The sequence below is a fragment of the Azospirillum endophyticum genome, from assembly GCF_016595245.1.
Taxonomy (GTDB): Bacteria; Pseudomonadota; Alphaproteobacteria; order Azospirillales; family Azospirillaceae; genus Azospirillum; species Azospirillum endophyticum.
Map to the genome: position 1 here is coordinate 109,358 of NZ_JAENHM010000073.1, position 227,675 is coordinate 337,032.

Consider the following 227,675-nt stretch of genomic DNA (forward strand, 5'->3'; position numbering starts at 1 on the left):
GCTGGCCTATCTGTCCTTCGACAGCACGCGCTTCTCGACGAACGACGTCGGTTTTCCCATCGACATGGTGTCCTACCATGCCGACTCGCGCAGCTGGCGCCAGTCGAACTACGACTATGACGACCTTGGCGAACAGCGCCAATGGTGGAACCGCAATTTGACGGAGCTGGCCCGCCGCATGCCGGACGGCCCTTGGGTCGAGACGCTGGTCCCTGAAGAGATGCGCCCGCGCCAGCCCGCCGAAGAGGCGGTTTGAGGGCGGTTCACTCTCCCGGAAGGGCGCTCAGCAGCAGCGCCCCGAAGGGAGCGGTCGGTCCGATCAGCCCGTCGCGGCCCAGCTGAATTTCGAAGAAGATCCCGCCGTCGGCCAGTCGACCGGAAGCGGGCAGGGTGCGCGGAGCGTCCTCCGGCTCCGGCAGGCCGGGGAATGCGACGCCGGTCGGGTCGATGCCGCGCAAGATCTCGGGGAAGAGGGCGTCGGTGAACCGGCTCGACGGGTAGGGGTAGGCGGTGAAGAACCACTGTCCGGCCCTGCAGCCGTTGATCAGCCAATAGAAGCCGTTGGACGGCAGCCGAAGCCCCTGTGGCGGCGGATCGAACGCCCCGTCGTCGCGCAGTCGGCCAATGAAGCTGTCATACTGCGCCGAAGTCAGCTGCAGCGTCGCCGTACGGCCGCGCGCCGCGGAGAAGGGGTCGGCCAGCGTCATGCGGGCGAGGTCGGTCGCCTCGATCACATGCGCCTCCACCGCAGCACCGCCCTGCTCGGCATCGCCAACGATGTCATAGGTGCGCACATGGCGGTTGTAGTCGGCATTGAAGATCAGGCGGAAGCGGTCGGCGCCGTCCTTGCCGCAGCGCGACCGCAGATCGTCGCCGTTCAGATAGCTGAACCAGGTCAGCTTGCGTGCCAGCGGATTGTCCGTCGGCCCGATCGAGCCGCAGCCGGTGAGCGCCAGCAGGGAAGCGGCCAGGGCCGCCGTGACGGTGGCACGGGGGAAAAAGGCTGCCGGAACGGTTCTTCGGTGACCACGGCTCATTGTCGCTTGCCTCGCGTCGGCGGCCCCTGGTAGGTGGAGAACGGAGGGCGTGTCGGCAAGGCCCGGCATGCGGACTTCGGCGGGCTTGGGCCTGCCGCTTGGCGGCGGTAACCCGACTGCCCCGGTCCCAGCCCTTCCGCCGTGCCGTCCCCGCCGTTCCTTATCCCTCGTCATGCAGGACCCGCGATTTTGGCCACAGAAACTGCGAAAAGCCAAAGCAGTAAATTAACGAATTCATGCTAGACACTGATTTCGCACGAATTTAACATTGAACCAAGCACCAAGATCTAGCGGTTGGCGGGGCCATCATGAGTGTAACGCGCAACACCGTTCGTAACGGATTGTTTCCGTTCGCCTTTCGTGCGGGGGATGCGGCCGGCGGGCGGAGTTCGGCGGGTATGGGGCGCCATTTGTTCGCGGCGGCGGCGCTGTTGGGCATGGTGGCCGCAGGCTGCGGCCTGTCCGCGGCGGAAGCCTTGGCGGCCAAGGCCGCCGCCATCGTGGTCGATGCCCGGACCGGGCAGGTTCTGATCGACCAGGATGCCGACGCGATCACCCATCCGGCGTCGCTGACCAAGATGATGACCCTGTACCTGACCTTCGACGCGCTGGAGGATGGCCGCCTGACCCTCGACCAGCAGCTCCCGGTCTCGTCCTGGGCGGAGAGCATGTCGCCGACCAAGCTCGGTCTGCGGGCCGGCCAGTCGCTGAAGGTGGAGACCGCGATCCTCGGCCTCGTCACCAAGTCGGCCAATGACGCCGCGGTGGTGCTGGCGGAGGCGCTGGGCGGCACCGAGTCGCGCTTTGCCGAGATGATGACGCGCAAGGCCCGCGAACTGGGCATGCGCCACACCGTCTACCGCAACGCGTCCGGCCTGCCGAACATGGAGCAGGTGACGACCGCCCGCGACTATGCGGCGCTGTCCCGGGCGCTGATGCGCGACCATGCTAGGTACTACCCCTATTTCAGCCGGCGCAACTTCGTTTATGGCGGCCGCACCCTGCCCAACCACAACCGTCTGATGTCCCGCTACGAGGGAATGGACGGCATCAAGACCGGCTACACCGTCGCGTCCGGCTTCAACCTCGCCGCCTCGGCGGTCCGGGACGGGCGGCGTCTGGTCGGCGTGGTGCTGGGCGGCAAGTCCGCCGTGTCGCGCGACGACAAGATGGCTGCCCTGCTTGATCAGGCCTTCGGCCGGCCCAACCGGGGCCGTGACGACGAAGCGGTGATGGCGAGCCTCGACACCAGCCGTTCCGACGCCATCGACGGCGAGGGGGACGACGATGACGATGAAGAGCCGGTGGTGAAAGCCAAGCCCGTCCGCGCCTCCTTGCAGACGGCTGCGCAGACGGCTGCCGTCCCTGCCGCGGTTCCGGCCGCCCCCGTGAGGGAGGAGAAGGCGACCCGGGGTGCTTCCACGCATTGGGGCGTCCAGGTCGGTGCCTTTTCCAGCAAGGCGGCCGGCAACAAGGCGGTGTCGCAGGCGGTCAAGCAGGCACCCTTCCTGCTGCGGACGGCCAAGTCCAGCGTGACCGAGGCGAAGGCCGGCAAGGAGACCGTCTATCGGGCGCGCCTGACCGGCCTGGACGAGAAGGACGCTCGCAAGGCCTGTGCCGTGCTCACCAAGCATGGTCACCACTGCGTCGCCGTTTCGCCCGGCGAGCGGGGCTGATGTCAATCGCCGCCGCCGGTCGGGGTTAACTCCCGCCGGCGGCGGCGCGGCGTTCCAGGAATTCCAGGGCCGGCGCCAGAATACCGGCCAACTCGCTGGCCCGGCGTGCCGGATCGGCGCCCGGCCGTTCCAACTCCCCTTCCAGGGCACGGGCTGCCCGGCGCAGGGCGAGGCAGCCATACTGCCCCGACACTCCGGCGATCTTGTGGGCCATCGCCCCGGCGGTCGCCATGTCGCCGGCCGCAAGGGCCTCGTCAAGGACCAGCCCATGCCGGCGCAGCACCGTGGCCGCTTTGCCGATCAGTTCGGCGGCGCGGGCGGCTGGCAGCATCTCCCGCATCGTCGTGATCGCGTCTTCGTCGAAAGCCGGTTCGGTTGCCGGCGACGCTGCCGGCGACCTGCCATCCAGCGCCGTGGACAGGACGTCCAGCCGCAGCGGCTTCGTGAGAATGCCGTCGGCGCCGCACTCGTCACAGCGGCTGCGGCCTTGCGCGGTGGCGCTGGCGGTCAGCATCAGGATGCGCGGGGCGGCACCGTTCGGCTGCCGGCGGATGGCACGGACCGCGTCGTCCCCCGGCAGGCCCGGCAGGCCGAGGTCCATCAGGATGAGGTCGAAGGCGTTTCCCGCAGCCGCCGCGACAGCGGTCGGGCCATCCTCCACCGCCACCACCCGATGGCCGGCACGCTCCAGCAGGGCGCGCGCGGCGAGGCGGGTAACCGTCTCGTCCTCCGCCAGCAGGATGTGCAAGGAGGGCGCCGTGCCCCTGTGGTCCGCCGGCATGCCGGTCCGCCCTTCCCGGTTGACGTGGAGGCATAGTCTACCGTGTTCCGTGCCGATGCGCATCCATGCGGTCGGGCAGGGGCGGGCAGGCAGCGGCAGCCGGGCAGACAATGGCCGGACGGCGGCGCATGCGTCACACGGTGGGCGAGGCCTGGGTGAACATCGGGTCCTCGATCCGGTGCAGGCGGCCGGCGCCGGTCATCGCGGCGCGCAGCAGCAGGGTCTTGCGCCGGGCGGCGGCGAGCTTGGTGACCGGCGCTTCGCGCAGGATTTCCGCGCCGTAGGCGTCGGCGACGATCAGCCCGCAATCCTCCGGGATCAGCTCGGTCGGAAAGCCGTCATCCACGGCAAAATAAAAGGCATCGCACCATTCGCGATACTCTTGCCATTTCTGATCGGACCGGAAGTCGGGGACGCCGCTTTTCACCTCGACGATCAGGATGCTGCCGCCATCGTCGATGGCGAGCACGTCGGCCCGCCGCCCGCTCGCCAGCCGGAACTCGGTCAGGCTGGCATAGCCGCGGGTCGCCAGCGCCCGACGGACACCACGGAAGATCGGCAGGGCTCCGCTTAACGGCAAGCCCGGCTCGTCATGGGATGCCTTAACGGCGATATCGTCGCTCATGGCGTGGTGCCACCATCAGGAATGAACAGGCAAAACGGGAACGCTTCGGGAACGCTATCCGCACAATGACCTGTCGACGGTCTGGCGCCAAGGGGCAAAAGGTGGGTGGCGACCCCGCCTCGTCACGGAATGCCGGAGCGGTTCAGTGCGGGAGGACGATCGTTGGCAAGGGGGACGGGCGGCATCGGCCGCGCGGCAGGCTGCGCGCGGCGGGGAAGATCAGCACGACGGCGGTTCCCACGCCGGGCTGGCTGGTCAATTCGAGCCTGCCGCCATGCATCTCCACCAGCCGCTTGACGATCGGCAAACCCAGCCCGGTCCCGCGGGAATTGCGGGCGATGGTGGAGTCCGGCGGCTCCAAAGGGTGGAGGATGCGCGGAAGGTCGGCGGTCGGAATGCCGACGCCGGTGTCCGCCACCATCAGCCCGATCCCGCCATCGGGCATCAGGTGACCGGTCAGGACCACCTCGCCGCCCGGGGGTGTGTGGGTGACGGCGTTGGACAGCAGGTTGGTCAGCATCTGGGTTAGCGCCTGGGCGTCGCCCTGCAGCAGCGGCAGGGCCGACGGTATTTCTCGGCGCATGCGCACCTCGCCCTCCGCCGCCGCCTCCCGCAGGGCGGAGACGACCGCCAGCGACAGCGCATCGAGGTCCACCCCTTCTTCGGCCATCGGCATTCCGCCGCTGTCCAGGCGGGACAGTTCCAGGATGTCGTCGATGAGCGCCAGCAGATGGCTTCCCGCATCGCGGATGTCGCCGGCATAGCTGCGGTAGCGCGGATTGCCCAGCGGTCCGAACGCTTCCGACAGCAGCATCTCCGAAAAGCCCAGCACCGCGTTCAGCGGCGTGCGCAGTTCGTGGCTCATCTGGGCTAGGAAAGCGCTTTTGGCGCGGCTGGCACTTTCCGCTTCGTTGCGCGCGGCATGCGCCTCCGCCTCGCGGAGGCGCAATCGCTCCTCGTTCAGCTTCTGCTCGGTGACATCGGTGTAATGGACCAGCACGCCACCGGGCACCGCATATTCGCGGCTGAGCAGCCAGCGGCCGTCGGACAGCGGCAACATGACCGGCGATTCCAGCCGGCGGTGGCGTTCCAGCCGGGCCGCCAGCCAGGCGGCGCGCTCCGCTTCGGTGGTTAGGCGCGGATCGGCGAGGGCGAAGCTGCGGGCCAGTTCCTCGAACGGCACGCCGGGAACCAGCAGGTCGGCCAGCGTGGGCAGATCTGTCTTCAGCCGGCCGTTGGCGTGGACCAGCCGGTCCTCATGGTCGAAGACGGCGAAGCTCTCGGCGCTGTGCTCCAGCGCCGCAGCCAGGGTTTCCACCGACAGCTCGGTCAGGGAGGGGCCGAGGTCGGTCAGGACGGCGCACACGCCGCCGGGGGCCGGCCCGGCGGTCACGCGCCAGCGCACCGGCGCATCCTCGCGCCGTGCCGCGACGATGCGTTGCACCGGGCCATGCAGGGCGTCGGCCAATGTTTCGAACAGGCCTGGGCAGGCGGCATCGGTGCCGCTGCCGCGCAGCCGCTGCCCTGCCAGCCCGCGGATGCCGAGCAGCCGCTCCGCCGCCGGATTGGCGGAATGCCATTCCAGATCGGTCAGCAGGCCGGTGCGATCGTGATGTGCCCTGAACAGTGCGACGGCGTCCGGCAACTGCAGCATGGCGGCCAGCAGCGGGTCGCCAGATGGGAGTGCCCCGGTTGGCGTCCTGCCGCCCCCACCACCGGCACAAATCTGCGTTTCACCATCCATCCCGCCATCATTACGGGCTATTCCTAAAAAACGCTGAAGGCAATTTCCGGATTGCCACCGAATATTCGTCGAATTGTAACAACGAGAATGGGATGCTCTTAAAGCTTCCTGGATTTGCCGAAAAAGCAACGAAAGGTTTGATTGCGACGGTCGTTATGATCTTCGCGTTCAATCTGCCCAATGGCCGGCTTTGCAATGGCCAGCGGCTTCCATACTGTGGGTCGGGTCGGGATTGAGGCTTCGGATACAGGTGTGAGCGTGAACGGCAGCCACGACGACGCTGGCGGCGCAATGCCGCCCCTTCTGGTGTTCGGAAGCGGCGGACGGCTGTCCGATTGGACGCCTGCGGCGGCGGCCTTGCCGGAGCTTGCCGGCCATCTGGCCGTCGGCCTGCCTGCCGATGAACTCGACGCCTTCCTGTCCTCGGCCCCGGAAACGGGCGCCGCGTCTGGCCGCACGGTGCTGATGCTTGCCGGCGGCGGCGCAGTGTGGCGGTTCCATGCCTCTTCTCTTTCCGCGTTGCCTCCCGCTTCGAATACCGGGGTCTCCGCGGTCCAACCGGCTATGTCCCAGCCGATGCGCGATCCGGCCGGGCGCCTCTTCGCAGCGGCGAGCCATGACCTGCGCCAGCCTCTTGCCGCGCTATCCCTGCTGATCGGCACGCTCGATGGCCGCTTGGACGGTCGGGCGGAAGAGGAGCGGGGCGGCGGGGCGGGGCGGGCGGGTCGCGATCTGCTGCATTCGATGGCCCAGGCGGTCGAGTCGATGCGCAGCATGGTCGATGGTCATTTCGACCTCGTCCGTTTGGAAAGCGGGTTGATCGAGCCGGACATCCGCACCCATGCGGTGAACGGCGTGCTGATGCGGCTGGCGCTGGAGGTGGCGCCGCGTCTGGCCGACCGCGGGCTGCGCTTCACCGTGATGCCATGTTCGGCCATGGTGCGGACCGACTCCGCGTTGCTGGAGCGTCTTCTGCATGGGCTGGTCGCCAATGCCTTGCGCGGCACCACGCGCGGACGCGTGCTGCTCGGCTGTCGCACCAGCCGCGACAGGCTGCGCATCGAGGTGTGGGACAGCGGCCGTGGCTTGTCGCCACAACGGCTGGCGTCCCTGCGGACCGAGCTGGCGAGCCCGGCCGGGGAGGGGGCGAGCACGCTGGGGCTGGATCTGACCCTGGTGCGCGGCCTTGCCCATAAGCTCGGCCTTGGTCTGGAGGTCTGCTCGGTGGACGGTCGGGGGACCGTCTTCGCGGTGGTCGTACCGCTCTCCGTCGAGCCGGACGTCGTGGCAAGGGACCCGCAACGTCCGGTGTCGTTGGCACCGGACAGCAGCACCGCCGACATCAGCCGCACCCGCATCCTGGTGATCGAGGACGACCCCATGGTCTTGGCGGCATTGGAGGCGCTGCTGGGACAATGGGGGTGCAGCGTCGTCGGCTCGGACTCCTACGACATGGCGGTCGAGCGGGTCGGATCGGTTCTTGAGCCCTTCGACCTCATCATTTCGGATCTGCGCCTGAAGGGGGCGGCGAATGGCATCGTCGCGATCCGGCAGATCGCCAAGCTGTTCGACCGCCCGGTGCCCGGCATGATCCTGACCGGCGATACCGATCCCAAGCGGCTGCGCGAGGCACGGCTGTCCGGCTATCCGCTGCTGCACAAGCCGGTGGCGCCGCTCGCTCTGCGTGCTGCCGTCGTACGGCTGCTCGGGCATGATCCGCTTTGACGACAAAGAAGATGGGCAGGACTTGATGGGCTGTGCAAAGAGGGAAGAATATATAGCGTCGAAACTTTCGGGAATCGCTGCAGTGCAATGACACTCCTGAAACAGAGTCCAAATATGCTGCAAAATGCGACATGATTTTGACCGTTCCGTCTAGGGAAATTTCATTTGCATTCCTCCTATCGATAGGTGGAACCCTTCCTTTAGTTCGATGATGCACTTTTGAATACCCTTTTATGCATTTCATTCGCTATGATCCGGCGTGAACACTCGCTGTTCGAACGGGTTGGGTGGAGGGCGTTCGGATGAACCGGATGTATCGGGAGGGCGGACGGACGACGGCGCTGCCGGTCATCATCTTCGCCGGACTGATCCTGTCGCTTTCCGCCTTTCTGTTGATCCGCGGGGCAACCCGCGAGGCCGAACATGCTCTGGCGGACCGTCAGGCGATCCAACTTCATGACGAGTTGAAAGCGCGTTTCGAGAATCAGAGCGTGCTGCTGCGCGCGCTCAGTGGCCCGTTGGCCGGGCCCGCTCCAGTGACGGAGGCAAGCTTCGCGGCGGCGGCCGAACCGCTGCTGCCGCTTTATCCGAATCTGCGCGCCGTTGCCTGGGCACGCCGGATCGCCGAGCGGGACGTGCCGTTGCTGGAACGCGCCATGCGGTCGGCGGGCCATACCTCCTTCTCCGTCCGTGGTGCCGACGGCCTGCCCGTCGGGGGCCCGGATACCGCCGGGATGGCGGCGGACAGATTCGTCAACGTGCTTGCCGAACCGCGATCTGCCGCCGGGCTGATCGGGCTGGACATGGCCAACCTTCGCGACCAGCGCGACCTGCTGGTCCGCTCCTGTGCCGCCAACCGAGTCGTCGCAACCGAAGGCGAGCCGCTGACTGCGGAACTGGGTGCGAACTCGGTACTGCTCTACCTGCCGGTCTATTCCCGCGAGGTCGATCCCGACAATGACCGGGTCGCCGGACGCATCGCCTGCGATGTGCTCACCGGCTTTCTCTGGACGAGTTTCGATGTTGGTCAATTGTTGCGCGACGCGGTGCGTCGCGTCGGACTGACCGTCGGCGACGCCTATCTGCTGCAACCGCCGCCCCGGCCGGACGCCGGGGGGCCACGGGTGCTTGCCGCCGAGGGAGCGATCGACCGTCCCGGTGAGCTGCCCCATCCGCCGGACCATCCCCTCACGGTGGAGCAGTTGACCGGCGGCGAGACGGCGCAAGCCATCGTTCGCGACATCGCCTTTGGCGGGAGGGTATGGCGGCTCTATGTGCTTCCCGACAGGACCCGGTTGTTCAGCGTCGACGACCGCTTGGCGGCGACCATGCTGATCGGCGGGCTTCTGCTGACCGCCGGCGTCGCCGCCTATGTCCTGCGGGAGGCGCGGACCAAGCGCCTGCTGCGGACCGAGGCGCGCGCCCGTGCCGCCATGGCCCGTGCGTTGCGCGAGAGCGAGGAGCGGTTCCGGATGGCGCTGCGCTATTCCAAGGTGACGCTGTTCAGCCAGGATCGCGGTCTGCGGCACCTGTGGATCTATTGCCCACAGTCGGATCTGCGGCCGGAGCAGATGATCGGCCGAACCGATGCCGACCTGTTCTCGGCGGAGGAGGCGGCACGGATGTCGGCGATCAAGCGGTCCGTGATGGAAAGCGGGACCGGCACCCGCTGCGAGTTGGAACTGAGCTATGGCGGCAGGCGTCGGGTGCTCGATCTGTCGGTGGAGCCGATGCGCGACGAGACAGGGGCGGTGGCAGGCGTCATCTGTGCCGCCATCGACGTGACGGAAGCGGTCGAGATCCGCGACGCGCTCTCCCGTGCCCATGCCGAGGCGGAGCGCGCCAACGATGCGAAGAGCCGCTTCCTGGCCGCCGCCAGCCACGATCTGCGCCAGCCCTTCCAGGCGATGAGCCTGTTTCATCACATCCTGATGACCAAGCTCGACGATCCCCAGCAGGTCGATGTGGCGAACAAGCTGGGAGAGGCGCTGACGGCCGGCAATGCGCTGCTGTCCACCCTGCTCGACACCTCCGCGCTGGAGGTCGGCAACGTGAAGCCGCGGATCACCGAGTTCGATGTCCAGGACATCCTCGCCCGTCTTTCGGTGGAGATCGGTGATCAGGCACTCGACCGCGGACTTCGACTGCGGACGGTCCCGTGTTCCGCCCGCGTGCAGAGCGACCCGATCCTTTTGGAGCGGATGGTCCGCAACCTGCTGGTCAACGCCCTGCGCTATACCGCCGAAGGCCGGATCCTGCTGGGGTGCCGGCGCCGGTCCGGCGCCAATGGCGGGCTTCGCCTGTCCATCGAGGTGTGGGACACCGGTCCCGGCATCGCCGAGGCCGAGATGACCGCGATCTTCGAGGATTTCTACCGCTGCGGCACCGACCAGCGCGACAGCGGCCGGGGTCTCGGCCTCGGGCTGTCCATCGTCCGCCGGATGTCCCAGATGCTGGACCATCCCGTCACCGTGCGGTCGCGGGTCGGACACGGCACCGTCTTCTCGGTCAGTGTGCCGCTGGTCGAGCATCGCTGCCAGTGCAGCGTAGCGGCGGACTGATCCCGGCTGACCGAGCGCGACGGAGGCGGTCCGCCGCGGCCTTCGCTTCTTTCCCATCATTGCGAAGGTTTCACGGTTCCGGTGCTTGCCGTAGCGCGCAATGGAGAGGCTCCTGCCGGACGATCCGCTTTTCCAGTCCGCGGATGCGCAAGTTTCGGTTATGCTGCGGGTGCTCACTTTCATGAAACGATCCGAGTAACTCAGCTGCAACAATAGCTTGGCGATTTTATTGATGTAGGTCATTGGGGCCCCTCGCCATAGGGGCTATTGCTTTCGAACGAACACGCTCCTTGGAAAATCCTTGGAGAGTGAAGGTTCCGTTTCATAGGAATCCAACAAGACGAGATCCGGCCCGTCGCCGTGACATGCCCGGCAGGGCATCGAAGGCGGGGAAACCGGAGATGGGAGGATACGGCCTGCCGCCGCGATCCTTTTCAGGAGCATCGAGTATGGACACCGCCATCGCCGCCCCCTCCGCCGCTCCGGCGGGTCGCAGCGGCATCGTTCCGACCGGCAAGAACGGCAGCCCCATGATCGAAAACGTCACGTTCGAGGAAATCCGCATCGGCCAGCAGGCCAGCCTGTCGCGCCGTCTGACGATGTCCGACATCGAACTGTTCGCGACGGTGTCCGGCGACCTCAACCCGTCCCATGTGGATGAGGAATACGCCGTCGACCATAAGGTGGTCGGGCACGGCATGTGGTCGGGGTCGCTGATCTCGGCGGTTCTCGGCACCCTGCTGCCCGGCCCCGGCACCGTCTATGTCGGCCAGGATCTGCGGTTCGAGCAGCCGGTCCTGCTGGGCGACATCGTCACCGTGACGGTCACCGCCAAGTCCAAGGATGCGGCGCGCAAGACGGTGGTCTTCGACTGCCTCGCCGCCAACCAGGATGGCCGGACGGTGGCGACCGGCGTCGCCGAGGTGATCGCCCCGACCGAGAAGGTGTGCCGCGCCGCCGCGGAACTGCCGCAGGTGCAGGTGATCCGCCATGACGGCCACGAGCTGATGCTGAAGAAATGCGAGTCGCTGCCGCCGGTGCCGACTGCCGTCGTCCATCCCTGCGACGAAAGCTCGCTGCGCGGCGCCGTCGAGGCCGCCGAAGCCAACCTGATCGACCCGGTGCTGGTCGGTCCGGAGGCAAAGATCCGCTCGGTCGCCGAAGCCCATGGCCTGGACATCTCGCGCTACCGCATCGTCGATGTCGCCCACAGCCATGCCTCGGCCGAGACCGGCGTCCGGCTGGCCCGCACCGGCGAATGCGAGGCGGTGATGAAGGGCAGCCTGCACACCGACGAACTGATGGGCGAGGTGGTGAAGAAGGAGACCGGTCTGCGCACCGGCCGACGCCTGAGCCACGTCTTCGTGATGAACGTGCCCACCTACCCGCGGCCGCTGCTGATCACCGATGCGGCGATCAACATCTACCCGACGCTGGAGGACAAGGTCAGCATCGTGCAGAACGCCATCGACCTCGCCAAGGTGCTGGGGGTCGAGGTTCCGCGCGTCGCCATCCTGTCGGCGGTCGAGACCATCAACACCAAGATCGCCTCCACGCTGGAGGCCGCCGCCCTGTGCAAGATGGCCGACCGCGGCCAGATCACCGGCGGCATCCTCGACGGTCCGCTGGCCTTCGACAACGCCATCAGCCGCGAGGCCGCCATCACCAAGGGCATCAAATCCGAGGTGGCCGGCCAAGCCGACATCCTGCTGGTCCCCGACCTGGAAGCCGGCAACATGCTGGCCAAGCAGCTGTCCTTCCTGGCCCATGCCGACGCCGCCGGCATCGTGCTCGGCGCACGGGTGCCGATCATCCTGACCAGCCGCGCCGACAATGTGCGCACCCGTCTGGCGTCCTGCGCCGTGGCCGTCCTGACTGCCGCCGCCCGCCGCCGCGGCGCGACCGCCGCGGCCGAGTGAAGGGACCCGCCGCCATGTCCAACGCGATCCTTGTCATCAATGCCGGCTCCTCCAGCCTGAAATTCTCGGTCTTCCGGGATCATGGCGGCGGGGATCCGGTGGTCACCATCAACGGCCAGATCTCGGGCATCGGTACCCAGCCGGTGTTCGAAGCCAAGGACGCCCAGCGCCGCCCGCTCTCCGAAAAGAGCTGGGGAGCGGGCGAGGCCAGCGACCGCACGGCGCTGCTGTCCTATTTGCTCGACTGGATCGAGGAGCGGCTGGAGGGGGCGACGCTGATCGCCGCCGGCCATCGGGTGGTGCATGGCGGCGTCCGCCACGCCGCTCCTGTGCTGCTGACCTCCGGCCTGATGGATGAGCTGGACGGCCTGGTGCCGTTGGCGCCGCTGCATCAGCCGCACAACCTCGCCGCCATCCGGGCGCTGGCCGAGGCGCATCCGGAACTGCCCCAGGTCGCCTGCTTCGACACCGCCTTCCACCGCAACCAGCCCTGGCAGGCGCAGACCTTCGCCATTCCACGGGAGCTGACCGAAGAGGGCGTGCGCCGCTACGGCTTCCATGGCTTGTCCTATGAGTATATCGCCCGCCGCCTGCCGGAAATCGCACCGGAACTGGGCGACTCGCGGGTGGTCGTCGCCCATCTCGGCAGCGGCGCCAGCATGTGCGCCATCCATGGCGGGCGCAGCATCGACAGCACCATGGGCTTTACCGCGCTCGACGGCCTGCCGATGGGCACCCGCTGCGGCGCCATCGACCCCGGCGTGCTGATCTATCTGATGCGCAAGGGCATGGACGCCGGCGCCATCGAGAAGCTGCTCTACAACAAGTCCGGGCTGCTGGGCGTGTCGGGCATCTCCAACGACATGCGCGCCCTGCTGGACAGCGGCGACCCGCATGCCCAGGAGGCGGTGGAGCTGTTCTGCTTCCGCATCGCCAAGGAGACCGGCGCGCTCGCCGCCTCGATGGGCGGGGTGGATGCCCTGGTCTTCACCGCCGGCATCGGCGAACGCTCCGCCCCGGTGCGGGCGCGGGTCGGCGACAAGCTGGCCTGGATGGGCGTCGCGATCGACGCAGCCGCCAACGAGGCGAATGCCGGGAAGATCTCCACCGACGGCAGCCGCCTGCCGGTCTATGTCATCCCGACCGACGAGGAACGGATGATCGCGCTGCACACGCGGAAGGTGCTGACGGGGCGGTGAGTGGTTTGAGGGTGTCGGTTGACGATGCCCCCACATCACGCTGGAGCCTGTCCCCCGTTCGGTGCTAGCTCACCCCCGGTACTTCCAGTTACGTCCGGGGAACCCGTGGTCCGGCCCTATCTGCCGCTGAACGCCTTGCGCGCCTTCGAAGCGTCGGCACGGCATCTCAGCTTCACCCGTGCCGCCATCGAGCTGTGCGTGACCCAGGCCGCCGTCAGCCACCAAGTCAAGCTGCTGGAGGAGCGGCTGGGCGCCAGCCTGTTCCATCGCCTGCCGCGCGGCCTTGCCCTGACCGACGAGGGGAGGGCGCTGCTGCCGACGCTGGAGGAGGCGTTCGACCGCATCGGCGGGCTGCTCGACCAGTTCGAGGGCGGACGGTTCCGCGAGGTGCTGACGGTCGGTGCCGTCGGTACCTTCGCCGTCGGCTGGCTGCTGCCGCGGCTGGCTCGCTTCCGCGAGGTCCATCCCTTCGTCGACCTGCGCCTGTCCACCAACAACAACCGCGTCGACATCGCGGCGGAGGGGCTGGACTACGCCATCCGGTTCGGCGACGGTGCCTGGCACGGTACCGATGCCGTTCCCCTGTTCGATGCGCCGCTGTCGGTGCTGTGCGCGCCGGAAATCGCCCGCCGCCTGAACGAACCGGCCGATGTCGGGCGTGAGACCCTGCTGCGCTCCTACCGGTCGGACGAATGGCCGGGCTGGTTCGCCGCCGCCGGGATGGAGCCACCGGCCATGCCGCCGGTCAAGGGGCCGGTCTTCGACTCCTCGTCCCTGATGGTTGAGGCGGCGATCCAGGGAGCCGGGGTGGCGCTGGCCCCGGTGGCGATGTTCCGCCGGCCGCTGGCGGTCGGGCTGATCGAGCAGCCCTTCGCCGTCACCGTGTGCAAGGGCGCCTATTGGTTGACGGCGCTGAAGTCGCGGCCGGAAACGCCGACCATGCGCGCCTTCCGCGACTGGCTGTTCGCCATGGTCGCGGAAGACGGCACGGACTGAGCGATCAGGACAGAGTGACGCGGCGCGGCGCCTGCTGCCGTTCCCGCTGCTGCCAGAAGCGCAGCCGCAACCGCGGCGCCATGAACCAGGCGATGGGAGCGGCAAGGATGACGCTGAGGATGACCACGGTCGGCATCAGCGTCATCGCCTGTTCGGAAAAGCTGGGGATGCCCAGGACCAGGACGGTGCCGATGCCGAAGACCACACCCTGGATCATGCCGTAGATCAGGATGGCGAGGCGTAAACGGGTGGACATGGGGCTGCTCCGCTGAAGTGGATTGGTGCATAGACCATTTCCCTCTTCAACCGGGACGAAGCCGTATTGTTCCGAACGCCATCGGAGGGAGTCTGCTCCTCCCGATAGCGTTCGTATACATACAATTATTGGGCGTGACGCGAACTTGCCCTTACCGGTGCGCCCGCCACCATTCCATCAGCCCGGTGGTCGAGCTGTCATGGGCACCCTCGGCCGGGCCGCTCTCCATCTCCGGCAGGATGGTGTTGGCCAGCTGCTTGCCCAACTCCACGCCCCACTGGTCGAAGCTGTTGATGTCCCAGACGATGCCCTGGACGAAGACCTTGTGCTCGTACAGCGCGATCAGGGCGCCCAGCGTCGCCGGGGTCAGGATCTGCATCAGGATGGTGTTGGAAGGGCGATTGCCGGGGAAGACGCGGTGGGGGACCAGCGCCTCCACCTCGGCCGCCGGCTTGCCGGCCTTGGTCATCTCCGCCCGCACTTCGTCGGCGGTCTTGCCGCGCATCAGCGCCTCGGCCTGGGCGAAGACGTTGGACAGCAGGATGCGGTGATGGGCGCCGGCCTCCGCCCCGATCGGGTTGTGGGTGGTCGCCGCCGCGACGAAGTCGCAGGGGATCAGCGAGGTGCCCTGGTGGATCAGCTGGTAGAAGGCATGCTGGCCGTTGGTGCCGGGCTCGCCGAACAACACCGGGCCGGTCTGGTAATCCACCGGCTCGCCGCCGCGGGTCACCGACTTGCCGTTGCTCTCCATGTCCAGCTGCTGGAGATAGGCGGGGAAGCGGTGCAGATACTGGTCGTAGGGCAGCACCGCGTAGGAGGAGGCATCCCAGAAATTGCGGTACCAGACGCCGAGCAAGGCCAGCAGCACCGGCATGTTGCGCTCGAGCGGGGCGGTGCGGAAATGCTCGTCCATCGCATGGGCGCCGGCCAGCAGCTCGGCGAAACGCTCCGGCCCGATGGCGATCATGATCGGCAGGCCGATGGCCGACCACAGCGAATAGCGGCCGCCGACCCAGTCCCAGAAGCCGAACATGTTGGCGGGGTCGATGCCGAACTTGCGCACCTCCGCCTCGTTGGTGGAGACGGCGACGAAATGCCTGGCGACATGCGCCTCGTCCTGCGCGGTCTCCAGGAACCAGCGGCGGGCGGAATGGGCGTTGGTCAGTGTCTCCTGCGTCGTGAAGGTCTTGGACGCGATGACGAACAGCGTCGTCTCCGGGTCCAGCCACTTCAACTGCTCGGCCAGATGGGTGCCGTCGACGTTGGAGACGAAATGGAGGGCGACATGGGCATGGGCGAAGGGCTTCAGCGCCTCGGTCGCCATGACCGGGCCGAGGTCGGAGCCGCCGATCCCGATGTTCACCACGTCGGTGATCGGCTGGCCGGTATAGCCGCGCAAATCGCCGTCGCGCACCGACTTGGCGAAGGCATCCATCCGCCCCAGCACCGCGCGCACGTCCGGCATCACGTCGCGTCCGTCGACCGTGACGGCGCGGTCGGAGCGGTTGCGCAGCGCGGTGTGCAGGACCGCGCGCTTTTCGGTCAGGTTGATCGGCTCGCCGCCGAACATGCGGGCGCGGGCACCCTCGACATCCTGCTGGCGGGCAAGGTCGAGCAGCAAGCCGACCGTCTCCTGGGTGATGCGGTTCTTCGAATAGTCGAGGAACAGCCCCGTCGCCTCCATCGAGAAGGCTTTGAACCGGCCGGGATCGGCGGCGAACAGGTCACGCATGTGCGTGGCGGCCATATCCTGGCGGTGCTGGGCGAGAGCGGCCCAGGCGGAAGAACGGGTCAGCGCGGTCATGATGCTTTGGACTCCTTGACGTCAGCGGTCCTTTGACGCGGCCCATCTGCGGGGCGTGGGGAGCCTAACACCGACCGCCGGTCACGGCCACGGGCCAAAACGCGGCGGTCGGCGCTGCTTATCGGCCTATGCGGGGCGGCCAGGGGTGCAACCGGATGACGGCTCGATTGTTGTGGGTAAGAGATTTCTCATCGGGAGGACGCCATGTCGGACAAGCCCATCGCACCACCGCTGGAAGAGCGGGAGGAGCAGCGCGACCGCGACGATGCCGCGCGGCCGGATCAGGTCGGGATCATTCCCGGCAAGGTGCCGGGGAACCCGGTCGATCCCAGCGATCCGCGTTTCCCGGGGAGCCAGCCGGATTTGGCGTGATGCCATAGGCCAAGCCCGGCGATGCGCAGGCGGTCCGGCCGTCAGGGCTCGGCAGGATCGCTATGCCGGCGATCGGCGGCCTGCTCCAGGAACTCGCGCAGGATGGCCTGCAGATCGCTCAAGGCTGCCTGGATCCGATCCGGTCGCTCCGACCTGCAGGCCAGACACAAGGTCCGGGCCGCCGCGACGATTCCCGTATAGCCGAACATTCCCGCCGCCCCGATCATCTGGTGGGAGGCCTCGTACAACTCCGGCGGTGTCCTGTCGCCCCGTGCCAGGTCGTCCAGGGTGATCTCCACCCTGCCGATGAACATCCGTATCATCGCGGCGGCCTGAGGCTTGCCGACCGCCGCGGCGATGCTGCCCGGCCGGGGCCGCGTCGCGGCCTCAATCGCGGCTTCATCCGTTTCGGGGAAGCCGGCCTGACCGGTCTCTGCCATGTCGGGACGTTCCGGGCGTCGCAGGTGACCGGCGACGGCCTGCAGCAGATCATCGATCTTGAAAGGCTTGGCGACATGCCCGTCCATCCCGGCAGCCAGACAATTCGTCACGTCGTCATGAAAGGCATCGGCGGTCAGGGCCAGGATGGGAATACGGCCATGCTCGCCCGTCTTCGACCGTATGGCGCGGGTGGCGTCCGGGCCGTCCATCCCCGGCAGGTGAACGTCCATCAGCACGAGGTCGAACGCGTCCTGCTCGACCGCGGTCACCGCCTCCTCCCCGCTTCCGGCGACGCTCACGCCGTATCCGGCTTGCTCCAGCACCGTCCGGGTCAGCGTCTGGGTGATCGGGTTGTCTTCCACCACCAGGATGCGGGAGCCCGCCCGCGGACGTTCTTCCACGTTCCGTGCCCCGTCGGAGTCGTCGGGCGAGGACTGCGTCACCGGCAGCAGGACCGCGAAGTGGAAGTTGCTACCCCGTCCTTCCCTGCTGTCGAAGCCGATGGAACCGCCCATCATCTCGACCAGCGCCTTGCAGACCGCCAACCCCAGCCCGGTGCCGCCGTAGGTTCGCGTCGTCGAGTTGTCGGCTTGGCTGAAGCGCTTGAACAGCCGGTGGTAGCGATCCACCGGGATGCCGATTCCGGTGTCGCGGACGCCGATCCGCAATTCGGCCCGATTCAGCCCGTCCGGCTTCAGTGAAACAGAGAGGCTCACCTCACCGTGTTCGGTGAACTTGACGGCATTGTTGAGCAGGTTGCCGATCACCTGCTGCAGTCGTGTCGGATCGCCCTTGACCTGACCGACACCGTCCAGTGCGAAATCGCAGTGCAAGCGAATGCCCTTGGTTGCCGCCATCGGCTTCACCAGGGCGATGCAGCGGTCGACGAGGTGCCGGACGTCGAACTCCACGGATTCCAGCGTCACGTAGCCGCCTTCTATCTTGGAGTAGTCCAGGATGTCGTTGATGACGTTGAGAAGAATGCGCCCGCTGCTGACCTGGAGCTTGAGCCACTCCTTCTGTACCGGGGCCAGGGGCGATTTCGCCAACAGTTCGGAAAAACCCAGGATGCCGGTGAGCGGAGTGCGCAGTTCATGGCTGATCACCGCCATGAAGGCTGACTTCTCGTCGCTTTCCAGATTGGCACGGGCCAGACCGCTCGTCAGGGTTTCCGTTCGCGCTTCCAGCCTGCGGACCTTCCACCAGACGAGCAGAGACGCCGCGGCCACCATGGCGAGAAGGATCAACCCGCCATTGGCGAGGAATCGCAGCCAAACCGGCCGGTAGGTCTGCTCCGCCACGGAGACGGGAATGGCCATGGCCAGATACCATCCCGTCTCTCCCAACGCCGTGGTCACGACATAGGATGGGCGCCCATCCTTGGTGATGGATCTCTGAACGCCGGTCCGCCCGGTCCGGATCGCTTCGGCGAGATCGGGAGTGGCAGGGGTGCCGACGAAGACCTCGCCCTGTTTGCTGCGCGCCGCAATCGCAAGAGAGCGATCGAGCAGAGCCGCGATCCATCCCTTGGCGCTGATGGTGGATCGCAACAGATCGTTGAACAGTCTTGGGTCGACGACCCCGGTCAGGACATAGGCGACCCTGCCGTCCCGCAGGATCGGGATTTCCAGTGGAATGTTTCCAGCGGTGAGGTCGCCGATTTCCGGCATGGCGGACGACCACACGGATGGCGGCTCGTCCTTGGCGCCATGTCCAGCCACCGGCCCGGACAGCGCTCCGCCGAGGTCGAAGATCGTCCGCTCGCGGTCACGCAGCGTGATGGCGAGGGTGGAGGGATGAAGCTGCCGGGCCAATTCCGCCCGGGCCTCGAGTGCGCCCGTTTCGTCGGATGCGGTCGCTGGCACCATGGCCAAGCCGCTGAAGAAGGATATCTCGCGTTGGATCACCTGCTGGACGGAGTTGGCGGTGTGCTCAAGCTCGTCCTCCAGGTTGGTTCTGATGATCTCCTGCTGCAGCCGGTCGACCGTGATCAACAACAACAGGGCATAGGCGGCCAGCGGCAACAGAGCCGCCGCTATCCAATGCGGACGCATGTCGTCGGCTCCGCCAATGAGGTGCGAGGTGACTTTCCAATTTCCAGCAGGTCAATTCATCCACCAACTTGGGATGCGGAGTCTATGTCTTTCTTTCGACAACCTTCTCAAAAATGAACCTTCGAAAGGATATGGGGGATGGATGCAGTATAAATACTTACGACTCCTTATAAGATTAAGCGCATCTAATATAAAAATACCACGTTGAGTGGTTGCCGCATATCCCAGCGGATCTCGACGCCAGACAAGATGAAGAACCATGGAAAATTGGGGATTGCCGGGGGCGGACATCGGCAGGGATGGCCGTTCGGTGGACGTTTCCCGATTCGCCTCGGCCGGTCGGATGCGGCCCGGCCGGATTACCGCTTCGTTCGCTCCATCCCGCGCAAATTCCCGCTACGAGCTTTGCCGATGATGGCCGGGATCAAGGTCCGTCAGGGGGCAATGGCCGCCTGACAGGCTTCGAAAGCGGCGCATCGCCACCTGTCCTCTTCCGCGGTCAGGCGGTGAGGACAGGTGGCGGCGTTCAAAGCCGGGAACTTCCCTCAACTTCCCCCGTCGATCGTCCGCGTCGGCGACACGCCCTCCGGCCTGCCGACCAATACGGTCAGCAGCTTGGCCGGGTCGAGCAGCCGCTGGGCGACGCGCTTGACGTCGGCCTGCGATACCGCGTTGATGTAGCGGTCGCGCTGGTTGAGGTAATCGATACCCAGCTTGTCGCGCTTCACCTGCAGCAGGATGCGGGCGATGGCCTGGGTCGAGCCCAACTGCAGCGGGAAGGAGCCGGTCAGGTAGGTCTTGGCGTCGGCCATCTCCTGGTCGGTCAGGCCGTCCTTCGCCATCCGCGCCCATTCCTGGCGCATGATGTCCAGGGCCTGTCCGGCCTTGGCGTTGACGGTCGACCCGCCGGCCATCACCAGCGCCGTATGGTCCATCGGGATCAGGTAGCTGTAGACGCCGTAGCTGAGTCCGCGCTTCTCCCGCACCTCTTCCATCAGGCGGGAGCCGAAGCCGCCGCCGCCCAGCACGTAGTTCATCACCGTGGCAGCGTACCAGTCGGGATCGTCGCGTTTCACCCCCGGTTGGCCCATCAGCATGACGGTCTGTGCGGTCGGCCGCGGCAGCAGGATGGTCTGCCCCAGCCCGGACATCGTCACGTCGGAGATCGGCTTGGCGTCGGCCTTGATCGGCAGGCCGCCGAACACTTTGTCCAGCGCCTTGCCGAGGTCCTCGGGAGAGATGTCGCCGGCGGCGGTCACCACCAGCCGGTCGCGGCCGAACTGGCCCTTGACGAAGGTCCGCAGGTCGTCCGGCGTGATGGTGGGCAGGCTGTCCAGGCTGCCGCGGTTCTCGCCGCCATAGGGATGGTCGGGGAAGGCGGTGGCGTAGAACTGGCGCCGCGCGACGTAGTTGGGGTCGGCGAGGTCGCGTTTCAGGCTGGCCATGACCGAGGCCCGCATGCGGTCCAGTGCTTCCGGCGCGAAATGCGGCTCGGTCAGCGCCAGCCGGGTCAGTTCCAGCGCCTCCTCGCGGTTCTCGGCGAGGGTGCGCATCGATCCGCCGAAGCCGTCGCGGCCGGACTCGAAGCCGAGAGCGATCGCCTTGTCCTGCAGCCGCGCCTGGAAGGCCTGCGAGTCGTACGGACCGGCACCCTCGTCCAGCATGGTGGAGGCGATGTTCGCCAGCCCCTCCTTGCCCTGGGGGTCGGTGCCGCCGGCCCCGTCGAAGACCCATTCCAGCGCCAGCACCGGCACCTTGTGGTCCTCGACAAGCCACGCCTCGATCCCGCCGGGACTGACCACGCGCTTGATGTCCATGGCGTGGGCGGGCAGGGCGATGGCGACGATCGCGAGAAAGACGGCCGCGACGCCCGACCGCATGGAGATGTGACGCACGCTCATCCTCAACTGTCCTTTCCGGTCGGGGGCAGCAGCAGGCCGGTGACGTGGTTGGTCTGGCTCAGCACGGCTCTGGCGGCGGCGTTGACCTGATCGGCGGTGACGGCGTCGATGCGCACCGGCCAGTTTTCCACGTCGTCGATGCTCTGGCCGGTGGCGAGAGCAGCGCCCAGCGTCTGGGCCGGCCCGGTCAGGCTGTCGCGGGCATAGGCCGCCGAGGCCAGCATCCGCTTGCGGGCGGTGGCGACCTCCTCCTCCGTCACGCCGGATTTCAGCAGCTTGTCGACCTCCGCCCACAGCGCCGGTTCGAGCTTGTCCATCGGCACGCCGGCGGCCGGGCTGGCGCCGACGCTGAGCGTCGCCATGTCCCAGGCCGTCGGTCCGTAACCGAGCCAGGCCGAGGTGGCCAGTTTCTGGTCGACCACCAGGCTGCGGTAGAGGCGCGAGGTGGTGCCGCCGCTCATGATCTCGGCCAGCACCTGCAGCGCATAGGCTTGGCCGTCCTGGTCCTGCCGGTAGGAGGGGGCGGTCCAAATGCGGCGGACCGACGGCTGGCGCACCTCCTCGTCACGCAGGACAACCTGACGGGAGGAGGTCAGCGGCGGTTCGGTCACCCGCTTGCGCTCCGGCACCGGGCGGGCGGCGATGGCGCCGTAATAGCGCTCGGCCAGCGGCTTCAGCTCCGCCGCGGTCACGTCGCCGGACACCACCAGGATGGCGTTGTTGGGCGTGTACCAGGTCTTGTAGAAATGCTCCGCCATCTCCCGCGTCAGCGCCGACATCTCCTGCGGCCAGCCGATCACCGGGGTGCCGTAGGGGTGATGGACGAACAGGGTGGCGTTGATCTGCTCGCCGATGCGGTCGGCCGGCTCGTTCTCGATGCGCTGGCGCCGTTCCTCGATGATGACGTCGCGCTCGGGATAGACCACCGCGTCGGTCAGCTTCAGGTTGGCCATGCGGTCGGCCTCCATCCGCATCACCATCTCCAGCCGGTCGCGGGCGACGTTCTGGTAATAGGCGGTGTAGTCGTAGCTGGTGAAGGCGTTGTCGCGCCCACCGTTCTTGGCGATGATCCGGCTGAATTCGCCGGGCTGGATCGCGTCCGTCCCCTTGAACATCAGGTGTTCCAGGAAATGGGCGATGCCGGACTGGCCGCGCTCCTCGTCGGCGGCGCCCACCTTGTACCAGACCATATGGGTCACGACCGGCACGCGGTGGTTGGGGATGACCACCACCTGCATGCCGTTGGACAGGGTGAAGCTCTCGGGGAAGAACACTCCCTTTTCCGCCGCCTGGGCGGGCGGGGCGCCAAGAAGCGCTGGTGCCAGGGGGGCCGCGACGGTCATCGTCAGGGCGAGGAGACCGGCCGCGGCGAAACGGCGGGCTGGAAAACAGGCGGGCATGAAGGCTCCCGGATCAGGAGGTCCGAATCGAAAGGGCGCCCCTCGATGAAGGACGCCCCCGGAAACTGGTGTGATGACGTGGCTTGAACAAGGCTGAAAGGCGGCTGAAAAGCGGCCGGACGGCGGTTCGGACCGCCGGGGCTTAGAACAACCCTTCCAGCGGCGCCTTGCGCTTGCGTTCGATCGTCGGGGTGGCGGCGCCGTCCAGCGCCTTGCCCTGGGCCTGGGCCTCGCGCAGGCGCTGCTGCTCCTTGCCGGGGTCGACGACGGAGACGGGCGGCTGCTGCGTCTGCCAGAACAGCAGCGAGTCGATCCAGCTCTTGTCGGCGACGATCAGCTGGGTGGTTTCCTGATCGACCTTGGCGCGGATGTTCGGGTCGATGCCGTCGCGGGACGAGGCCTGGGCGATCAGCGACTTCTCGCCGGCGGTCGAGCCGGCCGCTGCCTTCGCGCCGCGCGCGGAACCGCCGAACACGGCGCCGGCGGCCATCTGGGTCGGCGTGCTGTCCTGCGGACGGGCGGCGCCCGGACGCGGCTTCGGCAGATCCTGCATGCTCGGCGGCAGGGTCAGCGGAGCGCGGGAAACGACGGAGAATTCGTCGGGGCTCTGGCGGTCGAGACCGATCGACCGGCGCACGTCCGAGCAGCCGGCGAGCGTCAACGCCGCAAGCGCCAGCCCGATGAGCGGAAGCCGATTTCGGGTGAGGGAGAGGGCGGAGGAGAAGCTGGTCACGTTCGGAAGATCCCGTCGTCTGTCACGTCTTAGCGACCCGGCACGAAGGTCGAGGCCGCATGGCCGGCGCTCGCCGGTGGTTATAGCGCCACCGGCGACGGAACTCTTACGACTTTTCGCGGCCGGCGAACAGTCCGTCGATCAACAGCAGGATCACGCCGACGCTGATTCCGCTGTCCGCCACGTTGAAGGCCCAGAAATGCCAGCCGGAGACATGGAAATCGAGGAAGTCGACCACAGCGCCGTGCAGCAGCCGGTCGACGACGTTGCCGACCGCCCCGCCGATGATGAAGCCCAGCGCCAAGGCGATCAGGCGCCGCTCCGCCTGCCGCAGCCAGAAGACCAGGCAGACGGCGATCACCGCGGCGATGGCGCTCAGGATATAGGGCATGAGCGCTCCGCCGCTGGCGAAGGTGCCGAAGCTGACGCCGTAGTTCCAGACCAGCACGAGGTTGAAGAAGGGCGTCACCTCGATGACATGCGGCACCGGCTGCATGACATGGTCGAGGATCAGCCATTTGGTGAGCTGGTCGAGGACCACCACCACCACGGCGACGATCATCCCGAACAGCCAATAGGAGCGGGACTGGTTGGCGACGAAGGCGTTCATGTGGCCACACATCCTCCCTCTCCCCCCCGGGGAGAGGGTCGGGGTGAGGGGGAGGCGCGGCGAGAGGCGTCCGGCAGGCGGATCCCCCTCACCCTAACCCTCTCCCCGGGGGGGAGAGGGGATAGGACCGCGGTTGTGGTGGCTGGCTTCATGCCACCGCGTCGGAGCAGCGGATGCAGAGCGTCGGGTGGTCGTGGACCGTGCCGACCTCCTCCAGGACCTTCCAGCAGCGCTCGCACTTCTCGCCGTCGGCCAGGGCCGGGGCGACGGCGATGCCGGGAACGTCGGGCAGGGTGAAGGCCCCCTCCGGCGCCGGGGCGTCCGTCACCTCGATCGCCGAGGTGATGCAGACGTCCTGGAAATCGACATCGGCCAGCAGGGCCTTGGTCGCGGCATCGACGAAGACGGTCGGATCGGCCTGGAGGGACGAGCCGATGGTCTTGTTGGCGCGCTCCAGCTCCAAGGCGCCGGTGACGACGCGGCGGACGGTGCGCACCGCCTCCCACTTGGCGGCCAGCGCGTCATTGCGCCACTCGGCCGGAACCTCGGGGAAGCCGCGCAGATGCACGCTCTCGTCGGTCCAGCCCGAGCCCTCCGTCAGGCCTTCCGGACGGGCCAGCCAGGCCTCTTCCGCGGTGAAGCAGAGGATGGGAGCGAGCCAGGCGGTCAGGTTGGAGAACAGATGCTCCATCACCGTCCGCACCGACCGGCGGCGCACCGAATCGACCGGATCGCAATAGAGGCTGTCCTTGCGGACGTCGAAGTAGAAGGCCGACAGCTCCACGGCGCAGAAGTTGTGCAGCGCCACGAACAGCGCGTGGAAGTCGTAGGCCTCGACCTTCTCGCGGACCAGCGCGTCCAGCTCCGACAGGCGGTGCAGGACCCAGCGCTCCAGCTCCGGCATCTCGGCGGCGTCGATCCGCTCGGCCGGGGTGTAGTCGGCCAGCGCACCCAGCAGGTAGCGCAGCGTGTTGCGCAGGCGACGGTAGAGGTCGGCCTGGGTCTTGATGATCTCCTTGCCGATGCGGAGATCCTCCGAATAGTCGGAGTTGATGATCCACAGGCGCAGGATGTCGGCGCCATACTGGTCGCAGACCTCCTGCGGGGCCACCACGTTGCCCAGCGACTTGGACATCTTGCGGCCCTGCTCGTCGAGCACGAAGCCGTGGGTCAGCACCGCGTTGTAGGGCGCCCGGCCGCGGGTGCCGCAGCTTTCGAGCAGCGAGGAATGGAACCAGCCGCGATGCTGGTCGGAGCCTTCCAGATAGAGGTCGGCCGGCCAGGCCAGCTCCTCCAGCCGCTGCTCCAGCACGAAGGCGTGCGAGGACCCCGATTCGAACCAGACGTCGACGATGTCCCGGACCTGCTCGAACTCGTCGGCCGAATAGGAATTGCCGAGGAAGTCCTGGGGATCGCGGGCGAACCAGGCGTCGGCGCCCTCCTGCTGGAAAATGTCGGCGATGCGGGCGAACACCGCCTCGTCGCGCAGGATCTGGCCGGTCGACTTGCGGACGAACAGGGCGATCGGCACGCCCCAGGCGCGCTGGCGGCTGATGCACCAGTCCGGACGGCTCTCGATCATCGAGCGGATGCGGTTCTCGCCCTGCGACGGCACCCAGCGGGTGTCGGAGATCGCCTGCAGCGCCACCTTGCGCAGGTCGTTCGTCTCCATCGAGATGAACCACTGCGGCGTGGTGCGGAAAATCAGCGGCGCCTTGGAGCGCCAGCTGTGCGGGTAGCTGTGCTTGATGCGGCTGCTGGCGAGCAGCGAACCGGCTTCCTCGAACGCGGTCAGGACGGCCTTGTTGGCCGGGCCGGACTTGCCCTGGTCGGTGTAGACGGCCAGCCCGGCGAACAGCGGCACATGGTCGTAGTAGCGCCCGTCCTCGCCCACCGTCTGCGGCACCTCGATGCCGTTGGCTTGGCCCAGGCGGAAGTCGTCCTCGCCATGGCCGGGGGCGATGTGGACGAAGCCCGAACCGGCGTCGGTGGTCACGAAGTCGCCGGCCAGCAGCGGCACCTTGAAGTCGTAGCCCTTGCCGTTCAGCGGGTGGCGGCAATAGGTGCCGGCGAGGCGCGAGCCGGGGAAGCGGTGCAACTGCTTCCACTCGGTGATGCCGGTTTCCTTCAAAACGCTTTCGGCCAGCGCGGTGGCGAGCACGAGGCGCTCGCCGACCACCGCCTTGGAGCCTTCGGCGACCGCCGTGACCTTGAAGGTCGCGTATTCGATCTCGTCGCCATAGGCGATGGCGCGGTTGCCCGGCAGGGTCCAGGGGGTGGTCGTCCAGATGACGATGCTGGCCTCGTCGACCTCCGGCGCCGACGACCCCCAGACGGGGAAGCGGGCGAAGACGGTCGTCGAGGTGTGGTCGTGGTATTCGACCTCGGCGTCGGCCAGCGCGGTCTTCTCCACCACCGACCACATCACCGGCTTGAAGCCCTTGTAGAGGCCGCCGTTGACCGCGAACTTGTGGATCTCGCGGACGATCTGCGCCTCGGCCGGGAAGGTCATGGTGGCGTAGGGATGCTTCCAGTCGCCCTCCACGCCCAGCCGGCGGAACTCGGCGGCCTGGATGCCGACCCATTCCTCGGCGAACTGGCGGCATTCGGCGCGGAACTGGATGAGCGGCACGTCGTCCTTGTTCTTGCCGGCCTTGCGGTACTTCTCCTCGATCTTCCACTCGATGGGCAGGCCGTGGCAGTCCCAGCCGGGGACATAGTCGGCGTCGAAGCCCTGCATCTGGCGGAAGCGGACGATGACGTCCTTCAGGATCTTGTTGACGGCATGGCCGATGTGGATGTTGCCGTTGGCGTAGGGCGGGCCGTCATGCAGCACGAACTTCTTGCGGCCCTTGGCACCGGACCGCAGCTTGCCGAACAGGTCCATCTCGGCCCAGCGCTTCAGCAGCTCGGGCTCCTTGGCCGGCAGGCCGCCGCGCATGGGGAAGTCGGTGCGGGGCAGGAAGACGGTCGATTTGTAATCGCGGGTCATATCGGATCCCTGGGGGAAGGCGTCACGATCGGGCGGCCGGTTGCGGCCTCCCGTTGCACAATGGGTCTCGCTCCCGGCCCTCCTCAGAGAGCCGGGCCGGTAATTCGCGCGTCTCGCGCAAGGATCCACGGAAAGCCGGTCATCGCGCCGGATATTAGCGGCGTGTGCGGTGCGGTCAAGGACGCGGCACTGCATTGCCGCGGCGATCTCATCCGGCGGGGGTGGAACGGTGTGGAACGCTTTCCGGCCGGTGTTCCATCCTCCGCCTACCGGCGCCGGGAAAAGGGGCCGGCGGCGCGGCTGTTCGCCGGCCCGGCGGCGAGGCTGGGATCGGGATCGTCGGGGTTGACGGTCCAGGGATAGACCCCCTTCGGACCTTCGGCCTCCGGCCGGGCGAGGATGGCGGCGACGGCGCGCGGATCGGGCGCGGTGCGCTCGCGCAGCGCGCCGGGGAGGTCGTCGTCGAGTTCGGGGACGGTGACGGTGGGCGGGTCTTCCGGCCTGGGGGCCGGCTTCGGGGCAGGGGGATGGTCCGGCTGGGCGGCTTGCCGGGGGGGTGCCGGCAGGTCGAGGCCGGCGAAGAGGCCGAGCCGGTCGGCCAGCCAGCGGACGGTGGAGGCATCGCCGGAAGCGACCAGCCGCTCGATCTGCTCGGCCACCAGGATGCGCAGCGAGGGCAGCCGCAGCTCGGCCTCACGGTTCAGCGCCTGCCGTTCCCACCACACCCTGTGACGGAAGTCCTTGGAGCCGTAATAGGCCCGCCACAGGGTGGTGCGGCTGCAGCCCATGGCGCGGGAGACCTGGAGGAAGGAACTGCCGCGGGACAGCATGCCGGCGGCCATGATCCATTGTTCTTCATGGAACTGCGATCCGGGGACCAGCGCGCCTTCGGAGGGAACCGGCGGCTCTTCGGCCCAGCAGGGGAAATGGTCGTTCTGAAGGGCACGGCTGTCGATGGGCATGGCTTCGCTCCGCAGGAAGAGGGGACCCTTGCGGAGAAGATATAGGATTTTGATCCTTTATCGGTGAGTTTTACGCAAAACGACAGGATCGCCCTAGGCATAACGCACGTCCTCGCTTTCGATGGCGAGCGGATCGCGGCCGCGCTTGGACAGCCAGGAATAGACCGGCGGGACCCGGTCGGCGATGGATTCGACATGGATGTCGATCAGGCAGGGTCCGTTATCGTAGGCGAATGCCTCCGCCAGCGCCTTGTCCAGTTCCGCCGATGTCCGTGCCGTCCATGCCTTGACCCCGAAGGCTTCGGCGATGGCCTGTCCCCGCGGCGGCATGAAATCCACGCTGAAGCACTGGTTGTGGCCGCGCAGCCGGTGGAGCCCCTTGATCCACCCGAAGGTGCCGTTGTTGAACAGCAGCAGCACGGCCGGCACCTGCAGCCTGACCAGCGTCTCCAGCTCACCGACCGCCATGCCGAAGGAGCCGTCGCCGAACATGCCGACGGGGCGGCGCTCCTTGTCGGCGAACCAGGCGCCGACCGTGGCCGGCAGGGCGGAGCCGAGCCCGCCGAAGGCACGCGGAATCGCGAAACGGGTGCGCCGGTCCCTCAACTTCAGGAAGCGGGTCATGTAAGGGGTCGGCGTTCCCGCGTCGGAATAGATGTGGGCCGGTTTGCCATAGGCCTCCAGCGCCTCGTTGAAACAGCGAACCACCCGCTCCGGCCGCAAGGGAAGGGTGTCCGCGTTCAGCAGCGGTTCGGCATGGCGCCAGAACTCCGCGCGCATCCCGTTCAGTTCATCGACCCAAGGCTGGGTCTTGCCGTGACCGCGGTCGGTCGGGGCGAGGTCGATCAGCTGCGCCAGGGTCAGCTTGGCATCGCCCGGCACCGACAGGACATTCTCGTAGTTGTTCGCCATGATCTCGGGATCGATGTCGATCTGGGCGACGCGCTTGTTCAGCGTGATCTTCGGGAAGGTCCAGCCGATGGTCACCACCGACCCCATCTTCGAGCCGACGAACAGCACGAAGTCGGCATGCTCCAGCGCCCAGTTGGCATGGGGATGGAAGCCGTTGTCGCCGATCACGCCGACCGCCAGGGGGTGATCGTCCGGCATGGTGCCCTGGCCGGTCATGGTGGTGCAGACCGGAATGTTCAGCCGCTCGGCCAGCGCCGTCACCTCCGGCCCGGCACAGGACCGGTTCACCCCGCCGCCCGACACGATCAGCGGCCGTTCGCTGGCCGACAGCAGCGCCATCAGCCGGTGCAGCGTGTCCGGAGTCGGCAGCGTCGGATAGGCCGGGAAGCTGACGCACTCCTCCTCGGCATGGAGGGACACGCGGGCCGGATCGACCTCGGCGCGCAGCATGTCCTCGGGGATTTGCAGATGGACGGCCCCCGGCTTGCCGGAACAGGCGACCCGGAAGGCGCGGCGGAGGATTTCCGGCAGCTTCTCGGCCGACTTCACCTGTACCGACATCTTGGTCACCGGCTCGAACAGGCGGGCACAGTCCAGCTCGGTCAGCACGCCCCGCCCCTCGCCGGGCAGCGGAATGTCGATGGTCAGCAGAATGACCGGCACGGACGAGGCGTTGGATTCGGCGACCGGCGGCAGGGAATACATCGCCCCGGCGCCCGAGGGGCATTCGAACACCGCCGGCTTGCTGGTGAAGCGGCCATAGGCGTCGGCCATGTATCCGGCGGACCGCTCGTCACGCGCCATGACATGGCGGATTTGCCCTTCGCGTTCCTGCAGTGCCTCGTAGAACGGCACGTTGGTGTCGCCCGGAACGCCGAACACGACGTCGACGCCATAGGCGATGAGCATCTCCACCAGGATATCCGCACCACGCATCGATCTTCTCCTTGGAAGCGAAAGGTCATCTTGAGGGGCGGGGCCTGAGCAGGTTTTCCGAACTCCGCCCACACATGGGCGGGCTCGGAAAACCTGCAAAACCCTAGAGTCCGCAGATTTCTCCAGGCCGGGCCTGTGGCCCGATCTGGAGAAATCTGCTTAGGCCCTAAACCCGGCCGAAGCCGAAGCGGGCGGCGGCGAACGGGGTCGCGTCACGGACGGGAGCGGCGCCGGCGACCAGATCGGCGACGATGCGTCCGGTGATCGGCCCACTGGCGAAGCCGACATGGCCGTGGCCGAAGGCGTGGATGATGTCGGACGAGCGCGAGGCCGGGCCGATCACCGGCAGTCCGTCGGGCGTCGAGGGGCGATGGCCCATCCAGCGGTCGCGCACCGATCCCGGCCCATCCGGCAATCCCGGATAGGTCCTGCGGGCATGGCCGACCAGGATGTCGGCCCGTTCCCAGTTGGGCGCCGCATCGATGGATGCCAGCTCGACCTGACCCGACAGGCGCAGCCCGCCGGCGGTCGGGGTGTTCGCCATGCGGCCGTCGCTGGGCATCACTGGATGGCGCGGACCGGCCGTCCCGTCATCGACGACGGCGTGATAGCCGCGCTCGGCCTCCAGCGGGACACGGTCGCCGGCCATGGCGGCAAGCGTCCTGGATCGGATGCCCGACGCGATCACCGCACGGTCGCATGGAATGACGCCGCCGTCGGTCTCCACCGCCGCCAGGCGGCTGCCGTCGAAGGCGAAGCCGGTGGCGCGGACCGGAACCAGGCGGGCGCCCAGCGCAACCGCATGCGCGACGATCGCCGACACGTATCCGCCCGGATCGCGGCAATGCGCCCCCTCTTCCACCAGGATGCCGAACCGGTACAGATCGGACAGGCCGGGTTCGCGGGCTTCCAGGGCGGCACGGTCGAGTTCGCGCCAGTTCAGGCCGGTCATCCGGCGCAGCCGCCAGGACAGGGCCTCCGCCTCGAACGCCGTCCGCTCGGGATAGGCGTAGAGCAGCCCATCCTGCCGGATCAAGTCGCCGCACCCAATCGCCCCGGCCAGCGCCATATGGCGGGCGGGGCCGTCGGCCAGAAGCGTCGCCAACGCCGCGGCCGTCCGTTCGACCCGGCCGACGGTGGCGCCCGCCATGACGAAACGGAGCAGCCAGGGCGTCAGCCGCGCGAGGTCGCCCCAGCGGATGACCAGCGGCCCTTGCGAATCGAGCAGGTAGCCCGGCACCCGCCGCCACAGGCCGGGCATCGACATCGGCACCACCGAGGCCGGACTGATCCAGCAGCCGTGGCCATAGCTGGCAGACTGGCGCCCGCCGGGAGCTTCCGGTTCGAGGATCGTCACCTGACGACCGTCACGGACGAGTTCCAGCGCGCAACTGGCGCCGACGATTCCCGCGCCTGAGACGACTACGTGCATTACCGCCCTTTCACGCCTTCTGAAAGGCAAGCCGTGGGACATTCCGAAGCCGTGCGGCGCCGGCCCGCCGGGCACGGGACGCCAGTCACCGCCGCCCGCAGACGGGCCGATGCCGGATGATCGCAATGGAAGGAAGCCGGGCCGGCCGTCAGCCCGTCAGGTCGTCAGGATGGAGCCCGCCGTCAGGACGGTCCCAGCCCATTGTGGAAATGGCTGAGGAAGGCCCGGGTCGCCGGCTGGGACGGGGCCTCGATCATCTGCCGGGCCGGGCCTTCCTCGACGACGCAGCCGTCGCGCATGAACACCACGCGGTCGGCGACGTCGCGGGCGAAGGCCATCTCGTGCGTCACCAGCAGCATGGTCATTCCTTCGGCGGCGAGCGAGCGGATGACCGCCAGAACCTCGCCCACCAGTTCGGGGTCGAGGGCGGAGGTCGCTTCGTCGAACAGCATCACCTCCGGCTTCATCGCCAGTGCGCGGGCGATGGCGACACGCTGCCTTTGGCCGCCCGACAGCTTGTCGGGCTGGGCGGCCGCCTTGTCGGCCAGTCCGACCTTGGCGAGCAGGCCGTGGGCGAGGAGGCGCGCTTCCGCCTTGGGCATCCGCAGGACCGTCACCGGGCCTGACATCACATTCTCCTCCACGCTCATGTGCGGAAAGAGGTTGAAGTTCTGGAAGACCATGCCGGTTCTGGCGCGGAAGGCCGCCAGCTCCCGGTCGCCCGGCAGCCGGTGCCCGCCGGTGAAATCCAGGGCCTGCTCGCCGACCCGGATGAAGCCCTGATCCGGCACGGTCAACAGGTTGATGCTGCGCAGCAGGGTGGATTTCCCCGAACCGCTCGGCCCGATCAGCGCCACGACGCTGCCCTTGGCGACGCCGAGCGTGATGTCCTTCAGCACCTCGAGCTTGCCGAAGGATTTCCGAACCCCCACCAGCTCGATCATCGTCTGGGCGGACATGATGTTCACTCCCGCAACAGGTGGTGTGCCGTCAGTGGCTCATCCGCGCTTCCAGCCGGTGGGCGAAGCGCGTCAACGGGAACAGGATGATGAAATAGATGACGGCGATCATCGTGTAGGTTTCCAGCGGCCGGTAGCTCGCCGAGGTGATCAGCTGCCCCTGATAGAGCAGGTCCGGAACCGCCAGCACCGACAGCAGCGACGTGTTCTTCAGTTGAAGCACGGCTTGGTTGACCAGCGGCGGCACCATCCGCCGGAAGGCCTGAGGCAGGATCACCTGGCCCATCAACTGGTGCCGGCGCATGCCCAGCGCCCGGCCGGCATCCCATTGCCCCATGTCGACGGAGATGATGCCGCCCCGGATGATCTCGCCGAAGAAGGAGGCGCCGTAGAGCGTCAGCGTGATGAAGGCGGCGACGGACGGACTCAATTCGATGCCGGTCAGGATCGGCAGCGCGTAATAGACCCAGACCAGTTGCACCAGGACCGGCGTGCAGCGGAAGATCTCGATGATGCCGGTCATCACCGCCGTGGCGATGCGCATGTTCGACAGCCGGGCCAGCGCGATCATGCATCCCACCACCAGACCGGACACCACCGTGCCGATGGTGAATCCCAGCGTATAAAGGATGCCGACCCCGATCAGACCCTTGTATTGCAGCAGGAAACCGAAATCCCATTGATACTGCATCTATCGATCCCGTGTGTGTGGTCCGTGCGGAGTCCGTCGGTCCGATGCCATGCCGGCGGTCCCTGGCGTCAAGGACCTCCGGGGACCGCCGGCCTCACGCAGCCGGAATTCCGGCATGCAGCCAGCGGCCGAGCGTCAGGACATCGAAGACGGGAAGCCCGAACCGGGCGGCGATCGAGGCTGTGAAGGGCGGCAGGTTGGTGCATTCCAGCAGGATGGCGCCGATGGCCGGTTCCCGCCGCAACAGCTCCTCCATCACCGCCATCAACTCCGCTTCGAGGCCCGGCCGGTCGTATGGCTCGTTCTTCTCGATTAGCCGGTGGAAGGCACCCCCCCGCGGCAGGCCGGCGACCGGCGGCGAGGGGGCCGTTTCCGCCAGGCCGGCTTCGCGGAAATGCGCCGGAGTCAGCGAGGCCGCGTCGTAGGTGACGACGCCGATCCTGCGGCCGGCCGGCAGCATCGCGGCGATCTGCGGCAATTGCAGCAGGCTCGAGGTGGCGAGCGGCCGCGACAGCCGGGCGGCCAGCCGGCGCTGGCGCAGCACCAGGAAGCCGCAGGAGGTGAGGAGCGCCCCGGCCCCTTGGCGGATCAGGTCCTCACCCGCTTCGACGAAGGCGTCCGTCAGCCCGCCCTCGCGTCCGTCGACGACATCGCGCGGCAGCGCACCGGACACCGTCCGGTAGAGTACGGGGAAGGGCCAGCTGCCGGCATTGCCGACGTCGCCGACCGGGCGCTCGAAGCCGGTGTCGAGCATGATGATGCCAAGCGGTCTGCTCACGTCCGGTCTCCTCGCCAGAATCCGCACGCCACCCGGACTGGAAGCGTCACCGTCAGAATTGGAGTTCGGACGGGATGTCCTCCTTGCGGACGCCGACCAGTTCGAGGCTGGACGTGATCCAGTCGGCGACGACGCCGGAGGAGCGGTTGTACTCCAGCCAATTGTCCACGAAGGTGCGGAAGCGCGCGCTGTCCTCGGCCCGCACGCCGGCGCAGGTCGGCTGACGGATGGCCGGGCCGGGAATGACGATCTTCCCGACATTCGGGTTCTTCTTCACCGTCACCAGCGACAGCATGGCGACCTGGATGACCAGATCGGCCCGGCCGGTCTGGACGGCCAGCGTGGCATCGTCGGGGGTCTTCAGGGCGACCAGCGTGGCGTTCGGCAGAACACGGCGGGCGAACAGGTCATGGGTGGAACCGATGTCCACCGCCACACGGATGTCCGGCTTGTTCAGTTCCTCCCACTTCTTCGGCTCCAGCCCCTTCTTGGTGATGATGGTGAAGGTGTTCTGCATGATCGGCCGCGTGAACTCCACCACCAGCGCCCGCGACGGCGTGGGGCTGAGCCCGAACATGATGTCGATCTTGTTGGCCTGAAGGTCCAGAACGGCGTTGCCCCAGGTGGTCTCGCTGATCTCCAGCTCCGCCTCCAGCGACTTGGCCAGATCGCGCGCCATGCTCATGCAGAAGCCGGACCATTCGCCGGTGGCGATGTCCTTGTGATAGTACGGCTCCGTCCCGACGATGCCGGCGACGCGCAGCTTCTTGGTGCTGCGGATGCGGTCGAAGGTCGATCCGGCTGCCGGCTGCTGGGCCTGCGCCGACGCCGGAAGCGCCAGGGCACCCGCACCGGCCACGGCCGTTCCGGCGGCGGCAATTCCGACAAGCCCGGCGAAATCCCGTCTGCTGACCATATTGATCCCCTGTCCGTTCAATATTTCCGGGTTCCATTCAACCTGGGGCAGCATATTGGCCAGGAGATATTCTCAATTCCGCAGTCCTGGCCTTCCCCTTGGGGCGGGAACCTTCCGTTGATGAGACTATTTGATGACGTAGATCGCACGCTGAGAAAAACATTGAAAACTGCGTCTACCATGACTTTTATTCATGGTGCGGCAGGCGGGCGACCATGCGACGATATCTTCCATCCCTTTCGGCACTGCATGCTTTCGAGGCGGCAGCCCGATTCATGAACTTCACCAAGGCCGCGGACGACCTCGGACTGACCCAGAGCGGCATCAGCCGGCAGATCCGGAATCTCGAGGAATTTCTCGGCGTCACCCTGTTCCACCGCTCCGGTCCCCGCCTGGTCCTGACGGAGGTCGGCGCCACCTATTACCGCGATCTGGCGTTGGCACTCGACAAGCTGCAGGAAATCTCCATCGACGCGGTGCGCGGGCGCAGCGTCGATTCCTCCCTGATGATCGGAACCCATCATACGCTCGCCTCGCGCTGGCTGCCGGCGCGACTGGGGTCCTTCATCGCCGGCCACCCCGAAATTCCAATCGAGGTCTCGCCGGCCCTGCCGACCACCGATTTCGACACGACGCGGTTCGACATCACCATCCTGCGCGGCGCCGGCACCTGGCTGCACACGCGGTCCATCGAGCTGTTCGCCGAAAAGCTGGCAGTCGTTGCGTCCCCCGGCCTGATCGCCGCCGGGGAGAGGCTGGATCCGCTGGATTTCGCCAAGTTCCCGATGCTGCAGAACGCCAGCCGCCCCAGCCTATGGCTTCATTGGCTGCGCGTGGCCGGACTGAGCTACAACGGACGGATTCAGGGCAACCGCTTCGCTCACAACGACATGCTGATCAATGCAGCCGTCCACGGCATCGGCATCGCCGTGATCCCGATCTGCTACATCGAGCGGGAACTGGCATCCGGCGAGCTGCACATGCCCTTCGGGGAGGCCGTCCGCTCCGGCGACTCCTATTATGCGGTCTATCCCGAGCGCAAATCCCACCAGCCCAGCGTCATCCTGTTTCGCGATTGGCTGATCCGTCAGACCCGCAAGTATGAGCGGATCGCCACTGCGGACGAGTGAGCTTTCGCGTACCCGGCAGGCGGCCGGGATGGCGGAGCGCCAATCCTTCGACCGCCACCGGACGGCTCGCGCAGATAGCCGAGGGCGAACGGCGCCTTCTCCGGCATGGCGACCAGACGGTCGACGCCGACCTTGCAGGCTTCGGGCGCCGACCGGGCGCGCGAGGCGGCTTGCGACACCCCGCGCAACAGGCGTTCGCGCCGCTCGGCCCGCACCCGCTGGGTGGTTTCGGTCACGGCGGTGAAGATGCCCTCAACCGTGCCGGGCTTCCGAAAAATACCGCTGGCAAGCGGGCGGCGGCAAATTTACGGTGGGGGCGCCGAGGCCGTCCGGGGCAGGGGCCGCTCGCGGCGATCGGCGCGTGCAGGAGCTTCCTCGGTATGATCGACCAGCGGACCAGCGACTTCCTGTCGGAGTTCCTTGCCTCTCCGGACAGGGATCCGTCGGTTCTGGACCGTTTCCTTCTGCAGGGGCCGGAGCTTGGCCGCCGCGGGGCGAAGCCGCGCCTGAAGATCGCCTTCTTCGATTTCTGGCCCGAGTTCGATCCGGCCGCCAATCTCTTCATCGACATCCTGTCCGCCCGCTTCGAGCTGTCCGTCGTCGACAACGACTGCGACCTCGCCATCGTGTCGGTGTTCGGCACCCGCCATCGCGAGGCGCGGACCGCGCGCGCGCTGTTCTTCACCGGCGAGAATGTGCGGCCGCCGCTCGACGGGGTCGACATGTCGGTGTCCTTCGACCGCATCGACGATCCCCGGCACTATCGCCTGCCGCTCTACGTCATGCATGCCCATGACCATGTGCGCGAGGGAGCGACGCGGCATTTCTGCCAGTCTGTCCTGCCGCCGGTGCCGCCGACCCGGGAAGAGGCGGCCAACCGGAAATTCTGCGCCTTCCTCTACAAGAACCCCAACTGCGAGCGCCGCAACGCGTTCTTCCGGATGCTGTGCGCCCGGCGTCACGTGGATTCGGTGGGCTGGCTGCTGAACAACACCGGCAGCGTGGTCAAGATGGGCTGGCTGCCGAAGATCCGCGTCTTCTCCCGCTACCGCTTCGCCTTCGCCTTCGAGAACGCGGCTTATCCGGGCTATCTGACGGAAAAAATCCTCGACGCCTTCCAGGCCGGCGTGGTGCCGCTCTATTGGGGCGACCCCGGCGTCCTGCGGGACGTCGCCGCCGGCAGCTTCATCGACGTGTCGCGCTACTCCTCCGACAAGGAGGCCTGCGAGGCCATCCTGGCGATCGACGACGATTACGACAGCTATCGCCGCTACCGGAGCACCGCTCCCTTCCTCGGCACCGAAGATTTCCATTTCGATGCCTTCCGTCTGGCCGAATGGATCGAAAGCCGCCTGTAGCGGCGGAGGGACCGTCGCGATGAAGCGTGTGCTGCTGAACTATGCCGATGGCGCCTTCACCACGGCGCAGAAATACAACGCCAAGACCGGCCTGTCGGTGGGCGGCTTCGACGGCGTCGCGATGATGGGGCGCCGGCACATCGATGCCGGCTTCGCCGCCCGCAACGGGCATATCCTCGGCCAGCCGCGCGGAGCCGGCTATTGGCTGTGGAAGCCCTATTTCATCGACCTGCTGCTGCGCGAGCATCTGCAGGACGGCGACATCCTGTTCTACAGCGACAGCGGCGCCCATTTCGTCCAGGGCGCCGATCCGGTGATCGACCTGTGCCGGCAGCGGCGCGACCTGCCCGTCCTGCTGTTCACGCTAGAGGACCATCACCGCAACCGGGTCTGGACCAAGCGGGACTGCTTCCATTTCCTCGGGCTGGACGAGCCGGCCTTCACCGACGCGCCGCAGATCCTCGCCAGCTTCGTCGTCTGCGAACGCGGGCCGGCGACGATGGCCTTCTTCGCCGACTGGCTGCGGCATGCCCAGGACGCCCGGCTGATCACCGACGCGCCCAACGAATGCGGCCTGCCGGACTATCCCGACTTCCGCGACCACCGCCACGACCAGAGCATCCTCAGCCTGCTCGGCCGCCGCGACGGCGTGACCGTCCTTCCCGACATTTCGCAATGGGGCGACGGCCGGCGGCCGGCAGAGATTCCCCGCATCATGGAACACACGCGCTGGCGGGACTAGGAACGGGCATGGCAAGGAACAGCTTCGCCCGCGCCGCTGCGGCGGAACAGGGCGGGAACCTGGAGCAGGCAAGGGCTCTCTACCTCGAATCCCTCGACGCCGAGCCGCGCAACCCGAAGGCGCTGCACCGGCTGGGCGTGGTCGAGTCGCGGCTGGGCCGCCCGCGCGAGGCGGTGGCGCTGTTCCAGCAGTCGCTCGCCATCGCCAGGGACCTGGACGTCTATCTCGATTTCGGCAACGCCCTGTCCGCCATCTCCCGGTGGGATGCGGCGGCGACGGTCTATGGCGCGGCGTTGAGGGTCGCCCCCGATTCGGTCGATGCGCATTACGGGCTGGCGCTTTCCCTGCATCGCCAGGCGCGCCCGCAGGAGGCCGAGCCCCATTACCGCAAGGTGCTGGCCACCCATTCCCATCTGGGGGAGGTCCACAACAACCTCGGCGTCGCCCTGCAGGATCTCGGGCGGCTTGCGGAGGCTGCCGCCGCCCACCGGGAGGCGGTGCGGCTCGACCCCGCCGATGCCGGCGCCTGGAGCAGGCTCGGCGTCGCGCTTCATGGCCTGGGCCAGGGTGGGGAGGCGGAGGCGGCCTTCCGCAAGGCCGTCGGCTTCGCCCCGCGGGATGCGGAAAGCTGGCACAACCTCGCCTGCCTGCTGGAGGCGAACGGGCGGATGGAGGCGGCGATCGCCGCCGGGCGGCTGGCCGTTGCTCTCGATCCGGCGAGCGCGCGGAACTGGCTGGCGCTGGGCAATGCCGCCCATGCGGCGGAGCGGCGGGAGGAGGCTCGGCGGGCCGCGGCGGTCGCGGTACGGCTAAACCCCTCCGATCCGACGGCGCGCAACAACCTCGCCAACGCCCTGCGGGCGCTCGGCCGGTTGCGGGATGCCGTGGCCGAGTACCGCGCGGCCCTTGATCTGCAGCCCGACTTCCCGGTGGCGGAGGTCAATCTGGCGCTCGCCCTGTCGATCCTGCGCGACCCGGACGGCGCGCTGGCGGTCCTGCGCCGCCTGATCGCCCGGCAGCCGGAGAATGGCGACGCGTGGCGGCGGATGGGAGGCGTTCTGGCGGAGGCGGTCCGGCCCGACCTCGCCGTCGCCGCCCTCCGCAACGCCGTGGCCGTGCTGCCCGGCGATCCGGACTCCCATGCCGATCTGGCGATGGCGGCGTCGATCTGCGGCTGGAGCGGCCTGTCGGCCGATGCCTGCCGCCATGTGCTGCGGCTGGCTCCGGACCATGCGGCCGCGCTGGGTCAGCTCGTCCACGAGAAGCGGCTGCTCTGCGACTGGCGCGAGCTGGACGGCCTGGAAACCCGGCTGCTCCGGCGGGTGCGGGACGGGGCGGAGGGCGTGCCGCCCTTCGACGTCCTGTCCTGCGCCTCGACGCTCGCCGACCAGCGCTCGGCCGCGGCGCGCTGGGCGGCGGCGAAAGCCCGCGGCGTGACCCCCGTCGTCCGCCCGCCGGCCTCGTCTTCCCCGTCTTGCGCTGACGGGCGGCTGCGCATCGGCTACCTGTCGTCGGATTTCCGGGAGCACGCGATGGGCCACCTGATGGTCGACGCGCTGGAAACGCATGACCGGTCCCGCTTCGCCGTCACCGCCTATTCGGCCGGCATCGACGACGGCAGCGCGCTGCGCCGGCGGTTCGAGCGGTCGATGGAGCGGTTCGTCGACCTGCGCCGCCAGACGGATGCCGACGCGGCCCGGGCCATCGCGGCCGACGGCATCGACATCCTGGTGGATCTGACCGGCTTCACCACATTCTCGCGAACCTCGATCCTGGCCGCCCGTCCGGCACCGGTGCAGGTCAACTGGCTGGGCTATCCGGGAACGCTGGGCGCCGCCTTCGTCGACTACATCGTCGCCGACCCGGTGGTGATCGCACCGGGCGAAGAGGCGTTCTTCGCCGAGCGGGTGGTGCGGCTGCCGGACTGCTACCAGCCCAACGACCGCCACCGGGCCATCGCCGATGCCACGCCCTCGCGCGCGGAGTGCGGGTTGCCGGAGGACGGCTTCGTCTTCTGCTGCTTCAACAGCTCCCACAAGCTGACGCCGGCCCTGTTCGACGGCTGGGCGCGCATCCTCACGGCGGTGCCGGGCAGCGTCCTGTGGCTCTATGCCGGAACCCCCGAGGTGGCGGCCAATCTGCTGCGCGAGGGCGAAGCGCGCGGCATCGCCCCCGGCCGCCTCGTCTTCGCCAAGCCCTTGCCCCATGCCGAGCATCTGGCGCGGCACCGGCTGGCCGACCTGTTCCTCGACACGCTTCCCTACAACGCCCACACCACGGGCAGCGACGCCCTGTGGGCGGGGCTGCCGGTGCTGACCCGCCGCGGCACGACCTTCGCCGGGCGGGTGGCGGCCAGCCTGCTGCTGGCGGCCGGGCTGCCCGAACTGATCACCGACGGCGAGGAGGAGTATGAGGCGGCGGCGGTGGCGCTCGCCCGCTCCCCCGGCCGGTTGCGGGTCCTGCGGGAGCGGCTGGCGCGGAACCGGACGGCCTGCCCGCTGTTCGACACACCGCGCTTCACCCGCCATCTGGAAGCCGCTTATCTTGCGATGTGGGACATCCACCGCGCCGGCGACGCGCCGCGGTCGATCGCCATCGACGCCGGGGATGCCGGCGGTTCCGCATCCGCCGCACAGGAAGGGAAGGAGACCACATGACGACCGGCGACAGCGCGGGGGCGCGGCTCCACATCGTCGTTCCCTACCGGGATCGCGAAAGCCATCTCCGGCAGTTCGTTCCCCGGGTGAGCGCCTATCTCGACCGCCTCGTTCCGCGGATCGACTACCGCGTGACCATCGTGGAGCAGGAGGCCGGGCTTCCCTTCAACCGCGGGGCGCTGAAGAATGCCGGCTTCCTGCTCGGGGAGGGGCGGAGCGATTATGTCTGCCTGCACGACGTCGATTACCTGCCGGTCGACGCCGATTACTCCTGGGCCGACTGCCCCACCCCCATCCTCTGGTACGGGGCGGAGCAACGGCCGGTGGCGCCGGGGGTCTCCGAGCACACGGTGACGACCAACCTCGAAAGCACGATGGGCGGCGCGCTGCTGGTGCCGAACGCGGTCATGCGGCAGGTCGACGGCTATTCCAACGCCTATTGGGGCTGGGGCTACGAGGATTTCGATTTCGCGCTGCGGATCCGGGCGCGGCGGATCGCCACCGGCCGGCGCAAGGGGCGCTTCCTCCCGCTCGACCACCGCAATGACGGTTTCACGCCCGATGCGGCACCGTCGCCGATCTCCCTGGTCAACCGCCGCGTCTTCCAGGAACTCTGGTCGGCCGGCAGGATTCCGGCCGGCGACGGCCTGTCCAGCCTGTCCTTCGACGTTCTGGAGCGCAGTCCCTGCGATGCCGGGATCGAGGATGCGCAGGGGCGCTGGGAGATCGTCCGCGTGCGTTTCAACCATGCTCCGAGGCAGGATCAGGCGGAGGCCGACCGGTCAGGCGCCGACGCCCGCACGGGCCGCGCCTGACCGCCGGCCAAGCCCGTTCACATGCTCGACTTGCCGCCATGGGCGGAGGACCAGCCCACCGGGTCGTTCAGGAACTTCTCGACCTCGGACAGGGTGTTCTCGTCGAAGTAGCGGTTGTCGCGGGCGACCTTCAGCACGTCCCACCAGGTGCACAGCGCGTGCAGGCGAACGCCGATGGCGTCCATGTTGACCTGCGACTGCGGGAAGATGCCGTAGTGGAAGATCACGAAGGTGTCGGTCACCTGGGCGCCGCCGTTGCGCAGCGCGGTGACGAAGTTCTCCTTGCTCTTGCCGTCGGTCGCCAGATCCTCGACCAGCAGGACGCGCTGGCCCTCGGTCAGCAGGCCTTCGATCTGGGCGTTGCGGCCGAAGCCCTTCGGCTTCTTGCGCACATACTGCATCGGCAGTTCCAGCCGGTCGGCGATCCAGGCGGCGAACGGAATGCCGGCGGTCTCGCCGCCCGCCACCGCGTCGATGGCCTCATAGCCGATCTCGCGCTCGATGGTGGCGACCGCGAAGTCCATCAGCGCCTTGCGGGCGCGCGGGAAGGAGACGATGCGGCGGCAGTCGGTGTAGACCGGGCTCGCCCAGCCCGAGGTGAAGATGAAGGGCGTCTCGGCGTTGAAGTGCAGCGCCTTGATCTCCAGCAGGATCTTGGCCGCGGTGGCGGCGATGGTGGCCTGATCGGGCAGGGTCGACATGACGGGGGCTCCGGAAAACGAGGGTCGGCCCCTGTGTAGCGGGGGAGAGTGCGATTCGCAATTCCCGACGAAACGTCCGGACATGGTCATCGCACCCCGGCGGCGACGGTCAGGCCCGGGCGTTTCGCGGACCGGCGTCAGGCGGCCCGGACCGCCCGGGTGTAGCCGTCGACTTCCGTCCGCAGCCGCTCCATCTCGCGGCGGAGTTCGGTCGCCGCCGCGGCCAGTTCGCCGGCTGTGCGGTCGGTGCCGACGATGGTGTCGTGAACGCCGCCCAGCATGCCGGACATCGCCGTCACCGCGCCCGATCCGTCATTCATCGCCCGCAGGATGCCCTGCGCCGTGTCCGATTGGCGCGATACCGCGTCGGCGATGGCCGCTCCGCTGTCGCGAACCGCCTCCACCGTGCGGGAGACCCCGCCCATGGCCTGGACCGCATCGTCGACGATGGCCTGGATGCCGGCGATCTGGCCCTGGATGTCCTCCGTCGCCCTGGCCGTCTGGCCGGCGAGGCTCTTCACCTCGTTGGCGACCACGGCGAAGCCGCGGCCGGCTTCACCGGCGCGGGCCGCCTCGATGGTGGCGTTGAGCGCCAGCAGGTTGGTCTGGCTGGCGATGCTGTTGATCAGCCCGACCACGTCGCCGATCCGCTGCGACGCTTCGGCAAGGTCGCCGATCCTGCGCGCCGCCTCGCCGGTCTGCTGGACGGCATCGGCCGTCATGCGGGTGGACTGCCCGCTGTGGCGGCCGACCTCGCCGATCGAGGCGCCCAGCCCGTCGGCACCGGCTGCGGCGTCGCGCACGATGCGGGCGGCGGTGTCGGCATGACGGCGCACGTCGCCGATCTCGTCCGTCGCGCGCCCCGCGTTCCGGGACATGGTGCCGGCGGTGGACTGCAACTGTTCGCTGGTGGCGCCCAGCCCGCGCAGAATGGTCTCGGTCTGGCCGGTGAAGCGTGCGGTGGCATCGTTCAAGGCGGCGAGCTTGCGCAGATCCTCGTCCCGCCGGGCCTCCTCTTCCGTCCGGCGGCGATCGAGATCCGCCGCTTGGCTCTGCATCAGCATCACCGCGGCGGTCACCCGGCCGATGGCGTCGTCCACGAGATAGGCCAAGGCGACGTCGCGCCGGCCGCGCCCGATCTCGGCGATCCCTTCCGTCGCGCGGTCGAGCGGCCGGATGATCGAGCGGCCGATGCCCAGCGCCATCACCGCCGATCCGCCGATGGCCAGCGCGGTCACGATGCCGATCAGCGCATAGGCATAGGTCGCGATGGTGGCGGACGCGTCGTTGCTGGCATGGTTTTCCGCCCGGATCAGGGTGGACAGCGCGTCGTTGCGGTCCTCAAGCTGGCGGAACCGCTCCAGAAAGGCGGGGAGGGTGGCTTTCGCCTTCGCCGTATCGCGCAGGGCGAGATCGAACAGCCCCTCCGCCGCGTGGATGTACTCTTCCATCGGGACGCGCAGCTCATCCAGCGCGCCGCCGATCGCGGCGCTGAGGGCGAGGCGCCGATTGGCGTCCAACGCCCCGCGGAAGGTGTCGGCATGCTCCTTGAGGTCCTGCCTGACCTCTTCCCGGTCCTTGGCGGCCGCCTCGGGTCCGGCCAGGAGGGCGGCAAGCACATCGGCGCGCAGGGCGTCGTGCATCATGTCGCCGGTCTGGTGGTTCGACAGCGCTTCGCCGGTGGTCAGAACCTGCCGGTTGGCGCCATCGACGAAGAACAGCGCCGAACCGGCGATGCCGCCCACGATCAACAGGGCCAATGCGGCGGATATCGGCAGCAGAGACAATTTCCGGGACAAAGTCAGAGCTGGCATCCGCACGGACCTTCACTGATGGAGAATGGGAACACTGCATATGATCCATAGATCACAAGCGGCATTCCACTCAATTTTTGCGAAAATCTGTGCGGATATTGGGTGAATACCCGGCAGTTGCTCCCAGCACGTCCCCCCGTGCTTTAAGCCCCTCCCGTCAGCCCCTTCTTCACCCTTGGCCGCGCACGCTGCCGAGGAAGCGGTCGACCTGGGCATGCAGCCGTTCCGCCTGCTTCGACAGTTCCCCGGACGAGGAGAGCAGGCGGGAAGCGCCGCTTCCGGTCTCGGAGGCCGCCTGCAGGACGCCGCCGATCGAGGAGGAAACCTCGTTGGTGCCGGCCGCCGCCTGCTGGACGTTGCGGGCGATTTCCATGGTCGCGGCGTTCTGGCCGTCGACGGCCTGGGCGATGGTGCCGACGATGACGTTCACCTCGCCGATGGTGGCGGCGATGCTCTGGATCGCCTGGACCGCATCGGCCGTCGCCGTCTGGATCTCGGCGATCTGCTGCGAGATGTCGCCGGTCGCCTTGGCGGTCTGGTTGGCCAGGCTCTTCACCTCGCTGGCGACCACGGCGAAGCCCTTGCCCGCTTCACCGGCCCGCGCCGCCTCGATGGTGGCGTTCAGCGCCAGCAGGTTGGTCTGCCCGGCGATGGAGTTGATGAGGTTCACCACGTCGCCGATCTGGTTCGCCTTCGACGACAGGCCGTCGACGATGCGGTTGGTGCCGTCCGCCTGCTCGGCGGCCTGCTTGGCCTTGCTGCTGCTCTCGCCGATCTGCCGGCCGATCTCGGCGATGGAGGCGGCGAGTTCCTCGGCGGCGGCGGCCACGGTCTGGACGTTGACCGACGCCTGTTCGGAGGCGGCGGCGACGGTGGTCGCCTGGGTCTCGGTGTGGTCGGCGGTGGTCGCCAGCGACTGCGCCAGGGACCGCACCTCGGTGGAGGAGGAGGCGACGCTGTCGACGACGCCCTTCACTTCGTTCTCGAACCGGTCGGCGAGCGCGGCCATCTCGGCCCGCTTGCGCTCCTCGGCGGCATGTTCGGCATCGGCCTGACGGCGGCGGAAGGCGTCGGCCTCCACCGCATTGGCCTTGAACACCTCGACGGCGCCGGTGATCTGCCCGATCTCGTCCTTGGCTTCGGACGCCGGCACGGCAACCGTCAGGTCGCCCTTCGCCAGGGTCAGCATCGCGTTGGTCAGGCGGCGCAGCGGGCGCAGGGCCGCCACCGTCCAGAAGCCGAAGGCGGCGGCCATCAGCAGGGCGACGCCGCACAGCGACAGCATCAGCGTCTGGAAGCCCTTGGCGACCTCGCGCGCCCGCGCGGCGATGGTCTGGTTCTTATGTTCCTGCAGATCGATGAAGGCGTTGATGCGGTTCAGCCATTCGGTGAAGGCCGGGCGGGCCTCCTGCATCAGGGCCTTCTGCGCGGCGGCCATGTCGTTGGCCTTGCGGGCGGCGATGACCGCCTTGACCGCCGGCAGGGCCTTCGCCTCGATCTCCTTGATGCCGGCCAGCAGGCTCCGTTCCTGCGGCTCGATGTCGGTCATGCTGGCGAACATGGCGTCGAGCGGCTTGGCGGCCTGGTCATAGAAGGTGGCCAGCCGGTCGATGTCGGCCAGCACGGCGGTCAGCATCGCCTGATCGCCGGCGAGCACCACGTCGCGCAGCGCGATCGCGCGGTCGTGCACGCTGCCGCGGAAGTTGATGGCGTAGCGCTGCTTGACGCTGTTCACCTCGTTGATCCGGGTGAGGTCGGCATCGATCTTGCGCACCTCCCGGACGCCGATGACGGTCAGGCTGAGCAGAAGCACAAGCACAACGCCGAAGCCGAGGAACAGCCGTGTGCGTATCGTGGCGTGCCGTGAGAGAAACATGGCGGCGCATTCCGTCAAAGTTGGCCCGGATGGGTAATAGAAACACTCTATACCAAAAAGTATTACCTTTTTGGGTTAATCAAGATGAGCATCCCGACCGTAGCCGGCAAGTAGGCCGGCATGGTTATGCCGATGGATCGTCGGGTTGCGGATCGCCGGCGGGGCCGCAATATGCGAAGGCCGGAAACCGATCCGGAGAAACCGCCTTGGACCAGCCGATGCTCCCCCTGTCCGCCTCCCCGCCTTCCCGCCGCCGGCCCCGTCTGGTGGCCATGGCCCTGCTTCCGGCCCTGTTGATGCCGGCGACCATGTCCGGTCCTGCATCGGCGGCCGCCGCGAGCCAGGAACCGAGCCAGGAAACCGGCCGGGATGGAGCGGCGGACCGGCCGGGCTCCGCAATGGCCCAGCCCGGCGGCACGGACGGTCCGAAGGCGGAAGATCGCAAGTCCGGCGACCTCCAGGGCTTCGATCCCCAGCGCAGCGTGACCAGGCACAGCCTGCCGCTGCCGGACGGGGCGCTGGCCTATACGGCGACGGCGGAGTTCCTGCCGCTGCGCGACGGCGCCAAGGAGGAACTGGCGGCCCGCATCTTCACGGTGAGCTACAGCGCCGAGCCGAAGACGCCGTCGGACGGGCCGCGCCCGGTCACCTTCGTCTTCAACGGCGGACCGGGAGCGGCGTCGGCCTACATGCATCTGGGTGCTGCCGGCCCGAAGGTCGTCGCCTTCGGGCCGGACGGCGCCCTGCCGCGGCCGCCGGCTCCGCTGGTCGACAATCCCGACAGCTGGCTGGCCTTCACCGATTTGGTCTTCATCGACCCGGTCGGCACCGGATTCAGTCGGGCGGTGAAGCCCGACGAAACGGAAAAGCGCTTCTGGTCGGTGGACGGCGATGCGCGGTCGATGGCGGAGATCGTCCGGCTCTGGCTGACCCGCGAGGGGCGCTGGTCGTCGCCGACCTTCCTGGCCGGCGAGAGCTACGGCGGCTTCCGCATCGCCAAGATGGCGGACGAACTGATCGATCAGGTCGGGCTTGCGGTCAACGGACTGATCCTGGTCTCGCCCGTCGTCGATTTCGCCGCGATCGACGAGGACGGCATCCTTGCCCCGGCCTGGAAACTGCCATCGATGGCAGCATCCGCCGCGGCGCTGGGACGCGCGCCCGGCACACCGGAGCAGGCGGCCGAAGCGGCGGAACGCTTCGCGCTCGGCCCCTATCTGAGCGGGCTTGCCGGGCTCGATTACGGACGGCTCGATGCGGCCCGGGACGTCTTCGCCGAGGTGGCGCGCCTCACCGGCCTGCCGGAGGAGACCGTGCGGCGCCAGCGCGGGCGCGTGCCGATGGGGGTCTTCACCCGCGAGCTTCTGCGCGACCGGGGACGGGTCCTCAGCATCTACGACGGCACCTTCACCGCGCCCGATCCCGATCCGGGAGCGCCGCGCCTGCCCTTCGACCCTTTCCTGAAGGGCACGGTGCCGACCTACACCACGGCCTTCGCCGCCTATGCCCACGACGCGCTCGGGGTGCGAACCGACGCGCCCTACCGGCTGCTCAGCGACCGGGTGAACCGGAACTGGGAATGGCCGCGCATGACGGTGCCGAGCGCCGTCGACGCGCTGCAGACGGCGCTGACCCTGCAGCCGGGGTTGCGGGTGCTGATCGTCCATGGGCGGACCGACCTGATCACGCCCTACATGGCGTCGCGCTGGGTGGCATCGAGGCTGGAACTGCCGGAGGGGGAGCGAGGCCGGGTTTCGGTGACGGTCCATCCCGGCGGCCACATGATGTATACTCGGGCGGAAGGCCGCCATGCATTATTTGAGGACGCCCGCAAACTCGTTCAGGATACACTTCATTGACTTGCACACGAATAGTAAGGATGCACAGTTCCCGGTGATCGGCCCGTGGGCCGATCATACCCGGGGGACTCCGGCGGGGCAAAATTCACGCAGCCGCCGCCGCTTTGCGGGCGACCTCTGGATCGATCTCGATAACCTTGAGGAGGATTCGCGAGGGGCCTTCCGGTTCGGCCTTGTGCTGTTCCCAGTCGCGAATGGACCAGACGCTCAGGCCAAAGGTTTGGGCGAACTCCTCCTGGGTCATCTTGAGCCGCTTCCGCAACTCACGGGGATCAGGGTATGGCCGGACCACCCGGAGTTCGCCAGGGTCGACCTCACCCACGTCAACGGTGTCATCCTCGCGGATGTGCCGCTGAATGTCTTCCTCGCTCGTGGCCTTGAGCCGAGCCTGCTGTTCCAGGCTCAGCGGCGGAACGTCATTCAGGGAAATGCGCGGCATGGATCCTCCGTTCCTTCCGGCTGGCGACATGGGCCGAGATGATCCATCTGAATGGACCCTCGGCATCGTCGTACCGCCATGTATAGACAAGCTTCAACACGACATCATCCACGACCCCGACGGCGATCAAGGCAATCGGGTGAAGGACTCCAGTCTTGATGCTAGGATTTCCCGTCATCCCCGCGAAGGCGGGGATCCAGAGTTCGCAGAACGAACCTTGTGGGAAAGCCTGGATCCCCGCCTTCGCGGGGATGACGAGGTTCCTGATATAGGAAACTTAAGACTTCACCCGATTGCCCTGCGACGGCGATGATCCGGCGCTCGCCGTAGTCATGCCGCCTGTCTTCCCATTCGATCGTCGGGCCAAGGAAGATACGAGCGGCCTGTGGGAAGGGCAGGCCCCGTTCCTGGTCGTTCCTGGCCGACTTGGCCGGATCGAAGTCGATGAACATGCCAGGATGATAGGGTCAGACCCTACTGGGATCAAGCCTCGCTAGAGAAAGACCCTATAAATCGGCGGCCAGAGGGCGAAAATTCCACCGCGGTACCTGGAGTTCCGCTGCAAACGATACGCCGACTCGGAGTACCGATGGGCAAAGCGTGCCCGTGAACCATCTCCGTCAATGTACTTTAATTGGTTACTGTAGCGATGCTGGTCAGGGGGTATGGAGAATGTTTGAGCTCCAGCTTCATCGCAGAGTATTTATCTCTCCCGGAAAAGCTTTTTGAAACAATCTCTTGGAGATGGCCTGCTTGGCTAAAGCCGCTGCATCATGTACACGCGGGCCGAAGGCCGGGCGGCACTGGCCGCCGACGCCCGCGCGCTGATCGCGGAAAGCCTGCGGGCGCGGTGAGGGACGCGGGCCGGAATGGGAAAGGGGCGCCCCGGCGGAGGCGCCCCTTTCCCGTGTCTCGGACCGCGGTCCCCGATCAGAACAGACGCAGGATCGACTGCTGCGACTGGTTGGCGAGCGAGAGGGCGATGGTGCCCAGCTGCTGCCTGGTCTGCAGCATCAGCAGGCTGGCGCCTTCCTCGTTCTGGTCGGCCAGCGTCAGCTTGCTGGCGCCTTCCGTCAGCACGTCGCTGAACTCCTTGGTGAAGCTCTCGCGGGTCGTGATGATGTTCAGGTTGGTCGACAGGTTCTGCGAGGCGGAGCGGATCGTCGCCTTGGCGTGATCCAGGCCGGCGACCGCCTTGTCGATGTCGGAGCGGTCCATCCAGCCGTTCTGGGCGCCGTCCATCTGCAGGCCCTGGCCGCTGGTCGACAGGTTGACCGCGGTGACCGTGATCGAGTTGGTGTTGCGCTCGTTCAGCTGGACGGTGATGTCGTTCGACGTGTTGGCGTCGGAGATCTGCTTGGTGACGATGTTGGCCGAGCAGTTCGCCGAGGCCGCCTGCTTGATCGTCTTGGCGTCGACGTCCAGGCGCACCGTGCCGCTGTCGAAATCGAAGGACTGTTCGCCGCCGCTCAGCTTGCCGTCGCCGCGGTCGTTCATGCCGTCGCGGGTGACCTGGGCGCCGTTGGAGTTGGTGACCTGGATCTGCAGGTCGACCTTCTTCTCGATGACCGAGACGCCGTTGCCCTGGTTGTTCGCCGCTTCCAGCAGGCGGCGGTCGACCGTGAAGGACACGATGGTGCCCGAGGCGAAGCTCTCCGAGATCTTCTTGGTCAGCGCGTTGGTGGCGCTGGTCGTCACCGTCATCTCGCGCACCACGCCGGCGGTGGAATTGCCGGTCAGGACGATCGTGCCGCTGTTGCCGACCGAGGCGGAGGCGACGTCCTTGCCGGCGAGGCGGCCGCCGGAACCGAGGGCGGTGGTGATCGAGGACTGCAGCTGGTTCGCGATGTTCATCGCGGCGTTCTGGCCGACGGCGATGTCCGCCTTGGTGGCGGTGTAGCTGAAGGACTGGCCTTCCACCGTGATCGAGAAGATGTCGCCTTCCTCGATGGTCCCGCCGATGTTCACCGTGGAGATCTGGGCCGTACCGGAGGTGGCGGCGCGCGACAGCTTCGCTTCGATGGTCTGGGTGTTGTCGAAGTAGGAGATCGTGCGGCTCTCGTCGCCGTCCGACACGATGAAGTCGCGCGAGCGGCCGTTGGCGCCGCGCACCTCGATCTGGACGTCGGAGAAGCCGCCCAGCGTGGTGGACATCGTGCCCGACAGCTTCAGCCCGACGAAGCCGTGCGCGTTCTCCGTCTTGGAGATGTCGGCGGTCTTGCCTTCGATCGAGCCGTCGCCCTTGATGCGGATCGCGTAGGTGTCGGCCGAGATGACGTTGGTGACGCGGGCGTTGTCGACGCCGGTGATGGTGTTGACGGCGGCACGGGACGCGCTGGTGCTGTCCATGCTCATGCCGTTGCCGTTGATCAGGTTCTTGCCCTGATAGCCGCTGTCGGAGGCCAGCTTGTCGATCTGGTCCTTCAGCGTGTTGAACTGCGAGGCCAGCGACTTGCGGGTGGCGATGGAGGCGGCGTCGTTGCCCAGCGCGGCGTAGGCGGCGGTGGTCAGGCCCTTGGCCTGGTCGACCAGCGAGTCGATCGAGGTCAGGCCCTTGTCGGCGGCCTGGATGGTGCTGATCGACTGGCCCATCGCGTCCTTCAGCGAGGACAGGTCGCCGGCACGCTGGTTCAAACCCTTGGCGGCGAAGAAGGCGGTGGGACCATCCAGAGCCGAATTGATCTTGTTGCCCGTCGACAGGATGTTCTGCTTCTTGTCGATACCGGCCTGCGTGCTCTGCAGCTGCAGCAGGTTGGTGCGCATCGAGGCGGTCAGGGTCACATTACCGGCCATGGTCCTAGTCTCCTTCTGAGGCTGTCCCCGCGCTTGGTCATTTGACCGGCGAGGCAACGTGCGTTTTCCTGACACCACTAATTCAAGCGCCGTGCCAACTGCGGTGGTGTGCCATAAGTGGCTGATTTCCCTATGGAATAAAAATAGGTCGGCAAAAAGGGCAGGGTTGGGCCAGGGCCCTCCGGCCCGATGTCCGAAAAAGAGTCCCGGAATCTTTTGCCGGTGACGGACGGTTCTGCCGATGCGGGCGGCGGTAAGAATCTTCCCACCGCCCGACCGGCGCGGCTATGGTCTGGTTCCAAACCATGCGCCAAACATCGAATGCCCGGCCCCAAGCGGGGCGTGGCAGGGAAGGGAGAAGCATCATGACCGGTCGGATCGACGCGCGCCTGGCGGAGCTGGGCATCGAGTTGCCGCAGGCCGCCGCCCCGGTGGCCGCCTACGTGCCCTACACCCGTTCGGGCAACACGCTCTACATCTCGGGTCAGGTCACGGTCTGGAACGGCGAGCGCAAGTTCGTCGGCAAGGTCGGCCAGGACTTCACGGTGGAGCAGGGCAAGGACGCCGCGCGCCTGTGCGCGCTGAACATCCTGGCCCAGGCCAAGGCCGCGCTGGGCGGCGACCTGGACCGCGTCACCCGCGTTCTGCGGCTGGGCGGCTTCGTCAACTCCGGCGCCGACTTCCACGATCATCCGCTGGTCATCAACGGCGCGTCGGAGCTGATGCGCGACGTCTTCGGCGAGGCCGGCCAGCATGCCCGCGCCGCGGTCGGCGCTCCGTCGCTGCCCGGCAACGTCGCGGTCGAGGTCGACGCGATTCTGGAAGTGGCCTGACCCATCCCCGGCCGGTGATGGTCAGGGTGGTGGCGGCGCCTTGCTGTATCGCGGCATGAGGCCTACCTCCTTGCCATGGTTCAAGGAGACGCATGCATGCCCGACGGCAACGAGGCGATCACCGTCAAGGTTCTGACCGGGATCGGCGAGGCGGACCAGCAGGACTGGGATGCCTGCGCCGGTCCCGGCAACCCGTTCCTCTCCCATGCCTTCCTGTCGGCGCTGGAGGAATCGGGGTCGGCGACCGGCAAGTCCGGCTGGCAGCCCAGCCATCTCGCCGCCTATGACGGGGCCGGCCGCATGGTCGGCGCGGTCCCGGCCTATCTGAAGAGCCATTCCCAAGGCGAGTATGTCTTCGACCATGCTTGGGCCAACGCCTTCGAGCGGGCGGGCGGCAGTTACTATCCCAAGCTGCAGGTGTCGGTTCCCTTCACGCCCGTGCCGGGACCGCGGCTGCTGGTGGCGCCCGGACCGCGCGCCGATGCGGTCGCCGACGCGCTGATCTCGGCGCTGGAGCAGGTGGCCGACCGCTACGGCGTCTCCTCCGCCCACGTCACCTTTCCCGAACGCGGCGACTGGGACCGGCTGGGCGGGGCCGGCTGGCTGCAGCGGCTGGGCGTGCAGTATCACTGGCACAACCGGGGCTATGGCAGCTTCGACGCGTTCCTGGAGGCGCTGAACTCCCGCAAACGCAAGGCGATCCGCAAGGAACGGCGCGAGGTCGCCGAGAGCAGCGTCCGCCTGCACACCCTGACCGGCGACGAACTGAAGCCGGAGCATTGGGACGCCTTCCACCGCTTCTACCTGGACACCGCCGACCGCAAATGGGGCGGCGGCTATCTCAACCGCCGTTTCTTCGAGCTGCTGGGCCGGACCATGGCCGACCGGGTGGTGCTGGTGATGTGCGAGGATGGCGGGGAGTGGGTGGCGGGGGCGCTGAACCTGCTGGGCGACGACGCACTGTACGGCCGCAACTGGGGTTCGGACGGGCGCTACCGCTTCCTGCATTTCGAGGCTTGCTATTACCGGGCGCTGGACTTCGCCATCGAGCGCGGGCTGGCCCGGGTCGAAGCCGGCGCCCAGGGCGAGCACAAGATCCAGCGCGGCTATCTGCCGGTGGCGACCTACAGCGCCCACTGGATCGCCGACCCCGGCTTCCGCCGCGCGGTGGAGCGTTATCTGGCGCAGGAGCGGCCGGCGGTGGAGGCGGAGATCGAGGCGCTGGACGAGGAATTGTCGCCCTACCGGCGGGAAGGCTGAGCGCTACACCCAGCCGGCGAGCACCGTGGCGGCGTCGCTCTCCCGCAGGGGCGCCCGCTCCGGCGGCGGAGCGCCATCGACGCGCAGGCCCATCAGCGTCTCCACCAGCGGCTCCGGGCCGGCCGAGACGCGGACCTGCCCGCGGGCGGCGATATGCGGGTGGGCGGGGACCTCCGTCAGGTCCGGCAAAGCCTCGAAACAGCAGTCGACCGGATCGAGCAGCGCCTTCCACTCCGCCAGGGTCCGGCCGGCGAACAGACTGTCCAGCTCCGCGGTCAGGGCGGTCTGGGGCAGGGGATCCTCCTGCCGGGCGATCCAGTCGGGGCGGCCGACCGCCTCGCAGAAACCGGCCCAGAACTTGGCCTCCAGCGCCGACAGGGTGACGAAGCGGCCGTCGGCGGTGCGGTAGATGCGGTAGCAGGCGGCCCCGCCCGACAGCAGAGCCTCGCCGCGCTTCGGCAAGGTGCCGCGCGCCGCGGCGGTCAGGGTCATGCCCTGCCAGCCCAGCACCGATTCCATGATCGACAGGTCGAGGAAGCTGCCCTGTCCGGTGCGTTCGCGTCCGAGCAGCGCGCCCGCCACCGCCAGCGCCGCCTGCTGGGCGGAGGCGAAATCGGCGACCGGCAGATAGCTGATGACCGGCCGGTCGGGCAGCCCGGAAGCGTCCAGCCCGCCGCCGACCGCCATGTAGTTCAGGTCATGCCCGGCCCGCGTCCCATAGGGACCGTCATAGCCCCAGCCCGACAGGCTGGCATGGACCAGCCGCGGGTTGATCTCCCGCAGCCGCTCGCGCGCCAGCCCCAGCTTGTCCATCACGCCCGGCCGGTAGCTCTCGATCAGCGCGTCGGCCTTCGCCAGCAGGGCTTCCAGCGCCGCGCGGCCATCGGCCGACTTCAGGTCGATGCGGACGACCGTCTTGCCGGCGTTCAGCAGCTTGTAGGCGGCGGTGGTGCCGTCGCCGTCCACCGGCCCCAGCCGGCGCAGCGGGTCGCCGCCCGGCGGCTCCACCTTCACCACCGTGGCGCCGAGGTCGCCCAGCAGCTGCGCCGCATAGGGGCCGGGCAGATATTGCCCGAGGTCGACGATGCGCAGTCCGGCCAGGAAGGTCAGCGGCATGGCGGTGCTCGCTCTTGGTTGGTGGAGGGGAGATCAAGTTCTTGCGGGCGATGCCCCCACCCCATCCCTCCCCCGCTTTGCGGTGGAGGGGGTAGGAGCTTTGCGGGAGTTCGGCGCCAGTCCCCTCTCCCTCGAAGAGGGGGAGGGTTAGGGAGGGGGCATCGGAGCGAGCGGCTTCACGATGCCTGGACCCTCACCCCCCCGTGACGCTCATGTGCCGGCCGACGGCCGGACCCTGGTGGCGGCGGTCGATGATGAAGTCGTGGCCCTTGGGCTTGCGGGTGATCGCCTCGCGCACCGCATCGACCAGCGGGCCGTCCTCGTCGCTGACGCGCAGGGGGGTGCGCAGGTCGGCGGCGTCCTCCTGGCCCAGGCACATGTAGAGGGTTCCGGTGCAGGTCAGCCGCACGCGGTTGCAGCTCTCGCAGAAATTGTGGGTCAGCGGCGTGATGAAGCCGACGCGCTGGCCGGTCTCCTCCACCCGGACATAGCGGGCGGGGCCGCCGGTGCGGTGGTCGCTCTCGGTCAGGGTCCAGCGCTTCTGCAACTCGGCCTTCAGCATGGTGAGCGGCCAATACTGGTCGAGTCGGGCGCCCTCGCCGATGTCGCCCATCGGCATCACCTCGATGAAGGTCAGGTCGAAGCCCTGCTCGCCGCACCATGCCACCATGCGGTGAATTTCGTCGTCGTTGACGCCCTTCAGCGCCACCGTGTTGATCTTGATCTTCAGCCCGGCCTCCTTGGCCGCCTGGATGCCGCCCAGGATCTTGTCAAGCTTGCCCCAGCGGGTGATGGCCTGGAACTTGTGCGGATCCAGCGTGTCGAGCGAGACGTTGATCCGCCGCACCCCGGCCTCATACAGCCCGGCGGCATGCTTGAACAGCATGGTGCCGTTGGTGGTCAGCGTCAGCTCGTCCAGGTCGCCCGCCTTGATGTGGCGGCCCAGCGAATGGATCAGCCGCATCACGTCGCGCCGGACCAGCGGCTCGCCGCCGGTCAGCCGCAGCTTGCGCGTGCCCAGCTTGACGAAGGCGCTGCACAGCCGGTCCAGCTCCTCCAGCGTCAGCACCTCCGCCTTCGGCAGGAAGCTCATGTCCTCCGCCATGCAATAGACGCAGCGGAGGTCGCAACGGTCGGTCACCGATACGCGCAGATACTCCACCTTGCGGCCGAACGGGTCGACGAGCGGGGCAAGGTTGGCTGGCGACTGGGCTTCTGACACGGGATCGATCATCACTGGACTCCAGGAGCGGCCGCTGACGGGCCACCACAGTATATGTTCGCCACACGTACGATGTGCAACGGTGACGGGACTGTATTCCACATCACGGTATGCCGACTTTGATGGCGATCAAGGGATCTCGGCGTCACGTCAGCTTTTGTCGCATGGCCGCCGCCCGCACATCCCGTTCGGCTTCCTCGCGTTCGCGCAGGTCGTCGTCGGTGGTGCGCGGCACCGGCGGACGGCCCAGCGAGAAGGGCTCGTTCCCGCGCTCGAACTGGTCGCGGACGCGGCAGTCCTCGCACATGCGGATGCGGTTGGCGGCCTCCGGCGTCGCGAACATCCAATGCTTGCCGGCCAGCGTCGTCACGATCTTCTCGATCGAGGACTTGGTGGCGAAGGGCTTGCCGCAGGACACGCAGCAGAAGGGCTCCTCCTCCTTCACCACCACGGCGCCGCGCGCCCGGTCGCGGAAGTCGATCTCCGGAACCAGGGAGACGACCTTCTCCGGGCAGACGCTCTTGCACAGGCCGCACTGGACGCAGGCATCCTGGGCGAAGGACAGCATCGGCTTGTCGGCATTGTCGAGCAGGGCGCCGGTCGGGCAGGCGCCGACGCAGGACAGGCAGAGCGTGCAGCCCGCCACATCGACCGACACCCGGCCGAAGGGGGCGCCCGGCGGCAACGGCAGGACCTCCACCGGGGCCGGGGCGGCCTTGTGCAGGTGGCGCAACGCCAGCATGGTCACCGTGCGCTTCGGGCCCATCGGCAGGAACATGCCGGCCTCGACCTCGTCCGCGGGCAGCGCCCACAGCGCGTCGGCCACCGAGTCGGGATCGGCGGCGTCGATCACCGCGACCCGGCCGGAGCCGTAGCCGAGCCCGCTGAAGGCGGCCTCGGCCAGCCCGACCTGGGCGGCGAGGCCGACGGTCTCCCCCTCGTTTTCCGGCCCGGTCAGCAGGCGGACATGGGTGCAGCCATAGGCCAGCGCCAGCGCGAACAGGTCGAAGCCGACCTGCGTCACCTCGTTCAGCGCGAAGGGCAGCACGCGGGCCGGCAGGCCGCGGCCATGCCGCGCCATCATCCCGACCAGCGCGTCGCCATGGCGGGGGTCGTGGATCAGCAGCGCCGGCGCCGTCCCGCCGGCCTTGCGATAGCTGCCCAGCAACGTGCGCAGCCGTTCATAAACGGTGGCGGCGGGCGGCAGGGCATAGGTCGCCGCCCCGGTCGGGCAGACCGCGGCGCAGGACCCGCAGCCGGCGCAGACATGCGGGTCGATGGCGACATGGTCGCCGTTGGGCGAGATCGCTCCGGTCGGGCAGACGTCCAGGCAGCGGGTGCAGCCGGTCTTGCGGCTGCGCGAATGGACGCAGAGCTCGGCCTTGAAGTCGACGAAGCGCGGCTTCTCGAACTCGCCGACCAGATCGGCGATTTCCAGCAGAGCCCTGGCGACCTGGACCGGGCTGTTCGGATCCGGGCGCAGATAGCCGTCGCGGCGCTTGTGGTCGGGGAACAGCGGCGTGCCGCCGGTCAGGTCGAGGATCAGGTCGCAGCGGGCCGCCGCCCCCTGCCGCACCGGCTCGAATCCCAGCGCCCCACGCGAGGAGGGCAAGGCCGGGGCGTAATCGTCCACCACGATCTCGAAGGCGCCGATCCAGCCGCGGGCGCTGCGGATGCGGCCGCGGAAGATCGCCGCGTCCATCACCGGCGGCGGTGCGATGTCCCTGGGGTTGGCCAGCAGGATGGTGACGTCCAGCCGTTTCGCCAGCTCCCGTCCGGCCTCGATGGCGCGCTCGTCGGTGCCATAGACCAGGCAGGTGCCCTGGGAGGTCAGGGTCAGGGCGCCGGTGGGCGGGATCGGCAGGGCCGCCTCGGCCAGCAGCGCCGCGATCTTCGGCAGCGCCCGGGGGCCCTCGTCCGACCAGCCGGCGCGCTCGCGGATGTTGGTGAAGGCCAGCGCGGTGTCCGGCGCCACGTCCGCCGCGATTTCGCTGAACAGCGGTGCTTCCTGCGTGCAGGCGACCAGCAGCGGCTGGCCGCCGGCCAACGCCGCCTCGAAGCGGTCGAGCTGCGCCCGGCACAGCTGGGTGTGTATGGCGACGGCGCCACCGTCGCCGCACGCCTTGCCCAGCGCCGCCCCGTCCAGCGCGATGCTGTGCGCGCAGTCGCAGACGAGCACCGTCCGATCGCCGATCTTCATCGTTCTCAAAATCCCTGTCGCTTGGGGCAGGCGCCCCTGGCTGTCGACAGTCATATGGGGGAATGCGGCGGGATGGGAATGGGAATCTTGTCAGGGGCGGGTTGTCACCGATTGCCGTGATAACAAGCTTTGCTATAGTTGGCTATTCGGAGGCGGACGATGAACGTATCCCTTACTCCTGAACTTGAACGGCGGATTGAGGAGCGCGTGGCAAGCGGGCTGTATGGTTCGGCCAGCGAGGTGATGCGCGAGGCGTTACGCCTGTACTTCCGTATCGACGATGCCAATGGTCGCGCTCTGGAACGGTTGAACCGCGATATCGGGGAGGCCATCGGCCAGTTGGACCGGGGCGAGGGGATCGCCGCGGAAGAGGCCCGGCGCCTGTCGAAAGAGCGGATTGCCGCCCGCAGACAGGCAAAGGGCCGTCTGGACGAACCGTGAGCGGCCTTTACACTCTGGCGCCATTGGCGCTCGACGATCTCGATGAGATCCATGCCTTCATCGAGGATACCGAAGGCGCTGATGCAGCCGATCGCCTTCTCGACTCCCTCTACGATTGCTTCGGCAGGATCGCCGGCAGCCCCGGCCTGGGGCACCGCCGGCCCGATCTGACCGGCTACGACGTCTTTTCTGGACGGCCTTGCGCTGGTATGCGGTGATCTACCGGAAAGCGCCGGCTATCGAGATTGTCCGTGTCATTCCTTGGCGCCGCATGGAGCCCGTTCTGCTGACCCCCGCCGGCGGTCTGTGGATATGACCGCCGGCATCGCGTCCGCTCCTCACGCCCCCGGGTCGCTGGCGTTCGGGAAGAACAGCGGCTCGCCGTTGATGGTGTAGTCGGCGATGGCCTTCTGGCCCTCGGCGGAGACCAGCCAGTCGACGAAGGCCTGGCCGTCGGCCGCCTTGACGTGGGCGAACTTGGCCGGGTTGACCAGCATCACGCCATATTGGTTGAACAGGCGCTTGTCGCCCTCCACCAGCACCGTCAGAGGGCCACGGTTCTTGAAGTTCAGCCAGGTGCCGCGGTCGGTCAGGGCATAGCCGTTCATCGCGGCGGCGGTGTTCAGCGTCGGGCCCATGCCCTGGCCGATGGAGCGGTACCAGCCGCCCTCGGCCTTGGCCGGGTCGAGATTGGCGGTCTTCCACAAGGCGAGTTCGGCCTTGTGCGTGCCGCTGTCGTCGCCGCGCGACACGAAGGGTGCCTTGGCCTCGGCGATCTTCGACAGGGACTGGGCGACGTCCTTGCTGCCCTTGACGCCGGCCGGGTCGCTGGAGGGGCCGACGACGACGAAGTCGTTGTACATCACCGGTTTGCGCAGGGTGGAGAAGCCTTCGGCGACGAACTTCTCTTCCGACGGCTTGTGGTGGACGAACAGCACGTCGGCGTCGCCGCGCTTGGCGAGGTCGATGGCCTGGCCGGTGCCCTTGGCGACGACCCGCACCTCGATCCCGGTCTTGGCGGTGAATTTCGGCAGGATCGAGCCGAACAGGCCTGAATCCTCGGTGGAGGTGGTGGAGGCCACCGTGATGAAGCGGTCGGCGGCCAGGGCTGCCGACGGGGCGGCGGCCTGGACCAGACCGGCCAGGGCCGCGGCGGCGGCACAGCCCAGCACGAATGAACGGCGCAGCATCCCTCAACTCCTCCCAAATGCGTTGTTGCCTGGATGGCATAGCGCAGTCGGGACGCGGGAGCAAAGGCTTGGCCGATCTTTTCCAATCCGGACTCTGGCCCGGACTCTGGCCTGGGCTCAGGCCGGCCGGGCGCCGGCCTCCTTCAGCAGGGACGCGGCGAGGTTGACCGTCAACGACAGGGTCATCAGCACCAGCCCCAGCCCCAGCGCCATCGGCAGGTCGCCCTTGCTGGTCTCCAGCGCAATGGCGGTGGTCATGACCCGGGTCACATGCTCGATGTTGCCGCCGACGATCATCACCGCCCCCACTTCCGCCGAAGCCCGGCCGAAGCCGGCCAGCACGGTGGTGACGAGGCTCCAGCGCGCTTCCGACAGCAGGGTGGCCAGCCGGCGGACCGGACCGGCGCCGGTGACGCGCAGCAAATCGTCATACTCGACCAGCAGATCCTCCACCGTCTGGCGGGCCAGCGAGGCGACGATGGGGACGATCATCACCGTCTGGGCGACGATCATCGCCGTCGGGGTGAACAGCAGCCCCAGCACGCCGAAGGGTCCGGAGCGCGACAGCAGCAGATAGACCACCAGCCCGACCACCACCGGCGGCAGGCCCATCATGGTGTTCAGCGCGACGGCGACGGCGCGGCGGCCGGGAAAGCTCAGCGCCGCGACGGCGGCGCCGAGCGGCAGGCCGATCAGCGTGGCGATGGCGACGGCGCTCAGGCTGACCCGCAAGGACAGGCCGATGATCCGCACCAGCCCCTCGTCCAGCGACAGGATCATGGAAAAAGCGACGGCCAGGGCTTGGGAAAAGTCGTGCATGCAGTCCAAATCACTTTTCAGATCGCTTCGGCGGGGGCTTGTCCGACGGACGCCGCTCGCCCACACTCGCGCGCATGAGCCCGACCATGAGCCTGAAGACCTTCACCATAGCGCCGGACCCGGCGAACCCCAAGCTGACCGAGCGCGTCCGCGGCCTGGACCAGGACGGCCGTGAAATCGAGACCGCCGTCACGGTCGAACGGCCGTTGACCCTGTACCTGAACGGGCAGGAGATCGTCACCATGATGACGATCGGCGATTATCCGGACTGTCTGGCCGTCGGCTATCTGCTGAACCAGAACATGCTGCGGCGCGACGACCGCATCACCGGCATCGATTTCGACGAGGAGACCGAGACCGTCGTCGTCCGCACCGAGCGCGCGACCGACTACGAGGCCAAGCTGAAGAAGAAGACGCTGACCTCCGGCTGTGCCCAGGGGACCGCCTTCGGCGACGTGATGGAGACCTTCGAGTCCGTCCATCTGCCCACCGACCTGCGGCTCCGCACCTCGTGGATCTACGCGCTGTCGAAGCAGATCAACCTGCAGCCCAGCCTGTATCTGGAGGCCGGGGCCATCCATGGCTGCGTGCTGTGCCACGAGGACCGGCCGCTGGTCTACATGGAGGATGTCGGCCGCCACAACGCGGTGGACAAGGTCGCCGGCTACATGCACCTGAACGGCATTCCGGCGTCGGACAAGATTTTCTACACCACCGGGCGCCTGACCTCCGAGATGGTCATCAAGACGGTGCAGATGGGCATTCCGATCCTGATCTCGCGCTCCGGCTTCACCGCCTGGGGCGTGCAACTGGCGCGACAGGCCAACCTGACGCTGGTCGGCCGGGCCAAGGGCCGGCGCTTCATCGCGCTGGCCGGCACCGACCGGTTGGTCTTCGACGCCGATGCCGCCGGGAGCGCCGCCGAACCCGCCGACGAGGATGCCCGGCATGGACGCAAGGGAAGCCGCGATGACGACTAACTCAGATCATCCCGATATCGGCGGCGTCCTGCTGGCCGGCGGCCTGTCGCGCCGGATGGGCGGCGGCGACAAGTGCCTGCGCCGGCTGGGCGACCACAGCATCCTGGAGCGGATCGTCGCCACCGTCCGGCCGCAGGTCGGGCCGCTGGTGCTGAACGCCAACGGCGATCCGGCACGCTTCGCCCATCTTCATTTGCCGGTCGCCGCCGATGTGGTGGAGGGCTATGCCGGCCCGTTGGCCGGCGTGCTGACCGGCATGGAATGGCTGCGCGGCACGGCTCCCGGCATCGGCTGGGTCGCCAGCTTCGCCACCGACGCGCCCTTCATCCCGCGCGACCTCGTCACCCGCATGGTGGCGGCGCTGGAGCGGGAGGGCGCCGACCTCGCCTGTGCCCGTTCCGGCGGGCAGGACCACCCGGTCTTCGGCCTGTGGCCGATCCGTCTGGCCGGCGACCTGCGCCGGGCCATGGTGGAGGAGGGCGTCCGCAAGGTCGATGCCTGGACCGCCCGCTACCGGCTGGCGGTCGCCGACTTCGACGTCGAGCCGGTCGACCCCTTCTTCAACACCAACCGGCCGGAGGATCTGGCCGAGGCCGAACGCCTGCTGGGCGAGGGGCATGGGGCATGACGGACAAGCTAGACCGTATCGAGACGATGCCGCTGGGCATCGTGGTGGAGCGCCGCCGCGGCGTCACCGCCTGGGCCGACTGGAGCTGGCGTCCGGTTTCGGTCATCCCCGGCGCCGGCCCGGTCGAGCCGCCCGGCCGCTTGCTGATGGAGGGCGAGGGCTGGAGCCACAGCCATGCCGCGACCCTGACGCTGGAGCTGTTCCGCACCGACACCGAGGGCTATCGCCTGAACCTGTCGCAGGACCCGCCACGCCTGTGGGTGGTGATGCGCCCGGGCCCCGGATCTGACTTTGACGGCGGCGAGGAACTGGTGCCCTTCACCGTCACCGCGTCGGCCCATGAGGGGGAGGGCTATCAGGTCGGGACGGATGTGGTGGAGACGGTGACGATGCCGGCCGAGGTGATCGCGCTGGTCCGCGATTTCGTCGAGCAGCACCATGTCGACGTCCCCTTCCACAAGCGCGAGCGCAAGCGCCATTTCGAGACGGAGGATCGGCGGCGGTGAGCGGCGAAGCCTTCCTGTCCCGCTGGTCGCGCCTGAAACGCGGCACGGTCGAGCCGGAGCCGGTGGAGGCGCCGCCGCCGGTCGATGAGACTGCGGAGCTTCCCGTCTTGGACGAGGTCCCGGCCGATGTCGCCCAGCCGGAGGCGGAAGACCCGCTGAAGGATCTGCCGCCGGTCGAAGAGCTGACCGCCGAGTCCGATTTCACCCCTTTCCTGCGCGCCGAGGTACCGGAGGATCTGCATCGGCAGGCCCTGCGCAAGCTGTGGACCTCCGACCCGATCTACGCCAATGACGACGGGTTGAAGGACTACGCCGACGATTATGCCAGCCTGTTCACCGGCGGGGTCCCGGTGAAGACGCTCTACCGCGTCGGCAGCGGTTTCCTCGACACGCTGGATGATGTGGCGGAAGAGACTGCGGCGGAGCCCTCTCCCGTCCCGGGAGAGGGAGGGGACCCACGAAGTGGGGAGGGTGAGGGGCCATCCCAGAATCCCGAACCCACCTGATCCTTGCGCCAACCCTCACCCTTCCCACCGCTTTGCGGTGGGCCCCTTCCCTCTCCCGGGGCGGGAGAGGGTGTTTCCTCCCCCGCAAGACCGCTTTCAAATTGCGACCAATCGTCGCGCCAATTCAGACCCCTTCAAAACCCAGGGGCGCTCTGATGGCGCGAGCATAGCGGGGTGGCAAAGTTTCTTTGTCGCCTCTTTCAAGCGCGTCATTGGTTGACAAAAGGATAGGTTCAGTCCTTTTATTGTTGGTCTGTGAAGCGCTAAGCCACTGTAAGGCAACAGCTTTTCGCAGGTGCATCAAAAGAGGTGCCGGGCCTTGGGTCCAGATACGGCGCGCGGTGGGACCGTGGACGCCGATGCACCCGTCTCGTGTTCCGAGAGGAGTTTGCGGCGCGTGTCCAGGGCCGTCGATCACATCGTTCCCCCCGAGGTCGCGGAGGAGGAGCTGTTTCGTGCGCAGGTCTATGCCCTGCTGGCGCGCCTGCTGGCGCGCGCGCCCGATGCCGCGTTCCTGAACGTCCTGGGTGAGCTGGCGGGAGAGGGCGGCGCGTTCGGCGCGGCCCTCGATCAACTCGCCGACGCGGCGCGCGGCAGCGACCCGGCGGCGGTGGAGGAGGAGTTCACCACCCTCTTCATCGGCGTCGGCGGCAGCGAGCGCACGCCCTACGGATCCTTCTACCTGACCGGATTCCTGAACGAGAAGCCGCTGGCGGAGCTGCGAGCCGACATGGCGCGGCTCGGCATCGCCCGGGCCGACGGCGTGACGGAGCCGGAGGACCACATCGCGGCCCTGTGCGAGATGATGGCCGGCCTGATCGGCGGCGAATTCGCGCCGGAGGAGGGCGACGTGGTCGGTCTCGACGGACAGCGGGCCTTCTTCGACCGCCACATCGGTTCTTGGGCCGGGCGGTTCTTCGCGGATTTGGAGACCTCGCTGTCGGCCCGCTTCTATCGGGCGGTCGGCACGGTCGGACGGAGTTTTCTGGCGGTCGAGGCGCGCGCCTTCGACCTTGCAGCGTAAAGGTGAGGAGCGGAGCCATGACGCGGGACGCGGTCAAAGCCACTGAGGAAGCCGTCAAACAGGGCAAGGGCACGCAGAGCACGGACAAGGGGCTCGCCCGGCGCGAGCTGTTCCGCGCCGCCGGTCTCGGCGTCGGCGCGCTGGGTGCCGTCGCGGCCGGGGTGACCGCCACCGGTGGACCGGCCGAGGCCGCACCGGCGGAGACCGCCTCCACGGGCTACCGCGAGACCGACCATGTCCGGAAGGTCTACGAAGTCAGCCGCTTCTAAGAGGAACGCCCCGATGCTCATCAAGAAAAGCGCGGCCACCTCCGGCGGCCGCCACCTTGCCCGTGCCCTGACCCAGACGCTGGCGACCGCCACCGGCGTCACGGTGGACCGCCGCGCCTTCCTGCGCAATTCCGGCATCGCCGCCGGTGGTGCCGCGCTGGCGTCGGCCATGCCCTTCGGCATGGTGAAGAAGGCCGATGCCGCCACCGCGGCGGCCGTCGCCGGTGCGCCCGTCAAGCAGGTCAAGTCGGTCTGCACCCATTGCTCGGTCGGCTGCACCGTGGTGGCCGAGGTGCAGAACGGCGTCTGGATCGGGCAGGAGCCCGCCTTCGACAGCCCGATCAATCTCGGTTCGCACTGCGCCAAGGGCGCCTCGGTGCGCGAGCACGCCCATGGCGAGCGCCGCCTGCGCTATCCGATGAAGATGGTCGACGGCAAGTGGACCCGGATTTCCTGGGACCAGGCGATCGAGGAGGTCGGTTCCAAGCTGCTGGCGATCCGCGAGCAATCGGGCCCCGATTCGGTGTTCTGGCTGGGTTCGGCCAAGCACAGCAACGAGCAGGCCTATCTGTTCCGCAAGTTCGCGGCGCTGTGGGGCACCAACAACGTCGACCATCAGGCGCGCATCTGCCATTCCACCACCGTGGCCGGCGTGGCGAATGTCTGGGGCTACGGCGCCATGACGAACAGCTACAACGACATCCAGAAGTCGAAGGCGCTGTTCTTCATCGGCTCGAATGCCGCCGAGGCGCATCCCGTCGCCATGATGCATGTGCTGAAGGCGAAGGAGCAGAACGCCGCCCCGCTGATCGTCGCCGATCCGCGCTTCACCCGCACCGCCGCCCACGCCAACGAATATATCCGCTTCCGTCCCGGCACCGATGTGGCGCTGGTCTGGGGCATACTCTGGCACGTCCTGCAGAACGGCTGGGAGGACAAGGACTACATCGCCAAGCGCGTCTACGGCTTCGACGACATCCGCGCCGAGGTCGCCAAATGGACGCCGGAGGAGGTGGAGCGCGTCACCGGCGTTCCCGGCTCGCAGCTGCAGCGCGTCGCCCGCACCCTGGCCTCCAACCGACCCGGCACGCTGGTCTGGTGCATGGGCGGCACCCAGCACCACATCGGCAATAACAACACCCGCGCCTATTGCGTGCTGCAGCTGGCGCTGGGCAATGTCGGCGTGTCGGGCGGCGGCACCAACATCTTCCGCGGCCACGACAACGTGCAGGGCGCCACCGATTTCGGCGTCACGTCGGACAGCCTACCCGGCTATTACGGCTTGGCCGAAGGCGCATGGCGCCACTGGGCACGCGTCTGGGATCTTCCCTATGACGACATCCTGAAGCGCTTCGGCTCCAAGGCGCTGATGGAGAGCACCGGCATCCCGGTGTCGCGCTGGTTCGACGGCGTGCTGGAAGCCAAGGAGAACCTGGACCAGCCGAATCCGGTCAAGGGCATGGTCTTCTGGGGCCACGCCCCGAACAGCCAGGTCCGTCTGCCCGACATGAAGAAGGCGATGGAAAAGCTGGAGCTGCTGGTCGTCGTCGATCCCTATCCGACGATGACGGCGGTGCTGCCGGACCGGAAGAACGACTTCTACCTGCTGCCGGCCGCGACCCAGTTCGAGACCTCCGGCTCCGCCACCGCGTCGAACCGCTCGGTGCAGTGGCGCGACAAGATCATGGAGCCGCTGTTCGAATCGAAGACCGACCACGAGATCATGTATCTCTTCGCCAGGAAGTTCGGCTTCGCGGCGGAAATGGTCAAGGCCATCAAGGTCAACGGCAACGAGCCGCTGATCGAGGACATCACCCGCGAGTGGAACCGCGGCATGTGGTCGGTCGGCTACACCGGCCAGTCGCCGGAACGCCTCAAGCTGCACATGCAGCATCAGGCCACCTTCGACAAGACGACGCTGCGCGCCGTCGGCGGCCCGTGCGACGGCGATTATTTCGGCCTGCCCTGGCCCTGCTGGGGCACGCCGGAGATCAGACATCCGGGCTCGGCCAACCTCTACGACACCTCGCTGCCGGTGGCCGAGGGCGGCGGCGCCTTCCGCGCCCGCTTCGGGGTGGAGCGCAACGGCGTGACGCTGCTGGCCGAGGGTTCCTATCCGGAAGGCTCGGAGATCAAGGACGGCTATCCGGAAGTCACCATGGCGATGCTCCAGAAGCTGGGCTTCGACAAGGACCTGACGGCCGACGAGCTGGCGGTCATCCAGAAGATCGGCGGCGACAAGATCGGCGCCGTGTCCTGGACCACCGACCTGTCGGGCGGCATCCAGCGCGTGGCGATCAAGCACGGCCTGAACCCGCCGGGCAACGCCAAGGCGCGCTGCGTCGCCTGGAACTTCCCGGACCCGGTTCCGATCCACCGCGAGCCGCTCTACACCCCGCGCCGCGATCTGGTCGCCAGCTATCCGACCTACAAGGACACCAAGTCCTGGCGCGTGCCGACGCTGTACAAGTCGATCCAGGACCGCGACGTGTCGAAGGAGTATCCGATCATCCTCACCTCCGGCCGGTTGGTCGAGTATGAGGGCGGCGGCGACGAGACCCGTTCGAACCCCTGGCTGGCCGAGCTGCAGCAGGACATGTTCGTCGAGATCAACCCGTTCGACGCCAACAATGCCGGCGTCAAGGACGGCCAGCTGGTCTGGGTCGAGGGTCCCGAGAAGGGCAAGGTGAAGGTCAAGGCCATGGTGACCGAACGGGTCGGCCGCGGCGTCGCCTTCATGCCCTTCCATTTCGGCGGCGTGTACCAGGGGCAGGATCTGCGCTCCAAATACCCGGCCGGGGCCGACCCGATCGTGCTGGGCGAGGCCGCCAACACGGCGACCACCTACGGCTATGATTCGGTGACCCAGATGCAGGAAACCAAGACCACCCTTTGCCGCATTCAGTCGGCCTGACGCACGGGAGTTCGAACCATGGCCCGGATGAAATTCCTGTGCGACGCCGAGCGCTGCATCGAGTGCAACGCCTGCGTCACCGCCTGCAAGAACGAGAACGAGGTGCCCTGGGGCATCAACCGCCGCCGCGTCGTGACGATCAACGACGGCAAGCCGGGGGAGCGGACGATCTCGGTCGCCTGCATGCATTGCTCCGACGCGCCCTGCAAGGCGGTCTGCCCGGTCGACTGCTTCTACCAGACCGCCGAAGGCGTGGTCCTGCACAACAAGGATCTGTGCATCGGCTGCGGCTATTGCTTCTACGCCTGCCCGTTCGGCGCGCCGCAGTATCCGCAGGCCGGCAATTTCGGCACCCGCGGCAAGATGGACAAGTGCACCTTCTGCTCCGGCGGCCCCGAACCCGATAATTCGGAGGCCGAGTTCAAGAAATACGGCCGCAACCGTCTGGCCGAGGGCAAGCTGCCGCTCTGCGCCGAGATGTGCTCGACCAAGGCGCTGCTGGCCGGCGACGCCGACAAGGTGTCGGACATCTACCGCGAGCGCGTCGCCGCCCGCGGCTTCGGCTCCGGCGCCTGGGGCTGGAACACCGCCTATCAGACCAAGTCCGGTCAGGAGCGCGGCCAGCCCGGCGGCTCCGTCTTCCAGGGCATCGGCGGTCCGGCCGGCGGCCTGCCGGTGCAGAAGCAGGGGCTGTGACGGTGACGGCGACGCGGACGGTGCTGCTGGCGTTCGGCGCCGCCGTCCTGCTGGCCGGCTGCCAGGAGGACGGGGCGCCGCGCCCGGTGCATCTCGACAAGGGCGTCTATCAGGGCGCGGCCGACACGCCGTTGACCGCCGAGCAGGTGCGGGCGCTGCAACAGCGCACCGCCTACCAGGGTGTGCGATAGGGAGCGTCCGATGGAAGGTCATCGCATGAAGACGGCTCTGGCCGCTCTGCTGCTCGGGATCGGGCTGGTCGGCGCGGCCGCGCTGCCGGCCGCCGCCCAGTCCAGCGTCCGCGTCGGCGGTCCGGTGGCGGAGCCGCAGGTCGACCGTGACGGGCCGATGGTGCCGACGCAGATCCCGGGCCAGAGCCGCGGCGACAGCTGGCACGCCATCCGCCTGGGCGAGCAGGGCACCGTCTCCATTCCCAACAAGCAGGCCGGCGTCCTGATCCAGTCGGAAGGCGAGGCGTGGCGCGCCGTGCGCAACGGACCGCTCAGCGACTATGGCAGCTGGGTGCTGGGCGGCATCCTCGCCCTGCTGGCGCTGTTCTTCCTGGTCCGCGGGCGCATCCGCATCGACGGCGAGAAGACCGGCCGCACCATCCAGCGCTTCAACGCCTTCGAGCGCGGCGTCCATTGGATGACCGCCGGCAGCTTCGTCGTGCTCGCCGTCTCCGGATTGAACGTCCTGTATGGCCGGCACACGCTGCTGCCGCTGATCGGTCCGGAACCCTTCGCCGCGCTGACCCATTACGGCAAGCTGGCGCATAATTTCCTGGGCTTCGCCTTCATCCTGGGCGTGGCGCTGATCTTCGTCCTGTGGGTCGGGCACAACATCCCGTCGCGCCACGACCTGACCTGGTTCCTGAAGGCGGGCGGCCTGTTCTCCAAGGGCGTCCACCCGCCGGCGCACAAGTTCAACGGCGGCCAGAAGATCATCTTCTGGTCCACCGTGGTGGGCGGGGCGGCGCTCGGCTTCACCGGCGTGCAGCTGATCTTCCCCTTCAGCTTCGCCACGCTGGAGGAGATGCAGCTCTACCAACTGGCCCATGCCGCCATCGCCGTGGTGATGATCGCCATCATCCTGGCGCACATCTACATCGGCTCCATCGGCATGGAGGGCGCCTTCGACGCCATGGGCGACGGGCAGGTCGAACTGCAATGGGCGCGCGAGCACCATTCGCTGTGGGTCGAGGAAGTCACCGGCGAGACGGTCCGCCACGGGCATCACCGGACACCGGCGGAGTAGAGGGGTACTCGAAGGCGTTAGACCCCCACCTATCCTCCCCCGCTGTGCGGGGGAGGGACTGCCGCCACTCTCCTGCACAAGCACTTGTCCCCTCCCCCGCCCAGCGGGGGAGGGTTAGGGTGGGGGCTTAGCCACCACCCCGGATGCGTCACTCATGTCCAGCCACCTCGCCGAACGCCAAGCCGTGATCGACGGCTGCCTCGCCATGAACCGGCTGGGCGTCAACCAGGGCCTGTCGGGCAACCTGTCGCACCGGATCGACGGCGGTTTCCTCGTCACGCCGACCAGCATGCCCTATGACGCGATGACCGCGGCCGACATCGTCGAGATGGGGTTCGACGGCACCTATCTCGGCCTGCGCCGCCCGTCGTCGGAATGGCGCATCCACCGCGACATCCTGCGCGCCCGGCCGGACGTGACGGTCGTTCTCCACGCCCACCCGACCTTCGCCACCGCGCTGGCCGTGCATGGCCGCGGCATTCCGTCCTTCCATTACATGGTGGCGCTGGCCGGCGGCGAGTCGATCCGTTGCGCGCCCTACGCCACCTTCGGCACCCAGGCGCTGTCCGACCACGCCCTGGCGGCGCTGGAGGGACGGCTGGCCTGCCTGCTGGCCAATCACGGCATGATCGTTCTGGGCAACAGCGTGGCGGGCGCCCTGGCCCTGGCGGTCGAGGTCGAGACGCTGGCCCGCCAGTATCTTTACGCCCAGCAGTTCGGCGAGCCGGTGATCCTGCCGCCCGACGAAATCGCGCGGGTGGCGGAGAAGATGCGGCGGATGAAGTACGGCCAGCCGATCGACGACACCGACGCGCCGGAGGATACCGCCCGTCCGCGGTCCTGATTACGGTCCGATCCGGGTCATCGAGCTGCTGGTGGCGAGATGGCCGGCCGGCTTCAGCGCGGCGACGCGCAACAGCGGCTTGGCCGTGCCGTCCGCCTCCACCTGCAGGGCGCGTTCCTCCGCCGGCGGCTCGTAGACCGCGGGCAGGGCGATGGTGATGCGGGTGCCCTGGCCGGGCTCGCTCGCCACCTCGATGTCGCCGCCCAGCATCGCGGTGTAATGGCCGACCAGCGTCAGGCCGAGCCCGGCGCCGCGCGGCTTGCCCTGGCCGCGGGTCGCCACGGTTCCGTTGCCGGCGCCCTGGACGAAGGGCTGGAACAGCCGGCCGGCCTGTGCCGTGGGGAAGCCGCGGCCGGTGTCGGCGACGGTGAAGCGGTACCAGCGGGCGCCGTTGCGTTCCGCCGTCTCGGCGGACAGGGTGACGGTGCCGTCCTGGGTGAACTTGCAGGCATTGTCCAGCAGGTTCAGCAGGGCCTGCCGTACCTTGGTGAAGTCCGAATGCATCTGGCCGAGCCCCGGCATGGCCGAAAGCTCCAGCGCGTTGCCGTAGAGGTCGGCGGCCGGCATCGAGCGTTCACGAGCCTCGGTCAGCAGGCGGTTGATGTCGAAATCCTGCAGACAGACGTCCATCGCCCCGGCCTCGACCTTGGCATAGTCCAGCAGGGCGTCGACCAGCGCGGTCAGCTGCTCGCCGGTCCACTGGATGTGCTCGACGTCGGTCGCCAGCTCGTCCACCCCCAGCCGGTGGAGGTCGGTCATCAGCGCCTGGCTGGCATTGACGATCTCGGTCAGCGGTCCGTGCAGCTCATGGCCCATGTTGACCAGGAAATCGCTCTTGGCCCGGCTCGCGGCCTCGGCCAGCGCCTTCTCGCGCAGCACGCGGGTGTGCTCGACCTCCGCCTCGCGCCGCGCGCGTTCGGCGTCCTCGGCGGTGCCGCGCAGCGCGTCCACCGCGCGGGCCATGCCGGCGATCTCGTCGCGTCCGTCCAGCGCCGGGAGGGCGACGTCGCTGCGGCCGGCGGCCAGCGCCGTCACCGCGTTCGCCATCGTCCGCACCGGAACGGCGACGCTGCGCTGGACCAGCCAGAGCGCGACGGCGCCGGCCAGCAGGACCAGCCCGCCGATCCACAGCGCGACGGCGGTGTAGCCGGACAGCCCGCCGGTCAGCGTGCCGCGCAGCGCCTGGGTCCCGGCTTCCGCCCGGCGGCGGATCTCGCCGAGATTGGCGGCGATGCCGGCGGCGTTGGCGGCCATCGCCTCGGCGCGCAGATTGTCCTCCTCGACCACCGACGATTCGATGGCGGTCAGCACGCCGCCGGCGTTCGACAGCAGCGCCGTGACGTCGTCGATGGCCTGCTTGGTGCCCGGAACCCACAGATAGCGGTTCATCTCCGCCAGCCGGTCGCGGGCGACGCCGAGCTGGGCGCGCATCGCCTCGGCATCCTGCGGATCGCGGCGGTCGACGTAGCGGGTCAGATGCTCCTGCATCAGCAGGGTGGCGATCGCCGCATCGCTGGCGAGAGCCGTCGAATCGACGCCGCCGGCATTCTTGAGCTGGTCGAGTTTCTGGCGGGTCTGGGCGACCAGCGGTTCCAGCACACCGGTCATCTGGCCGTTGCGGTCGTTGCGGAGCGCGATCAGCCTCTGCACCGCCGCCCAGTAATCCTCCAGCGCGGCGCGGGCCTTGTCGACGCCCTCGCGGTCGGCGGTCTCCACCACGCCCTTGGCCAGCGCGTCGAGCCGCTCGCGCAGCGTGTCGTGCCGCCAGGAGGCGTCGAGAAGGCTCTGGTCGTCGCCGTAGGTCAGATGGTCGCGCACCGCGACCTCGAGGTCGCGCAGGCTGACGTCCGCGTCGGCCGCCACCTGGGACAGGTCGGCGCGGCCGGAGAAGGCGCCGATGTCGCGCGACACCGCGTAGAACCAGCCGAGCCCGACCAGGGCCAGCAGGATCACCAGCCCGAGGGCGATGCCGAACCCCGCGCCGACCCGCGCCGACACGGTCATGTCGCGGAATCGGGTCCGGCGGCCGCTCGTGGACAGAATGCCGTTCCGCTTCACACCGACTCCCGCTCGCGCTGTGCTGACGATTCCCGCGACCGGCCGGCCACTGCCAGCCAACGGGCAATGAACGGGCCGGTCGCCGCACGGCGCGGATTGTAGCTTGGCTATCCCCCCAGGCAAACAGACAACTGTGCGACGGAGTACCGCGAAAGGTCAGGCGGCATCGACCTTGGCGTCGGCTTCGGCGGCGGCATCAGCGGCGGCAGTGAAGGCGTAGGCATGCATGCCGAGGCTGCCATGCTCGAAGCCGGCATGCAGCCGTTCGGCCTTCGGCCGTGGCCCGGCGGCGCCCAGCGCCACCGGCAGCGGCAGGAAATGCTCGTCGGTCGGGTGGGCGCGGCGGGCGTCGGGGCTGGCATCCAGCCAGTTGCCGACCGCGCCGGCGTCGCCGGCCTCCAGCGCCGCGTCCAGCCAGCCGGCGAATCCGGTCGCCCAGGGAGCGGCGCCGGTGCCGCCGAAGCGGAATTCCCGCAGGTTGTGCACGGCGCCGCCGCTGGCGAGGATCAGCACGCCGTCGCGCCGCAGTCCCGCCAGCGACCGGCCGAGCGCGATGTGGTCGGCGGCGCTGCGGCCGGGCATCACCGACAGCTGCGCCACCGGGATGTCGGCTTCCGGATACATCAGCATCAGCGGCACCCAGGCGCCATGGTCCAGCCCCTGCGACGGATCGACGGCGGCCCCGGTCAGCTCGGCGACCCGCCCGGCCAGCGCCGGCGCTCCCGGCGCGGAGTAGCGCATGCGGTAGAGCGCGTCGGGGAAGCCGTAGAAGTCGTGGATGGTTTCCGGCGCCGCCGATCCGCTGACCGCCGGCACCCGGGTGGTCCAATGGGCCGAGACCGCCAGGATCGCGCTCGGCCGGCCGAGCCTGCGGCCCAGCCCGGCAAGGAAGTCGCGTCCGGCGCTGGTCTCCAGGATCAGCGTGGGGGCGCCGTGGGAGACGAAGACGGAGGGGAATTGGACGGTATCGGACATTGGGGAACGGAACTCCGGCCGGGCGGTGGGGCGACCGTTCCATTCGAGCAAAGAAAAACCCCGGCGCCAAGGCCGGGGTTTCTGAAAGTCCGTTGTTCACGCCGCAACAATCATCGCGGCGGAACCGGTCGATCGTTCTGCAGGCAGTCGATCGCTCCGGAGATGGTCGATCGAGGGACCGATCAGTGCAGGTGCTTCGGCAGCTCGCCGATCGACTGCTCGATCAGCTTGTCGGCCTGGGCGGCGGGCAGGCCGCCGGACAGGACGCGCTTGCTGGCGCCGATGGCGACGTCGACCGTCAGGTTGCGGACCTCGGCCAGCGCCGCGGCTTCCGCCTGGGCGATGCGGTCCATGGCCTGGGTCTCGCGGCGCTTCAGCGACGCCTCCAGGTCGGTTCCGGCCTGGGCGCGGAGGCGGGCGGCTTCCTCGCGGGCGTGGGCGAGGACGGCCTCCGCTTCCTTCTGGGCGTCGGCCAGACGGCTCTGGTAGCCGTTCAGCAGGGCCTGGGCGTCCTTGTGGAGACGCTCGGCCTCGTCCAGCTCGGCACGGATGCGCTCGGCGCGGCCGTCGAGCATGGTGCCGATGGCGGCCGACGCCTTCTTCCAGACCAGGGCCATGAAGATGACGAAGGCGACGAAGACCCAAAATTCAGGTGCGTTCATCCCCGGCGCTCCTCAAGCACGGCCGCGACGGCGGCGTCCGCCTGGGCCTGATCGACCTCGACGCCGGCCAGCCGGCCGGTGATGTCGCGGACGATGTCGGTCGACGCGGTGCGGATGTTGGCCAGAGCCTGATCCTTCGCCGCGGCGATGGAGGCCTCGGCGCTGCGCAGGCGTTCGGAGATGTCGGCGTTCAGCTGGGCCTGGCGGGCCTGGTTGTTCGCCTCGATCTCGGCGCTCGCCGTGGCGATGACGCCCTGGGCCTCGCTGCGGGCACCGGCGAGGGACTTCTCGACCCGGGCCAGGATGGCCTCGGCCTCTTCCTTCAGCTGGGCGGCCTTGGCGAGGTCGCGCGAGATGCGCTCCTGCCGCGCTTCCAGAACCTCGGCCACGCGCGGGAGCGCCTTCTTGGACATGAGGTAGTAGAGAACGCCGAAGGTCAGAGCCAGCCAGAAGATCTGGGTCGGGAAATTGGCGGGATTGAGCTGCGGCAGGCCGCCGGAAGCGTGCTCGCCGCCATGCGCCGCGTCCGGAGCGTGCTCCGCCGCGGCCGCCAGGACGGTGCCGGCCATCGTGGTGAGGGTGACGAGCGACGCGCCCGCCACACCCGACCAGCGGGCCAGCCGGCCTTTGGCCAACAGGTTCGGCATGATCGGTCCCCCTAGGCAAAGGAGCGGCGCCGAAACTTCGATCAGGAAGCCCGGCGCCGCGTCAGAGCTGTTTTTTTGAAAGCCGCTCTGGCCTTAGGCGAACAGGATCAGGAAGGCGATCAGCAGGGCGAAGAGCGCGACGGCTTCCGTCAGCGCGAAGCCCAGAATGCCGATCGGGAAGACCTTCGGCTGGACGGCCGGGTTGCGGGCAATCGAACCGATCAGGGTCGAGAAGATGTTGCCGATACCCAGGCCGACACCGGCGAGGGCGATAACGGCAAGACCGGCACCGATGAACTTGGCGGCTTGAGGATCCATGGTACTCTCTTCCTCTAGGTAAGGTTGAACTTGTTGGAACTTTTGAGGTGAACGCGTGTCCGGCTCGGCCGGGAGCGGCTCAGTGCAGCTCCAGCGCGTCGCGGATGTACAGGCAGGTCAGGATCGAGAAGACATAGGCTTGCAGGAAAGCCACCAGGAACTCGAAACCGGTCAGGGCGACGTTGATCGCCAGCGGGACGAGGCCGGTGACGAAGCCCAGCGCGCCCATGCCGCTGATCATCATGACCGTGAAGCCGGCGAAGACCTTCAGCATCGTGTGACCGGCCATCATGTTGGCGAACAGTCGGATCGAGAGGCTGACGGGGCGCATCACGTAGGAGATCACCTCGATCGGGATGAGGATCGGGGCGAGCGCGACCGGAGCGCCGTGCGGCATGAAGAAGGAGAAGAAGTGCAGGCCGTGCTTCATCAGGGCCAGGATGGTCACGAACACGAACACCGTCGCCGCCAGCGCGAAGGTCACGATGATGTGGCTGGTGAAGGTGAAGGTGAAGGGGATCATGCCGATCATGTTGCCGATCAGCACGAACATGAAGATCGAGAACACGAACGGGAAATAGGGCTTGGCGTCGTGGCCGGCGTTGTCGCGCACCAGGTTCGCGACGAACTCGTAGAACATCTCGGCCAGCGACTGCAGGCGGCCCGGGACCATCGACTTGTTCGCCACGCCCATGACCAGCAGGGCGTAGATCGCCGCCACGGCCACGACCATGAAGAAGGCCGAGTTCGTGAAGGAGACGTCGTAGCCGCCGAGCACGATCTGGAACAACGAATTGATTTGGAACTGGTGCAGCGGATCCAAGGTCGTCCTCGCTCAGTGTGCGTCGCCGTCTTGGCGCTCGTTGTCGTCCCCAGTGGGCCGGCGGTAGCCGGCGGCGATGCCGAAGCCGGTGACGGCCCGGTAGACGTTCAGGACTCCCGCCGCGGCCCCCAGGAAGAACATGACGATCAGTCCCCAGGGCGCGGTGCCGAGCCAGCGATCGAGCAGAAGCCCGCCGCCGACGCCGACGATCATGGCGGCAACCAGTTCGGTCCCGATGCGCCAGGCGGTGCCGAGAGCGCCCTGCGGCGGACGGTGGTATTTGCTACCGGGTCCGCCCGACCAGCCGCGCTGTCCCTCACGCGCCTTCCGCAGCCGGGCTTCGAGGTCATCCAAGGGATCGGGGGGCGATTTTTCGGTCATTCCGCCTCTCAATCACGCTCGGCTCGCAGCCATGCGAAAGCGGCGAGACCATACGGGCGGGGCGTTACCCTGTCAAGTCGCAAAACCTGCGGTATAAGTCATTGAAAAGAATAGAAAAGACCGGGAAAGTCATGGATTTTGCCGCGCTGCGGCGCGTTGTCCCGCTCCAGCATGCGAAAAAACCCTGTGGTATGACCGCATTTCAGGGTTTTTCCGCCGCTTTTCACCCGGTCCGCCCCGGTCCGGCCCCGACTCAGCCCGCGATGCGGGGGGAGAGATCCTGGGCGATCTTGTCGGCGCTGGTGCCGCCGGGATACACCCCGACGAATTTCCCGTCCGGCCCCATCAGGTAAATGAAGCTGGAGTGGTCCATCAAATAGTCGTCGCCTTTCCCGTCCTTTTGCGGCGCCTTGGCATAATAGACGCGGTAGGCGCGGGCGGCCTCGCGCACCTGGTCCGGCGTGCCGGTCAGGCCGACCAGACGGGGGTGGAACAGGGCGACATAGTCCTTCATGTGCGCCACAGTGTCGCGGTCCGGGTCGATCGTGATGAAAACCGGCTGGATTTTGTCCGCCTTCGGCCCGAGCTGGTCGAGCGTCTGGGTCATCACCCCCAGTTCGGTCGGGCAAACATCCGGGCAATAGGTATAGCCGAAATAGATCAGCATATACTTGCCGCGGAAATCGGCGTCTGTGACCGTCTTGCCCTGCTGGTCGGTCAGCGTGAAGGGACCGCCGATCGGCACCGCGGACTTGGTGCCGCTTTCCACCGTGGTGGTGGCGCTGCGCACCTGCCACCAGGCGATTCCGGCGGACACGGCGATGGCGAGGACGGAGGCGGCGGCGATGCGCAGGAGGCGTGTTTTCATGGTCCGTCAGGAATGGGGCCGGTCGCCGCCCAGGTCAAGAGGGCGCGGCATCTTCGCGCGGGCCAGCGGGTGGGGCTGAGGCGGGTGGGTCCGGCGGGCGGTCACGCCGCCGCGCTCCGGCCGCCGGTCGCCAGATGCTCGCCGATGCGCTTGTCGGCGCGCTGGATATGCTCGAACAGCCAATCGCGCAGCAGCGCCAGCAGTTCGTCCGCCACGGGGGCGCCGGCTTCGAGGCGACGATGCAGCGCGCCGGCACGGGTCAGCAGATCCTCGTGCCGGGCCTTGTGCGCCTTGGCGTCCGGGTAGCCGCACCGATCCATCAGCCGCTCCTCTTCGCCGAAATGCAGCGCGGTGTAGGCGAGCAGCCGGCCGACGGCCACTCCCAGCGCCTCGCGGTCGCCGGTCCCGCCTTTCGCGCGCCGAACCAGCGAAGCCGCGTCGTTCATCAGGGCGATCAGGATCATGTGGTCGGTGTCGATCGCGTCCTCTCCGACCGCCAGGGCATCGGTCCAGGGCAGGAGAACCTCCAAGCTCTCCGCCGGTCCCTCCGCCGGCCCGTCGTGCAGGGCGGCGAGCGGGGCGGCGTTGATCGCCTCGACATTCGCCAGGAAGGCATCGACCATGCCGCGCAGGCCCTGCGCCTGCCGTGACAGCCCGCCGGCCGCGTCCAGCAGGGCTTCGGCCGACCGCTCGGTCTCCTGCGCGGCACCCGATACCGCGCCGATGCTGGTGGAAACCTGGCGGGTACCGTCCGCCGCCTCCCCGGCGCTGCGGGCGATCTCGCCGGTGGCGGTGCCCTGCTGCTGGACGGCGGCGGCGATGGAGGTGCCGATCTCGTCGCTGCGGGCGACGATGACGCCGATGTCGCGGATCGCGCCGACGGCTGCCCGCGTCGCCTCGTGAACCTCGGCGATATGGCGGGCGATCTCCTCCGTGGCCCTGGCGGTCTGGCCGGCCAGAGTCTTCACCTCGCCGGCCACCACGGCGAAGCCCTTGCCCATCTCGCCGGCGCGGGCCGCCTCGATGGTGGCGTTGAGCGCCAGCAGGTTGGTCTGCCCGGCGATGCCGGCGATCAGGTCGGCGACCTCGCCGATCCGCCGCGCGGCCAGGCCCAGCCCGTCGATCCGCTCGCCGGCGTTCCGGGACGCTTCCACCGCCTGGGTGGAGATCGCCGAGGAGGTCACCACCTGCTCGCCGATCACGGCGATGGAGCCGGTCAGCTGCTCCGCCGCCGAGGCGACGGTCTGCACGCTGCCGGAGGCCTGGTGCGAGGCGCTGGCGACGGAGGTCGCCTCGCGGCGGTTGCGGTCGGCGGTGGCCGACAGGGCGCGCGCGGTGGTCTCCAGCGTGCCGACGGCGGTGCCGACGCTGCGGATCGTCTCGGCGATGGTGGCGTCGAAGCGGTCGGTCAGCCGCTTCAGTGCCTGGGCGCGCTGTTCGGCCACGCGATGCTCGATCTTCTGCCGTTCCCAATGGTGGGCGAGGTCGATCTGCTGGACGCGGAAGACCTCCACCGTGCGGGCCATGGCGCCGATCTCGTCGCCGCGGCCGAGGCCGGACACGGCGACCGCGCTGTTGCCGCCGGCCAACTGCTGCATGACGCGGCCGAGCCCGTCCAGCGGCCGGACGATGGCCCGGCTGACCAGCAGGGCCAGCAGCACCGCCGCCAGCGCGATCAGCAACCCGGTGCCCGCCAGCCGCAGCGCCGCCTGGCGGAAGGCGACGTCGACGTCGTCGATGTAGATTCCGGAGCCGATCAGCCAGCCCCAGGGGGCGAAGCCCTTGACGTAGGACAGCTTCGCCACCGGGGCCGCCGATCCCGGCCTGGGCCAGAGATAGTCGACGAATCCGGCGCCGTCCGCCTTCACCACCCGCACGAACTCCCGGAACAGCAGCTTGCCGTCGGGATCGGCGAGGCGCGAGACGTCGGTGCCGTCCAGGTCGGGCCGGATCGGGTGCATGACCATCCGCGGGCCGAGGTCGGTGATGAAGAAATATTCGTCGCCGTCATGGCGCAGGGCCTTCAGCGCCGTCTTGGCCCTGGCCTGCGCCTCGGCGCGGGGGAGGGCGCCGGCACGCTCCTGCGCCTCGAAATGGGCGACCAGGCTGTGGGCGACCTCGACGACGTTGCGGGTCTTGTCCTGGCGGTCGCCCATCATCTCGGCGCGCAGCCCGATCAGGCTCACTGCGGCGACCAGGACCAGCCCGAGGCCGGCCACGGCCAGAATCAGTGCGATCTTGCCCTTGATGCTGATGCGTTCGAACACGGCAACGGTCACGGCGGCAGCCCCCTCCGGCAACGAAACGACGATGTCCATAAAATTTTCAGGACTTTTGCCGGTGCGGTGCGGGCCGTCAAGCCGATTCGTTTGTATATGTTACATTTCGTTCAACTGAATGCCAAAACGACAACCATAGCGGGGTGTGTCCCGCGAGCGGGCGGAAGGCGTCGGACGGGAGGCGCGGCCATCGCCTCTCCCGCCCGAAGCCCTGTCCTGTTCAGAGCACCGTCAGCATGCTCGCCACCAGCGGATGGCGAACGATGTCCTTCTCCGTCAGCCGGGCGACGGCGATGCCCTCCACCGCTTCCAGACGGCGGGCGATGTCGGACAGCCCTGACAAATTGTCGAGCAGGTCGGTCTGGTCGGGGTCGCCGGTCAGCACCATGGTGGAATGCCAGCCCAGCCGGGTCAGCAGCATCTTGATCTGGGCGTAGGTGCAGTTCTGCGCCTCGTCGATCACCACGAAGGCGTTGTTCAGGGTGCGGCCGCGCATGAAGCCGACCGGGGCGATCTCGATGGTGCCGTCGGCCATCATGGTGCGCAGCCGCTTGGAGCCCAGCCGGTCGGTCAGCGCGTCGTAGAGCGGGCGCAGGAACGGCGCCATCTTCTCGTGCATGTCGCCGGGCAGGTAGCCGATGCTCTCGCCCGCCTCGATGGCGGGGCGGGACAGGACGATGCGGTCGACGCTGCCCGACTCCAGGGCCTCCACCGCCGAGGAGATGGCGATGTAGGTCTTGCCGGTGCCCGCCGGCCCCAGCGCCACCACCAGATTGTGCGTCTTGATGGCGTCCATCAGGAGCTTCTGGTTGGGGTTCTGCGGCTTCACCTTGCGGAGATAGCTCTGGTCGCGGCGATCCTCGCTCCCACCGAGCGGGTCCCAGCCGAAGGCGGCCGGGGTGGTCATGCCGGGGAAAAGCGGGTGGACGGTGGAGTCGTCCGCCGCAGCGATGCCTTTGCTCGAACGCTTGGCCATGTCGCATCTCCTCGAATGGTGGGGGTGGAGCGGGATCCGGGCACAAAAAAGCCTCCCGCAGGGGGGAGGCTCGAACGGTCGCATGAGCGTGTGATGACGGGGTGCGCGGTGAGGGCTGCTTCGCCGGATGCCGCTGCCCGACGCCGTGCCGGGTCCGGACATGCCGGTGCGGGCCGACGGGGGAGGTGCAGTGTGGGCGAAGCAAGGTGCAAGAGAACCTCGTCGTCGTTGGAAACCACGCAACCTGACTGTACCGGTCATAACGCAGCGCGTCAGGCAAAATTGCGGCCGACGCAAAATATTCATACCAGATGTGGTGTGGGTGCCGCAGGAAAGCGGTCGGGACGGGGTTGGTAACCCTTTCCGCCGAGCCGGGCCGCCCGTCGGATAGCCTTCCGGCGGAGGCGGCCGAAAGGCTTTGCCGCTGCCGCGGCCTTTCATTACTATGGTCGGCCACGGGGGAAATCGAGAGACATGCTGCAACCCTGGCCTGTCCGCGAAGGCGGCGGGCCGCGATCTCCGGTCGTCGCGTCCGACGATGGCGGGAGAGGGTGGGGGCTGCCCGGCATTCGTCCGAGGGCGGCCGGCGGCACGGCCTTCCGATTGTCACCCGGGCGGACGGGGAAACTCTTGAAACCGACCGGCGTGGACGGCTAGAAGGCGCTGATTGGCTGGCTCGATGCCGGACCTGCGCGAAGGCGGGATGCGGCGGAACCGGGCTCTCGGGTGAACCGGATGCACGGAACGGGGCGGCAGGAACGAACGGGAAGGCTACGGTGAGCAGCGCCAGTCAGGTCGCCGAACGGGATGTGCCGTTCCAGTTGCGTGGCAACTCCTTCACCATGATGGTGCTGAAGGTTTTCGCACCGACATCGCCCGAATTCTTCACCCAACTGAACGTCAAGGTGCGCCAGGCACCCAACTTCTTCCGCAACGCGCCGGTCGTGCTGGATTTCGACGACCTGCCGGAGAGCATCGTCTTCGATCTGGCCGCCTTCGTGGCGCAGGTGCAAGCGCAGCATCTGCTGCCGGTCGGCTTCCAGGGTGGGCCGCAGCCGGTGCGCGAGGCCGCCGCCGCAGCGGGCCTGACGCCGATGCCGTCGGGCCGTGCCGCCAAGCTGGAAGAGGTGGTGAAGGCCCCCGACCCGCGCCAGCCCGGCGCGCAGGGACAGGCCCCGATCCCGGCGCCGCAGGTGCTGGTCGAGGTCGTCCACCGCCCCACCCTGGTGGTGACCGAGCCGGTGCGCTCCGGCATGCGGGTCTATGCCGAGAAGACCGACCTGATCGTCACCAGCTCGGTCTCGCCCGGCGCGGAACTGCTGGCCGACGGCAACATCCATGTCTATGGCGCGCTGCGCGGCCGGGCGCTGGCCGGCTTCTCCGGCGACGCCAAGGCCCGCATCTTCTGCCACAGCCTGGAGGCGGAGGTGCTATCGGTCGCAGGCAACTATCGGGTCAGCGAAGACATCAGCAGTGACTTTTACAAGAAAGCCGTGCAGGTTTTCCTGCGCGACGGTGTCCTCAGCATGGATCTGCTGAAGACGGCTTGAGAGCTGCAGCGACGGAATCTTGTCCGAAGACGGTAATCTTCGGATGGTGTTTGGTACCGGTGACGGCAACTTTGGGATTATGGGAGAGGCTTCGTTGAGCAAGATCATCGTCATGACCTCCGGCAAGGGCGGTGTCGGCAAGACGACCTCGTCCGCAGCCTTCGCGACCGGGCTGGCGCTTCGCGGCTTCAAGACGGTCGTCATCGATTTCGACGTTGGCCTGCGCAACCTGGACCTGGTGATGGGTTGCGAGCGCCGGGTGGTGTTCGACTTCATCAACGTCATCAACGGCGAAGCGAAGCTGAACCAGGCGCTGATCAAGGACAAGCGGATCGAGAACCTGTACATCCTCCCGACCTCGCAGACGCGCGACAAGGACGCGCTGACCCGCGAGGGGGTGGAGAAGGTGCTGAACGAGCTGTCGAAGGAATTCGACTACATCCTGTGCGACAGCCCGGCCGGCATCGAGCGCGGCGCCCTGATGTCGCTCTATTTCGCCGACCACGCGATCATCGTCACCAACCCCGAAGTGTCGTCGGTGCGCGACAGCGACCGCATCCTGGGCGTGCTGAACTCGCGCTCCCGCCGGGCGGAGCAGGGGCTGGAGCCGGTGACCCAGCAGCTGCTGCTGACCCGCTACGATCCCGAGCGCGTCGAGAAGGGCGAGATGCTGAGGGTCGACGACGTGCTGGAGATCCTGGCGATCCCGCTGCTCGGCGTCATCCCGGAAAGCCAGGCGGTGCTGCGCGCCTCCAACGTCGGCATGCCGGTGATCCTCGACGAAGCCTCCAACGCCGGGCTGGCCTATTCGGACGCCGTCGGCCGCTTCCTCGGCGAGGACATCGAGCATCGCTTCGTCACCCCCCAGAAGAAGGGCCTGTTCAGCCGGCTCCTGCGGAGGAGCGCATGAGCATCTTCAACTTCTTTCGCGCGGCACCCCGCGCCTCGGCGGTCCAGGCCAAGGAACGCCTGCAGATCGTCATGGCGCATGAACGCGCCGGCCGCAGCGGCCCCGACTATCTGCCGATGCTCCAGCAGGAACTGCTGGCGGTCATCGCCAAATACGTCAACATCGACGAGAACAAGGTCGAGGTGAAGCTCGACCGCGGCGGCGACTGCTCGACGCTGGAGGTCAACATCGAACTGCCGGCCCGTGAGCAGGCCAAGGCCGCCGCGGCGACCAAGCCGGGCGACAAGCCGGCCGGCAACGACGATGCCGCGACCAAGCGCCCGGCCGGCGGTGCCGTCGGCAATGCCGGCGGGAAGAAGCGCATCTGAGCGAAACCGGCCTTCGACCATTGGGAAATCCCTCCGGTGCCGCCGCGCCGGGGGGATTTCCGTTTCCGGAGGCCGCGGCGCCGGACGGCGGCGGGGGCGGGCCGGGTGCAGGGCAGGGTGCGGCATCGGACATAGGCCGTCGCTGATCCTCCGTCCGGGTTTACGGCCGGGCGGGGACGGGGTATCAACAAGGATACACCGCACGAAAGCCCAATGGCTCCAACGGCCTGCCCAAGGGCCGGCCCGGACGCCGGACGGGTGCCGGCGCGGTCGACCGACCACGGGACAAGAGGGTGCCGATGTTCCTCGATTGCTCGTCGCTGATCGCCGAGAACCCGCCGCGGCCGTCGAACGGGATTGCGGTCACGGACATCGACGGCGACGGCGCCCTCGAGCTGGTCGTGGCCGGCTATCGCACCGCCAACCTCGTCCTGAAATGGGTCGACGGCCGTCTGGTCGATGTCGCCGATCCCTCGCTCGCCGACCCCACCGGTCCGGCGCTGGGTCTGGCCGCCGCCGACGTCGACGGCGATGGGCGGGAGGAGCTTTACATCGTCAACAGCGACCGTACCACCGGCGCGAAGGACATGGCCGACCGGCTGTTCGCCTGTTTCGGCAAGCATTGGCTCGACCTGTTCGCGCAGGCGGAGAATGCCGGCGCGGCCAACCACACCGCGGCCGGCGCGGTGGCGGCGGTCGACCGCTGGGGCCATGGCCGCTACGGCTTCCTGGTGGCGACCGACGGCGGCCCCTTGCGCCTCTACGAGCTGACCCGGCGCGGCCGGCTGGAGGACGGGGCCGAGGAGGCCGGGCTGGACTCGATCGGTGCCGCGCGCGGCGTCACCGTCCTGCCCATCGTCTCCGACCACATGGATGTGGTGACGGTCAACGACGGCGGTCCCAACCAGCTGTTCCGCAACCTGGGCGACGGCAATTTCGAGGAGATCGCCGAGGAGCGCGGCATCGCCGATTCGCGCCCGTCCGGCCGGGCGGTCACGGCGCTGGATGTCGACGGCGACGGGCTGTTCGATCTGGCGGTCGGCACCTGGGACGGGGCGCAGCGCCTGTTCCACCAGCGCATGGGCGGCAGCTTCATCGAATCGGCCAATGCCGACCTGTCGATGCCCGGCCGCATCTTCACCGTCGTCGCCGCCGATTTCGACAATGACGGCTACGAGGAGCTGTTCTTCCACGCCCATGGCGAGCCCAACCGCCTGTTCGGCTGGCGCAACGACCAGTGGCAGGAGCTGGAGCTCGGCGACGCGGCCGAGCCGAAGGGGCTGGGCACCGGTGCGATTGCCGCCGACATCGACGGCGATGGCCGGCTGGAACTGGTGCTGGCGCACGGCAACACCCATGGCGCGCCGGACGGCGCCGCGCAGCCGCTGTCCGTCTATCGCCCGGCAGCGTCCAACAACGGCTGGCTGCGCGTGCAGCCGCTGACCCCCTTCGGCGCACCGGCCCGCGGTGCCGTGGTCAGCCTGAGTGCCGGCGGGCGCCGCCAGCGCCGGGCGGTCTGCGCCGGCTCCGGCTATCTCTGCCAAGGCGAGCCGGTCGCCCATTTCGGGCTGGGTCCGCTGCACCAGGTGGAGCAGATCGAGGTGCGCTGGCCCGACGGCACGGTGGTGACGGTGGACGACCCGCCGGCCGACCGGCTGCTGGTCATCCCCTATCCGCCGGAGTGAGAGGCGGTGCACGGAAAATGCGACCGATGGGATGATGGCCACCCAAATATTTCGCCACCGCAATGGGTAGGGTCTTTCCCGTCGGCTTCCGTCACATTAAGGTGCATTTCGTTGCGGCGCCCGCGGTGCGGGGCATCGCGCGGCCTGTCGAACCGGACATCGTCCGTCTGCGCCGCCGGTTCTCGCCGCGATCGGGCGCATGCATGACCTTGCGGGTCTGGGAAGCGGGAGGCCGGAAGGCACATGGCACGACGCGACGTTCCCCTGACGGGGGTGGAACGCTTCTTCGACCCGGATGAAGTCATCGTTTCCAAGACCGACCTGAAGGGCCGGATCACCTATGCGAACCGGGTGTTCCAGCGGGTCGCCGGCTATGGCGAGGCCGACCTGATGGGCGCTCCCCACTCCATCGTCCGCCATCCCGACATGCCGCGCTGCGTCTTCAAGCTGCTGTGGGACAGTCTGGCGGCGGGGACGGAGATTTTCGCCTATGTCGTGAACCGGGCCCGCAACGGCGACCATTACTGGGTCTTCGCCCATGTCACCCCCAGTTTCGACGCCGAGGGCCGGGTGATCGGCTACCATTCCTCCCGCCGGGTGCCGGAGCGCTCGGCGCTGGACAAGGTCGTTCCGCTCTACCGGCGGCTTCTGGACATCGAGAACAGCCACGCCGACCGCAAGCAGGGGATGGAGGCGGGCTACGCCGCCGTCCTCGCCCTGCTGGCGGAACAGGGGATCGGGTATGACGAATTCGTCTTCTCCCTTTAAGCCGCCGTCCTCCGGGCCATCGTCCTCTCGGCCATCGTCTCCGGGGCCATCGTCTCCGGGGCCATCGTCTCCGGGGCCATCGTCCCTGGCGAAGGCCGGCGGCCTGGCCGGTCTGGGCGGGGTCGCGCTGGCGGTGCTGCTGGCGGTCGATCTGCTGGAAATCGGCGGGATCGCCCTGCGTGCCGGGCTTGCCGTAGCCAGCATGGCGGCGCTGGGCGGCACGATGCTGTTCCTGCGCCGTGCCGGCGCGGTGATCGATCAGTTGGTCGGCGTGAACCAAGCGATCGCCGCTGGCGATTTCGAGGCGCGGGTGATCGGCATCCGCGAGGGCGGGGCGCTGGGCGAGCTGATGCACGCCACCAACGACGCCATCGACCGCATCGACGCCTTCGTGCGCGAGGCCACCGCCTCCATGCATGTGGTCTCGGAACACAAGTATTTCCGCCGAATCGTGCTGCGCGGCATGCAGGGCGGCTTCCTGCACGCCAGCCGCACCATCAATGCCGCGACCGAGAGCATCTCGCAGAAGGTCGCGGGCTTCGCCGGCGTGACGCGGCGCTTCGAAGGCCAGATCCAGAGCGTCTGCGGCGAGGTGGCGGACACCGCCCACCGGCTGGAGGTCTCCGCCCGCAGCATGGAGACGGATGCGACCCAGGCGACCGGCAAGGCGTCGTCGGTCGCGGCCTCCGCCGCCCAGACCGGCAGCAATGTCGGCAGCGTCGCCACCGCGACCGAGGAACTGTCCGCCTCCATCACCGAGATCGCGCGCCAGATCGGCGAGGTCGCCCAGGTGGCGGAAGACGCCGCCGGAGAGGCCGAACGGTCCAACGCGCTGGTCGGCACCCTGTCGGGCGCCGCGCGCACGGTGGGCGAGGTCGTCACCCTGATCGACGACATCGCCGGCCGGACCAACCTGCTGGCGCTGAACGCCACCATCGAGGCCGCCCGTGCCGGCGAGGCCGGCAAGGGCTTCGCCGTGGTGGCGCAGGAGGTCAAGCGGCTGGCCGACCAGACCGCCAGGGCCACCGGCGACATCACCGCCCAGATCGCCGGCATCCGGTCCTCCACCGACGAGGCGGTGGCCGCCATCGTCGGGATCGGCCGCACCATCGACGCCATCAACCGGATCGCCGCCGGCATCAGCGCCGGGATCGAGCAGCAGGGTTCCGCCGTGCGCGAGATCGTCGTCAACATGGAGCAGGCCGCCGCCGGCACCCGCGCGGTGTCCGACGACATCCGCGACGTCACCGACGCCGCCGGCCGCACCAGCGGCACCGCGCACGAGGTGTTCGCCGCGTCCGAGCGGATGGCTGCGGAGGCCGACCGCCTGACCCGCGAGGTGCAGCATTTCCTGGACGAAATGCACCGCGTCGCCTGATGGCGCTTTTTGCGGTGCGTCGGTGTGGGCGGCATCAACTGCCCGGCGAATGTGCACGGCATGTGCATGGGTTTTTGCAATGCGGAATTGATCTGGCGTCTTTGGTGGCTAATAAGAATTTTTATTGCGAATTTTGCGAGAATTCGTATTACGTTTCGGCAACAAGACTGTCATGCCAATGACAAGTTCGCAGCCCATTGAGCAACCCGGCGCCAGCATGCCTGCCGTTTCAGCACCTTAGCCGGCGGATCCTGCTGGAAGATCAGGGGGGCGGACATCATCCGCGGCCAACTGCCGCGGAAATCGGGAGGGGCGGGCGGATGGCCGTGACCCGGCGACCATTGGCACGGCTTTTGATGAGGGGGAAACAGGGACGGTCATGACGGGGGACAAGACGATGAGCATGGCGGGCACCGATCTGTTCGAGCTGTCGCGGGGCGTGCTGGATGTTGCCTCGAAGAAGGTGTCCTTGATCGAGGACATCACCCGGCGCACCAAGATGCTGGCCATGAACGCCCTGATCGAGGCGGCACGGGCCGGCGACGCCGGGCGCGGCTTCGCCGTCGTCGCCAACGAGGTGTCGGAGATCTCGACACAGGTGAACAGCATCACCAAGGAGCTGCGGTCGGAGATCGTGGCGCGCGTCGACCACCTGACCACCACCGGCAGCGCCATGGTGCAGGAGATGCACGGCAAGCGGCTGGCCGACCTGTCGCTGAACATGATCGAGATCATCGACCGCAACCTGTATGAGCGGTCCTGCGACGTGCGCTGGTGGGCCACCGACAGCGCCGTGGTCGATTGCGTCGCCGATCCGACCGAGGCGGCGCGCCGCCATGCCTCGCGCCGGCTGGGCGTGATCCTGGAATCCTACACGGTCTATCTCGACCTCTGGATCGCCGACCGCAACGGCACCGTCATCGCCAACGGCCGGCCGGACCGCTATCCCGGCGCCCGCGGCGCCAACGTGTCCGACGAGCCGTGGTTCCGGCAGGCGCTGGCCACACGCAACGGCGGCGAGTTCACCGTCGGCGACGTCGCCCGCAACCGCGGCCTGGACGACCGTGTCGTCGCCACCTATGCCACCGCCATCCGCCGCGATGGCGAATCGGATGGCGACGCCATCGGCGTGCTCGGCATCTTCTTCGACTGGGAACCGCAGGCCGCCGCGGTGGTCGAGGGCGTCCGGTTGGAGGCCGGGGAGCGCGAGAAGTCGCGCTGCCTGCTGCTCGACGCCCGCCACCGGGTCATCGCCTCGTCCGACGGCCGCGGCCTCTTGACCGAGACGGTTCCGCTGCGCCGCAATTCCGGCAGCATGGGCCATTACTCCGACGACAAGGGCCGTCTGGTCGGCTACGCCCTGACGCCGGGTTACGAGACCTACAAGGGGCTCGGCTGGTACGGGGTCATCGTCCAGGAGCGGTGAACCTGCCGCTTCCAAGCCTGTCGCCTTCGGGGCCGGGGCCGGGATACACTCCCGGCCCTGTTCCGTTCCGGGGGTCGCGATCATGCCCACCCAACAGCTTACCGTTTACCGAGAGAGCTTTCCCATCCGCGGCGCCTTCCGCATCTCGCGCGGCGCCAAGACCGAAGCCGCGGTGGTGGTGGCGGAGGTGAGCGACGGCCGCCATCGCGGCCGCGGCGAATGCGTGCCCTATGCCCGCTATGGCGAAAGCGTCGACGGGGTCGTCGCCGCGCTGGAGGCGATGGCCGAGTTGTTTGCCGGTGGCCTCGACCGTGCGGCGCTGGCCCGGTTGATGCCGGCCGGCGCCGCTCGCAACGCGCTGGACTGCGCCCTGTGGGACCTGGAGGCCAAGCGCAGCGGCGTGCCCGCCTGGACGCTGGCCGGGCTGGCCGAGCCGCCGGGGCCGCTGGTCACCTGCTACACGCTGAGCGTCGACGAGCCGGACGCCATGGCCGCGGCGGCCCGCGACCGGGCGCCGCGCCATCCGCTGCTGAAGATGAAGCTGACGGGGGAGGGCGATCTCGACCGGGTCCGCGCCGTCCGCGCCGCCGCGCCCGCCGCCCGGCTGGTGGTCGACGCCAACGAGGGCTGGACGCTGGACCAGTTGCACCGCTTCGCCCCGGTGCTCGCCGGGCTGGGCGTCGAGATGATCGAGCAGCCGCTGCCCGCCGGCCAGGACGAGGTCTTGCGCGGCATCGATTGTCCGGTGCCGCTCGGTGCCGACGAGTCCTGCCACGGGCTGGGCTCGCTGGAGCGGCTGCGCGGGCTCTATCAAGTGGTGAACGTCAAGCTGGACAAGACCGGCGGCCTGACCGAGGCGCTGGCCATGACCCGGGCCGCCCATGTCCTGGGCTTCGAGGTGATGGTCGGCTGCATGGTCGCCACCTCGCTCGCCATGGCCCCGGCGATGCTGGTGGGGCAGGGCACGCGCTATGTCGACCTGGACGGTCCGCTGCTGCTGGCCCGCGACCGCGAACCGGGGCTGGTCTATGACGGCGCGGTGGTCCAGCCGCCGGTCGCGGAGCTGTGGGGGTAAGTATCGGCTGACTATGCCCCCTGGACATAGGGCGGCGGCGGGGTGCCCACCGACGCCGGCACATAGGGCGCGTCGGCCAACCCGTTGACCTTGGCGGCCATGACGAAGTCGTTTTCGTGCAAGCCCTTGATCTTGTGGGTCCAGAAGGCGACGGAGCAGTGGCCCCAGCCGTAACGGATCTCGGCATGGTGGCCTTCCGCCTCGCAGAGGGTGCCGACCTGGTGGGCGAAGGCCTGGGCCTGGGCGAAGTCGGGGAACTTGAAGTCGCGTTCGATGCGGTCGGGATCCTCCTTCAGGACCCAGCCCGGCACCTGCACCAGATAGGAGGCGGCCATCGCCCGGTCCATCGGCGGTATCCCGCCGCGGCAGGGCTCGCAGGTCTTGGCCGCCAGTTCCTGCGTCGTCGGCGCCTGTGGTGTCATCCCGGTGTCTCCCTTGTTGGTGGCCCCAGTTGGCGGCCCCAGTTGGCGGCCATTGTTGAGGGTGGCGGCGGTCTGGGTTAGAAGCCTACCGCCTTACAAGCTTGGGATCGGGCCGGTGCTTCGGCAACCCCGGCATCCTGCCTGCGACCGACAGATGCACTTTTGGGAAGCGATCCGATGACAGACCTGCGCAGCGACATGCCCTTCGCCGACTACCAGCACCCAACCAAGCCGGTGGACGGGCCGCGGCTGGCCATCGTCGGCGAGGCACCGGGGGCCGAGGAGGCGCGGCTGGGCAAACCCTTCGTCGGCCGCAGCGGCAAGCTGCTGGACGAATCGCTGGCGGCCGTCGGGATCGAGCGGGCGGAATGCCTGGTCGCCAACGTCTTCCGCTACCAGCCGCCGGGCAACAAGGTGGGGCATTTCTTCTCCTCGCGCGCCCGCGCCCGCAAGGAGGGGCGCGAGATCGACGAGAGCTGGGGCGCCTTCGGCACGTCGGACCGGCTGCTGGCCGAATTCGCTGGGGAAATCGAGCATCTGCGCGCCACACTGGCCGAGTACCGTCCGTCGGTGATCGTGGCGTTGGGCCGCACGCCGACCTGGGCGCTGACGGGCGAGAACGGGATCCTGCAGCTGCGCGGCAAGGTGCTGCCCTGCCGCCTGCTGGAGGGGGTGGAGGTGGTGCCGACCTTCCATCCCAGCTACCTGCTGCGCGGCCAACTGGTGGAACAGCCGACCTTCCTGGCCGACTTGCGTCTCGCCGTCTCCCGCCTCAATCGTTAGATCGACCCGGTCAGGCGTCAGGCAGCAGGCGCCAGATCGTCGTCTCGCGGACCTCCCGGTCCTCCAGCTCCAGCGAGGTCGGGACGGTGTAGCGCGCCACCCTCTCGATCCCGCCGGTGGGGACATAGGCGCGGCCGGGATCGCCCAGCAGCACCAGCGTGCCGGTGGCGGCGACCCCGCGCAGCCAGGCCGTGACCCGCTCCGCCATCGGCTTCTCGTAGCAGACGTCGCCGGCCAGCACCACGTCGATGCCCGGCAGCGGGCGGCCGACCAGATCGGCGCTGACCGTCTTGACCTCCACCCCGTTGGCCTCGGCGTTCAGCGCGATGGCCGCCAGCGAGAAGCGGTCGATGTCGCAGGACTGCACCCGCGCCGCGCCCGCCTTCATCGCGGCGATGCCGACCAGCCCGGTCCCTGCGGCAAAATCGAGCACCGACTTGCCGGCCACCAGCTCCGGCCGGTCGAGCAGGAGCCGTGCCACTGCCTGTCCGCCCGGCCAAGCGAAGGCCCAGTACGGCGGTGGCAAATTTGTGGCGGCCAAGGTCTCCTCGGTTGCCTGCCACAGTGGCGTGACCTCGGTGGCAAGATGAAGCTGGATTTCCGGCAGCAGCGGCGTGGTCGTCAGCGTCGTGTTGTCGCGGACGAAATCTGGCGGGGATGCGTTGTTCATACGAGGTTTCCCAAGGGGCTCCGCTGTTGGGAGGACGGCCGGCGATGGCTTATCAATGTTACATAATTCAAACGGTGTAGACACAGCTGCGAACCCGTGTTACCCGTTCCAACCAGGGGAAAACAGAAGGATTGGGGGAGTCATGCGGCAGAGGGGAACCGCCATCGGCCTTTCGCTTGCGGCTTTGATCGCGCTGAGCCCCCTTACCGTGTCGACGGCCGCCGCACAAGACGGCGATTGTGTGCGTACGGTCCGTTCCATCTCCGACTTCACGATCCGCGGCGACGCCTGGACCTGGTGGGATCATGCCGCCGGCCAGTATGACCGCGAACACCGCCCGGCCATCGGCTCCGTCCTCGTCTTCAAGCGCACCGGCCACATGCGCCGCGGCCACGTCTCGCTGGTCAGCGCGGTGATCGACCGCCGCACCATCGAGGTCGACCACAGCTGGATCGACGGCGACGGGCTGCGCCGCGGCATGCGGGTGGTCGACGTGTCCAGCAACAACGATTGGTCCGCCGTCCGCGTCTGGCACGAGCCGACCGACCAGATGGGGCTGCGCGTCTACGCCGCCTACGGCTTCATCATGCCGGACGGCGAATCGGACGCTCCGCGCGGCGGCCGGGTGCTCGATGCCGGCGACCGCGGCATGGACCAGGGCTTCGCCAGCAGCCCGCGCGGCCGCGCCAAGGTCAACGGCCCGCGCATGATGGAAGCGTCGCTGCACCCGCAGAAGGGCCACAGCGTCTCGGTTCCCGGCCGCAAGCCGCAGAGCCTGCCGACCACCGCCGTCGCTTCCCATGCTCCGCAGAAGCCGCAGCGCATGGACGTCGCCGTGCTGCCGTCCCGCAAGCCGGGCGGTGCGCATGCCACCCAGGCTCCGGTGACGGTCGCCGAGCTTTCCGGTCCCGGCAGCCGCCGCACCGTCGCCCCCAGCCGCAAGCCCGGCTCCGGAAACTCCGTTGCCCAGATGGCCGATACCAGCGAGCGCTGAGTGCAACCGCATTTGATTTTCGGGAAGGGCGGAGCTTTGCTCCGCTCTTTTCGTTTGTACGGCCGTTTGAGCGTGAGCCTCGATCGCTCACCCCGGCTCACTTGTTAAGTGACGCACAAAACCTCAAACCTTTGTAAGTCTCTGGAATCAAATGAACTCTGCGTCATCCCCGCGAAGGAGCCTGTGAAGGAATCGGTGACTCGCTGAGAGAAGCCCCGAGTTCGAACTAGGTCGCGTTGGATCGCATCTGCGCGTCCCTCGGCCGTCATTCCCGCGAAGGCGGGACTCCAGCCTTTACAAGCACTTGTGTTGAAAATCCTGGTTCCCCGCCTCCGCGGGGATGACGGCGGATAAGGGGCGTACTTGGCTTCGACAGCAATCGAACCTGCAAGCCGGCGCCTCTGCGCCTTTGCGGGAGTGACGGCCAAGGATGCGGTTCGATTGCAATAGGTCACACAAAGCACAAATGCGTGCCTCACGCTGTGCCAGTACCGGGAGGGGGCGGTCGAAGCCGCCCCGGGATGCCCCCCTATAGCTTCCCCGCCAGGATCGCCGCCAGCACCAGCCAGCCGAACCAGCGGTTGGACTTGAACTTGTCCAGGCAGTCGCCCTGATCGTCCGGCCGCCATGTGGCGACCTGCCAAGCCAGCTGCAACGCCGCCAAGGACAGCACCGGCAGGAACAGGCCGCCCAGCCCGGCCAGCCGGCCGGCGATGCCGATGCCGACATAGGTCAGGGTGTAGAAGCCGTAGATCCAGATCTTGCTCTGGTCGCCGAGCCGCAACGCGGTGGACTTCACGCCGATGCGGGCGTCGTCCTCCTTGTCCTGGTGGGCATAGATGGTGTCGTAGCCCAGCGTCCAGGCCACGCCCGTCACATAGAGCGCCACCGCCGGCCAGCCGACATCGTTCTGAACGGTGGCCCAGCCCATCAGGGCGCCCCAGTTGAAGGTCAGCCCCAGGAAGGCCTGCGGCCACCAGGTGATCCGTTTCATCAGCGGGTAGGTGAAGACCAGCAGAAGCGACAGAACGCCCAGCCCGATGGCCGTCATTCCCAGCTGGACCAGGATCAGCAGAGACACCAGGAGCTGGGCCAGCAGGAAGACCAGCGCCTGGCGCACCGACACCTGTCCCGACGGGATCGGGCGGGAGCGGGTGCGCTCCACCATCGCGTCGAATTTGCGGTCCAGGATATCGTTCACGGTGCAGCCGGCGCCGCGCATCAGCACCGCGCCGACCGCGAACAGCGCCATCAGCCCGACCAGCGACGGCCAATCCCGGAAAGGCTGCGGCATCGCCAGCGCCAGGCTCCACCAGCACGGGAACAGCAGCAGCCATGTTCCGATCGGCCGGTCGAGACGCGCCAGCGTGACATAAGGGCGCAGGCTGGCCGGAATCCGGCGGGCGATCCAGCCGTCCCGGCGGATATCGGTGTAGCCGGACTCGGGAAGAGTCGGGCCGGAGGACGCAGTGGGCATGACGGCGGCGTTTCCGCTGTGCTATGGAGATGTCGGAATGGTAATGATGGCGAAGGTATCGGGCTGCCGCCCGGGCGGCAAGCGCGACGCGCCGACCGGCCAAGTGTCTTTCCCGGTGTTAGGTGCGGCGAAAAGGCCGGGCCTGGGCTGTGGAAAATTGCAGTTCCGGGACTTGCACGCGCCAAAATCGTACCAATACTGTTTCTTTACCATAACCCTAGCGGCTTGCAATCTTAAATGGACATGAGCGCAACACCGGACCGGTTCGCCGTCGTCATCGACGATGAGTCGATCATATTGGCCGGGATGGAGATCATGCTGGACACCTGGGGCTATCAGGTGCTTGCCGCCGAGGACGTGGAAACCGTCCTGGCGAAGCTGCCCGGCCGTCCGGTTCCGGATGTGATCCTGTCCGACTATCGGCTGCGCGACGGCTGGTCCGGCATCACCGCCGTGCGTGCGGTGCGCGAGGCCTGCGACGCCGCCGTTCCGGCCATCATCCTGACCGGCGACACCGGGGCGGATTTGCAGGCCGCCGCCAAGGCGGAGCAGATCCGCATCCTGCACAAGCCTGTCCAGCCCAACGATCTGCGGCGGCAGATCGATTCCCTCATCGCCGCCGCCTGATCCCGGCACGATCCGATCGAAGTCTTGGTCCTGGCCTTGAGGATCGCCGGAGTGCGCTCGATCGCCGCCGGCCCAGCTGACCGGTTTCTGATCTGCTGACTTGTACGCCCGCGGCCGGCTATAGTCGGCTCCGCCCCGCGGAGACGAGAGCCATGGCCGACCCGATCAAGACCCGCCTGTATGTCGACAGCCCGCTGGCCGAAGGCCAGTCGGTCGGGCTGGACCATGAGCGAGCCCATTTCCTGCGCCATGTCCTGCGGCTCGACCGTGGTGATCCGGTCGCCGTCTTCAATGGCCGCGACGGCGAGTGGCGGGCGGTGATCGACGGTTTCGGCAAGGGCTGGTGCTCGCTCAGCGTGGCGGAGCAGCGGCGGGAGCAGGACACGACTCCGGACCTGTGGCTTCTCTTCGCCCCGCTGAAGAAGGGTCGCATCGACTTCGTCGCCGAAAAGGCGACGGAGATGGGCGTCTCCCGGCTGTGGCCGGTCTTCACCCGCCGGACCGATCCCAACCGCGTCAACCTCGACCGGCTGCGCGCCAACGCGGTGGAGGCGGCCGAACAGTGCGAGCGCCTCAGCGTGCCGGAGATGGGCGAGGCGCTGCCGCTGGACCGCGTGCTGGCCGGCTGGCCGGCCGACCGCCGGCTCTACCTGTGCGCCGAGGCCGGCTCGGCCCGTCCCATCGCCGAGGTGCTGCGCGATGCCCCTGCAGGCCCCGCAGCCCTGCTGGTCGGGCCGGAGGGCGGCTTCGACCAGTCGGAACTTGACGAATTCGCCAAACTTCCCTTTGTTGTACCGGTGGGATTGGGCCCGCGCATCCTGCGGGCCGATACGGCCGTGGTGGCGGCGCTGGCTTGCTGGCAGTCCTTGACCGGGGATTGGACTGCCGGGGGAAGCGACCGGCGTCCGCCTTTCCGCGCGCCGATCCCGTAACCGGCCGTCACCCGGCCGATCCTCCGTCCACTTCCCGCGAGAGACTTCATGTCCGCACCCCCGACCACGCGCGGCGAACCCATCACCGACCACCGCCAGCTTGCGGCCTATCTCGAATCCGGCTGCAAGCCGTCGCCGGACTGGCGCATCGGAACCGAGCACGAGAAATTCGCCTACCGCACCTCCGACCTGCGGCCGCTGCCCTATGACGGGCCGGACGGCATCCGCGAACTGCTGACCCGCATGACCCGCTTCGGCTGGCAGCCGGTGGAGGAGAAGGGCAACATCATCGCGTTGGTCCAGGACATGGCCAACATCACGCTGGAACCGGGCGGCCAGGTCGAGCTGTCGGGCGCCCCGCTGGAGACCCTGCACCAGACCTGCGCCGAGGTGCACCGCCACCTGCGCCAGGTGAAGGAGGTCGGGGGCGAGCTGGGCATCGCCATGATGGGGCTGGGCTTCCAGCCGAAATGGACGCGCGACGACATCCCCTGGATGCCCAAGGGCCGCTACAAGATCATGCGCGACTACATGCCGAAGGTCGGCTCGCTCGGCCTCGACATGATGACGCGGACCTGCACCGTGCAGGTGAACCTGGACTTCGCCTCCGAAGCCGACATGGTGAAGAAGTTCCGGGTGTCGCTCGCCCTCCAGCCGATCGCGACCGCCCTGTTCGCCATGTCCCCCTTCACCGAGGGCAAGCCGAACGGCTTCCAGAGCTTCCGCAGCCATATCTGGACCGACACCGACGCGGACCGCACCGGCGATATCCCCTTCGTGTTCGAGGACGGCTTCGGCTTCGAACGCTATGTCGATTATCTGCTCGACACGCCGATGTACTTCGTCTACCGCGACGGCGTCTACATCGACGCCGCCGGCCAGTCCTTCCGCGATTTCCTCGACGGCAAGCTGCCGGCGCTGCCGGGCGAGCTGCCGCTGATCACCGACTGGGCCGACCACACCACCACCGCCTTCCCGGAAGCGCGGCTGAAGAAGTATCTGGAGATGCGCGGCGCCGACGGCGGCCCGTGGCGCAGCCTGTGCGCCCTGCCGGCCCTGTGGGTCGGTCTGCTCTACGATCAGGTGGCTCTGGACGCCGCGTGGGATCTGGTCAAGGACTGGACGACGGCGGAGCGGGCGCATCTTCGCGCCGAGGTGCCGCGGTCCGGCCTGCGCACGACGTTCCGCAATGGAACGGTGCGGAACGTGGCGCTGGAGATGCTGGCGATCGCCCGCGACGGCTTGGCCCGCCGCGCCCGCAACGACAATTGGGGCGACGACGAGACCCACTTCCTCGACACGCTGCAGGTGATCGCCGAGAGCGGCCGCAGCCCGGCCGATGAGCTTTTGGAGAAGTTCAACGGCCCGTGGGGCGGCAGCGTCGATCCGGTGTTCAAGGAATACGCGTACTGAGTGCTCGCTGATGGGGGGAAGGTTAGACCCCCACCCCGACCCTCCCCCGCTGGGCGGGGGAGGGGGTAAGCGCTTCTTCGGGAAAGTGGCGGCAGTCCCTCCCCCGCCCAGCGGGGGAGGATAGGTGGGGGGCTAACTTCCCCGCTTAAGCCGCCACCGGCGCATGGGTGATGCAGCTCTTCGAGCACACCTTGGAACAGCTTTCGCAGCCGATGCAGTTGGCGGCTTCCTTGACGGTCATCATCTTCTTCTCGGCCTCGTCGTCGAAGGCATCGACGATGTCGCCGTCCTCGGTCAGGCCGATCATGTCGAGCACGCCGCGCCCGCACACCTTGAAGCAGCGGCCGCAGCCGATGCACTGCTTCCGGTCGATGGATTGGACGAATTTCGGGGTCCAGCTCTGACCACCGCGGGTGGTGCCGGTCAGGAACTCAGCCATGGGAATGCTCCTCTCGGAAAAGGCCGCGCCTAAGCTCTTCTTCGGAAATGGAGGGGTTACGCCGTCTCCAGCGCCTTCAGCGCCGCCCGCTTCTCGGTCAGGGTCTTGAAGGCGTCATAGGTTTCCTGCGCCACCGTCAGGATGCTCTGCCAGTTCTGCGGAAGTTCTTCCGACAGGTCGTGCAAATCCATCTTCTTCTGGGTGGCGCGGGCGTTCAGCTTCCTGATCTCGTCCTTCAGGGCGTCGATGTCGCTCATGGTCGTGGTCCCGGCTTCAGAGATTCGCGACGTCGGGATAGTCCCGGATCAGCGCCACGGCGTCCTCGACCAGTTTGGCGCCGTCGGCGGCCAGCTTCCCGATGGTGGGGAAGCCGAAGCGGTGGACGTCGCGCAGCGACTTCGACACCACCACCAGCCGGCCGGTGGTCAGGATCATGCGGCCGAAGCCTTCATGGCTCATCTTCATCATCGGCGACGCCATCAGGCCGGTCTGCTTCTCCACCATCAGCCCGACCGCCTTGTAGAACAGTTCCAGCCGCCACAGCGTGTCGGGATCGGGATCGCCGATGATCGGAATGGCGGCGCGCGCCTCCCTGTCCAGGACGAAGGGGGCGAGCAGGGCCTCGTCCGGCTTGCCTTCCCAGGCGCCATAGCTGTCCTCGGCACGGAAAAGCAGGACCAGCGTCTTCACGAACTGGTCGGCGACGGACACGTCGGCGATGTCAGCGCTCTCTTGGGCCATGCTCAGACCTCCTCCTCGTCGAAATGGAATTCGGGCGTCTCGCCCAAGGCCTTGCGCAGCCAGGGCGGCGGGTTGGCGTTCAGCGTCAGGACCAGCTTGTCGAGCAGGGCCGGGATGGTTTCGGTGGCCTCGACCTTCACCGGATGGATCTTCTTCGCCACCACGCGGGCGGCGGCCGAGGCGCCGATGGCCGACAGATAGAGGATGGCGACGTCGGCCAGCGCCTCCAGCTTGGGGATCAGCTTGTCCTCGTTGCCGTCCTCGAACATCGAGCCGCCGAACTGGAAGGTCTCCAGAAAGGCATGGCCCTGGCGGTCGACCCGATAGACGGCGATGTTCTTGGCCCAGCCGAAATGCGCATCGACGTGCTGCATGTCCTGGGTGCAGAAAGCGACCTTCATCGATCCTCCTTTGGTCGGACGGGGGTCCTGCACCACGCTCAGACGGCGTTGCATCCGCATGATCCGCCTCCGCAGCCGTGGGCTTCCCCGTGGTCGTGGGTCTCGGAGCCGTGCTCCATCTCGCGGGCGAGGAACAGGTTGCCGATGTCGCACAGCAGCTCGCGGCTGCCGCGGTAGCCGACCTGCACCCGCAGGCCGGCGCCGAGCCTGTCGAACATCGGCAGGCCCATGCGGTGCAGCGGCACGCCGATCCGCGCCGCTCCTTGCCGCCCATGCGAGTTGGAGACGATCAGGTCGGCGTCGCGTGCCAGCGTCTCGACGTCGGAATGGTCGCCGACCATCACGGTGGCGGCCTTCAGCCGCTCCAGCACCGGGCTCTGCGTCGGCGACACCGCGGCCACCACCTCCGCCCCCAGATCGGCGAGGAAGCCGGCGACGGCGTAGAGCAGGTCGGGTTCCAGCGCGACGGCGATGCGCTTGCGGCTGTAGAAGAAATGCCCGTCCAGCATGGCGTCGACCAGGCTTTCGCGCTGGCGCCGCAGCCGGGCCGGCGCCGGCCTGCCGGACAGCTCCATCAGCAGCCGGACCAGCTTGTCCGTCGCTTCCAGCCCGGTCAGCCGGCTGAAGAAATGGCTGGGCACGTCGGTCTTCAGTTCCAGCGCGTTGCCGGCCACCCGCATATGCTCGCCGACCACGATGGTGGCGGCCGAGGCGCCCATGGCGCGGATCTGGTCCACCGTCACGCCGCCCAGCGAGGTGGCGGTGAAGCCGGACGGCTGGCGCCCCGCCATCGACAGCGACAGGTCGGGCAGCAGGATCGGCGACAGGCCGAAGCCTTCGATGATGTCGCGCAGTTCCTCGACGTCGCCGGGCGACAGATGGCTGCCGGCCAGCACGTTGACCTGGGTCGGGATGCACACGGGCGAGGGTTCGACCAGCCGCTCGACGATGGCGGTGACGGCGGCGGCGAAGCCGTCCTCGAAGCCGCCGGCGAAGTCGGGGGTGTTGGCGAAGACGAGCGCGGTGTCGGCGATGTCGGGGTTGCGCTGGCGGAACAGCGTGTACTGCCCGCCCATGTCCTCGCCCTTGGTCTCGGTCACGCCGGTGGTGGCGACGCCGATCATGGCGGGCTTGTTGCGCTCGACGATGGTGCGGATCGCCTGTTCCAGATTGTCGTAGCCGCCGAGGATGGTGGAGACCTGATCCATCGCCGTGGTCTGCAGCGGGATCGCCTCGCGGAAATGGCGGACCAGCAGGACCAGCCCGAAGGCGGTGCAGCCCTGCGAGCCATGGAACAGCGGCAGGCAGCGGTCGACCCCGAGATAGGCGAGCGCCGCGCCCAGCGGCTGGCTCATCTTCAGCGGGTTGGTGGAAGCGGCCTTGGCGGACGAGGGGAAGCGCTGGATGTGCGACATCGGCCTCACTCCGCCGCGAGAAGGGTGGAGGACGGGCCGGATTCCCACGGCGCCGGCCGGCGGACCTGACGCCAGATCGGGTTCGACAGCGTCTTGTCGATCTCCTCGCAGAGATTGACGATGCCGTCATAGCCGGCATAGGCGTGGTGGCGCTCCTGGTTGATGTCGAGCCAGGGAACCTTGGCCTTCAGGGAAATGAACTGCGAGCGGCCGCCGGACATCATGATGTCGGCCTGATCGTCGACCAGCATCTTGTGGATGTCGCGCGGCTTCAGGTCGTCCCATTGGTGGAACTCCTCGCCCTTCATCTTCTTGATGCGCTCCTTGTCCTCCCTGGTCGATTTCTTGGTCGAGGTGCCGAGGATGGTCAGTCCGGCGCCTTCCAGCGCGCTGACCATCGACCAGCTCTTGACCCCGCCGGTGAACAGCAGGACGCGCTTGCCCTCGAAGCGCGGCTTGTAGGGCTCCAGCCGGCGCCAGACCCGGCTTTCCTCCCGCGCGATCACGCCCTCCGCCCGATCGATCAGGCCGCGGTCGGCGCCGCGCTCCACCAGCATGCGGGCCATGGTGCGCAGGCTGTCCGACATGTCGGAGACGCCGTAGAAGGACCCCTCGAAATAGGGGATGCCGTAGCGCTCCTCCATCTTGCGGCCGACATTCACCAGCGCCTGGCTGCACACCATCATGGTGACGCGGGCGCGGTGGGCCTGGGCCACCTCCCTGTAGCGGCCGTCGCCGGAAATGCAGGACAGCAGGCGGATGCCGATCTCGTCCAGCAGCGGCTTGACCAGCCACAATTCGCCGGCAAGGTTGTATTCGCCGATGATGCAGATGTCGGTGGGGGTGGTGTGGTCCGGCTCCACCGTGCCGATGACATGCTCCAGCAGAGCCTCGCCGGCCAGCTTGTTGCCGAGATTTTTGGAGCCAACGAAGCCAGGGGCGTCGACCGGGATCACCGGCTTGCCGAGCTTCTGCGAGGCGAACCTGCAGACGGCGGCGATGTCGTCGCCGGTCATGGCGGGGACACAGGTTTGATAGACAAAGACGGCCGGCGGGTCGTACTGCTGCACGATCTCCTTGATGGCGCGGTAGAGCTTCTTCTCGCCGCCGCCGATGACGTCCAGTTCCGACAGGTCGGTGGTGAAGCCGGTGCGGTAGAGCTGCGAGCCGGAGGACCGGGTGCCGCGGTTGTCCCACGCGTTGCCGAGGCAGGCGATCGGGCCATGGACCAGATGGGCGGCGTCGGCGATCGGCTGCAGCACGATCATCGCGCCGTCATAGGCGCAGCCGCCGGCCGCAGCCCCCGGCTTCAGCGACTTGGTGCAGCCCTTCTTCTTCTCCTTGGCCGATTTGGCCTGGTTGGTCGTGCAGCCCGGTTCGTTGAAGACGTCCTGGATCTTGTCCTGGAGCATGCCCGCTTCTCCCATCCTGGCGCCGGAAATGGCTCTGCGGCAGAGTGATGCAGGGGGCGTGCCAGACATTAAGTCTCTGACGGAAAACGATTGTCGGGTTTCCCGGCCCTGTCCGATAGCTGACAATCGCCTTCCCTCACCAGGGGCTTGTCGGGTGTCGCACATGTGGGGGACCCGCGCAGGAGCGGGCGTGGCCGGCCGTACCAGGACGACCGAAGAAATTGGGATTTGACGATGGGACGGATTGGCCGGCGCCGGTGCCGGGGGGTGATGGCGGGGATGATGGCGGTGGCGGCGCTGCCGGCCCTGGCGGCACAGGACGGCGCGGTGATCCGGCTGTCGCAGGAACCGGGGCGGGAAATCGGCGTCGCCTGCCGCTTCCTCGGCCTCGATCAGCGCCCCATGCCGCCGGAGGCCGGGATGCTGTGCGATGCGGCGGCCGATTTCGTCTCGCGCAAGGTCGCAAGCCATGGCAAGTCCGTGGTGCGCCTCGGCCTGCGCCCCATGACGCCTGACGCTGGAGAGGACGAGGAAAGGCCGCCTGCGGTCGACGGCCCAATCCTTCTGCTGGTTCTGGAAGGCCGCCCGGATTGGAGCGGTTCCGCCCGGCCTCGTCTGCTGCTGCGCGTCCGCCCTGTCCGCGACGGCGTGGCCGCTCCTTCGGTCGGTCTGCCGCCGGCGTCGGTCGAGTTGAGCAGGGCGGGCTGGCAGGCGGCGGCCGACCGGGCGCTGGAGCGGGCGGTCGGCTTCGCCTTGCGGGACGGCTGACGCTGTCGGCCATGAAAAAACCCGGAGAGCGCCGTTGCCGACGTTCTCCGGGCTGGGGAAGTTGCCGCCGGGCTGGGGGGATGGAAACCCCGGCCCGGCGGGTAGGCTGGAACCGATGCCCGATGTGCCGCCGGCGCTCAGATCAGCGGATCAGGTCGAACGAGTAGTCGGTCTGGCCGACGATGTTGGTGCTGGCGTCGATGTCCTCGAAGATCCGGTCCAGGATCCGCACCAGCACGTTCAGCGCGCCCTGGTAGCCCCAAGTCGGGTAGCGGTGGTGGTGGTGGCGGTCGAAGATCGGGTAGGTCAGGCGGATCAGCGGAACCTTGGTGTCACGCTCCAGATACTTGCCGTAGCTGTTGCCGATGATGTAGTCCACCTTGTCGGTGAAGATCAGCGAGCGCAGGTGCCACAGGTCCTTGCCGCCATAGGCCTTGCCCGAAGCGCCGAAGGGCGAGCCGTCCAGCACCTTCTGGACCTGTTTCTCCCACTTCTTCGAGCCCGAGGTCGACAGGATGTGCACCGGCTCGGCACCCAGTTCCAGCAGGAAGCGGGTCATGCCGATGCAGAAGTCCGGGTCGCCGTAGACGGCGAAGCGCTTGCCGTGCATGTGGGTGTGGCTGTCGGCGATGGCGTCGACCAGACGGCCGCGCTCCAGCTTCAGGCTGGCCGGCACCGGCTTGCCCGACAGTTCAGCCAGCTTCAGCAGCAGCTCGTCGGTGGCGGTGACGCCCATCGGGTAGTTGAACTTGGCGACCTCCTGGCCCTTCTCCTTGCAGAATTGCAGGGTCTGGTTCGTGTTGTATTCCTGCATGGAGAGGGTGGCCTTGGCGTGCAGGGCCTGCTTGGTCTCCTCGATGGTGGTGCCGCCGTCATACATGCGGTACTCGCCGTCCATCGGCGTGTCGAAATTGTCGGACACGTCGGACAGGATTTGCAGCTTCACGCCGAATTCGCCGGCGATGCGCTTCAGTTCGCGGTTGTTGCCGACGGCGAAACCGTCGAAGCCGGGGATCAGGTTGATCTGCTCGGTCTTGGGCGTGTCGAAATTCTCCGACGTGCCCCAGAAGCTGGTCAGGATCCCCTTGATCATGTTGTCGTAGCCGACGATGTGGCTGCCGACGAAGGCCGGGGTGTGGGCGTAGGGAACCGGGAAGTCGGCCGGGACGCTTTCCTTGTTCTTCGCGTTGGCGATGAAGCCCTGCAGATCGTCGCCGATGACTTCGGCCATGCAGGTGGTCATCACCGCGATCATCTTCGGCTTGTAGAGCGCATAGGCGTTCGCCAGGCCGTCGATCATGTTGTTCAGGCCGCCGAACACCGCCGCGTCTTCGGTCATCGACGAGGAGACCGCGCTGTTGGGCTCCTTGAAGTGGCGGGTCAGATGGGTGCGGTAATAGGCGACGCAGCCCTGGGAGCCGTGGACGAAGGGCAGGGTGCCTTCGAAGCCCTGGGCGGCGAACATCGCGCCGATCGGCTGGCAGGCCTTGGTCGGGTTGATGACCACCGCTTCACGGGCGAAGTTCTTCGCCTTGTACTCTTCGGACTTGGTCCATTCGGAGACGCGGGCGACTTCCTCGTCCGAATGGCCGTATTCGAACTCCGTCTTCTTCTTCTCGAACATCGCCGCATATTCGGGCTGCCGGAAGAGGGTGTAGTGGTCGAGGACCTTGTCGGCGCTCTGCGAAAGCTTGTCGGTCATTCTCAAATTCTCCTGTTCCAGAGGCCGATGGTCAGAACGGGGCCTTCATCACGCCCCAGACGGGGTTGTTGATGGCCAAGTCCATGTCGCGGGCGAAGATCGCGAAGCCGTCATAGCCGTGGTACGGGCCGGAGTAGTCCCAGCTGTGCATCTGGCGGAACGGCAGGCCCATCTTCTGGAACACGTATTTTTCCTTGATGCCCGACGCGACGAGGTCGGGACGCATCGCCTCGACGAACTTCTCCAGTTCGAACGCGGTGACGTCGTCGTAGATCAGCGTGCCTTCCTTCACGTAATGCTGCGTGCGCTGATAGTCGTCGTTGTGGGCGAACTCGTAGCCGGTGCCGATGATCTCCATGCCGAGGTCGTGGTAGGCATCGACCACGTGGCGGGGACGCAGGCCGCCGACGTAGATCATGACCTTCTTGCCGTTCAGCCGCGGCTTGTACTTGGCGATGACCGCATCGACCATCGGCTGGTAGCGGGCGATGACCTTCTCGGCGTTCTCCTTGATCTTGTCGTCGAAGAGAGCGGCGATCTTGCGCAGGGATTCGGCGATCTGGCTCGGGCCGAAGAAGTTGTATTCCATCCACGGAATATTGAACTTCTCTTCCATGTGGCGCGCGATGTAGTTCATCGAGCGGTAGCAGTGGATCAGGTTGACCTTGGCCTTGGGCGTGTTCTCCAGCTCGGCCATGGTGCCGTCGCCCGACCACTGGGCGATCACGCGCAGGCCGATCTCCTCCAGCAGGATGCGGGAGGACCAGGCGTCGCCGCCGATGTTGTAGTCGCCGATGATGGTGACGTCATAGGGGGTGGAGACGAAGCCGGCCTTGGGTTCCGTCTTCTCGAACACCCAGTCGCGGATGGCGTCGTTGGCGATGTGGTGGCCCAGCGACTGGGACACGCCGCGGAAGCCTTCGCAGCGCACGGGGATGACCGGCTTGCCGATTTCCGCCGACTTGGCGCGGGCGACCGCCTCGATGTCGTCGCCGATCAGGCCGATCGGGCATTCCGACTGGATCGAGATGCCGTTCACCAGCGGGAACAGCTCGTTGATTTCCTCGATGACCTTGTGCAGCTTCTTGTCGCCGCCGAAGACGATGTCCTTCTCCTGGAAGTCCGAGGTGAAGTGCATCGTGCCCCAGCTGTCCACGCCGGTGTCGCCGATGTAGTAGTTGCGGCGGCCGGACCAGGAGTAGTAGCCGCAGCCCACGGGCCCGTGGGAGATGTGGATCATGTCCTTGATCGGACCCCACACCACGCCCTTGGAGCCGGCATAGGCGCAGCCGCGGATGGTCATGACGCCGGGGATGGACTTGACGTTCGACTTGACGCCGCAGTCCTTGGCCTCGGCCTCCAGCACGTTCAGGTGCTTGGCGCGGCGCTTGCGGGATTTTTCGGGATAGGCTTCGAGGACTTCGTTGACGAGGTTCTTGACGTCGACCGTGGTGTTCTCGGACAGGCTCATAGCCGGCCTCCTGCTTGAATATTCCGCGCCACTTCAGCGCGTGACCGAGCCCCTCCCTCCCACGCCGTCGCCCCTGGGTGTGTCCCTTGGGGGCATGCCCTTCGGGGATGTCTTGGGTCGGCGTTGTGCGGGGCTGGGGATGGGGCCAGTGTTCAGGCGGTCCCCCCTGCGCCGCTGGGGCGGCAGGGGGGCCGGTAGGCAACCGTCGCTACGCCCGGGGTCAGGCGCCGGCCTTGGCCGCTTCCTTGGCGGCCAGCTCGGCGAGCTGCTGCTCCTCGGTCTTCATGATGCCGAAGTCCATCAGCATCTCTTCCAGCTCTTCCATGGTGATCGGGGTCGGGATGCAACCCTGGCCGGAATTCGCGTGGATCTTGTTGGCGAGCGCGCGGTATTCGCCGGCCTGCTTGCTGTCCGGGGCGTACTCGATGACCGTCATGCGGCGCAACTCGGCATGCTGCACGATGTTGTCGCGCGGCACGAAGTGGATCAGCTTGGAGCCCAGGCGCTTGGCCAGCGCGTCGGCCAGATCCCATTCCTTGTCGGTCTGGCGCTCGTTGCAGATCAGGCCGCCGAGACGGACGCCGCCGCTGTGCGCGTATTTCAGGATGCCCTTGGCGATGTTGTTGGCGGCGTAGAGCGCCATCATCTCGCCCGACATGACGATGTAGATTTCCTGGGCCTTGTTCTCGCGGATCGGCATGGCGAAGCCGCCGCACACCACGTCGCCCAGCACGTCGTAGGACACGTAGTCGACGTCGTCGTAGGCGCCGTTCTCTTCCAGGAAGTTGATCGAGGTGATGACGCCGCGGCCGGCGCAGCCGACCCCCGGCTCCGGACCGCCGGACTCGACGCACTTGATGTTCTTGTAGCCGATCTTGAGGACGTCCTCGAGTTCCAGATCCTCGACCGAGCCGGCCTCGGCGGCCAGATGCAGGACGGTGTCCTGGGCCTTTGCGTGCAGGATCAGGCGGGTCGAGTCGGCCTTCGGATCGCAGCCGACGATCAGGATCTTCTGATCCAGCTCGACCAGCGCGGCCAGCGTGTTCTGAGAGGTGGTGGACTTGCCGATACCGCCCTTGCCGTAAAAGGCGATCTGACGCAGAGGCGCTTTGGCCATGTGGGTCGCTCCTGTGCTTGGGTCGTGGAGGTTTGCTTCGATCCGGTGCGGCCGGTTCGTGGCCGCTTCGGATTTCATGGATTGCACGACCCGTGCCAGAGCTGAAAGTCATATTAAGTTATTGATATAACATAATAAAATCCAAGACCCGCCCTTGGGGGGCCTTTGTCGGGGTCCCGACACTCGCGACAAAGCCTGACATTTTTTGTGGTTTTTACCGCGAGCGGGACAATCGGCGGCCGGACTCTCTCCTACCGGTCCCCGCCCAACGCCTCCGCCGCCACGACGATGCGCAGCGCCAGTTCCTCCACCGCCTCGTCGCGGCCCATGTCGTAGAGCAGCTGCGCCAGCAGCCGGCCGCGCGCCATCAGGCGGCGGGCCAGCGCCGGGTCGGCAGGTCTGGCCAGCAGGACTTCGACCAGCCGCTCGCCGGTCAGGCGGGCCAACGTCTCGCAGCGCCCGACCAGCCGCTGCTTCAACGTGTCGACGGCGGCCGGCCGGCCGGCATGGGTCAGGTCGGCGCAGAAATGGTGCAGGCTGCGCAGCTGGCGCAGCAGGGCCGCGAAGAGAAGATCGTCCAGCTCGCCGCCGGCGGCGGCCTTGCCGATGAGATCGAACAATGTGTCGGAAAGCCGCCATGCCGCCGACAGCCAGTCGTTCATCGCCTTGCGGTCGGCCGGCTCGACGAAGGGGCCGGACTCCTCCTTCGTTTCCTCCTGGTCGTCCAGGTTGCGCAGCGCGATGACGATCAGCCCGTCGGCCTGGGCCAGCGTGGCGAGGCTGGCATGCAGCGCCTTCAGCCCGCGATCGGCGACGAAGCCGTCGATCGCCTCGGTGGCGCGGTGCAGGGAATAGCGGGCGAGCCGGCGCGACTGGTAGACGACGACCTGAAGCGCATTGCCGCCGCCGAGCGCCTCCAGCACCATCCGCCGCACCTCGAAGCGCAGCAGGGCGCGGGCGAGGCGGTCGATGCCGCCGACGTCGACGGGGCGGCGATCCCTGGTCAGCGCGTCGGCGGTGGCGCGGGCGTCGGCCTCGATCGCGGCGATCACCGCCTGGAGCTGGCCCTTGCCGCCGCCGCGCATCCGGGCGACCAGCGCCCGCATCGCCTCGGCGAGGTCGATGGCGCTGGGCAGGCTTTCCTCATGGTCGGTACGGCCGGTCACCAGCCGGTCGATCAGATGGTCGCGCACCCCGGGCAGCAGCACGTCGGTGACGATCTGCCCGATCGGCCGCAGCAGAGCCTCCAGCATCCGTCCCGGCGGCTGTCCCGTCATCCCGGGCAACGGGTTGATCGGCTTGGGCACCAACCGCGGTCGGTGCGGCTCCAGCAACTCCAGCACCGCATCGCCGCGCAGGGGCGTGATGGCGCCGCGCAGAAGCTGGGCGAGGCGCAGGGCCGTCCGCGCCTCGTCGCTGCCGCGCGGCGGGCGGCTGTCCGGCAGCGCCGGCGTGGGGGCGGCCGATGTGGGCGCGGCGGATTGCGGGGAAGGCAGGGGCGTCCGGACAGCCGTCTGTTCGGGCAGCGGCGGTGTGCGCCGGCGCCGGCTGTCGTCGTACTTGGTCGGCCAGAAGGCCATGCGGGTGCCGCCGGATCGTAAGCGTCGCTGTACAGAGTATGGGGACGGATCGTTCGGCTTCAAATGGACAATGTTGCGACATGGGGCGACGGTTCCGCCCGCTCTCTGCGGTCGAGGCTTGGCACGCGTCCGCTTATGCAATATCCATATATGAAATGGTGGTATTCGGGCGGAGCGGATCGGCGTGGCGGACGGGAGCGTGATGCGTGATGCGACGGGCCGACCGGCTCTCCCCGATTCGCCCCCCGATTCGCCCCCCGATTCACCATTGGCGCTCCATGCCCATCGCACCAACCTCGTCAACGTGCCGGCCGCCCTGCTGTGCAGCGAAGCCTACAATGACGAGCCGCGGCGCCTGCGCATCGGTGCCACCCGCAGCGACCAGGCAGCCCTGTTCGAAGCGCTGGACGAAAGCCGCGATGCGCTTACGGCATCCGACATCTTCCAGCGCCATATGGCCGGGCTGTTCGGGGTGAACCCCGACTTCTCCGGCTCGGAAGGGCCGGACGGCAGGCGCCGCTTCCGCGCCAGCTACCTGCGCCTGCTGAAGGGCTGGATGTTCGACAGCAACCGGGCCGAGGGGGCCGTGCTGAAGGGCTGGGTGGAGAGCCGGTTCGGCCTGCTGCCGACCTTCCATGGCGAACCGCTCCGCCGCTTCGCCTCCGACGCCTGGGCGGCCTATGGCGAGCAGAAGCAGTCGACCCGCTTCCACAACAACAACATCCACCTGCAGCTCGACCTGCTCTACGAGTTCTGCCAGTGGACGATCCGCCGCGGCTGGCCGGACGCGCCGATGCCCGACTGGGCCTCGCACATCCGGCTCTACCGAGGCGTCAACGATTTCCAGGAACACCACGTCGTCGCGCGGCCGGACAAACGGACGGCGGTGTTGCGGCTGAACAACCTGTGTTCCTTTTCGATCGACCGCGACATCGCCGGCCAGTTCGGCGACCACATCCTCGATGCCTGGGTGCCGTTGCCCAAGATCGTCTTCTTCCGCGACATCCTGCCGCGCTACCCATTCCAGGGTGAAGGGGAATATCTGGTGATCGGCGGGGATTACCGGGTGGGTGTGTCGCTTCTCTGACAACCTTTAGGTCCGGCGACGACCTGTGGAACTCCATGGGCCGGTTCGCGGGGCGCACCAGGAAAGGGCGGGCATTTCGCCCAATGGCATGACCGATCCGACGATTCCGACGCCCGAAATCCATTCCCCTGAAATCCGCTCCAGGGCGCTCGGCGCCTATCTTGGCCTCGCCTGTGGCGATGCATTGGGTGCCACCGTGGAGTTCCTGACCAAGGGCGAGATCGCCCACCAATACGGCGTCCACAAGCACATCAAGGGCGGCGGCTGGCTGAAGCTGGCCGCGGGCCAAGTGACCGACGACACCGAGATGTCGCTGCATCTCGGCCGCGCCATCCTGTCCGGGCCGGACTGGGAGGCCAAGCGCGCCGCCGAGGAGTTCGCGGTCTGGCTGAAATCGGTGCCGGTCGATGTCGGCGACACGACCCGCCGCGGCATCCGCCGTTTCATCATGAACGGCACGCTGGAGGAGCCGGAGTCCGAATACCATGCCGGCAACGGGGCGGCGATGCGCAACCTGCCGGTGGTGCTGGCGACGCTGGGCGACGATGAGGCGTTCGAGCGCTGGTCGGTGGAGCAGTCGCACGTCACCCACTGCAACCAGCTGTCCGATGCCGCGGTGATCGCGCTGGGCCGGATGGTGCGGCGGCTGGTGCTGGGCGGCGGCGTCCTTGCCGCGCGGGAGGAGGCGAACGCCCTGGTCGCCAAGCACCGCCAGTTCAAGTTCGAGCCCTACCGCGGCCTGTCGACCGCATTCATCGTCGACACCGTGCAGACCGTCTTCCACTATTACTTCCAGACCGATTCGGTCGAATCCTGCGTGGTGGAGACGGTGAACCAGGGCGGCGACGCCGACACCACCGGCGCCATCGCCGGCATGCTGGCCGGCGCCACCTATGGCGTGGAGTCGATCCCGCCGCGCTGGCTGCGCAAGCTGGACGGCAAAATCCATGACGAGATTTGTCGGCAAACCGACGCATTGCTGGCCCGCGCGCCGCTGTTCCAGGAGAGATGAGCGATGGCCGACGTGATCTTCTATGAAAAGCCGGGCTGCGGCGGCAACGCGCGGCAGAAGGCGTTGCTGCAACAGGCCGGTCACCGCGTGGTCGCCCGTGACCTGCTGAGCGAGCCGTGGACGCCGGAGACGCTGCGTCCCTTCTTCGGCGACCGCCCGGTGGCGGACTGGTTCAACCGCGCCGCTCCCGCGGTGAAGAGCGGCGAGGTGGTGCCGGAGACGATGGACGAGGCGGCGGCGCTGGCCGCGCTGGTCGAACGGCCGCTGCTGATCCGCCGCCCGCTGATGCAGGTCGGCGAACGCCGGGACTGCGGTTTCGAGACCGATCGGGTGGAGGCCTGGATCGGGCTGGCGGGCGCCGTTCCGGCGGCTGGGAAACTGGAAGGGTGCCTGCGGCCGGACATGGCGCCCTGTCCCAAGCCCTGACGGCACGAGCCCTGGCGGCCCGAACTCCGATCCGCGCGAGGATTCTCCCATGTCGGTGCGTGACCTCGCGCCCGGCCTGTCGTAGCTTGTCGCCCCCGAGGCGAAGTCAAGCGGCAGACGAGGACACCATGTGCGAACTCCTGGGCATGAGCGCCAACGTGCCCACGGACATCTGCTTCAGCTTCGCCGGGTTGATGCGCCGCGGCGGTCAGACCGGGCCGCATCGCGACGGCTGGGGCATCGCCTTCTACGAGGGGAAAGGCTGCCGCACCTTCCACGACCCGGCGCCGAGCAGCGAGTCGGAGATCGCACGGCTGGTCAGCCAGTATTCGATCAAGTCCTGCACCGTGATCTCGCACATCCGCCGGGCCAACCGCGGCCGGGTGTCGCTGGAGAACACCCATCCCTTCACCCGCGAGCTGTGGGGCCGGGTCTGGACCTTCGCCCACAACGGACAGCTGAAGGGGATCAAGGACCGCCTCCTGACCTTCTACGAGCCGGTCGGCAGCACCGACAGCGAATATGCCTTCTGCTGGCTGCTCGATCAGATCCGCATGCAGTATCCCGAGCCGCCGAAGACCACTGCCGGGCTGATGAAGCTGATCCGCCATCTCGCCGCCGATCTGGGGACGCTCGGCGTGTTCAACATGCTGCTCAGCGACGGGCGGTATCTGTGGTGCCACTGCGCCACCAACCTCGCCTGGCTGACGCGCAAGGCGCCTTTCGGCGCCGCCACCCTGGTCGATGCCGACATGAGCGTCGATTTCTCCAAGGAGACGACACCCAACGACGTCGTCACCGTCGTCGCCACCCGTCCGCTGACCAGGGACGAAGCCTGGACGGTGATGCAGCCGGGCCAGATGGCGATCTTCCGCAGCGGGGCGCTGGCGCTCCGCTGACCAGATCACTTTCCGCCGATTGTTGCTTTTCCAAGGACGATCTTTCGCGCACAGCCTGGCTTAACCGCCTAGAAACAAAGGAGCATCTTGGGCGTCAGAAACCGGCCGGACCTGACGGCCGCAACAACCAAGAGGCTCCTTCCGTCATGACCACGATCCTGCATGTCGACTCCAGCCCGCTCGGCACTTTTTCCGTCACCCGCCAGCTGACCGCCTCCATCGTCGAGGCTCTGGTGAAGGCCGATCCGGCGGCCACCGTCGTCACCCGTGACGTCGCCGCCAACCCGCCGGCCCATCTGGATGCCGAACTGCTGCCGGTTCTCAAGCTCGGCGTTGTGGATGGGCTGAGCGAGCGCCAGCGCGAGGAGCTGGCCCTGACCAATGTGCTCCTCGACGAGTTCCTGGCCGCCGATGTCGTGGTCGTCGGCGCGCCGATGTACAACTTCTCCATTCCTACCCAGTTGAAGGCCTGGATCGACCGCCTTGCCCAGGCCGGCCGCACCTTCCGCTACACCGAGAAGGGTCCCGAGGGTCTGGCCGGCGGCAAGCGCGTGATCGTGGCCTCGGGCCGCGGCGGCGTCTATTCGACCAATCCGGCGCTGGCCGGTCTGGACCACCAGGAAGCCTATCTGCGTTCGGTGTTCGGCTTCTTCGGTATCACCGACGTCAGCTTCGTCCGCGCCGAGGGCGTCAGCATGGGTGCGGAGGCCAGGGACAAGGCTCTGGCCGGCGCCGCCAAGGTGATCGAAGAGCTGGTCGCCGCCTGAGACTGAAGCGGGGGTGGGGTATCGGCTTCACCCCCGGCTCATGTCCCCTACTGGAACGCCACTTCCGCCAAGCTGCGCAGCTTGCGGGAGTGCAGCGTTTCCATCCCGTGCTCGCGCAGCAGTTCCATCGCCAGCACGCCGATCTTCAGATGTTGGTCGACCCGCTCACGGTAGAAGCGGTCGGCCATGCCCGGCAGTTTCAGCTGCCCATGCATCGGCTTGTCCGACACGCACAGCAACGTCCCGTACGGCACGCGGAAGCGGAAGCCGTTGGCGGCGATCGTCGCGCTTTCCATGTCCAGCGCGATGGCCCGGCTCTGGCTGAACCGCATCAGCGGTTCGCGGTGGTCGCGCAGTTCCCAGTTGCGATTGTCGATGGTGGCGACCGTGCCGGTGCGCATGATGCCCTTGAGGTCGAATCCCGACAGCCCGGTCACCCGCTCCACCGCCGTCTCGAGCGCCCGCTGCACCTCGGCCAGCGCCGGCACCGGCACCCACAAGGGCAGGTCGGCGTCGAGCACATGGTCCTCGCGGACATAGCCGTGGGCCAGCACATAGTCGCCCAGCCGCTGGGTATGGCGCAGACCGGCGCAATGGCCCAGCATCAGCCACGCATGCGGGCGCAGCACCGCGATGTGGTCGGTGATCGTCTTGGCGTTCGACGGGCCGACGCCGATGTTCACCAGCGTGATGCCGTTGCCGTCCGGGCGTTTCAGGTGATAGGCCGGCATCTGCGGCATGCGCATCAGCCTGGCCGTCGGGGTATCCGCCCCACCGCCCAGATTCTGGTTGCTGGTGACGATGTCGCCCGGCTCGACGAAGCTGTCATACTGGGCGCGGTAGGCGGCCAACTCGGCGTCGCCGGTCGGCTCCATGATCTCGCGCGACAGCCGGATGAACTCGTCCACATAGAACTGGTAGTTGGTGAACAGAACGAAGTTCTGGAAATGCTCCGGCGCGGTCGCGGTGTAGTGGCGCAGCCGGTGCAGCGAGAAATCGACCCGTGGGGCCGTGAACAGGGCCAGCGGCTTGACCGCGTCCAGCCCGGTGTCGCAGGTGCCGTTGACGATGGTGTCGTCCGTCCGCGCAAGGTCCGGCAGGTCGAACAGGTCGGGCAGCTTGGTCAGCCGGTCCGGCGGCAGGTCGCCTTCGACATACATGCCCTGGGGGAAGGCGAAATGGATCGGGATCGCCTCCTCGCTGACGCCGACCTCCAGCGGGACCTCGTGGTTGCGCAGCAGAAGCGTGAACTGTTCCAGCAGATAGCGTTCGAACAGGTCGGGCCGCGTCACCGTGGTGGAATGGACGCCGACCCCTTCGACGAAGCCGTAGGACAGCCGGGTATCGACCGCGACACCGGACACCGCGGTCATCCGGACATAGGGATAATAGGCCCGGTTCCGCCCACCTTCCTCTTCGCCCTGGGTGTAGGCGGCGAAGCGGTCGCGCAGGTAGGCGGTGTTGCGGTCGTAGATGTCGCGCACGCAGGCCAGTGCGGCTTTGGCATCGGTGAAGCGCCCGGCCGACCCGGGCTGGAGCGGGGCTTTATCAGTCATGCCGTCAAAGATGGGGTACGAACGACCGGCTGGGAAGGCCGAATTTTGGCCAACCCCCGCTCGACCGACGACGCTCATCCATTCGGAGACGAGTGGCCGGACTGCGCAGCCTCAGTCGGCGTGCAGCCCCATCAAGGACTTGGCGAAGGCATCGGCATCGAAGGGGCGCAGGTCGTAGACGCCCTCGCCGACGCCGATGGCGTGGACGGGGATCTTGAACTTCTCCGCCAGCGAGACCAGCACGCCGCCGCGGGCGGAACCGTCCAGCTTGGTCAGGATCAGGCCGTTGACGTTGACCATGTCGCGGAAGATTTCCACCTGGCTGTGCGCGTTCTGGCCGGTGGTGGCATCCAGAGTCAGCAGGGTGGTGTGCGGCGCGGTCTCGTCCAGCTTCTTGATGACGCGGACGATCTTGCGCAGCTCCTCCATCAGGCCGGTCTTGTTCTGCAGCCGGCCGGCGGTGTCGATCAGCAGCACGTCGACCTTCTCGGCCCGTGCCCGCTCCAGCGCGTCGTAGGCCAGCCCGGCGGCATCGGCGCCGGTGTCGCGGGCGACGACCGGGCAGCCGGTGCGCTCGCCCCAGATCTTCAGCTGGCTGACCGCGGCGGCGCGGAAGGTGTCGCCGGCCGCCAGCATCACGCTCTTGCCCTCCGCCTTGAACTGGCGGGCGAGCTTGCCGATGGTGGTGGTCTTGCCGGTGCCGTTGACGCCGACCACCAGGATGACGTGCGGCTTCAGGGCCGGGTCCAGCACAAGCGGCTTGGCGACGGGGGTGACGATCTTGGACACCTCGGCCGCCAGCGTCGCCTTGACCTCCTCCGGCGAGACCTCCTTGCCGAAGCGGGTGCGTGCCAGCTCCGCCGTCACCTTCGCCGCGGTGGCCGGGCCGAGGTCGGCGGTGATCAGCAGTTCCTCCAGCTCCTCCAGAGCCTCGTCGTCCAGCTTGCGCTTGGTGAAGATGCCGGTGATGCCGTCGGTCAGCTTGGACGAGGACTTCGACAGCCCCTCCTTCAGCTTGGCGAACCAGCCCTTCCTGGTCGGCGGCGCCTCTTCGGCGACGGCGGCCGGGGCGGGAGCGGGCGGCAGTTCCGGAACCGGCTCGGGTTCCGGCACCGGGGCAAAGACCACCGGAGCGGGAGGCTCGACCGGCACGGGTGCGGCCGGCGGCGCCGAAATACCCGCGGGCTCCGCGGCCGGAGCGGACGGCACGGGCGGAGGTTCGGTGCTCGGCGCGGCGGGTGCCAGTTCCGGCACCGGCTCGATCTCCGGCTTCGGGGCGGGCGTTGCCGCCGCCGGAGGTTCCGGCGCCTCTTCCGGCTCCGCTGCGGGAGCGGCCGACTCCAGATTGACCGATTCGTCCTTCGCCGCCTCGTCCTTGGGAGCGGTCTCTTCGGGCTTCTTGCGGCCGAACCAGCGGAAAATCATGGAGTGTCCACTATGAGAGAGGTCGTCAGAGCGGGGTGCCGGTCAGCACGCCGTCCTTGATGCCGGTGATGGCGGCGGGCACCAGCGAACCGGGCGGGAAGGGCCGGCCCAGGCGGACCGCGGCGAAATGCTCGGTGCGGCCCAGGTCTTCCTTTTCCACCAGCACCATGGCGCTGCGGCCGACGAGGCTCGCCAGGGTGCGGGCCTCCGCCGCCTCGCCGACGGCGCGCAGGCGGGCGGCGCGCTCCTTGCGAACGGCGCCGTCGACCTGCGGCATGCGGGCGGCCGGCGTGCCGGGACGCGGGCTGTAGGGGAAGACATGCAGCCAGGTCAGGCCGCACTCCTCCACCAGCCGCAGGGTGTTCTGGAACATCTCCTCGGTTTCCGTCGGGAAACCGGCGATGAAGTCGGCACCGAACACCACATCGGGCCGGAGCGAACGCACCCGTTCGCAGAAGGCGATGGAATCGGCGCGGCCATGGCGGCGCTTCATGCGCTTCAGCACCATGTCGTCGCCGGCCTGCAGCGACAGGTGCAGGTGCGGCATCAGGCGCGGCTCGGTCTCGATCAGGCGCCAGAGATCGTCGTCCATCTCGATGCAGTCGATCGAGGACAGGCGCAGCCGGGGCAGCTCCGGTACCAGCGCCAGCAGCCGGCGCACCATCTGGCCCAGCGACGGCGCCCCCGGCAGGTCGGGGCCGTAGCTGGTGATGTCAACGCCGGACAGCACCACCTCGTTGTAGCCGGCCTTGACCAGGGCGTGGACCTGTTCGACGATTCCGCCGATCGGGACGGACCGCGACGGCCCGCGGCCATAGGGGATGATGCAGAAGGTGCAGCGGTGGTCGCAGCCCTGCTGGACCTGGACGAAGGCGCGGGCGCGGTCCTCGAAGCCGCCGATCAGGTGGCCGGCGGTTTCCTTCACCGACATGATATCGTTGACCAGCACCTTCTCGGCCGGCGGCAGGCCCCAGCTTTCCGGCTGGAGCTTTTCCTGGTTGCCCAGGACCTGATCGACCTCCGGCATCGCCGCGAAGCGCTGCGGGTCGATCTGGGCGGCGCAGCCGGTGACGACGATGCGGGCGTCCGGCCGCTCGCGGCGCAGCTTGCGGATGGTCTGCCGCGCCTGCCGTTCGGCCTCCGACGTCACGGCGCAGGTGTTGACGATCACCACGTCGTCCAGCCCGGCGCTGCGCGCATGATTGCGCATCACCTCGGATTCGTAGGTGTTCAGGCGGCAGCCGAAGGTGACGATCTCGGGGCCGGTCTTGGTCGTATCGTCGGCCATGTCGCTCATTCGGAAACCAGCTCGGCCGAAACCAGTTCAGCCGACAGGCGACCGCTGAAGCTCAGCGCCACCGGACCGGTCATCAGGACGCGGTCGTCCGCGGTCCATTCGATGGTCAGGGTGCCGCCGTCCAGCAGGATATCGGCCTTGCGCCCGGTCAGGCCACGGCGGGCCGCCGCCACCAGCGTGGCGCAGGCGCCGGTGCCGCAGGCCTGGGTGATGCCGGCACCGCGCTCCCACACCCGCATGCGGATGGCGGTGGGCGACAGCACCTGGGCGAATTCGATGTTGGAGCGTTCGGGGAAGGCGGCATGGGTCTCGAACACCGGACCGACTTCGGCCAGCGGCACCGCTTCGGCATCGTCGACGAAGAAGACGGCGTGGGGGTTGCCCATGTTGACGGCGACCGGCCCCGAGAAGCCGCCATGCTCGACCGACTCGACCCGCAGCGTGTCGGTGGGGGCGGCCAGCGGAATGGCGCTCCAGTCCAGCCGGGGCGGACCCATGTCGACCGTGATGCGGCCATTGTCGGCGCGGGTGGCGTGCAGCAATCCGGCGGCGGTCTGGAAGCTGGCGCGGTCGCGCCCGCTCTCCTCCATCAGCAGCCAGCCGACGCAGCGCGACGCATTGCCACAGGCCCCGGCTTCGCTGCCGTCGGCGTTGTGGATGCGCATGAAGGCGTCGGCCCCCGGCGCGTCCGTGCTTTCCAGAATGATGAGCTGGTCGCAGCCCACGCCGGTCTTGCGGCCGGCGATGGCGCGCACCTCCGCGCCGCCCAGAACCATCGGGTTGCGGTAGGGCTCGGAACGGGCATCGATCACGACGAAGTCGTTGCCGAGGCCGTGCATCTTCAGGAATTCGCGGGTCATGGCCGCCGTTATATGGCGAGCCGCGGGGATAAGTCCATAAGGCGCCATGCAAGGCAGAATCGCGGAGCCCGCCACGGAGCGAGCCCCTCTGCTACGCCCCCTTGAACACCAGATGCTTTGACGCGGCGAAGTTGAAGAACATGCCGGCGATGGAGCCGGCGGCCACCGCCAGGAACGGATGTTCGGTGACCGCCTGCACGCTGGATTCCAGCCCGACCGAAACGCCGTAATTCACCACCCCGCCGATGGCGTTTGCGGCGATGAACTTGGCCCACTGGCGGTGCAGCGGCTCGGTCGCCGCGCCCCTGAAGGTGAAGGCGCGGTTCAACGCCCAGGTGGCCGTCGCCGCCGCGAAGAAGGACGGCACGCGGGCGGCGAAGAACTGCAACCCCAGCCCCAGGCCGGCATAGAGCACGACCGTGTCGACCACCAGCCCGACGATGCCGACCAGGCCGAACTTGGCGAACTGCACCCCCAGCCGGCCGAGCCGGCTGTCCAGCAGGGCGGCCGTCATGCCGCTCACCGCGGCGCGTCCGGCTGGGCCAGCGGCGGATGGATGCCCGGGGCGCGCAGCGATAGGTAATGCATGCGCTTGGCCTCGCGGCGGCCATGGGTGACTGTGTCGAGGATCAGGCCGCAGGTCAGGCTGAGGAAGGCCAGCAACATCAGTCCGGTGGCGAGCAAGGCGGTGGGGAAGCGCGGAACCAGGCCAGTCTGGAAATAGGTCGCGATCACCGGCACGCCCAGGATCACCGACGACAGCGCCAGCAGGCCGAAGGCGGCGGAGAAGAAGGACAGCGGCCGTTCCTCCTTCACCAGCATGATGATGGCGCGCAGGATGCGGATGCCGTCGCGGATGGTGTTCAGCTTGCTGTGCGACCCGGGCGGACGGTCCTTGTAGGGGGTCTTCACCTCGGCGATCGGCATGCGCAGCTCCAGCGCATGGACGGTCAGCTCCGTTTCGGTCTCGAAACCGCTGGCCAGCGCCGGGAAGGACTTCACGAAGCGGCGGGAGAAGACCCGGTAGCCCGACAGCATGTCGGCGATGCGGCTGCCGAAGATCCTGGCGACCATCCCGGTCAGCACGAGGTTGCCGAAGCGGTGGCCCGGGCGGTAGGCGGCGACGATCTCCGTCACCCGCGCGCCGTTGACCATGTCGAGCTGCTCGTCCCACAGGCGCTTGACCAGTTCCGGCGCGCTGGCGGCGTGATAGGTGTCGTCGCCGTCGACCAGCACATAGACGTCCGCCTCGATGTCGGCGAACATGCGGCGCATGACGTTGCCCTTGCCCTGCAACGGCTCGCTCCGGACCACGGCGCCCGCGGCGCGCGCGACCTCGACCGTCCGGTCCTGCGAATTGTTGTCGTAGACATAGACGATGGCGTCGGGCAGGGCCGCGCGGAAGTCCTGCACCACCTTGCCGATCGCCGCCTCCTCGTTGTAGCAGGGGATCAGCACCGCGATGGTGGGGGCCGGGCCGGCATCGGCATCGGCAGCCGCCGACGGCGTTCCGGACGCGCTTGCTGCCGGGGGGAGGTCGGGGCGGTCGGCAGGGCGGTCTAGGGTCGATACGGTCATGGCTGGCTTCTGGCTGGAGACGGGACAGGCCGGGCTGTCAACGGCGATAAACAGCACGAATGCCGCAATTATTCCACTGTCTCCCTTTTCCCGCCCGCCCGGTCAACCGCGCAGAGGTTCAGGGTCTCCCCCAGATTGTTGGGGACCGGCCGGCACCGCTGGGTATCCACCCGCAGGCCGAGCAGTTCCGCCGCCTTCGCCGCTCCGGCCGTGTCGGGGATGGTGCTCAGCATCAGGAAGGGGCCGCGATGGGAGGCCACCTTGTCCGTCATGATGGCGAGATAGCCGTTGCCGACGGAATCCGGCTGCAGGAAGTTGGACTGGATGCGCACGAAGGTGACGCGCGGCGGGAAGGACGGGATGGCATGCGAGATGGCCCAGTAGCCGGCCATCAGCACCATGGTGTCGTCGGGATCCGCGATGGGCGGCACTTCGGCGGTCACCCAGCGATCGTCCGTGCCCTTTGGCCAGGCGACGCGCCCCCAGTCGGCCGGCTGCACCGTCAGTTGCACCAGGGCCAGCAGGGCCACCGCCAGCCCGATGCGCAGCCGGCGCGCCAGCGGCAGCAGCCCGACCGCCATCACCAGCCCCAGCGGCGCCAGCATCTCCAGCGGCACCAGGTAGCGGTAGATGCAGAACATCGCCACCCACAGCGCGTAGGTGACGGTCATCGCCGCCAGCAGGAAGCGGGTCGCCGGGACTTCGGTCAGCCAATCGGTCCGCTTCCCCATCGACCGGCCGGCGACGGCGCAGGCGAACCCGGCCGGCAGCAGGACGAACAGCGCCAGCACCCGCAGGTCGAACCACGGCACCTCGCCGACCGTCAGGGGCGAGACGGTGAAGACGAAGGGGAAGAACAGCCGCTGCCACGGGCCCGGCGGGAAGAAGCCGACATTGACGTAGTCGGAGAGGGCGGCGAAGGGCGACTTGAAGATGTGGTTCATGTGCGGGAAGACCGGGTTCCCGTAATCGTGCCACAGATGGGCCATCCACACGCCGCCGCCCAGCGCCAGCCCGGCCAGCACGCCGATGCCGAAGAAGAAGGCCAGCCACAGCCGTCGCCACGGCCGGGCCGGCAGCGCCAGGAAGCCCAGGCAAAGCCCGACCGCATAGATCACCGTCGGATTCTTCAACCCCATCGCCGCGCCGGCCAGCAGCCCGGCTGCCGCGACCCGCGCGAAGCTGGGCAGGGCCCGGCCGTCGAGGATGCCGGGCAGGCTGCCGGCGACGACCGCCGCCGCACCCAGCACGCCGAGGCTGACCACATTGTCCTGGAAGGTGGTGCCGATCAGCCCCAGGGTCCCGCCGCCCAACCCGCCCATCGCCGCCAGCACCATGGCGGTCAGCGTCCTTTTCAGGGGCGGGACGTTCCGCAGGCTGGACGATGCCAGCACGTACAGCAGCGACAGGTTGATCCCCTGCAGCGTCCCCCACAGGAACCCCGCCGCCCGCGCCGGAAGATGGGTCGCCAGCCAGTAGAAGGGCACGTCCAGGAAGGGGCTGTAGAAGCTCGGCATCTGTGCCGCCAGCAGGTCGCGCCCGATCCGCCCGGTCAGCATGGCGTAGCCGTTGTACCAGTGGTAGTTCCGCAGGTCCCAGTTCGCGTCCATGCCGAAGGCCAGGGTCAGCAGGCCGTAGGCCGGCGGCGCCAGCAGCAGAAAGGCAAGGCCGATCAAGCGGCTGCGGCGGTCGTCGTCATGTGTCGGCATCGGATCGGGCAGGCTTTCGTTCGTTCGGGTGGGCATGTCGCCGTGCTGGACGTCTTGGTAGGCGGACGGGGTGCCGGCTGCAAGGGGCGGTGCGGGGCCCCGGATCCCCAAGGCTGCCCGATGAACAGCGCCGCCCCCGGGGATATTCCCGCCCCGCGCCCGTCAATCCGGATGTCGGTTTCCGAACTGCGTTCGGGCGGCCGCGATCGGGCCTGATCGGGACGATCCGCGACCTTTCGCGCAACAATCATGCGTTCCGGTGCATTGGCGCATGCCTGTTCGCTCGTTGCGTGCCGGGAAAAGGGCAAGCTTCCTCTGGCAATGGCTTGTTCGGTCTGCTATTCACCACGCTCTGCATGCGCACGCTTGCGCCTTCTTGCGCGACAGGATTTCTGGCGATGGAAAAGTTCACGGTTCTCACCGGCGTTGCGGCGCCGCTGCCGATGATCAACGTCGATACCGACATGATCATCCCGAAGCAGTTCCTGAAGACCATCAAGCGGACGGGGCTTGGCAAGCATCTGTTCGACGAGATGCGTTACACCCCGGACGGGCAGGAGATCCCGGACTTCGTCCTGAACAAGCCGGCCTACCGCAAGGCCAGCATCATGGTGGCGGGCGACAATTTCGGCTGCGGCTCGTCGCGCGAGCATGCGCCGTGGGCGCTGGCCGATTTCGGCATCCGCTGCATCATCGCCCCCAGCTTCGCCGACATCTTCTACAACAACTGTTTCAAGAACGGCATCCTGCCGATCAAGTTGCCGAAGGAGCAGGTCGACCTGCTGCTCGACGACGCGTCGCGCGGGTCGAACGCCGTCATCACGGTCGACCTTGAGAAGCAGACCATCACCGGCCCGGACGGCGGCACCATCTCCTTCGAGCTGGACCCCTTCCGCAAGCATTGCCTGCTGAACGGCCTGGACGACATCGGCCTGACCCTGCAGCAGGTCGGCCAGATCGACGGGTACGAGGGCAAGCAGCGCGCCGGCCAGCCGTGGATGTGGGGCTGAGCCTCCGTCCCTCCCCCGATCCTCTTCACCTTCTGTCTTCTTGACGTCTGACATTTGGGAGTGCGCCTGCCATGGCCGCCAATAAGAAGCTTCTGTTCCTCCCCGGCGACGGTATCGGCCCGGAGGTGATGCGCCAGGTTCGCCGGGTCGTCGACTGGATGGACCGCAAGCGCAAGATCACCTTCGACGTGTCCGAAGGGCTGGTCGGCGGCGCGGCCATCGACGCCCACGGCGTTCCGCTGTCCGACGCCACGCTGGCCGAGGCGCTGGCGGTGGATGCGGTGATGCTGGGTGCCGTCGGCGGCCCGAAGTGGGACAACCCGACCGACTACACCAAGCGCCCGGAAGCCGGCCTGCTGGCCCTGCGCAAGGAACTGGGCCTGTTCGCCAACCTGCGTCCGGCGGTGGTGTTCGACGCGCTGGTCGACGCCTCGACCCTGAAGGCCGACGTCATCCGCGGGCTGGACATCCTGATCGTCCGCGAGCTGACCGGCGGCGTCTATTTCGGTGAGCCGCGCGGCATCACCGATATCGGCAACGGCGAGCGCCGCGGCGTCAACACCCAGGTCTACACCACGCCGGAAATCCGCCGGGTCGCCCGCGTCGCGTTCGAGCTGGCCCGCAAGCGCGGCAACAAGCTCTGCTCGATGGAAAAGGCGAACGTCATGGAATCCGGCCTGCTGTGGCGGCAGGAAGTGACCAAGCTGCACCAGGAAGAGTTCCAGGACGTCGAGTTGAGCCACATGTACGCCGACAACGGTGCCATGCAGTTGCTGAAGAACCCCAAGCAGTTCGACGTCATCGTCACCGACAACCTGTTCGGCGACATCCTGTCGGACGAGGCGGCGATGATGACCGGCTCGCTCGGCATGCTTCCCTCGGCCTCGCTGGGTGCCCCCGATGCCGACAGCAACCGCAAGGCGCTCTACGAGCCGGTGCACGGCTCCGCCCCGGACATCGCCGGCCGCGATCTGGCCAACCCCTGCGCCACCCTGCTGTCCTTCGCGATGTGCCTGCGCTACTCGTTCAACCTGGACGAGGACGCCAAGCTGATCGAGCGTTCCATCCAGAACGTGCTGGGCGGCGGCATGCGCACGTCCGACATCATGGCCCCGGGCATGGCGCGCTGCTCCACCACCGTCATGGGCGACTCGATCCTGCGCGAGCTGGACAAGCTGGCGTCCTGACCGGTCTGCCGGCTGGTTTCCAAAGAGCTTTCCAAAGAAAAGGCCCCGTCCGCAAGGACGGGGCCTTTTCTGCACGGCTGCAGCAGTCCAATCGCAGCTTTTCAGTCGCCCCCGGTCGGCCGGTCGGCCGTACGGCCGCCATGGCTCGCCTGACCACCCTTGCGTCCGGCTTCCGCCGCCAGCGAGGGGTTCTTGGAGAAGCTGCGCGAGGATGCGGGCACGCTGCGCCCACCCTTGCGTCCGGCTTCCGCCGCAAGCTCCGGGTTCTTCGAAAAACTGCGTTTGTCGGCCGGCACGCTTTCACCACCTTTGCTGGCGATCTGGCGTTGCCGATCGGGGTCCATCGATGCGAAACCGCGACCTGACGTGCGATTGCTCTCTTTCGAGGCCATAACCAACCTCCGACTGTGCCTTGTTGGTTTGACAACCGGCAGGCCGCAAAGTGGTTCCCGCCTTGACCTATTAAATCATCTATGCACTTGCGGGAACTCCGGACGGTCTCCGCCGGAGATCGCCTTCCGAACAAGTGATCGGTTGCATATCTCCTACGGTTCCACGCGGATTTTTCACTGTCGAAGAAAGTCCGCGTCGAATTTGGGGTCGATCAGGAAAATGACACAAGCTTGATCGGCTGTCGTGGCTCTGTATAAAATCTGTCGATTTCTTAAGGGTCCAGCTAAAAACTCAAGAAAAATACCCATGGATTTCTAATAAGTTTGGTAGAACACGCATGTGTACTGGATTTTATTAACTGACATTTCCCAATGTTTATCAGAGAAAATACTTCACCAGATTCTTGACATTTGAGAAAACATTTAACATTCATGCGGTTTTTAATGAAGCTTTTAAGAAATTGGCAAGGTTTCTCGGGCTGTCATTGAGGTGATCCGGAGTGCTGATGCCGCTCCGCATGCAATGGCCAGGGTGTGATCATGCCGACCGTGCTGGTGGTGGATGACGATCCTTCGATTCGCCTGATGCTCCGCCGCCTCCTTGAAAATGCGGGGGCGGAGGTCTCGGAGGCGGAAGATGGTGACGAAGCCATGCGGCTGTTCAGGGCAAGCAGGCCGGATCTGGTGATCTGCGACGTGGTGATGCCCTTTGCCGACGGCCTCCAGACGATCAAGAGCATGCGGCGGCTGGCTCCGGCAGCCAAGATCATCGCCATATCCGGCGGCGGACGCAGCAAGGCGATGGACCTGCTGACCGCCGCCCAGCGGATGGGGGCCGATCACGCGCTGGTGAAGCCGATCGAAAAAAGCCAAATAGCGCTGATCATCGATTTTTGTGGTGGAGGCCATTCGGGCTCGCCGTCACCGCCCCTGTCGTGACGAGGCCGGAGTGGAGATCCCGTGACGTCGATTGCCGCCGTGCGGCGCCTGTTGCACAGGTGGTTCGGGCATGCGGACGCGACCGTCCGGCCCCGGGCGCCGATCGCCGCCCAGCATCCTGCCGGCGATGGGAGGCCGGGAGCAGCCGTGGCGGACTCGCGCCGGTTGGAGCAGCGCCTGTGGCGGCTGCTGATGCAGCCGGCGGTCGCGTCGGCCGGCCGGGTCCATCTGATCGACCTCGGCATGATGCGGGAGTGCCTGGGGACGAATTGGCCGGCCTTGCGCCAGCGGGTCTTCGCCGCGGCCGATGCGCTCATCGACCGCTCCCTGACCCGCAACGACATCAGTTTCAGAACCTCGGCCGACGACTATGTCCTGGTGTTCGCCTCGCTTGACCGGCATGCGGCTGCCCTGGTCTGCGCCAGGATCGCCCAGGAGCTGCTCCAATTGTTCCTGGGTGACGACCGGTCGGCCGACATCCGCGTGTCGACCGCGGTCGGCGTCGTGGACGGGCATATCCAGTTCGAACATTCCTTCGCCAAGGTGCTGATGGCGAACGCCCGGCCGCAAGCCGACCGCCGGACCGACGACCGGACGGTCTTCGCACCGGTCGCCCCGGCGGCCGGTGACGGATCTCCGGCGATGGCCGCCCCCTTGGCGTTTGCCGGCGAGGGAGAGGGCAGAACCCCGGTCGTCCTGCCTCAGTTGAAGCTGTCGCCCGACGACTCCGGTCGGTTCGGCATCAAATACCGGCCGGTCTGGGATATCGGCCAGCTGGTGATCTCGACCTATATGGGCACCCCGGTACGCAGCTTTCCCGACGGATCCTTCGTGGAAGGGGCAGCGGCCCTGAATTCCGTCACCGATGCCATGGAGATCCTGAAGCTCGATGCCGATGCGCTGGTCGGCTCAGTCGAGATCCTGAACGGACTCTTCCGAAGCAAATCCCGGCTGCTGATGTCGGTGCCGGTCTGCTTCGATACGCTTGCGGCCCGCCGCACCCGGCAGCCCTTTCTCGAAATCTGCCAGTCGATCCCCGACTACCTGCGCCGTTTCCTGATCTTCGAGCTTCTGCGCTTTCCGCCAGGGGTGCCGACCGGCCGGCTGAGCGAGCTGCTGCATGAGGTCAGGCCCTATTGCCGCTGGTCCTTCATGCAGATGGACTTCAAGCAGCAGAGCTTTTCCGGCCTTGCCGGCACCGGATTGAGCGGCATCACCATGGCGATGCCGGCCGACCGCTCCGCCGAGCCCCGGCTGATGGAGGAGATGAACGCCATCGTCACGGTGGCGGAGCGGGCCGGGCTGATGATCTGCGTCACCGGCCTGTCGACCACCAGCATGGTGGTGGCGGCGCGGGCGGCGGGGGTCAGGCTTGTCGCCGGCAACCGCATCGGCCCGCCGCAGAATCGGCCGCGGGCGATGAAGCGCCTGGACTGGCCCGACCTGTACCGGGAGGACGACGAGGGCTGACGGGCAGGCCGGTTCACAGTGCGGCGATGGCTTCGGCCAGCCTCACCAGCCGCTGGGCGTTCTCGACATGCAGGGTCTCCACCAGCTTGCCGTCGACCAGCACCACCCCCTTGCCGGATGCCGCCGCCTCGGCATGGGCGGCGATGATGCGGTGGGCCTGGGCGATTTCCTCGGCGTCGGGGGCGAAGGCGGCGTTGCAGGCGGCGATCGTCTTGGGATGGATCAGCGTCTTGCCGTCGAAGCCCAGCTCGCGCCCCTGCCGGCAGGAGGCGGCAAAGCCCTCGTCGTCGTTCAGGTCCAGATGCACCCCGTCCAGCACCGCCAGCCCATAGGCCCGCGCCGCCAGCAGGCAGAGCCCCAGGCTGGTGATCATCGGCAGCCGCTGCGCCGTATGGGCGGCGTGCAGATCCTTGGCGAGGTCCGACGTGCCGAGGACCAGCGCGCCGACGGTGGGCGAGGATCCCGCGATCTCCTTGGCGTTCAGGATGCCGAGCGGCGTCTCCATCATGCACCAGACCGTCTGCCCGGCCGGGGCGCCGGCCGCGCGCAGAACCGCTTCGGCCTGCCGCACGCCATCGGCGCTCTCCACCTTCGGCAGCAGCACGGCATCGGCACCGCTGGCCGCCGCCATGCGCAGGTCGTCATGGCCCCAGGGCGTGTTCAGTCCGTTGACGCGGACGATCAGTTCCCGCCCGCCATAGCCGCCGGCGGCCAGCGCGTCCGCGATGGTGCCGCGCGCCGCCGCCTTGGCGTCGGGGGCGACCGCATCCTCCAGGTCCAGGATCAGCCCGTCGGCGGGCAGGCTGCGGCCCTTCTCCAGAGCGCGCGGGTTGGACCCCGGCATGTAGAGCACGCTGCGGCGGGGGCGGACGGTGGTGGCCATGGCGATATCCCGGGGATGCGGATGGTCGGAGAGGCCAGCTTTAGATCGGATCGCGGAGAATCGGAACCGATTTGAAGCGTGACTCCGATCGTCAACCAAAGGCTACGGCGCCGGCCTGCTGTCCATTGGCCAGGCCGGACCGGCGACCCAGCCGCAGGCAGCGGTGCATGGCAGCCATGACGCCGGCCCGGACCGTCGTCCCGGAGTCGGCGGCTTTACGCCCGCCCGACCGTCGCATACGCTTCTTTGCATGAAAAGCGTCCTCACCATCCAATCGCACGTCGCCTACGGCTATGTCGGCAACCGGGCCGCGGTGTTTCCGCTGCAGCGGCTGGGGATCGACGCCACGGCGGTGAACACCGTCCAGTTCTCCAACCACACCGGCTATGGCGCCTGGACCGGGCAGGTCTTCACGGCGGAGCACATCGCCGACATCGTCGACGGCGTCGCCGCCCGCGGCGTCTTGCCGACCCAGGATGCGGTGCTGTCCGGCTACATGGGGGCGGTCGAGCTGGGGCAGGTGATCGTCGAGACCGCGGCGCGGGTGAAGGGTGCCAATCCCAAGGCAATCTATTGCTGCGATCCGGTGATGGGCGACGTCGGCCGCGGCTTCTTCGTGCGGCCGGGCCTGCCGGAATTCATCCGCGACCATGCCGTGCCCGCCGCCGACCTGATGACGCCCAACCAGTTCGAACTGGAATATCTGACTGATCGCAAGGTCGAGACGCTCGACGACGCGCTCGCCGCCACCGCGGCGCTGCGCGCGCGCGGGCCGCGGCTGGTCCTGGTCACCAGCCTGACCCGCAGCGATGCCGATCCCGACCGCATCGAGATGCTGGTAGACGGCGCCGACGGCGCCTGGCTGGTGGCGACGCCGCGCCTGACCTTCGACCCGCCGCCCAACGGGTCCGGCGACGCGGTGGCGGCGCTGTTCCTCGCCCATTACCTGACCGCCTTCGATCCGGCCGACGCGCTGGAAAAGGCGGCGGCGGCGATCTTCGCCATCTTCGAGACGACCAAGCGCATGGGCACGCGGGAGCTTCAGCTGATCGCCGCCCAGGACGATTTCGTCAATCCGCCCCGGCGGTTCACGGCGACCCGCCTGCGCTGACCGGGCTGAGGTCGGCGGGGCTGCATGGGCCGCCCATCGCGGACGGCCCCTCGACCACCCGGTCCGCCGGCAGGCGCACCGTCATCGCCGTGCCGGTTCCGGGCACGCTGCGGCAGGTCAGCGTCCCGCCATGCAGGTCGACGAAGTTCTTCGAGATCGACAGGCCCAGCCCGGTGCCCTCGTAGCGCCGGTTCGCCGCGTTCTCGGCCTGACGGAAAGGCTCGAACAGGTCGGCGATGAACTCGGGCGGGATGCCGATGCCGGTGTCGGCCACCGTCAGCACGAAGTCGCCGTTCCCTTCGGTTGCCGCGGCGATGGTGATGCGTCCGCCGCCGGGCGTGAATTTCACGGCGTTGGACAGCAGGTTCAGGATCACCTGCTTGAAGGCCCGGCGATCGACCCACAGGGTGGCGGCAGCCCCCATCACCCCGTTGTCGATGGCGACTCCGGCGGCGGCGGCGCGGTCGCGCACCATCATCAGGCATTGCCCGACCGCCTCATGGGCCTCGACCGCCTCCTCGCACAGCGTGAACCGGCCGGAGTCCAGCTTCGACATGTCGAGCACGGCGTTGACGATGTCCAGCAGGTGCCGGCCGCTGTCGTGGATGTCGGTGACGCAGGATTTCTGCCGGTCGTTCATGGCGCCGAAGAACTCGCTGTCCAGCACCTCGGCGAAGCCGATGATGGCGTTCAGCGGGGTGCGCAGCTCGTGGCTCATGTTGGCCAGGAATTCGCTCTTCGCCCGGTTGGCCAGCTCGGCCTGGGTCTTGGAGGCGATCAGCTCCGCCTCCTGCTGCTTGCGGCGGGTCATGTCGCGGATGACGCCGACATGGATGCGCGGCTCGTCCCGGGGCGGAGCGCCGGCCGCGGTGCCGGGGCCGGCGCCCAGCCGCAGGTCGCTGACGGTGAAGCCGACGGGAAAGGCATGGCCGTCGCGGCGCAGCGCGATCAGGTCGCGGTCGCTGGCGCCGTCCCGCGCGCCGGGAATCAGCGCCTCGACCGGCTGGCCGATCATCCGGCACTCCGCCACGCCGAACATCATTTCGGCGGCGCGGTTCAAGGTGACGATGCGCCCGGCGCCGTCGAAGGTGACCACCGCGTCCAGCATCGAATCGAGAATGCCGCGGATCCGGCGCGAGGCGCGGGCGAGCCGGGCCTGATCCTCCTCCCGCCGGGCATGCTGGCGGACGACGAAGGCGGTCAGCAGGGCGATGGCGATGGTCATGACGATGCCGATGGCGGCCCAGGCCCCGGTGTCGCGCCGCCATTCGGCCAGTGCGGCATCCACCGGCAGGGTCGCCACGATGACGAAAGGATAGCCCTGTACCCGTCGCACGCTGACCAGGCTGTCGGTGCCGGAGCCCGGAGCCCGGCCGAGATCGGGCACGGTGTCGCGGAGGGTGGCTTCGTCATGTTCGGCCAGCGCATGCCAGACGGCCGGCCAATCGGTCAGCCGGCCCGGTTCGCGGTGGTCACGGGGCCGTTCCAGCAGGATGGTGCCGTCCGCCAGCGCCAGGGCCACACTGCCCTTGCGGTCGATGTCCCGCGATTCCAAGGGGGCGGCCAGCCGCGTCGGATCGACCATGGCGACCAGGACGCCGCGGAAGCCGCCGTCATTCCCGATCCAGCGGCGGCTGAAGGGGATGACGCGCGTCCCGGTCCTCACCCGGCTGGAGATGGCGGCGCCGATGAACAGCCCCTGCCCGGCGCCATCGCGCGGTCCGGTGAAATAGGCGCGGTCGGACAGCGCGACCGTCGGCAGCGGCGCCTCGGCCGAATGGTTCAAGGCGAAGCCGTCACTGCCGACCACCACCAGATCGGCCAGTTCGGCAAAGGAATCGCGCCGTTCGCGCAGGTGGTCCCGTATGGGCGGGCTGTCGCGGCGGGCGCCGTCGGGGTAGGTGTCGAGCGCGAAAGAGAGGTCGCGCAGCAACAGGTCGACCGCGAAGGCCGTGCGCAGCGTCTGCGATTCCAGCATGCGGGCGAGGTCGCGGGTGGCGCGTTCTCCCGCATCCAGCGCCTCGCGCCGGCCCTGGAGGATGCCGTAGCCGATCAGCGCGTTCACCACCAGGATGAAGGCAAGACCGGACGTGGTCATCAGGAACCGCATCGATCCGAGCCGGGAGTACAAAGTCCTTGCCGGACCGGCGGTGGAGCAGGGCGGCGGCGGACAGGCGGACCCGGGATCGGGCATAGGCGTTGCGGCTCCCGGTGGCGAAAGCGGCCGTTCGGCTCGCGTGACTCGATCGGGTCCTATCCTAAAGAAAGTATGACCGAACGAAAATGGGGTTTTTCCACCATGTGGGGACACGGCGTCGCAGCGACCCCTGCCATTCCAGCGGCGCCGTCCGGTCGGCGGTTGCCGGGACGGATTCCATCCGCTAGGTAAGGGACCATCTTGGCAGCCGGATCGCGCATAATCCCATGACCGACGGACCGCTTTCGCTCTACCGCGCCCGCCGCGGCAGCGGCACTCTTCGCCCCGATCCCGACCAGGAACTGGCGGCGGAGAAGTTCCAAAGCCTGTACCAGGCGCTGAAGGGCTATCATCCGCACCCCGCCGGCGACGACAGGCCGGCCGGGGGAGGGTGGCTGGAACGGTTCGGACTCGGCCGCCGCCGCGCCGCTCCGCCGCCGCCGGACATCGCCTCGACCGCGCCGCAGGGACTGTACATCTACGGTAGCGTCGGACGCGGCAAGTCGATGCTGATGGACCTGTTCTATGAGACCGCCCCGGTCGAGAAGAAGCGGCGCGTCCATTTCCACGAATTCATGCTGGAGATCCACCAGCGCATCCACGACCACCGCCGGTCCGGCAAGGGGAAGGGCGACGGCCCGGACGAGGCGCTGCCGGAACTGGCCCGCGCGCTCGCCGACGAGGCGTGGCTGCTCTGCTTCGACGAGTTCCACGTCACCAACATCGTCGACGCGATGATCCTCGGCCGGCTGTTCACCAACCTGTTCGACCTGGGCGTGGTGGTGGTGGCGACCTCCAACTGGCCGCCGGACATGCTGTACAAGGACGGGCTCCAGCGCGAGCTGTTCCTGCCCTTCATCGCCCTGCTGAAGGAGAAGCTGGATATCCTGTCGTTGGACGGTCCGACCGATTACCGGCTGGACCGGCTGAAGGGCGTGCCGATCTACCACCACCCGCTGGGTCCGGCGTCGGACGCCGCCCTTGCCAAGGCCTTCTCCGACCTGACCGGCGGGGCCGCCGGCGAGCCGTGCAGCCTGACGGTGCAGGGTCGCCGGGTCGAGATCGCGCGCGCCGCCAAATGCGTGGCCTGGGCCGATTTCTGGGATCTGTGCGGCAAGCCGCTGGGGGCGGCCGATTATCTGGCGATCGCCACCCATTTCCACACGGTTCTGATCGACCGCGTGCCGACGATGAAGGACGAGCTGCGCAACGAGGCCAAGCGCTTCATGACGCTGATCGACGCCTTGTACGAGCACAAGGTCAACGTCGTCATCGCCGCAGAGGGACCGCCGGAACGGCTCTATCCGGACGGCACCCACGCCTTCGAGTTCGAACGCACGGTGAGCCGCTTGATGGAGATGCAGAGCGAGGACTACCTGCAGAGGCAGCATCTTACTTGATGTTTTCTGAGTACTTGCCGGTAAGGGTCACGCCAATGTCTCGTGAGGCATGCTCTAAGAGCCCGTCCGCGAACTTGTTGAATCGAATTGATCGGTTGTGATTGAAGGTGTCTCCCCGAGAGGATGCCAGAGATGTGGAAGCCGGAGAGCCGCACCCGTCATGATCGTGCAGGGCAACGTTACCCGAGCGATCTGAGCGATGAGGAGTGGGCGCTCATCCCGCCGGCCGCACGCCGTGCCGGGGGGATGAGCGGCTCGACGATCCGCCATTCCTAATCACTCGGGTAGCGCAGCTCGCTGCGTGCATGGCACTCTCGTCTTTCCGGCGCCCACATCCTCACCTCCATCCTGGAGGCGATTTGGAATCAAAACCGATTCATCCGGCTCAACTTCCTCTCGGACAGGCTCTAAAACGCCTCACAAGGAAATAATATTTCAGGAAAGACTCTAAGATCCGTCCGAATTCGTGTCCACCGGGCCGGGGGGAGGGATTGATATTATTAATTTCCCATACGGGTAGCCTGTTTCTATCTTCTATTCAAGTTCAAGCCACTTTGCGTCAATTTGCGCTAATTGAGTGCTCGCCTTATCACCTGGAAACTCAGGCCTGTTTCCATCTGGCCAGAAATCTAAAGGGCGCACGATCTTCCCGCTAGGAGGAAATGATCTGGACGCAACCCAATGAATGTAAATGCGTCGGACAAACTGTGTTTTCAACCGCGTAAAAGAAGCGGCGATCTTTGCTCGACTCGCAACAAAATCACGGGTGCTTTGCCAAACTACCCAGCCATCGCTTATCAATCCCCAAGTTAGCACAGTAAGCACAGAGATAATAAATGCAAAGAAAATTCCACTAAGTGCCAGTGATAGTGCTGCTTCCCCTGCAATCATCATTAAAACGTAAGAAAGAATCCCGTAGATGGCTCCGGTAACGATGATAAATTTTGCGAATTTAGCGAGTTTCTTGAGGGTCTGTGGCTGCGACATTTTGGATAAAACTAAGCGAGCGCGTATCCAAAAGATAGTTCTCGCGGGAAAGTAGCCAAATATACCAAGAAAAACAATGAACCACGCAGAAATCCATTCAGCCCCGGTTGGTACCCTATTCTCTGCTATCAATAGAAAGGCACTGGCAGTAGAGGCACTAACTAGGATAATACCGCATTGATGCAGTGGTTCCCGAAAGTCAGGCATTTCACAGACCAAAGTCGTTTTGGGCGCCAAAACCGAGGTCCTGGCTGTAGGGTCTGCTTGTCTACCTCCTATGTGAAAAATCCGCCGCAGCCAAGCCGAAGCTGGGCGACTCTTGTCAGAAGATGATCGGTCTTTGCTTGATGGAGCAAGAGGTTTTAGAATTTCTACGAAAGCAAAATTGATCCATGCATATATTAGAGTCATCCCGCCGATGCAAATTGCGGCCAAGGGAGCAGCGTATTCTTCTGAGTAACTCCATACCGCGATGCCGGCCAAGATTATCGTAGCGATAGCGGCCCTGATAGTGTCGTAACTATATTCGCGGAGCCATTTTGCTACTTGGCTGTAGGCGTCACAGAGGGTTAACGCATTTGCCTGCTGCCAAGCATTATAAGGGCTTTTCAACCCAGGTTGCAGAGCTTGGCGGAACATGGTGAACGCAAGATCAGGCTCCAATCGAGGCAGGTAACGCGCAGCGACTACTGCTCCCTCGCTTGCCCAGCCTGGAAAGCGAAAAATTGCTGTCGTGATGATGCGGGAGGTCCGCCTCCCAGATGGGAGGAGCCCCACTGCGTCAAACATGACCTTCTTCTCAATCAGATCGCCGCCAATAACTAACTTAGTCTCAATGGACCTCTGAAGACGAGTGCGGATAGCTCCAAGGTCGTCGGGTCGATTGCGGTAGCCATCACATAGGAATCTGAGTGCATTACGGGCTTCTCTATATGTCCTGATATCTTTCTGGGGCGACAAATTCGAAAGCAGGGAGGCGTAGCTCCAAGCATGCTTGATCAATTGAGACGTGCAATCTGGATTCGCGACTTCGGCGTAGAGAACCAACGTATCGCGCCAGCGCTGGTCCTGCTGAATCGCATCCAGATGCAGATCCATTCGACCATTCTCTAAGGCTAGTACCAAGTGGTATTCAGCGAAACGCCGATGGGAGAAGGTAAAACCGCCATCGGCGTCCATGTGCCCCAACCTAGCCTCTGCAAGTAAAGCAAGGACTGGAAGGAGAGCCGGATGCGGGCAAGAGATTTCAAGGTCAGCGTGGCTGAGATGCAGTGTGGGGTTCTCGCGGTTGAACATCACGAGAACCATAACCTCACAGACTTCGTCTACTTCGTGATCAGCGCACTGTATGCCGTGGATCCGTTGGCGAGCCTCCGCCAAGCTGCGCTTATGAAACGACGCGAACATGTCCCTCTGGGAACTGGGATACCGCTCCGTATTAATGGCGAAATTTCTCACATATTCTATTATTAGGTGCAATAGAAATGGGTTGCGGGCCAGTTGCCCCAAGTCTGAACGGTTGTGTCGAATAGTCTGCATGAAGTCAGCGGGGTCTGTCAGGGTCGATCTTACTACCCTTTCAATTTCGTACTCGCCGAGAGGAACTACCTCAAGTCGTGATGGCTCACATGCGCTTACTTTTGGGCTGCGGAAAGGCCGAGAGGCAATGATGGCGCGGGCATTGCCCGCAGTAGCGTACTTGGCCACAGTATCGGAGAGCTCTGCCACAACGCGTGAAGTATCGGCGTGATCGAGGACAGCTGGTATCTCATCAAACGAATCGAATATGAAGAAAAATCCACCGCTTGCATGGATATCCTCGAAGAGTGTTCCTTCCCCGAATAACCGCCGTGCAACAATTCCAATCTCGCGAATAACGTAAGATTTTACAAATCGTCCAAATGCCTCTTCATCGGGTAGTGCGCCGCCCTCTCCTGCGCTTTCCCGCCACTCCTTGAGATCGACATAGAGCGGTAACAATTGCTCCCGCCTACGCAAAGGATGCCAGTCACGCGCCTTCAACAAATCAGCTGCGAGTTGCCGCAAGGCGACGCTCTTACCTGACCCGGGGTCTCCGACTACTACGAAGAGGCGTCCGCGTTGGTTGTGACGGAGGGCTGTCAACAGATCTGGCAGGCGTGTGCGGCTTTGCCAGCCAACCCCTACTGCATCTACAGCAAGCAAGCTATAACGCATCTCAGATGGGGAGAGACGTCTACGGTCAGCTACTATCCGAAGCTGCTTTTCTATTGCCTCCCTTAGATGCCGAAGCTCCTCACCTACTGGGAGCGGCCGGCGGGTGCTACTCCTTCGTTCCCCCATCACCAATGGAATTCGACCTTGCGAAACAATCACCCAAGCCAGCACTACAGTCAACAGCATCACAACAACGCCTGACCAGGACGGGTCGCCAGCTACCGGTAAGCTTGCCAGCCCGGGGATTATCGTTGGGAGAGTGCTGGCAGCAAGGGCGGCAATCCATTGCTGTGGACCAGCTAGTGCAGCAAGCGCAACCGAGGTGCCCAGCGTCATCGCAGCCAGTCGGATTTTACCTTCGGTTACACTGGCATATCGGGCAAGACCAGCGCCCAGCCACATCAAACACAATGCAACGACCAACATGGGAAGCGCTAGAAGGAGTCCGGCAGTCCGCCATCCCACAAAGACCATTCCACTTGCCATGCACCCAAGCAGAAGGAAGAATACAAATCTAGTAACAAGTGCCATCCCTTAGCTCCCGGTCAGGCAGGGTCGGTAGGCGCGCAGACCTTATGTCGACGCCCAGAGTAGGCGGAATACCACTTTAGGAGATATTTGTCACGGTAATGCTCTTCATATTAGACGAGCGAGGAGTAATTTGCACGCTGGGGTCAGGCGTGTTTGGGGTAATGGGGGGGTGGAGGAACGTTGTTGGAATCCGGTCTGTCGGATCACCTAGACTGTAGCTGGATGTTTCCTGAGCTTGCTCAAGCGCGCCATGTCAAACGAGGCGGGGGCGTACAGTGTACCGTCGCAGCCATAATAAGCCCCCTGTCCACTGATCTCGATCAATGCTACCGCCGTCCTCTGGGTGGGGACCGGTCCGGATGCCGCCCAGGTCCTGAGTACCGCCGACGGCTTTGCCGGAGAAGCCGACCGGGTGAAGACCGAGGTGAGCAGCTTCATCCAGACCGTGCGCGCCGCCTGAGACTCTGCCGCTCGTCTTTATCGGCCCACCTGTCGGCTCTCCCCTCTGGCCGGCGCGGTGAGCCGGTACGTTCTTTGGTTTAAATAATTTTCGTGAATCTCTTTTAAGTTGCTTCAGCTCCTTTTGGTTTCTGGTTCTGCGAAATCTGCGCAGGCCATGGATTATTTCATGTCGGCCGGCTGTTCATAGCCATCGAAAGTAATCCACGGCGGGGCATCCACCATGATGCGGCGTTCCATTCTGCTCGGCTGCCTGCTGGCGGCCGGGATGGCCGGTTGCGGCCCACGTTTCGAGACGACGACGAGGTATTTCTCACCGGTCAGCGAGGCCGGAAGACTCTGTGTCGCCCAGTGCAAGCAGGCACAATCCATATGTGAATCCGCAAGGGAGCTGGCCCTTCAGACCTGCCGGGCCGAGGGGCTGACCCGCGCCCATGCCGATTATCGGGCCTATCTCAAGTCACTGCCCAAGGATTATAACAAGAAGAAGATGAAGACGCTCAGCGACTTCGAGCGGGAAATCAGTTGTTCCAGCAACCTTTACTGCGGATCCGATTACGATAGCTGTTTCAAGTCCTGTGGCGGCCGGATCGAGCAGCAGACCTATTGCGTCAGCGACTGCAAGCTGATGAAGCCGCCACAGCCGGACGGAGTCGCGGTCGGGCCGAAGACCACGCTCTGATGCCGGCGATCCCCGTCGATGACCGCCGGCATCGGAGCGACGCTCAAATCTTCGCCGCCGCCCGCCGCCGCAATTCTTCGAAGTCGCGGCCGGCGTGGTGGGAGGAGCGGGTCAGCGGCGTCGCCGACACCATCAGGAACCCCTTCGCCCGCGCCACCGTCGCGTAGCGCCCGAACTCCTCGGGCGTGACGTGGCGGGCGACCGGGTGGTGTTTCGGGGTGGGGCGGAGATACTGGCCGATGGTCAGGAAATCGACGCCCGCCGCCCGCAAATCGTCCATCACCTGCAACACCTCCGCCGGTTCCTCGCCCAACCCGACCATGATGCCGGACTTGGTGAAGACGGAGGGGTTGCGCTCCTTCACCCGCTCCAGCAGGCGGAGCGAGCCGTAGTAGCGCGCTCCCGGCCGCACGTCGGCATAGAGCCGCGGCACGGTCTCCAGATTGTGGTTGTAAACATCGGGCCGGGCATCGGCGACGGTCTCCACCGCTCCCGGCTTGTTGCGGAAATCGGGGGTCAGCACCTCCACCGTCGTGGCCGGCGCGGTCTCGCGCAGGCGGCGGATGCAGCGGGCGAACTGCGCAGCACCGCCGTCGGGCAGGTCGTCGCGGTCGACCGACGTGATGACGACATGGGCGAGGCCCAACTCGCCCACCGCCTCGGCCAGCCGGTCCGGCTCGTGGGGATCGAGCGCGTCCGGCCGGCCGGTGGCGACGTTGCAGAAGGCGCAGGCCCGCGTGCACACGCTGCCCAGGATCATCACCGTCGCATGCCGCTTGCTCCAGCAGTCGCCGATGTTGGGGCAGGCGGCCTCCTCGCAGACCGTGTTCAGGCCGTGGCGGCGGACGAGCGACCGGGTGTCCTCGAAGGCCGCACCGGCGGGAGCGCGGGCGCGGAGCCAGGCCGGCTTTTCGGCCCGGTGTTCCGGACGGGGAGCATGCAGCGCGGGCAGGGCCATCAGTGGACGAGCTCCGGCTGTTCGGCTGCCGCGGTCATGGCTTGCGGCTGCACGATGATCTTCACGTTGCGGTCCTTGTGGGCGACCAGCTCCTCGAAGCCGCCGCTGACGATGTCGGTCAGGGTGATGCGGCCGGTGATCAGCGGCTGCACGTCGATGCGGCCGTCGGCGATGAAGCGGATGACGTCGGCGAACTCGCCATTGTAGGCCAGCGAGCCGATGATCTGCTTCTCGGTGGCGACGATCTCGAAGAAGTTGAAGGAGCTTGGTTCCTCGAAGATGCCGACCAGCACCGTCTTGCCGGCCTTGCGGATCACGTCGATGGCGAGCTTGGCGGTGTCGCGATGGCCGATGCATTCGAACGACACGTCGGCGCCATAGCCGCCGGTCAGCGCCTTGACCTCCGCCACCGCGTCGCACTCCTTGGGATCGAGCACGATGCTGGCGCCGACCTCCAGCGCCTTGGCCTTGCGGGCGGCCGACATCTCCAGGACGATGATCCGCCCGGCTCCCGCCGCCTTCGCGCACATGATGGTGCACAGCCCGATGGTGCCGGCGCCGACCACCACCACCGTCTCGCCGACGATGCTGCCGGCCTTCTTCACCGCATGCATGCCGACCGCCAGCGGCTCGATCAGGGCGCCGGCCTCGGTCGGGAAACCGTCGGGCAGCTTGTAGAGCAGCTCGGCCGGGACGTTGACCAGGCTGGCGAAGGCGCCGTTGTTCATCAGGCCGGTGAAGGCCAGCTTCTCGCAGATGTTGTACATGCCGTGCTTGCAGTAATAGCACTCGCCGCAATGCTGGCAGGCGTCGGCCGCCACGCGGTCGCTGACGCTGAAACCGGTGACGCCGTCGCCCAGCACCGCGATCTCGCCGCTGAACTCGTGGCCGAGGATGCATTGGCCCTTCAGGCCGGTCAGCGGGTGCGGGGTATCGACCGGGATGAAGACCGGGCCGGCGACATACTCATGCAGGTCGGATCCGCAGATGCCGCACCAATGCACCTTGATCTGTACCCAGCCGGCGGGCGGGGCGCCCGGCAGCGGCACGTCCTCGACCCGGATGTCCTTGCGGCCATGCCAGACGGCGGCCTTCATCGAAATGGCATTCATAGCGTTTTCCTCCGGATTTATCGTTGTGTGGCGAGCCTGGCTGACGGTCAGGCGAACACCATCCCGCCATCGACCAGCAGGGACTGGCCGGTCATGAAGTCGCTGTCGGACGAGGCGAGGAAACGGGCGACGCCGACCAGATCGTCGGGGCGCGACGGCCGGCCCAGCACCGCGCCGGCGGCGAACATGTCGAAGGCTTCGTTCTCCGACTTGGTGATGCCGGTGTCGCGGAAGCCCTGGTCGATGATCTTCCACATCTCGGTCGCCACCACGCCGGGGCAGATGGCGTTGGCGGTGATGCCGTCCTTGCCGAAGCCGCGGGCGGCGGCCTGGGTCAATGCCACCACGGCGAACTTGCTGGCGGAGTAATGGGCCAGCGGCTCGTAGCCCTGCTTGCCGGCGATGGAGGCGGTGTTGACGATCTTGCCGCCGCCGCCCTGTTTGCGGAAGGTCTTGATGGCTTCCTGCATGCCGATCAGCACACCCAGCGCGTTGACGTCGTTGACCGTGTGCCAGTCGTCCTCGGTGATGTCGAGAAACGGCTTGGTCTGGGCGATGCCGGCATTGTTGAAGAGGACGTCGAGCCGGCCATGGGCCTTCACCGTCTCGTCGATCATGCGGCGGATTGCGGTGCGGTCGCGGACATCGACCGTCACGGCGATGGCGCTGCCGCCGGCGGCGCGGATGGCTTCGGCGACCTGTTGGGCGTCGGCCTCGGTGCGGTCGGCGATGGTCAGCTTGGCACCGTCGGCGGCCAGCGCGTGAGCGATGGTGGCGCCGATGCCGCGGCCGGCGCCGGTGACGATGATGCACTTGTCCTTGAGATCGGGCATGAACGGTCTCCTGCCGGCGCGCTGGCGGACAGCCTTGCGCGCCGGTGGCGAGGGGTTCGGGAACCGGGAAGAGGGGCGGGAAGGGGGCTGGCCTCCTCAGTCCGCCTTGGCGATGTGGTCCTTCAGCAGCGCGTTCACTTTGCCGGCCGCCTCCATCTGCACCATGTGGCCGGCGCCGGGGATGACGGCGACCTGGGCCGTGCTCGCCAGCGCCTGGGCATGGTCGGCGGGGATCACGCGGTCCTCTTCGCCCCACACCACCAGCGTCGGCGTCCCGGCATCGGCGATGCCGGCGGCGAGCACGCTGGCCTGCCGGCCCTCGGCGAACAGCGAGGCCGACAGCGCCCGCAGCGCCTCGTCCACGCCGTCCAGCCGCTTGTACTTCAGGAGGTCGTCGACCATCTGGCGGCTGACAAGGCCACGGTCGGCGAACAGCGTCTCCAGGACCGGTTTCAAGTCGCGGCGGGATGTCGCACCGACGAAGCCCTGGATGTAGCCATGGTCGATCCGTTCGCCGAGGCCGGCCGACGCGATCAGCGACAGCGACGCCACCCGGCCCGGCGCGTCGAGCGCGGTGCGCATCGACACCGCTCCGCCCATCGAGTGGCCGACGAAATGGGCGCGCTCCACCCCGACCGCATCGAGGAAGCCCAGCACCGCCTGCGACAGGCTGGACAGGCTGGGATCGACGATCCGCTTGGTCGACTGGCCGTGGCCGGGCAGGTCGAGCGCGTAGACGGTGGCCTTCTCCGCCAGCGCGTCGATGGTGAACAGCCAGTTGTCGAGATCGCCGCCGAAGCCGTGGACGAGCAGGACGGTCGGCCCGGCCTCGCCCCGCTTGGCATAGCGGATGGTGCCGGCCGGGGTTTCGGCGGTGTGGTATTGCGGGCCGGCCTCGGCCTCGCCGTCGTCTTCGCTGGCCGGGACGGCATAGGTGCTGATGAAGGCATCGATGTCGTCGTCGGGCACATCGGGTTCGGCCAGCACCGCGATCAGCGCCTTGACCGGATAGACGGTGCCGGGTTCGCCCAGCACCCGGCGCAGCACGCCGGTCTCGCCGGCTTCGACCACGTTGGTGATCTTGTCGGTCTCGACCTCCAGCAGCTCATCGCCGATGGAGATGGTGGACCCCGGCCGCTTCAGCCAGCCGGTGACCTTGCCCTCCGACATGGACAGGCCCCATTTCGGCATGACGATGGGCTTGATGCGCTCGTTCAACATGGACCTCGGTCTCCTGGGGAATTTCTTGTTTTGCAGCGTGACTTGCCCCCACCCCGGCCCTCCCCCGCTGGGCGGGGGAGGGGGCAACTGCTTGTTCGGGAGAGTGGCGGCAGTCCCTCCCCCGCCCAGCGGGGGAGGTTAGGTGGGGGTCTAACTCAGCGGGGAGATCACGCCGCGATCCGCGGCGACGCCCCCTTGGGCGACAGGGTGCGCCGAACGGCGCTGGCGATGCTGTCGGCGCTGGGCACGTACAGATCCTCAAGCGAGGGCGAGAAGGGCACCGGCGTGTGCGGGGCGGTGACCATCTGGATGCCGGCCTTCAGCGCGCCGAAGGCGTTCTGGCCGACGAAGGCGGCGATGTCGGTGGCGAGGTTGCAGCGGGGATGCGCCTCGTCCACCACCACCAGCCGGCCGGTGCGCTCGACGCTCTCGACGATGGTGTCCCAGTCGATCGGCGACAGGGTGCGCAGGTCGATCACCTCGGCCTCGGTGCCGTCCTTGGCCAGCGCCGCCGCGGCTTCCATCGCGCGGTGGACGGTCAGGCCGTAGCTGACGATGGTCACGTCGTCGCCGTCGCGCAGCACGTTCGCCTCGCCGAAGGGAATGGCGTAGCTCTCGGCCGGAACCTCGCATTCCAGGCCGTAGAGGTTCTTGTGCTCGCAGAAGATGACCGGGTCGTTGTCGCGGATCGACTGGATCAGCAGGCCCTTGGCGTCATAGGCGTTGCTGGGGCAGACCACCTTCAGCCCCGGAATGTGGGTGAACAGCGGCGTGAGCATCTGCGAATGCTGGGCGGCGGCGCGGAAGCCGGCGCCGACCATGCCGCGGATCACCACCGGCGTCTCGGCCTTGCCGCCGAACATGTAGCGGAACTTGGCCGCCTGGTTGAAGATCTGGTCGAAGCAGACGCCCATGAAGTCGAGGAACATCAGCTCCGCCACCGGCCGCAACCCGCAGGCGGCGGCGCCGATGGCGGCGCCGATATAGGCGGATTCCGACAGCGGCGTGTCCATCAGCCGGTCGCCATGCTTGGCGTACAGGCCCTTGGTGACGCCCAGCACGCCGCCCCAGGCGTCGTCCTCACCCTGGGCGCCGGTGCCGCCGACGATGTCCTCGCCCATGACGATGACGGTGGGATCGCGGCGCATCTCCAGGTCCAGGGCCTCGTTGATCGCCTGCTTCATGCTGATCTTGCGGGACATGTGTTTCCTCCGCGTTTGGCGTTTCTTGAATGGGCTCAGTAGGAGACGTAGACGTCGCGCAGCAGGTCTTCGGCCACCGGCAGCGGGGCGGCCTTGGCGGCGCGCACGGCGTCCTCGATCAGCGCGTTCACCTCGCGGTCGACGGCCTGCAGCTCGTCGCGGCCGATCACCCCGGCCTCGACCAGCCGTTCCGACAGGATGGTCAGGCAGTCGCGGGACGCGCGGATCGCCTCCAGCTCGCCCTTGGCGCGGTAGGTCTGGGCGTCGCCTTCGAAATGGCCGTAGAAGCGGACCATGTTGCATTCCAGCAGGGCCGGGCCGCCGCCGTCGCGGGCACGGCGGATGATCTCGCCGGCCGCCTCGTACACCGCGAAGAAGTCGGTGCCGTCCACCGTGACGCCCGGCATGCCGAAGCCGGTGGCGCGGTCGACATAGCTGTCGCAGGACACTGCCCATTCCATCGCGGTGGATTCGGCATAGCCGTTGTTCTCCACCACGAAGACCACCGGCAGGTTCCACACCGCGGCGAGGTTCAGGCTTTCCAGGAAGGTGCCCTGGTTCGACGCGCCGTCGCCGACGAAGGTGATGCCGACACCGCGGTCGCCGCGCACCTTGGCCGCCAGCGCCGCCCCGCAGATCAGCGGCGCGCCGGCGCCGAGGATGCCGTTGGCGCCCATCATGCCCTTGGACAGGTCGGCGATGTGCATCGATCCGCCCTTGCCCCGGCAGGCGCCGGTGCTGCGGCCGTAGATCTCCGCCATCATCGCGTGGACGTCGACACCCTTGGCGATGCAGTGGCCGTGGCCGCGGTGGGTGGAGGCGATGCGGTCGTTGTCGTTCAGGTGCATCATGATGCCGGTGGCGCAGGCCTCCTCGCCGGCATAGAGGTGGACGAAGCCGGGGATGTCGCCCTTGGCGAAATCGACGTGCAGCCGCTCCTCGAACTCGCGGATCGTCCGCATGGTGCGGTAGGCCTTCAGCAGCTCGTCCTTGCCGAGGGGAAAGGGATTCTGGGCCATGAGGTGTTTTCTCCCTGATTGGTGTTTGGTGGTTAGAAGGCTGCCGTGACGGGCACCGGGGTGCCGGTCAGCAGCCGGTTCTGGCCGGCGTGCCGCATCACTGCGGCGACGTTGACCGTGCGGAAGGCGTCGTCCCGGAGCGTCAGGGACAGACGGTCGCGTTCGCTGAAGGACAGTTCGCGCTCGCCATCCAGCGCGACCGAGCCGGCGGAGACCTCCGGCACGAAGGCCACGCCGGCCGGCATGCGGCGCCAGTCGGTGATGCCGACGCGGGCCATCATCCCCGGGGCGATGGGGGCGTGGAGGGTGGTGACGCCCTTGCGGCAGTCGCCATCCGGCGACAGCCGCACCATCAGGCCGCCGCTCTCGTCGCGGCCGACGGGCTCCAGCAGGCCGGCGATGGCCGACATGCCGATCACCTCCGGATCGGCGAAGGTGACGTAGAGTTCGCGGAAATTCTCGGTCCGCCACAGGGCGCGGGCGCCGATGTAGCGCTCCGTCACCAGGGCGACGTCGACCAGCGCCATCTCGGTGACGGTGGCGCCGGTCGCCCCGCTGACGAGGGACACGTCGATGCGCTTGTTGGCGGAAAACGCGATGTGCGGCGGCACCCGGCCGGTGACCGCCAGCCCGGTGGCGAGCCCGGTGATCGTCGGCTCGCGATGTTCGGGGAAGGCGTTGTTGGTGCCGGTGGAGATGCCGGCGATCGGCACCGTCCCGCATTCGGCCGCAACCGCCCGATGGGTGCCGTCGCCGCCCAGAACCACCAAGGCCGAGACGCCGGCCCGCCGCATCTCCGCGGTGGCGTGGTGGGTGTCGGCGACGGTGCCGGTGACCGGCATGGAGACGGTGTGGAGGGCGGGATAGATGTCCTCGCCGCGTGACCGGGCGCGCATCATGCCGCGCTCGACATGGGCGCGGATGCCGCCGTTCTCCGGCATCATCAGCACGTCGCGGACGCCGCAGGCGTGCAGCGCCGCCAGCACCCGCAGCAGGATGTTCGCCCGGTCGGCGATCTGCAGGCTGGTGGCGTTGGCGACGACCCGGCGGATGTCGCGGGCTGAAACCGGATTGGCGACGATACCGACGACCGGAGCCAAGATGGCACCTCCCCCTCGCTGATGCGCGCCGTTGATCGACGCGCGGTTCGGAGGAGTAAGAGCAACCGCCGTGCCAGATGGTCAGTTCAGCGGATTTTCTTGATTTTCAACGGTTCTGGACGATGCGGCAGGGTGGGGCGATGCAACAGGTGTTGCACGGACTGTTGCGCCGGCGGTGCAACAGGTGTGGCGGCCCGGGTGGGAGATTGGCCCCCCTTGCGGCGCCCCGGCATTCCACCCCTGCGCATCGCCCGTCTTGCCAAGCGTTCGCTCGCCGCTTTAGCCTGTTTGGTCATACGAATGAACCATCCCAATGAATCTTCGACCGGGGAGGACAACACCCATGACCGTCATCGCCACCACCCAGCCGCGCGCGGCCCTGACCGAGGAGGCCCGGGCCGAGCTGTCGGCTCTGCTGGGCGACCGGTTCACCACCTCCCTGCCGGTGCGCGAGCATCATGGCAAGGACGAGTCCTATCATCCGACTTTCCCGCCGGACGGCGTCGCCTTCGCCAATTCGACCGAAGAGGTCAGCGCGATCGTCAAGATCTGCGCCAGATACAAGCTGCCGATCATCCCCTTCGGCACCGGGACCTCGCTGGAGGGCGGCATCGCGGCGCTGGCCGGCGGCATCACCATCGACCTGTTGGGCATGCAGCAGATCCTGCGCGTCAGCCCGGAGGACCTCGACGTGACGGTCCAGGCCGGCGTGACCCGCAAGCAGCTGAACGAGCATCTGCGCGATACCGGCCTGTTCTTCCCCATCGATCCCGGCGCCAACGCCTCGCTCGGCGGCATGTCGGCGACCCGGGCCAGCGGTACCAACGCCGTGCGCTACGGCACCATGCGCGAGAATGTCCTGGGTCTGACCGTGGTGCTGGCCGATGGCCGCGTCATCAAGACCGGCGGCCGGGCGCGCAAGTCGGCGGCCGGCTATGACCTGACCCGACTGTTCGTCGGCTCCGAAGGCACGCTCGGCATCATCACCGAGGTGACGCTGAAGCTCTATGGCATCCCGGAAGCCATCTCCTCCGCCGTCTGCGCCTTCCCGACCATCAAGGGCGCCGTCGACACCGTGATCCAGACCATCCAGGTCGGCGTGCCGGTCGCCCGCATCGAGCTGCTGGACGAGGTGCAGATCGACGCCGTCAACAAATACTCCAAGCTCGACTACGCCGTCGCCCCGACCCTGTTCTTCGAGTTCCACGGCACCGAGGCCGGAGTGAAGGAGCAGGCCGAGATGGTGGCCGCCATCGCCGCCGAACATGGCGGGATGGAGTTCGCCTGGGCCACCCGGCCGGAGGACCGCTCGAAGCTGTGGCAGGCCCGGCACGACGCCTATTACGCCGCACTCGCCCTGCGCCCGGGGTCGAAGGGTTGGCCGACCGACGTCTGCGTGCCGATCTCGCGGCTGGCCGACTGCATCCTGGAGACCAAGCAGGATCTGGCGGAGTCCGACATGCTGGCCCCGATGGTCGGCCATGTCGGCGATGGCAACTTCCACCTCGTCTATGTCCTCGACCCCGAGAATCCGGCCGAGCTGGCCGAGGCCCAGCGCCTCGCCGACAAGATGGTCAACCGCGCGCTGGCGATGGGCGGCACCTGCACCGGCGAGCACGGCATCGGCTACGGCAAGATGGCGTTCCTGGAGCAGGAGGCCGGCGAAGCATTCGCCGTCATGGGCGATTTGAAGCGGGCTTTCGATCCGGACAACCTGCTGAATCCGGGCAAGGTGGTGCGGGTGTAAAAGGCTGCGGCCCCCTCCCTAACCCTCCCCCGCTGACGCGGGAGAGGGAACGGCCGCTGTTCCTTTGCAAAGCCGCCGCAAAGTTCCTATCCCCTCCCCCGCGAAGCGGGGGAGGAGTGGGGAGGGGGCCCCGCCGCCGCTCCTTACCGGAATTTCGGTCGCCGCCCCGCCTTCAGCGCCTGCACCGCCTGATCCAGCGTCTGCAGGAACTGCGACTTGTCGCGCTGGCTCATCGGGGCGTTGCCGCCGCCGACCACGCCCATGTCGCGCAGATCCTGCATCAGGGCGCGGGTCGCCAACGCCGTGCCGACGCTGTCCGGCGTGAAGGGGCGTCCGGTCGGGCCGATCACCACCGCGTTCCGCTTCACGCAGCGGTCGGCCAGCTGGATGTCGGCGGTCACGACGATGTCGGTCGGGCAGGCCCGCTCGGCGATCCAGTCGTCGGCGGCATCGAAGCCGTCGCTGACCACCACCAGCTCCGCCGCGCACTCCGTCGGCAGGCGCAGCGGCGCGTTGGCGACCACCCATACCTTGCAGCCGGTGCGGCCGGCGACCTTGTAGATCTCGGCCTTGACCGGGCAGGCGTCGGCATCGACGTAGATTTCGACCTTGGGGCTGACCAATCCTTTTCCTCCACCATTTCCTGCCGATTCCGCCCGATCCCGGCGAGTCGGCTCAACAAGGTTTCATGCACGGCCCTTATGCGCTAAAACCGGACCCTAGCGACAGGGTGCCGTAGAACCGCAAGGAGGGGGCGGCGCCAATTCCCACATCTTTTCAAAAGGTCGGAGCGGCGCATGGCGTCCTACCAGTATGTCTATGTCATGAAGGGCCTGACCAAGGTCTATCCTGGCGGCAAGAAGGTTCTCGACAACGTCTGGCTCTCGTTCCTGCCGGGTGTGAAGATCGGCGTGCTCGGCGTCAACGGTTCCGGCAAGTCGACCCTGATGAAGATCATGGCCGGGCTGGACAAGGATTATTCGGGCGAGGCCTGGTCGGCGGAAGGCGCCAAGGTCGGCTACCTGCCGCAGGAGCCGCAGCTCGACCCGACCAAGAACGTCCATGAGAACGTCATGGAGGCGCTGAAGGAAACCAAGGCGCTGCTCGACCGCTTCAACGAAGTGTCGAACCTGATGGCGGATCCGGACGCCGATTTCGACGCGCTGCTGACCGAACAGGGCGAGCTGCAGGAGAAGATCGACGCCGCCGACGCCTGGGACATCGACCGCACGGTCGAGATCGCCATGGACGCGCTGCGCTGCCCGCCGGGCGATGCCGACGTGAGCAAGCTGTCGGGCGGCGAGAAGCGCCGCATCGCGCTGTGCAAGCTGCTGCTCGAGAAGCCCGACCTGCTGCTGCTCGACGAACCGACCAACCATCTCGACGCCGAATCGGTCGCTTGGCTGCAGAAGCACCTGGAGGACTACAAGGGCACCGTCGTGCTGGTCACCCACGACCGCTACTTCCTCGACAGCGTCACCGGCTGGATCCTCGAACTCGACCGCGGGTCGGGGATTCCGTGGGAAGGCAACTACTCGTCCTGGCTGGAGCAGAAGCAGAAGCGTCTGGAGCAGGAAGGCCGCCAGGAGGAATCGCGCCAGAAGCAGCTGGCCACCGAACTGGAGTGGATCCGGCAAAGCCCGCGCGCCCGTCAGGCCAAGAGCAAGGCCCGTATCACCGCCTACGAGACCTTGCTGGCCGAAAGCGGCAAGGAACAGTCCGGCGAGACCCGGATCGTCATCCCGGTGCCGCCGCGTCTCGGCAACGTCGTCATCGAGGCGGAGAGCATCGCCAAGGGCTTCGGCGACCGCCTGCTGATCGACGGCCTGTCCTTCCGCTTGCCGCCGGGCGGCATCGTCGGCGTCATCGGCCCGAACGGCGCCGGCAAGACCACGCTGTTCCGCATGATCACCGGGCAGGACGGGCCGGACGCCGGCACCTTCCGCGTCGGCGACACGGTGAAGCTCGGCTATGTCGACCAGAGCCGCGACAGCCTCGACGCCAAGAAGACGGTGTGGGAGGAGATCTCCGACGGGCTGGACCTGGTGGAGCTGGGCAAGAAGACCATGCCCAGCCGCGCCTACGTCTCCAGCTTCAACTTCCGCGGCCCCGACCAGCAGAAGAAGGTCGGTCAGCTGTCGGGCGGTGAGCGCAACCGCGTCCACCTCGCCAAGATGCTGAAGTCCGGCGCCAACGTCCTGCTGCTCGACGAACCGACCAACGACCTGGACGTCGATACCCTGCGGGCGCTGGAAGACGCGCTGCAGAGCTTCGCCGGCTGCGCCGTGGTCATCAGCCACGATCGCTGGTTCCTCGACCGCATCGCCACCCACATCCTGGCCTTCGAGGGCGAAAGCCACGTCGAATGGTTCGAAGGCAACTTCCAGGATTACGAGGCCGACAAGAAGCGCCGCCTGGGCGCCGACGCCGACCAGCCGCACCGCATCAAGTACAAGCCGCTGGTCCGCAGCTGATCCCGGCTGCTGCTGATCCTGTAGGCTGAACGGAAAAGGCCGCCCCTTCCGGTTGGAAGAGGCGGCCTTTTCCATGCTGGCGAACGGTCGGCCCGGTTAGCGGGTGACGTCGTCCGACCGGTCGGTGCGGCGGTCGCGCAGGTTTTCGTCCCGCGTGTCCTCGATCTCCACCTCGGTGCGGCGGACGGTGTCGCGGACGCTCTGGGCACGCTCCTCGACATCCTTGCGGACCACCACCGTCTCGCGGACATGGGCGGTCTTGCTGATCACCGCTTCCTCGTCGGTCTCCGTCACTTCGATGGTACGCTCGCGGAAGGCATCGGCCGGCACCTCGGCGCTGCCCTCCAGACCGTTTGAGGCCAAGCCGCCCGGGCGGCGTTCGACGGTGACGGTCTCGTCGCGCAGGCGGACCTGCTCCTCGACCGGCGTCTCGACGACATAGCTGCGGACGCGGACGCCGCCGCGCTCGACGCTGCGCTTGCCGACGGTGACCTGCTCCTCGACGAGCGGGATTTGCTCTTCCCGTTCGGCGGTGCCGGTGCGGGTGGTGCGGGTGCTGTCGGCGTTGACGTCGCGCATGGCCGCCGCAGCACCGGTCAGCCCCGCGCTGGCGGTGCCGGTGCTCGTGGCGCTGACGCCCGTATCGATGGGAGTGCGGCCGGGCGAGTAGCGCAGCCGCTCCTCATCCGCGGACTGGTCGTCGTAATAGTCGGCGGTCTCGTCGTAACCGGCCCAGCCGGAGCTGCGATAGGCGCTGCCGCGTTCCTCGACATCCACCACATTGCCGCGCTCCAGGACCTCCATGGCGCGGTCGACGTCCTCCTCGTCCAGCCGGAGCTTCAGCAGCGACCCGCCGCGGCGGACACCTTCGGCATAGACCTGCGCGTCCTGGTTCGGGATGCCCCAGCCGGCGAGCCGCGTCAGCATGCCACCGGAATTGGTGCCGGTCGCCGTGGTGCCGCCCAGCCCCGTGCCGGTCTCCAGTCCGGCGCCGCTGCCCGGCACCGTGTTGGGCGAGGCGACATAGCCGGTGGACAGGTCTGTCCGGGCCATGCCGCTCGCTGCCCCGATGGAGCTGTCGCCGGTGAGTGTCCCGGGGGCCACGGTGGTGGTGTCGGTGATGCCGCTGCCGCTCCAGCCACGGCCCGACAGGTCGCCGTGCGACAGGATTTCGATGGCGCTGGACTCGAAGCCGGCAGCCTGCAGGTCGCGGGACGCGGTTTCGGCTTCGGATCGGTGGTCGTAGAGGGCAACGATGGTCTTGGTCATCGGCTTTACTCCTCGGACGTCATCTGTTTTGGGGATCGGACGGCGGCAGGCGGGATGCTGACCCGCTCCACCACGGCGTCTTCGGAACGAAGGGTGACGGGCTGCTCGACCTCGACGGTCCGCCGGTTCTTGCGGATGTGCAGCTCTTCGCGGAGCACCAGACGGCGCTCCACAACCAGCACCTCCTCGACCAGCGGGATCACCGTGACGTCGCCTTCCTGGCGGATGCCGGGATGGGCGTCGATCTCGCGGTCGATGGGGACGCGGGTAACCGTGGCCTCTTCATGCTCCAGCGCTTCGCGGACCATCTCCTCGCGTTCGGAAACACGGGTGGTGACACGGACGCGGCTTCGTTCCACCCGTTGCTTGCCGACGGTCACCGACTCGTCGTGCAGGGGGATGACCGCATCACCGTCTTCAAGGGGTGGTCCGTTGTCGGCCGTCATGGCAGCGGGCGCCGCGGATCAGCGGAACAGGAGGTAAAGGACGATCGCGACCACGATCAGGCCGATGATGATCCACATCCAGTTCATGCCCGAACTGCCGGCTCCGCCGTCGGAGCCGTCATACACACCAACCTTCCTGGGCTTCTGTTCGTCTGCCATGGGAGCCTCCATTCGGGGATCGACCGGCGGGTTGTGCCCCCATCCGGCGTGCTTCCTTCAAACAGAGGGTCCTTTGGATCGTTCCGTCCAATCGTTTCGAGGATTCAACGATGCTATGGAATCGAACGGTTTGCCGGATTGTCCGATGGCGGGCTGCTCAGCCCGCCATCTTCTGGTGTTCCAGGAAGGCCGTCTTCAGCAGGGCCTTGAGGTCGTCGCCATACTGGTGGAAGCGGACGGACAGCTGGCCGCGCTCCTCGTCGCGATGCAGGACGACGAGGTTGGCGATGGCGGCGACGTCCTGCCGGTCGGTCAGGACGACGCGGGCCCGGAAGGTCTGTCCCCGCTGATAGGGCTGGTCGACCGCCAGCAGGCATAATCCGCCCACCGACCAATTGCGGGCGGGAAAGCTGCCATGGTCGGTGTGGACGATCATGCCGGGCCGGACGAAGCGCTTCTGCCGCCGCCGCTCCTCCGGCGGGGGCGCGGGGACGGGGCTGGACGCGACGGAAAGGTCGATGCCCGACCGATCGGTCAGCGTGTCGGTGAACACCGCCCCGCGCACCAAAGCCTGCCCCATGACGGCCCCGCGCAGATCGGCGTCGGAGAAGTCGGCTCCCTCGAAATTGGCCGGCCAGTCGCGACCGCCGGCCAGCGCCACCGGGCCGGCGTCCAATCCGTTCATCAGCGCATGCGCCAGATAGGCGCGTCGCAGTGTCGCCCCGCGCAGCACGGCGTCGCGCAGATCGGCCTCGTCGAGGTCGATGTAGGACAGCTCCGCCATCTCCAGGCTGGCCTTGGTCAGGCGGGCGCCCGGCAGGCGGCAGCGGCGCAGCCGGGCCGCCGCCAGCGTCCGGCCATGCAGGTCCGCCCCCGCCACCGATACGAGGTCGAGGTCGAGCCGTGCCCCTTCCGCCCCGCCGCTGTCGACCCAGCGCTCGTGGCGCTCCACCAAGTCCAGGAACTCGGCGACCGGCATCGCCGTGTAGTTGGGCCGGACGATGGCGTCGGGGGGCAGGGCGAAGGGGATGAAGGTGCGGGTCAGGGTGGCGTGGTCCATCACCGTGTTGCCGAACACCGCCCCGTCCAGGTTGGCGCCGCAGAAATCGGTGCCCATCAGCACGGCCGAGGTCAGTTCCGCCCCGGTCAGGTCGGCATCGTTCAGGTCGGCGCCGGTCAGGTCGCAGCCGGCGAAGTTGGCGCCGGCCAGGATGGACCGCTCCATCTTCGCTTCCGTCAGCCGGGTGGTGCCGGTGCCGCGGGTTGCCTTCTGGCCTGGCGACTCCTGACCGCCGTCCATCAATTCGCCGGCGCGGAAGTCGGCGCCACGCAGGTTGGCATCGGTCAGCAGCGCCCGGTGCAGGTTGGCGCCGCGCAGGTCGGCGCCGGTGAGCACGGCACCAGTCAGGTTGACCGCCTCCATGTCGGCGCCGAACAGGTCGGCCTGCGACAGGTCGGCCTTGACCATGCGGGTGTTGCCGAGATTGGCTCCGGCCAGCTTGGCACCGGCCAGAGACACGCGTTCCAGATTCAGCCGAGACAGGTCGCGGAAGCTGAGATCGGCCCGCCGGCCGCTGGAGGGCCGTTTCAGCCACGCCTGATGCGCCTGGATGATCGTCCGGAGTTCGTCGATCTCTTTCGGATCGCGTTCGGCCATGGCGTCGGGTTCCCGGATCCACCGTGCAACGAAAGACAGCGCTGTCGGCGCAACGATAGCTCCTTCGGCTGGTGGCGTCACGGATTCTGAAAGTTCTGGACCAAATCGGCCCGATGGCCGTTCTGTTGCCGCGGCCTTCCTTGAGCAGGATTTCTCTCATGACCACCGACGCGGCGGGGCCGAACCGTTCCCTCGATCTGCTCAATTTCTTTCTGGCCGATGTCCGCGACGGTCTGGGGCCTTATCTGGCGATATACCTGCTTTCCGTTCAGCATTGGAACGAGGCGGATATCGGGCTGGTCATGACGCTGGCGGGGCTGGCCGGACTCGCGGCCCAGATCCCGGCCGGCGCGCTGGTGGACGGCACGCGCTACAAGCGCACGGTCGTCGTCGTCGCGGCGCTTCTGGTCACCGCCGGGTCGCTGTCGCTGCCCTGGCTGAACGACTTCACCATCGTCGCAATCCTGCAATCGGCGGTCGGCGCCGCCGGGGCGGTCTTTCCCCCGGCCATCGCGGCGATCACGCTCGGCATGCTGGGTCCGCGCGCCTTCGTCCGCCGGATCGGGCGCAACGAATCCTTCAACCATGCCGGCAATGCCGTGGCGGCCACGCTCGCCGGGTTGGCGGCCTACGCCTTCGGGCCGGTGGCGGCGTTCTGGTTGATGACCGCGATGGCTCTGTGCAGCATCGCCGCGACCGCCGGCATTCCCGCCAACGCCATCGACCATGCCGTCGCCCGCGGCCTGCACGCCACCAGCCGTACTGCCGACCGCGAGGCGCCGTCCGGCCTGCGCGTCATCCTGAGCTGCCGCCCGTTGCTGGTGTTCGGTGGCTGTGCCGCCCTGTTCCACTTCGCGAATGCCGCCATGCTGCCGCTGGTCGGCCAGAAGCTGGCGATGAAGGATCCGGCATTGGGCACCAGCCTGATGTCCTTCTGCATCGTCGCAGCCCAGCTGGTCATGGTGCCGATGGCGATGCTGGTGGGCGCCAGGGCGGACCGCTGGGGGCGCAAGCCGCTGCTGCTGGCGGCCTTCCTGGTGTTGCCGCTGCGCGGCTTTCTCTACACCCTGTCCGACAATTCGGCTTGGCTGGTCGGCGTCCAGCTGCTGGACGGGGTGGGAGCGGGGCTGTTCGGTGCCCTGTTCCCGCTGGTGGTCGCCGATCTGACCGAGGGCACCGGACGCTTCAACGTCAGCCAGGGCGCCATCGCCACCCTCCAGGGGCTCGGTGCGTCGCTCAGCACCGCCGCCGCCGGACAGATGGTGGTGCGGGAGGGATATGACGCCGCCTTTCTGATGCTGGCCGGGGCCGCCGGGGTGGCCCTGCTGCTTGCCGCCCTGCTCCTGCCGGAAACCCGCGGCGCCACCGCGGCGGAGGCCGGCGAGGGCGAGTCGAGGGCGGAGGGCGTCGCGAAGGCTCCCTCCGAGGCCTGAATGCGGCAAGCCTGAGACCCGCAGGCAGACGGGAACCCAAGGCCTGAAACGGCGAAGCCCGGCTCCCTGACGGGGCCGGGCTTCGTGGAAGGTTTGGACTGCCGCGGACGGTCAGCCTGCGCGGCTGCCGACCTTCTGGCGCAGGGCCTGGATCAGCCCGTCGATGCGGCCGCTATTCTGCTCGATCACCGACGCGAATTCCTGCCGCTGGGTCACGCCCATGCTGACATTCTCGACCACCACGTCGATGATCTTGTAATCGGCGCCGTTCTTGCGGACGCGCCAGCTGACGTTCACCGGCGGACCATTCGGGCGGACGATCTGCGTCGTCACCATGCTATCCGATTCGCCGGCCGGGGCCATGCCGGTGATCTTGAAGGTCTCGCCGGAATATTCGACGAAACGCTCGGCATAGGTGTTGACGATCAGCTGTTCGAACAGCTTCTGGTACTCGGCCCGCTGCGCCTCGTTGGCGCTGTTCCAGTAGCGGCCCAGGACCCAGCGCCCGATGTACGGCACGTCGAAGCCGGCGTACAGCAGCGTGCGGAAGCGCTGGATCGCCTGGTCGCGCGACAGGCTCTTGTCCGAGAAGGTTGCGATGGCGTCGTTCCCCAGTTTCTGGATGAACGCGCTTGCCCCCTGGTCCGCGCTCTGCGCGGCGGCGGGGGAGATGAGAGAGTGCCCGGCCCAACCGCTCACCGCGAGCAGGGCAGCGGACGCGACAAACTGGCGGCGTGTCAGCATGATAGGGCGAAAAGTGGCTTTTGCGGGAGCTTTGTCAACGGTCATCTGGCCTTTGCTCAGCGCCCGGGCGCATTTGGAGGAGGCTTTCGGCTCGATCCATCCCCTTGGCGCCACCCGACGTTTGCAGAGCGGTCGCCGCACCCGTCCGGAGAGGAGGCGTGCGGCGACCGCGATGCGTGGGTTCGGCGGGGCGCCGGGGAAGCGTCAGGGCTTCGGCGGGGTGGTGAAGTCGGGGAAGTCCGGTGTCGTACCCGCCTTGTTGTTGGCGATCGCCGCCCGGCGCTGCTGCTGGTACAGGCTGCGCACGGTGGCGTAGAAGTCCAGCGAGTTGCGGCGCAGGTCGTCGACCTCCTTCAGCACCTCCGACCGGCGGTCGACCGCGCTGACGATGCCGCGCGTCATGTAGGCGCCCTTGTGGTCGTTGGCGTAGGCCCAGATGCGAACCGGGTCGCCGACGGTGTCGACGGCATAGCCGGCGGTGTCGCGCAGGTTCGACGGACCCAGCAGCGGCAGGACCAGGTACGGGCCGTCGCCGATGCCCCACACCGCCAGCGTCTGGCCGAAGTCTTCCGGCGCCTGCGGGATGCCCGCCTGGGTGGCGACGTCGGCGATGCCGCCAACGCCCAGGATGGTGTTGGTCAGGAAGCGGCCGGTGGCGTTCGACGCCCCTTCCACATTGCCCTGCAGCAGGTTGTTGGCGATGTAGAGCGGCGCCATCAGGTTGTCGATGAAGTTGTGGACCGCGTCGCGCACCGGGTCGGGCACGACGCCCACATAGATTTCGGCCGCCGGACGGATCACCAGGACGTCCGCCGCCTCGTTGGCGGCGAAGACGAAGCGGTTGGGGATTTCCAGCGGATCGCTGACCTGATAGGCCGCATCCGCAGCACCTGAGTCGCCCGGATTGGTCGCGCAGGCCGTGGCCGTCAGGGCGAAAGCCATGACGGTGGCCGTACGGAGGAGGGAGCGGGAAAGGCTGGCCAGCTTCATGTGCGACGGCTCTTTATCTGTGGGCTCGACTCGGTGCGGGTCGCCGCATGTCCTGTCCACAACCGAAGATCCCGGTGGCGGGAGTCCTCAACCCTGGCAAGGTGACCACGCGGTCGGGAGGAAGATTGGGCGAGATATCGCAGAATTTCCACCGTTTCCTGACCTAACACAGGCTTTGCCTTTTGACCAGCATGTGCGGGGATGAGGTCCAGAAGGGCTTGGGGAATGTGTCGGCTTTGCCGCAGATGCGGCGAAGAGCCTGCGTGCCGCCGGTTTCCATCGTGAACCGATGCCTTCCGGATGACCGGGCGCGGCTCGGTCGCGCGCATCTTCCGCACCAGCCGCGAAAAGCGGTTTACGACGCATAAAGATATCTTTATATCTGTATTCGGCCCGGCCGGGCATGATGCACCGGCCGGCAGGCCGCTTCCCTGGCCCGAATCGGACGTGAGGCGATGGACGATCTGCTGGCGACGTTGAAGGCGGCGGCCGAGACCACGCGGTTGAGGTTGCTCGCGCTGTGCGCGCACGGCGAGTTGACGGTGACGGAACTGACCCAGATCCTGGGGCAGAGCCAGCCGCGCGTCTCCCGCCACCTGAAGCTTCTGTGCGACGCCGGGCTGCTCGACCGCTTTCGCGAGGGGACCTTCGCCTTCTACCGTCTCGCCGAGAAGGGCCAGTCGGCCGAGCTGGCGCGCGTCCTGGTCGATGCCATTCCCGACGAAGATCCGACCCTGACACTGGATTTGGAACGGTTGGAGGCGATCAAACGCTCCCGGTCCGAGACCGCTGCCGCTTATTTCCGTGAGAATGCGGGGCGCTGGCACGAAATCCGCTCCCTTCACGTTGCGGAAGGCGAGGTCGAGGCCGCTCTGCTGCGCCTGGTCCCGAAAGAGGGGGTCGAGGAGCTGCTGGATATCGGCACCGGCACCGGACGGATGCTGGAGGTGCTGGCCGGGCGCGTCCACCGCGCGATCGGGGTAGACCAGTCGCGCGAGATGCTGGCCGTCGCCCGCAATCGGCTGGAGGAAGCGGGCCTGCGCCATTGCCATGTCCGCCAGGCCGACATGTACCAGCTGCCGTTCCCCTCCGGCTCCTTCGACGCCGCGGTGATCCACCAGGTGCTGCACTACACCGAATCGCCGGCCGGGGTCCTGGCCGAGGCGGCGCGGGTCCTGCGCCCGGGCGGCCTGCTGCTGGTCGTCGATTTCGCCCCCCATCACCTGGAAGCCCTGCGCGAGGAACACGCGCACCGCCGCCTGGGCTTCGCCGACGCCGAGGTTGCCGGCTGGTTCCGGCAGTCGGGGCTGGACTGCGGCCCGGTGGTGCATCTGCCGGGCGATCCCCTTACCGTTTCCATCTGGCCGGCCACCCGCCTTGCTACCGGCCTGCAAGCGGGTTTCCCGCAAACCGAATCCCCGAAGCCCGCCCACTCGCTCAGCGGAGTCCCGTCATGACCGCGCCCACCACTGCGCTGCCGTCCATCAGCTTCGAGTTCTTCCCGCCCAAGTCGGAGAAGATGGAGCAGAGCCTGTGGCAGTCGATCCGGCGGCTGGCCCCGCTGTCGCCCGGCTTCGTCTCGGTGACCTACGGCGCCGGCGGCTCGACCCGCGAACGCACCCATGCCACCGTCTGCCGCATCCAGGCGGAGACCGGCATCCCGGCCGCTGCCCATTTCACCTGCGTCGGCGCCACCCGGGAGGAGATCGACGGCATCGCCCGCACCTATTGGGATGCCGGCATCCGTCATCTGGTGGCGCTGCGCGGCGACCCGCCGGAGACCGCGGGCGGCGTCGGCGGGCGGTACGAGCCGTTCCCCGGCGGCTACGCCTATGCCGCCGATCTGGTGGCGGGGATGAAGCGCATCGCCGATTTCGAGATCTCGGTCGCGGCCTATCCGGAAGCCCATCCGGAAGCGCCGAGCGCGCAGTTCGACCTGGACAACCTGAAGCGCAAGGTCGATGCCGGCGCCACCCGCGCCATCACCCAGTTCTTCTTCGACAACGACGCCTATTACCGCTTCCTCGACCGTTGCGCCACGGCCGGCATCCATGTGCCGATCGTTCCCGGCATCCTGCCGATCACCAACTTCGCCCGTGCGGTGGAGTTCGCCGGCAAATGCGGGGCGTCGATGCCGACGAGGCTGGCCGAGACCTTCGAGGGGCTGGACGACGACCCGGAGACCCGCCAGCTCGTCGCCGCGACGGTGGCGGCCGAGCAGTGCCAGGCCTTGCAGGCGCAGGGGGTGAACGACTTCCATTTCTACACGCTGAACCGCTCGGACCTGACCATCGCCATCTGCCGCATGCTGGGCGTCAAGGCAAAGGCGGCTCCGGTCGCCGCGCCGGTGGCGGGGTAGGGCGCGTCCGCTGCCCTGTTGTGCTATGCTGGGACGGCGGAACTGGGCAGCTGAATGGGGCGCGGGAGGGCGATGCCATGGACAGCCGGATCGGATACGACGCGGACTTCTACGCCTGGACCCAGGAACAGGCACGATTGCTGCGCGAGGCGGCGACCGAACGCTCCAACTCGCCCATCGATTGGAAGCACATCGCCGAGGAACTCGACATCATGGGCGGGCAGGTCAAGGACGCGATCCGCAGCCATCTGGCCACAGTGATCGAGCATCTTCTGAAACTCGAACAGTCGCCCGATCCCCATCCGCGCCGGAAATGGCGGATCTCCGTGACCAAGGCCCGCCGCCATCTGCAGGACAAGCTGGAAGACCATCCGAGCCTGCAACGCTGGCCTGCCGAGATCCTGGGAAAGGCGTGGCTGGACGGCCGCGACGACGCCTGCCAGGACGACAGCATTGCCATCGACGCACTGCCGAAGGATTGCCCCTACGCCCTGGAGGATCTGCGCGATCCCGACTGGTGGCCGCGGAACCGCCATGGGCTGGAGGACTGACGCCATGGACAGCCGGATCGGCTACGACACCGACTTCCTCGCCTGGACCGAGGAGCAGGCCCGTCTGCTTCGTGAGGCGGCGCGCGAGCGCATCAACACGCCCATCGACTGGGAGAATGTCGCGGAGGAGATCGAAAGCATGGGCCGGTCCGAATTGCGCGCGGTCGAAAGCGCGCTGGTCCGTGTGATCGAACATCTGCTGAAACTGGAATACTCCCCGGCCGCCGATCCGCGCGGCAACTGGCGCCGCACCGTCCGCGAGCAGCGCGACCAGGCGACTGACGGTCTGGAGGACAGCCCCAGCCTGCGTGGCAAGATCGATCTTGCCAAGGCTTACCGGCGGGGCCGCGACTATGCGACAGAAGGGCTGGAGCAGGACAGGCTGGCCGCCGATCTGCTGCCGGAGGTGTGCCCCTATATGCTGGACCAGTTGCTGGACGCCGCTTGGTGGCCGGTGAACCGCCACGGGCTGGAGGGCTGAGCCGATGGACAGCCGGATCGGATACGATACTGACTTCCTCGCCTGGACCGAGGAGCAGGCCCGCCTGCTTCGCGAGGCGTCGCGCGAGCGCATCAACACGCCCATCGACTGGGAGAATGTCGCGGAGGAGATCGAGAGCATGGGGCGGTCCGAATTGCGCGCGGTCGAAAGCGCGCTGGTCCGTGTGATCGAGCATCTGCTGAAACTGGAACACTCTCCCGCTGACGAACCGCGCGCCGCCTGGAAGGTTTCTGTCCTCGAACACCGCGACCGCGTTGCCCGCGACTTGTCGGCCAGTCCCAGCCTACGCGGACGGATCGACACCGCCGACATCTACAAGTCCGGTCGTAAGATCGCCGCTCTCGGTCTGGAGCGTGATGGCATGCGACTGAACGACCTTCCGGCGGCTTGTCCCTATTTGCTGGACAAGCTTCTCGACGAGGACTGGTGGCCTACCAACCGCCACGGCCTGACCTGACCCTGCCTTTTCTGCCCCGAACCCGCCAAATAACGGACAAGACGCATTCCCATGGCCCACATCCTCGACACCCTGCGTGACCGTGTTCTGCTTTGCGACGGCGGGTTCGGCAGCCGCATCCAGGCGCTCGACCTCGACGTCGAGAAGGATTACTGGGGGCACGAGAACTGCACCGACATCCTGCCGCTGTCGCGCCCGGACATCGTCCGCGACATCCACCGCGGCTATTTCGAAGCCGGCGCCGACATGGTGGAGACCGACACCTTCGGCGCCTCGCCGGTGACGCTGGGCGAGTTCGGCATCTCCGAGAAGGCCTTCGAGATCAACCAGCGCGCAGTCGAACTGGCGCGCGAGGCGGCGGAAAGCTTCAAGGACGGCCAGCCGCGCTTCGTCATCGGCTCGATCGGGCCGGGCACCAAGCTGCCCAGCCTGGGCCACATCGCCTATCAGCCGGCCGAGGACAGCTTCTATGTCCAGGCCGCCGGCCTGATCGCCGGCGGGGCCGACGCCATCCTGGTGGAGACCTGCCAGGACCCGTTGCAGATCAAGGCCGCCGTCAACGGCATCAAGCGCGCCCGCCTTGAGGCCAACAGCGACACCCCCGTTTTCGTCCAGGTGACGGTGGAGACCACCGGCACGCTGCTGGTCGGCACCGACATCGCCGCCGCCGCCACCGTCATCCAGGCGCTCGACGTGCCGCTGATGGGCCTGAACTGCGCCACCGGCCCGCTGGAGATGAGCGAGCATGTGCGCTGGCTGTCGCAGAACTGGCCGGGCCTGATCTCGGTCCAGCCCAATGCCGGCCTGCCGGAACTGGTCGACGGCAAGACGCACTACCCCTTGCTGGCCAACGACTTCGCCCACTGGCTGGAGCGCTTCGTCGGCGAGGACGGAGTCAACCTGGTCGGCGGCTGCTGCGGCACCAACGTCCCGCACATCGCGGCGGCCAACCAGATGCTGCGCAAGCTGGCCCCGGCCGGCTCGCATCGCCCGGCGCCGAAGGGCCGCACCGTCCATTGGGTGCCGGCGGTGGCCTCGCTCTACTCCCAGGTCACGCTGCGCCAGGAGAACGCCTTCTTCGCCATCGGCGAGCGCTGCAACGCCAACGGCTCCAAGAAGTGGCGCGAGCTGCAGGAGAAGAACGACTGGGACGGCTGCGTCGAGATGGCGCGCGAGCAGGTCAAGGAGGGCAGCCACTCGCTCGACGTCTGCACCGCCTTCGTCGGCCGTGACGAGGTGGCGGAGATGAACGCGGTGATGTCGCGCTTCGTCGGCTCCGTCACCGCGCCGCTGGTGGTCGATTCCACCGAATACGGCGTGCTTGAGCAGGCGCTGGCGCTGTATGGCGGCAAGGCGATCCTGAACTCGATCAACTTCGAGGATGGCGAGGAGCCGGCGCGCAAGCGTCTGGCGCTGGCCAAGAAGTTCGGCGCCGCCGTCATCGCGCTGACCATCGACGAAGAGGGCATGGCAAAGACGCCCGACCGTAAGCTGGCCATCGCCAAGCGGCTCTACGATCTGGCGGTGAACGAGTACGGCCTCGCCCCGTCCGACCTGCTGTTCGACCCGCTGACCTTCACCATCGCCACCGGCAACGAGGACGACCGCAAGCTCGCCATCTGGACGCTGGAGGGCATCGAGGCGATCGCCCGCGAGATGCCCGGTTGCCAGATCATCCTGGGCCTGTCCAACGTCTCCTTCGGCCTGAACGCCGCGGCGCGCCATGTGCTGAACTCGGTCTTCCTCGACCATGCGGTCAAGAAGGGCATGACCGGGGCCATCGTCCACGTCTCCAAGATCCTGCCGCTGCACCAGATCCCGGAGAACGAGGTCAAGACCGCCGAGGACCTGATCTTCGACCGCCGCGCGCCCGATAATGGAGATGGCGGCTATGACCCGCTGCACGCTTTCATCGCCCTGTTCGAAGGCCGCAAGGCGGCGGACGCCAAGAAGAAGGCGCGGGCCGAAACCGTCGAGGAACGGCTGAAGGAGCGCATCGTCGACGGCGACCGCACCGGCCTGGAGGACGATCTCGCCGAGGCGATGAAGACCCATCCGCCGCTGGAGATCATCAACACCTATCTGCTCGACGGCATGAAGGTGGTCGGCGAACTGTTCGGCGCCGGCAAGATGCAGCTTCCCTTCGTTCTCCAGTCGGCGGAGACGATGAAGGCCGCCGTTGCGTGGCTGGAGCCGCACATGGAGAAGGTGGAGGGCCAGCAGAAGGGCACGCTGGTACTCGCCACCGTCAAGGGCGACGTCCACGACATCGGCAAGAACCTCGTCGACATCATCCTGACCAACAACGGCTACAAGGTGGTCAATCTCGGCATCAAGCAGCCGGTCACCGCCATCATCCAGGCCGCCAAGGAGCACAAGGCGACCGCCATCGGCATGTCCGGCCTGCTGGTGAAGTCCACCGTGGTGATGCGCGAGAACCTGGAGGAGATGACCCGCGAGGGGCTGGAGGTCCCGGTTCTGCTCGGCGGCGCCGCGCTGACCCGCGCCTATGTCGAGGGCGACTGCGTGGCGTCCTACGGCTCCGGCCGTGTCGCCTATGCCGGCGACGCCTTCGACGGGCTGACCCTGATGGACAAGGTGGTGGAAGGCAGCTTCGACCAGCAGCTCGCCATCCAGCAGGCCAAGCGCGCCGGCAAGGCGACCAACCGCCGACGCGTGCTGGGGCAGGCGACCAGCGCCGCCACCGGCCCGGTCGACAAGGACGCCGTCCGTGCCCGCCGCCACAGGCTGGCCGAGGGCGTTCCGGTGCCGACCCCGCCCTTCTGGGGGCCGAAGCTGATCGACCATGTGCCGCTGAAGACGCTGGTCACCTATCTGAACGAGCGCATGCTCTACCAGCTGCAATGGGGCTACCGGAAGGACGGCAAGTCCTTCGAGGAGTTCAAGGAGTGGGCGAAGAAGGAGCTGCGGCCGGTGCTCGACCGCATCCTCCAGATCGCGGCGAAGGAGGAAATCCTGCGCCCGACCGCCGTCTACGGCTATTGGAAGGCGGCGGCCGACGGCAACGACGTCATCCTGTTCGAGGAGGACGGCACCACCGAGGCCGCCCGTTTCTCGCTGCCGCGCCAGGGCAGGCAAGATGGCGAGTGCATCGCCGATTTCCTGCGCGACGTGACCGATCCGGAGCGGGACGTGCTCGGCCTCCAGGTCGTCACCATGGGCCAGCATTGCGCCGAGGTGGCGCGGGCCTGGTTCGCCGAGAACCGCTACCAGGACTATCTCTACCTGCATGGCCTGTCGGTGGAGATGACCGAGGCGATGGCGGAATATGTCCATGCCCGCATCCGGGCGGAACTGGGCTACGGCTCGGAAGACAGCCGCGACAAGGAGAAGCTGTTGCAGCAGTCCTACCGCGGCAGCCGCTACAGCTTCGGCTATCCGGCCTGCCCGAACCTGAAGGACCAGGAACAGCTGCTGAAGCTGCTGGACGCCGGCCGTATCGGCATCGAGATGTCGGACGAGGACCAGCTCCATCCGGAGCAGAGCACGTCGGCCATCGTCCTGCACCACCCGCGGGCCAAGTACTTCTCGGTGTGACCGGATCCTCCGCCGCCCGTTCCGTGTTAGGATGGGCGGCGGAGGATGTCCATGGGCGCTATCGACACGGAACACGACGAGAAGCTGCAACTCCTGCTGGACCGGATCGTCCCGGCCCTGGAACCGGAAGCCGTCTATCTGTTCGGCAGCCGGGCGCGCGGCGACTTCGACGAGGACAGCGACTACGACCTGCTGGTGATCGTGCCGGACGATGCGCCGAAGGAAAGACGGTCGATCCGTTATGCCTATGAGGCGAACAGCGGAACCGGCATTCCGGCGGATGTGCTTCCCTGCTCCCGCACCAGTTTCGAGCGCTACAAGGATTCGGTGGGGACGCTCTGCTACGAGGCCAACCACAACGGTGTGCGCGTCTATGGACATTGACGTCGTCCGTTCCTGGATGGCTGTCGCCGACCGTGACCTCGCCATGGTCCGCAAGGCCATCGCCGGACCTGATCCGGAACCGGCCGGAGCCGCCTTCCATTGTCAGCAGGCGGCGGAAAAGCTGATCAAGGCAGTTCTGGTCGCCGCAGGCATCAACCCGCCGCGCAGCCACGACCTGCGGAGCCTGATCGAACGCCTGCCGGCCGACCATGGGCTGCGCGAGGCGTTGCTGCCGCTTCAGCGCTTCACGGAGTTCGCCGTCGCCTATCGCTATCCCACCGCACAGCTTTTCGACGATCCCCCCGACGACCCGACGGCCGAGGAAGTCGGCGGCTGGCTGACGGAGATCGAGGCGGTGCGCGAAGCGGTCCGTTCATTCCTTGGTCCGTCGCGGTGACCTGCGGACAGTCATGCCTTGCGTGTTAGAATGGTCGGCGGAGGATACCCATGGGTACGATCGACACGGCGCATGACGAGAAGCTGCAAATCCTGCTGGACCGGATCGTTCCGGCCCTGGAGCCGGAAGCCGTCTATCTGTTCGGCAGCCGGGCGCGCGGCGACTTCGATGAGGACAGCGACTACGATCTGCTGGTGATCGTGCCGGACGACGCGCCGAAGGAGCGGCGGTCGATCCATTATGCCTATGCGTCCAAGATCGGCACCGGCATTCCCGCCGACATCATTCCTTGTACGCGCACCAATTACGAAGCGTCCAAGGACGTCGTGGGCACCTTGAGTTACGAGGTCAAGCGCCGGGGGCTCAGGGTTTATGGAGCGTAGGGAGGTCCAGGGATGGCTGGTTGTTGTGGAGCGCGACGTGAAGGCGATCCGCAACAACCTCTATGGTCCCGAACCGGAGCCAAATATGGCGGCCTATCATTGCCAGCAGGCGGTCGAGAAACTCGCCAAGACCCTGCTTGTGGCGGCCGGCACGATGCCGCCCAAGTCCCACGACATCGATAGTCTGGTTGCCCGGTTTCCAACCGGGCATCCGATGGCGCTGCGCATCGCCGCGTTGGCTCATCTCACCGCATTCATCATTGCGCCGCGTTATCCGGGAGCCGGTATCTTCGACGACCCTCTGCCCGACCTGCCGGTTTCGGAGGTCGCCGGCTGGCTGGTGGAGATCGAGACGCTCCGCAATGACATCATCCATTTTCTCGGGATCCCATGACCCTCACCGTCCCCCTCGACCTCCACCGCGAGACCGTCCGCCCGGAGTGGATCGACTACAACGGGCACATGAACGTCGCCTACTACCTGCTGGCCTTCGACCATGCGACCGATGCCGTGCTGGACCGCTTCGGGATTGGCAAGGCCTATGTGGCGGCGGAGAACCGCTCGCTCTTCGTCGTCGATGCCCACCTGACCTATGTCCGCGAGGTGACGGAGGGAACGCCGCTGCGCTTTGACTCCCTGCTGCTCGGGACGGATGCCAAGCGGTTGCACCTCTTCCACGCCATGCGGCATGCGGAGGAAGGCTGGCTGGCGGCGACGGCGGAGGTCATGCTGCTGCATGTCGACCTCGGCACCCGCAAGACCTGCCCCTTCCCGCCGGCCGTCGCGGCGGCGCTGGCCGGGCAGGTGTCGGCCCATGCCGCCGGACCCTGGCCGCCGCAGGCCGGACGGGCGGTTGCCCGGCTGGACAAGCCCGTCCGGTGACGGAAGGCCGCGGGGGCGGGAGGTTGAGTTCGCGGGCGATGCCCCCATCTATCGTGGCATGAGACAAGCCCTTGTTCCGACGCTACGCTCCAGCCTTTTCGCCGCCGCCGCGATCCTGACCGTCCTTGCCACCGGGCAGGCGCTGGCCGACTGCACCGAGGCGGCGCAGCCGAAAGTCAACTGGCGGCGCTGCTCGCTGGAGGGGCAGATGCTGACCGGCGTCGATCTCAGCGGGGCGATGCTGCGCGACGCGACCTTTCAGCGCGCCACGCTCGGACAGGCCAAGCTGACCGATGCCGACGGCTACCGCTCCAAATTCATCAGTGCCACCGCCCCCGGTGCGGTCTTCGACGGGGCAAGGTTGATCGAGGCGGATTTTACCCGCGCCGACCTGACCGGCGCCAGTTTCCGCGAGGCCGACCTGCGCAACGCCAAGATGGTGGGGGCGTCGCTGGCGCGGGCCGACCTGACCGGAGCGAAGCTGTCCGGCACCGATCTCCGCCATGCCGACCTTTCCGGGGCGCGATGGACCGACGGGACTCACATCTGTGCGGAAAGTTCGGTCGGCCAATGCAACTAATCCGATTGCAACATCTCGCTGCACTGCCAAAAACCTTCTTGCCGTAAGGGCTTGCGCCGCGTACCGTTCGAAACCTAACTATTTTGGACGGACGGCGGTCGTGGCAGCTGCGGAGGATTTCGAGCGTTCCAGCGGTCTGGCTGCGCAGGCGATGGAGCGGATGCTGTCCGAACGGCTGCCGCCTTCTCCGGAGAACTTCACGCTCTGGTACGTCTATTTCAGCGGCAACAACCCCGACCTGACCCGCGCCATCGATCTGGCGCGGCGCGACGGGCTGACCGCATCGCAAACCCTCTGCGAAGAACTTTATAAGCGCTTCTTCACCATGGATGCCGAAGCGCAGGCGATCCGCGAGACCTCCGACAAGGCGCGTTACGCGCTGGGCCGCATCCTGGAACAACTCGGCAATGTCGGGTCGGAGACGGAGCGCTACGGCAATGCGCTGTCCGGCTTCCGGGAGGAGCTGGACCAGCCGCTCAGCCTGCCCGAACTGCGTGCCATGATCGCCGCCATCGCCGCGGAGACCAGGGAGATCGTCGGCCGCCAGACCGCGCTGCAGCTGCAGCTTCAGGAATCGAGCCAGCAGCTGGCGGAGATGCGGGTCAGCCTGGACAGCGCGCGGCGCGAGGCGCTGACCGACGGCCTGACCGGCATCGGCAACCGCAAGGCCTTCGACCTGATGCTGCAGAAGGCGATGGAGGCGTCGGCGCGCGACGAGCAGCCCTTGTCGCTGATGATGGTCGACATCGACCATTTCAAGGCCTTCAACGACACCCACGGCCATCTGGTCGGCGACCATGTGCTGAAGCTGGTCGCCCGCATGCTGACCGAATGCATCAAGGGCCGCGACACCGCCGCCCGCTATGGCGGGGAGGAGTTCGCGATCATCCTGCCGCGCACCAGCCTGGAAAACGCCGCCAAGCTGGCGGAGCAGGTTCGCACCTTCGTCGGCGCCCGCCAGATCGTCAACAAGGCGCGCAACGCCAATTACGGCACCGTCGCCCTGTCGGTCGGCGTCGCCCAATTCCGCCCCGGCGAACAGGCGATGACGCTGGTCCGCCGCGCCGACCAGGCGCTTTACGCCGCCAAGCGGGGCGGTCGCAACCGCGTGGCGGTCGAGGCCGCCTGACCGGCCATCCCAACTGACCGCCGATTCCGCCCGGGTTCAACCGGCCAGCGCCCGCCGCACCGCCTCGGTGCCGCGAAGCAACTCAGCAACAAGGTCTCCGGCCGGGCGCCGCCGCGCCAGCCGCAGCCCCTGGCCGGCCCACAGCGACAGGAATTCCGCCCGGCCGTCCTTGGCGGCGGCGGTGCGCAGCGGCCGGGTCAGCGTGTTCTGCAGGGGGAAAGGCAGCACGGCCTCGGGCGCTTGGCGATCCTCCACCACCTCCATGAAGCGGTTGGCGATGCCGCGGGCGGGCCGGCCGGAGAAGGCGCGGGTCACGCGGGTCTGGTCCTCGCGCGCCGACAGAATGGCCTGCTTGTGGGCTTCCGGCGGGCCGGCCTCCTCGCAGGTCAGGAAGGCGGTGCCCATCTGCACCGCGGCAGCACCCAGCGCCAACGCCGCGGCGATGCCGCGCCCGTCCATGATGCCGCCCGACGCGATCACCGGCACGCCCACCGCATCGGCCACCTGCGGCACCAGCGCCATGGTGCCCACGAGGTTGGCGGCCGGATCGCCGATGAAGCTGCCGCGATGACCGCCGGCCTCGCTGCCCTGGGCGATCACCGCATCGACGCCGGCCTGTTCCAGCGCCACCGCCTCGGCCACCGTGGTCGCCGTGCCCAGCACCCGCAGGCCGCGCGCCTTGGCCGCGGCGACGCTGTCGGCCGGCGGCAGCCCGAAGGTGACGCTGTAGAAGGCGGCCCCGCTGTCCAGCAGCGCTGCGACCTGTCGGTCGAAGCCGTCGCCGGCATAAGAAGGCTCCTTCGGTGCCGGCAATCCGAGTTCGGCGTGGAAGCCCGCCACGCGGGCCAGCGCCTCGGCCATCATCGGCGCGGGTCCGGGTGCCGGCGTCGGCGCGAACAGGTTGATGCCGAAGGGCAGGGCGGTGCGCCCACGGATGTCGCGAGCCCGTTCGGCGATCTGCTCCGCGGTCAGATAGGCGGCGCCGACGAAGCCCAGCCCGCCGGCCTCGTTGACCGCCGCCACCAGGGCCGCCGTATCGCTTCCCCCCGCCATCGGTGCCTGGATCACCGGCGACCGCAGCCCGAGCCGTTCAAGGGAGTCCGTGTAAGAGGGCATCTCCGCCTCCGTCGCTTCGACAACGGAGGCGATGCTACGCCCCGGCGTTCATCACGACCAACGACTTGTTCTGAAGGGGGCGTTCACTTCGGGTGATGGGATGTCTTCGTGCTTCGATGTCGATGGCGGCGCGTCCGACCTCGGTCGGGTGCTCCCGCTCACTCCTTCCCGCCTCTGGTCTTGCGCGATTTGGCGGTGGTGGAACTCCAGGCGTTGGCCGGCGTGGGCCTGCGTTTGGAGTCTAGGCGGATACGGCAGGCTTCTTCGACGACCTCCCGCGAACGTTTCATCAGGTCATGATGCCGGCGCTTGAGCTGCTCGTACTCTCTTTCGTCCATCGTCGAATCCATGATCCAGCCAATTGTTCATGACCACAAGATAGAGGGACCGCCGAGCACGGGTCTGTACGGTATCAGCCATAAGACAAATCCGTGCCGTCCACGGAGATCGATCTGTTGGAAGGAGGATCGATTGCATGCCGTTCAGCCGGAGGCATCGCCTTGGAGAGTCGCAACCACATCCTCCGCAGCCTCTCGTCGTCCGAGGAAGCCCTGGTCCGACCTCATCTGGATGCCGTTTCCCTGCCGCAAAAGATGACGCTGTTCCGGCCGGACGAGGATATCGCCCATGTGTATTTCATCGAGCAGGGATGTGCGTCCTTGCTCAACATCCTGCCCGACGGCGACACCGTGGAGGTCGGCACGGTCGGCAACGAAGGGCTGGTCGGCACCCCGGTCCTGCTGGAGGCGGACCGGATGCCGTGCCAGTGCGACATCCAGATTCCCGGCAACGGCTGGCGGATGTCTGCTGCGCCGCTGAGGGCCGCCATGCACCGGAGCCAGACGCTACGCAGCAAGCTGCTGCGCTTCACCCAGGCGCATTTCAGTCAAGTCGCCCAGTCGGCTGCCTGCAATCGCCTCCACACCATCGAGGAGCGCTGTGCCCGCTGGCTGCTGATGTGCAGGGACCGGGTCGGTGACGAATTTCCGCTGACCCAGGAGTATCTGGCCGTCATGCTCGGCGTCCGGCGGGCCGGCGTGACCGTCACGGCGAGACTGCTGCAGAGCGCCGGCCTGATCACCTACAGCCGCGGGCACATCAGGATCCTGGATCCGGCCGGGTTGGAGGAGGTCGCGTGCGACTGCTATCGGATCACGCGCGATGAGTTCCGTCGCCTCATCCCCGGTGGAGAGGGATACCCGGCGCTCGGCGGGAAGCCGGGTTCGTCCGGGTGAGCGTTCCGCTTGGCCAGCTCACCCCCCCCCTCTCTGTCCTTCGCTGCCCCAACCGCCGACTGCCAGGGCGGACCGACCGATGCCGACCGGCGGCGGCCAGCGCGTCCGCTTGCGATCAGCTGCGCAGCCCCGGCGCCTCCTGACCGGTGTGTTCCACATACTCGGTGTAGCCGCCGCCATACTGGTGGATCCCCTCCGGCGTCAGCTCCAGCACGCGGTTGGACAATGCGGCCAGGAAATGGCGGTCGTGCGAGACGAACAGCATGGTGCCCTCATACGCCGCCAGCGCCGCGATCAGCATCTGCTTGGTGTCGAGGTCCAAGTGGTTGGTCGGCTCGTCCAGCACCAGGAAGTTGGGCGGGTTGAACAGCATGATCGCCATCACCAGCCGGGCCTTCTCGCCGCCCGACAGCACCCGGCACCGCTTCTCCACATCGTCGCCGGAGAAGCCGAAACAGCCGGCCAGCGCCCGCAGCGAACCCTGGCTGGCCTGTGGGAAATGCGCCTCCAGCGCTTCGAAGATGGTCTGGTCGCCGTCCAGCAGCTCCATCGCGTGCTGGGAGAAATAGCCCATCTTGACGCTGCCGCCGACGGTGACGGTGCCGCTGTCCGGCTCGGCCGCGCCGGCGATCAGCTTCAGCAGGGTCGATTTGCCGGCGCCGTTGACGCCCATGACGCACCAGCGCTCCTTGCGGCGGATGGTCAGGTCCAGCCCCTCGTAGATCGCCCGGCTGCCATAGCCCTTGTGGACGTTCTTCAGAACCGCGACGTCGTCGCCGGAGCGCGGGGCCGGCGGGAAGTCGAAGGTCACGACCTGACGGCGCTTGGGCGGCTCGAACCGCTCGATCTTGTCCAGCTTCTTCACCCGGCTCTGCACCTGGGAGGCGTGCGAGGCGCGGGCCTTGAAGCGCTCGATGAACTTCAGCTCCTTGGCCAGCATCGCCTGCTGGCGTTCGAACTGCGCCTCCTGCTGTTTCTCCTTCAGCGCCCGCTGCTTCTCGTAGAAGCCGTAGTCGCCCGAATAGCTGGTCAGCGTTCCGCCGTCGATCTCGATGATCTTGGTGACGATGCGGTTCATGAACTCGCGGTCGTGCGAGGTCATCAGCAGGGCGCCTTCATAGCCCTTCAGGAAACCTTCCAGCCAGATCAGGCTTTCGATGTCCAGATGGTTGCTCGGCTCGTCGAGCAGCATGGCGTCGGGCCGCATCAGCAGGATGCGGGCGAGCGCCACGCGCATCTTCCAGCCGCCCGACAGCCCGCCGACGTCGCCGTCCATCATCTCCTGGCTGAAGCTCAAGCCCGCCAGCACTTCGCGCGCCCGGCCTTCCAGCTCATAGCCGCCCAGCTCGTCGAAGCGCGCCTGCACCTCGCCGTAGCGCTCGATGATGGCGTCCATCTCGTCGGCGCGATCCGGGTCGGCCATCGCTGCTTCGAGTTCCGCCAGCTCGGCGGCGACGACGCTGACCGGACCGGCGCCGTCCATCACCTCCGCCACCGCGGAGCGGCCGGACATCTCGCCGACATCCTGGTTGAAATAGCCGATGCTGACCTGCTTCTCGATCGCCACCTGCCCGCCGTCCGGCTGTTCCTCGCCGGTGATCATGCGGAATAGGGTCGTCTTGCCGGCACCGTTCGGACCGACCAGCCCGATCTTCTCCCCGCGATTGAGCGCGGCCGAGGCCTCCAGGAACAGGATGCGGTGGCCGTTCTGCTTGCTGACGTTATCGAAGCGGATCATGGGCGGCAGGGGTCCTTGGGGCGTGATGCTTGGGGCGTGTTGGCGGCCCCTTATGCCACAGGATCCGGGGAGGGGGGAGGGTTGATGGGGCGCAGAGATGTGAGATTCAGTTCATGGTGAGGAAGGCTTGAATTTCTCTGTTAAAGAGATTTTTACCAATGAAATTTTCTCTTTCAGCGTTAAAGTCCGCTTTGACTCGCATTGTTTGCACAAGCTAAATTTGATTAGCAACCTTCGTTTTGCGTTAAAGGCCGAAATAACTTTGTTTCTATTGGAGTTGACGTAATGGCTTATCGATTGCTGCCGCTAAATGACCTGCTCGTTAACCGCGCAAATGACCGTCATGGTGAGCTTGAAAATGAGACGGCGGCAATCGCTTGGCTCTTCAATAGTAAAGAAGATCATATGAAAGCATTGGCTCGTGACATCGTTGATGCCGGTGAAATTTATGAGCCACTACTTGTCTCGCCGATTAATGGGAAGTTTGTTGTGTTTGACGGGAATCGTCGACTGACTTGCTTGAAAGTACTCAAGGAACCAAATAAGGCTCCTAATAAAAATCTTCAATCATATTTCTCGTCTCTGAAAGAAAAGAAAAATTTCGTTTTCCCTGATCGATTCATGTGTCAAGTCGAAACTGATAGAGACCGGGTGGATGATATTCTGTTTCGCAGGCATACTGGAAATCAGTCTGGAGTTGGTCAAAGTAATTGGGATGACCGCATGAAGGCAAATTTTGTTAATAGGACTGGAAAAGGAAATGCAGTAAGCGTGGCTGATGAAGTAGAGCAACGTCTTGTTGCTGCAAATATGGCTCCTAAACATAGGAAGCTGCCAAGATCGACAATGAACAGACTCCTATCATCAGAGGCGTTCCGCAATAGAGTTGGGTTTAGCGTGAGTCGGGGAAAATTTGAATACACTCATCAAGAGGATGTCGTGTTGCGGGCATTGCAACGGATTGCTAATGATCTGGCAAGAAGAGAGACGGTTCTTGGAGATATCTGGGATGTGGATGGTAAGCGTGCTTATCTAGATAAACTCGAAGCAGATGGTCTTCTTCCTACGGTCAAAGATAGTCTAACAAAACATAAAGATTTTGGCTCTGTCGATTCTACTAAAAAATCTGAGGATGATGTAAATTCAAAAAAGGCGAAAGCTGCTTCCGTTTCAGTGTCAAAGCCGTCACGAAGAGTGAACCTCATTGCGCGCACAGACTATGGAATCGCATGGCCTGGGCGACTGCAACGTCATCGAGCCATTTGGGAAGAGCTTCAGTTTCATCTTGTTCTGCCTGACCATTCCAATGCAGTTTCAGTTTTATTTCGAGTTCTTCTTGATTTATCTATTGAAAATTATATTAGTCAAAATGAATTGACGGTCGGAGCAAACGATAAGCTATCTTTGCGGGCGTTGAGAATTGCCGAGGATTTACATGCAAAGAAAAAAATTGATCATAAATATTTGGGAGAAATCAAGAAGTTTCAGCATGCAGACCGTTTAATTTCAGCTGATACATTGCACCGCTATGTCCATTCACCAGATTTTGCTCCATCGCCAGATCATCTGGTTGCGCTTTGGGATACGCTTGCAACATTCATTGTGTGTTGCCTAAAATCTTAATTTTAATAACTAAATAAACAAAAATATTATCATTCAGGAGTTATAATATTCAATTATCTTCTGCTAGTGGATTTTCTAAATTCTTCAAATTTATACCAACTTTTATTCCTGACTGTTCGCGTAAATCATCGTGAAAAACACGTCGGGCGCGGTCTTTCCCCCGCGCCCGACGCCTTACCCTATGAAGCCGACCCTCAGATCACATAGGTCAGCTCTTTCCCCGATTTCAGGCTGTTCTTGCCCAGGGTCTCATCGACATAGTCGAGCAGCTGGGCCAGCGCCTCGCTGCGGCTCAGCGCGTCGGTGTCGATCACCAGTTCGGGCTGGTCCGGCGCCTCGTAGGGAGCCGAGATGCCGGTGAACTCGGCGATCTCGCCGGCCCGCGCCTTCTTGTAGAGGCCCTTGGGATCGCGCTCCTCGCAGGTGGCGAGGTCGGCAGCCACATGGACCTCGTGGAAGCGCTCGCCGCCGATCACCCGCGCCCGTGCCCGGTCGGACTTCAGCGGCGAGATCAGCGAGGCGATCACCACCATGCCGGCGTCGGCGAACAGCTTCGCCGTCTCGGCCACCCGGCGGATGTTCTCCGCCCGGTCGTCCGACGAGAAGCCCAGCCCGGCGTTCAGCCCGTTGCGGACATTGTCGCCATCCAGAACGAAGGTCTGCCAGCCGCGATCGAACAGCGCCCGTTCCAGCGCCATGGCCAGCGTCGACTTGCCGGCTCCCGACAGGCCGGTCAGCCAGACGATGCCGCCCTTGTGGCCGTTGGACTGGGCACGCTCCTCCAGCGAGACGGTGTGCGAGACTTCGGTGATGTTGGCCGCCGCGGCGTCCTCGATCTCCACCACCAGGCAGCCGCCGACCACGTCGTTGCCGTCGATCAGCGCTCCGCGGCCGGTGCACGGCAGGTCCGACGCCAGATCGAGCGCGATCGGCGAGCGGGAGCGCAGGACGACCTCCGCCACCTCGTTGCGGTGGACCGACTTGGCCGGCGTGCTGGACAGGTCCTCCACATTGATGGCGGCCGTCACCTGCTCCACCGTCACCCGGTGTTCGGCGGTGGCGATCTTCAGCGTGTAGGTCTTGCCGACCACCAGCGGGTCGGACACCAGCCAGAACAGCCGCACGCTCAGCCGGTGGGCCAGGGTCGGGGCGTCGGCCTGGTGGTGGGCGATGTGGCCGCGCTCGGCGAAGATGCGCTTGTCCAGCGTGATGCCGATGCTCTGCCCGGCCTGGGCCGACAACACCGTTTCGGGATGGTTCCACGCTTCGATGCTGACCACCTTGGCGCTGGCGCCGGTGGGCGAGAAGTGCAGGGTGTCGCCGACGCGCAGGCGCCCGCTTTCGACGCGGCCGGCCAGGATGCGGCGGTCGTCCGGCTTGTAGACGTCCTGCAGCGGGAAGCGCAGCGGCTGGTCGGGCGAGGTCTGCTGCGGGCGGAAGGCGTCGAGCTGCTCGATCACCGTGGGCCCTAGATACCAGTCGGCCTGCTCGCTGCGGCTGACGATGTTGTCGCCGTTGCGGGCGGAGACCGGGATCACCGCCTTGGGCTGCAACCCCAGCTCGGCCAGATAGTCCTTGATCTCCTGCGCCACGGCTTCGTAGCGGCGGCTGGAGAACTCGACCTTGTCCATCTTGTTGACGACGACCGCCACCTGACGGACGCCCAGCAGATGCAGCAGGAAGGCATGGCGGCGCGACTGCTCCAGCGCGCCCTCGTCGGCATCGATCACCAGCAGGGCTGCGTCGGCCTGGGACGCGCCGGTCACCATGTTCTTCAGGAACTCGGTGTGGCCCGGGGCGTCGATGATGACGTAGGGGCGCTGCTTGGTCTTGAAGTGGATCTGGGTGGTGTCGATGGTGATGCCCTGGTCGCGCTCGGCCTGGAGCGCGTCCATGACGAAGGCCCATTCGAACGGCATGCCGCGCTTGCGGCTCATTTCGCGGACCTGCTCGACCTTGCCGTCGGGCAGGCTGCCGGTGTCGTTCAGCAGGCGGCCGATCAGCGTGGATTTGCCATGGTCGACATGGCCGACGATGACGATGCGGAGTTGAGAATGCGGCATCTTACATGTACCCCACGCTGCGCAGGCGTTCGAAGCTGTCTTCGGATTCGTTGTCCATCGCCCGGCCGGCGCGTTCCGGCACGCGGGTCACCTGAAGCTCGGCGATGATCTCGTCGATGGTCGAGGCGGTGCTGTCGACCGGGAAGGTGATGTTCTTCTCGCCGAGCGAGCGATAGCGCTTGCCGTCGCGGGCGAAGTACAGCGGGACGATGGGAATCCCTTCGCGCTGCGAATAGCGCCAGATGTCCAGCTCGGTCCAGGCCAGCAGCGGATGGATGCGGACATGGACGCCTTCGGGGAAGCGCGTCTTGTAATGGTCCCAGAACTCGGCCGGCTGGTCCTTGACGTCCCAGTCGCCTTCCAGCGAGCGCGGCGAGAACACGCGCTCCTTGGCACGGGTCGCCTGCTCGTCGCGGCGGATGCCGACCATCACGCCCTGGTAGGCGTGGTCGCGCAGCAGGTTCTTCAGCCCTTCCGTCTTGCGCGCGGCGGCGCGGGTCAGCGGCGGGAGGGTCTGGTCCATCTCCTCCTCGGGCGGGCATTGCTCGACCTTCAGGTCGAGGTCCCATTCCTTGGTGATGCGGTCGCGGAACTCGTAGACCTCCGGCAGCTCCATGGCGGTGTCGAGCTGCACGACGGGGAAGGGGATGCGGCCGAAGAACGCCTTGCGGCAGAGCCAGAGCAGCGCGTTGCTGTCCTTGCCGATCGACCAGAGCATCGCCAGCTTGTCGATGCGGTTGTAGGCCTCGCGCAGAATATAGATGCTCTGGTTTTCGAGCTGGTCGAGATCGGCGCTCATCGAACGATTCCAATCATGGTGGTGTGTATGCCGCATTCGGTCTTGGCGCTGCCGGCCCAGCGGCCGGAACGCGGGTCGGCACCGGGCGCCACGCGCTCGGTGCAGGTGTAACAGCCGATCGACAGGAACCCGTCGGCCTCCAGCGGGTGGCGCGGCAGGTCGCGCCGGGTGAACTCCTCCTCCAGCCGGTCCTTGTCCCAGTTGGCCAGTGGGTTGACCTTGATGCGGTCCTTCTCCGCCTCAAACAGGGGCAGGGCGGCGCGGGTCGCTGACTGGAAGCGCTTGCGCCCGGTCACCCAGGCCTCCAGCCCGGCGGTGGCGAGCGCGCGATCCAGCGGCACCGTCTTGCGCAGGTGGCAGCAGGCGTCGTAGTCGCGGTTGAACAGCAGGCCGTCCCGGTCGCCGGCGGCGAGGTCGTCGGCAGTCGGCCCAATCTCCCGCACGTCGGTCAAGCCCAGCCGCTTCACCAGCTGGTCGCGATAGCGCAGGGTCTCGCCGAACAGCTTGCCAGTATTCACAAACAGAACCGGGAAATTCGGGGCGGCCTCTGCCGCCAGCGCCAGCAGCACCGCGGATTCGGCGCCGAAGGACGACAGCAGGGCGATCCGCCCGCCGAACACCTCGTGCATGGCGGCCAGCAGCGGAGCGCCTTCCAACGTGCCGTAACCGTCGGTCAGATGCTTCACCCGTGTCGCGGCGTCCATCATCAGCTGCCTTTCGCGGTGGCGTTTAAATCCTACTAAATAAGTAGGTTGTGACTTTCTATTTGCACATTATCACCGGCGGAAAACCCGTGCAACGTAAATACATTCTCTACTTGTTTAATAGGATTGTGCTGCGCTGCAAAGACTTGTGTGAAATATGTTGATTGTCATGCGGCCGCCGGGCTAAATACCGCCATGCACAGGATCCCGGTCATAGACGCCGCACTCGGCCGCACTCGTTCGTCCATTCCGGCATCCATTCCGGGTGCCCGCCCATGATTCCGCTGGCGCTCGACCCGGCCCGGGTAGTGGTTGCGCTGGCCGGCAACGGTCCGCTGGCTTTGCGCCGCCTGACCCAGCTGCGCGACGGCGGGGCCGATCCGCAGGTCTTTTCACCGGAGCCGGACGGGGAATTGGCGGTGCTCGCCGGCGATAGGCTGGTGCGAGCTTTGCCGGGTGCCGCCGATCTGGACAAAATCGGCGTGCTGTATGTCATGGGGCTGGGACCGGAGGCCGAGGCGGCGCTGGCGGAACTGGCGCGGCAACGCCGCGTGCTGGTGAATGTCGAGGACGTCATCCCGTTGTGTGATTTCCACTCGCCCTCCGTGGTGCGGCGTGGCGATCTGGTGATGACGGTGTCCACCGGCGGCCGCAGCCCGACGCTCGCCAGCCTGCTGCGCCAGCGGCTGGAGGCGCTGTTCCCGGAGGCATGGGCGGAGCGGCTGCGCACCATTGCCGAGCTTCGCGACCGCCGACGTGCCGAAGGTGCGTCGATGTCGGAAGTCGCCCGCGAAAGCCGCGACCTGATCGACCGGGAGAAATGGCTGCCATGAATGATGCCGTGGGTGCCGGTATCCCGCCGAATTCACTGCCGGACCGCCGACGGTTCGGGTAAGACACCAAACGCGTTCGAGAACGACCAGCCAGGAGAGCCAGATGTCGGCCAAGGATCGATCGAAGGAAGGATCGATGAAAGCCATCACCGCCAACCGCCTGCGCGACGGAGAAGTCGTGTTCCTGGGCGAGGGCGGTCGGTGGGTCGAGTCCTTCGCCGAGGCTGCGCTGTTCCAGCGCGCCGAGGCCGACGGGGTGTTGGCCGAAGCCAAGGCGAAGGCGGAGCGCGAGCAGTCCGGCGTCGATATCTACGCCTTCGAGGTGGTGGAGCAGAACGGCATTCCGGTTCCAGCGACGATGCGCGAGCGCATCCGCACCGCCGGCCCGACCGTGCGCCTCGATCTCGGCAAGCAGGCCGCCTGATTTTCTGATCGCTGGCCGTTGCGGCGGCCCTGAGGGTTGATCGACATGAACCACATCGCGCCCGGCGCCCGTGCCGGCATCTACCACTACGACGAGATCGACCGGCAGTTCGTCGCCGAGCGCGTCGAGCAGTTCCGCCGCCAAGTCGAGCGCCGCCTGTCGGGCGAGCTGACGGAGGAGGAGTTCAAGCCGGTCCGGCTGATGAACGGCCTCTACCTCCAGCTTCACGCCTACATGCTGCGCATCGCCGTGCCCTATGGCGTGATGTCCGCCACCCAGCTGCGCAAGCTGGCCGCCATCGGCCGCAAGTACGACCGCGGCTACGGCCATTTCACCACCCGCCAGAACCTGCAATACAACTGGATCAAGCTGGAGGACACCCCGGCCATCCTGCATGAGCTGGCCGAGGTCGACATGCACGCGCTGCAGACCAGCGGCAACTGCGTGCGCAACGTCACCACCGACCCCTTCGTCGGCGCCGCCAAGGATGAAGTCGTCGACGGCCGCGTCTATGCCGAGATCCTGCGGCAGTGGACGACGATGCATCCCGAGTTCACCTATCTGCCGCGCAAGTTCAAGATCGCCATCTCCGGCGCCGAGAGCGACCGCGCCGCGGTGCGCATCCACGACGTCGGCCTGCTGGCCCGGCGCAACGACAAGGGCGAGGCCGGCTTCTCCTTCTATGTCGGCGGCGGTCTCGGCCGCTCGCCCTTCGTCGGCAAGCTGGTGCGCGAGTGGGTGGCCCAGGAGGATTTCGTCGCCTACCTGGAAGCGATCCTGCGCGTCTACAACCAGTATGGCCGCCGCGACAACATCTACAAGGCGCGCATCAAGATCCTGGTGCACGAGCTGGGGCTGGAGAAGTTCACCCAGGAGGTGGAGGAGGAGTTCGCGCGGCTGCGCGGCCCGAAATACCGCCTAGACCCGGAGATCGTCGAGGGGGTGCGCCAGCATTTCGCCCCGCCGCCCTTCGAGGAACTGCCCGACCATTCCGAAGCGCTGGAGCGCGCCAAGGCTGCCGACCCGGCCTTCGCCAACTGGCTGGAGGTGAACGTCGCCGAGCACAAGGCGCCGGGCTACGCCATCGCCACCATTTCGCTGAAGCCGGCCGGCGGCATCCCCGGCGACGCCACCTGCGACCAGATGGACCTCGTCGCCGATCTGGCCGAGCGTCACAGCTTCGGCGAGCTGCGCGTCACCCATGTCCAGAACCTCGTCCTCGCCCATGTGAAGAAGGACGAACTGTACGATCTGTGGAAGCGGCTGGACGAGGCCGGTCTCGGCAGCGCCAATGCCGGGCTGATCGGCGATATCATCGCCTGCCCGGGGCTGGATTACTGCGCGCTGGCCAATGCCCGCGCGATCCCGCTGGCCCAGGCGATCTCCGCCCGCTTCGCTGATCCGATCCGCCAGCGCACCATCGGCGAGCTGGGGATCAAGATCAGCGGCTGCATCAACGCCTGCGGCCATCACCATGTCGGTGCCATCGGCATCCTCGGCGTCGACAAGAAGGGCACCGAATATTACCAGATCACGGTGGGCGGCGATCCGACGCTGACCACCGCCATCGGCGACATCCTGGGGCCGGCGGTGACCGAGACCGAAGCGGTGGACGCCATCGAGGCCATCGTCGACGTCTATCTCGCCAACCGCACGGGCGAGGGCGAGCGCTTCGTCGACACCCTCAAACGCGTCGGTCATGCCCCGTTCAAGGAGAGAATCTATGCCGCTGATTGAGAATGGGCGCATCGGCGAGGATGCCTGGAGCTTCATCCCCGATGGCGAGCCGGTTCCCAACGACCGCCCGGTGATCATCAGCTTCGAGCGCTGGCAGGCGGAGCGCGACGGCTTCGAGGGTCGCAATGCCAAGCTGGGCGTGCGGCTGAAGAGCGGCACGCTGGCGGGCGCCATCGCCGCCGACCTCGACCGCTTCGCCCTGGTGGCGGTGGAGTTCGCCAAGTTCCGCGACGGACGCGGCTTCTCCACCGCGCGCGAGCTGCGGGAGCGCTACGGCTATACCGGCGAGATCCGCGCGGTCGGCCATGTCATTCCCGACCAGTATCTCTATCTGGTCCGCACCGGCTTCACCTCGGTCGAGGCACCGGAGGGGACGAACCCGGAGAGCTGGGCGAATGCGCTGACCGAGGTGACCATCGCCTTCCAGCCCAGCCTGGACGACACCGCACCGCTGTCGCTGCTCCGCCGCAAGCTGAAGGTGGGGTAGGGCGGTCTTCATCCGCTCAGGACGAATGGAAAGGCGCCGTCTCCAGCAGGACGGCGCCTTTCCTGTTTTCAGAGGGTGGTGAACCAGGAACTCAACACGTCCTGGGCCATCACACCGGAGAGGGTGACCGTCGACGCGCTGCCGAAGCCCGAAATGTCGAGAACAGCCTCGCCCTGGGCGTTGGCGCTCACCGAGCAATTCTGGAACCAGAGCAGTCCGATCCGATCGCCCTCCGCAGCATTGAAATCGCCCACGACGTCGTTGCCGTCGCCGCTGCCACCGCCGAAGCTGACCGAGAAATCGAACAGGTCGGCACCGGCTCCGCCTTGCAGCACGTTATCACCGCCGCCGCCCCGCAGCCTGTCGTCGCCGTTTCCACCAGACAGCGTGTCGTTGCCGGAACCGCCGGACAGCGTGTCGTCGCCGTCCTCGCCGTCGATCGTCATTGCCAAGTACGCGTAGTCGGCCGTGACGGAGTCATTGCCGACCCCGCCGATGAAATGCTCGATCGAGTGGGAGATGTCCAGATCGGCACCCCCGGCGTAACGGACAATGACCGTGTCGTCGCCATTGCCGCCAAAAAGACGGGCCGAGGTCGCGGTGTCGATATAAAAGCTATCGTTACCGTCCTCGCCGAACAGCACATTCTCGCCGGCCCCGCCGATCAGAACATCGTCGCCGTCGCCGCCGAACAGGGTGTCGTTGCCGGCCCCGCCGACCAGGATGTCGCTCCCTCCGCCGCCGAACATATTGTCGTTGCCGTCGCCGCCATAAAATGTGTCGTTGCCATCGCCTCCCGAGAGGTTGTCGTCGCCGGCCCCGGCCCCGGCCCCGGCGTCGACCTCGACCGCTGTGGCGCCTGCAAAGAAGTTGTCGTTGCCACCGCTGCTGAACACCCGTTCGATGCCGGGATAGCCGAGATCGAGGTGGATGTCGCCGTCTCCCTGGACATAGACGGTGTCGAACCCGTTGCCGCCCTCGACTCGGTCGGCCGCGTCGATATAGAACACGTCGTCGCCATCGCCGCCCGTCAGGGCGTCGGCGCCGGTGCCGCCGGTCAGCGTGTCGTTGAACGCGCCGCCGACGATACTGTCATCGCCGTCTCCCCCGTCGATCGCGAGGCCGGTAATGGCTCCCGTGCCGGTCAGCGTGTCGTTTCCCGATCCGCCATAGGTGCGTTCGATGCTGCAAGCGCTCAGGTCGATATAAATTCCGTCACTGTTCAGGACGATGGCCGTGTCGACCCCGTCTCCACCCTGCAGGGACGCCATGAAGGACATGCCGTAGTAGCCGAAGCCGTCGACGAGGAGGAGGTCATCTCCGTCACCGCCGATCAGAATGTCGGAACCGCCCCCGCCGCTCAGAGTATCGTTGCCCGCTCCGCCGACGATCACATTGTTCAGCGCATTGCCGGTGCCTTCGAAGTCGCCGGTTCCGATGAAGGTCAGTTGCTCCACCTCGGCGCCAAGGCTGTAGGCGTTCAGCGTGGTGCGGATCTCGTCGATGCCATGAAACGGATCTTCTTGGACGATGTCGCCGGCACTGTCCACGATGTAGACGTCGTTGCCATTGCCACCGATCAGCAAATCATTGCCCGAGCCGCCATCGAGCGTGTCGTCACTATGGCTACCGATCAGCGTGTCGAGGCCGCCCCCGCCGATCAGGGTGTTGCTGTGCATCCCGCCGATGATCAGGTTGTCCAGTTCGTTGCCGGTGCCTTCGAAATCGCCGTATCCGGCGAAGGTCAGCTTTTCCAGATTGAAACCGAGTGTATAGGCGTTCAGCGTGGTCCGGACCTCGTCGAAGCCTTGGAGCGGATCCTCCAGGATGGTGTCGTCTGTGTCGTCCACCATGTAGACGTCGTCGCCCATGCCGCCGATGAGCGAATCACTACCGGCGCCCCCATGGAACGTGTCGTCACCATCCCCACCGATCATCAAGTCATTGCCGGCTTCACCATAGAAAGCGTCGTCACCGTCGCCGCCGATCAGCGTATCGTTGCCGCTTCCACCAAACAGGAATCCCATATGCATATCCCCCCGGATTTCGAAGCCAAACGCATGATAAATTGCGCGGAAATCAAGATAGACAATTTATTGGCGGATTGGGCTTCAAAGTGCCACCCATGGCTGTGGCAGTAAGCCGCGTTCCGCGCTTCGCATCAGTTTGGCGGGCGTTCAGAAAGCGGGTGATGACTGTCGGGGAAAACCTGCCGTGCCGACGGGACCGCCATCAAGCCGGTCGTCACGAGGTCTCATGGCAGAATGCCGGCAACGGGCCGGGCATGACCGCCGCCCGCCGTAAATCGGAACCAAAGCCGGCGGCTGCGGTTGGAACTGGATACCGGACCGGATGGCCGGCCAATCCCGCTCTATGGAAGGGAAAGACCCCGAAATGACCATGGCGCCAAATCACATTGGACTCGGCGCCACTTCGAACTGACGGTCTTGAAATACGGGCTGTACCGGACGCGGTATCCCGGGATCGGTGGCTCACCAGTGGCGCAGCGGGCCGACATCCACATGGACGAAGTTGCTGTCGGGGTAATAGCCGACGCCGCCACCGCGCAGGCTCAGCGCCGCACGCTGCAGGCTGCGCGTGGACATGCTCGGGACCCGCAGGTCGATGGCCATGCCGCGCATGTGGAAGCTGTTCTGGGCGACGCCGCTATGGTCGGCCTCGCGCAGCAGCGCGTTGCTCTCCGGCGAGCGGTAGCCGGACACGATCTCGATCGGACCCTTGCGCCCGATCTTGCGGCTCAGGCCATAGACCAGATCCAGCAGCTTCGGATCGATGGGATGGACCGAGTTGGTGCGGTGGTCGCGCAGCACGCGGTTCACCGCCCGCATCGCATCGCGGACATATTTGCCCTTCGCCCAATATTCGGCGTTGATCTTCTCGCCGGTGTGCAGGTTCACCAGGGACAGCACCCGGGGCGGTGCGCGCAGTGCCGCGGCCTCCGCCTCTTCGCTGGTGAACAGGGTTCCTCCGGCAGAGGCGGCGGCGGCCAGACCCAAGCCGGCGCGCAGAAGGGTGCGGCGATCGAGATGACGGCGTTCGGTGGCGTGGCTGTCGCCAACGCTCGGGCGTGCGGCCATGATCGACCGGGCGTCCGTATCCTTCATCATTCTTCCTTCATATCCCGTTTTTCCGCTCCGGCACCCGGAATCCATCGTCTGGACTCCGTCGTCCCGGTTACGGCCAAAGTCACACCCTGGCTAAGGTCAAGGCGCGCTGCGGTGCGTTAATCCGAAAGGTGGGACACTTTTAGGATGCCCGTGGCCTTTTCTGTCAAGAAACCATTGCTTAACCGATGCTGGTTTTTTGGGGAGTCCAGGGATTCCGCCGAACAGCGCGTGGCGCCGGCCGCGTGCTGATTCGCAATTGTTCGCGACCCGTTCGCAAGTGGTTCGATTACAGAACCGTAACCTGCGCGACTCGGGACTGCCGCGGTCCGGTCATGGGGACGGGAGCCTTAGAGGCCTATGGCCGGTCTTATGGCCAAGCTCCTGTTTTCCCTATTCTCCACGCCGGAAATCGCCCTCGGTCCAATGGGATGCGGCAGCGGCAGGCTGCCGAACCTCATCCTCCTAAAGAGAGTGCGCAAAAGGGGGAGTTATTCAGCCTTCGGTAAGGAATGAACCGCATGATTGTCGCAATGTAACCAATTTCACGGCGTCAGCTTGCCCGTGTCGAACACCGCCACTCCGACCGCGTCGTCCGTGTCCTTCTTTCGCCCAGATCAACTGGCCGAGGTGCTGGACCGGCATGCCCGCTGGATCAAGGGCCAGCCGGGCGGCGCCCGCGCCAACCTCGCCATGGCCGACCTGGAAGGGGCGGACCTGTCTCAGCGTGATCTGCGCGGCGCCCGTTTGGTCGGCGCGCGACTGGCACGCGGGCGGCTGAACGGCACCAATCTGGCCGGTGCCGACCTGTTCGGCGTCGATCTCCGCGATGCCGACATCAGCCGTGCCAACCTGATGCAGACCGACCTGCGCGGCGCCCGGTTGCGTGCGGCGGATTTCTCCCACGCCAACCTGAAGGGAGCGGACTTGCGCGCCGGCACGCTGGAGCCAGGCGGCACCGCCCGCCGCGGCGCCGGGCCGGATGCGCAGGACGCCGAGAGCGCCCGCCAGATCCACAAGGCCGCCCTGGCCCGCCTGCAGACCGGCATGACGGCGGAAGGCGGTATTCCCACCGACCTGACCGGCGCCGTCCTGCGCGGCGCCAACTTGTCGGAGGCCGACCTCAGCGGTGCGGTGCTGCAGAATGCCGACCTGTCGGGCGCGGTGCTGAACGGCGCCGACCTGACGGGGGCGCGGCTGAATGGCGCCAACCTGTCGGGAGCGGCGCTGGACGGCACCCGCTTCGACAAGGCCGACATGGTCGGTACCCGGATGGCCGATTGCGATCTGTCGTCCACGCGGATCGCCACGGCGCAGATGACCCGGCCGATCGACAGCATGGGATCGGAGATCCAGCGCGCCATCTTCGACCATGAGCGTTGGATCGACAGCTTCGGCCAGCGCGGCCAGCGCGCCGACCTCGACGGAGCCGACCTCAGCCGCGCCGACCTGCGCAACGTGACCCTCAGTGCCGCGTCGCTGCGCGGGGCGAACCTGTCGGCGGCGGCGCTGACCGGTGCCCGGCTGATGATGACCGACCTGTCCGGTGCCAACCTGGAAGGCGCCAACCTGATGGGGGCCGATCTGTCAGGCGCCAATCTCAGCTATGCCGTGCTGACCGGCGCCGACCTGACGCGGGTGCGGCTGGGTCCGGCAGCGATCAAGGACCCTTCGGGCCGCCCCACCGGGCGCTCCTGGGCCGCCAACCTGATGGGGGCCGACATGCGCGGCGCCCTGCTGGTCGGGACCTGTCTGGTGCAGGCCAACCTGTCCGACGCCAACCTCGACAGCGCCGAGATGGACGGTGCCGATCTTGCCGGCGCCAAGCTGCAGCGCGCCACGCTTCCGGGACGCCCGCCGCGCCGGGGGTAGGGGGAAGCTCCAGTCGCGGCCGGCCTTGTTGCGGCCGGCGGTTCCTTCACGGCAGCCTGATCGTCACCGTGGTGCCGGCACCGGGGGTGCTGTCCAGGGTCAGGGTGCCGCCATGGGCCTCGACGAAGCGGCGGGCCAGCGGCAGGCCCAGCCCGGTCCCGGCCTCGGCCTTGGTCAGGTAGTTGTGGACCTGACGGAACGGTTCCATCGCGATCAGGATCTCGTCCGCGGTCATGCCGACGCCGGTGTCGGTGATCACGATGACCGCTCCCCTGCCGCCGGTACCGGCGGCGGCCTCCACCCGCACGGCGCCGCCGGGCGGGGTGAACTTGATGGCGTTGGACAGGACGTTCAGCACCGCTTGGCGCAGGCGGACCCCGTCCGCCATTACTCTCAGGTCCGGAACGACGGCGACGCCGGTCAGCGCCACGCCCTTGCGCAGGGCCAGTGCCTCGACCAGTCCCAGGCAGTCTCCCAGCAGGTCGCCCAGTGCGACGGACGACGGGAACAGTTCCAGCCGGCCGGCTTCGATCTTCGCCATGTCCAGCAACTCGTTGACGAGATCCAGCAGGTGGCGGCCGGACTGGTGGATCGCGGTGAGATATTCGACATGCTTGGGTGGGGCGGGGCCGAAGATGCCGGACATCAGCGCTTCGGCGAAACCGATGATGGCGTTCAGCGGCGTGCGCAGTTCATGGCTCATGTTGGCCAGGAAATCGCCCTTGGCGCGGTTGGCCGCTTCCGCATGTTCCTTCTCGGACTCCAGCCGGCGGCGCTGTTCGATCAGCACGGCCTCGCGGGCGCGCCGCACCTCCTCCTCGGCGCTGCGGCGCCGGCGGTAGGCGCGCGACACCAGCAGGGCCAGCATCAGGGTCGCCGCACAGGCAAGGGCTCCGCCGCCGATCACCGTCATGCGGGTGGCGTTCAGCTTTCGCTGCACGGCTTCCGACGGTACGCCCAATATCACCGACCAGCCGGTTTCGGCCGAGCGGTGGATGACGGAATGGACTTCCACCCCGTCCCTGGTCCTGCCGAGGAACATGCGGCTGCTGCCCGCCCGGATCCGTGTCTCCAGCGCCGCATAGACCTTCTGGCCGAGATAGGCGGCGGCATCATGCGAGCGGGCGGCGATCAGCATGGTCGGGTCGATGACGGTGACCGTCCATTCGGGCGGGGTGGCACGGGTGCGCAGCGCGCCGCTCAACCCTTCCAGCCCGAGCGCCAGCGACAGGACATAGCGCACCCGGTCGCTCTGCCCCACCGGGTCGTACTGGATGATCGGCGCGCGCAGGATCAGCGACGGCCGGCCGGGCGGCCCGCCGGGCGGCAGCACGCCGCCGATCGTCGCATGCCGGCTTTCGACCACTTGGCGGGTGATCTCGTCCAGCCGGGGCGGCGGCAACGGCTGGACGCCCAGCGGATAGTGGGTGTGGAACAGGAAGCGCCCGGTATCGGCGTCGATCAGACCCATCGCCAGCCAGCCGGCCTGGCTGTGGGTGGCGGTGGTCGTCTCCTGGTACAGCGTGCGCGGATCGTCGGCGTTGGGCTGCAACAGCGACGCCAGCAGTTCCAGCGGCCGCAGCTGGCTCGCCAGCTCCCGGTCGACCGCCAGCGACAGCGACTGGGCGACCGATTGCAGCGCGTCCTCCGTCTCCGCCCGGTCGCGGGTGTCGAGCTGCCAGACCAGGACGGCGCCGAACAGCAGCAGGGGCGCGGTCACGGCCAAACCGATGGCCAGCAGGGAACTGGGTAACCGCAAGCGCAACCGCCGATGCTCCAGGCCGCAGGGGAAAACCACCGGGGTGGCGGGGGGCAGAGTAGTGCGGGCCCTGTGACGACTCCAGGGACCTCTGCCGTCTTCTGGGGTTTCCCCCGATTCAGCAGGCGGTCATCAGGAGGCACCCGTCAGCAGCCGCGCCAGTTCCACCGCCGTCTTCACCCGCATCTTCTCGAACACATGGCTGCGATGGACCTCGACCGTGCGCATGCTGATGCCCAGCTCGTCGGCGATCACCTTGTTCAGGCGGCCGGCGACGACCAGCTCCATCACCTGCCGTTCGCGCTGGGTCAGGGTGCCCAGCCGCGCCGCCAGTCCGGCCTGTCCCGCCTCGCGCTCGCGCTGTTCGGCGTCGGCGGCGAGCGCGTCGATCACCCGGTCGACCAGCTCGTTGTCGTTGAAGGGTTTTTCGACGAAATCGCGGGCTCCCTTCTTCAGGGCGCCGACGGCGATGGGCACGTCGCCATGGCCGGTCAGGAAGATCACCGGCATGCGGCATCCCTTGGCGAGCAGCCGGTCGAACAGCTCCAGCCCGCTCATCCCCTCCATCCGGATGTCCAGCAGCAGGCAGCCGGCGGTGTCCGGCCGCCAAGCCTCCAGGAAGGCTTCGGCGGACGGCCAGCCGGAGACCGGGACGTTGCGCGACTGGAACAGCCAGCCGAGAGCGTCGCGGATGGCCTCGTCGTCGTCGACGATATGGAGCGTGGTCATTCGGCGGCCTCGATGCTGCGGTCAAGAGGGTGGGCATGGACGGGCAGGGTGAACAGGAAACGCGCCCCGGCAGGCCCTTCGGAGCCGTTCCGCCCGGCAGTCTCGAACCACAGCCGGCCGCGGTGGTGTTCGATGATGGACCGGCAGATGTTCAGACCCATGCCCATACCTTCGCGCTTGGTGGTGAAGAAAGGGGAAAACAGGCGTTCGGCCACGTCGGGCGCGATGCCGCAGCCATGGTCGCGGATCTCCGTCAGCAGCACCCGCCCGCCGTCGCCGCTGCCGTCTTCGCCGCCCTGGCGGACGGTGACGGTCAGGCGGCGGTCGGCGCGCGGGGTGCGGGCCATCGCCTCGATCCCGTTGCGCATCAGGTTCAGCACCACCTGCTGCAGCAGGATGCGGTCGCCGGTGACCGGCGGCAGGTCGGCCGGCGCGTCCAGCTCGACCCGCACGCCCAGCCGCGCCGCGTCGCTGCCGGCCAGACCGACGCAGTCCTCCAGCACGCCGGCCAGCGAGCAGGGAGCGACCTTCGGGTCGCGCTTGCGCACGAAGTCGTGGATGCGGCGCACCACCAGCCCGGCGCGCTTGGCCTGGGCCGCCAGCTTTTCCAGCGCCGCCGCGACCTCCTGCGTATCGCAGCGGTCGGAGCGCAGCCGGTTCAGGCAACCGGTGCAATAGCTGGCGATGGCCGACAGCGGCTGGTTCAGCTCATGCGCCAGGGTCGATGCCATCTCGCCCATGGTGATGAGGCGGGAGGTCTGCTGCAGCCGCTCCTGCTGCTGGCGGGCCAGCTCCTCGGCCCGCTTGCGTTCGGTGATATCGAGGACTGAGCCCATCCAGCCGGTCTGGCGCCCGTTGGCGTCGATCAGCGGCGCCTCGTAGATCAGAGCGTCGAAGCGTTCGCCGTCGGCGCGCTGGAACCGCATCTCCAGCCCGCTTTCCGGTGCCCGGCCGGCCAGCACGTCCTGGAATGCGGCCTCGGCTTGGTCGATCTCCTCCGGCAGCCAATAGGGCGCCGGCGGACCGCGTCCGATCAGGTCCTCGGCCTCCAGCCCGACCATCCGGCAGAAGGCCGGATTGACGTAGGTGATGCGCCCCTCCATGTCGCGGGCGCGCATGCCCACGGTCAGGCTGTCCTCCATCGCCTTGCGGAAGGCGTGCTCCTCGCGCAGGGCTTCCTCCGCCCGCAGGCGGCCGGCGATGTGGCGGCGCAGCGACCACAGGCTCCACAGCGCCGATCCGGTCAGCGCGAAGATCGCCGCCACCAGCACGGTGCGGGTGACGTTGGAGTCGCTGGGATAGGCGGTGGCCACCAATGCCAGCCCGTGGCCGGGAGGGTCGAACGGAATGACGTGGCTGCGCGCCGGGTCCGGCTCGGGTCCGGCCATGGACCCCGGCACCGACAAGCGCGACTTCGACCCCAGCACCGCGCCCGTCGCGTCGATCACTTCCAACTGGTAGCGCTGGGCGAACCACCAGGGCACATGGTGGGTCAGCATCGCCTCGAACGAGAAGACGCCGACCAGCGCTCCGGCGAAGGCGCCGTCGCGGAACAGCGGGAAGGCGGCGTCGAACCCGCGGTCGGTGGCGTCGATCCGGTAGGGCGCCCCATACGCCCGCAGGCCGGAGGACCGGGCGATGCGCATCGCGTCGTCGCGGGTCATCCCCCCGGACTGCCCGCCGGATTGCCCCCCGGAATGATCGACGTTGCCCTCCGTCGCGCCCCGCCTGTTCCCATCCGGGGCGCCGTCCCCCGGCAGCGGCGGCTCGGCCAGCAAAACCCGCCCCTCGGCGTCCAGCCACAGCACGCGCTCGATCGCCGGATTGGTGTTCACCACCAGCCGGGCCATCGCGGCGAACTGCCGCAGGTCGACGTCGCTGCGGCCGAGCGTCTCCGCCAGCCTTTCCAGCTTGTCCTCGTCGGAGGCGAGCTGGAAATGCAGGTTCTGCTCGACCCACAAGGCGTCCTTGATGAGCGCCAGCGCCTCCTCGTCCCGCTCGTTGCGCTGAAGCAGCCACAGGAAGGCGCCCAGCAGCACCACGACCAGCGCCATCGCCACCACCGGCGTCGCATGCGGAACCGCCCGCCTGATACGGGCGGCACGAGCGGTGGGGTTGGAGGGCGGTCTCGACATCAAGATGGACACGAAAGTGTGGTGGTGGGAGATGGCGGACCCAGGCGAAAGTGGGATAGGCCGACTCTGCGGATATCCACAATAGCCGCAATTCGTCCAATCATGAACAATGCGCAACAAGTACGGGGCAGAACATTCCGCCCTGTCGACAATCAAACACCAGAGGGGGACGCACCCATGAAACTCGTGAAGCTCCTGTGCGCGGCTGCGGTCGGCTGCATGATGTCGGCGCCGATGGCCTTGTCCACGGCCTGGGCCCAGGACCAGATCGTGATCAAGTTCAGCCATGTCGTCGCGCCGGAGACGCCGAAGGGCAAGGGTGCCGAGAAGTTCAAGGAACTCGCCGAGAAGCTGACCGCCGGCAAGGTCAAGATCGAAGTCTATCCGAACAGCCAGCTCTACAAGGACAAGGAAGAGCTCGAGGCGCTGCAGCTGGGGGCGGTGCAGATGCTGGCCCCGTCGCTGGCCAAGTTCGGTCCGCTCGGCGCCAAGGAATTCGAGGTCTTCGACCTGCCCTACATCTTCCCGAGCAAGGAAGTCCTGCAGCGCGTCACCAAGGGCGAGATCGGCAAGAAGCTGTTCCAGAAGCTGGAGTCCAAGGGCATCATCGGCCTGGCCTATTGGGACAACGGCTTCAAGATCATGAGCGCCAACAAGCCGCTCATCAAGCCGGAGGACGTGAAGGGCCTGAAGATGCGCATCCAGTCGTCCAAGGTTCTGGATGCCCAGATGCGGGCGCTGGGCGCCCTGCCGCAGGTGATGGCCTTCTCGGAAGTGTACCAGGCGCTGCAGACCGGCGTCGTCGACGGCACGGAGAACCCGCCGTCCAACATGTACACCCAGAAGATGCACGAGGTGCAGAAGAACGCCACCCTGACCGACCACGGCTATCTCGGCTATGCGGTCATCGTGAACAAGAAGTTCTGGGAAGGCCTGCCGGCCGACGTCCGCGGCAAGCTGGAGGAGGCGATGAAGGAGGCGACCGACTACGCCAACGACATCGCCCAGAGCGAGAACGACTCCGCGCTGGCCCAGATGAAGGCCTCGGGCAGGACCGAGTTCCACACCCAGACCAAGGAAGAGCGCGAGGCCTGGATCAAGGCGCTCAAGCCGGTCCACAAGGACGCCGAATCCCGCGTCGGCAAGGACCTGATCGAAGCGATCTACAAGGAATCGGCCGCGGCCGGCTTCAAGATGTAAGCACTCTGGCTTCGATCCCCCCTCTCCCGCCCCGGGAGAGGGAAGGGACCCATGCGCAGCATGGGAAGGGTGAGGGGTGATCCAAGGATCGGGATCCATGTGCGGATCACCCCTCACCCTCCCGCCTTCGGCGGGTCCCTCCCTCTCCCGGGACGGGAGAGGGCAACAAACGCCGACCCCATCTCCGCCGACCGGGAGATCCCCGCGACATGTTCATGAAAATCCTCGACCGCCTTGAGGAGACGCTGATCGCGTCGCTCATGGCCGGGGCGACGCTCGTCATCTTCGCGTCCGTCGTCCACCGCTATTTCTCCGGCGTTCCCGTCATCCAGGACTATGTGCTGCACTGGAACCTCGCCTGGGCGCAGGAGCTGTGCATCTACATGTTCGTGTGGATGGCCAAGTTCGGCGCCGCCTACGGCGTGCGTACCGGCATCCATGTCGGCGTCGACGTCATCATCAACCGGATGGAACCGCACCTGCGTGCCAAGTTCGTGCTGTTCGGGCTGGGCGCCGGCGCGCTGTTCACCGGCATCGTCGGGTCGCTCGGCGCCCGCTTCGTCTACCACATGTCGGAGACCGAGCAGGTGTCGGCCGATCTGGAATGGCCGATGTGGATCATCTATCTGGCGGTGCCGCTCGGCTCCTACCTGATGTGCTTCCGCTTCCTCCAGGTCGCCTGGAATTTCGTCCGCACCGGCGAACTGCCCCACCACGACCATGCCCAGGTCGACGGCATCGACCCGGTCGAAGCCGCCAAGGAAGGAGGCCCGGCATGAACGCCGCAATCATCTTCGGGCTTCTGCTGGCCCTCATGCTCACCGGCATGCCGATCTCGATCTCGCTCGGCCTGACGGTTCTGTCCTTCCTGTTCTTCATGACCGACGTGCCGATCGACGCGGTGGCGCTGAAGCTGTTCACCGGCATCGAGAAGTTCGAGATCATGGCGATCCCGTTCTTCATCCTGGCCGGCAACTTCCTGACCCACGGCGGCGTGGCGCGCCGCATGATCAACTTCGCCACCTCGATGGTGGGCCACTGGCATGGCGGGCTTGGTCTGGCCGGCGTGATGGCCTGCGCCCTCTTCGCGGCGGTGTCGGGCTCCAGCCCGGCGACGGTGGTCGCCATCGGCTCGATCATCCTGCCGGCGATGGTGGCGCAGGGCTTCCCGAAGAATTTCGGCGCCGGCATCGTCACCACCTCGGGCGCTCTCGGCATCCTGATCCCGCCGTCGATCGTCATGGTGATGTACTGCGTCGCCACCACCGGCCACCCGCAGGCCGCCTCGATCGGCCAGATGTTCATCGCCGGCGTGGTGCCGGGCATCATGCTGGCCTGCTTCCTCGGCTTCACCACCTGGTTCCGCGCCCGCAAGTTCGGCTATCCGCGCCTGCCCAAGGCCAGCCTCAAGCAGCGCATGCATGCCCTGCGCGAGAGCTTCTGGGGCCTGCTGCTGATCATCGTCGTCATGGGCGGCATCTACAGCGGCATCTTCACCCCGACCGAAGCGGCGGCGATGGCCGCGGTCTATGCCTTCGTCGTCGCGGTCTTCGTCTACAAGGACATGCCGCTCCGCCGCGTGCCGAAGGTGCTGCTGGACAGCGCCAGCATGTCGGCGATGCTGCTCTACATCATCACCAACGCGGTGCTCTTCTCCTTCCTGATGACGTCGGAGCAGATCCCGCAGAACATGGCGGCCTGGATCCTCGACCAGAACATGGGCGTCTGGGTCTTCCTGCTGGTGGTGAACATCATCCTGCTGGCCGCCGGAAACTTCATGGAGCCGTCGTCCATCGTCCTGATCATGGCGCCCATCCTGTTCCCGGTCGCCATGAAGCTGGGCATCGACCCGGTACATTTCGGCATCCTGATCATCGTGAACATGGAAGTCGGCATGTGCCACCCGCCGGTCGGCCTGAACCTCTACGTCGCCTCGGGCATCACCAAGATGGGCATCACCGAGCTGACGGTGGCGGTGTGGCCGTGGCTGCTGACGATGCTGATCTTCCTCGGCCTCGTCACCTACGTCCCGGCGATCACCCTGTGGTTCCCGCGCCTGCTCGGCTTCATGTAAAGCCGCAAGTCGTCAGGGGGTTCTCTCGTTGAATCGGCAGGGGCCGCGAAGTCCGGAACAGGGCTTCGCGGCCCCGCTTTTTTGTACCCATACATTGTTGCGCATTGAAGCGGGCGCGCGGCCGGGCCTAGACTTCCGCCTTCTCCCGCCGCCAGCCAGACCCGAGGTTAGCCTTGTCGGCCCAGTTCCTGCCCACCGCCTGTCCGCACGACTGCCCCAGCACCTGCGCCCTGGAGGTGGAACGCCTCGCCCCCGACCGCATCGGCAAGGTGCGCGGCGCCGCCGAGAACAGCTACACCGCCGGCGTCATCTGCGCGAAGGTCAGCCGCTATGCCGAGCGGGTGCATTCGCCGGACCGGCTGAAGACCCCGCTGCTGCGCAGCGGCCCCAAGGGCTCCGGCCAGTGGACGGAAATCGGCTGGGACGAGGCGCTGGACCGCATCGCCGACGCCTTCCTGACCGCCGAGCGCACCCATGGCCCGGAAGCGGTCTGGCCCTATTTCTACGCCGGCACCATGGGGCTGGTGCAGCGCGGCGGCATCCAGCGCCTGCGCCATGCCAAGGGCTATTCGCGCCAGACCAGCACGGTGTGCGACACGCCGGCCAACATGGGCTGGCTCGCCGGCTACGGCGACATCCGCGGCGCCGACCCGCGCGAGATGGCGGAGAGCGACCTGATCGTCAACTGGGGCGGCAACCCGGTCGCCACCCAGGTCAACGTGATGACCCATGTCAGCCGCGCCCGCAAGGGCCGCGGCGCCAAGCTGGTCACCATCGACCCCTACCGCACCGGTACGGCCGAGGTGTCGGATCTGCACCTGATGCTGCGGCCGGGCACCGACGGGGCGCTGGCCTGCGCGGTGATGCATGTGCTGTTCCGCGACGGCCACGCCGACCGTGCCTATCTGGCCCGGCTGGCCGGCGACACCACGGCGCTGGAGGCGCATCTCGCCAGCCGCACGCCGGAATGGGCGGCGGCCGTCACCGGCCTGACGGTGGCGGAGATCGAAGAATTCGCCCGCCTCTACGGCACCACCGAGCGGTCCTACCTGCGCGTCGGCTACGGCCTGTCGCGCGCCCACAACGGCGCGGCCCAGGTCCATGCCGTGTCCTGCCTGCCGGTGGTCACCGGCGCCTGGCAGCACAAGGGCGGCGGCGCGCTCTACTGCTCGTCCGGCATCTACAAGCTCGACAAGACTCTGTCGGAGGGGCTGGACCGTCTCGACAAATCGGTGCGCAGCTTCGACCAATCGCGCATCGGCGCGGTGCTGACCGGCGACCCGCGCGACCTGACCAGCGGACCGCCGGTGACGGCGATGCTGATCCAGAACACCAACCCGGTGACGATCTGCCCGGACTCCAACCGCGTCCGCCAGGGCTTCCTGCGCGAGGACCTGTTCGTCGCGGTGCACGAGCAGTTCATGACCGATACGGCGCAGTTGGCCGATCTGGTGATCCCCGCCACCACCTTCCTGGAGCATGACGACATCTACCGCGGCGGCGGCCAGATGCACATCCTGATCGGCCGCAAGGTGATCGAGCCGCAGTTCGAGGCGCGCGAGAATCACTGGGTGATCTCCGAACTCGCCCGCCGCGTCGGCGCCGAGCATCCGGGATTCGGCATGACCGCGCTGGAGATCATCGACGCCATGCTGAAGGCGTCCGATCTCGGCGACGCGGCGACGCTGAGCGAGCAGCGCTGGATCGACGCCCAGCCGGATTTCGAGACCTCGCATTTCCTCAACGGCTTCGCCCATCCCGACGGCAAGTTCCGCTTCGCGCCGGACTGGGCGGCGCTCGGTCCCTATGGCGGCATGCCGGCGATGCCCGACCACATGCCCCCCGCCCGCGACGCCGATGCGGAGCATCCCTTCCGCCTCGTCACCGCCCCGGCCCGCCAGTTCCTCAACACCTCCTTCACCGAGACGCTGACCGCCCAGAAGCGCGAAGGCCGACCCACCGCTCTGATCCACCCGGACGACGCGACGGGGCTGGGGCTGACCGACGGCGATGCGGTGCGGCTGGGCAATCCGCAGGGCAGCGTCGTGGTCCACGCCAAGTCCTTTGCCGGCGTTCCGCGCGGCGTGGTGATCGTCGAGGGGATCTGGCCCAACGGCGCCTTCGTCGAGGGCATCGGCATCAACAGCCTGACCTCGCCCGAGCCAATTCCGCCGGCGGGCGGGGCGGCGTTCCACGATACGGCGGTGTGGATGCGGGCGGCTTAGGTGCGGGTACGGGGGCGTTAGACCCCCACCCCAACCCTCCCCCGCTGGGCGGGGGAGGGGTTAGGTGCTTGATCTGAAAAGAAGTACCAGTTCCTCCCCCGCCCAGCGGGGGAGGCTAGGTGGGGGGCATTCGAAGCCGACAACTTCCACCCCCACACCCCACCCCTGCCGATGCCCATCGTGCGCCGCGCGTCCATCTCTGCTATGGCTGTGCCCCCATCCCAGAGAGACCGTGCAGCACCGCCATGACCGAAGCCGCCGCCTTCCTCAACGTCGCCAACTCCCTGTCCGGCAAGCGCTGGCAGGCGCGGCCCTGCGACGAGCGGCAGGCGCAGGCGCTGACCCAGGGGCGCGGGCTGCCGGAGATCGTCGGCCGGGTGCTGGCTGCCCGCGGCGTCACCGATGAGACTTGTGACACCTTCCTCAACCCGACGCTGAAGGCGCTGCTGCCCGACCCGTCGCGTTTCCGCGACATGGACCCGGCGGCCGAGCGCATCGCACGGGCCATCCGCGACGGCGAGCCGGTGGCGGTCTTCGGCGATTACGACGTCGACGGCGCCACCTCTGCCGCCCTGCTGCGCCGCTTCTTCCGCTCGCTCGGCGCCGACATCCGCGTCTACGTTCCCGATCGCATCAAGGAGGGCTACGGCCCCAATGCCGCGGCATTGCTTCGCCTGAAAGGGGAGGGGGTGCAACTGGTGGTGACGGTCGATTGCGGCATCTCCGCCTTCGCGGCGCTGGAAACGGCGGCCGAGGCCGGGCTGGAAGTGGTGGTGCTGGACCACCATGCCGCCGAGCCGCGCCTGCCGCCCGCCGTCGCCCTGGTCAATCCCAACCGGCTGGACGAAGACGGCGCCTACCGAACGCTGTGCGCCGCCGGCGTCACCTTCATCACCATCGTCGCCGTCAACCGCGTGCTGCGGACAACCGGCTTCTACCGCGACCGGACGGAGCCCAACCTGATGGAATGGCTCGACATCGTGGCGCTCGGCACGGTGTGCGACGTGGTGCCGCTGACCGGGCTCAACCGCGCGCTGGTGGCGCAGGGGCTGAAGGTGATGGCGCGCCGCGCCAATGCCGGCCTCGCGGCCCTGTCCGACGTGGCGGGGGTGAAGGAGAAGCCGGACGCCTACCATGCCGGCTATGTCCTCGGTCCGCGCGTGAACGCCGGCGGCCGGGTGGGTGCGTCCGACCTCGGCGCCCGCCTGCTGTCCACCGACGATCCCATCGAGGCGATGGAACTCGCCCAGCGCCTGGAGGCCCACAACGCCGAACGGCGCGCCGTCGAACAGGTGGTTCTGGACGAAGCGCTGGAGCGCGTCGCCGCCGAGGCCGGGCGCGAGACCGATCTGGTCTTCGTCACCGGCGTCGGCTGGCATCCCGGCGTCATCGGCATCGTCGCCGCCCGGCTGAAGGAGCGCTACAGCCGCCCGGCCTGCGTCGTGGCCCTGGAGGAAGCCGCCGACGGCACCGTCATCGGCAAGGCGTCCGGCCGCTCCGTCCGTGGTGTCGATCTGGGGGCCGCGGTGATCGCCGCCCGGCAGGAGGGGCTGCTGCTGGCCGGCGGCGGCCACCGCATGGCGGCCGGCTTCACCGTGGCCGGCGACAAGATCGACGCGCTGCGTGACTTCCTGCATGGTCGCGTTTCCGAACAGGTCGCCGCCGCGCCGCTGGTGCCGACGCTGGAACTGGACGGCGCCCTGTCGGTCGGCGGCGCCAGCGTCGGGCTGGTGACCACGCTCGACAAGCTCGGCCCCTACGGCACCGGGAACTCGGAGCCGCGCTTCGCCATCGCCGACGCCCGCGTCGTCCGCGCCGACGTGGTCGGCGCCAACCATGTTCGCTGCATCCTGCAGGGCAATGACGGTGCCCGGCTGAAGGCGATCGCCTTCCGTGCGCTCGACAGCGACATGGGCCAAGCCCTGCTGAACGGCCGCGGCACCCCGTTCCACCTCGCCGGCGTGCTGCGGATCGACCGTTGGAACGGCTCTGAAGGCGTCCAGCTGCTGATCGACGATGCGGCGCCTGCACGGTCCGCGTAAGTCTTCCAGGGGTTTGGTGGGGCAGGGGGGCAGAAAACCTTCGGGGACAGCAAAAAAGCGCTTGCGCTCTCCGGCTCCGATCTTTAGAAAGCGCCTCACCGCGAACGACGTCCCCGTCGTCTAGAGGCCTAGGACACCGCCCTTTCACGGCGGCGACACGGGTTCGACTCCCGTCGGGGACGCCACCTCCTCCAAGGTGCGCGACAAGCTTAGAAGGCTCGGCTGCAAAGCCGGGCCTTTTTGCATGGCATCATCCGACGGCCAATGAGGAGTCGGCCGCCAGCAGCTCGGGAGTGATGCCGAAGACCGTGGCGAACCCCTGGCTGCCGGCCTCGGTGATCGCCACCGCGCGGCTGTCGGGGATGCGGACGATCCAGCCGCGCTCCAGCGAACAGCTCAGCAATGCCGCGCCCAGCCGTCCGGCCAGATGGGACCGACGCTCGCTCCAGTCGAGGCAGACCCGGCACAACGGCCTGCGAGTCCCGCCTGCGTCCGGAAAGGCCAGCCCCAAGCCGCTCAGGAAGTCGTGACCGGATCCGGTCACCAAGGCGCCGCCATCGCCGAGGATCACCAATCCGCGCTCGTTCATCCTGTCGGCCAATGTCGTGCCGAGGCGTCCGGCGAGATGGTCGTAGCAGGTGCGGGCGGTCCGCAGCGCCTCGTCCTTCGGACCGGGCGGTCGGTGGCGCCGCGGGCCGGCGGTCGCCACCGCCATCAGGCTTTCCATCACCTGGGCGATGTCGGGGGAGGCCAGCCGGTAATAGCGGTGCCGGCCCTGGCGCTCCACCGCCAGCAGCCCCGCTTCGCTCAATTTGGCAAGGTGGCCGCTGGTCGTCGGCGCTCCGACGCCGGCATGCCAGGCCAATTCCCCGGCGGTCAGTGCCTGTCCGCCCATCAGGGCGGAGAGGATGTTCGCCCGCGCCGGATCGCCGATCAGGGCGGCGATGGTGGCGATGCCGTTGGCGGAGGCGATGGGGAGGGGCTGGCTGGTCATGCCGGCCAGTCTAGGCGGGTTCGCCGGCGCCGTCAGCCGCCGACGTTTCGTCCGCGGCCGAAGCGTTCGCGGCGGTCTTCCACCACCCGGACTGGCATGGTGGGCCGCCTTGCAGACCGATGGAGCCATCATGACCGGTTTTTCCACGCCCGACAGGCCCGCTTCGCGGCCGGACCTGCGGGTCGAGCTTGCCTTGCTGCTGGCCCTCGCGACCTTGTGGGGCGCGTCCTACAGCTTCATCCGGGTCGGCGTGGAGACGATCCCGCCGCTGACCCTCATCGCCGCCCGGACGTCGATCGCCGGAGCCATCCTGCTGGCCGTCATCCGCTGGCGTGGTCTTTCCCTGCCGCGCGAACGGGCCGTATGGAAGCGGTTCCTGGTGCAGGCCTGCCTGAACAGCGTTTTCCCCTTCACCTTGATCGCCTGGGCCGAACGGACGGTCGACGCCGGGACCGCCGCGATCCTCAACGCGACGACGCCGATCTTCGCCTTCCTCCTCACCTTTCTGCTCACCCGGCATGAGGCCATGAGCTTACGGAAGGCGATCGGCGTGTTTGCAGGGCTCGGCGGCACGGTGCTGGTCATCGGGGTGGGAGCGGTCGACGGCCTCGGTCGTGACCTGCCGGCGCAGGCGGCCATCGTCTTCGCCACCGTCTGTTATGCCGGGGCGGCCATCTTCGGCCGCGTGTTCAAGGGGCTGGACCCGATCATGCCTGCCGCCGGTTCTCTGCTGTGCGGGGCGGCAGTGCTGCTGCCGGTCAGTCTCGCCGTCGACCGGCCCTGGACCCTGGCGCCGTCGTGGGACTCTCTGCTGGCGCTCGCCGGCCTGTCGGTCTTCTCGACCGCGCTGGCCTTCGTTCTCTATTTCCGGCTGGTTCACACCCTGGGTTCGGTCCCGACGACCGCACAGGCCTATCTGCGGGTGCCCATCGGGGTCGGGATCGGTGTGCTGACCTTGGGCGAGACGCTGGAGCCGACCAGTCTTGCCGGCTGCGCCGCGGTCGTAGTGGGAGTGGCGGCGATGACCATCCCGGCCCGCGGCCGGTCTTGAACCGGCACGCCGCTCAGCCCGGCGGCTCCCCGAAACCCGTCGTCGGGGTTTCGGCGACGGCGGCGCGGCCGGGGTCGCGCTTCTGGGTTTCCAGCAGGATGTCGCGGGCGATCGGCGCCGCCGCGGTGGAGCCGCCGCCGCCATGCTCCACGAACACGGCGCAGGCGTAGCGCGGCGCCTGGATCGGCGCAAAGGCGACGAACAGGGCATGATCGCGCTCGCGCCAGGGCAGATCCTCGTTCTTCTTCACACCGGTGTTGCGCTCGGCCATGGTGATGCGGCGGACCTGGGCCGAGCCGGTCTTCCCGGCCATCTCGTAACCGACCTCGGTGATGCGCGATTTGTAGGCGGTGCCGTTGGGAGCGTTGGTCACCTCGGTCATGCCGCGCAGCACGATGTCGAGGTTCTCCTTCTTCACGCCGATGCCGGGCCAGGCGGTCTGCTCGCCGCTGACCGTCTTGATCTGCTTGGTCAGGTGCGGCTTGACCGCGTAGCCGCCATTGGCCAGCCGGCAGGTCATCACCGCCAGCTGCAGCGGCGTCGTCAGCACATAGCCCTGGCCGATGGAGGCGACCAGCGTCTCGCCCATGTCCCAGCCCTTGCCCAGCGTCGCCTTCTTCCAGGCGATGGAGGGGATCAGGCCGGCACGTTCGTGCGGCAGGTCGATGCCGGTCCGGTTGCCCAGGCCGAAGCGGTTGGACATCTCGGCGATGCGGTCGATGCCGATCCGGCGCGACACGTCGTAGAAGAACACGTCGCAGGAATGGCGCAGCGCGCCGACGAAATCGATCGTGCCATGGCCGCCGCGTTTCCAGCAGTGGAAGCGATGGTCGCCCAGTTCCAGATGGCCGGGGCAGAACACCGTATGCCGGTTGCTGACCACGCCTGATTCCAGCGCCGCCAGGGCCGCCATCATCTTGAAGGTGGAGCCCGGCGGATACTGGCCGACCACCGCCTTGTTGTTCAGCGGAGTCGCCTGGTTGGACAGCAGCTCCTCCCACAGCTCGGCACTGATGCCCATGGTGAACTGGTTGGGATCGTAGCTGGGGTGGGAGCACAGGGCGTAGATGCCACCGGTGTGCACGTCCATCACCACCGCCGACGCGCTGACCTCCTGCGACAGCCGTTCCTGCACGAAACGCTGAAGCGCCATGTCGATGGTCAGCTGGATCTCGCGGCCCGACTGGCCCTCGTCGCGCGACAATTCACGGATGACGCGGCCGACCGCGTTGACCTCCAGCTGGCTGGTACCGGCGGTGCCGCGCAGCACCTTCTCGTGGAACTTCTCGATCCCGGCCTTGCCGATGCGGAAGCCGGGCAGGGAGAGCACCGGGTCGCTGTTGCCGCTCAACTCCGCCTCCGAGACGGCACCGACATAGCCCAGGATATGGGCGGTCGCGTCCGCCTGCGGGTAATAGCGCAGCTCGCCCACCTCGATCGCCACGCCGGGCAGGTCGGGAGTGTTGGTCTCCAGGGTCGCCACCTGTTCCCAGGTCAGGTTCTCGCGCACGGTGACCGGGACGAAGCGGCGCTTGCGGTGCAGTTCACGCAGCACACGGCGGCGGTCGCCGTCGGTCAGCGGGACGATGCGGGAGATCTTGTCGAGCGTCTCCTGGATGTTGTGGGTCCGCTCGGACACGACAACGACGCGGTAGTTCTGCTGGTTGACCGCCAGCGGCACGCCGAAACGGTCGACGATGGTGCCGCGCGACGGCGCGATCAGCCGCAGGCTGATGCGATTCTCCTCCGCCAGCATGGTGTAGCGCGCCGACTCGACGACCTGCAGGTAGTAGAGGCGCCCGACCAGTGCGGACAGGCCGGCCAGCTTGATTCCGCCCAGCACCAGGGCGCGGCGCGCCAGCAGGCGGGAACGGTCGGTGTCGCGATCGATCGAACTCATGAGATCCGTCGGGACCCTTTACCCATTCAGGAACGCGCGATGGACGCGGATCAGCAGCCACCCCACCGCAGGAAACACCGCCACGGTCAGCAGGCCCTGGAACAGGGCCGGCAGGATCGACAGCGCGGCGGCGTCCAGCACCGAGAAGGCCAGCCATTGCAGCAGCACGGCACCCGCCATCACCAGCGTGAAGCCGAACCACAGCAGGGCGAAGGTGCTGGCCAGGAACACCCGGCGCTGGTTCAGGACCGCCCATTGGGCGACGACCAGCAGCAGTGCGTTGACGCCCAGCGGTCCGCCGACCAGGAAATCCTGCAGCAGCCCGATCAGAAAGGCCACCCCCGGACGCATCAGGTCAGGCCTGTGGATGGTCCAGTAATAGACCGAGACCAGCGTCAGGTTCGGTGCCACCGAGGGATAGCCCGGCACCGGCACCGGGATCATCCCGACCAGCACCATCATCACCGTGACGGCGAAGGGCGCCAGATTGCGCCCGGTCTTGTCCACCTTCTGCCAAAAGGTCGCCGTCATCTCGGCAAACCCCCGGCCGGCCGCTCGCTCTGGCTGCTCACTTCCACTCTGGCGACGAGTCCAGATCGGTGCCCGGCAGGCCGAAATCGACCAGACGCAGATGCTCCACGCGCGACAGGTCGGCGCTGGGCAGGACGCGCACGCCGCGTTCGCTGACCGCGGTCACCACGCCGACCGGCAGGCCGGGCGGGAACAGGCCGCCGTCGCCCGACGTCACCACCCGCTCGCCGACCTGGATCGGCGAGTCCGGCGGCAGGTAGAGAAGCTTGGCCTGGTCGGAATTGTCGCCGGCCAGGATCGAGCGCTGGCGCGTGTTCGACAGGATCACGGGAATGCGGGCGTTGATGTCGGTCAGCAGCAGGACGCGGGACGACCATTCGCCGACCTCGATCACCCGGCCGACCAGACCGGCGCCGGCCAGCGCCGCCTGTCCCTTGCGCACCCCGTCGCGCCTGCCGGCGGTGACCACCAGCGTGCGGACGAAGGAGCTGCCGGGCGTGGCGATGACACGGGCGGCGATGTAGTTGACCGCCGGCTCGGGGCGGACCCGCAGCAGGCTGCGCAGGCTGTTGTTCTCCGCCTCCAGCCGCAAGGCGGCCTGCCGCCATTGCAGCAGGCGGGCGTTCTCGGCCTTCAGCCGCTGGTTCTCGTCGAAGGCATTCTCAAGCTCCACCGCGGACTCGACCACGCGGGCGGCGGTCGCGGCCGGGCGGGAGATGGCGTCCAGGATGGGAGCGAAGGCGTCGGTGACGCGCGCACGCGCGCTGTCCACCGAAACGGACTCGATCTTACCGACCATCATCAGCGCGATGGAGGCCAGGACCAGCAGAAGGAAGGAGAAGCGTTGCGCGAGAGCCCGCAAAGGGGCGGCAAGGCGGATGACGGAACCGGATGAGCGTGGCTTCACAGGAAATTCCCGTCCAGATACGCGGTCCGTCTCCGGTCCTCACCGCCGGGGGTGGGCGGGGGACCGGAGGCCTTCAAACCAGGGATACACCAATCAGTAGGCGCTGACCAAGACGTTTCGCAGCGTCTTCATCTCCTCCAGAGCGCGGCCGGTGCCGAGCGCCACGCAGGAGAGGGGGTCGTCGGCGATCGACACCGGCAGGCCTGTGGCGTGGCGCAGGACGAAGTCCAGGTTGCCCAGCAGGGCGCCGCCGCCGGTCAGCACGATGCCCTTGTCGACGATGTCGGCGGCCAGTTCGGGAGCGGTGTGCTCCAGCGCCACCTTCACCGCCTCGACGATGGCCGACACGGGTTCGGCCAGCGACTCGGCGATCTGGCGCTCGGAGATGATCAGCTCCTTGGGCACGCCGTTCATCAGGTCGCGGCCCTTGATCTCCAGGATGCGGCCTTCGCCGTCCTCTGGCGGGCAGGCGGAGCCGATTTCCTTCTTGATCCGCTCGGCGGAGCCTTCGCCGACCAGCAGATTGTGGCTGCGGCGGATGTAGCCGATGATGGCCTCGTCCATCTTGTCGCCGCCGACGCGGACCGACCGCGAATAGACGATGCCGCCCAGCGACAGCACGGCCACCTCGGTGGTGCCGCCGCCGATGTCGACGACCATCGAACCCGTCGGCTCCGTCACCGGCAGCCCGGCGCCGATCGCGGCGGCCATCGGCTCCTCGATCAGGAAGACGCGGCGGGCGCCTGCGGCCTCCGCCGATTCCTGGATCGCCCGGCGTTCCACCGCGGTCGAGCCCGACGGCACGCAGATGATGACCTGCGGGCTGGCGAAGCTGCGGCGGTTGTGAACCTTGCGGATGAAATGCTTGATCATTTCCTCCGCGACTTCGAAATCGGCGATGACGCCGTCGCGAAGCGGCCGGATGGCCTGGATGTTGCCGGGGGTGCGGCCAAGCATCATCTTCGCCTCGTCACCGACGGCGAGAACCTGCTTTTTGCCGCGCACGTTGGCGATGGCGACGACGGACGGTTCGTTCAGGACGATGCCGCGGCCCTTGACATAGACCAGGGTGTTGGCCGTCCCCAGATCGATCGCCATGTCGGCGGACAGAACGCCGAGCAGTTTGGAGAGCATGGAGCTGACGAACTCTATCAAAGCGGTTGAGACGGCCGAGCCGGCGGGCTGACATAGCATGCCCGCCAACGGTTCCATAGTCGAATGCGCCCGCCCGCTCAAGCGGAGAGTGCGCCGGCAGTCCTGATACCTGCCGCGGATACGGGTCCCGGAGGGCCGGTGACCGCCGCGGCACGGCGTCTGGTGAGGCGGACATTGGCCGGTTAGGGTTAATATTCCGTCAACAGCCGATGGCCCCGCGGTCAAACCCGTTCCGATCCGCCGAAACCGCGCCGGCCGGTGTGACGGTGTTGTGTTTATCCCCGCCGATGCTGCGCCGCAATATGCTTTTGTCTGGCGCTTCGGCGGTTCCGGGTGGGAGCGGTGGTGATGGTCGACGGCGAGCCCATCCGCCGAGAGGCTGCACCGCAAAGATCATTCGGGCAGGTCCGGCGGTCGCGCATGGCCGGAAGTGGGGCGGGAGCGCAGCCCTTGGTCATAGGCGCTGTCATCGTACCGTAACGTCCCCGCGCTATGGTGCGGGCTTAGGGACTGACCGCCGGGAAGGGTTTGGCGACCATGAAGACCTCCGCTCCGCACATCGTGTCCGCGTTCGAGGACGCGCTGAAGCGGCTGAAATCCGCCATCGTGCAGATGGCCGGCGCTGCGGAGACGCAGATCGACCAGGCCTTGACCTGTCTGGCGCAGCGAAACCCGGACCTCGCACGGGAGATCGTGGAGGCCGATGCCCGGCTCGACTCGTTCGAGCACGATATCGAAGCCCACTGCATGCGCCTGCTGGCCCTGCGCCAGCCGGTCGCCGACGATCTGCGCGAAGTGATCGCGGCGTTGAAGATCGCCGGCGACCTGGAGCGCATCGGCGACCATGCCGCCAACACGGCCAAACGGGCCGTCGCCATTTTCAGCCTGCCCGAATCCGGATCGCTGGCGGGGTTGCCGCAGCTCGGCCGGCTGGTGCGCGAGCGGCTCAGTGCGGTGATCGACGCCTATGTCGACAATGACGGCGAGGCGGCGCTCCGCATCTGGCGCACCGACGACGAGGTGGATGCGCTCTACACCAGCCTCGTCGCGGAGGTGGAGCGGTCCGCCCTGGCGGCGCCGGACCAGTTCATGGCGCATATGCACCTGATGATGATCGCCAAGAACCTGGAGCGCATCGGCGATCACGCCACCAACATCGCCGAGGTCGTCCATTTCATCAGCACCGGCGAAGCCCTGCTGGACGAGCGCCCGAAGGCCGATCACTCCTACGACCCGGTGGGCTGAGGCCGGGGCGCCGCATGGCATTAAGCCTTCTTGCGGCGCCTTACCGCGCCTATGGGGGATAGCAATTTCGTTGCGGAACGATCACGTTAGTGAAGCGATGCTTCCGTCGCCCGCAAACGAGACACATCCTATCTGATGACCGACGACCTGATCCGCCTCTATGCCGCCATTCTCGAACGCCAACAGATGGACCCCGCGCTCTCCAAGACTGCGCGGCTGATCGCCGCCGGCCCGAAAAAGATTGCCAAGAAGGTCGGCGAGGAAGCGGTCGAGGTGGCGCTGGACGCCATGAACGAGGATCGGCAGGGCGTGATCAACGAGAGCGCCGATCTGCTCTACAATCTGTCGGTCCTCTGGGCAACGCTGAAGATCCATCCCGATGACGTCTTCGCCGAAATCCGTCGGCGCGAGGCCCTTTACGGTATCGCGGAGAAGCTGCCGAAGACGGTGGCCTGAACCGGATCGCGGAGAGCCAGGCTCGATTTGAAGCGGGCTTCCGACCGCCAAGCCATGGTGATCGGGAGCGTGGACGCTCCGCCCTCCCAGCCTCTCATGCCACCCCGAGCCCTTCCAGAAACGGTCGTCGCCGCTGTACGAAGGCTGCATGGCGCCGCGCCAGTTCCGCACGGTTCGCATCGTCCCCTTCGCAGCGCTCACCGTCCCGACCCAGCACGATGCCGTCGGCCGACAGATGACGCCAGACGAAGGCGACAGGCTCCTCGCCCAGCCTGTCGGCCAGCAGGAACAGCGCCTCGATCCGCGACACCGGCACGCCGGCACCCAGCAGCGGCGAGGCGAGCTGCCCCGGCGTGTCACCGAAGCGATGGCGCTCCAGCACGGCGGCGTTGAAGCGGTCGCTCGAACTGCGGCGCTCGGCGAAACCGTCGTCCGGCATGGCCGGGGCGGCCAGCGACAGGCTGGTCAGCAGCACCAGGGCGCGCAGCACCGCGTCTTCCCCCTGGGCCGCCAGCGCCGGTCGGGCGAGCAGCGCGTCGAGGCTCTGCGGTCCCGCGGCCAGGGCCTCCGCCAGCGGATGGTAGAGCGCCCGCGGGAAAGGCAGCCGGCCGACGGGAGTGGAGGCGATCTCCGGCAGATCGTCGGCCGCCGCCAGCAGGACGAAACGGCTTTCGCCCAGCAGGGCGCGCCGCTCGGCCGGACCCAGCCGCTCGCCGCCCTTCACGAACAGGTCGCGGCGGAAACTGCGGTTGGTCATCATGTCGCGCAGGGTCTCCGCCTGGGCGGGATCGCGCGCCTCCGCCGCCAGCGTCTGCTGGGCGGGGGAAAGCGTGAGGTCGTCGAGCTGCTCCATCGGCACGGCGGCGGCGGCGAAGTCCAGCTTGGCGGCGGCCAATTCGCGGACCACGTCGGCATGGTAGAAGGCTGTCCAGTCGCCGTTCAGATATTCGTGGGCGATGTAGTTCGGCGATTTGCGACGGAGCTGCTCGATGCGCTCCGCCACCCCATCGGTACCGGCGAACCAGCCGCCACCCTGGGCCGCCATCCGCGCGGCGAAGTCCACCGCCTGCGTGATGCGCTCGGGCAGGGGGCCGTTCCCTTCGGCGCATCGCTCCACCAGCAGGCGGCGCAGCGGCATATGGGCCAAGGTGCCGGGCAGGGCGTTGTAGCTGACGAAGACGACGCCGCCCGGCGCCAGCCGGCGGCGCAGCACCTCCAGCAGAATCGCCCGGTTCTCGGCACTCACCCAGGACCAGACGCCATGCAGGGCCACGGCGTCGAGCATCGGCCCGTCGCGCCGGGCATAGTCGGCGAAACTCTCCTCCAGGAACTCGGCGTTGCCCAGCCCGGCATCGTCGGCCAGCCGCCGGACTCCGGCGATGTGCGAGGGGCTGAAGTCCATCGCCTCGAACCGGGCCGCCGGATGGGCGCCGGCCAGCAACGCGCTGGTCAATCCATGGCCGCAGCCGGGCTCCGCCATGGTGAAGCGGCCTTGGCGCAGGGCTTCGAGGGGGCGCCAGCCGCGCAGCGTCAGGGCGAAGCAGAGCAGGGCCGGCGACCAGTCACGGTAGATGGCACGGATATAGTCGATGCCGCCGACATAGCCTTCGGTCCAGCCGCCCATCCTCGATCTCCCGTTTCGATACGCCGTTACGACAGCGCCGGTTTAGCCGCCGGGGGTGGAGTCCGGCCACCGAAAAGCGTGTGCCAAAAAATTCACAAGGGGTGCGATTTTGCTATCGACAGGCCAAATGCCCTTCGTTATAAACCGCGCCACACCGGCCGGGACAACGGCTTGGCCGGCGCGATGAACAGTCGGCTGTTTCAGCCAAGTTCATGGCAGCAAGAGATGGGCGCATAGCTCAGTTGGTAGAGCAGCTGACTCTTAATCAGCGGGTCCAAGGTTCGAGTCCTTGTGCGCCCACCATCTCTTGAAGACTTCCTACGGATGGGCGCATAGCTCAGTTGGTAGAGCAGCTGACTCTTAATCAGCGGGTCCAAGGTTCGAGTCCTTGTGCGCCCACCATCTCTTGAAGACTTCCTACGGATGGGCGCATAGCTCAGTTGGTAGAGCAGCTGACTCTTAATCAGCGGGTCCAAGGTTCGAGTCCTTGTGCGCCCACCATCTCTTGAAGACTTCCTACGGATGGGCGCATAGCTCAGTTGGTAGAGCAGCTGACTCTTAATCAGCGGGTCCAAGGTTCGAGCCCTTGTGCGCCCACCATCCATAAGGGGCTGGAACCGAGCAGGTTCCGGCCCCTTTCCATTGGTGCAGCCGGCTTGGCTGCATTCCGGCGGGTGGAAGCCCTCCGCCGCAAGCCGATCATTTCCATCGGCCCCGCCGATGGCTATCATCCGAGGAAGACGGCGGCTGGACGATTGCCTTTGCTCCCCTTCGCCATGATCTCTCCTCGCGGTTTGGTCCTGAATTTCTCCTGGCGTCTCACCAGCCCCGGTTCGCACTCGAAATGACCCTGCCCCCCGCCATCCCGCTCAGCGTCGCCCCGATGATGGATTGGACCGACCGGCATTGCCGGTACTTCCACCGTCTGCTGTCGCGCTCGACGCTGCTCTACACCGAGATGGTGACCACGGGCGCCGTGCTGCATGGCGACCGCGAACGCCTGCTGGGTTTCGAAGCGGCGGAACATCCGGTGGCGCTCCAGCTCGGCGGGTCGGACCCGGCGGATCTCGCCGCCTGCGCCCGCATCGCGCAGGAGTGGGGCTATGACGAGGTGAACCTGAACGTCGGCTGCCCCAGCGACCGCGTGCAGTCCGGCCGCTTCGGCGCCTGCCTGATGGCCGAGCCGGAGTTGGTGGCAAGGCTGGTCGGGGCCATGCGCGACGCGGTGTCGATCCCCGTCACCGTCAAGTCGCGCATCGCCATCGACGAGATGGAGGAGTGGCCGACGCTGGACCATTTCATCCGCACCGTCTCCGCCGCCGGCTGCACCCACTTCGTCGTGCATGCCCGCAAGGCCTGGCTGAAGGGCCTGAGCCCCAAGGAGAACCGGGATATCCCGCCATTGCGCTACGACCTCGTCCATCGGCTGAAGGCGGACTATCCGCAGCTGACCATCGCCATCAACGGCGGGATCAGGACGCTGGACGAGGCGGAGCGGCATCTCGGCAAGGTCGACAGCGTGATGATCGGCCGCGCCGCCTACGAGACCCCCTATCTGCTGGCCGACGCCGACCGCCGCCTGATGGGCGGGGAGCCCGGCCCCGACCGCCATGCGGTGATCAGCGCCATGCTGCCCTACATCGAGGCGCGGATGACGCGCGGCACGCCGCTGTCCTCGATCACCCGCCACATGCTGGGCCTGTTCCAGGGGCTGCCCGGTGCCCGCGCCTACCGCCGGCACATCGCCGAGAACGCCCACCGCCCCGGCGCCGGCCCCGAGGTGCTGGAGCGCGCGGCGGTCTTGGTGCGGCGGCGCAGTGCGGACGAGACGGTCGATGAGGCCGCGTGAGGCCGACAAACCCGGACTGAACGGTTGAACGGTGCGGGCAAAGCCATTCCATGGTGTTTCAAGCGTTCCATCGGCGTTCCTCAGGCGGCCCCAACCGGACGGAATGGGCGCCGTGCGTCCCGCACCGCTTGCGTGCGGGCAGGGTCCTCGCTAACTATGCCCACTTCATCGGACGGAGTGTAAGCGGTGCGGTACGTCAGCACGCGGGGCACGGCCCCGGTCCTGGGTTTTGAAGACGTCCTCCTGGCCGGGCTGGCGCGCGACGGTGGCCTCTACGTGCCGGAGACCTGGCCGCAGTTCACGGCCGACGACATCCGCGCCCTGCGCGGTCTGCCCTACAGCGAGATCGCCGTCCGCGTGATGCTGCCCTTCCTGGGGGGCTCAATCGCCGAGGACGAGTTCCGCGCCATCGTCCGTGACGCCTATGCCAGCTTCGACCATGCGGCGGTGACCCCGCTGGTGCAGGTCGATCCGACCACCTGGGTGCTGGAGCTGTTCCACGGCCCGACGCTGGCCTTCAAGGACGTGGCGCTGCAGCTGCTCGGCCGCCTGTTCGACCATGTGCTGGCCAAGCGCGGGCAGCGGGTGACCATCGTCGGCGCCACCTCCGGCGACACCGGCTCGGCCGCCATCGAGGCCTGCCGCGACCGCCAGAACGTCGACATCTTCATCCTGCACCCCAAGGGCCGCACGTCCGAGGTGCAGCGCCGGCAGATGACCAGCGTGCTGTCGTCCAACGTCCACAACATCGCGCTGGACGGCACCTTCGACGATTGCCAGGATCTGGTGAAGGCGATGTTCAACGACGGCGCCTTCCGCGACCGGATGGGGCTGTCGGCGGTGAACTCGATCAACTGGGCCCGCATCATGGCCCAGATCGTCTATTACTTCACCGCCGCGGTGGCGCTGGGCGCTCCCGACCGCAAGCTCGCCTTCACCGTGCCGACCGGCAATTTCGGCAACGTCTATGCCGCCTACGGCGCCCGCGCCATGGGGCTGCCGGTGGAGACGCTGGTGGTCGGCTCCAACAGCAACGACATCCTGGCGCGCTTTTTCGCCAGCGGGAGCATGGTCGCGACGCCCGTCGTGCCTACCTTGTCTCCCAGCATGGACATCCAGATCTCTTCCAACTTCGAACGGCTGCTCTTCGACCTGCTCGACCGCGACGGCACCGCGGTGACGGAGGCGCTGAACCGCTTCCGCGCCGAGGGCAGGTTCACGGTGACCGAGGTGCAGCTGGCCCGCGCGCTGGCGATCTTCTCCGGCCACCGGGTGGACGAGGCCGCCACCATGGCGACCATCGCCGAGGTCTGGAAGGACAGCCTCTATCTGCTCGATCCGCACACGGCGGTCGGCATCGGCGCGGCCAAGGCCGCGGTCGCGGCCGGCCGGGTCGATCCGACCGCCGCGATGGTGGTTCTCGCCACCGCCCATCCCGCCAAGTTCCCCGACGCGGTGGAAAAGGCGACCGGCCGCCGGCCGGACCTGCCGCCGCGCCTGTCCGATCTTTATGTGCGCGAGGAGCGCCTGTCCGACCTGCCGAACGACTTGAAGGCAGTGCAGGATTTCGTCACCGCGCGCGCCCGCGCCGCCCAGGAGGCCGCATGAGTTCCATTCGTGTGACGACGTTGCCCAACGGGCTTCGCGTCGCGACCGACACCATGCCCGACGTGCAGTCCGTTTCGCTCGGCTGCTGGGTCGGGGTGGGGACCCGCAACGAGGCGGCGAGCGTCAACGGCGTCGCCCATCTCGTCGAGCATATGCTGTTCAAGGGCACCCGGCGCCGCTCGGCCTTCCGCATCTCCGAGGAGATCGAGAATGTCGGCGGCCAGCTCAACGCCTACACCACCCGCGAGCAGACCGCCTATTACGCCAAGGTCCTGCACGAGGATGCGCCGCTGGCGCTCGACATCCTCTCCGACATGATCCAGCACTCGACGCTGGACGCCGAGGAGCTGGTGCGCGAGCGCACGGTGGTGCTGCAGGAGATCGGCCAGAGCGCCGACACGCCGGACGACATCATCTTCGACCATTTCCAGTCCACCGCCTATCCGGGCCAGGCCATCGGCCGTCCGGTGCTGGGGTCGGCCGAGATCGTCGGGGCGCTGCCGCGCGAGGCGCTGGTCGACTACATCGCCGGCCATTACGGCGCCCCCGGCATGGTGCTGAGCGCCGCCGGACGGATCGAGCATGACAGGATGGTCGATCTTGCGCTGAAGGCCTTCGGCGACCTGCCGGCCGGCGTGCCGCCCAAGCCGGAGTCCGCCAGCTACACCGGCGGCGACTTCCGCGAGGACCGCGACCTCGAGCAGATGCACCTCGTGCTCGGCTTCGACGGGGTGGGGGTGCACGACCCCGACTTCTACGCCCACTCGGTGCTCTCCACCCTGCTGGGCGGCGGCATGTCGTCCCGCCTGTTCCAGGAGGTGCGGGAGAAGCGCGGGCTGGTCTATTCCATCTACACCTTCACCGGCGGCTATCATGACGGTGGCCTGTTCGGCGTCTATGCCGGCACCGGCGAGGACGAGGTGGCGGAACTGGTCCCCGTCGTCTGCGACGAGATCGCCAAGGTCGGCGCCGACGTCACCGAGGACGAAGTCGCCCGTGCCCGCGCCCAGCTGAAGGCCGGCACGCTGATGGCGCTGGAAAGCACCATGTCGCGCTGCGAGCAGCTGGGCCAGCAGATGCTGATTTACGACCGCCCGGTTCCGGTGGACGAAATCGTGGCGAAGATCGACGGTGTCGACCGCGAAGCCGTGGTCAAGGCCGCCTCCCGCCTGCGCGCCAGCCGTCCGACCGTGGCGGCGCTCGGCCCGATCGACAAGCTGGAAAGCTACGACCGCATCGCGGAGCGTCTCGCCTGACGATGAAGACGGCGGCGGTGCCCACTTTCCCCCTGCGATTCTCCCCCTCTCCCCCCCGGGGAGAGGGTCGGGGTGAGGGGGATACACGGGGANTCTCCTCGGCAGCGGCCTCATCAGCCCCCCCGCGGTCCGGCTCGACGGTCCGCATTGCTACATCCGTCCGCCCCTGCCGCGCGATTGGCGGGAATGGGCGGATCTCAGGGCCGCATCGCGGGCCTTCCTGACCCCGTGGGAGCCCACTTGGCCGGCCGACGCCCTGACGCGGACGGCCTTCGCCCGGCGGCTGCGCCGGCAGGCACAGGAATGGCGGGACGACCTCGGCTACAGCTTCCTGATCTTCGACCGGGCGACCGACTCGCTGGTCGGCGGACTCGGCCTGACCAACATCCGCCGCGGCGTGGCGCAGATGGGTACGCTCGGTTATTGGGCCGGCCAGCCCTATGCCCGCAACGGCTATGTGTCCGGCGGCACCAAGCTGGTCCTGGAATTCGCCTTCGGGCAGCTCGGCCTTCACCGCATCGAGGCTGCCTGTCTGCCGACCAACCTGCCGAGCCGCGGCCTGTTGGAGAAGGTCGGCTTCGCCCATGAAGGCTATGCGCGCGGTTATCTGCGCATCGACGGCGCATGGCGCGACCATGTCCTCTACGCCATCCTCCGGGAGGAGTGGAAGGGCTGAAGCAACGCCTCTCCGCTCCATCCCGTCCGGGGGCGCCTACTTCGACGGCTGGTTGTTGCCGTGGGTGTCCTGCTGCTGGTCGGCCTGCTTCTTGGCCTCGTCCTTCTTCTTCGCTTCGTGATGGCCGACGGCGCAGCCGACCGCCGCGCCGGCGACGCCGTGACCCGAGCCGACCATATGACCGGCGACGCCGCCGACGGCCGCGCCCTTGACGCAGCCCTTGGCTTCGGCCTGTTGGGGAAGGGCGGCGATGCCGCCGGCCAGGATGGCGACCGACAGCACAGCAAAGAGTGTCTTCATGACGGTTGATCCTTCGCTTCGACAAAGGTGTCGATGGCTAAGGAAACACCGGCCCGCCCGGCGTGGTTCCGGGCGGATGAAAGACGGTCAGCGCTGATCCAGCTTGATCTCGATGCGGCGGTTCTTCGCCAGGGCCTCGTCGGAGCTGCCGGGATCGATCGGCTGGAACTCGCCGAAGGCGGCGGCGGCGAGGCGCTCGGGCGGGATGCCCTGGTCGATCAGGAACTTGACCACCGACAGGGCCCGGGCCGACGACAGTTCCCAGTTGGAGGCGAACTGGAAGCGCACCGGCTTGATGTCGGTGTGACCGTCGACCCGCAGCACCCAGTTGATGTCGGACGGGATGGCCTTGCCGATCTCGAGCAGGGTGCGGGCGAGGTCGGCCAGACGCTGCTTGCCGGCTTCCTCCAGCGTCGCGGAGCCCGACGGGAACAGCAGCTCCGACTGGAAGACGAAGCGGTCGCCGACGATCCTGACGTCCGGCCGGCTGCCCAGCGCTTCGCGGACGCGGCCGAAGAACTCGGACTTGTAGCGGCCGAGATCCTGGACCTTGGCGGCAAGCGCTTGGTTCAGCCGGGCGCCCAGCTCGGCGATCTGCACCTTCTGCTCGGAGGTCGCCTTTTCCGACACCTCCAGCGCAGCGCCGATGCGGGCGAGCTGGTCGCGGAGCGCCAGAAGCTGCTGGTTCAGCAGGTCGATCTGCTGCTTGCTTTTGGTGCCCTCCGCCTGTTCGCCGGTCAGCGAGGCCATCAGGTCGCGGATGCGGAGCTCGCGCTGCTCCAGGTCCTTCTGCGCTTGGCTGCGGCTGTCGGCCAACTGCGACTCCAGCCCTTTCAGCCGGATGTCGCGCTGGTCGATCTCCTTCTGCGCCAGCATCGTCTTCTCGGCGGCGGAGGCCAGTTCCGACTCCAGCGCCTTGGCCCGGTCGCGGGTGGTGCCGAGTTCGGACAGCAGGGCCTGGCGTTGCTGTTCGGTCAGCTTGGTGGCGGCGGCGGCGGCGGCCAACTCGCCTTCCAGCTTCTGCCGGGCATCGCGCAACGCCTTGATGTCGGCCTGGAGGCTGAGGATCTCCTTCAGCTTCAGGTCCAGCGTCTCGCGATCGACGCGGACGTTGCGCTGAAGCTCTTCGAGCGTGCGGGCGGTGCGGTCGCGGTCCTCCTGAAGCTGGCTCAGCTTCAGGGTCATGTCGTCACGGCTGGTGACGGAGGTCTGCAACTCGGTCGACAGCTGGGTGATGTTGACGCGGAGGTCGCCGTTGGCGTCCCGCTCCATGGCCAGCAGGTCGTTCATCTCCGCGATCTTGTGGTTCAGGGCGCTCAGCTGCTCGTCACGGCCGGTCAGGGCGGTGGCGAGGTAGAATTGCGCCACGACGAAGATCATCAGCAGGAAGATGACGACCATCACCAGCGATGACAGGGCGTCGACCCAGCCGGGCCAGGCGTTGGCGTCGCGATGGCCGTTGCGGCGGCTGATGCTGGCCATGGGTGCTCCCGGCGTTGGCCTTTGGGGCTTTGGGTGTCAGCGCGGCTGCTGGTCGGCTTCTTCGGCAAGCGCGGCGATGGTGCGGGCCAGCAGCTTGATCTCGCTGCGGATCTCTTGCACCGCCTGGACGCGGCCGTTGGAGGAGTCCTCGACGATGCGGGCGAGATAGATGTCCATGTTGCGCAGGTGCTGGCGCGAGGCGTCGTCGAAGCCGCCGCCGACATTTTCCGCCAGCCTGTCCAGCAGGCCCTTCACCTCCAGCTGGTTCTCGCCCAGCCGCAGGAGAAGCTGCTGTTCGGCCCGCATATGGTCGGTCAGGCTCGACAGCCGCTCGGTCAGCGCCATCAGGTTGGCGTTGGCGGCGCGCCGGCCCTCTTCCGCCGTGGCGACGGTGCGCTGGAGGGAGTCCAGGTTCTCGGCGGTCTGCTCCAGCAGGGCGGTCAGGTAGGCGGAGGCGGCATGGTCCCCCGATTCCAACCCGCCGGCAGCCCCGCTCGACAGCCGGGTGGCGCTGGACAGCCAGTCCTCGAGGTCCTGGAAGAAGCGGTTGTGGGCCTGGCTGGCCTGGAGTTCGAGGAAACCCAGCACCAACGATCCGGCAAGGCCGAACAGCGAGGAGGAGAAGGCGGTTCCCATGCCGACCAGCGGCGCTTCCAGCCCCTGTTGCAGGTGGGAAAACATCGTGCCGACATCGCCGCCCTGGACCGACAGGCTGCCGATGACGCCGCCCACCGACTGCACGGTATGCAGCAGGCCCCAGAAGGTGCCGAGCAGGCCGAGGAAGATCAGCAGGCCGATCAGATAGCGCGACAGCTCCCGCGATTCGTCGAGGCGCGAGGCGATGCCGTCCAGCATCGAGCGCATCGACAGGGCCGACAGGGTCAGCCGGCCGCGCCGTTCGCCCAGCATGCGCGCCATCGGGGCCAGCAGCACCGGCTCCTGCAGTGCGGCCGGGGCGACGCCGCTCTGATACTGCTCCAGCCAGGCCACTTCGGGGCGCAGCATCAGCACCTGGCGGAAGATGAAGGCGATGCCGGCGAGCAGCGTCGCCAGGATGACGCCGTTCAGCGGCGCGTTGTTCAGGAAGGCCGATCGCAGGGCGGGGAACAGCAGGCCAGTCACCCCGACGACCACCACCAGGAACAGGATCATCCGGGTCAGGAACCGCTCCGGGCGTGTCATGAGGGCGGATACCTCCAGCGGTCGGGTCGTCGGGATTATGGCGGTCATGATGCTCCGGTGGGGTGTCCCGATCAGACCTCGCGCACGGGGTGGGCGCTATTCGTTCAGAAAGACTGCATCGATCCTGTCGGAAGCCCCGCCCCCGTCGTCGAGGCCCAATGCACGGACATCGACGCGGGTGCTGCGGATCCCGAAGACGGTCAGCCGCTCGCGCAACGCCAGCGCCCGGGCCAGCGCCCGCTGACGCGCCTCGCGCGCCGTGTCGGGGGTGCCGCTGGCGTAGGAGCGCAGCTGAAGCCTCGCGGTGTCGCTGGCACGAAGCCGCTCGACGATCCGGTCGACCACGGCGTCTGCCGCATCCGGCAGATTGGTGGCATCGGCCGGGAACACAAGGCTCAAAACGCTCGAAGGTGGCAGGCTAGCCGCCGGAGGTGCCGCTTCCGGCGGAGGGGGTAGTGCGGCAGTGTCGGTCCGCGGGGTGGCCGGCGCCGGAGTGGCGGCTCCTCCCGGCGCGGCCGGCTGCTGCGGTGTGGCCGGAGCCAAAGTCGGAGCCGGGGCCGGGGCCGGAGTTTGGGCCGGCTGGGTGCGGGCGGTGGCGCGGGGGACCGGCTGGGCGGGACCTTCGGTCAGGTCCGGCAGCGGAGGCGCATCGAGCGGCTGCGGCAGCACGAGGCGCGGCGGGGCCTTGACCGGCGGCGGGGTGCGCAGACTGGGACGGGGAGGGGCGGGCAGCGGGACGGCGTTTTCCAGCGTCAGTCCGCCAGGTGAGCCTCCGGGGCCATTGGCCGGAGCCGCAGCCGACAGGGCAGCCGGAGAGAGCGTCCAGACCGCGCACAGCGCGGCGGCGGCAAGGTGCTTGCGGTCGGCGTGTCCCCAGCGGCCCAAAACGATGCGTCCCGTTAAACCTTTGTCCCGCAGACCATAGCCTATCGATCGCTCCAGCCACAACCACCCATCCGCCATTCCCGTCCTGGACGGGCGGCGGATGGGGCGGGCAGGGCTCAGCCCTTGGCGCCCTTCAGCAGGCGGGAGACCGGGACCTGGAGGTGGCTGTTGGTGGCGAGCACGTTGCCGGTGAAGACCGGGTTGCGGCCGCCATCGATCTCGCCGACGAAGCCGCCGGCCTCGGTGACCATCAGCACGCCGGCGGCGCAGTCCCACGGCGCGAGGCCGCGTTCCCAATAGGCGTCGTACCGGCCGGCGGCGGTGTAGGCGAGGTCGAGCGAGGCGGCGCCGAAGCGGCGGATGCCCGCGACCTCCTTCATCACCGCCTCCTGCTCCTTCAGGAAGGTGGCGTGGTCGCCGCGGCCCTTGAAGGGGATGCCGGTGGCCAGCACGCAATCCTCGAGCTTGCGGCGTTCGGACACGCGCAGGCGGGTGTGGTTGACGAAGGCGCCGGCGCCCTTCTCGGCCCAGAACAGCTGGTCGCCGATGGGGGCGTAGATGACGCCGGCGACGATCTCGCCGTTGCGCTCGGCGCCGATGGAGATCGCCCAGTGCGGCAGGCCGTGCAGGAAGTTGGTGGTGCCGTCGAGCGGATCGACGATCCAGCGCGCCTCGGCATCGCTGCCCTTGGACGCGCCGCTCTCCTCCATCAGGAAACCGAATTCGGGTCGCGCCTTCTGCAGCTCTTCGCGCAGGGTGCGTTCGGCCTTCAGGTCGGCGGCGGACACGAAGTCCGCCGGCCCCTTGCGCGACACCTGGAGGTGTTCGACCTCGCCGAAGTCGCGGACGAGACCCCGGGCGGCCTTTTCGGCGGCGCGGACCATGACGTTGATGAGAGCGGAGCGGGTGGCCATGGGTGTGGGTGTACCGTTTCGTGCAGGAACCAGAAAACAATACACCGGCCTCCGCGCGTGGCGAAGACCGGTGATGGCAGGACGGACCTGAGAAGGATCAGTCCTTGGCGCGCTCGACGTATTCGCCGCTGGCGGTATCGACGACGACGCGGGTCCCGGCCTCGATGTGCGGCGGAACCAGGATCGACACGCCGTTCTCCAGCTTGGCCGGCTTGTAGGAGGAAGAGGCCGTCTGGCCCTTCACCACCGGGTCGGATTCGGTGATCAGCAGCGTGACCTTGCCGGGGATCTCGACGCCCAGCGGCGAGCCCTCATGGCTCTGCACCGTGACTTCCATGCCGTCCTGCAGGAAGACGGCCGGCTCGCCGATGATGTCGCGCGGGATGGCGACCTGCTCGAAGCTTTCCTTGTCCATGAAGGTGAAGCTGTCGCCCTCGGCGAAGAGGAAGGTCATCTCATGCTCGTCCAGGCGAGCGCGCTCAACGGTCTCCTGGGTGCGGAACCGCTCGATCGACTTGTTGCCGGTGCGGACGTCCTTCATTTCCAACTGAATGAAGGCGCCGCCCTTGCCGGGCTGCACGATGGCGGTTTTGGTGATGACCCAGAGCTTACCGTTGTGCTCCAGCACATGGCCGGGGCGCATCGTGTTGGCATTGACCTTCATGGCTTACTCATGACTTCCGGAAATATGGGCGGCGCGGACCCTACCAGCTTGACCGCCGGTAGGCAACGGCGCGGAACGATAAGCACGCGCAATCCGGCCGATTGACGGGTGATTCTTCGCCAAACCGGCCAGGCCGAGTTTAGAACGGCTCCAGCAATGCGACGTTTGAAACGCTTTTGCCGACCCTGTTCAGTGTTCCATCCGTCCCGGCCCTGCGGTCCGACGACGACGGGCGGAGTTTATCACAGGCAGCGGCTGTGACCAATCCCAAGCCGGCTTGAGTACGCCGGCCGTGGATGCTCTGATGCGGCCGCACCCCTTTCGACTGTCCATCAAGAGCGCGCCGACATGTCCGCCCCCATCCGCTCCATCGAGCTTCCTCCCTGGCATCCCGAGGCGCTGGCCCGCCGCCGGCCCTATCTGGCGGCGCGCGGCCGGGTGCTGAATGCCGTCCGCCGCGTGTTCCAGGACCTTGCCTTCATCGAGGTGGACACGCCGGCCCTGCAGGTTTCGCCGGGAATGGAGCCGCATCTCCAGGCCTTCGCCACCGAACTGCAGGGACCCCACCCGGACGACCGCCGCCGGCTCTATCTGCACACCAGCCCGGAATTCGCGATGAAGAAGCTGCTGGTCGCGGGCGTGCCGCGGCTGTGGCAACTGGCGCATGTCTACCGCAACGGCGAGCGGTCGGGAACGCATGCGCCGGAATTCTCGATGCTGGAATGGTATCGCGCCGGGGACGGCTACCGCACGCTGATCGACGATTGCCGGGACCTGCTCTGCGCCGGGGCTGAGGCCGGCGGGCGGCGGAGCTTCGGCTTCCGCGGCATGACCTGCGATCCCTTCGCGGTCTGGCGGGTGCTGACCGTGCCGGAAGCCTTCCAGGAGTATGCCGGCATCGACCTGATGGCGACCTATGACGGTGGCCACGATCCCGACCCGGCGGCGCTGGCGGCGGAGGCGGCGCGCATCGGCATCGTCCCCCATCACGGCGACCGCTGGGAGGACATCGTCTTCCGAATCATGTTCGACCGGATCGAGCCGCATCTGGGGGCCGGCGTGCCCTGCGTGCTGACCGATTATCCACTGTGCATGGCGGCGCTATCGCGGCCGAAGCCGGAGGACCCGCGGCTGGCCGAGCGGTTCGAACTGTATGCCTGCGGGCTGGAACTGGCGAACGCCTTCGGCGAGTTGACCGATCCGGCGGTGCAGCGCGCCCGCTTCGAGGCGGACATGGCGCTGAAGGAACGCCTCTATGGCGAACGCTTCCCGGTCGACGAGGATTTCCTCGCCGCCCTGGAGCATGGCATGCCGCAAAGCAGCGGCATTGCCATGGGCTTCGACCGGCTGGCGATGCTGTGCAGCGGGGCCGAGAGCATCGAGCAGGTGCTGTGGCTGCCGGTCGCCGGGGTATGAGGGGGCGCCCTCTCCCGGTTGGGGAGAGGGCGGGCAAGCTCAGAACGTGAATTTCGCCTGCAGGCCGATCAGGTCGATGCTGCTCTTGTAGTCCGCATTCAGGTTGCCGCGGCCGGCTTCGGGGCCGGTCAGGTCATCGGTGAGGGCGACCGAAGTCTTCGGAATGAAGACGTGCGAATAGGCGGCATCGACGCGCAGGGCATCGGTGACCTGGTAGCCGGCGCCGACCGACAGCCAATAGCGGTTCTGCTCCGGAATGCGCGGCGTGCGGTAGTCGACGTCGACGGTACCCTTGTCGAAGGCGACGCCGCCGCGCAGCGTCAGCTTGTCGGTCACCTTGTAGGAGGTGCCGAGCGCGTAGTACCAGCTGTCCTTCCAATGCTCGTCCGTCGAGGAGGACAGCGCCGGGTTGGCGATGTTGATGCGCAGCTCGCGGAAGCGCGACCAGTTGGTCCACTGCACGTCGGCCATCACCGCCCAGCGGTCGGTGACCTCGTGGTACAGGCCGATGGACGCGATGTCGGGCGTGGTCAGGTCGGCGTTGGCGCTTTGGGCGGGCAGGGCGCCGGCGAGCGGGGCCGGCAGGCCGGTGAAGGAGATGTTGCCGGTCAGCTTGTGCTTCACCGCCGAGCGGTAGGCGAGGCCGACGCGGGTGCCCTTCACCGGCTCGATCAGGGCGCCGAGCGTGAAGCCCCAGCCCCAATCGTCGCCGGTCACGTCGCTCTTGACGTCGAGCGAGCCCGGACGGCCGAGACGGCTGGCGCCAAAGTCCGACGCCTGCGACAGCTTGGCCTTCGCATATTGGATCTGCACGCCGCCGCCGATGATGATCATCGGGTTGATGCGGTACGACACCGACGGCGCGAAATTGTAGGTGCGCAGGTCGGACCGGATGCCGTGATAGCGGCCGATCCAGTTGTCGCCATAGTCGGTGACCAGCCCCCAGGGACCGTTGGCCGAGAGGCCGACCTTCAGGTCGTCGTCGATCGAATAGACGAAGTAGCCGGCCGGAACCAGCGCGTCCTGCGCGATGTCGCCGGGCGCGGCATTGCCGCTGATCGCGGTCCCGCCCAGCCGCCGGGCGCGGCTGGCGCTGGCGCCGTCGACCTTCGACTTCACGATGACGCCGGTGGCGGTCTGCACCGCCTCGATCCCGGTGACCAGCCCCATGGTCGCCGGGTTGTAGAACATCGCGCTGGCGTCGCCGTTGCCGCCGGCCGTCACGCCGGCATAGGAGGTGCCCTGGCCCGATACGCTCTGCTCCTTCAACGCAAAACCGGCGGCGAAGGCCGTGGAGGCGGTCGCGATCGGTGCGGTCACCGCGATGGCTGCGGCAGCGGTCATCAGACATGTCTTGAGCGTCGTCGGAGACATTGTTCCTTCCCCAAATTGTGTTATTGACGCAATGATACACGAACTGACGCTTACGTAAAGAGCCTCCCGTCGTTTTTGTTGGCTCTACAAACAGTTTTGTGGAGTTCGGGGCAAACCGGAAGATGAAATGACGAACACGGGCAGGCGCGCACCTTCGGCCGGAAGGGTTGCCCCGGCCGGTGCGCGTTGAGCGAAAAAGTATCGTTGCAGATAATCGGGGCTGGGAGCGCGCCCGTCAGGCGATCCAGGCGGCGGCGGCGGTGAACATCTCGCGCAGGATGTTGTGCTCGTCGGTCCAGACCAGCTTGGCGGTGATGACGATGGAGGCGATCACCAGCATCGGGCGCACGACTTGGGCGCCGTTGCGGATCACCATATGGGCCCCGGCCTGGGCGCCGATATACTGCGCGACGCCCATCAGCAGGCCGATCATCCACAGCACATGGCCGCCGGCGATGAAGAACAGCAGCGATGCGACGTTGCTGGTCAGGTTCAGCACCTTGGTATGGGCGGTCGCCTTGCGCAGGTTGTAGCCCAGCAGGGAGACGAAGGCGATGGCGAAGAAGGTGCCGGTGCCCGGCCCGAAGAAGCCGTCGTAGAAACCGATGCCGGTGCCGATGCTGAGCGCGAAGGCATGCTCGCCGATGCGCTGGTGGGCATCGACGTCGCCGGCCTTGGGCGACAGCAGCAGATAGAGGGCGATGCCGATCAGCAGGATCGGGATGACGTCGCGCAGGAAGCTGGCATCCAGCATCTGCACCAGCGTGGCTCCGGCCCCGGCGCCGACGAAGGTGCAGAGGATCATCGTCCGCATCGACGCCGGATGGACCTCGCCGCGGCGGACGAATTTGATGGTGGCCGAAAGCGATCCGAAGCTGGATTGCAGCTTGCCGGTCGCCAAGGCCTCCGCCGGGGACAGGCCGGCCGCCAGCAGGGCCGGGATGGTCAGCAGACCGCCGCCGCCGGCGATCGAATCGACGAAACCGGCCAGCAGGCCGACGGCGAACAGGATGCCCAGCGACTCGGGCGTCAGAAGATCCATGATGGTCGGGAAGTCCAGGTGGTCGGCCGGCCGTTCAGCCGGCGAGTGCGGCCCCGGTGGAGGCTTCGATGGCGGCGTTCAGCGCCCGGACCCCGGCGGCCGGACCTTGCGGATGGCCCCAGACGGCGTTGACCACGGCCAGGAAATCGGCGCCGGCGGTGACCAGCGGCGCGCAATTTTCGGCGGTGATGCCGCCGATGGCGACGCAGGGAACCTCCATCAGCTCCGACCACCAGCTCAGCAGCTCCGGCTCGGCCTTGTATTCGGCCGTCTTGGTGGCGGTGGGGAAGAAGGCGCCGAAGGCGACATAGTCCGCTCCCTCCTCGCCGGCGATCATGGCGAGATGGCGGCTGTCGTGGCAGGTAATGCCGACGATGGCGTCGTTGCCCAGGATCTTGCGGGCATCGCGATAGGAGGTGTCCTGCTGCCCGACATGGACGCCGTCGCAGCCGGTCTCCCGCGCCAGGCGCGGATGGTCGTTCAGGATGAAGGCGACGTCACGCTCCTGCGCGATCGGGCGCAGCAGATCGCAGGCACGGCGGATATCGTCCTCGGAGCAGTCCTTGAGGCGCAACTGCACGCAGGCGACGTCGCCGGCATCCAGCGCTTCGGTCAGAAGCGGCGCGAACGCCGCCGGCTCCAGGGCCGGCGGCGTCACGAGGTACAGTCGGCAGGCAGGTTCCGCCTGCGTCGGCTTTCCCTTGGCCAAGTGTTACTCCCGGCCCTGGTAGATCTTCATGATCCGGTCGAGCAGCTTGAGGGCATCCTCGCGCGGGCGCTGGAAGGCGTTGCGGCCGATGATCGAGCCGTTGCCGCCGCCGTCACGGATGGCGCGGGCGTCCTCGAACACCGCGTCCTCGCCCTTGGTGGCGCCGCCGGAGAAGACCACGACGCGGCGGCCGTTGAAGGCGCACTGCATGATGTGCTTCACCCGCTCCGCCTGGGTGGCGATCGGGATGTTCTTCGACTCGTAGATCTTCTTGGCTTCCGGCTGCTCCAGCGTGGCCGACGGCAGCTTGACCTTGATGATGTGGGCGCCGAGCAATGCGGCCATGTGGGCGGCGTAGCCGATCACGTCGATCGCCAGCTCGCCGTCCTTGGTGACGGCGCCGCCGCGCGGGTAGGACCACAGCACGGTGGCGAGGCCGTAGGACTTCGCCTCCTTCGACAGCTCGCGGAACTCCTCGTACTGGTCGTACATGGCGTCGGAGCCGGGATAGATGGTGAAGCCGATGGCCGACGCGCCGATGCGCAGCGCGTCCTGGACCGAGGCGGTGACGGCCTGGTCGGCGGCTTCCTTCTGGGTGGACAGCGAGTTGGCGCTGTTCATCTTCAGGATCAGCGGGATCGAACCGGCGAAGGTGCCGGCGCCGGCTTCCAGCGAGCCCAGGGGAGCGGCGTAGGCGTTGCAGCCCGCGTCGATGGCGAGCTGGTAATGGTAGTGCGGGTCATAGCCGGCGTCGTTCGGGCCGAAGCTGCGGGCGGGACCGTGTTCGAAGCCCTGGTCGACCGGCAGGATCACCAGCTTGCCGGTGCCGCCGAGCTTGCCTTCCATCAGGATGCGGGCGAGGTTCGCCTTGGTGCCGGGATTGTCGCTCTCGTAGTTGGCGAGAATGTCTTTGACGCGGCGCGTGAGCTTCATTGTGGCTCTTCCCCTGGGGCATTCTTGGAAATGGCGCCGTCTTAGCCCGTATTCGGCCGCTTTGCAACGGCGGGAGGGGCATAAAGCGGCCATTTGCCACGTCTGAACGGCCTAGGGCCTGCGGCCGGTGGAGCGCCGTGCGGGATGCGGAACTCCCCCCAAAGGGGTTAGGGCAGAAGAGAACCGACCACCGTGTAGAGGCCGTATCCGGCCCCGCCCAGCACCGCCCAGGAGCCGGCCGTCAGCCCGACCCAGACGGCGACCAGCCGCAGGCCGCGCATCTTCTCCGGATGGGGGGCGGGACTATGACCCGTTCGTTCGGGCGACCGGCCGCTTGCGGCCTGCCCCGGACGGTGAGGTTGCGCGATCGTCGAGTCCGGCGTGGTCAGCGAGGTGATGCTCATGGGCGGCTCATCCGGCATCGGAGGGAGGGTGCTGTGTCACAAAAATATCCTTAGGTGACGTTACACCACCTTTGCGCGGCGAGGCTGTGCGAAAAAGCGGTAGGCCGGGTCTAACCTTCGCTCCCGGTCAGCCAGTCACGGCATAGCGCCTCCAGCAGGTCGCGGCGCCCGGACCCCCGACCTTCGGTGCGGTGGCGGCCGGCGACGTCGAGAAACGGCGGGCAGGCGGTCAGCAGCGTGGCGCCGCCGGCCTCGGCGATGGCCGCCAGCCGCCTTGCCGCCTCCGGCCGGCCGGTAAACAGCAGGTTGGGTACCCCGGCCGCCAGCGCCCCTTGCGCCTCTCCGGCGCGGTCGCCGCAGTCGAGCAGCCCGGTCACGTCCAGCCCGGGATGAGCCTGACGCACCCGCTCCATCAGGCCGAGCAGCCACAGCGCCCCGCCGGCCGGCGGCGCCATCAAGGCGAGGCCGACACCGGCCGAGACGGCGGCGGCGGCGGCGGCGAGCGCGTCGCCGAGGCTGCGGACCAGGATCGGGCGTGAGAGCGGTGCAGGGGGCATGGTCGCGGCCGGCGATAGCGTCGAGGGCATGGGAGGAAGAGCGGGCATCATAGCCGGAGCGGCGGTGCGGCTGGAACGGATGTTCGGGGCGTGACCGCCGGGAGGGTCCGGTGTCCGGCCGGCCGGGAGAATTGAGGCAGGTCAAACCCTATGGTCACGATCCCGGAGTATGGTCGGTCATAGCGGACAGGGAGCCGGAACGTCGGCGTCCGTTTCATTGGATTACCTCCCCCGGGAATGCCGCGATGATGGAATACAAGGGTTACAAGGCCCAGATCGACTTCGACAACGACGCGGGCGTCTTCGTCGGCGAGGTCATCAATACACACGATGGCATCACCTTTTCCGGCCGGTCTGTGGACGAGCTGAGGGAGTCTTTCCGGCGGGCGGTGGACGATTATCTCGATCTGTCCTGCGACCTGGGTGGGGAGGGCGACCAGCCCTTCTCGGGCCGGCTTGCCGTCCGCATCAATCCGATCCTGCACCGGGCCGTCGCCGACTGCGCCGCCCGGGAGGGCAAGAGCGTCTCGGCCTGGATCGCCGAATGCCTGGGCCGCGCCGCCGGTGTGACCGACGTCAAGGCAGGGTAAAGATTCGCAAAATGCGATGCCGATTGCGTGCATCGCCCGAGCCGATTGGCAGAATGGCGAATAGCTTGCCTGCCAAACGTTGTACCTCGCTTGGCGACGGTACACCCTTAACTGGCATCATCCTTGCTCCAGGTCCCTCGAACGATTTAGTGGGGGATGCCTTATGAGCGGACCGAAAATGACCTTGCGTGCGAAGCTTTGGGCACTCGTGGCGCTGGCCGGCGCCGTGTCCATCGCGATTGCCGCCGCCGCCCTTTGGCTCGACCAGCGCAACATGCTGGAGGAGCGGAAGGAGACCTTGCGCTCCGTCGTGCATACCGCCCATGGGCTGGCCGCCGGGTACGAAGCCGAAGTCAAGGCGGGACGCCTGACGCGCGAGCAGGCGTTCGAGCGGTTCAAGGCCAATCTCAACACCATGTTCTACAATGGCAAAGACTACATCTTCGTCCAGAATCTGAACTACCAGACCGTCATCCATCCGGTCCGGCCCGACGTGATCGGCAAGGACCAGCGCGACAACAAGGACTCGAACGGCGTGTTCTTCGTCCGGGCTCTGGTCGACACCGCGCGCACCAAGGGCGACGGGTTCGTCGAATACATGTATCCAAAGCCGAACACCGAAGTGCCGTTGCCCAAGCTCAGCTACGTCAAGATGTTCGAGCCCTGGCAGCTGCTGATCGGCACCGGCGTCTACATCGACGACCTGGATGCCCGTTTCGCCAGCAGCCTGTGGACCATGGCCGCCGTCGTCGGCGGGCTGGCCCTGCCGGTGGTGGCGCTGATCGCCCTGGTCGGCAATTCGATCAGCCGCCGCATCCGCCGCCTGTCCGACTGCATGCGTAGCCTCGCCGACGGCAATCTGTCCACCGTCATCCCCGAGACCGACAGCGGCGACGAGCTGGGCGACATGGGCCGCGCGGTCCAGGTGTTCCGGGTCAATGCCGAGGCCGGCCGCCGGCTCGAGGCGGAGCAGGCCGAGGCCACCCGCCGGGCGGAGGCGGAGAAGCGGCAGTCCATGGACAGGCTGGCCGCCCGGTTCGAAGGGACGGTGGGCGGCATGATCCGCTCGGTCTCCACCACCACCGACGAGTTGGGTCAGAAGGTGCGGGCGATGTCGCACGCGGCCGAGCAGACCAGCCACCTCGCCGGAATCGTGGCGAGCGCCAGCGACGGCACCGCCGTCAACGTGCAGACCGTCGCCGCCGCGTCGGAACAGCTGTCCAGCTCCATCGTCGAGATCGGCCGGCAGGTGTCGGAAGCCAGCCGCGTCGCCGGCGAAGCGGTCGGCATGGCGCAGGAGGCCACCGGCCGTATCGGCAGCCTGGCAGAGGCGGTCGATAGGATCGGCACGGTGGTCGGGCTGATCAACTCCATCGCCGGCCAGACCAACCTGCTGGCACTGAACGCCACCATCGAAGCGGCCAGGGCAGGGGAGGCTGGCAAGGGCTTCGCCGTCGTGGCGAGCGAGGTGAAGGCGCTGGCCAACCAAACGGCAAAGGCGACCGACGAGATTGGCGGCCAGATGAGCGGCATCCAGTCGGTGACCGGTGAGGCGGTGACGGAGATCCAGAAGGTGTCGGCGGTGATCGAGCGGCTGAGCGCCATCGCCACGGCGATTTCCGCCGCGGTCGAACAGCAGAACGCCGCCACCGCGGAGATCACCCGCTCGGTCCAGCAGGCCGCCGCCGGTACCGGCGAGGTGTCGACCAGCATCTCCGGCGTCACCGCGGCGTCCGATGAGAGCGGCCGTACCGCCCGCGAACTGGTCGAGGCGCTGGGCAAGTTGACCAGCGAAGCGGCCGGGCTGAACGCGCAGGTCGGCGACTTCCTGGCGACGGTGCGGGCGGCGTAAGCGGGGATAGGCGTCGGCTTGCGAATGCCCCCTCCCTAACCCTCCCCCTCTTCGAGGGAGAGGGGACTGCCGCCGCACTCCGACAAAGCTCCTAACCCCCTCCACCGCCAAGGGCGGGGGAGGGATGGGGAGGGGGCACTGGAACCCTGCACGAAAAAAGGCGCCCTCCTTGCGGAGGGCGCCCTTTTCTTAGCGAAGCGAGGCTTACTTGGCGTTCGCCATGGCGACGGCGGTGTCGCTCATGCGGTTGGAGAAGCCCCACTCGTTGTCGTACCAGGTCATGATGCGGACGAAGTTGCCGTCGATGACCTTGGTCTCGTTCAGCGCGAAGATCGAGCTGTGCGGGTCGTGGTTGAAGTCGGTCGAAACCAGATCCTCGGTGTAGGCTTCCAGTACGCCCTTCAGCGGGCCGTTGGCCGCGTCGGAGATCGCCTTGGTGATCTCCTCGACCGAGGTGGCGCGCTTGGACGTGAACTTGAAGTCGACGACCGAGACGTTCGGGGTCGGCACGCGCATGGCGGTGCCGTCCAGCTTGCCCTTCAGCTCCGGCAGGACCTTGCCGACCGCCTTGGCCGCACCGGTCGAGGTCGGGATCATGTTCAGGGCCGCGGCGCGGGCGCGGTGCAGGTCCTTGTGGTTGGTGTCGACGATGCGCTGGTCACCCGTGTAGGAGTGGATCGTCGTCATGAAGCCCTTTTCGATGCCGACGAGGTTGTTCAGCACGAAGGCGACCGGGGCCAGGCAGTTGGTGGTGCACGACGCGTTGGAGACGATCTTGTGCTCGGCCGTCAGCTTGTCGTGGTTCACCCCGTAGACGACGGTGATGTCCTCGTCGGTGGCCGGGGCGGAGATCAGCACCTTCTCGGCGCCGGCTTCCAGATGCTTGGCGGCGTCGGCGCGCTTGGTGAAGATGCCCGAGCATTCCATGGCGATCTGGACGCCCAGATCCTTCCACGGCAGCTTGGCCGGGTCACGCTCCTGCACGACCTTGATGGAGTGGCCGTTGACGATGAGGACACCGTCGCCGGTCTCGATAGTGCCGGGGAAGCGGCCGTGGACGCTGTCGTACTTCAGCAGGTGCGCGTTGGCCTTCAGATCGGCCAGGTCGTTGATCGCCACGACCTCCACGTCCTTGCGGCCGCTCTCGTAGATGGCGCGCAGAACCAGACGGCCGATGCGGCCAAAACCGTTGATCGCTACCCGTACAGCCATGACTTCCTCCAGTTGGATATGGGGCGCCCAAGATCGGCAGGACGCCCCTTCGGCTTCTCTCAGAGACGCGCCCTTAAAGACGAGCTTTGACGGCGTCCACGACCGCTTCGGCGGTGATGCCGAAGTGCTTGTACAGTTCCTGGTAGGGGGCCGATTCGCCGAAGCCGGCCATGCCGACGAAGGCGCCCTTGTCGCCCAGCCAGCGGTCCCAGCCCAGGCGGATCGCCGCCTCGACGCCGACGCGGACGCCGGTGCCGAGCACGGAAGCCTTGTAAGCGTCGTCCTGGCGCTCGAACAGTTCCCAACTCGGCATAGACACAACGGCGGTACCGATGCCCTGGGCCTGCAGGGCCTTGCGGGCCTCCATCGCCAGCGACACTTCCGAGCCGGTGGCGAGGATGGTCGCCTTGCGCCCGCCCTCGGCCTCGGCCAGGACGTAGGCGCCGCGGGCGCTGCGGTTCTCGGCCGTGTGCTCGGTGCGGAGCGTCGGCACGTTCTGGCGGGTCAGCGCCAGCACCGAGGGAGCGCCGGTGGCCTCGAGCGCGATCTGCCAGCATTCGGCGGTCTCGACCGCGTCGGCCGGGCGCAGGACCAGCAGGTTGGGAATGGCGCGGAGCGCGGCCAGATGCTCGACCGGCTGGTGGGTCGGGCCGTCCTCGCCGAGACCGATGGAATCATGGGTCATCACGAAGATGGTGCGCTGCTTCATCAGCGCGGCCAAACGGATCGACGGGCGGCAGTAGTCGGCGAACTGCATGAAGGTGCCGCCGTAGGGGATGATGCCGCCATGCAGCGTCATGCCGTTCATCAGCGTCGCCATGCCATGCTCGCGCACGCCGTAGCGGACGTAGCGGCCGGCGAACTCGCCCTTGCCCTTGATGTCGGCGGTGTTCTTGACCTTGGTGTTGTTCGACGGCGTCAGGTCGGCGGACCCGCCGATCAGCTCGTGGATCGCCGGGACCAGCATTTCCAGCGTGTTGCCGGAAGCGACGCGGGTGGCCCAGCTCGGCTTTTCGGCGCTGACCTTCTCCTTGAAGGCGACTATGGTGTCAGCCAGGGCCGAGGGCACGCCGCGGCCGAAGGCCTCGTCGAAGGCCTTGCCGGCGGCCTCGGTCAGGGTGGCGCGGCGGCCGCTCCAGTCGTCGTAGGCGCCGGCGCTGCGGGTCCCGGCGGCGCGCCAGGCGGACAGGACGTCGTCGGGAACGACGAAGGCCTCATGGGTCCAGCCGATGGCGGTGCGGGTCGCGGCGACCTCGTCGGCGCCCAGCGGCGAGCCGTGGCAGCCGTGGGTGTTGGCCTTGTTCGGCGCGCCCTTGCCGATGATGGTGCGGCAGGCGATCAGCGTCGGCTTGTCGGTGGAGGTGCGGGCCTGGGCGATGGCCTTCGATACCGCGTCGGTGTCGTGACCGTCGACGGCGATGGTGTTCCAGCCGTAGGAGCGGAAGCGCGCCTGGGTGTCGTCGGTGAAGCTGAGGTCGGTCGAGCCGTCGATGGAGATGTGGTTGTCGTCCCACAGCACGATCAGGCGGTTCAGCCCGAGATGGCCGGCCAGCGAGCAGGCCTCGTGGCTGACGCCCTCCATCAGGTCGCCGTCGGACGCGATGACGTAGGTGTAATGGTCGATCAACTCGTCGCCGAAGCGGGCGTTGGTGACCCGCTCCGCCAGCGCCATGCCGACGGCGGTGGAGACGCCCTGGCCCAGCGGGCCGGTGGTCATCTCGATGCCGAGGCTGGGGTCGACCTCCGGGTGGCCCGGGGTCAGGCTGCCCATCTGGCGGAAGCGCTTGATCTCGTCGATGGTCATCCGCTCGTAGCCGGTCAGGTAGGCCAGCGAGTAGATCAGCATCGAGCCGTGGCCGGCCGACAGCACGAAGCGGTCGCGGTCGGGCCAGGACGGGTTCTTCGGATCGAACTTAAGGAACTGGGTGAACAGGACCGTGGCGACGTCGGCCATGCCCATCGGCATGCCGGGGTGGCCGGACTTCGCGGCCTCGACCGCGTCCATGGAGAGCGCGCGGATCGCGCTGGCCATCGTGTGGAGGGAGGGCTGGGCGGAGTCAGCGGACATCTGGCGTTTCCTGCGGGGTCGGACGCGGTTGCGGCGTCGGCAACGGTGGTTGCGCGGTCACCCCAAAAGGCGCCGCGAAACGGGCGCACCATGCAGAACCGCTGTGCGCAGGTCAACATGGGAATGGGGTAGCGAATGGTATGGCAGAGGCTCCTCTACCGGGAGGGAAGCCTGCCGTACAGCTTCGTTTCGTCACCAATGCATCCGCTGCGGCCTTCCGTCACGCCCAACTATCCCGTATGGGCTTTCCGTGGAACAAACCGTCGTGGCGGTTGACGCGGTCGGTTCGCCGGGCCAACTCTAGGCGCTCCGAACGGCAGCGGCTCGGCTTGGCGGACAGCCGGTCCGGGTCAGGATGCCTGTCGAACATGACGTGCCCACAGGTCGAGGTTGACGTCCATGGATTCCCTGAAAGCCGCGCTCGACCGTCTCGGCCGTGCCGTGGACCGGCTGGAACATGCCGCGACGGCCCGCGACGAGCGGGTCGTCCGGCGCGAGCAG

At 67.3% G+C, this 227,675-nt stretch carries 204 protein-coding genes and 5 tRNA genes (2 of these 209 running past the window's edge); 99 read left to right on the forward strand and 110 right to left on the reverse strand.

What is annotated here, in order from left to right; translation table 11 throughout:
* Positions 1 to 256, forward strand: partial view of a proteasome-type protease gene (locus JHL17_RS27430; RefSeq protein WP_247893858.1) — the end only. The gene continues 566 nt to the left of window position 1, outside the view; only the last 256 of its 822 coding nucleotides appear in the window; the start codon falls outside the window, past its left edge; the stop codon is at positions 254 to 256.
* A 7-nt stretch (positions 257 to 263) separates the two neighbouring features.
* Here the strand turns inward: JHL17_RS27430 and JHL17_RS27435 are convergent, their stop codons facing one another.
* Positions 264 to 1,037: a hypothetical protein gene (locus JHL17_RS27435; RefSeq protein ID WP_247893859.1), complete on the reverse strand. Its 774-nt coding sequence runs from the start codon at positions 1,035 to 1,037 to the stop codon at positions 264 to 266.
* 398 nt (positions 1,038 to 1,435) lie between these two features.
* Between JHL17_RS27435 and JHL17_RS27440 the strand changes: the two genes are divergently transcribed.
* Positions 1,436 to 2,713, forward strand: a complete 1,278-nt coding sequence (locus JHL17_RS27440) for a D-alanyl-D-alanine carboxypeptidase (protein ID WP_200197837.1) — start codon at positions 1,436 to 1,438, stop codon at positions 2,711 to 2,713.
* A 25-nt stretch (positions 2,714 to 2,738) separates the two neighbouring features.
* Here JHL17_RS27440 and JHL17_RS27445 read toward each other — a convergent pair whose 3' ends face one another.
* From JHL17_RS27445 to JHL17_RS27455, 3 genes are all read right to left on the reverse strand, one after another.
* Positions 2,739 to 3,494 (reverse strand): response regulator, encoded by a 756-nt coding sequence (locus JHL17_RS27445; protein WP_247893860.1) that lies wholly within the window; start codon positions 3,492 to 3,494, stop codon positions 2,739 to 2,741.
* 133 nt (positions 3,495 to 3,627) lie between these two features.
* Positions 3,628 to 4,119 (reverse strand): MmcB family DNA repair protein, encoded by a 492-nt coding sequence (locus JHL17_RS27450; RefSeq protein ID WP_200197838.1) that lies wholly within the window; start codon positions 4,117 to 4,119, stop codon positions 3,628 to 3,630.
* A gap of 142 nt (positions 4,120 to 4,261) precedes the next feature.
* Positions 4,262 to 5,773: a PAS domain-containing sensor histidine kinase gene (locus JHL17_RS27455; protein WP_211113572.1), complete on the reverse strand. Its 1,512-nt coding sequence runs from the start codon at positions 5,771 to 5,773 to the stop codon at positions 4,262 to 4,264.
* A 342-nt stretch (positions 5,774 to 6,115) separates the two neighbouring features.
* On the opposite strand from JHL17_RS27455, the gene JHL17_RS27460 reads away from it, so the two are divergent.
* From JHL17_RS27460 to JHL17_RS27480, 5 genes are all read left to right on the forward strand, one after another.
* Positions 6,116 to 7,588 (forward strand): hybrid sensor histidine kinase/response regulator, encoded by a 1,473-nt coding sequence (locus JHL17_RS27460; RefSeq protein ID WP_345773888.1) that lies wholly within the window; start codon positions 6,116 to 6,118, stop codon positions 7,586 to 7,588.
* Positions 7,589 to 7,890: 302 nt separating this feature from the next.
* The gene (locus JHL17_RS27465; protein ID WP_200197839.1) at positions 7,891 to 10,149 is read left to right on the forward strand and encodes a CHASE domain-containing sensor histidine kinase; all 2,259 of its coding nucleotides are present in this window, start codon (positions 7,891 to 7,893) and stop codon (positions 10,147 to 10,149) included.
* 530 nt (positions 10,150 to 10,679) lie between these two features.
* Positions 10,680 to 12,068 carry a bifunctional enoyl-CoA hydratase/phosphate acetyltransferase gene (locus JHL17_RS27470; RefSeq protein ID WP_200198475.1) on the forward strand — a complete coding sequence of 463 codons (1,389 nt, stop codon included), beginning with the start codon at positions 10,680 to 10,682 and terminating at the stop codon, positions 12,066 to 12,068.
* Between the two features lie 14 nt (positions 12,069 to 12,082).
* Complete coding sequence (locus tag JHL17_RS27475) at positions 12,083 to 13,267, forward strand: acetate/propionate family kinase (protein ID WP_200197840.1); 1,185 nt, start codon at positions 12,083 to 12,085, stop codon at positions 13,265 to 13,267.
* A 105-nt stretch (positions 13,268 to 13,372) separates the two neighbouring features.
* A complete protein-coding gene (locus JHL17_RS27480; RefSeq protein ID WP_200197841.1) occupies positions 13,373 to 14,263 on the forward strand; it encodes a LysR substrate-binding domain-containing protein in 891 nt (296 codons plus the stop codon).
* Between the two features lie 4 nt (positions 14,264 to 14,267).
* Here JHL17_RS27480 and JHL17_RS27485 read toward each other — a convergent pair whose 3' ends face one another.
* Both JHL17_RS27485 and pgi read right to left on the reverse strand, forming a co-directional pair.
* Positions 14,268 to 14,519, reverse strand: coding sequence for a hypothetical protein (locus JHL17_RS27485; protein ID WP_109445327.1), 252 nt, complete (start codon positions 14,517 to 14,519; stop codon positions 14,268 to 14,270).
* A gap of 151 nt (positions 14,520 to 14,670) precedes the next feature.
* The gene (pgi, locus tag JHL17_RS27490; protein ID WP_200197842.1) at positions 14,671 to 16,323 is read right to left on the reverse strand and encodes a glucose-6-phosphate isomerase; all 1,653 of its coding nucleotides are present in this window, start codon (positions 16,321 to 16,323) and stop codon (positions 14,671 to 14,673) included.
* Positions 16,324 to 16,527: 204 nt separating this feature from the next.
* Here pgi and JHL17_RS27495 point away from each other — a divergent pair, with 204 nt between their 5' ends.
* Positions 16,528 to 16,695: a hypothetical protein gene (locus JHL17_RS27495; protein WP_200197843.1), complete on the forward strand. Its 168-nt coding sequence runs from the start codon at positions 16,528 to 16,530 to the stop codon at positions 16,693 to 16,695.
* Between the two features lie 41 nt (positions 16,696 to 16,736).
* On the opposite strand, the gene JHL17_RS27500 is transcribed toward JHL17_RS27495, so the two are convergent.
* The 13 genes from JHL17_RS27500 to JHL17_RS27560 all read right to left on the reverse strand — a co-directional run bounded on the left by JHL17_RS27500 (position 16,737) and on the right by JHL17_RS27560 (position 34,412).
* The gene (locus tag JHL17_RS27500; RefSeq protein ID WP_200197844.1) at positions 16,737 to 19,160 is read right to left on the reverse strand and encodes an ATP-binding protein; all 2,424 of its coding nucleotides are present in this window, start codon (positions 19,158 to 19,160) and stop codon (positions 16,737 to 16,739) included.
* 575 nt (positions 19,161 to 19,735) lie between these two features.
* A complete protein-coding gene (locus JHL17_RS27505) occupies positions 19,736 to 21,091 on the reverse strand; it encodes a M16 family metallopeptidase (protein WP_200197845.1) in 1,356 nt (451 codons plus the stop codon).
* A 2-nt stretch (positions 21,092 to 21,093) separates the two neighbouring features.
* Entirely contained in the window at positions 21,094 to 22,491 is a 1,398-nt protein-coding gene (locus tag JHL17_RS27510; RefSeq protein WP_200197846.1) for a M16 family metallopeptidase, read from the reverse strand.
* 142 nt (positions 22,492 to 22,633) lie between these two features.
* Complete coding sequence (locus JHL17_RS27515) at positions 22,634 to 23,224, reverse strand: DUF3035 domain-containing protein (protein WP_200197847.1); 591 nt, start codon at positions 23,222 to 23,224, stop codon at positions 22,634 to 22,636.
* Between the two features lie 106 nt (positions 23,225 to 23,330).
* Positions 23,331 to 23,834 carry a signal peptidase II gene (lspA, locus tag JHL17_RS27520; RefSeq protein ID WP_200197848.1) on the reverse strand — a complete coding sequence of 168 codons (504 nt, stop codon included), beginning with the start codon at positions 23,832 to 23,834 and terminating at the stop codon, positions 23,331 to 23,333.
* 148 nt (positions 23,835 to 23,982) lie between these two features.
* Positions 23,983 to 26,826, reverse strand: a complete 2,844-nt coding sequence (ileS, locus tag JHL17_RS27525) for an isoleucine--tRNA ligase (RefSeq protein ID WP_200197849.1) — start codon at positions 26,824 to 26,826, stop codon at positions 23,983 to 23,985.
* A gap of 266 nt (positions 26,827 to 27,092) precedes the next feature.
* The gene (locus tag JHL17_RS27530; RefSeq protein WP_200197850.1) at positions 27,093 to 27,788 is read right to left on the reverse strand and encodes a hypothetical protein; all 696 of its coding nucleotides are present in this window, start codon (positions 27,786 to 27,788) and stop codon (positions 27,093 to 27,095) included.
* 93 nt (positions 27,789 to 27,881) lie between these two features.
* Positions 27,882 to 29,636, reverse strand: a complete 1,755-nt coding sequence (locus JHL17_RS27535; protein ID WP_200197851.1) for a thiamine pyrophosphate-binding protein — start codon at positions 29,634 to 29,636, stop codon at positions 27,882 to 27,884.
* 166 nt (positions 29,637 to 29,802) lie between these two features.
* Positions 29,803 to 31,068 carry an NAD(P)/FAD-dependent oxidoreductase gene (locus tag JHL17_RS27540; RefSeq protein WP_200197852.1) on the reverse strand — a complete coding sequence of 422 codons (1,266 nt, stop codon included), beginning with the start codon at positions 31,066 to 31,068 and terminating at the stop codon, positions 29,803 to 29,805.
* Between the two features lie 182 nt (positions 31,069 to 31,250).
* The gene (locus tag JHL17_RS27545; RefSeq protein WP_282189366.1) at positions 31,251 to 32,027 is read right to left on the reverse strand and encodes an amino acid ABC transporter ATP-binding protein; all 777 of its coding nucleotides are present in this window, start codon (positions 32,025 to 32,027) and stop codon (positions 31,251 to 31,253) included.
* Between the two features lie 31 nt (positions 32,028 to 32,058).
* Positions 32,059 to 32,718, reverse strand: coding sequence for an amino acid ABC transporter permease (locus JHL17_RS27550; RefSeq protein ID WP_200197853.1), 660 nt, complete (start codon positions 32,716 to 32,718; stop codon positions 32,059 to 32,061).
* Between the two features lie 94 nt (positions 32,719 to 32,812).
* Positions 32,813 to 33,496 carry an aspartate/glutamate racemase family protein gene (locus tag JHL17_RS27555; protein WP_345773889.1) on the reverse strand — a complete coding sequence of 228 codons (684 nt, stop codon included), beginning with the start codon at positions 33,494 to 33,496 and terminating at the stop codon, positions 32,813 to 32,815.
* 52 nt (positions 33,497 to 33,548) lie between these two features.
* On the reverse strand, positions 33,549 to 34,412 hold the full coding sequence (locus JHL17_RS27560) for a transporter substrate-binding domain-containing protein (protein ID WP_200197854.1): 864 nt from the start codon (positions 34,410 to 34,412) through the stop codon (positions 33,549 to 33,551).
* Positions 34,413 to 34,627: 215 nt separating this feature from the next.
* Between JHL17_RS27560 and JHL17_RS27565 the strand changes: the two genes are divergently transcribed.
* Positions 34,628 to 35,542, forward strand: a complete 915-nt coding sequence (locus tag JHL17_RS27565; RefSeq protein ID WP_200197855.1) for a LysR substrate-binding domain-containing protein — start codon at positions 34,628 to 34,630, stop codon at positions 35,540 to 35,542.
* Here JHL17_RS27565 and JHL17_RS27570 read toward each other — a convergent pair.
* Entirely contained in the window at positions 35,500 to 35,778 is a 279-nt protein-coding gene (locus JHL17_RS27570; protein WP_200197856.1) for a hypothetical protein, read from the reverse strand. The genes JHL17_RS27565 and JHL17_RS27570 overlap by 43 nt on opposite strands.
* A gap of 144 nt (positions 35,779 to 35,922) precedes the next feature.
* Between JHL17_RS27570 and JHL17_RS27575 the strand changes: the two genes are divergently transcribed.
* Genes JHL17_RS27575 through JHL17_RS27590 form a run of 4 tightly spaced genes read left to right on the forward strand, consistent with a single transcriptional unit; the run spans position 35,923 to position 41,114 of the window.
* A complete protein-coding gene (locus JHL17_RS27575; RefSeq protein WP_200197857.1) occupies positions 35,923 to 36,900 on the forward strand; it encodes a glycosyltransferase family 10 domain-containing protein in 978 nt (325 codons plus the stop codon).
* Between the two features lie 19 nt (positions 36,901 to 36,919).
* Positions 36,920 to 37,642 (forward strand): hypothetical protein, encoded by a 723-nt coding sequence (locus JHL17_RS27580; RefSeq protein WP_200197858.1) that lies wholly within the window; start codon positions 36,920 to 36,922, stop codon positions 37,640 to 37,642.
* An 8-nt stretch (positions 37,643 to 37,650) separates the two neighbouring features.
* Positions 37,651 to 40,299, forward strand: a complete 2,649-nt coding sequence (locus JHL17_RS27585; RefSeq protein ID WP_200197859.1) for a tetratricopeptide repeat protein — start codon at positions 37,651 to 37,653, stop codon at positions 40,297 to 40,299.
* Positions 40,296 to 41,114, forward strand: a complete 819-nt coding sequence (locus JHL17_RS27590) for a galactosyltransferase-related protein (protein ID WP_200197860.1) — start codon at positions 40,296 to 40,298, stop codon at positions 41,112 to 41,114. The genes JHL17_RS27585 and JHL17_RS27590 overlap by 4 nt, the downstream gene beginning before the upstream one ends.
* A gap of 17 nt (positions 41,115 to 41,131) precedes the next feature.
* Here the strand turns inward: JHL17_RS27590 and JHL17_RS27595 are convergent, their stop codons facing one another.
* The 3 genes from JHL17_RS27595 to JHL17_RS27605 all read right to left on the reverse strand — a co-directional run bounded on the left by JHL17_RS27595 (position 41,132) and on the right by JHL17_RS27605 (position 45,505).
* Positions 41,132 to 41,815, reverse strand: coding sequence for an orotate phosphoribosyltransferase (locus tag JHL17_RS27595; protein WP_200197861.1), 684 nt, complete (start codon positions 41,813 to 41,815; stop codon positions 41,132 to 41,134).
* Positions 41,816 to 41,952: 137 nt separating this feature from the next.
* Positions 41,953 to 43,575: a methyl-accepting chemotaxis protein gene (locus tag JHL17_RS27600; RefSeq protein WP_200197862.1), complete on the reverse strand. Its 1,623-nt coding sequence runs from the start codon at positions 43,573 to 43,575 to the stop codon at positions 41,953 to 41,955.
* A gap of 223 nt (positions 43,576 to 43,798) precedes the next feature.
* Positions 43,799 to 45,505: a methyl-accepting chemotaxis protein gene (locus JHL17_RS27605; RefSeq protein ID WP_200197863.1), complete on the reverse strand. Its 1,707-nt coding sequence runs from the start codon at positions 45,503 to 45,505 to the stop codon at positions 43,799 to 43,801.
* Positions 45,506 to 45,723: 218 nt separating this feature from the next.
* Between JHL17_RS27605 and JHL17_RS27610 the strand changes: the two genes are divergently transcribed.
* On the forward strand, positions 45,724 to 47,364 hold the full coding sequence (locus tag JHL17_RS27610; RefSeq protein WP_200197864.1) for a S10 family peptidase: 1,641 nt from the start codon (positions 45,724 to 45,726) through the stop codon (positions 47,362 to 47,364).
* A gap of 85 nt (positions 47,365 to 47,449) precedes the next feature.
* Here the strand turns inward: JHL17_RS27610 and JHL17_RS27615 are convergent, their stop codons facing one another.
* The 3 genes from JHL17_RS27615 to JHL17_RS27625 form a co-directional block, all read right to left on the reverse strand.
* Entirely contained in the window at positions 47,450 to 47,803 is a 354-nt protein-coding gene (locus JHL17_RS27615) for a helix-turn-helix domain-containing protein (RefSeq protein ID WP_200197865.1), read from the reverse strand.
* Positions 47,804 to 47,964: 161 nt separating this feature from the next.
* Positions 47,965 to 48,255 (reverse strand): BrnT family toxin, encoded by a 291-nt coding sequence (locus tag JHL17_RS27620; protein WP_200197866.1) that lies wholly within the window; start codon positions 48,253 to 48,255, stop codon positions 47,965 to 47,967.
* A 478-nt stretch (positions 48,256 to 48,733) separates the two neighbouring features.
* Positions 48,734 to 50,596 (reverse strand): flagellin N-terminal helical domain-containing protein, encoded by a 1,863-nt coding sequence (locus JHL17_RS27625; protein WP_200197867.1) that lies wholly within the window; start codon positions 50,594 to 50,596, stop codon positions 48,734 to 48,736.
* A gap of 365 nt (positions 50,597 to 50,961) precedes the next feature.
* Here JHL17_RS27625 and JHL17_RS27630 point away from each other — a divergent pair, with 365 nt between their 5' ends.
* Positions 50,962 to 51,429 carry a RidA family protein gene (locus tag JHL17_RS27630; protein WP_200197868.1) on the forward strand — a complete coding sequence of 156 codons (468 nt, stop codon included), beginning with the start codon at positions 50,962 to 50,964 and terminating at the stop codon, positions 51,427 to 51,429.
* 96 nt (positions 51,430 to 51,525) lie between these two features.
* A complete protein-coding gene (locus JHL17_RS27635; RefSeq protein ID WP_200197869.1) occupies positions 51,526 to 52,689 on the forward strand; it encodes a GNAT family N-acetyltransferase in 1,164 nt (387 codons plus the stop codon).
* Positions 52,690 to 52,692: 3 nt separating this feature from the next.
* Here the strand turns inward: JHL17_RS27635 and JHL17_RS27640 are convergent, their stop codons facing one another.
* From JHL17_RS27640 to JHL17_RS27650, 3 genes are all read right to left on the reverse strand, one after another.
* Positions 52,693 to 53,805 carry a CaiB/BaiF CoA transferase family protein gene (locus JHL17_RS27640; protein ID WP_200197870.1) on the reverse strand — a complete coding sequence of 371 codons (1,113 nt, stop codon included), beginning with the start codon at positions 53,803 to 53,805 and terminating at the stop codon, positions 52,693 to 52,695.
* Positions 53,806 to 53,998: 193 nt separating this feature from the next.
* Entirely contained in the window at positions 53,999 to 55,039 is a 1,041-nt protein-coding gene (moaA, locus tag JHL17_RS27645) for a GTP 3',8-cyclase MoaA (protein ID WP_200197871.1), read from the reverse strand.
* Positions 55,040 to 55,172: 133 nt separating this feature from the next.
* Complete coding sequence (locus JHL17_RS27650; RefSeq protein WP_200197872.1) at positions 55,173 to 57,227, reverse strand: 4Fe-4S dicluster domain-containing protein; 2,055 nt, start codon at positions 57,225 to 57,227, stop codon at positions 55,173 to 55,175.
* 159 nt (positions 57,228 to 57,386) lie between these two features.
* On the opposite strand from JHL17_RS27650, the gene JHL17_RS27655 reads away from it, so the two are divergent.
* Positions 57,387 to 57,668 carry a type II toxin-antitoxin system ParD family antitoxin gene (locus tag JHL17_RS27655; RefSeq protein WP_200197873.1) on the forward strand — a complete coding sequence of 94 codons (282 nt, stop codon included), beginning with the start codon at positions 57,387 to 57,389 and terminating at the stop codon, positions 57,666 to 57,668.
* Complete coding sequence (locus JHL17_RS27660) at positions 57,665 to 57,886, forward strand: type II toxin-antitoxin system RelE/ParE family toxin (protein ID WP_200197874.1); 222 nt, start codon at positions 57,665 to 57,667, stop codon at positions 57,884 to 57,886. Before JHL17_RS27655 ends, JHL17_RS27660 begins: the two co-directional genes overlap by 4 nt.
* Positions 57,887 to 58,006: 120 nt before the next feature.
* On the opposite strand, the gene JHL17_RS27665 is transcribed toward JHL17_RS27660, so the two are convergent.
* Positions 58,007 to 58,858 (reverse strand): ABC transporter substrate-binding protein, encoded by an 852-nt coding sequence (locus JHL17_RS27665; protein ID WP_200197875.1) that lies wholly within the window; start codon positions 58,856 to 58,858, stop codon positions 58,007 to 58,009.
* A gap of 117 nt (positions 58,859 to 58,975) precedes the next feature.
* Positions 58,976 to 59,677 (reverse strand): ABC transporter permease, encoded by a 702-nt coding sequence (locus tag JHL17_RS27670; RefSeq protein WP_200197876.1) that lies wholly within the window; start codon positions 59,675 to 59,677, stop codon positions 58,976 to 58,978.
* An 86-nt stretch (positions 59,678 to 59,763) separates the two neighbouring features.
* Here JHL17_RS27670 and fdhD point away from each other — a divergent pair, with 86 nt between their 5' ends.
* The 11 genes from fdhD to JHL17_RS27725 all read left to right on the forward strand — a co-directional run bounded on the left by fdhD (position 59,764) and on the right by JHL17_RS27725 (position 69,301).
* Positions 59,764 to 60,657 (forward strand): formate dehydrogenase accessory sulfurtransferase FdhD, encoded by an 894-nt coding sequence (gene fdhD, locus JHL17_RS27675; protein WP_200197877.1) that lies wholly within the window; start codon positions 59,764 to 59,766, stop codon positions 60,655 to 60,657.
* Positions 60,647 to 61,285, forward strand: a complete 639-nt coding sequence (mobA, locus tag JHL17_RS27680) for a molybdenum cofactor guanylyltransferase MobA (RefSeq protein WP_200197878.1) — start codon at positions 60,647 to 60,649, stop codon at positions 61,283 to 61,285. The genes fdhD and mobA overlap by 11 nt, the downstream gene beginning before the upstream one ends.
* Entirely contained in the window at positions 61,282 to 61,791 is a 510-nt protein-coding gene (locus JHL17_RS27685) for a DUF3305 domain-containing protein (RefSeq protein ID WP_200197879.1), read from the forward strand. The genes mobA and JHL17_RS27685 overlap by 4 nt, the downstream gene beginning before the upstream one ends.
* Positions 61,788 to 62,297 carry a DUF3306 domain-containing protein gene (locus JHL17_RS27690; RefSeq protein ID WP_200197880.1) on the forward strand — a complete coding sequence of 170 codons (510 nt, stop codon included), beginning with the start codon at positions 61,788 to 61,790 and terminating at the stop codon, positions 62,295 to 62,297. The genes JHL17_RS27685 and JHL17_RS27690 overlap by 4 nt, the downstream gene beginning before the upstream one ends.
* Positions 62,298 to 62,694: 397 nt before the next feature.
* Positions 62,695 to 63,321, forward strand: a complete 627-nt coding sequence (locus JHL17_RS27695; RefSeq protein WP_200197881.1) for a molecular chaperone TorD family protein — start codon at positions 62,695 to 62,697, stop codon at positions 63,319 to 63,321.
* Between the two features lie 17 nt (positions 63,322 to 63,338).
* Complete coding sequence (locus JHL17_RS37325; RefSeq protein WP_247893862.1) at positions 63,339 to 63,590, forward strand: formate dehydrogenase; 252 nt, start codon at positions 63,339 to 63,341, stop codon at positions 63,588 to 63,590.
* A gap of 13 nt (positions 63,591 to 63,603) precedes the next feature.
* A complete protein-coding gene (locus tag JHL17_RS27705; protein ID WP_200197882.1) occupies positions 63,604 to 66,504 on the forward strand; it encodes a formate dehydrogenase subunit alpha in 2,901 nt (966 codons plus the stop codon).
* Between the two features lie 18 nt (positions 66,505 to 66,522).
* On the forward strand, positions 66,523 to 67,200 hold the full coding sequence (fdh3B, locus tag JHL17_RS27710) for a formate dehydrogenase FDH3 subunit beta (protein WP_200197883.1): 678 nt from the start codon (positions 66,523 to 66,525) through the stop codon (positions 67,198 to 67,200).
* Between the two features lie 2 nt (positions 67,201 to 67,202).
* Positions 67,203 to 67,391 (forward strand): hypothetical protein, encoded by a 189-nt coding sequence (locus tag JHL17_RS27715; protein WP_200197884.1) that lies wholly within the window; start codon positions 67,203 to 67,205, stop codon positions 67,389 to 67,391.
* Between the two features lie 25 nt (positions 67,392 to 67,416).
* The gene (locus JHL17_RS27720) at positions 67,417 to 68,457 is read left to right on the forward strand and encodes a formate dehydrogenase subunit gamma (RefSeq protein WP_247893863.1); all 1,041 of its coding nucleotides are present in this window, start codon (positions 67,417 to 67,419) and stop codon (positions 68,455 to 68,457) included.
* 154 nt (positions 68,458 to 68,611) lie between these two features.
* Positions 68,612 to 69,301, forward strand: coding sequence for a class II aldolase/adducin family protein (locus JHL17_RS27725; protein WP_200197886.1), 690 nt, complete (start codon positions 68,612 to 68,614; stop codon positions 69,299 to 69,301).
* On the opposite strand, the gene JHL17_RS27730 is transcribed toward JHL17_RS27725, so the two are convergent.
* From JHL17_RS27730 to JHL17_RS27775, 10 genes are all read right to left on the reverse strand, one after another.
* Complete coding sequence (locus JHL17_RS27730; RefSeq protein ID WP_211113574.1) at positions 69,302 to 71,305, reverse strand: sensor histidine kinase; 2,004 nt, start codon at positions 71,303 to 71,305, stop codon at positions 69,302 to 69,304.
* A 210-nt stretch (positions 71,306 to 71,515) separates the two neighbouring features.
* Positions 71,516 to 72,334, reverse strand: coding sequence for a DODA-type extradiol aromatic ring-opening family dioxygenase (locus JHL17_RS27735; protein WP_200197888.1), 819 nt, complete (start codon positions 72,332 to 72,334; stop codon positions 71,516 to 71,518).
* Between the two features lie 182 nt (positions 72,335 to 72,516).
* Positions 72,517 to 72,996, reverse strand: a complete 480-nt coding sequence (locus JHL17_RS27740) for a F0F1 ATP synthase subunit B family protein (RefSeq protein ID WP_200197889.1) — start codon at positions 72,994 to 72,996, stop codon at positions 72,517 to 72,519.
* Positions 72,993 to 73,643 carry a F0F1 ATP synthase subunit B family protein gene (locus JHL17_RS27745; protein WP_200197890.1) on the reverse strand — a complete coding sequence of 217 codons (651 nt, stop codon included), beginning with the start codon at positions 73,641 to 73,643 and terminating at the stop codon, positions 72,993 to 72,995. The genes JHL17_RS27740 and JHL17_RS27745 overlap by 4 nt, the downstream gene beginning before the upstream one ends.
* A gap of 93 nt (positions 73,644 to 73,736) precedes the next feature.
* Positions 73,737 to 73,961, reverse strand: coding sequence for an ATP synthase subunit C family protein (locus JHL17_RS27750; RefSeq protein ID WP_012973363.1), 225 nt, complete (start codon positions 73,959 to 73,961; stop codon positions 73,737 to 73,739).
* Positions 73,962 to 74,040: 79 nt separating this feature from the next.
* A complete protein-coding gene (locus JHL17_RS27755; RefSeq protein ID WP_200197891.1) occupies positions 74,041 to 74,784 on the reverse strand; it encodes a F0F1 ATP synthase subunit A in 744 nt (247 codons plus the stop codon).
* Between the two features lie 12 nt (positions 74,785 to 74,796).
* Entirely contained in the window at positions 74,797 to 75,165 is a 369-nt protein-coding gene (locus tag JHL17_RS27760) for an AtpZ/AtpI family protein (RefSeq protein WP_200197892.1), read from the reverse strand.
* 253 nt (positions 75,166 to 75,418) lie between these two features.
* On the reverse strand, positions 75,419 to 76,033 hold the full coding sequence (locus JHL17_RS27765) for an SCO family protein (RefSeq protein ID WP_200197893.1): 615 nt from the start codon (positions 76,031 to 76,033) through the stop codon (positions 75,419 to 75,421).
* A gap of 101 nt (positions 76,034 to 76,134) precedes the next feature.
* Positions 76,135 to 78,351: a bacteriohemerythrin gene (locus JHL17_RS27770; RefSeq protein ID WP_211113575.1), complete on the reverse strand. Its 2,217-nt coding sequence runs from the start codon at positions 78,349 to 78,351 to the stop codon at positions 76,135 to 76,137.
* A gap of 181 nt (positions 78,352 to 78,532) precedes the next feature.
* Positions 78,533 to 79,288: a PhoH family protein gene (locus JHL17_RS27775; RefSeq protein ID WP_200197894.1), complete on the reverse strand. Its 756-nt coding sequence runs from the start codon at positions 79,286 to 79,288 to the stop codon at positions 78,533 to 78,535.
* Positions 79,289 to 80,064: 776 nt separating this feature from the next.
* On the opposite strand from JHL17_RS27775, the gene minC reads away from it, so the two are divergent.
* The 8 genes from minC to dgcA all read left to right on the forward strand — a co-directional run bounded on the left by minC (position 80,065) and on the right by dgcA (position 88,448).
* Entirely contained in the window at positions 80,065 to 80,838 is a 774-nt protein-coding gene (gene minC / locus JHL17_RS27780) for a septum site-determining protein MinC (RefSeq protein ID WP_200197895.1), read from the forward strand.
* 94 nt (positions 80,839 to 80,932) lie between these two features.
* The gene (minD, locus tag JHL17_RS27785) at positions 80,933 to 81,748 is read left to right on the forward strand and encodes a septum site-determining protein MinD (RefSeq protein WP_200197896.1); all 816 of its coding nucleotides are present in this window, start codon (positions 80,933 to 80,935) and stop codon (positions 81,746 to 81,748) included.
* Positions 81,745 to 82,116 (forward strand): cell division topological specificity factor MinE, encoded by a 372-nt coding sequence (minE, locus tag JHL17_RS27790; RefSeq protein WP_200197897.1) that lies wholly within the window; start codon positions 81,745 to 81,747, stop codon positions 82,114 to 82,116. The genes minD and minE overlap by 4 nt, the downstream gene beginning before the upstream one ends.
* Before the next feature lie 299 nt (positions 82,117 to 82,415).
* Complete coding sequence (locus tag JHL17_RS27795) at positions 82,416 to 83,801, forward strand: CRTAC1 family protein (protein WP_200197898.1); 1,386 nt, start codon at positions 82,416 to 82,418, stop codon at positions 83,799 to 83,801.
* 243 nt (positions 83,802 to 84,044) lie between these two features.
* The gene (locus JHL17_RS27800) at positions 84,045 to 84,569 is read left to right on the forward strand and encodes a PAS domain-containing protein (protein WP_200197899.1); all 525 of its coding nucleotides are present in this window, start codon (positions 84,045 to 84,047) and stop codon (positions 84,567 to 84,569) included.
* Positions 84,570 to 84,702: 133 nt separating this feature from the next.
* A complete protein-coding gene (locus JHL17_RS37750; protein ID WP_345773890.1) occupies positions 84,703 to 85,947 on the forward strand; it encodes a methyl-accepting chemotaxis protein in 1,245 nt (414 codons plus the stop codon).
* 379 nt (positions 85,948 to 86,326) lie between these two features.
* Positions 86,327 to 87,373, forward strand: a complete 1,047-nt coding sequence (locus JHL17_RS27810; RefSeq protein WP_247893864.1) for a methyl-accepting chemotaxis protein — start codon at positions 86,327 to 86,329, stop codon at positions 87,371 to 87,373.
* 82 nt (positions 87,374 to 87,455) lie between these two features.
* Positions 87,456 to 88,448 (forward strand): N-acetyl-D-Glu racemase DgcA, encoded by a 993-nt coding sequence (dgcA, locus tag JHL17_RS27815; RefSeq protein WP_200197901.1) that lies wholly within the window; start codon positions 87,456 to 87,458, stop codon positions 88,446 to 88,448.
* An 11-nt stretch (positions 88,449 to 88,459) separates the two neighbouring features.
* Here the strand turns inward: dgcA and JHL17_RS27820 are convergent, their stop codons facing one another.
* Positions 88,460 to 88,870, reverse strand: coding sequence for a 4a-hydroxytetrahydrobiopterin dehydratase (locus JHL17_RS27820; protein WP_200197902.1), 411 nt, complete (start codon positions 88,868 to 88,870; stop codon positions 88,460 to 88,462).
* Between the two features lie 177 nt (positions 88,871 to 89,047).
* On the opposite strand from JHL17_RS27820, the gene JHL17_RS27825 reads away from it, so the two are divergent.
* Complete coding sequence (locus JHL17_RS27825; protein ID WP_200197903.1) at positions 89,048 to 89,653, forward strand: uracil-DNA glycosylase; 606 nt, start codon at positions 89,048 to 89,050, stop codon at positions 89,651 to 89,653.
* A 10-nt stretch (positions 89,654 to 89,663) separates the two neighbouring features.
* On the opposite strand, the gene JHL17_RS27830 is transcribed toward JHL17_RS27825, so the two are convergent.
* Positions 89,664 to 90,323: a class I SAM-dependent methyltransferase gene (locus JHL17_RS27830; protein ID WP_200197904.1), complete on the reverse strand. Its 660-nt coding sequence runs from the start codon at positions 90,321 to 90,323 to the stop codon at positions 89,664 to 89,666.
* 241 nt (positions 90,324 to 90,564) lie between these two features.
* Between JHL17_RS27830 and JHL17_RS27835 the strand changes: the two genes are divergently transcribed.
* Positions 90,565 to 91,317 (forward strand): CHAP domain-containing protein, encoded by a 753-nt coding sequence (locus JHL17_RS27835; RefSeq protein WP_345773891.1) that lies wholly within the window; start codon positions 90,565 to 90,567, stop codon positions 91,315 to 91,317.
* 529 nt (positions 91,318 to 91,846) lie between these two features.
* Here JHL17_RS27835 and ubiA read toward each other — a convergent pair.
* Positions 91,847 to 92,794, reverse strand: coding sequence for a 4-hydroxybenzoate octaprenyltransferase (gene ubiA, locus JHL17_RS27840; protein ID WP_200197906.1), 948 nt, complete (start codon positions 92,792 to 92,794; stop codon positions 91,847 to 91,849).
* A gap of 243 nt (positions 92,795 to 93,037) precedes the next feature.
* On the opposite strand from ubiA, the gene JHL17_RS27845 reads away from it, so the two are divergent.
* The 3 genes from JHL17_RS27845 (at position 93,038) to JHL17_RS27855 (ending at position 95,766) form a co-directional block, all read left to right on the forward strand.
* Positions 93,038 to 93,421 (forward strand): response regulator, encoded by a 384-nt coding sequence (locus JHL17_RS27845; RefSeq protein ID WP_247893865.1) that lies wholly within the window; start codon positions 93,038 to 93,040, stop codon positions 93,419 to 93,421.
* Between the two features lie 152 nt (positions 93,422 to 93,573).
* Positions 93,574 to 94,353 carry a 16S rRNA (uracil(1498)-N(3))-methyltransferase gene (locus tag JHL17_RS27850; RefSeq protein WP_200197908.1) on the forward strand — a complete coding sequence of 260 codons (780 nt, stop codon included), beginning with the start codon at positions 93,574 to 93,576 and terminating at the stop codon, positions 94,351 to 94,353.
* 48 nt (positions 94,354 to 94,401) lie between these two features.
* A complete protein-coding gene (locus JHL17_RS27855) occupies positions 94,402 to 95,766 on the forward strand; it encodes a glutamate--cysteine ligase (RefSeq protein WP_200197909.1) in 1,365 nt (454 codons plus the stop codon).
* A gap of 145 nt (positions 95,767 to 95,911) precedes the next feature.
* Here JHL17_RS27855 and fdxB read toward each other — a convergent pair whose 3' ends face one another.
* Genes fdxB through nifE form a run of 6 tightly spaced genes read right to left on the reverse strand, consistent with a single transcriptional unit; the run spans position 95,912 to position 100,174 of the window.
* Positions 95,912 to 96,205, reverse strand: a complete 294-nt coding sequence (fdxB, locus tag JHL17_RS27860) for a ferredoxin III, nif-specific (protein WP_200197910.1) — start codon at positions 96,203 to 96,205, stop codon at positions 95,912 to 95,914.
* A 56-nt stretch (positions 96,206 to 96,261) separates the two neighbouring features.
* On the reverse strand, positions 96,262 to 96,462 hold the full coding sequence (locus tag JHL17_RS27865) for a CCE_0567 family metalloprotein (protein WP_200197911.1): 201 nt from the start codon (positions 96,460 to 96,462) through the stop codon (positions 96,262 to 96,264).
* A 16-nt stretch (positions 96,463 to 96,478) separates the two neighbouring features.
* The gene (locus tag JHL17_RS27870; RefSeq protein WP_200197912.1) at positions 96,479 to 96,946 is read right to left on the reverse strand and encodes a NifX-associated nitrogen fixation protein; all 468 of its coding nucleotides are present in this window, start codon (positions 96,944 to 96,946) and stop codon (positions 96,479 to 96,481) included.
* 2 nt (positions 96,947 to 96,948) lie between these two features.
* Positions 96,949 to 97,347, reverse strand: coding sequence for a nitrogen fixation protein NifX (gene nifX / locus JHL17_RS27875; RefSeq protein WP_200197913.1), 399 nt, complete (start codon positions 97,345 to 97,347; stop codon positions 96,949 to 96,951).
* A 38-nt stretch (positions 97,348 to 97,385) separates the two neighbouring features.
* Positions 97,386 to 98,762: a nitrogenase iron-molybdenum cofactor biosynthesis protein NifN gene (nifN, locus tag JHL17_RS27880; RefSeq protein WP_200197914.1), complete on the reverse strand. Its 1,377-nt coding sequence runs from the start codon at positions 98,760 to 98,762 to the stop codon at positions 97,386 to 97,388.
* Between the two features lie 5 nt (positions 98,763 to 98,767).
* Positions 98,768 to 100,174 (reverse strand): nitrogenase iron-molybdenum cofactor biosynthesis protein NifE, encoded by a 1,407-nt coding sequence (gene nifE / locus JHL17_RS27885; RefSeq protein WP_200197915.1) that lies wholly within the window; start codon positions 100,172 to 100,174, stop codon positions 98,768 to 98,770.
* Positions 100,175 to 100,408: 234 nt separating this feature from the next.
* On the opposite strand from nifE, the gene JHL17_RS27890 reads away from it, so the two are divergent.
* Positions 100,409 to 100,942, forward strand: a complete 534-nt coding sequence (locus JHL17_RS27890) for a hypothetical protein (protein WP_200197916.1) — start codon at positions 100,409 to 100,411, stop codon at positions 100,940 to 100,942.
* 142 nt (positions 100,943 to 101,084) lie between these two features.
* On the opposite strand, the gene nifK is transcribed toward JHL17_RS27890, so the two are convergent.
* The 4 genes from nifK to JHL17_RS27910 all read right to left on the reverse strand — a co-directional run bounded on the left by nifK (position 101,085) and on the right by JHL17_RS27910 (position 106,812).
* Positions 101,085 to 102,644: a nitrogenase molybdenum-iron protein subunit beta gene (nifK, locus tag JHL17_RS27895; protein WP_200197917.1), complete on the reverse strand. Its 1,560-nt coding sequence runs from the start codon at positions 102,642 to 102,644 to the stop codon at positions 101,085 to 101,087.
* Between the two features lie 31 nt (positions 102,645 to 102,675).
* Positions 102,676 to 104,115 carry a nitrogenase molybdenum-iron protein alpha chain gene (gene nifD, locus JHL17_RS27900; protein ID WP_200197918.1) on the reverse strand — a complete coding sequence of 480 codons (1,440 nt, stop codon included), beginning with the start codon at positions 104,113 to 104,115 and terminating at the stop codon, positions 102,676 to 102,678.
* A 220-nt stretch (positions 104,116 to 104,335) separates the two neighbouring features.
* Entirely contained in the window at positions 104,336 to 105,232 is an 897-nt protein-coding gene (nifH, locus tag JHL17_RS27905) for a nitrogenase iron protein (RefSeq protein ID WP_098740339.1), read from the reverse strand.
* Between the two features lie 251 nt (positions 105,233 to 105,483).
* Positions 105,484 to 106,812, reverse strand: a complete 1,329-nt coding sequence (locus JHL17_RS27910; protein WP_200197919.1) for a hypothetical protein — start codon at positions 106,810 to 106,812, stop codon at positions 105,484 to 105,486.
* A 184-nt stretch (positions 106,813 to 106,996) separates the two neighbouring features.
* On the opposite strand from JHL17_RS27910, the gene JHL17_RS27915 reads away from it, so the two are divergent.
* From JHL17_RS27915 to JHL17_RS27935, 5 genes are all read left to right on the forward strand, one after another.
* Positions 106,997 to 107,899: an NAD(+)--dinitrogen-reductase ADP-D-ribosyltransferase gene (locus JHL17_RS27915; protein WP_200197920.1), complete on the forward strand. Its 903-nt coding sequence runs from the start codon at positions 106,997 to 106,999 to the stop codon at positions 107,897 to 107,899.
* 88 nt (positions 107,900 to 107,987) lie between these two features.
* Positions 107,988 to 108,911 (forward strand): ADP-ribosyl-[dinitrogen reductase] hydrolase, encoded by a 924-nt coding sequence (gene draG, locus JHL17_RS27920; RefSeq protein ID WP_200197921.1) that lies wholly within the window; start codon positions 107,988 to 107,990, stop codon positions 108,909 to 108,911.
* A 3-nt stretch (positions 108,912 to 108,914) separates the two neighbouring features.
* Positions 108,915 to 109,337, forward strand: a complete 423-nt coding sequence (locus JHL17_RS27925; protein WP_200197922.1) for an ArsC/Spx/MgsR family protein — start codon at positions 108,915 to 108,917, stop codon at positions 109,335 to 109,337.
* 128 nt (positions 109,338 to 109,465) lie between these two features.
* Positions 109,466 to 110,236 (forward strand): class II glutamine amidotransferase, encoded by a 771-nt coding sequence (locus JHL17_RS27930; protein ID WP_200197923.1) that lies wholly within the window; start codon positions 109,466 to 109,468, stop codon positions 110,234 to 110,236.
* 146 nt (positions 110,237 to 110,382) lie between these two features.
* Positions 110,383 to 111,003, forward strand: coding sequence for an FMN-dependent NADH-azoreductase (locus JHL17_RS27935; protein WP_200197924.1), 621 nt, complete (start codon positions 110,383 to 110,385; stop codon positions 111,001 to 111,003).
* A gap of 47 nt (positions 111,004 to 111,050) precedes the next feature.
* On the opposite strand, the gene JHL17_RS27940 is transcribed toward JHL17_RS27935, so the two are convergent.
* The 7 genes from JHL17_RS27940 to JHL17_RS27970 form a co-directional block, all read right to left on the reverse strand.
* Positions 111,051 to 112,559 (reverse strand): AMP nucleosidase, encoded by a 1,509-nt coding sequence (locus JHL17_RS27940; RefSeq protein WP_200197925.1) that lies wholly within the window; start codon positions 112,557 to 112,559, stop codon positions 111,051 to 111,053.
* Positions 112,560 to 112,670: 111 nt separating this feature from the next.
* Positions 112,671 to 113,984: a signal recognition particle-docking protein FtsY gene (gene ftsY, locus JHL17_RS27945; RefSeq protein WP_200197926.1), complete on the reverse strand. Its 1,314-nt coding sequence runs from the start codon at positions 113,982 to 113,984 to the stop codon at positions 112,671 to 112,673.
* Between the two features lie 25 nt (positions 113,985 to 114,009).
* Positions 114,010 to 115,281 (reverse strand): tRNA (N(6)-L-threonylcarbamoyladenosine(37)-C(2))-methylthiotransferase MtaB, encoded by a 1,272-nt coding sequence (gene mtaB, locus JHL17_RS27950; RefSeq protein ID WP_200197927.1) that lies wholly within the window; start codon positions 115,279 to 115,281, stop codon positions 114,010 to 114,012.
* Complete coding sequence (gene dapF, locus JHL17_RS27955; protein WP_200197928.1) at positions 115,278 to 116,141, reverse strand: diaminopimelate epimerase; 864 nt, start codon at positions 116,139 to 116,141, stop codon at positions 115,278 to 115,280. Before dapF ends, mtaB begins: the two co-directional genes overlap by 4 nt.
* A 91-nt stretch (positions 116,142 to 116,232) precedes the next feature.
* Complete coding sequence (locus tag JHL17_RS27960) at positions 116,233 to 116,655, reverse strand: GtrA family protein (RefSeq protein ID WP_200198481.1); 423 nt, start codon at positions 116,653 to 116,655, stop codon at positions 116,233 to 116,235.
* A gap of 5 nt (positions 116,656 to 116,660) precedes the next feature.
* The gene (locus tag JHL17_RS27965) at positions 116,661 to 117,719 is read right to left on the reverse strand and encodes a glycosyltransferase family 2 protein (protein WP_211113577.1); all 1,059 of its coding nucleotides are present in this window, start codon (positions 117,717 to 117,719) and stop codon (positions 116,661 to 116,663) included.
* A 68-nt stretch (positions 117,720 to 117,787) separates the two neighbouring features.
* Positions 117,788 to 119,464 carry a hypothetical protein gene (locus JHL17_RS27970; RefSeq protein WP_247893866.1) on the reverse strand — a complete coding sequence of 559 codons (1,677 nt, stop codon included), beginning with the start codon at positions 119,462 to 119,464 and terminating at the stop codon, positions 117,788 to 117,790.
* 362 nt (positions 119,465 to 119,826) lie between these two features.
* Here JHL17_RS27970 and leuD point away from each other — a divergent pair, with 362 nt between their 5' ends.
* The gene (leuD, locus tag JHL17_RS27975) at positions 119,827 to 120,438 is read left to right on the forward strand and encodes a 3-isopropylmalate dehydratase small subunit (RefSeq protein ID WP_200197929.1); all 612 of its coding nucleotides are present in this window, start codon (positions 119,827 to 119,829) and stop codon (positions 120,436 to 120,438) included.
* Positions 120,439 to 120,509: 71 nt separating this feature from the next.
* On the forward strand, positions 120,510 to 121,625 hold the full coding sequence (leuB, locus tag JHL17_RS27980; RefSeq protein ID WP_200197930.1) for a 3-isopropylmalate dehydrogenase: 1,116 nt from the start codon (positions 120,510 to 120,512) through the stop codon (positions 121,623 to 121,625).
* 101 nt (positions 121,626 to 121,726) lie between these two features.
* Here leuB and JHL17_RS27985 read toward each other — a convergent pair whose 3' ends face one another.
* Entirely contained in the window at positions 121,727 to 122,017 is a 291-nt protein-coding gene (locus JHL17_RS27985) for a con-10 family general stress protein (protein ID WP_098740323.1), read from the reverse strand.
* Between the two features lie 540 nt (positions 122,018 to 122,557).
* Between JHL17_RS27985 and JHL17_RS27990 the strand changes: the two genes are divergently transcribed.
* Together JHL17_RS27990 and JHL17_RS27995 are read left to right on the forward strand one after the other, a co-directional pair.
* Entirely contained in the window at positions 122,558 to 122,956 is a 399-nt protein-coding gene (locus JHL17_RS27990) for a response regulator (protein ID WP_200197931.1), read from the forward strand.
* Positions 122,957 to 123,103: 147 nt separating this feature from the next.
* The gene (locus JHL17_RS27995; protein WP_345773892.1) at positions 123,104 to 124,426 is read left to right on the forward strand and encodes a hypothetical protein; all 1,323 of its coding nucleotides are present in this window, start codon (positions 123,104 to 123,106) and stop codon (positions 124,424 to 124,426) included.
* A gap of 13 nt (positions 124,427 to 124,439) precedes the next feature.
* On the opposite strand, the gene JHL17_RS28000 is transcribed toward JHL17_RS27995, so the two are convergent.
* Positions 124,440 to 125,309, reverse strand: a complete 870-nt coding sequence (locus JHL17_RS28000; RefSeq protein WP_200197933.1) for an HpcH/HpaI aldolase/citrate lyase family protein — start codon at positions 125,307 to 125,309, stop codon at positions 124,440 to 124,442.
* Positions 125,310 to 125,559: 250 nt separating this feature from the next.
* Between JHL17_RS28000 and pdxY the strand changes: the two genes are divergently transcribed.
* On the forward strand, positions 125,560 to 126,420 hold the full coding sequence (gene pdxY / locus JHL17_RS28005) for a pyridoxal kinase PdxY (protein WP_200197934.1): 861 nt from the start codon (positions 125,560 to 125,562) through the stop codon (positions 126,418 to 126,420).
* Here the strand turns inward: pdxY and JHL17_RS28010 are convergent.
* Positions 126,398 to 128,518 (reverse strand): ATP-binding protein, encoded by a 2,121-nt coding sequence (locus JHL17_RS28010; RefSeq protein ID WP_247893867.1) that lies wholly within the window; start codon positions 128,516 to 128,518, stop codon positions 126,398 to 126,400. The two genes, pdxY and JHL17_RS28010, sit on opposite strands and share 23 nt — an antisense overlap.
* A gap of 326 nt (positions 128,519 to 128,844) precedes the next feature.
* On the opposite strand from JHL17_RS28010, the gene zapE reads away from it, so the two are divergent.
* Entirely contained in the window at positions 128,845 to 130,017 is a 1,173-nt protein-coding gene (gene zapE / locus JHL17_RS28015) for a cell division protein ZapE (RefSeq protein WP_200197936.1), read from the forward strand.
* Positions 130,018 to 130,551: 534 nt separating this feature from the next.
* Here the strand turns inward: zapE and JHL17_RS28020 are convergent.
* Complete coding sequence (locus JHL17_RS28020) at positions 130,552 to 133,731, reverse strand: NACHT domain-containing protein (protein ID WP_200197937.1); 3,180 nt, start codon at positions 133,729 to 133,731, stop codon at positions 130,552 to 130,554.
* 682 nt (positions 133,732 to 134,413) lie between these two features.
* Here JHL17_RS28020 and JHL17_RS28025 point away from each other — a divergent pair.
* The gene (locus JHL17_RS28025; RefSeq protein ID WP_200197938.1) at positions 134,414 to 134,872 is read left to right on the forward strand and encodes a hypothetical protein; all 459 of its coding nucleotides are present in this window, start codon (positions 134,414 to 134,416) and stop codon (positions 134,870 to 134,872) included.
* A gap of 43 nt (positions 134,873 to 134,915) precedes the next feature.
* Here the strand turns inward: JHL17_RS28025 and lipA are convergent, their stop codons facing one another.
* The 7 genes from lipA to JHL17_RS28060 all read right to left on the reverse strand — a co-directional run bounded on the left by lipA (position 134,916) and on the right by JHL17_RS28060 (position 142,317).
* Entirely contained in the window at positions 134,916 to 135,830 is a 915-nt protein-coding gene (gene lipA, locus JHL17_RS28030) for a lipoyl synthase (RefSeq protein WP_200197939.1), read from the reverse strand.
* On the reverse strand, positions 135,830 to 136,942 hold the full coding sequence (locus JHL17_RS28035) for a 2,3-butanediol dehydrogenase (RefSeq protein ID WP_247893868.1): 1,113 nt from the start codon (positions 136,940 to 136,942) through the stop codon (positions 135,830 to 135,832). Before JHL17_RS28035 ends, lipA begins: the two co-directional genes overlap by 1 nt.
* 47 nt (positions 136,943 to 136,989) lie before the next feature.
* Positions 136,990 to 137,775 carry an SDR family NAD(P)-dependent oxidoreductase gene (locus JHL17_RS28040; RefSeq protein WP_200197940.1) on the reverse strand — a complete coding sequence of 262 codons (786 nt, stop codon included), beginning with the start codon at positions 137,773 to 137,775 and terminating at the stop codon, positions 136,990 to 136,992.
* A 96-nt stretch (positions 137,776 to 137,871) separates the two neighbouring features.
* The gene (locus tag JHL17_RS28045; RefSeq protein WP_200197941.1) at positions 137,872 to 138,996 is read right to left on the reverse strand and encodes an acetoin dehydrogenase dihydrolipoyllysine-residue acetyltransferase subunit; all 1,125 of its coding nucleotides are present in this window, start codon (positions 138,994 to 138,996) and stop codon (positions 137,872 to 137,874) included.
* Positions 138,997 to 139,163: 167 nt separating this feature from the next.
* Positions 139,164 to 140,198 carry an alpha-ketoacid dehydrogenase subunit beta gene (locus tag JHL17_RS28050; protein ID WP_200197942.1) on the reverse strand — a complete coding sequence of 345 codons (1,035 nt, stop codon included), beginning with the start codon at positions 140,196 to 140,198 and terminating at the stop codon, positions 139,164 to 139,166.
* Between the two features lie 35 nt (positions 140,199 to 140,233).
* A complete protein-coding gene (locus JHL17_RS28055) occupies positions 140,234 to 141,217 on the reverse strand; it encodes a thiamine pyrophosphate-dependent dehydrogenase E1 component subunit alpha (RefSeq protein ID WP_200197943.1) in 984 nt (327 codons plus the stop codon).
* A gap of 32 nt (positions 141,218 to 141,249) precedes the next feature.
* Positions 141,250 to 142,317, reverse strand: coding sequence for an ATP-NAD kinase family protein (locus JHL17_RS28060; RefSeq protein WP_200197944.1), 1,068 nt, complete (start codon positions 142,315 to 142,317; stop codon positions 141,250 to 141,252).
* Between the two features lie 343 nt (positions 142,318 to 142,660).
* On the opposite strand from JHL17_RS28060, the gene JHL17_RS28065 reads away from it, so the two are divergent.
* The gene (locus tag JHL17_RS28065) at positions 142,661 to 144,064 is read left to right on the forward strand and encodes an FAD-linked oxidase C-terminal domain-containing protein (RefSeq protein ID WP_200197945.1); all 1,404 of its coding nucleotides are present in this window, start codon (positions 142,661 to 142,663) and stop codon (positions 144,062 to 144,064) included.
* 143 nt (positions 144,065 to 144,207) lie between these two features.
* Here JHL17_RS28065 and JHL17_RS28070 read toward each other — a convergent pair whose 3' ends face one another.
* On the reverse strand, positions 144,208 to 144,687 hold the full coding sequence (locus tag JHL17_RS28070) for a YaiI/YqxD family protein (RefSeq protein ID WP_200197946.1): 480 nt from the start codon (positions 144,685 to 144,687) through the stop codon (positions 144,208 to 144,210).
* A 174-nt stretch (positions 144,688 to 144,861) separates the two neighbouring features.
* Between JHL17_RS28070 and ettA the strand changes: the two genes are divergently transcribed.
* Positions 144,862 to 146,538: an energy-dependent translational throttle protein EttA gene (gene ettA / locus JHL17_RS28075; protein ID WP_200197947.1), complete on the forward strand. Its 1,677-nt coding sequence runs from the start codon at positions 144,862 to 144,864 to the stop codon at positions 146,536 to 146,538.
* Between the two features lie 96 nt (positions 146,539 to 146,634).
* On the opposite strand, the gene JHL17_RS28080 is transcribed toward ettA, so the two are convergent.
* From JHL17_RS28080 to JHL17_RS28095, 4 genes are all read right to left on the reverse strand, one after another.
* Entirely contained in the window at positions 146,635 to 147,807 is a 1,173-nt protein-coding gene (locus JHL17_RS28080; RefSeq protein ID WP_200197948.1) for a YsnF/AvaK domain-containing protein, read from the reverse strand.
* A 5-nt stretch (positions 147,808 to 147,812) separates the two neighbouring features.
* Entirely contained in the window at positions 147,813 to 148,253 is a 441-nt protein-coding gene (locus JHL17_RS28085) for a YsnF/AvaK domain-containing protein (RefSeq protein ID WP_200197949.1), read from the reverse strand.
* An 18-nt stretch (positions 148,254 to 148,271) separates the two neighbouring features.
* Positions 148,272 to 148,412 carry a hypothetical protein gene (locus JHL17_RS28090; protein ID WP_158282065.1) on the reverse strand — a complete coding sequence of 47 codons (141 nt, stop codon included), beginning with the start codon at positions 148,410 to 148,412 and terminating at the stop codon, positions 148,272 to 148,274.
* Between the two features lie 157 nt (positions 148,413 to 148,569).
* The gene (locus tag JHL17_RS28095; protein WP_200197950.1) at positions 148,570 to 150,069 is read right to left on the reverse strand and encodes a pentapeptide repeat-containing protein; all 1,500 of its coding nucleotides are present in this window, start codon (positions 150,067 to 150,069) and stop codon (positions 148,570 to 148,572) included.
* A gap of 158 nt (positions 150,070 to 150,227) precedes the next feature.
* On the opposite strand from JHL17_RS28095, the gene JHL17_RS28100 reads away from it, so the two are divergent.
* Positions 150,228 to 151,502 carry an MFS transporter gene (locus JHL17_RS28100; RefSeq protein WP_200197951.1) on the forward strand — a complete coding sequence of 425 codons (1,275 nt, stop codon included), beginning with the start codon at positions 150,228 to 150,230 and terminating at the stop codon, positions 151,500 to 151,502.
* Positions 151,503 to 151,613: 111 nt separating this feature from the next.
* Here the strand turns inward: JHL17_RS28100 and JHL17_RS28105 are convergent, their stop codons facing one another.
* Positions 151,614 to 152,246 carry an MlaC/ttg2D family ABC transporter substrate-binding protein gene (locus JHL17_RS28105; RefSeq protein ID WP_200197952.1) on the reverse strand — a complete coding sequence of 211 codons (633 nt, stop codon included), beginning with the start codon at positions 152,244 to 152,246 and terminating at the stop codon, positions 151,614 to 151,616.
* A 204-nt stretch (positions 152,247 to 152,450) separates the two neighbouring features.
* On the reverse strand, positions 152,451 to 153,236 hold the full coding sequence (locus tag JHL17_RS28110; protein WP_200197953.1) for an MlaA family lipoprotein: 786 nt from the start codon (positions 153,234 to 153,236) through the stop codon (positions 152,451 to 152,453).
* A 455-nt stretch (positions 153,237 to 153,691) separates the two neighbouring features.
* Here JHL17_RS28110 and JHL17_RS28115 point away from each other — a divergent pair, with 455 nt between their 5' ends.
* The 13 genes from JHL17_RS28115 (at position 153,692) to JHL17_RS28175 (ending at position 164,418) form a co-directional block, all read left to right on the forward strand.
* On the forward strand, positions 153,692 to 154,693 hold the full coding sequence (locus JHL17_RS28115) for an ArsR/SmtB family transcription factor (RefSeq protein WP_200197954.1): 1,002 nt from the start codon (positions 153,692 to 153,694) through the stop codon (positions 154,691 to 154,693).
* Positions 154,690 to 155,595 carry a methylenetetrahydrofolate reductase [NAD(P)H] gene (gene metF / locus JHL17_RS28120; RefSeq protein ID WP_200197955.1) on the forward strand — a complete coding sequence of 302 codons (906 nt, stop codon included), beginning with the start codon at positions 154,690 to 154,692 and terminating at the stop codon, positions 155,593 to 155,595. Before JHL17_RS28115 ends, metF begins: the two co-directional genes overlap by 4 nt.
* A gap of 77 nt (positions 155,596 to 155,672) precedes the next feature.
* Positions 155,673 to 156,146 (forward strand): DUF29 domain-containing protein, encoded by a 474-nt coding sequence (locus JHL17_RS28125; protein ID WP_200197956.1) that lies wholly within the window; start codon positions 155,673 to 155,675, stop codon positions 156,144 to 156,146.
* 4 nt (positions 156,147 to 156,150) lie between these two features.
* Positions 156,151 to 156,627, forward strand: a complete 477-nt coding sequence (locus tag JHL17_RS28130) for a DUF29 domain-containing protein (RefSeq protein WP_200197957.1) — start codon at positions 156,151 to 156,153, stop codon at positions 156,625 to 156,627.
* A gap of 4 nt (positions 156,628 to 156,631) precedes the next feature.
* The gene (locus JHL17_RS28135) at positions 156,632 to 157,105 is read left to right on the forward strand and encodes a DUF29 domain-containing protein (RefSeq protein ID WP_200197958.1); all 474 of its coding nucleotides are present in this window, start codon (positions 156,632 to 156,634) and stop codon (positions 157,103 to 157,105) included.
* Positions 157,106 to 157,156: 51 nt separating this feature from the next.
* Entirely contained in the window at positions 157,157 to 160,663 is a 3,507-nt protein-coding gene (gene metH / locus JHL17_RS28140; protein ID WP_200197959.1) for a methionine synthase, read from the forward strand.
* A 51-nt stretch (positions 160,664 to 160,714) separates the two neighbouring features.
* Complete coding sequence (locus JHL17_RS28145) at positions 160,715 to 161,047, forward strand: nucleotidyltransferase domain-containing protein (protein WP_200197960.1); 333 nt, start codon at positions 160,715 to 160,717, stop codon at positions 161,045 to 161,047.
* Positions 161,037 to 161,444, forward strand: coding sequence for a HEPN domain-containing protein (locus JHL17_RS28150; RefSeq protein WP_200197961.1), 408 nt, complete (start codon positions 161,037 to 161,039; stop codon positions 161,442 to 161,444). Before JHL17_RS28145 ends, JHL17_RS28150 begins: the two co-directional genes overlap by 11 nt.
* Before the next feature lie 50 nt (positions 161,445 to 161,494).
* Positions 161,495 to 161,827, forward strand: coding sequence for a nucleotidyltransferase domain-containing protein (locus tag JHL17_RS28155; protein WP_200197962.1), 333 nt, complete (start codon positions 161,495 to 161,497; stop codon positions 161,825 to 161,827).
* 37 nt (positions 161,828 to 161,864) lie between these two features.
* Positions 161,865 to 162,221, forward strand: a complete 357-nt coding sequence (locus tag JHL17_RS28160; RefSeq protein ID WP_345773893.1) for a HEPN domain-containing protein — start codon at positions 161,865 to 161,867, stop codon at positions 162,219 to 162,221.
* Positions 162,218 to 162,709, forward strand: coding sequence for a thioesterase family protein (locus JHL17_RS28165; protein ID WP_200197964.1), 492 nt, complete (start codon positions 162,218 to 162,220; stop codon positions 162,707 to 162,709). Before JHL17_RS28160 ends, JHL17_RS28165 begins: the two co-directional genes overlap by 4 nt.
* 58 nt (positions 162,710 to 162,767) lie before the next feature.
* Positions 162,768 to 163,289: a pentapeptide repeat-containing protein gene (locus JHL17_RS28170; RefSeq protein ID WP_200197965.1), complete on the forward strand. Its 522-nt coding sequence runs from the start codon at positions 162,768 to 162,770 to the stop codon at positions 163,287 to 163,289.
* A 100-nt stretch (positions 163,290 to 163,389) separates the two neighbouring features.
* A complete protein-coding gene (locus tag JHL17_RS28175; RefSeq protein ID WP_200197966.1) occupies positions 163,390 to 164,418 on the forward strand; it encodes a diguanylate cyclase in 1,029 nt (342 codons plus the stop codon).
* A 36-nt stretch (positions 164,419 to 164,454) separates the two neighbouring features.
* Here JHL17_RS28175 and JHL17_RS28180 read toward each other — a convergent pair whose 3' ends face one another.
* The gene (locus JHL17_RS28180; RefSeq protein ID WP_200197967.1) at positions 164,455 to 165,534 is read right to left on the reverse strand and encodes an NAD(P)H-dependent flavin oxidoreductase; all 1,080 of its coding nucleotides are present in this window, start codon (positions 165,532 to 165,534) and stop codon (positions 164,455 to 164,457) included.
* Between the two features lie 158 nt (positions 165,535 to 165,692).
* On the reverse strand, positions 165,693 to 165,872 hold the full coding sequence (locus JHL17_RS28185; RefSeq protein WP_200197968.1) for a hypothetical protein: 180 nt from the start codon (positions 165,870 to 165,872) through the stop codon (positions 165,693 to 165,695).
* A gap of 162 nt (positions 165,873 to 166,034) precedes the next feature.
* Between JHL17_RS28185 and JHL17_RS28190 the strand changes: the two genes are divergently transcribed.
* Positions 166,035 to 166,769, forward strand: coding sequence for a Crp/Fnr family transcriptional regulator (locus JHL17_RS28190; RefSeq protein WP_247893869.1), 735 nt, complete (start codon positions 166,035 to 166,037; stop codon positions 166,767 to 166,769).
* A gap of 115 nt (positions 166,770 to 166,884) precedes the next feature.
* Here JHL17_RS28190 and JHL17_RS28195 read toward each other — a convergent pair whose 3' ends face one another.
* Positions 166,885 to 168,507 (reverse strand): ABC-F family ATP-binding cassette domain-containing protein, encoded by a 1,623-nt coding sequence (locus JHL17_RS28195; RefSeq protein ID WP_200197969.1) that lies wholly within the window; start codon positions 168,505 to 168,507, stop codon positions 166,885 to 166,887.
* Positions 168,508 to 168,792: 285 nt separating this feature from the next.
* Here JHL17_RS28195 and JHL17_RS28200 point away from each other — a divergent pair, with 285 nt between their 5' ends.
* Entirely contained in the window at positions 168,793 to 170,130 is a 1,338-nt protein-coding gene (locus JHL17_RS28200; protein ID WP_200197970.1) for a ParB/Srx family N-terminal domain-containing protein, read from the forward strand.
* Between the two features lie 194 nt (positions 170,131 to 170,324).
* On the opposite strand, the gene cysC is transcribed toward JHL17_RS28200, so the two are convergent.
* Genes cysC through JHL17_RS28215 form a run of 3 tightly spaced genes read right to left on the reverse strand, consistent with a single transcriptional unit; the run spans position 170,325 to position 173,696 of the window.
* Positions 170,325 to 172,193 (reverse strand): adenylyl-sulfate kinase, encoded by a 1,869-nt coding sequence (gene cysC, locus JHL17_RS28205; RefSeq protein WP_200197971.1) that lies wholly within the window; start codon positions 172,191 to 172,193, stop codon positions 170,325 to 170,327.
* A 1-nt stretch (position 172,194) separates the two neighbouring features.
* The gene (gene cysD, locus JHL17_RS28210; RefSeq protein WP_098740286.1) at positions 172,195 to 172,992 is read right to left on the reverse strand and encodes a sulfate adenylyltransferase subunit CysD; all 798 of its coding nucleotides are present in this window, start codon (positions 172,990 to 172,992) and stop codon (positions 172,195 to 172,197) included.
* The gene (locus JHL17_RS28215) at positions 172,989 to 173,696 is read right to left on the reverse strand and encodes a phosphoadenylyl-sulfate reductase (protein WP_200198486.1); all 708 of its coding nucleotides are present in this window, start codon (positions 173,694 to 173,696) and stop codon (positions 172,989 to 172,991) included. The genes cysD and JHL17_RS28215 overlap by 4 nt, the downstream gene beginning before the upstream one ends.
* Positions 173,697 to 173,971: 275 nt before the next feature.
* Here JHL17_RS28215 and JHL17_RS28220 point away from each other — a divergent pair, with 275 nt between their 5' ends.
* From JHL17_RS28220 to JHL17_RS28235, 4 genes are all read left to right on the forward strand, one after another.
* A complete protein-coding gene (locus JHL17_RS28220) occupies positions 173,972 to 174,529 on the forward strand; it encodes a precorrin-2 dehydrogenase/sirohydrochlorin ferrochelatase family protein (RefSeq protein ID WP_200197972.1) in 558 nt (185 codons plus the stop codon).
* Between the two features lie 136 nt (positions 174,530 to 174,665).
* Positions 174,666 to 174,953, forward strand: coding sequence for a DUF2849 domain-containing protein (locus tag JHL17_RS28225; protein ID WP_247893870.1), 288 nt, complete (start codon positions 174,666 to 174,668; stop codon positions 174,951 to 174,953).
* A 45-nt stretch (positions 174,954 to 174,998) separates the two neighbouring features.
* Entirely contained in the window at positions 174,999 to 176,690 is a 1,692-nt protein-coding gene (locus JHL17_RS28230; protein ID WP_200197974.1) for a nitrite/sulfite reductase, read from the forward strand.
* The gene (locus JHL17_RS28235) at positions 176,677 to 177,177 is read left to right on the forward strand and encodes a DUF934 domain-containing protein (RefSeq protein ID WP_200197975.1); all 501 of its coding nucleotides are present in this window, start codon (positions 176,677 to 176,679) and stop codon (positions 177,175 to 177,177) included. The genes JHL17_RS28230 and JHL17_RS28235 overlap by 14 nt, the downstream gene beginning before the upstream one ends.
* Before the next feature lie 68 nt (positions 177,178 to 177,245).
* On the opposite strand, the gene JHL17_RS28240 is transcribed toward JHL17_RS28235, so the two are convergent.
* Positions 177,246 to 179,204 (reverse strand): calcium-binding protein, encoded by a 1,959-nt coding sequence (locus JHL17_RS28240; protein ID WP_200197976.1) that lies wholly within the window; start codon positions 179,202 to 179,204, stop codon positions 177,246 to 177,248.
* 465 nt (positions 179,205 to 179,669) lie between these two features.
* Positions 179,670 to 180,305, reverse strand: coding sequence for a peptidoglycan L,D-endopeptidase MepK (gene mepK / locus JHL17_RS28245; RefSeq protein WP_247893871.1), 636 nt, complete (start codon positions 180,303 to 180,305; stop codon positions 179,670 to 179,672).
* A 561-nt stretch (positions 180,306 to 180,866) separates the two neighbouring features.
* Between mepK and JHL17_RS28250 the strand changes: the two genes are divergently transcribed.
* The gene (locus tag JHL17_RS28250) at positions 180,867 to 182,174 is read left to right on the forward strand and encodes a pentapeptide repeat-containing protein (protein ID WP_200197977.1); all 1,308 of its coding nucleotides are present in this window, start codon (positions 180,867 to 180,869) and stop codon (positions 182,172 to 182,174) included.
* Positions 182,175 to 182,220: 46 nt separating this feature from the next.
* Here the strand turns inward: JHL17_RS28250 and JHL17_RS28255 are convergent, their stop codons facing one another.
* The 3 genes from JHL17_RS28255 to JHL17_RS28265 all read right to left on the reverse strand — a co-directional run bounded on the left by JHL17_RS28255 (position 182,221) and on the right by JHL17_RS28265 (position 186,797).
* Positions 182,221 to 183,894 (reverse strand): sensor histidine kinase, encoded by a 1,674-nt coding sequence (locus tag JHL17_RS28255; RefSeq protein WP_345773895.1) that lies wholly within the window; start codon positions 183,892 to 183,894, stop codon positions 182,221 to 182,223.
* A 171-nt stretch (positions 183,895 to 184,065) separates the two neighbouring features.
* The gene (locus JHL17_RS28260; RefSeq protein WP_200197979.1) at positions 184,066 to 184,662 is read right to left on the reverse strand and encodes a response regulator transcription factor; all 597 of its coding nucleotides are present in this window, start codon (positions 184,660 to 184,662) and stop codon (positions 184,066 to 184,068) included.
* Positions 184,659 to 186,797 (reverse strand): sensor histidine kinase, encoded by a 2,139-nt coding sequence (locus JHL17_RS28265; RefSeq protein ID WP_200197980.1) that lies wholly within the window; start codon positions 186,795 to 186,797, stop codon positions 184,659 to 184,661. The genes JHL17_RS28260 and JHL17_RS28265 overlap by 4 nt, the downstream gene beginning before the upstream one ends.
* A gap of 177 nt (positions 186,798 to 186,974) precedes the next feature.
* On the opposite strand from JHL17_RS28265, the gene JHL17_RS28270 reads away from it, so the two are divergent.
* From JHL17_RS28270 to JHL17_RS28295, 6 genes are all read left to right on the forward strand, one after another.
* Complete coding sequence (locus JHL17_RS28270; protein WP_200197981.1) at positions 186,975 to 187,997, forward strand: TRAP transporter substrate-binding protein; 1,023 nt, start codon at positions 186,975 to 186,977, stop codon at positions 187,995 to 187,997.
* A 209-nt stretch (positions 187,998 to 188,206) separates the two neighbouring features.
* Positions 188,207 to 188,776, forward strand: coding sequence for a TRAP transporter small permease (locus JHL17_RS28275; protein WP_200197982.1), 570 nt, complete (start codon positions 188,207 to 188,209; stop codon positions 188,774 to 188,776).
* Positions 188,773 to 190,071: a TRAP transporter large permease gene (locus tag JHL17_RS28280; RefSeq protein WP_200197983.1), complete on the forward strand. Its 1,299-nt coding sequence runs from the start codon at positions 188,773 to 188,775 to the stop codon at positions 190,069 to 190,071. The genes JHL17_RS28275 and JHL17_RS28280 overlap by 4 nt, the downstream gene beginning before the upstream one ends.
* Before the next feature lie 173 nt (positions 190,072 to 190,244).
* Entirely contained in the window at positions 190,245 to 192,296 is a 2,052-nt protein-coding gene (locus JHL17_RS28285; RefSeq protein ID WP_200197984.1) for a molybdopterin oxidoreductase family protein, read from the forward strand.
* A gap of 245 nt (positions 192,297 to 192,541) precedes the next feature.
* Complete coding sequence (gene recJ / locus JHL17_RS28290) at positions 192,542 to 194,338, forward strand: single-stranded-DNA-specific exonuclease RecJ (RefSeq protein ID WP_200197985.1); 1,797 nt, start codon at positions 192,542 to 192,544, stop codon at positions 194,336 to 194,338.
* Positions 194,339 to 194,447: 109 nt separating this feature from the next.
* Positions 194,448 to 194,523: transfer RNA gene (locus JHL17_RS28295), tRNA-Glu, on the forward strand.
* Between the two features lie 65 nt (positions 194,524 to 194,588).
* Here the strand turns inward: JHL17_RS28295 and JHL17_RS28300 are convergent.
* On the reverse strand, positions 194,589 to 195,332 hold the full coding sequence (locus JHL17_RS28300) for an ArsR/SmtB family transcription factor (RefSeq protein ID WP_200197986.1): 744 nt from the start codon (positions 195,330 to 195,332) through the stop codon (positions 194,589 to 194,591).
* Positions 195,333 to 195,462: 130 nt separating this feature from the next.
* On the opposite strand from JHL17_RS28300, the gene JHL17_RS28305 reads away from it, so the two are divergent.
* Entirely contained in the window at positions 195,463 to 196,383 is a 921-nt protein-coding gene (locus tag JHL17_RS28305) for a DMT family transporter (RefSeq protein WP_200197987.1), read from the forward strand.
* Positions 196,384 to 196,396: 13 nt separating this feature from the next.
* Here the strand turns inward: JHL17_RS28305 and mrdA are convergent, their stop codons facing one another.
* The 4 genes from mrdA to JHL17_RS28325 all read right to left on the reverse strand — a co-directional run bounded on the left by mrdA (position 196,397) and on the right by JHL17_RS28325 (position 200,855).
* On the reverse strand, positions 196,397 to 198,283 hold the full coding sequence (gene mrdA, locus JHL17_RS28310) for a penicillin-binding protein 2 (protein ID WP_200197988.1): 1,887 nt from the start codon (positions 198,281 to 198,283) through the stop codon (positions 196,397 to 196,399).
* A gap of 18 nt (positions 198,284 to 198,301) precedes the next feature.
* Positions 198,302 to 198,814: a rod shape-determining protein MreD gene (mreD, locus tag JHL17_RS28315; protein ID WP_200197989.1), complete on the reverse strand. Its 513-nt coding sequence runs from the start codon at positions 198,812 to 198,814 to the stop codon at positions 198,302 to 198,304.
* Positions 198,815 to 198,851: 37 nt separating this feature from the next.
* Positions 198,852 to 199,721, reverse strand: coding sequence for a rod shape-determining protein MreC (gene mreC, locus JHL17_RS28320; RefSeq protein WP_200197990.1), 870 nt, complete (start codon positions 199,719 to 199,721; stop codon positions 198,852 to 198,854).
* 93 nt (positions 199,722 to 199,814) lie between these two features.
* A complete protein-coding gene (locus JHL17_RS28325; protein WP_012974729.1) occupies positions 199,815 to 200,855 on the reverse strand; it encodes a rod shape-determining protein in 1,041 nt (346 codons plus the stop codon).
* A 558-nt stretch (positions 200,856 to 201,413) separates the two neighbouring features.
* Between JHL17_RS28325 and phoU the strand changes: the two genes are divergently transcribed.
* Positions 201,414 to 202,121: a phosphate signaling complex protein PhoU gene (phoU, locus tag JHL17_RS28330; protein WP_200197991.1), complete on the forward strand. Its 708-nt coding sequence runs from the start codon at positions 201,414 to 201,416 to the stop codon at positions 202,119 to 202,121.
* A 135-nt stretch (positions 202,122 to 202,256) separates the two neighbouring features.
* On the forward strand, positions 202,257 to 202,577 hold the full coding sequence (gene hisE / locus JHL17_RS28335) for a phosphoribosyl-ATP diphosphatase (RefSeq protein WP_200197992.1): 321 nt from the start codon (positions 202,257 to 202,259) through the stop codon (positions 202,575 to 202,577).
* 94 nt (positions 202,578 to 202,671) lie between these two features.
* On the opposite strand, the gene JHL17_RS28340 is transcribed toward hisE, so the two are convergent.
* Complete coding sequence (locus JHL17_RS28340; RefSeq protein WP_200197993.1) at positions 202,672 to 204,201, reverse strand: class I SAM-dependent methyltransferase; 1,530 nt, start codon at positions 204,199 to 204,201, stop codon at positions 202,672 to 202,674.
* Between the two features lie 227 nt (positions 204,202 to 204,428).
* On the opposite strand from JHL17_RS28340, the gene JHL17_RS28345 reads away from it, so the two are divergent.
* The 8 genes from JHL17_RS28345 to JHL17_RS28380 all read left to right on the forward strand — a co-directional run bounded on the left by JHL17_RS28345 (position 204,429) and on the right by JHL17_RS28380 (position 209,590).
* Positions 204,429 to 204,504 (forward strand) — tRNA-Lys (locus tag JHL17_RS28345).
* 23 nt (positions 204,505 to 204,527) lie between these two features.
* Positions 204,528 to 204,603: transfer RNA gene (locus tag JHL17_RS28350), tRNA-Lys, on the forward strand.
* A gap of 23 nt (positions 204,604 to 204,626) precedes the next feature.
* Positions 204,627 to 204,702: transfer RNA gene (locus JHL17_RS28355), tRNA-Lys, on the forward strand.
* 23 nt (positions 204,703 to 204,725) lie between these two features.
* Positions 204,726 to 204,801: transfer RNA gene (locus JHL17_RS28360), tRNA-Lys, on the forward strand.
* Between the two features lie 244 nt (positions 204,802 to 205,045).
* Positions 205,046 to 206,050 (forward strand): tRNA dihydrouridine(20/20a) synthase DusA, encoded by a 1,005-nt coding sequence (gene dusA, locus JHL17_RS28365; RefSeq protein ID WP_200197994.1) that lies wholly within the window; start codon positions 205,046 to 205,048, stop codon positions 206,048 to 206,050.
* A 186-nt stretch (positions 206,051 to 206,236) separates the two neighbouring features.
* Entirely contained in the window at positions 206,237 to 207,658 is a 1,422-nt protein-coding gene (gene thrC, locus JHL17_RS28370) for a threonine synthase (RefSeq protein WP_200197995.1), read from the forward strand.
* Positions 207,655 to 208,914, forward strand: a complete 1,260-nt coding sequence (locus JHL17_RS28375; RefSeq protein WP_200197996.1) for a M16 family metallopeptidase — start codon at positions 207,655 to 207,657, stop codon at positions 208,912 to 208,914. The genes thrC and JHL17_RS28375 overlap by 4 nt, the downstream gene beginning before the upstream one ends.
* A 154-nt stretch (positions 208,915 to 209,068) precedes the next feature.
* Positions 209,069 to 209,590 carry a GNAT family N-acetyltransferase gene (locus JHL17_RS28380; RefSeq protein ID WP_345773917.1) on the forward strand — a complete coding sequence of 174 codons (522 nt, stop codon included), beginning with the start codon at positions 209,069 to 209,071 and terminating at the stop codon, positions 209,588 to 209,590.
* Between the two features lie 36 nt (positions 209,591 to 209,626).
* On the opposite strand, the gene JHL17_RS28385 is transcribed toward JHL17_RS28380, so the two are convergent.
* From JHL17_RS28385 to efp, 6 genes are all read right to left on the reverse strand, one after another.
* The gene (locus tag JHL17_RS28385) at positions 209,627 to 209,890 is read right to left on the reverse strand and encodes a hypothetical protein (RefSeq protein WP_200197997.1); all 264 of its coding nucleotides are present in this window, start codon (positions 209,888 to 209,890) and stop codon (positions 209,627 to 209,629) included.
* 87 nt (positions 209,891 to 209,977) lie between these two features.
* On the reverse strand, positions 209,978 to 211,372 hold the full coding sequence (locus JHL17_RS28390) for a peptidoglycan -binding protein (protein ID WP_200197998.1): 1,395 nt from the start codon (positions 211,370 to 211,372) through the stop codon (positions 209,978 to 209,980).
* Positions 211,373 to 211,408: 36 nt separating this feature from the next.
* A complete protein-coding gene (locus JHL17_RS28395) occupies positions 211,409 to 212,602 on the reverse strand; it encodes a flagellar motor protein MotA (protein WP_200197999.1) in 1,194 nt (397 codons plus the stop codon).
* Positions 212,603 to 212,650: 48 nt separating this feature from the next.
* Positions 212,651 to 213,439, reverse strand: coding sequence for an OmpA family protein (locus tag JHL17_RS28400; RefSeq protein WP_200198000.1), 789 nt, complete (start codon positions 213,437 to 213,439; stop codon positions 212,651 to 212,653).
* A gap of 116 nt (positions 213,440 to 213,555) precedes the next feature.
* On the reverse strand, positions 213,556 to 214,353 hold the full coding sequence (locus JHL17_RS28405; RefSeq protein ID WP_200198001.1) for an inositol monophosphatase family protein: 798 nt from the start codon (positions 214,351 to 214,353) through the stop codon (positions 213,556 to 213,558).
* Between the two features lie 97 nt (positions 214,354 to 214,450).
* Positions 214,451 to 215,017: an elongation factor P gene (gene efp / locus JHL17_RS28410; protein WP_109048864.1), complete on the reverse strand. Its 567-nt coding sequence runs from the start codon at positions 215,015 to 215,017 to the stop codon at positions 214,451 to 214,453.
* Positions 215,018 to 215,365: 348 nt separating this feature from the next.
* Here efp and epmA point away from each other — a divergent pair, with 348 nt between their 5' ends.
* The gene (gene epmA / locus JHL17_RS28415) at positions 215,366 to 216,433 is read left to right on the forward strand and encodes an EF-P lysine aminoacylase EpmA (RefSeq protein WP_200198002.1); all 1,068 of its coding nucleotides are present in this window, start codon (positions 215,366 to 215,368) and stop codon (positions 216,431 to 216,433) included.
* A gap of 39 nt (positions 216,434 to 216,472) precedes the next feature.
* Here the strand turns inward: epmA and JHL17_RS28420 are convergent, their stop codons facing one another.
* The 6 genes from JHL17_RS28420 to JHL17_RS28445 form a co-directional block, all read right to left on the reverse strand.
* Positions 216,473 to 217,777 (reverse strand): OmpP1/FadL family transporter, encoded by a 1,305-nt coding sequence (locus JHL17_RS28420; protein ID WP_247893872.1) that lies wholly within the window; start codon positions 217,775 to 217,777, stop codon positions 216,473 to 216,475.
* Between the two features lie 265 nt (positions 217,778 to 218,042).
* On the reverse strand, positions 218,043 to 218,849 hold the full coding sequence (locus tag JHL17_RS28425) for a TSUP family transporter (protein ID WP_200198004.1): 807 nt from the start codon (positions 218,847 to 218,849) through the stop codon (positions 218,043 to 218,045).
* A gap of 34 nt (positions 218,850 to 218,883) precedes the next feature.
* Positions 218,884 to 219,558: a thiamine phosphate synthase gene (gene thiE, locus JHL17_RS28430; RefSeq protein ID WP_200198005.1), complete on the reverse strand. Its 675-nt coding sequence runs from the start codon at positions 219,556 to 219,558 to the stop codon at positions 218,884 to 218,886.
* A 3-nt stretch (positions 219,559 to 219,561) separates the two neighbouring features.
* Positions 219,562 to 220,491: a class I fructose-bisphosphate aldolase gene (locus tag JHL17_RS28435; protein WP_200198006.1), complete on the reverse strand. Its 930-nt coding sequence runs from the start codon at positions 220,489 to 220,491 to the stop codon at positions 219,562 to 219,564.
* A 167-nt stretch (positions 220,492 to 220,658) separates the two neighbouring features.
* A complete protein-coding gene (locus tag JHL17_RS28440; protein WP_247893873.1) occupies positions 220,659 to 220,895 on the reverse strand; it encodes a hypothetical protein in 237 nt (78 codons plus the stop codon).
* A 110-nt stretch (positions 220,896 to 221,005) separates the two neighbouring features.
* Positions 221,006 to 221,452, reverse strand: coding sequence for a hypothetical protein (locus JHL17_RS28445; RefSeq protein WP_247893874.1), 447 nt, complete (start codon positions 221,450 to 221,452; stop codon positions 221,006 to 221,008).
* Between the two features lie 245 nt (positions 221,453 to 221,697).
* Here JHL17_RS28445 and JHL17_RS28450 point away from each other — a divergent pair, with 245 nt between their 5' ends.
* A complete protein-coding gene (locus JHL17_RS28450; protein WP_200198009.1) occupies positions 221,698 to 222,042 on the forward strand; it encodes a type II toxin-antitoxin system HicB family antitoxin in 345 nt (114 codons plus the stop codon).
* 163 nt (positions 222,043 to 222,205) lie between these two features.
* Positions 222,206 to 223,894: a methyl-accepting chemotaxis protein gene (locus tag JHL17_RS28455; RefSeq protein WP_200198010.1), complete on the forward strand. Its 1,689-nt coding sequence runs from the start codon at positions 222,206 to 222,208 to the stop codon at positions 223,892 to 223,894.
* Positions 223,895 to 224,098: 204 nt separating this feature from the next.
* Here JHL17_RS28455 and gap read toward each other — a convergent pair whose 3' ends face one another.
* Both gap and tkt read right to left on the reverse strand, forming a co-directional pair.
* Positions 224,099 to 225,106, reverse strand: coding sequence for a type I glyceraldehyde-3-phosphate dehydrogenase (gene gap, locus JHL17_RS28460; RefSeq protein ID WP_200198011.1), 1,008 nt, complete (start codon positions 225,104 to 225,106; stop codon positions 224,099 to 224,101).
* Between the two features lie 73 nt (positions 225,107 to 225,179).
* Positions 225,180 to 227,174, reverse strand: a complete 1,995-nt coding sequence (gene tkt, locus JHL17_RS28465) for a transketolase (protein WP_200198012.1) — start codon at positions 227,172 to 227,174, stop codon at positions 225,180 to 225,182.
* Between the two features lie 399 nt (positions 227,175 to 227,573).
* Between tkt and JHL17_RS28470 the strand changes: the two genes are divergently transcribed.
* Positions 227,574 to 227,675 carry the 5' portion of a hypothetical protein gene (locus tag JHL17_RS28470; RefSeq protein WP_085088803.1) on the forward strand. Its footprint extends 123 nt past the window's final position, so 102 of the gene's 225 nt are visible here — the first part of the coding sequence; it begins with the start codon at positions 227,574 to 227,576; the stop codon falls past the right edge of the window.

Coding starts and splice junctions, on each gene's coding strand:
- JHL17_RS27625 (WP_200197867.1), bottom strand. CDS start 50,596: ATGGCCGGTAATGTGACCCTGACCGCCTCGATGCGCACCAACCTGCTG.
- JHL17_RS27590 (WP_200197860.1), top strand. CDS start 40,296: ATGACGACCGGCGACAGCGCGGGGGCGCGGCTCCACATCGTCGTTCCC.
- JHL17_RS28270 (WP_200197981.1), top strand. CDS start 186,975: ATGAAACTCGTGAAGCTCCTGTGCGCGGCTGCGGTCGGCTGCATGATG.
- JHL17_RS27535 (WP_200197851.1), bottom strand. CDS start 29,636: ATGCGTGGTGCGGATATCCTGGTGGAGATGCTCATCGCCTATGGCGTC.
- JHL17_RS28135 (WP_200197958.1), top strand. CDS start 156,632: ATGGACAGCCGGATCGGATACGATACTGACTTCCTCGCCTGGACCGAG.
- JHL17_RS27775 (WP_200197894.1), bottom strand. CDS start 79,288: ATGGCCAAGCGTTCGAGCAAAGGCATCGCTGCGGCGGACGACTCCACC.
- JHL17_RS28185 (WP_200197968.1), bottom strand. CDS start 165,872: ATGGACGAAAGAGAGTACGAGCAGCTCAAGCGCCGGCATCATGACCTG.
- JHL17_RS27435 (WP_247893859.1), bottom strand. CDS start 1,037: ATGAGCCGTGGTCACCGAAGAACCGTTCCGGCAGCCTTTTTCCCCCGT.
- JHL17_RS27650 (WP_200197872.1), bottom strand. CDS start 57,227: ATGAAGATCGGCGATCGGACGGTGCTCGTCTGCGACTGCGCGCACAGC.
- nifH (WP_098740339.1), bottom strand. CDS start 105,232: ATGGCCAAAGCGCCTCTGCGTCAGATCGCCTTTTACGGCAAGGGCGGT.
- JHL17_RS28275 (WP_200197982.1), top strand. CDS start 188,207: ATGTTCATGAAAATCCTCGACCGCCTTGAGGAGACGCTGATCGCGTCG.
- JHL17_RS28110 (WP_200197953.1), bottom strand. CDS start 153,236: ATGAAGCTGGCCAGCCTTTCCCGCTCCCTCCTCCGTACGGCCACCGTC.
- cysD (WP_098740286.1), bottom strand. CDS start 172,992: ATGAGCGCCGATCTCGACCAGCTCGAAAACCAGAGCATCTATATTCTG.
- JHL17_RS27545 (WP_282189366.1), bottom strand. CDS start 32,027: ATGTCCGCCCAGACGATGATCGAGCTGGTGGGGGTTCGGAAATCCTTC.
- tkt (WP_200198012.1), bottom strand. CDS start 227,174: ATGTCCGCTGACTCCGCCCAGCCCTCCCTCCACACGATGGCCAGCGCG.
- JHL17_RS28170 (WP_200197965.1), top strand. CDS start 162,768: ATGAGACAAGCCCTTGTTCCGACGCTACGCTCCAGCCTTTTCGCCGCC.
- JHL17_RS28260 (WP_200197979.1), bottom strand. CDS start 184,662: ATGACCACGCTCCATATCGTCGACGACGACGAGGCCATCCGCGACGCT.
- JHL17_RS28450 (WP_200198009.1), top strand. CDS start 221,698: ATGATGGAATACAAGGGTTACAAGGCCCAGATCGACTTCGACAACGAC.
- JHL17_RS27925 (WP_200197922.1), top strand. CDS start 108,915: ATGGCCGACGTGATCTTCTATGAAAAGCCGGGCTGCGGCGGCAACGCG.
- JHL17_RS28215 (WP_200198486.1), bottom strand. CDS start 173,696: ATGGACGCCGCGACACGGGTGAAGCATCTGACCGACGGTTACGGCACG.
- JHL17_RS28130 (WP_200197957.1), top strand. CDS start 156,151: ATGGACAGCCGGATCGGCTACGACACCGACTTCCTCGCCTGGACCGAG.
- JHL17_RS28390 (WP_200197998.1), bottom strand. CDS start 211,372: ATGGCCAGCATCAGCCGCCGCAACGGCCATCGCGACGCCAACGCCTGG.
- JHL17_RS27730 (WP_211113574.1), bottom strand. CDS start 71,305: ATGACCGTGTCGGCGCGGGTCGGCGCGGGGTTCGGCATCGCCCTCGGG.
- JHL17_RS27445 (WP_247893860.1), bottom strand. CDS start 3,494: ATGCCGGCGGACCACAGGGGCACGGCGCCCTCCTTGCACATCCTGCTG.
- JHL17_RS27450 (WP_200197838.1), bottom strand. CDS start 4,119: ATGAGCGACGATATCGCCGTTAAGGCATCCCATGACGAGCCGGGCTTG.
- JHL17_RS27865 (WP_200197911.1), bottom strand. CDS start 96,462: ATGAGCGACATCGACGCCCTGAAGGACGAGATCAGGAAGCTGAACGCC.
- draG (WP_200197921.1), top strand. CDS start 107,988: ATGACCGATCCGACGATTCCGACGCCCGAAATCCATTCCCCTGAAATC.
- JHL17_RS28125 (WP_200197956.1), top strand. CDS start 155,673: ATGGACAGCCGGATCGGATACGACGCGGACTTCTACGCCTGGACCCAG.
- JHL17_RS27770 (WP_211113575.1), bottom strand. CDS start 78,351: ATGGACATCGTCGTTTCGTTGCCGGAGGGGGCTGCCGCCGTGACCGTT.
- JHL17_RS28145 (WP_200197960.1), top strand. CDS start 160,715: ATGGGCGCTATCGACACGGAACACGACGAGAAGCTGCAACTCCTGCTG.
- JHL17_RS27970 (WP_247893866.1), bottom strand. CDS start 119,464: ATGCCCACCCGAACGAACGAAAGCCTGCCCGATCCGATGCCGACACAT.
- dusA (WP_200197994.1), top strand. CDS start 205,046: ATGACCCTGCCCCCCGCCATCCCGCTCAGCGTCGCCCCGATGATGGAT.
- JHL17_RS27935 (WP_200197924.1), top strand. CDS start 110,383: ATGACCACGATCCTGCATGTCGACTCCAGCCCGCTCGGCACTTTTTCC.
- JHL17_RS27560 (WP_200197854.1), bottom strand. CDS start 34,412: ATGGTCAGCAGACGGGATTTCGCCGGGCTTGTCGGAATTGCCGCCGCC.
- JHL17_RS27630 (WP_200197868.1), top strand. CDS start 50,962: ATGACCGGTCGGATCGACGCGCGCCTGGCGGAGCTGGGCATCGAGTTG.
- JHL17_RS28240 (WP_200197976.1), bottom strand. CDS start 179,204: ATGGGATTCCTGTTTGGTGGAAGCGGCAACGATACGCTGATCGGCGGC.
- fdxB (WP_200197910.1), bottom strand. CDS start 96,205: ATGGCTGAGTTCCTGACCGGCACCACCCGCGGTGGTCAGAGCTGGACC.
- JHL17_RS27565 (WP_200197855.1), top strand. CDS start 34,628: ATGCGACGATATCTTCCATCCCTTTCGGCACTGCATGCTTTCGAGGCG.
- JHL17_RS27960 (WP_200198481.1), bottom strand. CDS start 116,655: ATGACGGCCGCCCTGCTGGACAGCCGGCTCGGCCGGCTGGGGGTGCAG.
- JHL17_RS28405 (WP_200198001.1), bottom strand. CDS start 214,353: ATGGCCACCCGCTCCGCTCTCATCAACGTCATGGTCCGCGCCGCCGAA.
- JHL17_RS27595 (WP_200197861.1), bottom strand. CDS start 41,815: ATGTCGACCCTGCCCGATCAGGCCACCATCGCCGCCACCGCGGCCAAG.
- mrdA (WP_200197988.1), bottom strand. CDS start 198,283: ATGAGTTCGATCGATCGCGACACCGACCGTTCCCGCCTGCTGGCGCGC.
- JHL17_RS27610 (WP_200197864.1), top strand. CDS start 45,724: ATGCTCCCCCTGTCCGCCTCCCCGCCTTCCCGCCGCCGGCCCCGTCTG.
- JHL17_RS28235 (WP_200197975.1), top strand. CDS start 176,677: ATGCCGCTGATTGAGAATGGGCGCATCGGCGAGGATGCCTGGAGCTTC.
- JHL17_RS28230 (WP_200197974.1), top strand. CDS start 174,999: ATGAACCACATCGCGCCCGGCGCCCGTGCCGGCATCTACCACTACGAC.
- JHL17_RS27965 (WP_211113577.1), bottom strand. CDS start 117,719: ATGACCGTATCGACCCTAGACCGCCCTGCCGACCGCCCCGACCTCCCC.
- JHL17_RS28340 (WP_200197993.1), bottom strand. CDS start 204,201: ATGGGCGGCTGGACCGAAGGCTATGTCGGCGGCATCGACTATATCCGT.
- JHL17_RS27725 (WP_200197886.1), top strand. CDS start 68,612: ATGTCCAGCCACCTCGCCGAACGCCAAGCCGTGATCGACGGCTGCCTC.
- JHL17_RS28305 (WP_200197987.1), top strand. CDS start 195,463: ATGACCGGTTTTTCCACGCCCGACAGGCCCGCTTCGCGGCCGGACCTG.
- fdhD (WP_200197877.1), top strand. CDS start 59,764: ATGAGCCTGAAGACCTTCACCATAGCGCCGGACCCGGCGAACCCCAAG.
- JHL17_RS27855 (WP_200197909.1), top strand. CDS start 94,402: ATGTCCGCACCCCCGACCACGCGCGGCGAACCCATCACCGACCACCGC.
- mobA (WP_200197878.1), top strand. CDS start 60,647: ATGACGACTAACTCAGATCATCCCGATATCGGCGGCGTCCTGCTGGCC.
- pdxY (WP_200197934.1), top strand. CDS start 125,560: ATGAAAAGCGTCCTCACCATCCAATCGCACGTCGCCTACGGCTATGTC.
- JHL17_RS27640 (WP_200197870.1), bottom strand. CDS start 53,805: ATGCCGCTGACCTTCCTGGCCGGACTGCGCATCGTCGACCTCGGGCAA.
- hisE (WP_200197992.1), top strand. CDS start 202,257: ATGACCGACGACCTGATCCGCCTCTATGCCGCCATTCTCGAACGCCAA.
- ettA (WP_200197947.1), top strand. CDS start 144,862: ATGGCGTCCTACCAGTATGTCTATGTCATGAAGGGCCTGACCAAGGTC.
- ftsY (WP_200197926.1), bottom strand. CDS start 113,984: ATGATTTTCCGCTGGTTCGGCCGCAAGAAGCCCGAAGAGACCGCTCCC.
- JHL17_RS27475 (WP_200197840.1), top strand. CDS start 12,083: ATGTCCAACGCGATCCTTGTCATCAATGCCGGCTCCTCCAGCCTGAAA.
- JHL17_RS28000 (WP_200197933.1), bottom strand. CDS start 125,309: ATGGCCACCACCGTCCGCCCCCGCCGCAGCGTGCTCTACATGCCGGGG.
- JHL17_RS27810 (WP_247893864.1), top strand. CDS start 86,327: ATGACGGGGGACAAGACGATGAGCATGGCGGGCACCGATCTGTTCGAG.
- moaA (WP_200197871.1), bottom strand. CDS start 55,039: ATGATCGATCCCGTGTCAGAAGCCCAGTCGCCAGCCAACCTTGCCCCG.
- JHL17_RS27825 (WP_200197903.1), top strand. CDS start 89,048: ATGACAGACCTGCGCAGCGACATGCCCTTCGCCGACTACCAGCACCCA.
- JHL17_RS27455 (WP_211113572.1), bottom strand. CDS start 5,773: ATGCTGCAGTTGCCGGACGCCGTCGCACTGTTCAGGGCACATCACGAT.
- JHL17_RS28065 (WP_200197945.1), top strand. CDS start 142,661: ATGACCGTCATCGCCACCACCCAGCCGCGCGCGGCCCTGACCGAGGAG.
- phoU (WP_200197991.1), top strand. CDS start 201,414: ATGAAGACCTCCGCTCCGCACATCGTGTCCGCGTTCGAGGACGCGCTG.
- JHL17_RS28440 (WP_247893873.1), bottom strand. CDS start 220,895: ATGAGCATCACCTCGCTGACCACGCCGGACTCGACGATCGCGCAACCT.
- JHL17_RS27685 (WP_200197879.1), top strand. CDS start 61,282: ATGACGGACAAGCTAGACCGTATCGAGACGATGCCGCTGGGCATCGTG.
- JHL17_RS27495 (WP_200197843.1), top strand. CDS start 16,528: ATGTCGGACAAGCCCATCGCACCACCGCTGGAAGAGCGGGAGGAGCAG.
- JHL17_RS28095 (WP_200197950.1), bottom strand. CDS start 150,069: ATGGCCGAACGCGATCCGAAAGAGATCGACGAACTCCGGACGATCATC.
- JHL17_RS28435 (WP_200198006.1), bottom strand. CDS start 220,491: ATGAAGCTCACGCGCCGCGTCAAAGACATTCTCGCCAACTACGAGAGC.
- JHL17_RS28035 (WP_247893868.1), bottom strand. CDS start 136,942: ATGAATGCCATTTCGATGAAGGCCGCCGTCTGGCATGGCCGCAAGGAC.
- JHL17_RS28225 (WP_247893870.1), top strand. CDS start 174,666: ATGAAAGCCATCACCGCCAACCGCCTGCGCGACGGAGAAGTCGTGTTC.
- JHL17_RS28020 (WP_200197937.1), bottom strand. CDS start 133,731: ATGGCACTTGTTACTAGATTTGTATTCTTCCTTCTGCTTGGGTGCATG.
- minE (WP_200197897.1), top strand. CDS start 81,745: ATGAGCATCTTCAACTTCTTTCGCGCGGCACCCCGCGCCTCGGCGGTC.
- JHL17_RS28090 (WP_158282065.1), bottom strand. CDS start 148,412: ATGGCAGACGAACAGAAGCCCAGGAAGGTTGGTGTGTATGACGGCTCC.
- JHL17_RS27585 (WP_200197859.1), top strand. CDS start 37,651: ATGGCAAGGAACAGCTTCGCCCGCGCCGCTGCGGCGGAACAGGGCGGG.
- JHL17_RS27740 (WP_200197889.1), bottom strand. CDS start 72,996: ATGAACGCACCTGAATTTTGGGTCTTCGTCGCCTTCGTCATCTTCATG.
- JHL17_RS27870 (WP_200197912.1), bottom strand. CDS start 96,946: ATGGCCCAAGAGAGCGCTGACATCGCCGACGTGTCCGTCGCCGACCAG.
- zapE (WP_200197936.1), top strand. CDS start 128,845: ATGACCGACGGACCGCTTTCGCTCTACCGCGCCCGCCGCGGCAGCGGC.
- JHL17_RS28040 (WP_200197940.1), bottom strand. CDS start 137,775: ATGCCCGATCTCAAGGACAAGTGCATCATCGTCACCGGCGCCGGCCGC.
- JHL17_RS27580 (WP_200197858.1), top strand. CDS start 36,920: ATGAAGCGTGTGCTGCTGAACTATGCCGATGGCGCCTTCACCACGGCG.
- fdh3B (WP_200197883.1), top strand. CDS start 66,523: ATGGCCCGGATGAAATTCCTGTGCGACGCCGAGCGCTGCATCGAGTGC.
- JHL17_RS27990 (WP_200197931.1), top strand. CDS start 122,558: ATGCCGACCGTGCTGGTGGTGGATGACGATCCTTCGATTCGCCTGATG.
- JHL17_RS27670 (WP_200197876.1), bottom strand. CDS start 59,677: ATGCACGACTTTTCCCAAGCCCTGGCCGTCGCTTTTTCCATGATCCTG.
- lspA (WP_200197848.1), bottom strand. CDS start 23,834: ATGAACGCCTTCGTCGCCAACCAGTCCCGCTCCTATTGGCTGTTCGGG.
- JHL17_RS27575 (WP_200197857.1), top strand. CDS start 35,923: ATGATCGACCAGCGGACCAGCGACTTCCTGTCGGAGTTCCTTGCCTCT.
- mtaB (WP_200197927.1), bottom strand. CDS start 115,281: ATGAGCGACATGGCCGACGATACGACCAAGACCGGCCCCGAGATCGTC.
- JHL17_RS27850 (WP_200197908.1), top strand. CDS start 93,574: ATGGCCGACCCGATCAAGACCCGCCTGTATGTCGACAGCCCGCTGGCC.
- JHL17_RS27470 (WP_200198475.1), top strand. CDS start 10,680: ATGATCGAAAACGTCACGTTCGAGGAAATCCGCATCGGCCAGCAGGCC.
- dapF (WP_200197928.1), bottom strand. CDS start 116,141: ATGACCCGCGAATTCCTGAAGATGCACGGCCTCGGCAACGACTTCGTC.
- JHL17_RS28220 (WP_200197972.1), top strand. CDS start 173,972: ATGATTCCGCTGGCGCTCGACCCGGCCCGGGTAGTGGTTGCGCTGGCC.
- JHL17_RS27820 (WP_200197902.1), bottom strand. CDS start 88,870: ATGACACCACAGGCGCCGACGACGCAGGAACTGGCGGCCAAGACCTGC.
- nifD (WP_200197918.1), bottom strand. CDS start 104,115: ATGAGCCTGTCCGAGAACACCACGGTCGACGTCAAGAACCTCGTCAAC.
- cysC (WP_200197971.1), bottom strand. CDS start 172,193: ATGCCGCATTCTCAACTCCGCATCGTCATCGTCGGCCATGTCGACCAT.
- JHL17_RS28045 (WP_200197941.1), bottom strand. CDS start 138,996: ATGTTGAACGAGCGCATCAAGCCCATCGTCATGCCGAAATGGGGCCTG.
- nifK (WP_200197917.1), bottom strand. CDS start 102,644: ATGACCGACAAGCTTTCGCAGAGCGCCGACAAGGTCCTCGACCACTAC.
- JHL17_RS28300 (WP_200197986.1), bottom strand. CDS start 195,332: ATGACCAGCCAGCCCCTCCCCATCGCCTCCGCCAACGGCATCGCCACC.
- JHL17_RS28425 (WP_200198004.1), bottom strand. CDS start 218,849: ATGGATCTTCTGACGCCCGAGTCGCTGGGCATCCTGTTCGCCGTCGGC.
- JHL17_RS28100 (WP_200197951.1), top strand. CDS start 150,228: ATGACCACCGACGCGGCGGGGCCGAACCGTTCCCTCGATCTGCTCAAT.
- pgi (WP_200197842.1), bottom strand. CDS start 16,323: ATGACCGCGCTGACCCGTTCTTCCGCCTGGGCCGCTCTCGCCCAGCAC.
- gap (WP_200198011.1), bottom strand. CDS start 225,106: ATGGCTGTACGGGTAGCGATCAACGGTTTTGGCCGCATCGGCCGTCTG.
- JHL17_RS28325 (WP_012974729.1), bottom strand. CDS start 200,855: ATGCTCTCCAAACTGCTCGGCGTTCTGTCCGCCGACATGGCGATCGAT.
- metH (WP_200197959.1), top strand. CDS start 157,157: ATGGCCCACATCCTCGACACCCTGCGTGACCGTGTTCTGCTTTGCGAC.
- JHL17_RS27505 (WP_200197845.1), bottom strand. CDS start 21,091: ATGAGCGTGCGTCACATCTCCATGCGGTCGGGCGTCGCGGCCGTCTTT.
- JHL17_RS27510 (WP_200197846.1), bottom strand. CDS start 22,491: ATGCCCGCCTGTTTTCCAGCCCGCCGTTTCGCCGCGGCCGGTCTCCTC.
- JHL17_RS27720 (WP_247893863.1), top strand. CDS start 67,417: ATGAAGACGGCTCTGGCCGCTCTGCTGCTCGGGATCGGGCTGGTCGGC.
- metF (WP_200197955.1), top strand. CDS start 154,690: ATGACCGCGCCCACCACTGCGCTGCCGTCCATCAGCTTCGAGTTCTTC.
- JHL17_RS27705 (WP_200197882.1), top strand. CDS start 63,604: ATGCTCATCAAGAAAAGCGCGGCCACCTCCGGCGGCCGCCACCTTGCC.
- JHL17_RS28025 (WP_200197938.1), top strand. CDS start 134,414: ATGATGCGGCGTTCCATTCTGCTCGGCTGCCTGCTGGCGGCCGGGATG.
- mreD (WP_200197989.1), bottom strand. CDS start 198,814: ATGACGGCGACCTTTTGGCAGAAGGTGGACAAGACCGGGCGCAATCTG.
- JHL17_RS27940 (WP_200197925.1), bottom strand. CDS start 112,559: ATGACTGATAAAGCCCCGCTCCAGCCCGGGTCGGCCGGGCGCTTCACC.
- JHL17_RS28445 (WP_247893874.1), bottom strand. CDS start 221,452: ATGCCCCCTGCACCGCTCTCACGCCCGATCCTGGTCCGCAGCCTCGGC.
- leuB (WP_200197930.1), top strand. CDS start 120,510: ATGGCCGCCAATAAGAAGCTTCTGTTCCTCCCCGGCGACGGTATCGGC.
- JHL17_RS27465 (WP_200197839.1), top strand. CDS start 7,891: ATGAACCGGATGTATCGGGAGGGCGGACGGACGACGGCGCTGCCGGTC.
- JHL17_RS27620 (WP_200197866.1), bottom strand. CDS start 48,255: ATGTTCATCGACTTCGATCCGGCCAAGTCGGCCAGGAACGACCAGGAA.
- ubiA (WP_200197906.1), bottom strand. CDS start 92,794: ATGCCCACTGCGTCCTCCGGCCCGACTCTTCCCGAGTCCGGCTACACC.
- JHL17_RS37325 (WP_247893862.1), top strand. CDS start 63,339: ATGACGCGGGACGCGGTCAAAGCCACTGAGGAAGCCGTCAAACAGGGC.
- JHL17_RS28385 (WP_200197997.1), bottom strand. CDS start 209,890: ATGAAGACACTCTTTGCTGTGCTGTCGGTCGCCATCCTGGCCGGCGGC.
- JHL17_RS27550 (WP_200197853.1), bottom strand. CDS start 32,718: ATGCAGTATCAATGGGATTTCGGTTTCCTGCTGCAATACAAGGGTCTG.
- JHL17_RS27760 (WP_200197892.1), bottom strand. CDS start 75,165: ATGACCGAAAAATCGCCCCCCGATCCCTTGGATGACCTCGAAGCCCGG.
- JHL17_RS28115 (WP_200197954.1), top strand. CDS start 153,692: ATGGACGATCTGCTGGCGACGTTGAAGGCGGCGGCCGAGACCACGCGG.
- JHL17_RS27655 (WP_200197873.1), top strand. CDS start 57,387: ATGAACGTATCCCTTACTCCTGAACTTGAACGGCGGATTGAGGAGCGC.
- JHL17_RS28080 (WP_200197948.1), bottom strand. CDS start 147,807: ATGACCAAGACCATCGTTGCCCTCTACGACCACCGATCCGAAGCCGAA.
- JHL17_RS28010 (WP_247893867.1), bottom strand. CDS start 128,518: ATGACCACGTCCGGTCTTGCCTTCATCCTGGTGGTGAACGCGCTGATC.
- JHL17_RS28395 (WP_200197999.1), bottom strand. CDS start 212,602: ATGACCGCCATAATCCCGACGACCCGACCGCTGGAGGTATCCGCCCTC.
- JHL17_RS27485 (WP_109445327.1), bottom strand. CDS start 14,519: ATGTCCACCCGTTTACGCCTCGCCATCCTGATCTACGGCATGATCCAG.
- nifE (WP_200197915.1), bottom strand. CDS start 100,174: ATGCTCCAGGACAAGATCCAGGACGTCTTCAACGAACCGGGCTGCACG.
- JHL17_RS27800 (WP_200197899.1), top strand. CDS start 84,045: ATGGCACGACGCGACGTTCCCCTGACGGGGGTGGAACGCTTCTTCGAC.
- nifX (WP_200197913.1), bottom strand. CDS start 97,347: ATGAAGGTCGCTTTCTGCACCCAGGACATGCAGCACGTCGATGCGCAT.
- JHL17_RS27540 (WP_200197852.1), bottom strand. CDS start 31,068: ATGCACGTAGTCGTCTCAGGCGCGGGAATCGTCGGCGCCAGTTGCGCG.
- efp (WP_109048864.1), bottom strand. CDS start 215,017: ATGAAGGTCAATGCCAACACGATGCGCCCCGGCCATGTGCTGGAGCAC.
- JHL17_RS27930 (WP_200197923.1), top strand. CDS start 109,466: ATGTGCGAACTCCTGGGCATGAGCGCCAACGTGCCCACGGACATCTGC.
- JHL17_RS27440 (WP_200197837.1), top strand. CDS start 1,436: ATGGGGCGCCATTTGTTCGCGGCGGCGGCGCTGTTGGGCATGGTGGCC.
- JHL17_RS28200 (WP_200197970.1), top strand. CDS start 168,793: ATGGCTTATCGATTGCTGCCGCTAAATGACCTGCTCGTTAACCGCGCA.
- leuD (WP_200197929.1), top strand. CDS start 119,827: ATGGAAAAGTTCACGGTTCTCACCGGCGTTGCGGCGCCGCTGCCGATG.
- JHL17_RS28150 (WP_200197961.1), top strand. CDS start 161,037: ATGGACATTGACGTCGTCCGTTCCTGGATGGCTGTCGCCGACCGTGAC.
- recJ (WP_200197985.1), top strand. CDS start 192,542: ATGACCGAAGCCGCCGCCTTCCTCAACGTCGCCAACTCCCTGTCCGGC.
- JHL17_RS27765 (WP_200197893.1), bottom strand. CDS start 76,033: ATGAAAACACGCCTCCTGCGCATCGCCGCCGCCTCCGTCCTCGCCATC.
- JHL17_RS28420 (WP_247893872.1), bottom strand. CDS start 217,777: ATGACCGCTGCCGCAGCCATCGCGGTGACCGCACCGATCGCGACCGCC.
- mepK (WP_247893871.1), bottom strand. CDS start 180,305: ATGATGAAGGATACGGACGCCCGGTCGATCATGGCCGCACGCCCGAGC.
- JHL17_RS28375 (WP_200197996.1), top strand. CDS start 207,655: ATGAGTTCCATTCGTGTGACGACGTTGCCCAACGGGCTTCGCGTCGCG.
- lipA (WP_200197939.1), bottom strand. CDS start 135,830: ATGGCCCTGCCCGCGCTGCATGCTCCCCGTCCGGAACACCGGGCCGAA.
- JHL17_RS27530 (WP_200197850.1), bottom strand. CDS start 27,788: ATGCCCATCGACAGCCGTGCCCTTCAGAACGACCATTTCCCCTGCTGG.
- JHL17_RS27985 (WP_098740323.1), bottom strand. CDS start 122,017: ATGGCCTCGAAAGAGAGCAATCGCACGTCAGGTCGCGGTTTCGCATCG.
- JHL17_RS28455 (WP_200198010.1), top strand. CDS start 222,206: ATGAGCGGACCGAAAATGACCTTGCGTGCGAAGCTTTGGGCACTCGTG.
- JHL17_RS27615 (WP_200197865.1), bottom strand. CDS start 47,803: ATGCCGCGCATTTCCCTGAATGACGTTCCGCCGCTGAGCCTGGAACAG.
- JHL17_RS27635 (WP_200197869.1), top strand. CDS start 51,526: ATGCCCGACGGCAACGAGGCGATCACCGTCAAGGTTCTGACCGGGATC.
- JHL17_RS28265 (WP_200197980.1), bottom strand. CDS start 186,797: ATGTCGAGACCGCCCTCCAACCCCACCGCTCGTGCCGCCCGTATCAGG.
- JHL17_RS28165 (WP_200197964.1), top strand. CDS start 162,218: ATGACCCTCACCGTCCCCCTCGACCTCCACCGCGAGACCGTCCGCCCG.
- JHL17_RS28105 (WP_200197952.1), bottom strand. CDS start 152,246: ATGCTGACACGCCGCCAGTTTGTCGCGTCCGCTGCCCTGCTCGCGGTG.
- JHL17_RS28155 (WP_200197962.1), top strand. CDS start 161,495: ATGGGTACGATCGACACGGCGCATGACGAGAAGCTGCAAATCCTGCTG.
- JHL17_RS28085 (WP_200197949.1), bottom strand. CDS start 148,253: ATGACGGCCGACAACGGACCACCCCTTGAAGACGGTGATGCGGTCATC.
- JHL17_RS27845 (WP_247893865.1), top strand. CDS start 93,038: ATGAGCGCAACACCGGACCGGTTCGCCGTCGTCATCGACGATGAGTCG.
- JHL17_RS27795 (WP_200197898.1), top strand. CDS start 82,416: ATGTTCCTCGATTGCTCGTCGCTGATCGCCGAGAACCCGCCGCGGCCG.
- JHL17_RS27605 (WP_200197863.1), bottom strand. CDS start 45,505: ATGTTTCTCTCACGGCACGCCACGATACGCACACGGCTGTTCCTCGGC.
- JHL17_RS27830 (WP_200197904.1), bottom strand. CDS start 90,323: ATGAACAACGCATCCCCGCCAGATTTCGTCCGCGACAACACGACGCTG.
- JHL17_RS28195 (WP_200197969.1), bottom strand. CDS start 168,507: ATGATCCGCTTCGATAACGTCAGCAAGCAGAACGGCCACCGCATCCTG.
- nifN (WP_200197914.1), bottom strand. CDS start 98,762: ATGTCGCACATCCAGCGCTTCCCCTCGTCCGCCAAGGCCGCTTCCACC.
- ileS (WP_200197849.1), bottom strand. CDS start 26,826: ATGACCCGCGATTACAAATCGACCGTCTTCCTGCCCCGCACCGACTTC.
- JHL17_RS28180 (WP_200197967.1), bottom strand. CDS start 165,534: ATGCCCTCTTACACGGACTCCCTTGAACGGCTCGGGCTGCGGTCGCCG.
- JHL17_RS27745 (WP_200197890.1), bottom strand. CDS start 73,643: ATGCCGAACCTGTTGGCCAAAGGCCGGCTGGCCCGCTGGTCGGGTGTG.
- JHL17_RS27665 (WP_200197875.1), bottom strand. CDS start 58,858: ATGCTGCGCCGTTCATTCGTGCTGGGCTGTGCCGCCGCCGCGGCCCTG.
- dgcA (WP_200197901.1), top strand. CDS start 87,456: ATGCCCACCCAACAGCTTACCGTTTACCGAGAGAGCTTTCCCATCCGC.
- JHL17_RS27910 (WP_200197919.1), bottom strand. CDS start 106,812: ATGGCCTTCTGGCCGACCAAGTACGACGACAGCCGGCGCCGGCGCACA.
- JHL17_RS28280 (WP_200197983.1), top strand. CDS start 188,773: ATGAACGCCGCAATCATCTTCGGGCTTCTGCTGGCCCTCATGCTCACC.
- JHL17_RS27890 (WP_200197916.1), top strand. CDS start 100,409: ATGGGACGGATTGGCCGGCGCCGGTGCCGGGGGGTGATGGCGGGGATG.
- JHL17_RS27735 (WP_200197888.1), bottom strand. CDS start 72,334: ATGTCCGATACCGTCCAATTCCCCTCCGTCTTCGTCTCCCACGGCGCC.
- JHL17_RS28055 (WP_200197943.1), bottom strand. CDS start 141,217: ATGGCCCAGAATCCCTTTCCCCTCGGCAAGGACGAGCTGCTGAAGGCC.
- JHL17_RS28050 (WP_200197942.1), bottom strand. CDS start 140,198: ATGTCCCGCAAGATCAGCATGAAGCAGGCGATCAACGAGGCCCTGGAC.
- JHL17_RS27750 (WP_012973363.1), bottom strand. CDS start 73,961: ATGGATCCTCAAGCCGCCAAGTTCATCGGTGCCGGTCTTGCCGTTATC.
- epmA (WP_200198002.1), top strand. CDS start 215,366: ATGTCCGCCCCCATCCGCTCCATCGAGCTTCCTCCCTGGCATCCCGAG.